Genomic DNA, 225839 nt, shown 5'->3' with positions numbered 1-225839 from the left:
CGGCGCGCCGGTGTCGGCCTCGGCGAACAGCCCGAACGCGCCGGTGAGCCGGACCTCGGAGGAGAGGCCGACCAGCAGCCAGCGCCAGCGCATGCCGTCGCCGCGCGAGTTGGAGGCGTCGAAGGCGACGCGGACCTGGAACGGGAGGCGCGGCAGCTGGTAGCGGGCGCCGGGGCGGAAGCCGAAGTGCGTGTCGGGCTCGAGGCCGAGCGCCAGGCCCGCCTCGAGGCGCAGGCCGGTCCCGGGCAGCTCCAGCCCCGGCACGGCCTCGATCTCCATGACGCCGGCCTGGCCGTGGTCGAGGCCCAGCTCGCCGCCGCCGCCCAGCGAGGCGAGGACGGAGAAGCCGGAGGGGCCCGGCGCCGGCTCCGCGGCGGCGGCCGCGGCGGGGACGGCGCAGGCGAGCGCGAGCGCGATCGCGAACGGCGCGCGCGCGGCGGCGGCGCGCGGGCTGCGGACGGTGGATGTGCGCATGGCGGACAAGCTACCCCCCGATGGCGCCGGGCTCAAGGAAGCGCCCGGCCGGACCGCCCGTTGCCGCGGCCGGCGCGAGCGGCTAAAGGGAGACGCGCATGGCGCTCACCGCACCGATGCCCGCGCCCGCGCGCACCCTCGACACCTCGGGGCGGCTGTGCCCGTTCCCCATCGTCGAGACCGCGAAGGCGGTGAAGGCGATGGACGCGGGGGCGGTGCTGCTCGTGATCGCCACCGATCCCGGCATCGCGCTCGACATGCCGATGTGGTGCAAGGCGACGCGGAACGAGCACCTCGGGACCTTCCAGGACGGCGCGGCCTGGAAGAGCTTCGTGCGCAAGCGCGCCCGCTGAACGGCGGCCCCGCGGCGCGCGCCGCCGGGCCTGGAAGGCGACATGGGCAAGCAGGGCAAGGCGATCGGACTGATCTCCGGCGGGCTCGATTCGACGCTGGCGCTGGCGCTCGTCCGCGGGCAGGGCATCGAGGTGAAGGCGGTGAACTTCTACACCGGCTTCTGCATCACCGAGACGCAGCGCCGCAAGGGCGGGCGCCCCGACGGCACGGTCCCGCAGAACGAGGCGCTCCGCGCCGCCGCCGACCTCGAGGTGGACATCGAGTACGTGGACATCTCCGGCCCTGGCTACTTCGACATGCTCGTGAACCCGCGCTGGGGCTACGGCGCGAACGCGAACCCGTGCGTGGACTGCCGCGTGTTCATGATGCGCCGGGCGAAGGAGATCATGGAGGCGGAGGGCGCCGACTTCATCTTCACCGGCGAGGTGCTCGGCCAGCGCCCGAAGAGCCAGCGCCGCGACACGCTGCGGATCATCGAGCGCGAGAGCGGGCTCGACGGGCGCCTGCTCCGCCCGCTCTCGGCGAAGCTCCTGCCCCCGACCATCCCGGAGAAGGAGGGGATCGTCGATCGCGAGCGGCTGCTCGACATCAGCGGCCGCGGCCGCACCCGCCAGATGGCGCTCGCCGAGGAGATGGGGATCTCGGAGTGGCCGCAGCCGGCGGGCGGCTGCTGCTACCTCACCGACGAGGCGTTCTCGCGGAAGTTCTTCGACGTGCTCGACGCGCGCGAGGCGCGGGGCGAGCCGCGGAAGCTGGAGCGCGAGGACGTGGTGCTGCTCTCCACCGGCCGGCACTTCCGGCTCTCGCCGCGCGCGAAGCTCATCGTCGGGCGCACCGAGGTGGAGAACGCGCTGCTCGAGCACCACGTGGAGGGGCGCGCCCGGGTGGAGGCGCGGGACGTGCTCGGGCCGGTGGCGCTCGTCGAGGGCGTGCCGACCTGGGAGGAGCGCCAGCTCGCCGCGCGGATCGTGGCGCGCTACGGGAAGGGCAAGGACGCCGGGCGCGTGGTGGTGGAGTGGCGCGAGGGCGACCTGGTCGAGACCTACGAGGTCGAGCCGGAGCACGACGAGGCCCGCGTCGAGGCGATGCGGATCTAGGGTCCGCGCGCGCCGCCGCGCGCGCTCGCGCACCGTTGACCCCGGTCAACGCCGCACCGCCGGGACGGGGCGTCCCGCGAACCACCGGGTTGTCCCGCGCGCCGTTCCGATCGAGCATGGTGGCTCCACGGCTGCGTTTTCCGGGCGCAGTCGAGATTTTCCCATCTCGAGGTGACGCATGGCGGCGAAGCGCATCTACGCCTTCGGCGGCGGCAGGGCCGAGGGGAACAAGGACATGAAGGACCTGCTCGGCGGGAAGGGCGCCGGGCTGGCGGAGATGTCGAACATCGGCATCCCGGTGCCGCCCGGCTTCACCATCACCACCGAGGTCTGCGCCGAGTACTACAAGGCCGGCCAGAAGCTGCCGAGGGCGCTCGAGCCCGAGCTGAAGGCGGCGCTGCGCAAGGTGGAGGCGCTCACCGGCAAGGGCTTCGGCGACCCGTCCGACCCGCTCCTCGTCTCGGTCCGCTCCGGCGCGCGCGCGTCGATGCCCGGCATGATGGACACGGTCCTCAACCTCGGGCTGAACGACGCCACGGTGGCGGGGCTGGCGGCCCGCGCGTCGAACCCGCGCTTCGCCTGGGACAGCTACCGCCGGTTCGTGGCGATGTTCGGCGACGTGGTGCTGGGCCTGAAGCCCGAGCGCAAGGAGGACCGCGATCCGTTCGAGGTGATCCTCGACGCGAAGAAGCACGCGCACGGCGTGAAGTACGACAAGGACCTGCCGGTCGAGGCGCTCCGCGAGCTGGTGGCGGAGTTCAAGGCGGAGATCCGGCGGCGCAAGGGCGTCGAGTTCCCGGAGGCGCCCTACGAGCAGCTCCTCGCCGCCATCGGCGCGGTCTTCCGCTCCTGGAACAACGATCGGGCCATCGCCTACCGCCAGCTGAACGGGATCCCGGCCGAGTGGGGCACCGCGGTCTCGGTGCAGTCGATGGTGTTCGGGAACATGGGCGACGACTCCGGCACCGGGGTCGCGTTCACCCGCAACCCCGCCACCGGCGAGGACGAGTTCTACGGCGAGTTCCTGGTGAACGCGCAGGGCGAGGACGTGGTCGCCGGCATCCGGACGCCGCAGAAGATCTCGGAGCTGAAGGAGCGCTGGCCGGAGGTGGCGCGCCAGCTCGAGGACGCGCGCGAGACGCTGGAGCGCCACTACCGCGACATGCAGGACATCGAGTTCACCATCGAGCGCGGGCGCCTGTACCTGCTGCAGACGCGCAGCGGCAAGCGGACCGGGCTCGCGGCGGTGCGCATCGCGGTGGAGATGGCCGAGGAGCGGCTCATCGGCCGCGACGAGGCGGTGCTGCGCGTCGAGCCGGAGGCGCTCAACCACCTGCTCCGCCCGGTGTTCGACGCCGAGGCGAAGGCGGCGGCGGTGAAGGGCGGGCGCGGGCTCGCGAAGGGGCTGCCGGCCGGCCCGGGCGCCGCCAGCGGCAAGCTGGTGTTCTTCGCGCAGGACGCGGCGGCGTGGCACGCCCGCGGCGAGCCGGTGATCCTGGCGCGCCACGAGACCAGCCCGGAGGACATCCGCGGCATGGCCGCGGCCGAGGGCTTCCTCACCGCGTTCGGCGGCATGACCTCGCACGCGGCGCTGGTGGCGCGGCAGATGGGCAAGGTCGCCATCGTGGGCTGCGGCGCGCTCGAGTTCGACTACCACGCGCGCACCATGACCGTGGAGACCGCCGGCGGCGCGAAGGTGCTGAAGGAGGGCGACTGGCTCTCGATCGACGGCACCGCCGGCGAGGTGATCGAGGGCCGCCTCGACACGCGGCCGTCGGAGGTGATGGCGGTGCTGGTGGAGGGCGGGCTCGAGCCGAAGGACGCGCCCACCTACCAGCGCTTCGCGAAGCTGCTCTCCTGGGCCGACGCGGCCCGCCGGCTCCGGGTGCGGACCAACGCCGACCAGCCGGACCAGGCGCGCGTCGCGGTCGCGTTCGGCGCGCAGGGCATCGGCCTGTGCCGCACCGAGCACATGTTCTTCGGCGAGGGGAAGATCGGCCCGATGCGCGAGATGATCGTGGCCGAGACGCACGAGGACCGCCGCAAGGCGCTCGCGAAGCTCCTGCCCGTGCAGCGCGAGGACTTCCGGGGGCTGTTCCTGGAGATGGCGGGGCGGCCCGTGACCATCCGCACGCTGGATCCGCCGCTGCACGAGTTCCTCCCGCACGAGGAGCAGGGCATCGCGCAGCTGGCGCGCGACACCGGGCGCACCGTCGAGGAGATCCGCGCGCAGATCGCGGACCTGGTCGAGTCGAACCCCATGCTCGGCCACCGCGGCTGCCGGCTCGGCATCAGCCACCCCGAGATCACCGAGATGCAGGCGCGCGCCATCTTCGAGGCCGCCTGCGACGCCGCCGAGCAGGGCGTGAAGGTCGAGCCGGAGGTGATGATCCCGCTCGTCGCCTCGGTGAAGGAGCTGGACGACCAGGCCGGCGTGGTGCGGCGGGTGGCGGAGGACGTGTTCGCCCGGCGCGGCCGCAAGGTGCGCTACCTGGTGGGGACGATGATCGAGGTGCCGCGCGGCGCGCTCACCGCCGCCGAGATCGCGCGCACCGCCGAGTTCTTCTCGTTCGGCACGAACGACCTCACCCAGACCACGTTCGGCCTGTCGCGCGACGACACCGGCCCGGTGCTGCAGACCTACCTCGCGAAGGAGATCCTGCCCGTCGACCCGTTCGTCTCGGTGGACCAGGACGGCGTGGGCGCGCTCATGAAGATCGCGGTCGCCGGCGGGCGGGCCACCCGGCCCGGCCTGAAGCTCGGCATCTGCGGCGAGCACGGCGGCGACCCGGCCTCGGTGGAGTTCTGCCACCGCATCGGGCTCGACTACGTCTCCTGCTCGCCCTACCGGCTCCCCATCGCGCGGCTCGCCGCGGCGCAGGCGGCGCTCCGCGAGCGCGCGCAGGAGCGCAAGGCCGGCGACGGGAGCGCGAAGCGCGCGCGGAACGGGAAGGCGAAGCCCGCGCGCGCGGCGAAGGTGTCCCCGCGGCGGGCGCGGAACGCCGCGATCGCGGTCCCGCGGGCACGCAAGGGTGGCGCGCGCCGACCGAGAGCGCGCGCGTAGCGGCGGAGGTCGGATCGGGGGCGGAGCCCGGGCGAGGCGGTGGTCCTCGCCCGAACGCTCCGTATTTTGACGCGGGCGGCCGCGTGGGGCACACTGCGCCCGTCTCCCGCCTCAGGTCCGATGAAGCACTCCAAGCTCTCCGTCTGGCTCCTCCCCGCGAGCGCGCTCGTGCTCGCGGGACTGGCCGCCCCGCGCCCCGAGCCCGCCCACGCGGCGGCCCCGGCGGCGAGCGCCGCGGCCGGGACCCCTACTTCCACCTCCACCCCCGCCGCCGCCGAGCGGACACCGCCGCTCGGGGAGCCACGCTACGACGCCGCGCTGGGCCGATGGGTCGCGCCGCTCGGGCCGGGGCGGGCGGTGCTGACGATCGATCCGCGCCTGCAGGCGCGCCTCGAGCGCACGCTCGCGTCGAACGCCGTGCCCTGGGGCGTGACCGTCCTCATCGAGCCCGCCACCGGCCGCGTCCTCGCCATGGCCGAGCACTCCGAGGCCGAGCCTGCGCGCAAGGGGCTCGCGCGCGCCGCCCTGGCGCCCGCCGCCAGCATCTTCAAGATCGTGACCACCGCCGCGCTGCTCGAGCGCGGCGTCCGCCCCGACGACGAGGTCTGCTACCACGGCGGCAAGCGCCGCCTGCAGCCCAAGCTCCTCGCCGACGACCCGCGCCGCGACAGCCGCTGCCTCAGCCTCACCTCCGCGCTCGGCCACAGCGCCAACGTCGTGTTCGCGAAGCTCGCCGGCCGCGACCTCGGCGCCGCCGAGCTGCGCACCGCCGCCGGCCGGTTCCTGTTCGGCGAGCCCATCCCCTTCGCGCTGCCGGTGGAGGTCTCGCCCGCGCCCATCCCCGAGGATCCCTTCGAGCTCGCCAACACCGCCGCCGGCTTCGGCCCCGTGCGGCTGTCCCCCCTGCACGCCGCGCTCCTCGCCGCCACCGTCGCGAACGGCGGCGTGTTCGTCCCGCCCTCGCTGGTGGAGGAGGCCGACGGCGCCACCCCGCCCGTGCCCCCCGCGCCCTGGCGCGTGATCGACGAGCAGGTCGCCGGCGCGCTCGCCGAGGCCATGCGCAGCACCGTGACCGAGGGCACCGCCCGCAAGGTGTTCCGCCGCGGCGGCCCCGGCTCGCTCCGTGGCGTCGAGGTCGCCGGCAAGACCGGCTCGCTGACCGACCCGTCGCCGTACCGCGACTACTCCTGGTTCGTCGGCTACGCGCCGCTGGATCGCCCCGAGATCGCCGTCGCGACCCTGGTGGTGAACGGCCAGAAGTGGCGGACCCGCGCCACCGCGGTCGCCCGCGACGCGCTCGAGGCGTACTTCTCGAACCGCGTCGCCAGCGCCGCCGCGCCCGGCCTGCGGACCGCGAAGGCCCCCGCGCCCTGATTCATCCCCAGCGCCGCCTGCTGGCATAGGCGTCCACGAGCGCGTCCCCGAGGACCCGCCGCGCCTCCTCGAGGTTGTGGCCCCGGCAACGGATGCGGAGGTTGTCCGCCGTCGAGGGCCCGCCGCGCGCGAGCGGGACGATGTGGTCCAGCTCGAGCCGGTGCGTGGAGCCGCAGGGCTCGCCCGAGGCGAGGGCGAAGGTGCACCGCCCGCCGTCGCGCTCCCAGACCTCGCGCCGGACCTGCGCAGGGATGTGCTCCCGCCGCTGCGAGGCGCGGACCGTCTTCTGCGGCTTCGCCGTGAGGCGCTTGCGGCGTGAGCGCTCGGCAAGGAGCTGATCCAGCGCCGCCTCGAGGACGTCCTCGCGGGTGGCACCGGGCATGGCGTGCGAAAGCGCGTCCCGCGCCGCGTCGAGCTTCCTCAGGAACGCCTTCGAGACCGTGAGGTGCATCCGGGCCTGATCGGAGGCGAGCCAGTCCACCGAGCTGGGCTTCGCGATCGGTACCGCGAGGCAGGCCGCCCGCGGAGCCGGCGTAGCCGGCTCGGTGGCAGCGGACGCAGGCGGCGTTTCATGCGCATGAAATAGAACGCTCCGTGCGGGTAGCGGCGCCGCGGCATCACGCGATGACGACGCCGGAACCGCAGGAGGGGCCGCGATCCGGACCGGCACGACGACCTCTCGCTGCGGAGGGTTCTCGACCGGCCGGATGGAGGCAACCACCGCAGCGGCGTCGCGGCTCGATAGCCCAAAGAACCGCGGCAGGATCTCCGCGCAGTTCTCGGTGGTCACCACCTTCGCCAGCTCACAGACGGAGGAGAGGCAGAGCTTGCCCTCCCGGAGCGCGCCCTCGACCGCCGGATAGCGCTGGATGAGCTCGGCGGCTGTCTTGCGAAGCTGCGCGGACCCGGCCGAGAGCTTCAGCTCACGGTGCAGGAAGGAAAAGAGCGACGTGTGCCCGCGCGCCCGCCACAGCCCGCGCTCGTCGAACTCCGCCAGGGCGACCAGGAACTCCGCCATGGCGTGCCGCTCCGAGCGGAGAAGAGAGACGAGACGCTTCGTGAACTCGAGTGCGATGTCCATGACAGGAGCATCGCACGCGATTTTCGCCATCCGTAAAACGCGCGAGGATGCCCCAGGACGCGCGAACGCCGCCGGGGCTCCGCGTCCTCCTCGGCTCACGCCCGCGAGTCGTAGCGCCGCGCTGCGAGCCCGCGAAGACCCTGCCCCCCAGCGATTCCATCGGCGAACGCCGTGCCGCGCGCCAACCACGTCAAGCATTCACTGAGAGACAAATGGGTGCCTCGCTTGCCTCGCCCGGCGCGCGCCCCCCGCGCCCCGCGCCTCACCCACGCGCCTCTGGCGAGCCGATCCCGCCGCGCCCGGTTCCGGCCCAACGGCCCCGCCCCCGACCCCAGCCGCACCCTCAAGGCCCAAGCTCACCACGAGCGGGCATCAGCGCGCCGCCGCCAGCGCCCCGCCCGCCCGCCCTTCGACGACCTCACCACGACCCCCCCCAACCCCTCACAACACAACCAACCCCGAATCCGCGAACCTCCTCAGCGCCTTCAGCACGTCCAGCTCGCGCATCGGCGCCGCCCGCACCAGCTCCGCGACGCTGCGCTTCCCGTCGCACCGCGAGAGCAGGTACCGGTCCGCCGCCGGCAGCCGCATCCGGGCGAGGTCCGGCGCGGACACCTGCGCCGCAGGCCGGAGCGGCGTCGCCAGCAGCTCCGCCTGGAGCCGCTCGCCGAGCGCCGCCTCCGCCTCGGCCCGCGCCGCGCGCGCGGGGGCCCACGCCGGCGCCAGCTCGGCCGCGCGCGCGGCCGCCAGCTCCGCCTCGTCGGCGCGGCCGTCGGCGAGCAGCCCGCGGGCGCGCTCCACCAGCTCCGCCGCGTCGCGCTCGGGCGCCACGGCGCCCACCTCCGGCGCGGGCGCGGCAGCGCGGAGCACGCCCTGGTTCGCGAGCGCGTAGAGCCGCTGGTGCAGGTGGAAGTCGGTGGCGTTGAGCGCGAGGCCGACCTCGTCGATGGTCTTCCCGGCGCGCGCCAGCGCGAGGAGCCGTCCGTCCACGGTGCCGGGCGCGAGGCCGGGCGGCACGCGGGCCTCGTCCACCACCAGCGTGGCGGCGCCGCTCGGGAACTGCGCGCGGAACGCGCTCCACGCGGTGGCGCGAAACTCCGCCTCGCGCGCGATCTCGGCGAGCGGCACCTCCGGATCGAGCTCGTCCACCGCGGCCGGCGGCGCGTCGTCGAACGTGAACACCCCCGAGTCCCACAGGAACACGTCGAGCAGCGTCTCGCGGATCTTGATGGCGAGCACCTCGCGCACCGTCTCCGGCGCCACCAGCCCCACCATGACGAGCACCCGGCCCAGCCGGACGCGCGTCTGCTCCTGCGTCTCGAACGCCTTCTGCAGCTGCGCCTCGGTGAGGTGGCCGTAGTTGACGAGCAGCTGGCCGAGGAACTCGCGCGGATCGTTGGACGCGGCCGCGACCGCGGCGCCCCCGCGGAGCTGCAGCGTCTTCCGGACCGAGCCGCGCTCGCAGGTGAGCGCGCCGGTCATGGCGCGCCGCGAGAGCAGCTCCACCAGCTCGCCGAGCGGGAGCACCGCGAAGCTGCCCATGAGGCCGCGCACGCGCGGAGTGTGTACCGGGCGGCGCGCTGGCGGCAAGGCGGCCCCTCGTGTAAGAACTTCCCGCCATGAGCCCCTGGTCCGTCCGCCCCGCCGCGCGCGCGGCCGCCGCCCTCGCCGCCGCGACCCTGGTCTCGCTCGCCGCCTGCAAGGACTCCCGCCCCGCCGTCTCCCAGGCCGAGCTGGATCGCTTCGGGATCGAGCGCGCCACGCCGGTGGCGGCCCCGCCCATCGAGCTCATCTCGCTCGACGGCACCCGGTTCTCGCTGGCGAGCGCGAAGGGGCAGGTGGTGTTCGTGAACTTCTGGGCCACCTGGTGCCCGCCGTGCCGCACCGAGATGCCCTCGATGCTGGCCCTCGGTCGGGAGCTGGAGGCGAAGTACCCGGGCAAGTTCCGGATGGTCGCGGTCTCGGTGGACGAGGCCTGGGACCCCGTGCGCGAGTTCATCTCCGCGCCTCCCTACATGGGGTCGACCGCCGGGGCCACGGTGGTGCTCGACGCGGACCAGTCGGTCACCATGCGCTACTACTGCGCCGCCCGGGGCGGCTGCCCGGACTCGTACAAGTTCCCCGAGTCGTACATCGTGGGGAAGGACGGGAAGCTCGTGTCGATGGTGATCGGGCCGCGCGAGTGGTCGGTCCCGGTGGCGCGCGCCTACCTCGAGCAGCTCATCGGGTCCTGAACCGGTCCCCCCGCCGTTTCCCAGCAATGCCCGCAGGTTGACTCGGTGCGCCCTGCACCGGGCGTGACTGCGCGCGCACATCCACCCCCGCATGGCTCGGCGGGGCCCGCTCCCCGGAATTCTTGATAGGCCCCGATCACGTGCACTATAAATGCCCGTGAATCTTTGAAGATCCGGCGATCGACGCCACGTCGCCCGGGTCCTCCGGAGGGGCGTTTGGACGCGCGCGGCATCCCGGTGGTGGTGATGGGCCTCGGCGAGATCGGACGGGCGATCGCCCGCGCCGTGATCGCCCGTCCGGACCTCGAGCTGGTCGCGGCGGTGGACTCCAGCGCGTCGCTGGCCGGTCGGCCGCTCGGCGAGCTGCTGGGCGTCCCCGCGCCCGCCCTGAAGATCGCGGCGGACCCGAAGGCGGCGTTCGCCGCGGCGAAGGGGGGCGTGCTGCTGCTCGCGACCGCGAGCACGCTCGACGCCGTCCGCCCCGACCTCGAGCGCGCGGTGCGCGCCGGGCTCTCGGTGGTGTCCACCTGCGAGGAGCTCGCCTACCCGTGGCTGCGCCACGAGGAGGCCGCCGACGCGCTCGACGCGCTCTGCGAGCAGCGCAACGTGGCCGTGCTCGGCACCGGCGCGAACCCGGGCTTCGTGCTCGACCGGCTGGCCGCGGTGCTCGGGCACGCGACCGGCCCGGTGCGCCACGTGCGCGGCCTGCGCGTGGTGGACGCGTCGAAGCGGCGCGCGGCGCTGCTGCGGAAGATCGGCGCGGGCCTCGACGAGGACGCGTTCCACGAGGCGGCCGAGCGCGGCGAGGTCGGGCACGTGGGCCTGGCCGAGTCGGCCGCGCTCGCCGCCACCGGCCTCGGGCTCGGGGTGGACGAGGTGGACGAGGAGCTCGCGCCGCTGGTCGCGGAGGAGGACGCGCGCGGCGGCCCGGTGCCGGTCCGGCGCGGGCAGGTGGCGGGCTTCACGCAGGTCGCGCGCGTGTTCGCCGACGAGCGCGAGGTGGTGCGGCTCGAGCTGACCATCGCGGTGGACGCGGACGACCCGCGCGACGAGGTCGAGCTGGACGCGGACCCGCCGCTCCGGCTGGTGGTGCCGGGCGGCATCCCCGGCGACGCCGCCACCGCCGCGGCGGTGGTGAACGCGGCGGCGGCGGTGACGGAGCTGCGCGGGCTGGTCACGGTGCTCGACCTTCCCGCGGGCCGGTGAACGAGAGGGCGCATGCTCGACAGATCGCTGATCGGCAGGGAGAGCGAGCCGGTGGTCCACGAGGTGGAGCGCGGCGCGATCCGCCGCTTCGCCGAGGCGCTCGGCGACCCCAACCCGCTCTACCAGGACGAGGCCGTCGCGCGCGCCGCCGGCTTCCCGGCGCTGGTCGCCCCGCCGACGTTCCCGGCGGCGCTCACCTCCAACGAGCGCTTCCGCCACTCGCTCGACCTCGGAACGCGCTCGGTGCTGCATGGCGAGCAGCAGCTCGAGTACGCCCGGCCGCTGGTGGCCGGCGACCGCATCACCGTGGTGACCCGGGTGGCCGACGTGCAGGAGCGCGCCGGCGCGAGCGGCCCCACCGACGTCCTCGTGCTCGAGGACGAGGGGCGCGACCCGGAGGGCAAGGTGGTGTTCCGGTCGCGCGAGACGCTGCTGCTGCGCCGCTGAGGGGACGATGACGCTCACCGCACGCCAGCTCTACTTCGAGGCGGTCAAGGTGGGGGACGAGCTGCCCCCGCTGGTGAAGCCGCCGGTGGACCGCCTGCAGATCGCGCGCTACGCGGGCGCGGCGCAGGACTGGAACCCGCTCTGCATCGACGAGGTCCACGCGAAGAACGCCGGGTTCCCCAGCGCGCTCGCCCCCGGCATGCTCAGCATGGGCTTCCTGGGCGAGCTGGTGATGGACTGGGTGCGCGGCGCGCGGCTGCGCCGGTTCCAGGCGCGGTTCGTGAAGATCGTGTGGCCCGGCGACGTGCTCACGGTGCGCGGCCGCGTGGTGGACCGGCGCTTCGAGGAGGGCGGCCGCTACGCGGTGGACATCGAGACCTGGGCCGAGAACCACCGCGGGGAGCTGGTGGTGCGCGGCCTCGCCTCGTTCCAGCTCTACTACAGCGCCGACGACGAGACCCGGCAGCGCGCGGGGCAGCCGCCGCTGGTGGTGACGCCGGCCGAGGAGGAGGCGCGGCTCGCGAAGCTGTCGCGCGCGCAGCCGCCGCGCCCGGCGCCGGTCACCGGCCGGTCGCTGGCGCCGCCGCGCCCGCTCGCGCCGCCACCCGCCCCGCAGCGGCCCGCGCCGCCCGCCGGTGCCCGCCCCGCGCCGGCGCCCGCCGCGGCGCCGCGTCCCCCCGCCGCCGCGCCGGCCCGGCCCGGCGCCGCCCCGTCGCGTCCCGCACAGCCGGCGCGCCCCGCGACGCAGGCCCCGCGCCCGCCCGCGTCTGCCGCGCGCCCCGCGCCCGCCGCGCGCCCCGCGTCCGCCACCCGTGCACCGGCGGCGGCCGCGAAGGCGAAGCGCCCCGCCGCCCCCGCTCGCCCCGCCGCGAAGCGCCCCGCGGCCGCGAACGCCAAGGGGCCGGCGCGGCCGCACCCGGCGAAGCGCCCGGCCCGCAAGGAGAAGGCGGCCGGCGCCCGCGCCCGCGCCCCCGGCCGCAAGCCGGGCGGGAAGAAGCGGCGGTGACGTCCGCCGCCGGCCGGAGCCACGCACCGTGAACGCCTCCCGGACCCCCCTGGCCGCCATCGCGGCCGCGGCCGCCGTGGCGCTGGCCGGGCCCGCGTGCCGGCGCGCCGCCGAGGCGCCGCCGCCCGCCTCGCCCGACGCCGCGCGCGCCGCCGCGGAGCGCTACGAGCAGGCGCTCGCGGAGGGCGACCGCGCCTACGCCGATCGCGACGAGCCGGCCCGCCTCGCCGAGGCGATCGCCGCCTACGGGCGCGCCGCCACGGTCCGCCCCGGCGATCCGGGCCCCGAGCTGCGCATCGCGCGCGCCGAGGCGTTCGCCGGGCTCGCGGCCGAGGATCCCGCGCACGCCCGGCAGGCCTGGGACGCCTCCGCGCGGGCGGCGGAGCGGGCGCTGCGGGCGCTCTCGCCGGCGTGGGCGCAGGCCATCGACCACGGCGACGATCCGGCCGCCGCCGCCGCGCGGGTGGAGGCGCCCGGGGCGGAGGCGCTCTACTGGCTCGCGCTCGGGTCGATGCGCTCGGCCCAGACGAGCGGCTACGCCGCGGTGCTGGCGGTGAAGGACGCGACGCTCGCCATGATGTCGCGCGCCGCCGCGCTCGACGAGCGCGTGGACGCGGCCGGCCCGCACCGCGCCCTGGGCGCCTGGCGCGCGGCGCTCCCGGTCGCGGCCGGCGGGGGCGCGGCCGCGGCGCGGGCCCACTTCGACCGCGCGCGGGCGCTGTTCCCCGCCGAGCCGCTCGCCCGCGTGGCCGAGGCCGAGACCTACGCGGTCCTGGTCCAGGATCGCGCGCTGTTCGAGCGGCTTCTCGGCGAGGTGCTCGCGCCGGGCGACGGGGGCGACCCGGATCGCGCCCCGGAGCGCGGGGTGGCGCGCCGCCGGGCGAAGGCGCTGCTGGAGCGCGCCGGCCGGCTGTTCTAGATCCCGCCGATGCCCACCCGAGCCCGCACCGCCCTCGCGCCCTCCCGCCTCGCCGCGCTCGCGCTCGCCACGCTGGCCCTCGCCGGCTGCCGCCCGCGGGTGCCGCCCCCCGACCTGTCGCTCGATCCGGCCGCGCTGCTCGCGCAGGTCCAGGCGGCGCAGGGGAGGGTGCGCGCGGTGCGCGGCGAGGCCCGCGTCGCGGTGGACGCGCAGGGGCAGTCGGGCACCGTCTCGCAGTTCGTGGCGGCGGAGGTGCCGGACCGGCTGCACCTCGAGACGCTCGACTTCTTCGGGAACGTGGCCGCCGTGCTGGTCGCGGCCGACGGGCGCTTCTCGCTGTACGACGCGCGGAGCAAGGTGCTCTACCGCGGCGAGGCGACCCCGGAGAACCTGGCGCGCCTGGTGCCGCTGCCGCTCACGGCGGGCGAGCTGGTGCGGATCCTGTGCGGCGGCGCGCCGCTCCTCGACGGCCGGCCCGCCGCCGCCGAGCCCGGCGCCGGCCACGTCGCGCTCACGCTCGAGGCGGGCCCGTGGGCGCAGGTGCTGCGGATCGGGCGAGGCGCGGCGGTGGAGCGCTCCTGGCGCTCGGTCGAGGGGGGCGGGCCGGGCGAGTACGACCTCGCCTTCGGCGCGTTCTCGCCCGCGAGCGAGGGGCGCTTCCCGTCCGAGGTGAAGCTGCGCTCGGAGCGCCCGCGCGTCCGGCTCGAGCTGCGCTGGCGGGAGGTGGAGGTGAACCCCGCCCTCGATCCCGGCCTCTTCCGGCTGGACCCGCCGCGCGGCGCGCGCGTCGTCGAGCTGGACGAGCGCTCCGCCCCGCCGCCGCCGGACCTGTTCCGCGCCGAGCCGGCGCCCGCTCCCGGGTCCCCCGGCCGGGCCGACTAGCGCCCCATCGGCGGGCCGCAGGGGGAATGCGCCGGTGACCCCGCGCGTTCGCCGCCGAGGGACCGAGAAGCCCCCCGCCGGCGCGAGGCCGCGGTTAGACTCCCTCCGTTCCCCACCCCGGAGACGCACCTTGGACACCAGCCTCGTCGGCATCATGAAGACCGGCAGCGCGTCGATGTGGATCATCGTCGCGTGCTCGGTCATCGCGCTCGCGGTCGCCATCGAGCGCGGCATCGCGCTCTGGGGCTTCACCGCCCGGGCGAAGAGCCTGGCCGACGCGGTGACCCGCGCCCTGTACCGGGGTGACCTCGAGGACGGGCGCGCGCAGTGCGAGCGCTCGGGCTCGCCGGCGGCCGACGTGTTCCTGGCCGGCCTGGTGGCGGTGGCGCCGCGGCCGGGCCCCGGCGGCCGGGCCCCGGCGCCCACCGCCGAGAAGATCGCCGCGGCGGTGGAGCGCGAGCGCCAGCAGGTGAACCTGAAGCTCCGCCGCAACCTGTGGATCCTCGGCACCGTGGGCGCGACCGCGCCGTTCGTGGGCCTGTTCGGCACCGTGGTCGGCATCATGCACGCGTTCCGGCAGATGGCCGCCACCGGGCAGGGCGGCTTCACGGTGGTGGCGGCCGGCATCTCCGAGGCGCTCGTCACCACCGCGGGCGGCATCGCCGTCGCGATCGAGGCGGTGGTGATCTTCAACTTCCTCAACGTGCACGTGCAGAAGCTCGCGCTGCAGCTCCGCCTGCTCACCGAGGAGTACCTCGAGATCGTGAAGGAGGTCCTCGCGGGCGGCGCCCGGCCCCAGGAACCCGCGGCCCGCAGCGCCGGGGAGGGCTAGCGCATGGCGCTCGGCGGACCCTCGAGCGGCGGCGACGGCGGCGAGGACGAGGTCGGCGGCGGGATCTTCGCCGACATCAACATCACGCCGCTCACCGACATCTTCCTCGTCCTCCTCATCATCTTCATGGTGACGACCACGGCGATCGCCGAGGCCGGCCAGGAGAAGGGCGGCTTCAAGGTGAACCTGCCGAAGGGCGGGAAGGGCGAGGCCTCGCAGATCCCGCAGGACCTGGCGGTGGCGGTGCTCGCCGACGGGCGCGCGGTGGTGGGCGGGAAGGTGCTCGCCGACGACGCGCTCACCGCGGCGTTCGCCGAGGCGGCCGGCCGCAACGCGGAGCTGGTGGTGCTGGTGCAGGCGGACGAGGGCGTGCCGCACGGCCGGGTGGTGCAGGTGATGGAGCTCGCCCGCGGCGCCGGCCTGAGCCGGCTGGCCATCGCCACCCGCGCGGACGCCGCGTCCGGCAGCGGCGGCGGCCGCTGAGCGCATGTAGGCGGATGGGCGTCGCGCGCGCCCCGAGGGGCTCGACCCGCCGTGCAGGGCGAAGGTAGGATCCGCCGCGCATGGACGCCATCGGGAAGAGGCGGCTCGGGGAGCTCCTGCTCGAGGCGGGCGTCATCGACGCCACGCAGCTGCAGTCCGCGCTCGGGCACCAGCGCCAGTGGGGCGTCCGGCTCGGCCAGGCGCTCGTGGACCTGAAGCTCGCCGGCGAGGCGGACATCGTCCAGGCGCTGTCGCGCAAGTACGGCTACGAGGTGGCGCGCCTCGACGCGCTCGAGCCGTACGCGCTGGAGCTGGCGCTGCGCCTCGTGCCGCGCGAGTTCGCGCTGCGCAACAACGTCTTCCCGCTCGGCGCCGACACCGGCACGCTCGCGGTGGCGATGTCCGATCCCACCAACCTGGCGGTGGTGGACGAGCTGCGCTTCCGCACCGGGCGGAAGGTGAAGGTGTGCATCGGCGGCGATCGCGAGATCGCGGCCGCGGTGAGGGACCGGTACCCGCACGACCACGCCATCGAGGCGATCGCGCTCGACCTCGACGCCGACGATCCGCCCGGCGAGGCGGTGCTCGATCCGTTCGGCGGCGGCTCGAAGGACGCGCTGGAGGCGTTCTTCGGCAGCGGCGCCGCCGCAGCCGCCCCGCGCCCTGCCGCACCGCGCGCCGCGCCGCCGCCCGGCGCCGCGCCCCCCACCGACGCTGCGTCCGCCGCCGGGCCGCGCCCCGCCGGCGCCGCGGTGGCAGCGCCGTCCGCGCCGACGGCGCCGCGGCCGCCCGGCCCCGCCGCCGTGCCCGCGCCGGGGTCCGCCCCGGGGCCCGGCCCAGGGCCCGGCCCAGGGTCCGCCCCGGCGACCCCGCCGCAGGCGCGGCCCGCGCCCGCCCCGGGGTCCGCCCACGCCATCCCGCCGCAGGCGCGACCCGCGCCCGCCGCCCCGCCGCGCCCCGGGCCGCCGCCCGGCGTCGCGGGTCGCGTCCCCGCCGGCCCCACCCGTCCGCTCCCGCCGCCCGGCGCGCTGCCGCCCTCGGGCGCGCGCCCTCCCGGCGCGCCCGCCTTCCGCCCCCCGCCGCCCGCGCCCGCCGGCGCCGTCCGCCCCGGCCAGGCGCCGCAGCCGATCCCGCGCCCTGCCGCCCCGCCCCCGGCGCCAACGGCGGCCCGTCCCGCGCCTGCCTCCGCCCCCGCCGCTGCGGCGCGCGCCGCCCCGTCGCCGGCCGCACCGTCGCCGGCCGCACCGCGCGCGCTCGCCGCCCCGCTGTCGCCCGGCCTCTCGCTCGAGCTCGAGGATCACCCCGGGCCCGAGGAGGTGGAGGCCGCGCGGGCGGCGCTGCTCGGCGCCATCCCGCAGGAGGGGCTGGGCACGCTCACGCCGCTGCCGATGGCCGATCCGTCGCCGTTCACCGAGGGTGAGCGTGCCATCCTGTCGGCGCTGGAGCGCCTCGCCGCCGGCGCGCCCGCCGAGCCGGAGATCGTGAAGCCCGCGCAGGCGATGGCGGCGCTGTTCCGCGCGCTCCTGAAGCGCGGGCTGCTCACCGAGCGCGACCTGCTCGACGAGCTCGTCGGGCGCTGAGAGCACGTGAAACAATCCCCTCCCGTCGCCGCGGCGGCCGATCCGCGTCGCATCGCGTCGTTGCTCCTCCCTCACATGCCGACGGGCATGCTCGGTCGTCGCGCCTCGCGCTGCTCGCGTCTCGACCGCCTGGCTCGGTCCCGGGATGGATTCACGCGCTCTGAGCGGCGCCCGCCGGCGCCGTCACGCTCAGTTCAGCGTGCCCGGCACGACCAGCGGGAACGGCGCGATGGTCGCGTCGAACGCCTGCCCGCCGTCGCGCACCATGCGGTAGGTGCCGCGCATCGAGCCGTGCGGCGTCTTCAGCACGCAGAAGCTGGTGTACTCGAAGTGCTCGCCGGGCTCGAGGTGGGGCTGCTGGCCGACCACGCCGTCGCCCACCACCTCCTCGCGCTCGCCGTTCGCGTCGAGGATGATCCAGCGGCGCGACACGAGCTGCGCCGGGACCTCGCCCTGGTTCGCGATCCGCACCGTGTACGAGAACAGGAACCGCCCGGGCTCGGAGCGCTCGGGCCGGAACGTGCTGCGGACGGTGACCTCGATGCCTTCGGTGACGGCGGTGGACACGCCCACCCCTTATAACCGGGGCGCGCCGTCGCGCCAGGGTGGCCCAACGTGGATCTCGCCGCGCTCCTCTCGCAGGCCCCGCCGCACCCCCGCCGCGTGGTGTGCCTCACCGAGGAGACCACCGAGACGCTCTACCGCATCGGCGCGGGGGACCTGGTGGTGGGCGTCTCCGGGTTCACCGTCCGTCCACCGGAGGCGCGCCGCAAGCCGCGGGTGAGCGCGTTCCTCTCCGCCGACGGGGACGCGATCGCGGCGCTCCGGCCGGACCTGGTGGTCGGCTTCTCCGACCTGCAGGCGGACGTGGCGGGCGACCTGGTGCGGCGCGGGATCCCGGTGCTGGTCACGAACCAGCGCTCGGTGGCGGAGATCCTCCAGACGCTCCGGCTGGTCACCGCGGCGGTGGGCCGCCCCGAGGCGGGGGAGGCGCTCGCGGCCGAGCTCGAGGCCGGCCTGGCGCGCGTGGCGGAGTCGGCGGCCGCGCTGCCCCGGCGCCCGCGCGTGTTCTTCGAGGAGTGGCCGGACCCGCTCATCGCCGGGATCCGCTGGGTCTCGGAGCTGCTGGAGCTGGCCGGCGCCGAGGACGTGTGCGCGGAGACCCGCGCCTCGCACTCGGCCAGGGGCCGGATCGTCGCCGCGGAGGAGGTGGCTCGGCGCGCGCCGGACGCGGTGGTGGCGAGCTGGTGCGGGAAGAAGGCCCGCCGCGAGGTGATCCGGGCGCGGCCGGGGTGGTCGGAGGTCCCGGCGGTGCGGGAGGACCAGCTCTACGAGGTGCGGAGCGCGATCATCCTGCAGCCCGGCCCCGCCGCCCTCACCGACGGGGTGCGCGCGCTCGCCGGCATCGTGGCCGCGGTGGCGCGCGGCGAGCGGCTGCCGGCCCGCCGCGAGGGGGAGCTGCGGGGTCCGCCGGCGGGCTAACATGGACGGCATGGCGACCGCGGGGCTCGAGGCGAAGCTGGAGCGCATCCTGGCCGAGGTGCGGGAGTCGGGCGGGAAGGTGGTGGCGCTCACCGGCGCCGGGATCTCGGCGGAGAGCGGCATCCCCACGTTCCGCGGCGCGGAGGGCTACTGGGTGGTCGGCTCCCGCAACTACATGCCGCAGGAGATGGCCACGCGGGAGATGTTCGAAGCCGCGCCGGACGAGGTGTGGCGCTGGTACCTGTACCGGTTCGGCGTGTGCCGCGACGCGCAGCCGAACCCGGGGCACGAGGCGCTGGTGCGGCTCGAGGCGGCGCTGGGCGAGCGGTTCACGCTCGTCACGCAGAACATCGACGGGCTGCACCGCCGCGCCGGCTCGCGCCGGGTGTTCTGCATCCACGGCGACGCCGCGTACGTCCGCTGCGCGAGGGAGTGCGGGGTGGGCCTGCTCGACCTCCCGGCGATGGCGCCGCGCCGCAAGGACGACCCGTTCACCGAGCGCGAGCGCTCCCAGCTCTCCTGCCCCGCCTGCGGCGGCTGGCTGCGCCCGCACGTGCTCTGGTTCGACGAGTACTACGACGAGGCGAACTACCGGATGGACAGCGCGGTCCGCGCCGCCGAGGCGGCCGACCTGCTCCTGGTGGTCGGCACGAGCGGCGCCACCAACCTGCCCATGCAGATCGGGCGCATCGCGTTCCACCGCGGCGCGGCGCTGGTGGACGTGAACCCCGAGGAGAACCCGTTCGCCGAGCTGGCCGCCCGGTCGGAGCGCGGCTTCTTCGCGCGCGGCAGCGCCTGCGCGCGGCTCCCCGGGATCGTGGCGGCGCTCGGCGCCGGGTAGCGGGCGCGGCGGTCAGCGCGCCGGGCGCAGCGCCTCGAGCTTGCGGATCCACGCGCCGGACAGCCCGGCCGCGCGCGCGCCGCGGATCACCGCCTCGAGGTAGGCGGGCGAGGGCGGCGCGTCCCGCGGCAGGCGGCGGTCCGGCGCGGCGCGGAACGCGACGGCGCGCGCCGCGGATCCGTCCGCCAGCCGGAGCGTCACCTCCTGCGGCGCGTACAGCCCGGAGATGACGCCCTCCTTGTGCTCGACCATCCCGCGCGCCACCCCGGGCAGCGCGAGCGCCAGCCCCTCCACCACCTCACCCTCCGCCTCGGCCAGGCTGGCCACCGCGCCGCCCCAGAAGCGCGACTCGACCTCGAACGCGAGCCGGAAGCCGGGGAGCGCCGCGGGCCGGCCCTGCCCGAGGTCGGGGGGCGCGTAGCCGTGATCGCGCGCCCAGGCGGCGAACGCCTCGGGATCGAGCGAGGAGCCGTACACGAACCAGGTGAAGGGCTGCGCGGCGCTGGCCTCGTGCGCCTTGCCGACGACGGGGAGGGACATGGGCCTCCCCTGTAACCGGCCCGGGGCCGCCCGTCACCGGCCGGCGGGGGCGCGCGCCGGCACCGCCGCCGAGACCGCGACCTCGAGGCGCCGCACCTCGCCGGCCGCGAGCCGCACCTCCGCCTCGCCGCGCCGCCCGTCCGCGGCGCGCACCGCGACGCGCAGCGGCCCGGCGGGCAGGTCGCCCAGCTCGAACCGATCCCCGGCGAAGCGGTGCACCTCGAGCGTGCGCCAGCCCTCCGGCCCCGGCTGCGAGGCGACCTCCAGCGCGAACCCCTTCACCGGCGCCCCGCCGCCGCGGACGACGCCTTCCAGCGCGGCGCCGGGCGAGAGCGTCACCGCGACCGCGCCCGCGGCCGGCAGCCGCCCGGTGAACGCGCCGCTGCGCCCGCCGTTGTGCGCCCGCACCTCCACCTCGCGCCCGGCCAGGCCCATGTCGCGCCCCAGGCGCACGCGGCCGTCCTCGCCGGCCCGGGCCGCCATCGCCACCCGGGCGTCGCCGGGGCGGGCCAGCGTCACCTCGGCGCCCGCCGACGGCGCGCCGCCCGGCTCGAGCACGCGCACCTCCGGCCCCGCCTCCTCGGCGGCCGCCGTCACCCGCAGCTCGAGCCGCGTGGTGCCGCCCGGCTCCACCCGCGCGAACGCCGGCGCGGCGCGGACGTCGGTGCCGGCCGCGTCGGCCGGCGCGGCCAGGACGCGGTAGTCGCCGGCGGGCAGCAGCAGCTCGAAGTTGCCGCTCGCGTCGACGAGGGTGCGCGCCACCTGCGGCGGGCCCTGGAGCGTGGCGGCGAGGACGGCGGTCCCGAGCGGCGGGGGCTTGCCGCCCGCGGAGGCCCGGCCGGCGAGCGCGCCCGGCGGGGCGAGGAAGAAGTCGACCTGCGCCGCCCGGCCCGCCTGCACGCGCACCGCGCGCGCCGCGCCGAGCGCGGCCCCGTCCTGCACCGCGGCCAGCTCGGCGCGTCCCACCTCCACGTCCTCCAGGCGGAAGCGCCCCTCGAAGTCGGTGCGCGCCTCCCGCGGCGCGAGCGCGGCCAGGCCGTCGCCCCGCGCGCCGAGGCGCACGCGCACGCGCGCCAGCGGCCGGCCGGCCGGATCCGTCACCACGCCCTCGACCGCGCCGAGCCCCGCCAGCGCGAGGCGCAGCGGGAAGCTCCGGCCCGGCTCGAGCGTCACCGCCTCGGCCCGCCCCGGCGTGGCGCCGGGCGCGGCGGCGAGCACGTCCCAGGGTCCCGGCGCGAGCCCCTCCACGCGGAAGCGCCCGGACGCGTCGGCGGTGGCGCGCGCCAGCGCGGCCGACGCCTGGTGCGGGCGCAGCACCACCTCGGCCGCGGCGAGCGGCGCGCCGCCCGAGGCGCGCACCACCTGCCCCTCCAGCGCCGCCCCCGGCCCGAGCCGCAGGGCCAGCCCGCGCCGCGCCGTCCCCGGGCCCGCCGTCACCCGCTCCGCGAGCGCCGCGGCCTCGCCGCCGCGCCCGGCCAGCAGCCGGTACTCGCCGGCGGGGACCGGGAGCTGGAAGCGCCCGTCTTCACCGACCGTCATCTCCGCCCAGTGGTCCGCCGAGGCGGCCCGCACCACCGCGCCCGCCGCCGGCCGGCCGTCGGCGCCGGTCACCACGCCGTCGAGCAGCGCCAGCGCGTCGAGCCGCAGCTCGAGCGGCGCGGCGCGCGGCACCGCCACCCGCGGCACGAGCAGCGCGTGGAACCCGGCGCCGTCGGCCCGCACCGCGTACAGGCCCGGCGCGAGCCCGGGCACCTCGAACGCGCCGCGCCGCCCGGTCTCCACCCGGGCCAGCTCCTCCGGCGGCGCGTCCGGCGCGGCGTCGCCGAGCGCCGAGGCGAGCGGGACCAGCTCCAGGCGGGCCGGCGCGGGCCGGCCGTCCGGCCCGGTCACGCGTCCCGACAGCGCGACCGGCGGCGCGAGCGCCACCTCCGCGTGCGTGACCTCCTCGCCGCCCGGCCGGATCACCTCGGCCCGTCCGGGAGCGAGCCCCACCGCGCGCGCCGCCACCAGGTACGCGCCGGGGCGGGCCGCCAGCCGCGCCACGCCGTCCTTCCCGGCGACGACGGTCCCGGCCGCGAGCCAGGCGGGGGCGCCGTTCGCGCCGCGCGCGCGCAGGTAGGCCCGGACCTCCGCGCCCGCCTGCGGCGCGCCGCCCGCGGTCACCCGCACGTCGAGGAAGCCGTCGGAGGCGGAGGCCGCCGGCGCGGGCGGGCTCGAGGTCGCGACCGCGGCCCCGGGCGTCCCCGGGAGCGGGCTGGTGCGCCCCGCGTGCGGGAGCTGCGAGACCACGAACACGGCGGTGAGCGCCGCGGCGGCGAAGACCGCGACGACGATGGCGATGGAGCGGGCGCGCATGGCTGCCTCCTGCGAACGCCAAGGGTAAAACGGTGCTTACCGCGCGGGCAGGGCCCAAGCGGGCCACGCCGGCGTTCGGGACGCATGGTGAACACGCTCGGGCCCCCGGGCGAGCGCTCGCCGGTGCCGTCCCGATCAGGTCAGGTCAGGACGATCTTGGCGATCTCCGGCGGCGAGCCGAGCCGCATGGGCGGCCCCCAGTACCCGGTGCCGCGCGACACGAAGATCTGCCCGCGGGCGCTCGCATCTTCGTGCGGGTACAGGCCCTTCACGTACGGATACGCGGCCCGGACCAGCAGGTTGAACGGGAAGATCTGCCCGCCGTGGGTGTGCCCGGAGAGCTGCAGCTCCACGCCGGCGCGCACCGCCTCGCCGATGGCGCGCGGCTGGTGCGCGAGGAGCACCAGGCTGCGCTCCGGATCCCGCCCGTCCAGCGCGCGCGGCAGGTTCATGCCGTGGCCGTTCCCGAACTGGCCCGCGCTCCAGTCGTCCACGCCGGCGAGGTCGATCGACGCGCCGGCGTCGCCCACGGTCACGCGCTCGTTCCGCAGCACGCGGATGCCGAGCCGCCCCAGCTCCGCCACCCAGGCGTCCACGCCGGAGTAGTACTCGTGGTTGCCGGTGACGAAGAACACGCCGTGCCGCGCCTGCAGCCGCGACAGCTCGCCGACCGCGTGGCCCAGCTCGCGCACGCTGCCGTCCACGAGGTCGCCGGTGATGGCGATGACGTCGGGGCGGAGCGCGTTCGTCTGCTCCACCACCCGGCGCACCTCGCGCTCGCGGATGGCCGGGCCGACGTGCAGGTCGGAGATCTGCGCGATGGTCAGGCCGGACAGCGCCGGCGGCAGCCGGTCCAGCCGGACCGCGACCTCGTGGATCTCGGCCGGCCCGGTGGCGCTCCGGAACGCGAGCGCGGCCGAGCCGCCCGCCGCGACCACCGCACTGCCCGCCACCGCGCGCGCCACGAACAGCCGCCGGCCCGGGTCCGCGGGCGGATCGGGGACCTGGCGCAGCCAGTCGCCCACGAACAGCGCGAGCTGGGCGGAGAGGCGGGCGAGGTCGATGGCGGCCACCGCGCAGAACAGGATGAACGCGAGGCCGAGCCAGGTGAACGCGGCGACGGGCAGCCAGCGCGCCGCCCAGCCGGACGCGAGCCGCACCGAGAACATGCCCACCGGGATGGCGACGGCGAGCAGCGCCAGGAGCACGGTGCCGATCCGACGCCAGGGCTCCGGCAGCGACGGGTCGCGCACCAGGCGCAGCCACAGGTAGGCGTGCATGCCGCCGAGGATGGACAGCACGACGGCGAGGAAGACGGCGAAGGAGAGGGCGGAGCGCGACACCTCACTGGTCTAACCGCGAACCGGCGCGGGGTCCACGGCGTCGAGACGGGGCCGCCCGCCGGCGCGGGGGCGCACGGCGGGCGGCGGGGTGCTCCGGGGTGAGCGGGCGGTCAGGGCGCGTGGATCGCGGGCCTCAACGCCAGGCGTAGCCCTCGAGCGCGTCCCAGCGGCGGTCGAGCTCGCCGCGCTCGTGCGCGTACCAGCGCTCGAACTTGCGCGCCTTCCCCGGGGGCGGGTAGCCGTTCCAGCGCGCGTAGAAGCGGTCGCGGGCGGCGTCGAGCCGCGCGTACTCGGCGCGGAGCGCGGCGCGCTCGCGGGCGCGCCAGCCGTCGTGCGGCCGCGGGCCGCGATCGTCCCAGCGATCGTCGCGCCAGCCGGCCGGCGCGGGCAGCGGCGCCGGCGCCGGGTAGGCCCCCACCGGCGCGTCGTGATCGCACGGCTTCGCGTGCGCGGCGGCGGGGACGGCGGCGACGAGGGCGGCGGCGAGGGCGAGCTTCCTGGCGACGTTCGTCATGGTTCCTCCGGTGCGGTTTCCCTCCACCGGAGTGACGGCGCGCCCGCGGCGCCTATTCAGCGCCGCGCGGCGGCGGCCTCGCGCAGCCGGTCCAGCTTCGCGGCCAGGATGAAGTCGTTGTCGGAGAGCCCGCCCACCGCGTGCGTCCACAGCGTCACGTCCACGGTGGAGTAGTGCACGCAGAAGTCCGGGTGGTGGCCCTCGGCCTCCGCGAGGTCGGCCATCGCGTTCACGAACTTCATGGCCGCGACGAAGTCGGCGAAGCGAAGGTGCTTGTGCAGCCGCGTCTTCCCCTCCTGCGCGTCCCACCCGTCGAGCGCGCCCACCCCGGCGTCCACCGCGTCCGGCGCGAGCGCCGGGATGCCGCCCTCGCACGGCACGCACTTCCTCTTCGCGAAGTCCAGGTCCATGGCCGAGCGTGTGCGGGCCGCGCCGCGCCGCCGCAAGGCCAAGGCGGGACGCCCGCCCGGCCGGGCGATCGGCGATACTCCGCCGCCATGGACAGGCTCTTCCTCGCGCTCGGCGCGATCTCGGCGGCGGTGGCGGTGGCGGCGGGCGCGTTCGGCGCGCACGCGCTGAAGGCGCGGCTGGCGCCGGATCTGCTGGCCGTCTTCCAGACCGGCGCGCAGTACCAGATGTACCACGCGCTCGCCCTGCTGGCCGCGGGCTGGGCGTACGCGCGGACGCCCGGCGGCGCGGCCGCGTTCGCGGGCTGGGCGTTCCTCGCGGGGACGGTGCTGTTCTCGGGCAGCCTCTACGCGCTCGCGCTGAGCGGCGTGCGCGCGCTCGGGGCCGTCACGCCGTTCGGCGGCGTCGCGTTCATCGCCGGCTGGATCGCGCTGGCGGTGTCCGCGCTGCGCGGCGGGCGCTGAGCGCCGCTCACGGCGGCTCAGGGCGCGATGGGGCGGCCCTCGGCGGCCCAGCCGACCACGCCGCCGTCCACGCTGAACACCTCGCTCAGCCCGGCGCTGCGGGCGATGGCGCACGCGGTCTGGCTGCGCATGCCGTGGCCGCACACGAAGATGACGCGGTCGCGCGTCAGGTGGTCGGCGGGGGCGCGGGCGAGCGCGCCGAGCGGGACGTGGCGCGCGCCGGGGATGTGTCCGCCGGCCCACTCGTGCGGCTCGCGCACGTCCACCAGGTCGTAGCCGCCCTGCGCGATGCGCTGCGCGGCCTCCTCGGTCGAGATCCGGATCATCGGCGCGCCTTTGTAACCGGGGCCCCCGCGCCGCGCAGCGTCTCGCGCGCGGCCCCCCGGCATGGCACAGTGCCCCCGCATGCCCGAGACCGCGAAGTCCCGCTTCCCGCCGTCCATCAAGTTCCTCGCCTGGAACGAGGCCGCCGAGCGGTTCTCGTACTACGGGATGGCGTCCATCCTGGTGCTGCACATGGTGCGGAACCTGGGGTTCGCCGAGAACGAGGCGGTCACCGCCTACCAGGTGTTCACCGGCGCGGTGTACCTCATGCCCATCTTCGGCGCGCTGCTCGCCGACCGGTACTGGGGCCGGTACAACACGATCCTGTGGCTGTCGCTCGGGTACGTGGCCGGGCACGCGGTGCTGGCGGTGTGGGAGAGCGCCTGGGGGCTGCTGGTCGGCCTGTCGCTCATCTCCATCGGCGCGGGCGGCCTGAAGCCCTGCGCCTCCGCCTTCGCGGGCGACCAGATCCCCGCGGACGACAAGGGGCTGCTCGCGAGGCTGTACGACCTCTACTACTGGATGATCAACCTCGGCTCGACCGTCTCGACCATCGTCATCCCGCTCCTGCTCGACCACGTGAGCCCGCGGGTGGCGTTCGGCGTCCCGGGCGTCGCCATGGCGGTGGCGCTGGTGGTGTTCTGGCTGGGGCGCGGCCGCTACGTGCACGTGCCGCCGGCGCGCGTCGCCCCGCCCGCGGAGGACGGCGGCCCCGGCCGCGGCTCGGCGGCCGGCGCGGTCCTGCGCATCCTGGCGGTGTTCGCGCCGGTGATCGTGTTCTGGGCGCTCTTCTTCCAGTACGGGTCCTCGTGGACGCTGCAGGCCGAGCGGATGGACCGGCACGTGCTCGGCTTCCAGATCGCGGCCGGCAACGTGCAGACGCTCGACGCGGGCATGGTGCTCACGTTCATCCCGGTGTTCGCCGTCTGGGTGTTCCCGGCCCTGGAGCGCCGCGGCGTGAAGGTGACGGCGCTGCGCAAGATGACCGTGGGGATGTTCGTGACGGTGCTGTCGTTCGTGGCGGCGGGCGCGGTGGAGTCCGCGCTGCAGGGCGGCGCGGCGCTGCACGTGGCCTGGCAGATCCCGCAGTACGTGTTCCTGGTGATCGGCGAGGTGCTGGTCTCGGTCACCGCGCTCGAGTTCGCGTTCTCGCAGGCGCCCAAGCACCTGCGCAGCGTGGTGATGGGGCTCTGGTACGTGACCATCTCGGCCGGCTCGCTGCTCACCGCGCTCGTCGCCTGGCTGAACCGCTTCCAGGGCGTCGCCTACTACGCGTTCTTCGCGGCGATGATGCTCGCGGCCGCGTTCGTGTTCGCGGCGGTGGCCCGCTGGTACCGGCCGGTGGAGGCGGCGCCCTCGGCGGAGGCCGCGGCGTAGCGGTTGCCCGGCCCCGGGGCTCCCGTGGCAGACTCGCGCGCCATGTCCGCGTCCGCGCCCGAGCGCTACCCGCCGCAGGTCAAGTACATCGTCGGCAACGAGGCCTGCGAGCGCTTCTCGTTCTACGGGACGAGCTCGATCCTCACCGTCTACATGCTGCAGCACCTGCTGTACGAGGCGCAGGACGCGAAGGCCTACTACCACTACTTCGTGATGGCGACCTACCTCACGCCGCTGGTGGGCGGGTGGATCGCCGACCGGTACCTGGGGCGCTACCGGACCATCCTCTGGATCTCGCTGTTCTACGTGCTCGGCCACGGCGTGCTCGCCGCCTGGGAGACGCGCACCGGCTTCTTCGTGGGGCTCGCGCTCATCGCGGCGGGCGCCGGCGGGATCAAGCCGTGCGTGTCGGCGTTCGTGGGCGATCAGTTCCGGCCCGAGCAGCACGGGCTGCTGCAGCGCGTGTACGGCTGGTTCTACTGGTCGATCAACCTCGGCTCGGCGAGCGCGAAGCTCCTCATCCCGCTCCTGCTCCTCACGGTCGGCCCCTCGCTGGCGTTCGCGCTGCCCGGCGTGCTCATGGCGATCGCGCTGGTGGTGTTCTGGCTCGGCCGCAAGCACTACGCGTTCGCGCCGCCCTCCGGCCCGAACCCGCACGGCCTGTTCCGCGTGGTGGGCTACGCGCTCTCGCGCCTCGGCACCGGCAAGCCGGGTCAGCACTGGCTGGACGTCGCGCGCGAGCGCCACCCGCAGGAGGCGGTGGACGGCGCGCGGGCGGTGTTCCGCATCATGGGCGTGTACGCGGCGGTGACGCTGTTCTGGGCGCTCTACGATCAGAAGGGCTCGAGCTGGGTGCTCCAGGCGAAGGACATGGACCTGCACCTCGGCACCCTCACGCTCTCGCCGGCGCAGCTCCAGGCGCTGAACCCGTTCATGGTGATGGCGCTCATCCCGCTCTTCAACTGGGTGATCTTCCCGGCGCTGGAGCGGCGCGGGATCGCCCGCACGCCGCTCTCGCGCATGACCGGCGGCATGTTCCTCACCGTGCTCTCGTTCGCGGCGGCGGCGGTGGTGCAGACGCTCATCGACGCCGGCCACGCGCCGCACGCGCTCTGGCAGCTCCCGCAGTACCTGCTGCTCACCACCGGTGAGGTGCTGGTGTCGGTCACCGGCCTCGAGTTCAGCTACACGCAGGCGCCGCGCTCCATGCGCAGCACCATCATGTCGCTCTGGTTCCTCACCATCGCGCTCGGGAACCTGCTCACCGCGCTCGTCACCGAGCTCGTGCCGCTCACCGGCGCCGCGTACTTCTGGGCGTTCGCCGCGCTCATGCTCGCCGCCGCGTTCGCGTTCCAGGCCATCGCGCGGCGCTACCGCCCGGTGGCGCTGCCGCAGGCCGCGGCGGCCGAGTAGGCGCCGGCGCGGGCGCGTCGCCCGGGAGCCTGGCCCCCGCAGGGGCGGCGCGGCGGGTCGGCTGCGCCCCCTATGATTCACGCGCTGCGTCATGGCGCGCCGAGCGCGCGGGGAGCCCGAGCATGTTGCTGAAGGAGACCGCGCTGGTCCGCCTGCTGTCGCTGAAGATCCCGGTGCTGCTGTTCCTCGGGCCGCGGGTGATGGAGCTCGACGAGCAGGGCTGCGCGGTGAAGATCCCGCTGCGCTGGCAGTCGCGGAACCACCTCGGCTCGATGTACTTCGGCGCGCTCTGCGCCGGCGCCGACATCGCCGGCGGGCTGGTCGCCGCGCGGCTCATCTACTCGAAGCACAGGGGCGTGAACCTGATCTTCGCCGACCTGAAGGCCGACTTCCTGAAGCGTGCCGACGGCGACGTGGTGTTCCGGTCGCGCGACGGCCTCCGGGTGGCGGAGGCGGTGCGCGAGGCGGATCGGACCGGCGAGCGGGTCACCTTGCCGGTCGAGGTGGTGGCGACGGTGCCGGACAAGTACGGCGACGAGCCGGTGGCGCGGTTCACGCTGGGGCTGTCGATGAAGCGGCGGGGGGCGCCGCCGAAGGCGGAGCCGGTCGCCGCCGAGGGAAAGGTGAAGGCGGCGCGAGGGTAGGGGGGCGTGCTCGCGCGAGGTGATGGGCGCTCGGGGTGAGGGGGTCGGGCCGGGCTTCGAAGGTGCGGCGGCGGTGGGGCGCGGCTCTGAAGTCCGCTCGTGGTGAGCTTGTCGAACCACGAGCGGGGCTCGGGCTTCGAGGGTGCGAGGGCGGTCGGGGGCGGGGGTGGGCTTCGAGGGCGCGAGGGCGGTCGGGGGCGGGTCCGGGTGGCCGGAACCGGGGCCGCGGGGATCGGCTTGCGAGAGGCCCGAGGGTGGGGCGCGGGGCGCGGGGGGGGGCGGGCGTGCTCGGGCGAAGCGCGTGCGCGCGGCGGCGTGGATGGCGCGGACGGCGGAGCTGGCGCGGACGCGGGTGGCGCCGCGGCGGCGCGGACGGCGCGGCGGCGCAGAGGGTGCGGACGGACGGCGCAGGGGGCGCGGGGGCGCGGACGGCGGCGCTGGCGGGGATGGCGCGGCGGCGCAGAGGGTGCGGACGGACGACGCGGCGCGGCGGCGCTTGCGCGGCGCTGGCGTGGCGCTGGTGCGGTGATGCGGGGGCGCGGCGGCGCTTGCGTGGCGCTGGCGCGGGGATGCGGGGGCGCGGACGCGGCGCGGCATTGTGACAGCACCCATTTGTCTTGGAGTGAACGCTTGACGGGGTTCGCGCGCAGCGCGGCGGGCGCGAACGGAATCGCACGCGCGCAGGGCTTCCACGCGCACACGCTGCCGTGCAGAGACGCGCGCGCGTGAGGTGAGGGGGCGCGGAGGCCCGGTCGCGGTCGTGCGTCCTGGGGCATTCTCGTGCGTTTCACGGAGGGCGGAAATCGCGTGCGATGCTTCGTGCATGGACATCGCGCTCGAGTTCACGGACCGTCTTCGCACCCTCCTTCGCGCCGAGCGCCAGGCCATGGCGGAGTTCCTGGTCGCGCTGGCGGAGTTCGACAAGCGCGGCCTGTGGCGCGAGCGCGGGCACACTTCGCTCTTCTCGTTCCTGCATCGGGAGCTGAAGCTCTCGGCCGGCTCTGCGCAGCTCCGCAAGACGGCGGCGGAGCTCATCCAGCGGTACCCCGCCGTCGAGGGCGCGCTCCGGGACGGGAAGCTGTGCCTGTCCTCCGTGTGCGAGCTGGCGAAGGTGGTGACCACCGACAACTGCCCGGACATCCTGCCCCGCTTCTTCGGGCTGTCGAGCCGGGACGCGGCGGCCGTGGTCGCCGCCATCCGGCCGGTCGAGAACCCGCCGCGCCGCGACGTCGTCGTGCCGGTCCGGATTGCGGTGCCTGCAGCGATTCCGGCGCCGGCGTCAGGCGATGCAGCGCCGACTGCACCCGCGCGGGTCGATCTATTTCATGCGCATGAAATGGGATCCGCCTCAGCCGCCACCAAGACCGGCGTTCCCGTCCCGCAGCCCGCCTGCGCCGCAGTGCCGGTCGCGAAGCCGAGGTCCGTCGACTGGCTCGACGGCGATCAGGCGCGGATGCATCTCACCGTCTCGAAGGCGTTCCTGAAGAAGCTCGACGCGGCCCGCGATGCGCTCTCCCACGCGATGCCCGGGGCGTCCCGCGAGAACGTCCTCGAGGCGGCGCTGGATGAGCTGCTTGCGCAGCGCGCCCGGCGGAAGGGGCTCACGGCCAGGCCGCAGAAGACGGTCCGTCCCTCCACGCGGCCGGACCACATCCCGGCCCACGTCCGCCGCGAGGTCTGGGAGCGGGACGGCGGGCGGTGCACCTTCCTCCTGCCGTCCGGCGAGCCCTGCGGCTCCACGTGCCGGCTCGAGCTCGATCACGTCGTACCGCTCGCGCGCGGCGGGCCCTCGACGGCGGACAACCTCCGGATCCGTTGCCGGGGCCACAACCTCGAGGAGGCGCGGCGGGTCCTCGGCGACGCGCTCGTGGACGCGTACGCGGGGAGACCGTGTGCCGGCGTGCCTTGAGGCGGGTTCGCCGCCCGCGCGGTATCGTGCCTCCCGTGCGACGGGAGACGGCGGCGCTCTACGCGGGGACGGTCGCGGTCTACGCGGACATGTACGTCACGCAGCCGGGTGCTGCCGGTCATCTCGCGCGAGTTCGGGGTGGGTCCGGCGCGGGCGGGCCTGACGGTCTCGGCGGTCGTGCTCGCGGTGGCGGCGGCCTCCAGCTTCTACGGGCCGCTGGCGGACGCGCTGGGGCGGCGGCGCGTCATGGCAGGCGCCACCGCGCTGCTCGCGCTCGCCACGCTGGCCTGTGCCTTCGCGCCCTCCTTCTCCGTGCTCCTCGTGCTCCGGGCCATGCAGGGGGTGCTGGTGCCGGGCGTCACGGCGGTCTCGGTGGCCTACGCGGGCGATCGCTTCCGGAACGCGGACCTGCCGGCGGTGGTGGGCGGGATCATCGCGGCCTCGGTGGTGGGCGGGCTGGCGGGCCGCGTGCTCTCCGGGGCCATCACGGCGAACGCGGGCTGGCGCGCGGCGTTCGTCGCGTTCGCGATCGTGACGCTCGCGGCGGCGCTCGCGCTCGCGCGCGGGCTGGCGCCGGCGACGGGTGCGCCGGTGATCGGCTGGGCCTCGGCGACGCGCGGCATGCTGGGCCACCTGCGCGATCCGCGGCTCCTCGGCGCCTACCTGGTGGGCGCCTCGCTGTTCTTCGGCTGGATCGGGATCTTCACCTACCTCCCGTACCACCTGGCCGGCGCGCCCTGGCACCTCACCACGGGTCAGATCTCGGCGGTCTACCTGGTGTACGCGGCGGGCGTGGTCGCCTCGCCCATCGCGGGGCGGCTCGCGGGGCGCATCCCGCCGCGGCGGCTCATCGGGATCGGCCTGGTGGTCGAGGCGCTGGGGATGCTGGCCGCGCTGGCGGGCTCGCTCCCGCTCGCGATCGCGGGGCTGCTGGTGCTGGTGCTCGGCACCTTCACGGCGCAGGCGGTGGCGCCGGGGTTCGTGAACGTGACGGCGCGCACGGCCAAGGGCGGCGCGAGCGCGCTGTACCTCACGTTCTATTACGTGGGCGGGACGCTGGGCTCGGCGGTGCCGGGCCTGGCGCTGCACGCGGCGGGGTGGCCGGGCGTGGTCGCGACCTGCGTGGCGGGGGTGGGGGTGGGGTTCGTCGCGAACTGGCTGCTGTGCGGAAGACCCCCGCGCGGGCGCGCGCCGGTGTAGCCTCGCCCCCTTCGACGACGGGAGGACGGATGGAGCCGAAGGCGTTCGGGACGGTGCTCGCGCTGCTGGTGGATCCGGCCGGCAAGCCGGTGCGCGGCGGCGCGGTGAAGGGGCAGCTCCACGTGCTGCCGGGCGAGCTAATGATCCTGCGGCCCCGGCGCTGGGAGGACCTCGTCCACCGCATCGCGAACATCCTCATGATCGGCTCGCTCCTCGCCGTCATCGTCAACGTCTTCACCTGGCGGAGCATGGCGGTGGTGTGGGGCGCGGTCATCGCGCAGGGCGCCTACTGGCTCGCGCTGCCGTTCCGCCGCCGGCTGCTGGAGCCGGTGCCGCTCACCGCCGCCGGCCTGGACGCGGCGCGCCGCGACGGGCGGGTGGCGATCCGGGTGGAGGCGTCGAAGATCCAGGAGGCCCGGCCGCCCGAGCCGCCGAAGAAGGGCTTCCGCCAGCCGGCCCGCCTCGTGCTGCCGGAGGGCGCGCTGGAGATGTACCTGTCGGAGTCCACGTTCGAGGAGGTCCGGGCCGCCCTCGGGCGGTGAAGCGACGCTGGACCGCCGGCGGGATCGCGTTATACCTGCGGTCGCATGCGCACCGCCCTGCTCGCCGCCCTCGCCGCCGCCTCGCTCTCGGCCGCCGTCCCGGCCGCCGCCGCCGCGCCGAAGGGCGTCATCGAAGACGACTACCCCCGCGCGCTCGCCGAGGCGAAGGCCCGGAACGTCCCGATGCTGGTGGACGTCTGGGCCCCCTGGTGACCCACCTGCCGCTTCATGCGGGCCTACGTCCTCCCGGACGCGCGGCTCCGGAAGCTCGCCGGGCGGTTCGTCCGGCTCGACATCGACACCGAGAAGCCCGGCAACGCGCCGTTCGTGGAGCAGTTCCCGATCGACGTGTGGCCCACGCTGATGATCATCGACCCGGCCACCGAGGGCGTGGTGCTCCGCTGGGCCGGCACGGCCACGGCCGCGCAGATCGAGAAGCTCGCGCTGGACGGTGAGCGCGCGCTCCGCAAGGCCCGCGCGTCCGAGGCGGACGCGGCGCTGGCCCGCGCGGATCGGCTGGCCGGCGAGCGCCGCCACGCCGACGCGGCCGCCGCCTACCAGGAGGCGCTCGCGGCGGGCGGTCCGCGCTGGCCGGGCCGCGCCCGCGCCGCCGAGGCGCGGGTCCAGGCGCTCGGCCTCGCCGGCGATCCGGCGGCCTGCGCCGGGGCCGCCCGCGAGGCGCTCCCGGCCGTCCCGTCCGGCCCGGGCCGGGCCCGGGTGGCGGCGCAGGGGCTGTCCTGCGCGCTCGACCTGGAGGACGAGGCCGCCCGGCGGGCGGCGCTCGCCGCGCTGGAGCCGGTCGCGCGCCGCGCGCTCGACGCGAAGGACGTGCTCGCCGACGACCGCTCCTGGCTCTACGACGGCCTGGCCGCCGCCCGCGACGCGGCCGGCGACGCGGCCGGGGCGAAGGCGCTGGCGCGCCGGTGGCTCGCGTTCCTCGAGCGCGAGGCCGCCCGCGCGCCGACGCCGCTCGCGCGCTCCGCGTTCGACGGCCAGCGGCTCTCGGCCGCGGTCCGCCTGGGCGAGCCGGCCCGGGCGCTCCCGGCGCTGCTCGCCTCGGAGCGCGACCTGCCCGGCGAGTACGTGCCGCCCACCAACCTGGCCGTGCTCTACCTCAAGCTCGACAGGCCCGCCGACGCGCTCGCCGCCGCCGGCCGCGCGCTGGAGCGCGCCCAGGGCCCGCGGCGCATCCGCGTGCTGGTGCTGAAGGCGGAGGCGGAGCAGACGCTCGGGGAGGACGACGCCGCGCGCGCCACCCTGCAGCGCGCGATCGCCGAGGGGCAGGCGCTGCCGGAGGGGCTCCGGCCCCACGGCCAGCTCGCCCGCGCCCGCAGCCGCCTGGCGGCGCTCCAGCACTGAACCCTTCGACTCCCCGCTCATCCCGAGCGCCCTTCGACTCCGGCGGGCCTGCGGCCCGCCTACGCTCAGGGTGAGCGGAACTTTCGCTCATCCCGAGCGTAGCGCGGCCGTGAGGCCGCGCGGAGTCGAGGGATCAGCCGCACGGATACAGCGACTCGGTGAGCCACCAGCGCCTGCCCTGCTTCTCGAAGCAGAACGGCGGGGCCGGGTTCACCAGGTCGCGCGCGCGGAACTCGAGGCAGGGCCGGCCCACCGGGCCGGCGCGCGGGTCGCGGCGGAAGCTGACCATCACCGCGACCTCCTTCGCCCGCACCAGGAGCGCGCGCAGGCTCGCGGGCGCGCCGCCGCCGGCGCCCTCGGGCGCGCCGAACAGCGTCTGGTGCAGCCAGCGCGACGGCTCGCGCAGGTCGCGCTCCACCCGCGCGCGCGGCACCACCTGGCCGGCGCAGCGCAGCCCCTCGGCCGGCACGCGCGCCAGGACCGCGCCCACGTCGCCGGCCTCGATCTCGCGCTGGAGCGCGCCACCGATCCGGAGCAGCTCCTGCGCGATCGCCTCGCGCCGGGCGTCGAGCGTGCCCTGCCGCGGGGGTGCCACCGGCACCGGTGGCGCACCGCCCGGGCCGCCGCCGGCGGCGAGCGCCAGCGCGAGCGCGAGGAGCGGGGCGGGGGCGGCCACGCGGGAACGTTAGGCGCGGGGTCCGGCGCTCCGCAAGGAGGTCACGGGAGCTCGTACTTCAGCAGGTGGGCCTCGAGGGGCCCGTTCCAGAGCCGGTGATCCACCGCGGGCCGGATCGGGATGGCCCGCTCGAGGAGCGGATTGCCGGAGAGCAGCACCGCGGTCCAGCCGTGGTGGCGCACCAGCATCTCGGCCAGGCCGCGGTAGAAGCCCTGCAGCTTCTTGCCCGCGACGCGTGCCTCGGCCGCGCTCGCGCCCTCGCCGCCGCCGCCCAGCCGCTCGCCGTAGGGCGGGTTCGTCACGATGGCGCCCACGTCGGCGGACGGCTGGAGGTCGCGCGCGTCGGCCTGCGAGATCTCGAGGTCGGCCTCCACGCCCGCCGCGGCGGCGTTCAGGCGGAGCGCCTGGATCGCCTTCGGGTGCCCGTCGCGCGCCACGATCGGCGCCGGCGCCCGCGGCAGGATCTCGGCGCGCGCCGCCGCCTTCATGCGGTCCCAGGCCGACTGCGGGCCGCCGCGGTACCCCGGCCAGCGCTGGAAGCCGAACGCGCGGTCCAGGCCGGGCGCGATGCGCCGGGCGCGCAGCGCGTGCTCGATGGCGAGCGTGCCGGAGCCGGCCATCGGGTCGGCGAAGGGGAGCGCCGGGTCGACGCCGCCGAGCAGCAGCACCGCCGCGGCCAGCGTCTCCTTGAGCGGCGCCTCGGTGGTCACCGCGCGGTAGCCGCGCCGGTGCAGCGGCGCGCCGGCCAGGTCGAGCGACAGCGTGGCCTCGTCGCGGGCGAGGTGCAGCACGATCCGCACGTCCGGGTCCTTCGGGTCCACGTCCGGGCGCGCGCCCAGCCGCTCGCGCAGCACGTCCACCGCCGCGTCCTTCACCTTGAGCGCCGCGAAGCCCGAGTGCGTGATGGTGGTCGAGGAGACGGTCGCCTCCACCGCCAGCGTGGTCCGCACGTCGAGCCAGTCCTGCCACGCGACCGCGCGCGCGCCCTCGTACAGCGCCGCCGCGTCCGGGGCCGGGAAGCGCGCCAGCTCCAGCAGGACGCGCATGGCGGTCCGCGCGTGCAGGCAGGCCCGCATGCCGGCCTCCAGCGCCCCCTCGAACGAGACGCCGCCGCGGTCGCCGCGGACGGCGGGGAGGCGGAGGCCGGACAGCTCGCGCCGCAGGGCACCCTCGGTGCCCTTGGCGCAGGTGGCGAAGAAGCGCATGCCCCTGTCTACCGCGGATCGGTCCCGTCCGCGGCCACCGGCGCGATCCCCCCGAACACGTCCAGGCGGATCGAGCCCTTGGCGTGCCGCTTGGCGCCGTACATGAGCTCGTCGGCGCGGGCCATCAGGTCGTCCACGTCGTCCGGCGGGGACAGGAACACCGCGGCGCCCACCGAGAAGCCCACCTTCCAGCCACCGTGCCGCGTGACCGCGGTCTGCAGCGTCGCCAGCAGGCGTCCGAGCAGCGCGTCGGCCATGGCCGCGTCGGTCTCGGGCAGCAGCAGGCCGAACTCGTCGCCGCCGAGGCGCGCCACCGCGTCCACGGCGCGCGTGCCGCCCCGCAGCGTCTGCGCAACCGTGACGAGCAGCGCGTCGCCCTCGGCGTGGCCGAGCCGGTCGTTCACGAGCTTGAAGTCGTCGCAGTCCACGTACGCCACCGTGAGCGGCCGGCCGTGGCGGCGGGCGCGCTCCAGCTCGAGCTGCGCCGCCTCGATGAACGCGCGCCGGTTCGCGATCTGCGTGAGCGCGTCGGTGCGGGCGAGCAGCTCCTGCCCCTCCAGGCGGCCCTTCAGCGCGCCGAGCACGAGCACCAGCGCGGTCGCGGTGCCGAGCAGCATGAAGCCGTTCCACACCTGGGTCCCGATGGCCAGGTCCTGCGCGGCGTGCTGCAGGCGCCACAGCACGTCGGCGCCGGTGGAGACCGCCGCGCTCGCCACCGCCAGCGCCGTGCCCCAGCGCAGCGAGACGAACCAGGTCCCGAAGCCGATGGGCACCAGGTAGAAGAGGATGAGCGAGACGTCGCTGCGGGTGAGCGAGTCCACCGCGCCCACCGAGAGGATGGTGGCGAACGCGCCCAGCAGCCACGCGAGCGGCGTGGACGCGAACGCGGAGCGCACCGCCGCATCCTGCGGCGGCGCGAGCGCCATCACCGCTGGCGTCCGGCCCGGCTGACTGGCTTCCACGCGTCCGATGCTACCTCCCCCGCAGCCAAGGGACGACCGGCTGCGCCCGCCGTCACGGCTCGGCGTGCCCCACGATCTCGAGACGCCGGTTCGCGGTACGTCCACGAACGGTGAAGTTGGGGAGGAGCGGGCGCTCCCCGCCGTATCCGACCCCGGAGAGGCGCCGCTCGGCCACGCCCAGCTCGCGCAGGCGCCCGATGGCCGCATCGGCCATGGCCTGCGAGAGGCGCTGGTCGGCCTGCGCGTCGGGCGTGGCGTCCACGAACGCCTCGACCCGGACCGCCACACCCGGCGCGGCCGCGAGCGCGAGCACGAGGTCGGCCAGGCCGCCGTCGCGCTGGAGCTCCGCGGTCCGTCCGGCGAAGGCGGCGTCCTCGAGCACGAAGCGCTCGCCTGCGGCAAGTCGCCGCGCCCAGTCCGCCTGCCGCGGCGTGCGCGTGCCCGCCGGCTCCGCCGCGGGCGCGGACGCCGCCGGCATCGCCGGGGCGGCGACCGGCACCACCACCGCGGCCGGCGCCGGCGCGGGCTGGCGGCGCACCTCCGCCATCGCGACGCCGCGCAGCGCGCCGAGGCGGGCCGGGTCGAAGCAGCGGCGCCCCGAGGCGTCCCCGAGGCGCGCCAGCGCCGGGCGCGTCGCGGCGAGGGCGCGCCGGATGGCGTCCTCGGGCGCCTCGCCGGCGCCGGGGCGGACCGGGACCGTCTCGGCCACCAGCAGCTCGCGGCGGCCGGCGGCGACCACGCGCAGCGACACGAGCAGGGCGGGCGCGGCCGCGTCGCGCGAGCGGCCCTCCACCGCGCCGTAGACCGCCGCGTCCGCGCCGGTCAGCTCGGCGAGCTCGAGCGCGAGCGAGGGGGAGACGCCCTCCGGCAGCTCGAGCGGCGTCTCGCGGAACAGCGCGCGCAGGTCGTCGTCGGCGAGCGCGGCGGTCCGGGCGGGGTCGAGCGCGGCCCGCACCGCGGCGGTGGCCGCCTCGCCGGCGTGCGGCGCGTCGCTGGCGTTCTCGAACGGCGCCACGAGCAGGCAGCGGCTCGGCCCGGCGTCCGCGGCGTCCAGCGCGGACGGGGGCCGCGCGCCGGCGGCGCAGGCGAGGGCGGGCAGGAGCAGGGCTGCGGCGGCCGGGCGCATCCCGCCATCCTACCCCCGCCGGCGTCGACTTCACCTTTCCGTGGCACGGCCGCCACGCGCCCGTCACCCGGCCCTGCGTTAAGGTGTGGGCGTGACGTCCGTTCTCCTGGTGGACGACGAGCGAGACCTGCTCTCGCTCCTCGACTTCAACCTGCGCGCGTCGGGGTTCGAGACGCTGCTCGCCACCACCGGCGAGCAGGCGCTCTCGCACCTCCGCCGCCGCGTGCCGGACCTCGTCCTGCTCGACGTCATGCTGCCCGACGTCTCGGGGACCGAGGTGTGCCGGCAGATCAAGTCCGACCCCCGCACCCGGCACGTCCCGGTGGTGATGCTCACCGCCAAGGGCGACGAGGTGGACCGGGTGGTCGGCTTCGAGCTGGGCGCCGACGACTACGTGACGAAGCCGTTCAGCGTGCGCGAGCTGGTGCTCCGGCTGAAGGCGGTGCTCCGCCGCGCCGGCGCGCGCCCGTCGGAGCGCCCGCCCGAGTCGGTCGGGCCCATCCGCGTGGACGTGGAGTCCCACCGCGCCTACGTGGACGGCGCGGAGGTGGTGCTCACGCCGCTCGAGTTCAAGCTGCTCACCACGCTCATGTCGCGGCTGGGCCGCGTGCAGTCGCGCGAGCAGCTCCTCGAGGACGTGTGGGAGATGTCCGCCGAGGTCGAGACGCGCACGGTGGACACGCACGTGAAGCGGCTCCGTGAGAAGTTGGGTTCGGGACGGGACCTGCTGGAGACGGTGCGGGGGATCGGCTATCGCCTCGTGGATCCGAGCGAGAAGCGCTGAGGGCGGCGTGCTGTCGAGATCGCCCCTGGCGGCCGCGATCCGCGCGCTGCGGGCGGAGCTGTCGGGCGGGCCGCCCGCCGACCTGGGCCGCGACGTGCGCGAGCTGGAGGAGCTGCTCGCCGAGCGCGAGCGCCGGCGGTTCTCCGCGCTGCGCGTGCCGGCCGAGCAGGAGCTGCTCGCCGCGCTGCCCGACGCCGCCGCGCTCATCTCGCGGGACGGCTGGGTGCGCGCCTCGAACGCCGCCTTCGACACGCTGGCCGCGAGCGGGCGCGCCGCCGGCCTGACGCCGCTCGAGATCACCCGCAGCGCGGAGCTGTCGGAGGCCGTGAAGCGCGCGCTGGAGGGCACCGCGCGCCGGCTGGAGCTGCCCATCCAGCGCCGCACCTACCTCGCCGCGCTCTCGCCGCTGCTGCGCGGCGAGGTGCTGGTGCTGCTCCGCGACGTCACCGACGCCCGGCGGGCCGAGGCCACCCGCCGCGACTTCGTCGCGAACGCCAGCCACGAGCTGCGCACGCCCATCGCCGCGATCCGGGCGGCGGCGGAGACGCTGCTCTCCGGCGCGGTGGAGGACCCCGCCGCGGCGCGCGCGTTCGTGGAGATCGTGGCGCGCCACGCCGAGCGGCTCTCGCGGCTCACCCAGGACCTGCTCGACCTCTCGCGCATCGAGTCGCGCCAGTGGACGTTCGAGCTGGCGCCGGTGGAGCTGGGGGCGCTGGCGCGGCAGGTGCTGGAGCTGTTCGCCTCCGCCGCGCGCCCGAAGGGGCTCGCGCTCCGCGCCGAGGTCCCGGCCGGCGCCGTCGTCCGCGCCGACGGGCGCGCGCTCGAGCAGGTGCTCGTGAACCTGGTGGACAACGCCGTGAAGTACACCGCCGCCGGCTCGGTGACCGTGTCGGCGGCGCGCGACGGCGACGCCTGGGTGGTCTCGGTGTCCGACACCGGCCCCGGCATCGAGCGCCACCACCTGCCGCGGCTGTTCGAGCGCTTCTACCGGGTGGACTCCGGCCGCTCGCGCGATCAGGGCGGCACCGGCCTCGGCCTCGCCATCGTGAAGCACCTGGTCCAGGGCATGGGCGGCGAGGTCGGCGTCGAGAGCGGCGCCGGCGGCACCCGGCTCTGGGCCCGCCTGCCGGCCGCGTGACCGCCGCGGCGCCTCCGGCGCGCCCTCGTCACCCGCCGCTCGCGCGTCCGTCACGCATCGTTCACCGAGCGTGACCGCTTCACGCAAGCGTCACCCCGGCGCCGTGGGCGCGCCACGCCGGGTTCCTACAAAGCCCCCGAACCGAGCATCCGCTCGTCGTCCAACACGACAGGGGCAAGGAACCCATGAACCGTATCGTCGCCGCCATCCTCGCCGTCGGGCTCGCGCCCGTGGCGCTGGCGCAGGAGGCCGCCGCGCCGGCGTCCTCCGCGCCCGCGGAGTCCTCCGAGGTCGACACCGCCGCGCTCAAGGGCCAGGTGGACGCCCTGGCCGAGCAGCTCGCCGAGATGAAGACCGACGTCTCCGGCCTGAAGAAGCTCAAGTTCTCCGGCTACGTCCAGCCGCGCTTCGGCTGGCTCGAGGCCGCGCAGTACGAGAAGGGCGCGCCGCAGCGCGACGGCTTCTACATCCGCCGCGGCCGCTTCAAGGCCGTCTACGACACCGACCTCGCGCAGTACGTGGTCCAGCTCGACGCCACGCCCTCCGGCGTGGGGCTGAAGGAGGCGTACGCCTCGTTCAAGCTGCCCTTCCTGAAGGGCTTCGCGGTGGACGCCGGCCTTCAGCTCATGCCGTTCGGCTACGACGTGGGCGTCCGCTCCTCCTCCGACCTCGACCTGCTCGAGCGCGCCATGTTCGCAGGCCACTTCCTGAAGGGCGAGTACGACCTCGGCGTCGCGCTCCGCGGCGCGTACGGGCCGGTGAGCTTCAAGGTGGGCGTCTTCAACGGCAACGGCGTGGACGGCGCGGCCGGCAAGGACAACGACCAGCGCAAGGACGTGATCGGCCGCCTCGGCGTGGACCTGGGCATGATCACCGGCGGCGTGTCCGGCTGGTACGGCAAGACCATCGACTACACCTCGGCCACCAACGCCACCTACGATCGCGTGCGCCTCGGCGCGGACCTGCAGCTCTACCTCGACCTGCTCCCGGTCGGCGGCACCGCGCTCAAGGGCGAGTACGTGTGGGGCAAGACCGCCATCGGCACGGGCGCGGGCGGCGCCGGCGACAGCCTGGGGCTCATCGGCTACGGCTGGGACGTCATCCTCACCCAGAACGTCGGGCCCTGGAACCAGGTGGCCGTCCGCTACGACACGTTCAACCCGAACGTGAAGCTCGACCGCAACCTCGCGGCGAACCAGGGGAAGGTCTTCGTCACCGACGAGGTCTCGGCGGCGCTGCACACCATCCTCAGCAGCAACCTGAAGCTGTCGGTCGCCTACTACCACCCGATGAACCGGGAGAAGGGCGACACCGCGCCGTCCGACCCGAAGAAGGACAGCTTCATCGCGCAGCTCCAGGCGAAGTTCTAGGCGTCCGGCGGCCCGGTGACGGGTTCACGCGGTCGTCACGCGACCGTCACCGGGCCTCCCTCGTCGAGATCTAGATTGCAGCCAACCGACAAGGAGAGAACTCCATGAAGCGCATGCTGCTCACCCTCGCCGCCCTCGCCGCGGCGGTCCCGGCCCTCGCCTCCGCCGCCGTGACGGTGAAGGGGTCCGACACGATGGTGATCCTCGCCCAGCGCTGGGCCGAGGACTACATGAACAAGAACCCCGGCAAGAAGGTGCAGGTCACCGGCGGCGGCTCCGGCACCGGCATCGCCGCGCTCATCAACGGCACCACCGACATCGCGAACGCCTCGCGCTCGATGAAGTCCGACGAGAAGGGCAAGGTCCGCGAGCGCTACAGCGTGCTCCCCACCGAGATCCCGGTCGCGCAGGACGGCGTGGCGCTGTACGTGAACGCGTCGAACCCGGTCGCGCAGCTCACCATCGACCAGCTGCACCAGATCTACGTGGGCGACGTCACCAACTGGAAGCAGGTGGGCGGCCCCGACCAGCGCATCGTCCTCTACTCCCGCGAGAACTCCTCGGGCACGTACGTGTTCTTCAAGGAGCACGTGCTGAAGGGCGACGACTACGCCCCGGCCGCGCAGACGCTCCCCGGCACCGCCGCGGTGGTGAACGCGGTCGCGAAGGAGAAGGGCGGCATCGGGTACGGTGGCGCCGCGTACGCCAAGGGGGTGAAGGAGGTCAAGGTGGTGGGCGCCGACGGCCAGGCGTACGCGCCCAGCGCCGAGAACGTGAAGAGCGGGAAGTACCCGCTGGCCCGCCCGCTGTTCATGTACACGCGCGCGAAGCCGGCCGGCGAGGTGAAGGCGTTCATCGACTACTGCCTCTCGCCCGAGGGCCAGCAGCTCGTCACCAAGGTCGGCTACTTCCCGATCAAGTAGGGACGTCGTCACCGTCCCGTCACACGGCCGCCACGTCCGCGCAATCGAGCCATGGCTGAATCCGCGTCCGTGCCGGCCATCGCACCGCTCCGGAGGGGGGAGGACCGCCCTCTCCCCTCCATCCGGCGGCGGCAGCTCCGCGAGGCGGCGATCCGGGGGATCATCACCCTGATCGCGCTCACGGGGATCGCCGCCGTCGTCCTCATCTTCGTGTTCGTGGCGCGCGAGGCGCTGCCGCTGCTCACCGACCCCGAGGTCCGGGGCGAGGCGAGCTTCGGCAAGATGTTCCTCCCGCAGGTGCTCCGCCCGAACCGGCCGCCCGGCTACATGTGGCAGCCGGTGAGCGGCGTGCCGAAGTACTCGATGATCCCGCTGTTCGTCGGCACGCTGAAGGTGACGGCGGTGTCCATGCTGGTCTCGGTCCCGGTCGGCATCGCGGCGGCGCTCTACGCCTCGGAGTTCGCGCCGCGCCGCCTGCGCGAGGTGCTGAAGCCGGTCATCGAGCTGCTCGCCGGCATCCCCTCGGTCGTGCTCGGCTTCTTCGCCCTGATGGTGATGGCGACCTGGCTGCAGTCCGCGTTCGGCTTCACGTTCCGGCTGAACGCGGTGGTGGCCGGGCTCGGGCTGGCGCTGACGGTCATCCCGGTCATCTTCACGGTGAGCGAGGACGCGCTCCAGGCGGTGCCCCGCGCCTACCGCGAGGCCTCGCTCGCGCTCGGCGCCACGCGCTGGGAGACGGCGTTCCGGGTGATCCTGCCCGCGGCCGCCCCGGGGGTCCTCGCCGGCGTGGTCCTCGGCTTCGGGCGGTCCATCGGCGAGACCATGATCGTGCTGATGGCCTCCGGCAACGCGGCCATCACCTCCTGGAGCCTGGGCGACTCGGTGCGGACGCTCCCCGCCACCATCGCCGCGGAGATGGGCGAGGTGGTGTTCGGGGGCGCGCACTACTCGGTGCTGTTCTTCATCGGCGTCGAGCTGTTCCTGTTCACCTTCGTGCTGAACGCGCTCGCCGCCGCCTTCGTGAAGCGCCTGGTGCGCCGCATGTCCGGGGGGGCGGCGTGACCGTCCGCCGCCGCAAGGCCGTCGGGGGCGCGCTGGCGCTGCTCACCGGGGCCGCCGCCTTCCTGGTGGTGGCCATGCTGGGCGTCATCCTGTGGGACGTCGTCCGCGGCGGCGCCGCGCGCGTCAGCTGGGAGTTCCTCACCGCCGCCCCGGAGGAGGGGATGACCGGCGGCGGCATCTTCCCGGCGATCTACGGCACCGCCGTCATGACGCTGCTCATGACCGTCGCGGTGCTCCCGGTGGGCGTCGCGACCGCCATCTACCTGCACGAGTACGCGCCGCCCCGATCGCGCCTGGCCGGCGCGGTGCGCGTGGCGGTGACGAACCTGGCCGGCGTCCCGTCCATCGTGTTCGGCCTGTTCGGCCTGGGCTTCTTCATCCAGTTCGTGGGCCGCGGCCTGGACCGCGCGCTGTCCGAGCCGGGCACGCTCCACTACGGACAGCCCGCGCTGATCTGGGCCTCGCTCACGCTCGCGGTGCTCACGCTGCCGGTGGTGATCGTGTCCACCGAGGAGGCGCTGCGCGCCGTGCCCCGCGAGCTGCGCGACGCCAGCCTCGCGCTCGGCGCCACCGAGTCGCAGACGCTCGCGCGCGTGGTGCTGCCCGGCGCGCTGCCCGGCATCCTCACCGGCGCCATTCTGGCGGTGGCGCGCGGCGCGGGCGAGGTGGCGCCCATCCTGTTCACCGGCGTCGCCTACTTCCTGCCCGACCTGCCCGGCTCGCCCTTCTCGCAGTTCATGCACCTCGGCTACCACGTGTACGTGCTCGCGACGCAGTCGCCCGACGTGGAGGCCACCCGGCCGCTGCTGTACGCGACCGTGCTCGTCCTGCTGGCCCTCACCTTCGCGCTCAACCTGGTCGCGATCGCCATCCGCACCCGCACCCGCCGCCGCGCCGCGGCCGGTCACTGACATGAGCCTGCCCGCCCCCGCCCCCGCCGCCGCCCCGGTCCCCAAGATGGAGGCCCGCCACCTCTCCGTCCGCTATGGCGAGAAGCCGGCCGTGAAGGACATCTCGCTCGCGCTGCCGGACCGGCAGGTGACCGCGCTCATCGGCCCGTCCGGCTGCGGGAAGTCCACCTTCCTGCGCGCGCTGAACCGCATGAACGACCTCATCCCCGGCGCGCGCGCCGACGGCGAGATCCTGCTCGACGGGGAGAGCGTGTTCGACCGGCACATCGACGCGGTCGAGCTGCGCCGCCGCGTGGGCATGGTGTTCCAGAAGTCGAACCCATTCCCGAAGTCGATCTTCGAGAACGTCGCCTACGGGCTGCGGGTCGGGGGCATGAAGGACCGCGCCGCCCTCGCCGAGCGGGTGGAGCGCTCGCTGGTGAACGCGGCGCTGTGGGACGAGGTCAAGGACCGGCTGGGCGAGAGCGCGCTCGGCCTCTCGGGCGGGCAGCAGCAGCGCCTCTGCATCGCCCGGGCGCTGGCGGTCGAGCCGGAGGTGCTGCTGATGGACGAGCCCGCCAGCGCGCTCGACCCCATCGCGACCGCCAAGATCGAGGACCTCATCCACCAGCTGAAGGCCCGCTACACCATCGCGATCGTCACGCACAACATGCAGCAGGCGGCCCGCGTCTCCGACCAGACCGCGTTCTTCTACATGGGCGATCTCGTCGAGGTGGGGCCGACCGAGCAGATCTTCACCAACCCCCGCGAGCAGCGCACCGAGGATTACGTCACCGGGAAGTTCGGGTAGGCGGATCGGGTAAGCTCCGGGACGGGGACGCCATGGCGACGCACACCGACAAGTCGTACGAGGCCGAGCTCCGCACGCTCCGCGACCGGCTGCTGGAGATGGGCGGGCAGGTGGAGCGCGCCATCGCCGCGAGCGTGCGCGCGATCGTGGAGCGCGACTCGCCGCTCGCGGAGCAGGTGAAGCTGCGCGACCGCGAGATCAACCGGATGGAGGTGGAGATCGACGGCGGCTGCCGCCGGATCCTGGCGCTGCGCCAGCCGGCCGCCTCCGACCTGCGCTTCATCACCACCGCGCTCAAGATCGTCACCGACCTCGAGCGCATGGGCGACCTCGCGGTCAACATCGCGGAGCGCGCGCTCGACCTCAACCAGGCGCCGTCGCTGGTGCCGCTGCACGATCTCTCCAAGCTGGCGGATCTCTCGGAGGCGCAGCTCAAGCGCGCGCTCGACGCGTTCGTCACCCGCGACGTGGAGAAGGCGCAGGAGGTGATGCGCGGCGACGACCTGCTCGACGCGCTCTACCTCAAGATCTTCAACGACCTGCTGGCGCTGATGATGGAGGACGGGCGCAACATCCGCCGGGCCACCTCGCTCATGTTCGCGGCGAAGCACCTGGAGCGCTTCGGCGACCACGCCACCAACCTGGCCGAGATGGTCGTCTACATGGTGCAGGGCACCGACGTGCGCCACCCGCGCAGCCGCGCCGACCAGGACGCGCCCGCGACGTCGGAGTAGCCGACGACGCGTGAGGTCGTCGTGCGGCGCAGCCGCGCGCGGGCCCTGTGCGCAGGAGTGAGGCCCCGACGCGGCTCCATCGGCGGCCGCCGGCGCGACCCGCGCCCGGACGCTCCTCAGCTCACCAGCAGTCGCGACGCCAGCCCGCCGAAGACGCCCAGCACCGCGCCCGCCACGACGTCGAGCGGGTAGTGGGCGCCCAGGTACACGCGCGACAGGCCGATCCCCACCGCGAGGAGCAGGGCGGCGGGCCCGAGGCCGGCCGGCTCGTCCGCGAACGCGATCGCCACGCCGAACGCGGCCGCCGTGTGACCGGAGGGGAACGAGAAGCGGTCCGGGTTCGCCGCCAGCGCCTCGAAGCCGGTGATGGCCGCGTCGGGCCGGGCGCGGGTGAGGCTCCGCTTCAGCGCCTGCGAGAGGAGCGTCGCGATCCCGGTGGCCGCGCCGATGCGCAGGCCGAGGTGCGCGCCGCGCTGGGTGGCGCTCGCGATGCAAGCGAGCCCGATGACCGTCCAGCTCTTCCCGTCGCCGAGGCGGGTGAGCGTCCGCGCCAGCGCGGTGCGCCAGGGGCGCCGGAAGCGCTGCACCGAGACGAGCAGCGCCTCGTCGAGCGAGAGGATGCGCTGCAGCCGGCCGATCCGCACCACCACCGTGCCGGCGGCGGCGTCCACGGCCACCTCGGCGGCCTGGCCTTCGTCCAGTGGGATCCGGTCGTCCGTCATCGTGCCGCAGGATGGCGCGCGCGCGGCACGGCCGCGCGGCCTCCCTGCAACATCTGCGTGACGCGGGCGTCCAGCAACTCCCCGTAGGCGGCGAAGAGCTCGCCCGCCAGGTACCGGGTCCCGCGCGCGTCGCGTCGCCGCGCGATGCGCACCGGGTCGTTGGCCGTGGGATCGGACGGGCGGGCCAGGTCCATGCGGATGCGCACCACGCGGCCGCCGCGGTGCAGGATGGTCACCGCGTCGCCGTCCACCGCCTCCACCAGGCCGACGTGCGTGAACCGATCGCCGCCGTGGCCGTTCCGATCGCGATCGTAGGTGTCGTGGAAGAAGACCAGGTCGCCGGGCCGCGGCCGCTCCACCGGGCGCGAGGCGCGGTACAGCGCCTCCGAGCGCGAGCGGGCCGGCCCGAGCCGCGGGGTGAGCCCCGCCGCCCGCAGCGCCGCGAGCACGTAGCCGGAGCAGTCGAGCCGCGTGCGCGCGCCGAGCCGTGCCCGGGCCGCCTCCAGCACCTCGTCGCGCAGCCGCTCCAGCGCCGGGTCGCGCGGCGCCTCCGGCGCACCCTCGGGGTGGGCCGCGTCCTCCGGCGCGACGGCGGAGGTGACCACCGGCTCGGCGGCGGCGTCCGCACCGCCGTCCACCCCTGCGTCCGGCGCGCGCGCGCCCGGTCCGGCGGCGGCGTCCGGGGCGGCCGGCGCGGCCGGCGCGGCGAAGTCCGGCGCGGGCAGCGGCCGCGTGGCGGCGCAGCCGGACGCCAGCGCGGCGAGGGCGGCGATCGCGATCGACCGGAGCCTCACGCCGCCACCCGATCGCCGGCGCGGCCGCCACCCGGCCTCGCGCCGAGGCGCGCGATGGCCCGGTCGTGCACGCGCGCGAGGAGCGCCTGCGCCAGCACCGCGCCGACGAGCGCCAGGAACATGTCCCACTGCGTGTCCCACGGATCCCCCTGCGTCCCGAGGAACGCGTCCGCGCCCTGGCCGAGCAGCACCGCCGCCAGCCACTCCACCAGCTCGTAGGCCGCGGAGATGGCGAGCGCGACGCAGGTGACGAGCGCCGCCAGCCAGCGCCCGCGCCGCAGCGGCGAGGTGCGCAGGAGCAGCTCGCGCGCCACCAGCGCGGGCACGAAGCCCTGCATGAGGTGGCCGAGGCGGTCGTAGTGGTTCCGGGCCAGCCCGAGCGCGTCGCGCACCCAGAAGCCGGCCGGCACCTCGGCGTAGGTGTAGTGCCCGCCCACGCACAGCACCGCCGCGTGCACCGCGACGAGCACGTAGAGGAGCGGCGTGAGCGGGAAGCGCCGGCGGGTCGCGACGAGCACCGGCACGACCAGGAGCACCGGCGCGACCTCCATCAGCCAGGTGCCGCGGTCCTTCGGGCCGATCCCGGACCAGGCCAGGACGGCGAGCACGAGCGCGAGCAGCGCGGCGGGGAGGCGATCCTTCATGGGGCCGACAGCTCCTGCAGCAGGGAGCCGTCGACCATACCCGAAACCTCGCCGGCGGGCGCGAATCCCAGCGCGCGCGCCTGCTCCGCCATGCGCGCGAGCTGCGCGGCCATCGGGTCGGAGGCGGGGTCGATGCGCGAGAACGCGTCGTGCAGCACCGGCTCGGGGAGCGGCTTGCCGGTGAGCGCCCCGAACGCCGCGTTCGCGGCGCGCGCGAAGGCCTCGCGATCCCGCTCCCAGCGGCGGGTGAGCTCGAGGTGGGCGCGCACCAGCGCGAGCACGTCGGCGCGCCGCGTCTCCAGCGCGCGGCGCGACACGGCCAGCACCGCGGTGGGGAAGCGGCCGCCCTCCCACAGCGTGCGCTCGTCCAGCAGGATGCGCCCGCCGGCCTCGGCCACCAGGCGCGCGCCCCACGGCTCCGGCACCCACGCCGCGGCGAGCTCCCCGCGCGCGAACAGCCCGAGGATCTCCGCGTTCGCCACCGGATACACCCGCACCTGGCCGGGCCCGTCCCCGACGCCGAGGCCCTGCGCGGAGAGCCAGGTGCGGAGCGCGACGTCCTGCGTGTTCCCGAGCTGCGGGCTCGCGACCCGCTGGCCGGCGAGGTCGGCGGCGCGCCGCGCGTCGCGCACCACCAGCACCGCGCCGCCGGAGGTCGCGCCCGCGACGACGCGGAGCAGGTCGCCGCGCGTGCGCAGGTAGGCCACCGTGGCCGGGCCCGGGCCGACGTAGGCGGCGTCGAGGTCGCCGCTCGCCAGCGCCTCGATCGCCGCCGGGCCGGCGTTGAACTGCTTCGCCTCCACCCGGCCGCCGAGCGCGCGCGCGAACGTCCCGTCGGCGAAGCCCACCAGCGCCTGCGCGTGGGTGAGGTTGGGGAAGTGGCCGACGCGCAGCGGCCGGGTGGCCGGATCGCCGCCGCGCCGGCAGGCGAGCGGCGCCGCGAGCAGCACGGCACCCAGCGTGACGAGCGCGGCGACGGCGCTGGCGGAGCGGCGCACGGGGTCGACCTCCTGGTGGCGGGTCAGGCGGCCTCGAGCAGGCCCCAGCGGCGGCGCACGCGGAGCTCGAGCAGCCGGAACAGCACGCGGTCCACCAGGATCCCGAGCGCCACGATGCAGACCATCACGCCCATCACCTGCGCCGCGTCGAGGAGCTCACGGCCCTGGGCGAGGAGCTGCCCCAGCCCGCCCGCCACGAACAGCAGCTCGCCCGCCATGAGGGCGCGCCACGCGAAGCTCCACCCCAGCTTCAGGCCGGTGAGGATGCCGGGCAGCGCGGCCGGGAGGAGCACGCCCAGGTGGAAGCGCGGGCCGCGGATGCCGAGCGTGCCGGCCGCCCGCAGGAGCACCGGGTCCACGCCCGCGATGGCGTCCTCGGTGGCGATCGAGACCGCGAGCAGCGAGCCCATCACCACCACGAACACGATGGCCGCCTCGGAGAGCCCGAACCAGAGCACCGCCAGCGGCAGCCAGCAGATGGACGGCAGCGCCTGGAGGCCGGTGGTCACGGGGCGGAGCGCCGCCTGCACGAGCGCGCTCCGCGCCAGCGCCACGCCGAGCGGGACGCCCACCGCGATCGAGATCGCGTACCCCTGCGCCAGCCGCCCCAGCGACCGGAGCACCGCGGCGGCCAGCCGGCCGTCGGCGGCCATGGCGCGGATGCTGTCCGCGACCGCGAACGGCCCGGGGAACAGCCACCGCGGCCAGGGGCCGTACCTAGCCGCGAGCTCCCAGGTCAGCAGCGCGCCCGCCAGGAACACCGCCGTCCGGAGCCGCTCGCGCATCCCGTCCCTCCTCCGCCGGCGCCGTCCGGCGCCCCGACTCGTCGGCGCGACGCAGCTCGTCGCGGATTCGCCGCGACAGCTCCACCAGCGCCGGATCGTCCGGGTCGCGCGGCCGCGGCAGCCGGACCTCGAGATCCTCCAGCACGCGCCCCGGGCGCGCCGCCATCACCACCACCCGGTCGCCCAGCACCAGCGCCTCGCGCACGTCGTGGGTGACGAACACCACCGTCTTGCGATCGCGCATCCAGATCCGCTGCAGGTGCTGCTGCATCTGGCCGCGGGTCTGGGCGTCGAGCGCCGCGAACGGCTCGTCCATGAGCAGCACCGCCGGGTCGAGCGCCAGCGCGCGGGCGAGCTGCACGCGCATGCGCATGCCGCCGGACAGCTCGTGCGGGAGCGCGTCCTCGAAGCCGGTGAGGCCCACCATCTCCACGAACGTCCGGGCGCGCCGGGCCGACTCGGCGCGCTTGATCGCGCTCGCCCGCAGCGCGAACAGCAGGTTCTGCCGCACCGTCAGCCACGGGAACAGCGCCGGCTCCTGGAACACGAGCAGGCGCTCCGGCCCGGGACCCTTCACCTCGACGCCGTCGATGGAGATGCGCCCGCCGCTCGGCGCGAGGTGCCCGGCGAGCGCGTAGAGCAGCGTGGTCTTGCCGCAGCCGGACGGGCCGAGCAGGCACACGAACTCGCCCGCGTGCACGGCGATGTTCACGTCCTGGAGCGCGATCACCTCGTTCGGGAAGCGGTGCGCCACCCGCGCGACGTCGATCTTGGGCCGGCCCGGGCGGGCGCGGCTGGGCACGAGCAGGCCTCCGGCCGCGTCGGCGCGCGGGCGCCGGGTGAGCCGGGCGGCGAGCTCCCTCCACATGCGGGCACACGATGCGGACCCGTGCGCGCGGCGGCCTGCCCGCCTGGCCGCCTGCCCGCGCGGGGACGATCAGCCGCGCCAGCGCACCAACCGGCAGCGGATCCCGCCGTTCTGCACCGGCAGCGCCTCGGAGGGCGGGCGCGGGAGCAGCCGCTCGAGCCCGCGGTCGGGCCCGAGCACCGCCACCTCCCATCCGGCGAGCCGGCCCATGAGCGTGGCCAGCGCGCGCCAGGCGCCGGCCGCGTCCTCGTCGAGGCGCACGCCGTAGGGCGGGTTCACCGCGCACAGTCCCGCGCCGGGCGGCGGCACCACCCGCGCGGCGTCCTCGCGCGCGAACGCGATCGCGTCCGCCACGCCGGCCGCGGCCGCGTTCTTCTGCGCGAGCCGGAGCGCGCCGGCGTTCCGGTCGGAGGCGTGGATGGGCACGCTCACCGGGCGGGCGCGCGCCGCGAGGTGCGCGCGCAGCCGCGCGGTGCGCGCCGCGTCGTGGCCGGGGAGGTGCTCGAACGCGAAGCTCCGCCCCAGGCCCGGAGCGCGGCCGGCGGCCATGAGCGCGGCCTCGATGGCGAGCGTGCCCGAGCCGCACATCGGATCGAGGAACGGCCGGTCGCCGGTCCACCCGCAGGCGAGCAGGATGCCGGCGGCGAGCGACTCGCGGAGCGGTGCCGCACCGACGCGCGCGCGCCAGCCGCGCCGGAACAGCGGCGCGCCGGCCGCGTCCACGCTCACCGTGGCGTGCCCGCCCCGGGCGCGCACCAGGAGCTCCAGCCCGCCGGCCCGCGCCGCGGCGGCGCGCTTCGCGGCGGGCAGCTCGGCGGCGGGACCTTCCCACAGCCGGAGGAGCGCGGTGTCGGCGGTGCGCGCGCCCAGGCACGCGAGCGCGGCGGCGTCCTCGCCCACCGCCTCGGCGCCGCCGTCCACGGCGCGCGCCTCGAGCCCCAGGGCGCGGAGCTCGGCGGCCAGCACCGCCTCGAGGCCCGGCGCGCAGGCGCAGAAGATCCGCTCGGCGGCGCGCGCGCCCAAGGCTAGCGCTCGAGCCGGAGCGTGATCTTCACCAGCGCGTCGGCGCGGCAGGCCACCCGGGTGGCGGCGCGGCGGCCCGACGCCTCGGCCCGGATCTCGATCTCGCGGCCCGGTGGGCAGTCGAGGCCCGCGAGCACCGGCGCCTCGCCCCGGGCCACGCCGTCCACCAGCACCAGCGCGCCCGGCGGGATCGTCTCGACCGACACGGCAAACCCGGTGAACGGCGCCACGTCCTCGCCGGTGCGCTGGTCGTGCTCCGCCTCGAGCGGCGGGAGCGCGGTGAGCGGGGTGGAGGGGGCCGCGGGGCGGCCGCGCAGCGCGAGCGCGAGGAGGAGCGCGGCGGTGCCGAGGAACGCGACGGCGAGGGCCACCAGGCGCAGGATCCCGGGGGCGTGGCGCAGCGGCGGGCGCTGTGGGGGCGGCGGCGGAGGCGCGCCGGGGCCCGACGGAGGCGGGCCCTGGAAGGCAGGCTGCGACATGCGGGCATTGTATCGGTGGAGGCCGCCCGGGTGGAGCCCTCGCGCGCGCGGCGCCGCCCCGGCACGCCGCGCTTGCGCGCGCCGGGGCGGGCCAAGTAGGGTCCGCCGCCATGCGCCTCGGCGGGTTCGTCATCCACGGGAACAGCGCCGACACGCTCGATCGGTGCCTCGCCGGCATCGCCGCGGTGGCCGACACGTGCGTCGCGGTGGACTCCCGCTCGACCGACGGCTCCGCCGACCTGGTGCGCGCGCGCGGCTTCCGGCGGGTGGAGCTGGCCTGGCGCGGGTACGGGGCCGCGCGGGCGGCCGCCGTGGAGGCGCTCGAGGGGTGCACCCACGTCTTCTTCCTCGACTCCGACGAGTGGCTCGAGCCGGAGGCGATCGCGGCCATCCGCGCCTGGAAGGCGACCGGCGGCGGCGAGGCGCCGTACCACGGCCTCGTCCGGCGCGACTGGGCCGATCTCGACGGCCACCGGTTCCTGTTCCGCACCGAGCACCACGTCCGCCTGATCCGGCGCGAGGCGGCGCGCTGGGACCCGTCGATGATCGTGCACGAGTCGCTGCCGCCCGCGCCCACCGTGCAGCTGCCCATCCACGTCGAGCACCGCTTCGCGACCTCGGTCGAGGCGATGCGCAGCAAGGTGGATCGCTACGCGCTGCTGTGGGCGCTCCGCTACCGGGCCGAGGGCGCGCGCCGGAAGGTCCCCGCCGTGCAGAAGGCCGTGCACGTGCTGCGGCACGCCGTGTTCAAGGGCGCCGTCGCGCGCGGCGGCGGGGACGGCTGGCGGCTCGCCGAGGCGGTGGGGCACTACCACGGCCGGAAGTACGCCCTGCTGCGCGAGCTGGATCGCGGGGCGTATCCGGAGCTGGTCCAGGCCTACGCCGAGGGCCGGCTCGAGGAGCTGTACCGGATGTTGCCGGGGTAGCGGGGCGACTCGTCGGGTCGGCTGCGACCCTGGCCGCCGCGTTCACTGGGCCACGCAGACGTCGCCGGTTCCGAGCGATGCCTTCAGCGTCTGATTGCCGTACTTGTCGTAGCTGAAGAGCGTAACTGCCTGCGTGGCGGCACAGACCGCCGACGAAGTGCACGCGCAGCCGTCGGCGAGGCACGACGTTCCGGCCGGGAGCTTGCTGTCCGTTCCGCAGAGCGCAGCAGCCCCGCTGCAGGATTCAGCTGGGTCGCACGGTCCACTGGACGCCCGACAGATCTTCGCACTGCTCTCGAAAGCATCCACGGGGCAGGACGCGCTGGCTCCCGTGCAGCTCTCTTGCTTATCACAGACCCCTGCAGAGGCCCGGCAGACGGTCGTGGCGGCGATCAACGCATCAGCCGGGCATGCAGCGGCGGTCCCGGTGCAGCGTTCGGCTACGTCGCACACTCCAGCCGACGTTCGGCAAACGAAGGTCGAGGACTTGAACGCGTCTCCTGGGCAACTCGTGGAGGCGCCGCTGCATACCTCCGCGACGTCACACGTACCCGCTGCCGCTCGGCACACCGCACCCGCGTTTGCAGGGGTCCTCGAGCAACCTCCCGTCCCATTGCATGCGGCGGTCTCGCATGGTCCTGCAGTGCAGGAATAAGCAGTCCCCGTGCACGTCCCGGTTCCGTTGCACTTGTCTCCATAAGTGCACGCGTTCCCATCACTGCACGCGCTCCCGGAAGGCAGTGCTTGCTTGATCCAGGCCCCCTTGAGTTCGCTGCAGAAATACTCGTAACACGGTGGAGCCACCGGCGGCTCCGGATCGTCGAGGCAACTCACGGCAGCGACCTCGGCCGCCCACGCCAACAATACAGTCGCAGTCAGTAGCCTTGCCGTCGGCATATGAGCGGCCTCCGCGTCGCGACACGTGTCGTCGTGCCAGCATCGCACCGGAAAGACTGGCGCATGTGCACTATCAGTGTCAAGCGTGTCGCAGGGCCGACGCGAAATCTGCAGCGAACGGTCTCGACGAGAGTTGTGACGCAAGCTCCCTGGGACGAACTCGGGGACCCGGTTCGCGATGAGCGGATCTTCCCATCCGTGAAAAGACCGATAGTGTATTCACTGGTCGCGTACAGCGCGGTGGCCCCGGTGTTCGCGAGAGCGTCGACTTCTGCAGTCCGAGAACGGGAGCGCGCATGCTGCCGAGGCGCAGTGCAGATCCGCAGAAGCGGTATCACTTCGGCTCAGTGGCGATCGCGCTTGCCGCGCTGGTCGTAACGAGTGCGACTGCGTGTGGCGAACGGCCGCCAGATGCGCAGGAACTGTTGGCCAGCGCCGCCGAGCGAAACGCTCCGCTCCCGGGCAGCGCCAGGGCGGACCGCCCATTCGTGGCATTCAGCCAGCGAGAGATCTTCCTTTCGCAGATCGGCGCGCCGGTTCCGCTGCCCGCGAGCCCCGGCAGTGTGATCACCCCTGGCGCGCTGCGAAGCGAAGACCCGACCATTGCGAAGATCGATCCGTCGGGCGCGTTGGTCGGTCTCCGAGCTGGCCGTACGCGCATCGTGGCCGCAGATGGGGTCGCATCCCTCTCCGTGGTCGTGCACGGCGTCAGCTCACTCCGAATCGAGCCGCCGACGATCGCGATTCGGCCGGGCGAGGCGTCGACGCTCAAGCTCCTGGATGCGCAGACCGGCACGGTCGTGCCCGCACACGTGGCGACGTGGCGCTCGCTGGGTCCGAACGTCACGGTGCGCAACGGAGAGGTTCGCGCTGGTCCTCGCGTCGGCGCAGTGCAGATCGTGGCGGAAGTTCGCGACATGCAGGCCACCGCCCAGGTGCAGGTCACCGTGGCGGATGAACCGTTCGCGATCCAGCCCTCGGCTGCGCGCCTACAGCTCGGCGAAGTGATGCTGTTCCAGGCGCATCCGAAGCAGGCGGCGTCCACGCCGGCATGGCGCACGGACGACCACCGCATCATGGCGTCCTTGGGACAGGGCCTCTTCCAGGCAATGAAAGCGGGACGAACGAGAATCTGCGCGGCAACGGATCAGCGCACGGCGTGCACGACCGTGGAGGTAGCGCCATGAAGGCATTCGGATTCGCAGCCCTGCTCGTCGTCTGCGCCGGCGCTTCCGCACAGGAGGGGCCGACCGTCAACGAGAACACGGGCGACCTGAGCTACGCGTACACGTTCGATGCTCCGAAGGCGCGCGGTCGCGTGCAGCCGAGCCTCACGCTCCGTTACTCGAGTGCCGCGAACCAGGACGTCGGCTACGGGCATGGATGGAGCTTGACGGCCACCTACATCGAAACGGACCGCCGTGGCTCGCCGAACAAATCGCACCTGTTCCTCGTGAGGGATGGCCAGCGGTCGCGCCTCGTGTCGACGGCGAATGGATACCGACCCGAGATCGAGGACGCCCACTTCCGGGTGACGGTCGGCGCAGGCGGAACCTACACGGCCGTGGATGGCCAGGGGACGACGTACACGTTCGACCGTGTGCTTTGCGACGAGCGGGCCTATCTAACTAAGGTCCAAGATCTCGACGGCAACGTCGTCGAGTATCGGTACACGGCTCCATCCACTTCCGCATGGTCGCCTGACATCACTGAGGTGCTCTACAACAAGACCCCATCGGGCGCCTACGCGACGCGCGTGCGACTCGAGCTCGCGGAACCAGAGCGCGCGTACCCGCAGGCAATCGGGAAGTGCGTCTTGAGCATGCGTGGTTCGCTCAAGCGCGTCGTAGTGGAAAGCCTGAAGAGCGGATCCAGCACGGAGTACGTAGCGATTCAGGACAACCAAATCGCCTACACGCTTCCTGACGACGCAGGAATCCGGAGCGTCGCGTCGATAAGCCAGGTGGAGCCGCGCTACGGCGCGACATCGCTGCCGCCGACCGTATTCGGGTATGAGGGGGGAGGCTACGCACTCGAGACTGCGACCACCATCACCGATCCGAAGACGCGCCAGTCCGGGACGAGGTGGGTCGACGTCGATGGTGACGGCCTCACGGACGCGATCTGGGATACATGGCTCGCTTCTCCCAAGTTGGAGTGGGCGCGAAACATCACGCCGGTCGGGTCGTCGTCGATCATCTTTGCCGCCGTCCAGGGCTTCGACGCGCCCACTTACGTCACAGCGGAGGACCTGCAGGACTTCGACGGGGATGGCCTGCTCGATGCGGTCAGGAGCGATCCAACCAACTTCAATGTCGCGGTTCGTCGAGGAGTGGTTGGTTCCGACGGGCGATTTGCATTCTCTAGCACGGAGATCCCCCTTCCGCGCGGCGCGGTGGTCGACTTCAACGGCGACGGGGTACCGGATATCGCGGCAGACCCTGGTGCAGCCTGCAACACGCTGGGCTGCTTTTACGACTATTGGCTGATTGCCTTCGACCCTCTTGCCGGCACGTCGACGTCCCTCAAGCAAATGGGGCAATGGGGTTACCGGGAAGACATGGCGGAGCCTCCAAAACCCGCCCCAGGCGCACAGTGGTTTGCTCCCAACTTTATCAACCAACATATCTGGCTCGGCGTGGACATGAACGGCGACGGGCTGAACGACTCCGTTTGGATTCACGGAGCACGCCAGGGAAAGACGGCCACCGTTCCAGAGATCATTTACGATTCGCTGGGCCGTTGGGAAGTGGGACTGAGCGCCGGTATGCCTCCCAGCAACGCTGACACGTACTTCGTATGGGGCGATTCAGCGGGTTTGGCCGGATACATGGACGAACCCAATACGTCTGGCATTGCGGTCCCGGGGACGCCAGACGGTACGTACGAGTGCGGCGTCGTGAACTTCGAGAACCCCGATTACCGAATCGGAGTCTTGCTCGATGTTAACGGCGACGGGCGTCCTGACTACCTCAAGGGTTCAAGCGTCAAGTGGAACACTGGAAGCGGGTTTCTCGGGGGGAGCGCAATTCCTAATGGGCCCCAGTATGCGACGTACGATTATGTGGGCGCCTTCGGGTATGACGTGCCCTGCGGAACCGCTGTGGACGAGTACGGGTACCGCGAAACTCTGTGGTGCACATGCGTCGTGGATCTTCCTCAAGACGCAAAGAGGAGTGGCCAATTCACAGATCTCAACGGCGATGGCATTCAGGATTTCCTGTGGACGTACGTGGATGCACCACCCGAGATGTGGTTCCAGCGCGGCACGAACACGGCCGGCGTTGCCCGTCCGCTGGTACTCCGCTCGATTCAGGTGCCGGATGGTGCGATGTACACGGTATCCTATGAGTCTTCGGCCGTCTTTGGCGCATCCGCTCGCGCGCGCAAGCCCGTGGTCACCCGCATGGACGTGGCGGTGCCCGGGCACGGCCTCTCCGACAGCACATTCTACGCGTACTCGAACCCGGTTTCGGTCCGCGATTGGTACGATCCAATCAAGTGGGACGAGCGCGGGTTCGGGGAGAGCTGGGCATCCAATGCCGCGACGAAGAGCGTTCGTCACACCCTGTGGGCCACGACCTCGCACGCGTTCACGGGCCGTCCCGTCCGCGTGAGGCGCGGGTACGTCTCAGGGGACGTGTCGGTGCTGCCGCCAGCCTCGGTCGACTACTTCGAGGACGCGACATACAGCTACGGGGTCAAGCGCCTGAATGATGGAGTGGGGATCGGCTGCGTCGCCGACGAGCCCGCTGCGTCCGACTACCCCGTGCGTACTGTCGTCGAGGAGCAGTTCCAGAAGAGTCTCTACGGGACCACGGAGGCTGGGGTTCGCCAGGCGATCTTATGTCCCGATGTCGATGAGAACGGCATCGCGAGGGTGGTCACGTCGACGCCGGTGCTCGCGGGGATGTCCGGCACGCCGCTGAAGACGGATCTGACCATTGTCACGTCCAGCGCTTGCAGGCAGATCCCCGCGAAGGTGACCACGACGAGATCGTCCAGCGGAACGACCTCGACGGTGGAGGTGAGGGAGTACGACGCCATGTGCCGCCTCACGGCCCAGTACTCGCCGGTGGGCTCGGCGCGAACGAACCTCACGAGCAATACGTACGGAGGGCCGTTCGGGCTGCTCGATTCAACCACGTCAGGCGGGGCGACGAAGCGATACGTCTACGACGCGCGCGCGCTGTACGTGACGCAGGAGGATACCCAAGACACGCTGACGACCCTGCGGACGACATTCTCTGTCGACCCGGAGACGGGGCTTCGCCTGTCGGAAACCGGTCCGGCCCTGGTTCGCTCGAATGGTGCGACGGTCGCGCCTCGCGACGCGATCACCCGGTATCACCTGTACGATACCTTTGGGCGCACGCTGGCAGTTGCAAAGCAGCCGTTTTCGGTTCAGAGCGGGGTTGCGTCGACGACCGTTCCTGCTGGCGCGGTCACAGTCAACGCTGGGGTCGAGTTCCACGAGTATCTCGACTCGGCCCTCCCCCGCGCAACGGTCTCCTCGCGCTTCGCAATCGAGAAGAGCTTCGCGCTGTCGGGTGGCGCCCCGACGTCGGACGACGTCGCGCGGGTGGTCGTCTATCGTGATGGGCTCGGGCGCGTCATCCAGGTGAGGGAACGCCTCGGTGGTGGTTCGACGCCGGATGCGCGCGCGCAGGTCACGCAGTTCGCGTCGGGATACAAGGTCAGCGGCGTGGTCGTCCACGACGGCGGTGGACGTGAGCGCGTCAAGGTGGAGCCGTTCTACGACGTGGGCGAGGCGTTCGTGAACTACGCGGCGTCCAACGCCTTCGCCTCGCGCGGCGTGAGCGTTCGCGCGACCGTCACCACCTACGACGACCAGCTTGCATCCAGCCCCGTCCAGCGGCGCGGCGCCGCCTGGTGCTCATCGTACCAGTACGTGAACGGCACGCTGCCCGGAGCGGCGTCCACCTGCACGTCGAACTCGAGCCCTACGACGGCCTTCCGGCTCGCGACCGAGACCCGGCACGCGCTCATGACGGTGAGTCAGCGCGGCCCGTACGCCGGCACGTTCATCGCGACCTCGGTCATTCCTCCGGAGACGAACGCGGTCTCCGGGTCGGGAGCCGCAGCGGTCGTGACGTTGAGTGGTCCGGGAGGGGAGCAGCTCGGCGGCATCGATCTCGACGGCAACTACACGTGGATCGAGCGGGACGCGCTCGGTCGCGAGATCGCGTCCTGGCGCGAGGCAGCGAACCGCTCGCTTGCGACCCCTCGGCCCATCTCTACGATCCAGTACAACGCCGCAGGACAGGTCGTCGACGTCTGGGACGGGAACGCCCGCGGCATCCACAAGGTGAGCAGCTACGACGAGGCCGGGCGGCTGGACTACCTGCTCACGGATCCGGCGACGGGCGAGGGACTCGACTACGTCTACGCGCAAGGAGACCTCGGCCGGCTGACCGAGCTGCGCGAGGTGACGTTCGTGAACGGGACCGCGAAGGAGCGCGTGGTGGCGCGCAACCACTACGACGCACCGTACGCGGACGACCCCGGCTACAGCTTCCTGGCGGGGAAGCTCTCGTGGACTGAGGGCGGTGACTCCGACGCGAACGCGGCAAGCCAGACCGTCATCGCCTACGGCTACGACGACGCCGGCCGAGTGTGGCGACGCGACCAGTGGTTCGCCCGGCTCGATTCGAGCAAGCGATTCACCGTGAGCTCTACGTACGGCGCCGACGGGCGCGTGCTCGAGTCTCGCGTCATCAATCCGTACCAGGCCTCGACCTACTACTACCGGTACAGCGTCGAATACGACTCCGCCGGGCGCCCTGTCGGCCTTGTCGGCCAGCTCGGCACGGAGCCGTCCGCGCATCGGGTGTATGAGGCAGTGAACGGTACGGCGAGCCAGTTCGGCAGCTACGACGCCCTCGGCCGCGTGCCGACGATGAAGGCCGACGACGGCCTCGTCGTGAGCGCGCGCATCTACAACGCCTATAGCGGGGCTCTGGAAGGTGAGTGCAAGAGATTCGACGCCGGGGTGTCGTGCGTCGGAACGTCCGTGAACGCAACCGCCGACCTGTTCCGGACCGACCTGACCGCGGCAACGTATCAGGGGCCGAAGCTAAAGACGTTCACCGACAGCCTGACCGGGACGTCGTATCTGAACGAGTACCTCGCCGGCGGCAGGCTTACGAAGGCTCGTGCCGCGCCCACGGGAAGCGTTGGTGCGCTGACGCAGGACTGGGAAGAAAACTTCGTCTTCAACGGCGTGGGAAACATCGACTCGGTGCAGTCCCTCCGGAACATGTTCGCCGCGACCACTCCGCGCCCGCGGCAGACCGTCACCGAGGACTACACTCCGGTCTCCGAGGGAACCGGCGTCGTTCTCGACAAGCTCGCGAACATCAAGCGCAGCGCGGTGGACGGGGTCGGGTCCCCGGTCAGCCTAGCCGGTACCGGGGTCGAGCGCTTCGCGTACGATTTGCTCGGTCACCTCACCGAAGTTTCCCGGAGCACCGGGAGCGAGCGCCTCTACTACGCGCCAGGTGGAGAACTCCTGTATCGGCAGGAGGGCGAGCGCTTCTCGTTCTATGTCGGCGAGTACGCGAGCGTGACGGCGAGCGGAGCGACGGGATGCTCGAGCACGGACACGTGCGCCCCGCTCAATGCTTCAGTGAAGGTCGACGCCCACGTCGTGTTCGCAGGCACCCGCGTCGCGAGCGCGCGCAGTGACCGCACGCTCTTCTACTATCGCACGCGACTGGGATCCGTCGTCGCGACATCGCTGAATGGTGGTAGGCGCGGAGCGGAGTATCGGTACACGCCTTACGGGTCAATCGACCTCGCGACTGGAGAGACGGAGTCTACGCGCACTGAACTCGGATACGCGAATGCGGTGAGGCTGTCTGGGTCACTGGTGTACCTTAGGGCACGCGTGTATGACTCGCTCGCGCGCGTGTTCATCCAAGCGGATATCGTGGACCGGTATCGGTACGCTTACGTTTTGGGGGATCCGGTCAATTTCGCCGATCCAACCGGATTAGCGCCCGCAATGTTCTACGACGGCGCAGCGATCCCCGACGGCCCGATTCGCGAGCGAGCCGAGGAAAGAATCGATGCGTCGTACCGCAAGCAATCCACGATGGCGTCTACCGAGGACCAGACCGAAGCCGAAAGCAAAGAGAAGAAGGAGGAGACTCAGACGGCGCTGCATAACGAGGAGCCGGAGCAGGGTTCCGTCGGCAGCACAGTTGAAGGGGTGGCGACCGCTGTCGGGGTTGCCGCACAGTTCATCCCGGTTTTCGGTGACGGCGTTGCGCTTCTGTCCAGCCTGGTTGCGCTTGCAGCCGTTCCCTCGATTCCGAATCTCGTCGGCGTCGGCGGGGACCTTGTCGGGCTACTTCCTGGCATTCCTGCTCTCGGAACACTTGTCAGGGTCGAAAGACTTGCGGACACGATGCAGGCTGCCAAGGCTGCCAAGCTGGAGATGGGCGCAGCCGAGACGTGGGGAAGGGCCGAAACCCTTGCCGCACATTTCGCTAAGCACGGGCAGGATTTTGGTGCGAAGACTGCGGATGAGTACGCGGGGATGGCATCTCGCTTCTTCCAGGACGCTCAATCGGCTCGGATTCCGACCAAGGTTGACAGCGGGGGAGTGATCCGCCTATTTGATGCGCAGACTGGGAGATTTGGGGCGTATAACGCGGATGGAACTACGCGTACGTTCTTCAGACCCACCAGTCCCACGTACTTCGATCGTCCAGATTTTGGGGCCCTCGTTCCATGAGGCGCGCGCGAGTGTCGCTGTGAAGCGTCCAGCAGAATGCAGCTGATCGAATGACGACATATTTGCTCCGCCTCGTTGTGGGTGAAGGCGCTGTGGTCCTAAGGGACGGCCGCGATAGGAGCCTGCGATGTCATTAGACGCCAGTGCGCCACCACTTCCGTGTCCATGCTGCGGTTACGCAACGCTCCCGAGCCGCGGGGCGTACGACATCTGTCCAATCTGTCTTTGGGAAGATGACGGGCAGGACGATGGCGATGCCGAAGACAAGCGAGGCGGGCCGAACGGCGTCAGCCTGACGGCTGCCCGCATCAACTTTCTTCGGATCGGAGCTGCTGAGCCCAAGAACCTCCCGCACGTCCGGGCGCCGCTGCCAACAGACAGGCGTGTGCGACTATTCGTGCTCGAGAAGGGCCGCATCGTCGACCGAGCCGACCGCGAGAAGTGATCGTCGCATAAAGGCATCGACCCCAGAGAATTGGTATGTTTGCGCAGTTATTCCGGGCGCGGGCGACTTTGTCGCGGCAGGTGCTAGTCTGGTGGTGCTTGCAGCAAATCCTTCATGGGGCAATGCGGGAAGCTTTGCGCTGGATGTGTTCGGCGCCGCGATACCTCTTCTTCCTGCCCTTGGGCTGAGCCATCCCCTCATATGAGGCCGAAGACCTCGCGGAAGACGCGCTGGGCGCGGAGCATCTCGCCGAACTTCGCCATGAGGGGCTCGAGCATGTCGAGCTTCATCTTGGGGAGGGCCGCATAGTGCATCATCCCCTGGCGCAGGAGCGAGATGGTGCGGCGCTTGACGGTGTTGGTTTTGAGCCACTTGTCCAGCCCGAGCGCCTCGCCTGCGGCGCCGAGGATCGTGAGGAGCGCGATTGCGACCGCGCTGACGAGGAGCAGGCGGTCTCGCCGCGCTGGGTCGGCGATGCGGGTCTCGGAGAGGCCCATCCCGAACCGAAGGTTCTTCTGATCGCGGAAGCTCTCCTCGATGGTGAAGCGCCTGGCGTAGAGCGCCACGATCTCGGAGCCGGGTTTGTCGCCGTGGCTCGTGGCGAGGTGCCACGCTTCCTTCATGCCCTTGGCCTTCACGCAAACGACGGCGCCGATCTCCCGCCTGGACTTCGTGACCCTGGCACTACGAAGGCGCAGCGTGCGTCCGTTGCTCGGGACCCAGTCCTTGGCCGGCCTGGTCTCGCCTTCGGCGCTGGTCACCTTCACCACGCCACGGAAGCGCACGATGAAGCCGAAGCCGAGCTGGTCCTTGAGCAGTTCGTAGAGAGCTTGGTCGCCGAAGCCGCGGTCTGCGAGGACAGTGACCTTCACGCCCTCGGGCAGCACCTCGCGAAATCGCTCGAGGAGCACGTCCTCGTGCTCGTTCCGCCATCCCTTCAGCTCCGACTTCATCACCGTCTTCCAGAGCAGCGGCGTGGCCCGACCGTGACTGGTGATCATCGACAGCGCGATGGTCGATTGGTCGTCCTCGTCGAAGTCGGTCCAGTCGAGCGCCACGACGATCTCCAGCCGGTCGCCGACGACGCAGGGAACCCAACTCCCGAAGAGCCTCCACACCGGGATGCCCTCGTTGCTCAGCATCCGGTCCACCTGCTTGACCGCGTGCTTCGACTTGAGCCCCTCGGCAACTGCGAGCGAATTTCCGATGGCGTGGATGCCCAGCGCGGCGCCCTCCAGGACACCGACCGCGGCTCCCGCCAGCGACGCCACACGCTTGGCGTGCAGGTCTTCGGCGAAGATGGTGGAGACGAGCTTCGTGATCCGGTCGCGGTCGAGAGGTTGGTCGCTCACGAGGCCGCAGCGTGATCTCCTCGATCCCGGATTTCAAGAACTTGCCCCTCGCAGATGAGGGGATCAGTCAGGGGCCGAACGCCATCGGAGATAGACTTCCGAGCTCAGCAGCTTGGGCTTGAACGTGCGGGGCCCAATCCGACCGGGGGTCAGGGTGCGTATATCGATCCGCTTACGCGTGAGCCACGAATCGAGGTGCATCCGAACGACGCGAAGTCCGGCCCACATGGTCATGTGAATAGTCCGGACGGAGAGCGGGTTGGGCCGTCCGGCGAAACGGTAGATCGCAACACCAAAGAAGCGCATCTTCCAGTAATGGTGCCATGAACAATATGTCCTGGGACGAATTGCATGACAGCTCAGTGGAGCGAGTCGCTTTTGATTGGGCTGGCGGAATTGCTGAAGTGATTGTCCGCGTCGGTGACCCGCCTTCCCTGTGGCGGATTCGCTGCGAAGGCACGAGATCTCTCGTGTGCCCACGGGAGCGGCCCTGGGGCCTCAGCAAATATGCTTATATTCTTGAGGCCAGAGCGCCCGTTGAGGTTGAGGCGGGATATCTCAGGGTCGAGATCGACCTCTCCAGCGGAGACACGATCTCCATCGAGGGGACTGCCATCGCTCTGCTTCCAGAGGCGCAGCAGATCCCCTCCGAGCACTAAACCACCCTTCGTGAATCGGGACCTTGCGCCGGCGGCCGGGGTGCCTGTACTTGAAGAGTCTGCAAACGGTCTCTTCGGGGACCTGCGCGCTGAGGCTACGATCGCGCTCTGGTTGTGGCGCGAAGTGGCGCGAAGGCCGAGTTCGGTCTCCCTGAGGGTAATGGCGCGCAGCGCCACGCCAACCACTCGCGGTCCGCCGGCCGGTGGTCGCCGTGCTCGGGGACACGCGTTCACCGAGCGTCGGAGCCTGGTATGCTCGCGATCATCGCGGGTGCGAGACTCCGATGCGAATCGTCCACAACATCTCGAAGCGGGTCGATGAGGCGGATCGCGAGCTCCTGAAGCTCCTCGCGATGAAGGCCGACGATTCCGAATTCGTGACCATCCGGATCGACGAAGCGGACCCTCGCTGGCCGGAAGTGGCTCGCTGGGTTGCCGAGCAGAGCCCGGTCGACATCTACTGGACCGAGTTCACGAACGAGGAGGTCGCGGCGGCGCGGTGGGTCAGGCTCTTCACCGACTGGATGCACGGCTACCCGCAGCCAGAGGATGACTATGCGGAGCTCACCTACGGGGCGACCGGCTGCGGCAAGTGCGCCGTGGGCCGAGTCCAGCGAGCGCCGTTCCGGCTCAAGGGCGAGCCACGCTGGGGGCGGCGCGGAATCTTCCAGCTGTTCTGGGTCTACAGCGAGTTCTTCGTGAGGCCGGAGGTCTGGAAGGAGGTCTTTCGGCCCCTCGGCGTCGAGGCTCGCCCGGTCCTGAACCGGAAGGGCACCCAGGAGTTACGGACCGTGGTCCAGCTCGTGGCGAACGAACAGGTCTCGGTCGCGACGGCCGACCTGCCGCACGCGATTTGCCCCGTGTGCGGCGAGCGCAAGTACCTCCCGCATCGGCGCGGACCGTTGCCTTCACTCCTGGCCGAACCGGGATCGCACTACGTGAAGACCACCCAGTGGTTCGGCGACGGGGGCGAGGCGTTCCAGGAGACCGTCATCTCGAACGCGCTGATGCGAGCGCTTGTTGCGCACGGCGCCCGCGGGGCAAAGGGTTGGCCCGTCGCGGACGCTGACATGAAGCGCGTCGATCCAACTGTCAAGGCGTTCGGCGGAACTTGATGAAGGCCCGCAATGGAACCGAAGCGCCACTTCCGCAAACGATGGCTCTGGGCCTCGCTCAACGTTGCGGGGATGGTGCTCTTCCTGAAGGTGGGCTCCGCCCTTTGGGTTCCGCCAGGAGAGGAAGGCATGCCCGGTGGACCGGGAGACGCCTTCTCCTTCTTCCTCGCCGCGGTTCCGATCCTGGTCGCCTTCCTGCTCCTCGATGTGGCTGCATTGGCGTGGATCCTCGTCAGGACGCCTCGCGCAGACCGATGGAGGGCGATGGCGCTGTGGTTCGCGGTCGCCTTCGACCATCACAGGTCGGTCAGGGAGATCGACGCACGCTATGCCGTCCTGGGCGACAGGCCTCCGAGGCTCGGCCTGCGCGAACGGTCTGCTGACGTCCCGAGGTGATTAGATGACCGTGAAGCCGGTGTGCGCCCTCATCGCCATTGCTTGCGGGTTACTCAATTGCTCTGGCGGCTCGATTGAGCGTGCCGACGTGCTCGGAAAGTGGGTGTCGCGGGAAGGCGGGCGGATGGTGTTCACCGAAGAGAGGTTTACTGCCGAGCGCATCCCAGCACCGGTCTTGGGTCTTCTGGGTTCACCCGAGTCGAAGTTCGTGGGCGGGACCGGCGTCTGGGGTGTGCGAAAGCGCGAGATATGGCTCGTCTTCGACTCTCTCGCGGAGCATCGCAACGGATTCAGAACCGACCTCCTCACGGAAGGGCGCGGAGGCACGATGATCCTGTTCAACTGGAAGGGCGAGGAGGGCGGCGAGCGGTTCGAGCTTCGACGGGAGACCCACGACCGAGAGTAGGCCGGATGGCTTGGACGTCTCGAAGGCACGCGTCCAGTTCTTGGGGTCATCGTTCCACGTGCCGCGGGCGAAGTATCCGCAGTCCGCCGTGCAGCACACGACGAGAAGCGTGCCGGCGAGCTTGGACAGGATGCCCCCTGATGGCGTTGCGTTCGGCTCCCTTGCAGCAGCGTGCCGCGGACTTCACCGACGGGCAAGGTGCGCTCACTGCCGGCGAGCACTAGGCGGCGCGATCGTCGCCTGGGCCGGCGCCCGCCAACGTCGCCGCCCGCTCCCCGCGCCACGCCGCCCAGGTCCAGATCGCGCCCGAGACGAGGATCGCGGCGGGCACGATGAGCACGGCGCGCCCCAGCGAGCTGTGGTCGGAGAGCGCGCCGATGATGGTGGGCGAGGGCAGGTCGCCGAACACGTGGATGGCGAGGATCGAGAGCGCGGCGGCGGTGGCCCGCTCGGCGGGCGGGACCACGTTCATGAGCGCGGCGTTGATGGGTCCTGAGGACGCGAACAGCAGGAGCTGCGCGCCGATGAGCGCGGAGAGGTAGAACCCGGGCCGCCAGGTGAGGAACACCATCAGTGACAGCGGGGCGGCGAGCAGCGTGGCGATGCCGGAGACCCACAGGTCGGCCTCGCGGCGGCGGCGGCGGAGCCAGTCGGCGAAGAAGCCGCCGGCGAACGTGCCGGCGAACCCGGTCATCACCACCACCGCGCCGAACTGGACGGTGGCGATGGCGCGGGGCACGCCGCGCGAGCGCTCCAGGAACGCGGGCATCCAGAACGCCATGCCGCCGACCGCGAAGGTGTAGGCCGCATAGCCGGCCACGGCGAGAACGTAGGGCCGGTTCGCGAGCAGGCGCCGGTAGGTGGCGGCGAGGCCGCGCTTCCCGAGCTCGAGCCAGGGGCGCTCGCTCGCGCCGCGCGGCGGGTCGGGGAGCCGCAGGCACCAGTACGCGAGCAGCACGCCGGGCGCGCCGGAGATCACGAACGCGGTGCGCCAGCCGAAGCGGTGCTCCACCAGGCCGCCCACGATGTAGCCGAGCGCCGAGCCGATGGGGATGGCGGCGAAGAAGGTGGCGTACGCCCGACCGCGCCGGTCCTTTCCGAAGTAGTCGGCGAGCAGGCCGGGGGAGAGCGTGCCGTAGGCGGCCTCGCCCACGCCGACCGCCGCGCGCGCGAGGAGCAGCGTGTAGAAGCCGCGCGCGGCGCCGGAGAGCATGGTGGCGGCGCTCCAGAGCAGGACGCCGAGCGCCACCAGCGGGGGACGGGACCGGCGGTCGCCCAGCGCGCCGAACACCGGGGAGGCGAGCGCGTAGACGATGGTGAAGCTCGTCATGAGCCAGCCCAGGCGCGTGTCGGTGAGCCACAGGTCCGCGCGCAGGCTCTCGACGAGCGCCGAGACCACGAAGCGATCGAGGTAGTTGAACAGGTTGATGAAGGTGAGGACGAGCAGCGCGCGGCCGCCGGGGCCATGGAAGAGCCGGGCGGCGCCGGGCGTGGAGTGCACGATGCGGCAGCGTACCCGCGGGGCGCCGCGCGGTCGAGCGCGGAGTGCCCTCCGGACGGCGCGCATCCGGGGCGCGCGCGCGGGCGGCGGCGCTGCGCGGCGCGCTGGGTGAAGTCCGCGATCCGTCTCGCAAAACAGCCGGAGATCCGTTAAGAAGGCGCCGCTCCCATGATCAGCGTTCAGAACGTCACCAAGGCCTTCGGGCCCAAGAAGCTGTTCGAGGACGTGGACGTCGCGTTCTCGCCCGGGAACCGCTACGGCCTGACCGGCCCGAACGGCGCCGGGAAGACCACCTTCATGAAGATCATCGCCGGCGACGAGGACCCCGACGCCGGCCAGGTGCAGCGGCCGAAGAAGCTCGGCATCCTCCGCCAGGACCACTTCAAGTACGAGGACAACCGCGTCCTCGACGTGGTGCTGATGGGGAACGAGTCGCTCTGGTCGGCGATGAGCGAGAAGGAGCAGCTGCTCGCGAAGCCCGAGATCAGCGACGAGGACGGCGTGCGCCTCGCGGAGCTGGAGGGCGTGATCGGCGAGGAGGACGGCTACTCCGCCGAGGCCGACGCCGCCGAGCTGCTGCAGGGCCTCGGCATCGAGGAGCCCTGGCACGACCAGCCCATGCGCGCGCTCGCCGGCGGCTACAAGCTGCGCGTGCTGCTCGCGCAGGCGCTGTTCGGCAAGCCCCAGGGGCTCCTGCTCGACGAGCCCACCAACCACCTCGACATCGAGTCGATCCGCTGGCTGGAGAAGTTCCTGTACGCGTACGAGGGCGTGCTCATCACCATCTCGCACGACCGCCACTTCCTGAACGCGATCTGCACGCACATCGCCGACATCGACTACGAGACCATCATCACGTACCCCGGCGGCTACGACGACATGGTCCGGCAGAAGGGCCAGGTCCGGTCGCGCGTCGAGTCGGAGAACGCCGAGAAGCGGAAGAAGATCGAGCAGCTCCGCGAGTTCGTGGCGCGGTTCCACGCCGGCACGCGGGCGTCGCAGGTGCAGAGCCGCATCCGCGCCATGCAGAAGCTCAAGCTCGAGGACATGAAGCGGTCGAACATCGCCGCGCCGTTCATCAAGTTCGAGCAGAAGGCGCCCTCCGGCAAGCAGACGCTCACGATCGAGGGCATCGAGAAGGCCTACGGCCCCGGCCTGCAGGTCGTGCAGCCCTTCAGCGCGCTCGTCACCCGCGGCGAGAAGATCGCCGTCGTCGGCAAGAACGGCGTCGGCAAGTCCACGCTGGTGAAGATGATCGCCGGCGAGCTCGCCCCCGACCGCGGCCACGTGAAGTGGGGCCACCAGGCGCAGGTCGGCTACCTGCCGCAGGACCAGGCCGGCGTGATCCGCCCCGGCACCACCGCGTTCGGCTGGCTCCGCGAGATGGAGGACAAGCTCTCGAACGAGGAGATCTCCGGCCTCCTCGGGCGCATGCTGTTCTCCGGCGAGGAGCGGATGAAGCCGACCGCCACCCTGTCCGGCGGCGAGACCGTGCGCCTCCTGCTCGCGAAGCTCATGCTGTTCAAGGACAACGTGCTCGTCCTCGACGAGCCCACCAACCACCTCGACCTGCAGTCCATCGCCGCGCTGTCCGAGGGCCTGCAGCGCTACGAGGGAACGGTCATCGTGGTGACGCACGACCAGGAGCTGGTGCGAGAGGTGGCGAGCCGGATCTGGGTGATGCACAAGAGCGAGCCCATCCTCGACTTCCCCGGCAACTTCGACGAGCTGGTGGAGAAGCACCCCGAGCTCGTCACGGAACACCACTAGGCGCGCGGTCCCGTCGCATCGCCGGGCACCACGTCGCGAACCACCGAAGGGCCGGCCCGATCCCCATCGCGCCGGCCCTTCGTGTACCTGCGCATCCACGCGTCCCCGAACACCCGTCGCGCCGCCTCGAGGTTGTGGGCAGCACAGAGCACGCGAAGGTTCGCCGCCGAGGACTCGCCGCCCAGCGCCCGCGGCACGACGTGGTCGAGCTGGAGCGCATGCGTGGAGCCGCAGAGCTCCCCGCTGGCGAGCCGCCACTGACAGCACCCGCCGTCACGCTTCCAGACCTCGCGGCGGACGTGGGCAGGGATGCGGCCCGGATCGCCGGAAGGCCGGACCGCCGCCTGCGGCCGGTCTGCGTGCCCGGTCTTGCGCTTCTCCGCCTTCGCCAGCAGCAGGTCCACCCCAGCTTCGAGAAGGGCGTCGTCGGAGAGGTCCGGCCGAAGATCCCGGAGCCGCTCCAGCTTGCGCGCGAAGCGTTCGCTTACAGTGACATGCATGCGCTGCTGGGTCGCCGTGAGCGGCGTGAGCTCCGCGGAACGGGAGGAGGACGGCGGAGCCGCGACGGTCACCGCAGGAACCAGCGGTTCAACCGTTGAACCATCGGCCGCGACGGGCCCAGTCAGTTCAACAGTTGAACCAGACGTCCCCCGCGGGATCATCGGTTCAGCAGTTGAACCGACCGTCACAGCGGGGACAGTCGGTTCAACAGTTGAACTCGCGGGCCGACGGACTGCGGTGAGGACCGTCCGAACCGGCGGCGCCGGATGCGGCGCCAGCGTCGCGACCACCTCCGCAGCCTCGTGCCGCGACAGCCCGTAGAACCGAGGCAGCACCGCCTCCCAGTTCTCGGCCGTCACGACGCGCGCCACCTCGATGACCGAGGTGAAGCAGAGCCGCCCATCCCGCAGCGGCTCCACGACGGTCGGCACCGCCTGGATGAGCTCCGCCGCGACCTTCCGGTACTGCGCCGAGCCCTTGGACAGCCGGAGCTCCCGGTGCAGGTAGTGGAAGAGCGACGCGTACCCCAGCTCCGCCCACGCCCGCCGCGCGTCGAAGTCCGCGAGCGCGACCAGGAACTCCGCGAGGGCCGAGCGCTCGCGACGGAGAAGGCGAGCAAGGTGATCCGAACGTTCACGCACAGTGTCCATGCGGACACTCTCTCACGCGTCTTCGGACCCTCGCCGGACGCGCGCAGATGCCCGCAGGCGCGAGGAGAAGAGGGCGGGGTCGCGAACGCGCTCGGATCGAGCGCGCGTGGCGCAGGCCAGAGCCAGTGCGTTCTGAGCGGGCTTCCCGCGCCGTCGGCGCCGCGGAAGCCGCCTCACAGTGAACCCACGTCAAGCCCGGCCAGCGTTCCCGTTGGGCCGCAAGCAGTCACTCACCGTGACGCGCCGCTCTGGGCTCGACGCGCTCACCATGAGGGAAACTCGGACGGCCAACCAGGGCGGATGCACCTTGCCCCCGCCACCGGTGCTGTACCAGGACATCGCTGACACCTTTTGCGTCAGGACATCGCTGACAGGTTGAGTCGGTGGGTGCCCTGGAAAGAGCTCCGCCCAATGAGCCAGAAGCTCGAGTTCGTCGAGAAGGCGATCGTCCCCGGTGCCAACGTGTCAGCCCTCTGCCGCGACTTCGGCATCTCGCGGCAGACGGCGCACAAGTGGCTCCGACGGTACCGCGACCAGGGCTACCTCGGGCTCGTCGAGAAGAGCCGACGACCTGCCTCGTCGCCACTCGCGACGGCCGAGGACGTGGTCGTCAGCATCATCGAGCTCCGCAGCAAACACGCGAGCTGGGGGCCGCAGAAGATTGCGGGCGTGCTTGCGCGTCGCCTGGGGCCGGATGCCCCAAGTCCCACCACTGTCGCGCGAGTCCTTCGCCGCCTCGGCAAGGTGAAGCGCCGGCGCCCAGCGGCACGAATCTGGTCAGTCGATGGCCGGCCCCGGATCGAGGTGAAGGCCTCTAACGACCTGTGGACGATCGACTTCAAGGGCTGGTGGCGCGCGCTCAACGGCGACAAGTGCGAGCCGCTGACGGTGCGTGACGCGTTCAGCCGAAGAGTACTCGCCGTAGCCCTCGTCCCCGCGACGACGGCCGCTCACGTGAGGCGCGTCCTCGAGCTGCTATTCCGCAAACACGGCCTCCCCAGCGCCATCCAGAGCGACAACGGTAGCCCTTTCATCTGCTCTCGATCACGCGGCGGGTTGACAGTGCTCTCCGCGTGGCTCGTCTCGCTCGGCATCCGCATCGTCCGATCGCGCCCCGGTCACCCGCAGGACAACGGTGGCCACGAGCGCATGCACCGCGACCTCAGCGAGCTCCAGCTTTCGCCCGCTCGCAGCCGCCGCGCCCAGCAGCGCCAGTGCGATCGCTGGATGCTCGACTTCAACCACGTGCGGCCGCACGACGCGCTCGGCGGAAAGACGCCGGCGGAGCTCTACCGGAACTCGACGCGTCGCTCGCTGTCACCGCTGCTGCCAACCTATCCGCCCGAGTGGCTGACACGTCGCGCGAACAAGGCCGGCTACGTCCGAATCAACGGCGACCAGGTGTTTGTTGCGACGGCTCTCGCCCGCCAGCTCATCGGACTACGCCAGGAGTCCGAGTTGCGGTGGTCGGCTCGGTTCTTCGACGTCGACCTGGGCATGATCGAGATCCTGCCGATCGATCACGCGTACCTCGGTGGAACTGTCATGGAGACCGTCACCACCGTTCGTCCCTCGGAGCGTGCGCGAGAACGCATTCCTGTAAGCGCCTGAGGTCTCGTCAACTCACACCTGGGCTGTCAGCGATGTCTTGACTGGTTCCCCCGAACGCCATCCCCGCTTCCCGCCGCGCCTCGCCCGCAAGCAGTCACGCACCGTGAGGCCAGTGCCGTGAAGCAGGCCACCGAACGCCAGCCACGCCTCCCTCAAAGGCCTCTCGCAAGCCGATCCCGCATCGCCGCCCTCGGCCATCCGGGCCCGCCCCGCCAGCCCGCTGCCCGACCTCCAGCTCCTTCTCCGTCGCGGCCGTCTGCCCCCCCGCTCCAGGTTCGACAAGCTCACCTGAGCAGCGCGCTACCTCCCCAACACCCGCGCCGCCACATCGGGCCGATCCGTCACGATCCCATCCACGCCAAGCAGGAGCAGCTCCCGCATCTCCCCAGGATCATCCACCGTCCACACGTGCACCGGAATCCCCAGCCCGTGGAAATGCGCGAGCACCGGCCCGCAAACGACCTCCACGTCCCCCATCCGATGCGGCAGATCGGCGAGGTCGTAGCCGCCCGGACACCCCTCCGCCGCCTGCCCCGACAGCGCCGCCATCACGTGGCACGTCGCCGCCTGCTCCGGCAGGTACCGCGCGCATCCCGGCAAGAGCGCCGCGAGCCGCTCCGCCTGCGCGTCGAAGAACGACCCGACGCACACGCGCTCCTCCGCGCCCGCCGCCCGGATCTCCCGCGCCAGCGCCTCCGCCAGCGCCGCCTCGTCCGGCTTCGCGTCGATGTTGAGCCGCAGCCCCGGATACCGCGCCAGCACCTCCGCCAGCGTCGGCACCTTCACCCCGGCGCCCCGCAGCGGGTGCGCCCCGCCACCATCCGTCGTGAACCCGAACGCCGCGTCCAGCCGCGCCACCTCCTCCAGCGTCCGCCCCTCGATCGTCCCCGGCACGCCGGTGAGCCGCGCCGTGTCGTCGTCGTGGAACACGACCACCGCCCCGTCGGCGGTGCGCCGCACGTCGATCTCGAGCGCGTCCGCGCCGAGCGCCACCGCCCGGTCGAAGGCGACGAGCGTGTTCTCGGGCGCGAGCGCGCTGCCGCCGCGGTGGGCCACCAGCCACGGGCCGGGGCGGGAGAGGTAGGCGCGCGCGGGCGCGCGGTCGGGCGAGGGCGGGGTGGGAGCGGTCACCCGCCGACCTTCGTCCGCCGCGCCGCGCCCGTCAACGCCTCGGGCGTGCCCCGAGGTTCCACGCGCGGCGCCGCCGGGTTAGAACCACGCAATGCGCAGGCAGGTGAAGGGTGAGGCGGTGCGTCGCGAGCTGCTCCCGGGCACGTCCCCGGCGCTGCTGAAGGAGCTGCACCTCCTCACCCGGCAGGGCGACCTCAACGCCGACAGCCTCCGGAAGCTGAAGCAGGTGAACCACCTCGCGAACCTGCTCGCCCCGGCGCTCGACGACGTGCTCGGGCGGTTCGGCGATCCGGTGGTCGTGGACTGCGGGGCCGGCAAGAGCTACCTCGGCTTCATCCTCTACGAGCTGTTCCTCGGGCCCGCCGGCAAGGGCCGGCTGCTCGCCCTCGAGTCGCGCCCCGACCTCGCGAGGTCCGGCGCCGAGCGCGCCGCGCGCCTCGGCTTCGACCGGCTCGCGTTCGTGGAGGCGCCCATCGACGCCGCGCCGGTGCCGGAGCGGGTGAACCTCGTCACCGCGCTCCACGCGTGCGACACCGCCACCGACGACGCGCTCGCGCTCGCCATCCGGCACGGCGCCGACCACGTGGCGGTGGTGCCCTGCTGCCAGGCCGAGGTGGCACGGCAGCTCGACGAGGCGAAGGAGCCCTCGCCGCTGCTCGCGCCGCTGTTCGAGCACGCCTGGCACCGCCGCGAGTTCGGCTCGCACCTCACCAACGTGCTCCGCGCGCTCGCGCTCGAGGCGCACGGCTACAAGGTGACCGTCACCGAGCTCACCGGCTGGGAGCACTCGGTGAAGAACGAGCTCATCCTCGGAAAGAAGGTCCGCGCTGCGTCGCGCGACGCGCAGGCGCGGCTCGACGCGCTGCTCGCGGCCACCGGCGTGCGCCCGAAGCTGCTGCGGACGCTCGCCGGGGCCGGGGCCGGGGACACCGGCCTGAGCTAGCGCCGGTTCCCGAACAGCCGCAGCAGCGACAGGAACAGGTTCACGAAGTCGAGGTACAGCGACAGGGCGCCGCTCACCGGCGCCGCCGCCGCGCCGCCGCCCGCGCGCGCGTACGCGCGGAGCTTCTGGGTGTCGTAGGCGGTGAGGCCGGTGAAGACCAGCACGCCCGCGCACGACACCACCCACGAGACCATGTCGGACCGGAAGAACAGGTTCGCCAGGCTCGCGATCACGATCCCGATGAGCCCCATGAACAGGAAGCTCCCCCAGCCGGTGAGGTCGCGCCGGGTGACCGTGCCGTAGACGCTCATGGCGGCGAACGTGCCGGCGGTGGTGAGGAACGCGATCCCCACCGACGCCCCGGTGTAGACGAGCAGCACCACCGACAGCGTCGCGCCGTTGATCGCGGAGTAGAGCAGGAACAGCCCGCCCGCGGCCGCGGCCGGGAGCCGGTTCACCGCGGCGGAGATCCAGATCACCAACGCCAGCTCGGCGAGGATCAGCCCGTAGAACAGGATCCGGTTCCCGACGATGGCGAGGAGGAGCGTCTCGGAGCTCGCCACCGCGGTCGCGACCAGCGCGGTGACGCCGAGGCCGAGCGTCATCCAGCGGTAGACCGCCGACATGAAGCGGCGCTCGACGTCGGAGGCGCCGCGGACGAGCACCTGCTCGCGGGCCGGGAAGCGGGAAGGGGAGTCGAAGGACATGGACGGATTGTAACCCACGCCGGCGGAGGGCGCCGTGGGTGGCTGGTGCCCCGGCCGCCGGCGTGCTCTATACACCCCCTCCATGGCCGCCCCGTCGCCCCAGCCCGCGCCCGCGCGGCTCGCCCCGTCCGCGAGCGCGCCGCCGCCGGCCGAGGGCGGCTGGCCCGCCCTGCGCGCCGCCTGGGCCGCGGTGCTGCTCGCGCTCGCGCTGCGCCTGGCGAGCTACGCCGCCATGACCGCGGCCGCGGTCTGGAACGAGCTCCGCCCCGCGCCCGCCGCGCTGCCCGACCTCGTGCTCGCGCACGTCCCGTACGTCGAGTGGGTGGCGCGCGGGAACTACGTGCTGTGGCTGGGCATCTACCTGCCGGTGGCGGCGGCGCTGCTCTGGATCTCGCCGCGCACCTTCGTCCGCTACAACGTGACCGGTGCGATCGTGTCGCTGCTGCGCGGCGCCACCATCGCCATGACCGGCCTCGGCGCGCCCGATCCGGCGCGGGCCGGCCCGGGGATCTCCGGGCACGCTCCCTGGGACGCCTACGCGCAGCTCCTCTCGCCGTGGCAGGTGTTCGCGAACGGCTCGATGCGCGCGTACCTCACCAAGGACCTGTTCTTCTCCGGCCACACCGCCACCACGTTCCTGCTCCTGCTCTACGTGTGGCGGTGGCCGCGCCTGCGCTGGCCGGCGCTCGTGGGCCACGTGCTGGTGGTCGCGTCGGTGTTCCTCGCGCACCTGCACTACACCATCGACGTGGCCGGCGCGTACGCCGTGACGCTGGCGGTGTTCGCGCTGCGCGAGGGCTGGCCGGCGCCGCGCGCGCAATGAGCGGCAGGTCGGGAACGGGAGCGGTCATGGTCGACCTGGCAGGCGAAGTCCTCATCCTGACCGGCCCGCCGGGCGCCGGGAAGACCACGACTGCCCGCGCCCTCGCCAGCGAGCCGGGCTCGCCCAAGGTGCACCTCCACGCCGACGACTTCTGGCACTTCATCAAGAATGGCGCGCTCGCGCCGTATCTGCCCGAGTCGCACGAGCAGAACCGGGTGGTGATCGACGTCCTGGCGAAGGTGGCCGAGGGCTATGCCAGGGGCGGGTACTTCGTCGTCCTCGACGGCATCATCGGGCCCTGGTTCCTGCAGCCGTTCAGGGCCCTGTCCGTACCGCTCCACTACCTCGTCCTGCGCCCGGAGCTCGCCGTGGCGATCGAGCGTTGCCGGGACCGCGGCGGTGATGCGCTCGCCGATCCCGAAGCCATCACGGCGCTCTACCGGCAGCTCTCGTCGATGGGGGAGCTCGAGCAGCACGTCCTGCGGACGAACGGACTCGATCGGCTCGCGACGCTGAACGCGGTGATCGCGGCCGTCACCGGCGGAGCATCGCGCCTGGCCTGATCGCCGCCGTGGCGCGTCCCCCCGACCGTGGTCGGGCGCCTCCCTAGTCCCGCGCCAGCAGCTCCACCACGCCGGTGGTGATGGCCGGCAGGTAGGTGATGGCGAGCACGCCCGCGCTCATGATGAGCAGGAACGGGAACGCCTTGCGGTACAGGTACGGCAGCGGCTTGTTGAACCGCGAGGCCGACAGGAACAGGTTGAGCCCCATGGGCGGGAACAGGAAGCCGAGCTCGAGGTTCGCGAGGAACACCACGCCGAGGTGGATGGGCTCGATGCCGTACGCGACGCCGAGCGGCGCGACCAGGGGCGCCAGCACCACGATGGCCGAGTAGATCTCGAGCACGCTGCCGAGCACCAGCAGCACCGCGTTCAGCATGAGCAGGAACAGCGCCGGCGAGTGCACGTGCGCCGTCATCCACTCCACCAGCCGGGTGGGGATCTCCGCGTCCACGAACCAGGAGGTGAGGCCGAGCGCGGTGCCGAGCAGGATCACCACGCTCCCCACCAGCGTGGACGCGTGGACCAGCACCCGCGGCAGGTCGCGCACCGGGCCGATCGAGCGGAACACGAGCAGCTCCACCACCAGCGCGTAGGCGGCCGCGAGCGCGGCGGCCTCCACCACCGTGGCGAACCCGGACCCCACCGCCACGACGACGAGCGTCGGGAGCCCCAGGTCCCACTTCGCGTCCCACAGCGCGGCGAGCGCCTCGCGCGGGTGGAACGCCTGCCGCGGCGCGCGGGAGCGGACGCCCACGATCACGCCGTACGCAGCCACGAGGACGATCATGAGCAGGCCCGGCACCAGGCCGCCGATGAACAGGTGGTCGATGGGCGCCTGCGCCACCACGCCGTACAGGATCACCGGCAGCGAGGGCGGGAACAGCAGGCCCAGCGAGCCGGCGGCCGTGACCAGGCCGACCGAGAAGTCCTCCGGGTAGCCGTCCTCGAGCAGCGCCGGGAGCAGCAGGCCGCCCAGCGCGAGGATGGTGACGCCGGACGCGCCGGTGAAGGTGGTGAACAGCGCGCAGACGAACGTCGCCATCACCGCGACGCCGCCCGGCATCCAGCCGAAGATCCCCTTGTACGCGCGCACCAGCCGGCGCGCCGCGCCGCCCTCGGCGAGCACGTAGCCGGCCGCGGTGAGCAGCGGGATGGCGGGCAGCGTGGCCGACGAGACCAGGTTGAACGTGGCGGTGGGGACCGCGACGATGGCGATCGGGTCGCCCGCGTCGCGGAAGAACAGCACCATGGCGAGGCCCGCCATGGCCACGAACACCGGCGCGCCCAGCAGGAACGCGAGCAGCACCAGGATCGACAGGATCCAGGTGAGCGCGGGGCCGGGCACGGCCGAGCCGAGCAGGAAGGCGCCCGCGGCGATCAGCGCGGCGGCGACGCGCAGCCCCCAGCAGCGGAGCGACTCGCACGGCGCGCCGGCCCGCCACGCGAAGCGCAGCGCCATGATCGCGAAGCCCACCGGCATCACCAGCTGGCTCCAGGCGACCTTGATGCCGAACGCGACCTGCCCGAAGCCGGTCCACTCCACCTTGACCAGCTCGAGCGACGCCCAGGCGAGCAGCGCGGTCACCGCGGCGGAGACCGCCTGGCCGAGGAACCAGGCCGCGGTGCGGGGCCAGCCGACCGGGATGACATCGAGCGTGGACAGGGCGAGGTGGCGTCCGCTCGCGGTGGCGAGCATCGCTCCGAGGAAGCCCACCCAGAGGGTGATGTGCTGCGCGAGCACGGCCGAGCCGGGCAGCTCCCGGCCGAGGAGGCGCCGCGACACGGTGGAGGCGGCCGGCAGCAGGATCATCGTCACGAGCAGGAACGTGACGAGGCCGCGCTCGATGCGCGTGCCCTGCGCTTCCGGATCGCCGTGGCTGGAGATGGTTGGGGCGGTCACGCGAAAGTCGATTGACCCCTCACGGAGGGGCATCTATGAGTACCCACGCTTATCACGATCCCTCCGCGGACGGGCCATCCCGCGTGAACCGTACACACGTCGCCCTCATACTGGCGGTCACGCTGCCGCCGCTCGCCGGGTGCAAGAGCGCCGCGCTCTCCTTCGCGGCGGACGCGATCGCGCAGAGCGGCACCTCCTACGCCTCGGACGACGATCCGGAGCTGGTGCGCGACGCCGTCCCGTTCGGCCTGAAGACGATGGAGGGGATCCTCGAGGAGAACCCCCGGCACGTCGGGCTCCTCACCGCGCTCACCAGCAGCTTCACCCAGTACGGCTACGCGTTCGTGCAGGCGGACGCCGAGCAGGCCGACCTCGACGGCCGCATCGACGCGGCCCGCGCCGGCCGGGCCCGCGCGAAGAAGCTCTTCCTGCGCGCCCGCGAGTACGGGCTGCGCGGGCTGGAGGTCCGCCACGAGAAGCTCTCCCGCCGCCTCCGCGACGGGCGCGACGTGGCGGGCGCGCTCCGGCGCGCCGAGAAGGAGGACGTCCCGCTGCTGTACTGGACCGCCTCCGCCTGGACGCTCGCCATCGTGAACGGCAAGGGCGACATGCAGCTCGTGGCCGAGCTGCCGGTCGCGATCGCGATGATGGAGCGCGCGCTCGAGCTCGACGAGCGCTGGGGCGAGGGGGCGATCCACGAGTTCTTCGTCTCCTACGACGCCACCCGCAGCGCCGCCCAGGGCGGCGGGGCGGGGAGGGCCAGGGCGCACATGGACCGGGCGCTCGCCCTCTCGATGAACAAGAAGCTGGGTCCGCTCGTCTCCTGGGCGGAGGGCGTCCTCGTCCAGCAGCAGGACCGGGCCGAGTTCACGCGCGTCCTCGAGGAGGTCGTGCGCGCCGATCCGGACGCCGAGCCGAAGTACCGGCTCGCCAACATCCTGGCCCAGCGGCGCGCCCGCGCGCTGCTCGACCACGTCGACGATCTGTTCCTCTAGTCCCGGGAGTCCCACGTGAAGAAGCTGCTCCTCGCCGCGCTCCTCGCGGCGCTCGCCCCGGCCGCCCGCGCCCAGAACGTGGTCATCAAGCTCGGCACGCTCGCGCCGCAGGGGTCCACCTGGCACGAGATCCTGAAGGAGATGGCGCAGCGCTGGGAGCAGGCGTCCGGCGGGCAGGTGAGGCTCCGCATCTACGCCGGCGGCGCCCAGGGCAGCGAGGGCGACATGGTCCGGAAGATGGGGATCGGCCAGCTCCAGGGCGCGGCCATCTCCAACGTCGGCATGCACGACGTCATCCCCGAGCCGCAGGCGCTCTCGGTCCCGTTCCTGTTCGAGGACCAGGCGCAGATGGAGTGCGCGTTCGCGAAGATGCGGCCGCAGCTCGAGGCGGCGCTGGAGAAGCGCGGGCTGATCGCGCTGCAGTGGAGCCGCATCGGCGCCATCCACCTGTTCTGCTCCTCGGCGCACCGCTCGCCGGCGGACATGGCGAACGCGAAGATCTGGGCCTGGGAGGGCGACCCGAAGAGCGTGGAGGCGTTCCGCGCGGCCGGGCTGAAGCCGGTGGTGCTCTCGTCGAACGACATCGTCCCCTCGCTGCAGACCGGCATGATCGACTGCATCCCGAACGTGCCGCTGTACGTCCTCACCGCCCGCCTGCACGAGAAGGCGAGCCACATGATGGACCTGCCGTGGAGCTGGATGATGGGCGCGACGCTGGTGCGCAAGGACGCCTGGGAGAAGATCCCGGCGGACACCCGCGCCAAGCTCGTCGCCATCGCCAAGGAGCTGGGCGAGAAGGTGGACCTCGAGGTGAAGCGGCTCAACACCGACGCCGTCACGGCCATGCAGAAGCAGGGGCTGCAGGTGGAGAAGGGCGATCAGGCCGCCTGGCGCACCGCCATGGAGAAGACCTGGCCGGTGGTGCGCGGCGGGGTCGTGCCGGCCGCGTTCTTCGACGAGGTGAAGGGCGCGCGCGACGCGTGCAAGGCCGGCGGCGCGAAGAAGAAGTAGTCAGCGTGCGGCGGCGAAGCGCGCCACCGCGCGGCGCGCCGCGGCGCACCCGAAAATGAGCGTGAGGTGCCCGCGCGGGAAGCGCTCCCGCGCGGCGCCCCAGCGCTCCGCCAGCGCCTCCGCGCCCGGCCGGAGCGCGATCCGGTCCGCCTCGCCGGTCACCACCAGCACCCGCCCCGCGGTGGGCGGCCGCGCGTCCGGCCGGAACGGCGCCAGCATCGCGGCGAGCTCCGGCGCCGGCGGCGGCGGCGCCCCGGCGCGGCGCGCCAGGCCCAGGTAGCGCCGGCCGATCCGCGTCCCCTCGAACACCGCGGCGAGGTCCACGGGCGGCGCCACCAGCGCGGCGAAGTCCGGCGACTCCGGCGCGGTGGCGGCGAGCCCGGCCGCGAGCGCGCCCAGCGAGAGCCCGCAGACGCCGGCCGCGCCACCCTGCGCGCGGGCCAGCGCGACGAGGACGCGGATCTCGAGCACGAGCTGCTCCATCGCGGTCCGCAGGGCCGGGACGTCGGGCGTGACGAACCCCTCGCCGCTCCGCACGCCGGGCGCGGCGCGATGCAGGTGCCGCGGCGGCACCAGCGTCCAGCACGCGAGCCCCTCGGCGGCGAGCGCGCGCTCCCAGCGCGCCACCAGGCCGAGGCGGGGGAGCTTCCACGGCGGCACCAGCACGACCGTCCCGCGGCGCGGGCCCTCCGGCGGCCGCACCACCGCCGCCATCTCGGCGTCGCCCGGGCAGGGCCGCGGCGACGGCGCGCGCCACGGACCGGACGGGCCCGGCGGCGCCGGCAGCGGCGGGAGCGGCCCGAAGCAGTCGAGCGGCGCGCCGTCCGCCCCGCGGAACGGGACCGGGGCGCGGCGGCGCCGGTCCTCGCCCCACATCGCGAGCTCGTCCAGGGCGCCGTGGCAGCGCAGCAGGGGCATCTCCGGGCCATTATGCAACCCGCCGCCGGGCGGCGCGTACCTCCCGGCGGAGAGCGAGGGCGTCGATGGCGCGCTGGCGGCCGGACATGGCGGAGCGGGAGGCGACCCCGGAGGCCCTCTACCTCCGGCGGCGGGAGTTCCTGGCGCTCGGCGCCGCGGGCGCGGTGGGGCTGCTCGTCGCGCGCGGCGCGCGGGCCGGCGAGCCCAGCGGCGCGGCCCTGCAGGTGGCGCGCCGGGTCGACCAGGCCGGCGGCGAGACGCCCACGCCCTGGGACTCGGTCACCGGCTACAACAACTTCTACGAGCTCGGGACCTCCAAGGAGGACCCGTCGCGCAACGCCGGCTCGCTCCGTGCCCGCCCGTGGACCGTCACCATCGCCGGCGAGGTGAAGCGGCCGCAGACGCTCGACGTGGACGCGCTCGTCCGCATGTTCCCGCCGGAGGAGCGCGTCTACCGGATGCGCTGCGTGGAGGCCTGGTCCATGGTGATCCCGTGGGTGGGCTTCCCGCTCGCCGACCTGGTGCGCCGCCTCGAGCCGACCTCCCGCGCGAAGTACGTCGCGTTCCAGACGCTGCTCGATCGCGACCAGCTCCCCGGCCAGCGCCGCCCGGTGCTGCCGTGGCCGTACGTGGAGGCGCTCCGCATCGACGAGGCCACCCACCCGCTCGCGCTGCTCGCCGTCGGGCTCTACGGCCGCGCGCTGCCCGGGCAGAACGGCGCGCCGCTCCGGCTGGTGGTGCCGTGGAAGTACGGGTTCAAGGGCGCGAAGTCGATCGTGCGGATCACCTTCCTCGCCGACCGGCCGCACACGACCTGGAACGACGCCGCGCCGGACGAGTACGGCTTCTACGCGAACGTGAACCCCGAGGTGGACCACCCGCGCTGGAGCCAGGCGCGCGAGCGGCGCATCGGCGAGTTCTTCCGCCGCAAGACGCTGCCGTTCAACGGCTACGCCGCCGAGGTCGCGCCGCTCTACGCCGGCCTCGACCTGCGCAAGAACTACTGACCCGCCGTGACGCGCGCCCGCATCCGCCTCCTGAAGGCGCTCACCTTCGCGGCCTGCTGCCTCCCGCTCGCGAAGCTCGCCTGGGACGCGTTCACCGGCGGGCTGGGCGCGAACCCCATCGAGGCGGTGCTCAACCGGCTCGGCTTCTGGACGCTGACGCTGCTCACGCTCTCGCTCGTGCCCACGCCGGCGCACGACCTCCTCGGCCTCGCCTGGCCGGTGCGGGTGCGGCGCATGCTCGGCCTGTTCACGTTCGCGTACGCCACGCTGCACCTGTGCTGGTACGTGGGCGTGGACCAGTTCTTCGACCTGCACGTGCTCGCGAAGGACGTGCTGAAGCGGAAGTTCATGGCGGTCGGGTTCGTCGCCTGGCTGCTGCTCGTGCCGCTCGCGGTCACGTCCACCGACCGCTGGGTCCGGCGCCTCGGGTACGCGCGCTGGAAGCGGCTGCACCGGCTGGTCTACGCCGTGGCCGCGCTCGGCGTGGTGCACTTCGTCTGGCGCGTGAAGGCGGACGCGCTGCGCCCGTACGTGTTCGCGACGATCCTGGCGGCGCTGCTCGGGGCGCGCGCGGCGGCGCGCGCCCGCGCCGAGGTCAGCAGAGCCGGTGCACCGCGTCCACGAAGCTCGCCAGGTCGAACGGCTTCGGGAGGAATGCCTCGGCGGCCAGGTTGGCGACGGCGCGGCTGTCGCCGCCGTGGCCCGCCGAGAGCACGAGCACGGGGATCGCGGAGAGGCGCGGATCCTCGCGCTGGACCGAGCGGAACGCCCAGCCGTCCATGATCGGCATCATCAGGTCGAGCACGATCAGGTTGGGCGGTTGATCGACCGCGGCGAGCCGGTCCAGCGCCTCCGCGCCGTTCGAGGCGCAGCTGACCGCGTAGCCCTCTTCCTGCAGCAGCTCGGCGATCGTTTCCCGGATGGCGACGTCGTCTTCGACGACGAGGATGCGAGCGGGGGAAGCCATGTTCGCCCGTACTCTGAGCACGGCGGCCCGTAGAGGGAACCCCCTGAGCGCTCGGCCGTGCACCGGGCGCTGCGTCCCGGCAGGGCCCGAACGAACGGGGGCGCGTGGGCGCGCCGGTCGTACCGAGGGTCCGGTTCCGCCGCCCCCGCGCGTGAATCCGGGGCGGGGGTCGGGCGCAGCGTTGACACCCGCCGGAACCGGGCGATAAACGCAGCGAACGCCATGCCAAACGAGAACGAGCCATCCACCGCTTCGGGTGCCGTCTATGGCAGGGCGTCGCCGCCCAGGATCGGGCTGCCCGAGCGCGGCGTGGTCATCGGGCTGCGCTGGAGCGGGATCGAGGGCGCCGGCAACCAGATCCTCGCCGCCAAGATCGAGTGCGAGCCGGAGCGGGCGCGCCTGACGCGCCTGTGGCGCCCGTTCACCGACGCGCCCGGCCGCCGCGACGTGCAGGCGCGCTTCGCCGCCTGGCTGGCGGAGGAGACGCGCTGGGCCGAGGGGCGCCTCACCCTGGGCGTGGACTTCGCGCTCTCGCTCTCCGAGACCCACCTGCGCCAGCTCGGCCTGCTGCGGCAGGCCATCCGCGGCCCGGCGGTGCTGGGCCGCAACCTCGAGGAGCGCTTCCTCGGGCAGGGCGGCGACTTCTCCGAGGGCGCGGCGCGGCTGCGCGCGGAGCTCGGGAAGGACCGCCCGCGCTTCACCGACTGCTACCGCGCCGAGCCGGCCACCCCCACCAGCGCGCGCGCGTTCCGGCAGACCTTCTTCGGCCTGTGCACCATGGCCCGCGCCACCGCCGCCTTCCTGCCCTGGGATCCGCCGGCCGCCGGCAAGCCGCTCGTGGTCGAGGTGCGCCCGGGCCACGTGGCGCGCGCGATGTGCGGGGTGTGCACGTACCGCGACGACGAGCGCGACGGCGTCGCGCGCTCCTCCACCCGCGCGAAGATCCTCCGCACGCTGCGCCACGCCGCCAAGCTCGAGTTCGAGATGGAGCAGGCGGCGCAGATCGTCGAGGACGGCGACGGCGAGCACCTCGACGCGGTGCTGTCGGCCACCGCCGCCGCGGCCGCCTGGCACTTCGGGTTCGTGGGCGTGCCCGCGAACGTCCCGCGCTGCGAGGGCTGGATCCACTCGGTGCGCGAGGAGCCCTGGCGCGAGGGGTAGCAGACGCACGCACGCCTGCGCACCCGGGCCGGTTGGCGCGCGGCCGCCGTGCGGGTAGGCTCGGCCCCCCGTGCCGCGCCCCCCGAAGACCGTCACCGCGCTCGAGGCGGTGCTCCGCGACGTGGCGGCGTTCCGGCCGCGCGGCTTCGGCCCGCCCATCCACGGCCCGCCGGTGGCGAGCCGGATCTTCCTCATCGGCCAGGCGCCCGGGCCGCACGAGGCGCGCTTCGGCCGCCCGTTCGCGTGGACCGCGGGCAAGACGCTGTTCCGCTGGCTGGAGCGCGCCACCGGCGCCGGCGAGGAGCTGGTCCGCGAGCGCGTCTACATCTCCGCCGTGGTGCGATGCTTCCCCGGCAAGGCGCCGGGCGGCGGCGACCGCGTGCCCACGCCCGACGAGTGCGCGCTGTGGCGGGGTTTCGTCCGGCGGGAGGTGGAGATCCTCCGGCCTCGGCTGGTGATCCCGGTCGGTCGCCTCGCCATCCAGGAGGTGCTCGGCCACACGGAGCCCATCGCGGCCGTGGTCGGGCGCACGCTGCGTGCGTACTTCCACGGCGTGAAGACCGACGTGATCCCGCTGCCGCACCCGTCGGGTGCCTCGACCTGGTTCAAGATGGAGCCGGGCCGGACGCTGCTCGAGGAGGCGCTGACGCTCATCGCGGACCACCCCGAGGTGCAGCGCACCTTCCGAGGGAGGCGCACCGCGTGAGCGGGCGCGCGCTCCGCGCGGCGGCGGTGGCGCTCTGCGCCGCGGCCGCCTGCGCGCACGGACCCGCGCGCGAGGCCGGCGGCGGTCCCGGCGGCGGCGAGCCGGCCCGCGCCGCCGAGGCGCCCGCGCGATCGGGCGAGCAGGTCGGCCTCGCGAGCTACTACGGCAAGCGGCACCACGGGCGGCGGACCGCCAGCGGCAGCCGCTTCGACATGCACGCCATGACCTGCGCGCACCGGACCGCGCCGTTCGGCACGCGCCTCAAGGTGACGTCGCTCGAGTCCGGCAAGAGCGTGGTGGTGAAGGTCACCGACCGCGGCCCGTTCGCCGGCGGCCGGGTGGTGGACCTGTCCTACGCGGCGGCCCGCAAGCTCGGCATGGTCGAGGACGGCGTGGTGCGCGTCCGGGTCGAGCCGGTCGAGGACGACTAGCCGCGGCCGCGCTCCGCGGCGGCGCGGATGCCCGCGATGGCCTGGCGGTAGTCCGGCGCACCGAACACGGCCGTGCCGGCGACGAGCACGTTCGCGCCCGCGGCCGCCACCTTGGCGGCGGTCTCCGGCTTCACGCCGCCGTCCACCTCGATCTCGAGCGCCAGCCCGCGCGCGTCCGCCATGGCCCGCAGGCGGCGGACCTTCTCGGTGCAGGCCTCGATGTACTTCTGCCCGCCGAAGCCCGGGTTGACGGTCATGACGAGCACCATCTCGCAGTCGCCGAGCACGTACTCGACGGCGGTGAGGTCGGTGGACGGGTTGAGCGCCACCGCCGGGCGCGCGCCCGCGGCGCGGATGGCCTGCAGCGTGCGGTGGAGGTGCGGCGAGACCTCGGCGTGCACCGAGACGAGGTCGGCGCCCGCCTTCGCGAACGCCTCCACGTACTTCTCCGGCTCGACGATCATGAGGTGCGCGTCCACCGGGAGCTTCGTGACCTTGCGCACCGCCTCCACCACCAGCGGGCCGATGGTGATGTTCGGCACGAACCGGCCGTCCATCACGTCCACGTGGATCACGTCGGCGCCGGCGGCCTCGACCGCGCGGACCTCCTCGGCGAGCCGGCCGAAGTCGGCGGAGAGGATCGACGGGGCGATGCGGATGGGCAGGGGCATGGGGCGATCCTAGTCGCTGGAGGGCACGTCCCGCACCAGCCGCGCGGCGTAGAAGCCGTCGGTCCCGTGGCGGCTCGGGAGGGTGAGGAGATCGCCCCGCGCGTCGAGCACGTCGGCCGGGAAGCCGGCGGGCGGCGGGGCGCGGCGGAAGCCCTCGCCGAGCAGCGTCTCGACCACCTCCGGCCCCTCGGCGCGGGAGAGCGAGCAGATCGAGTAGACGACCGGCGCGCCGGGCCGGGCGTAGCGCGCCGCGTTCAGGGCGATCTTGCGCTGGAGCGCGGCCATGCGCGGCAGGTCCCCGGGCGCGCGGCGCAGCTTCAGCTCGGGGTGGCGCCGGAGCGTGCCGAGGCCGGCGCAGGGCGCGTCCACCAGCACCGCGTCGAAGCTCCCGGGCTCGAGCCCGGGGATGGGCTTCCCGGCGTCGGCGCAGACCACCCGGACCGCCGCGAGCCCGCGGCGGGCGGCCTCGCGCGCCAGCTCGTCGGCCTTGCGCGGGTGGAGCTCGATCGCGACCACCTCGGCGCCGGGCCCGAGCAGCTCGGCGAGGTGGAACGCCTTGCCGCCCGGCGCGGCGCAGGCGTCGAGCACGCGGGCAGGCCGGCCGGCCAGGTCGCCCGCCGCGAGGAGCGTCACGAGCTGGGCGGCCTCGTCCTGCACCTGGAACGGCACGCCGCCGGCCGCGCGGGCCAGCTCGCCGACCGACGCGCCGGTGAGCACCACCCCGCCCGGCGCGCGGGCGGCCGGCGCCGCGGCGAGGCCGGCGGCGCGGGCGCGCGCGAGCAGCGCCTCGCGATCCGGCGTGCGCACGCACAGCGGGGCGGGCGCGTTCATGGCCCGGGCGAGCGCCAGCGCCTCGCCGGCGCCCAGCCAGCCCACCCACTCCTCCGCCACCCAGCGCGGCAGCGCCTCGGCCGCGGCGACGTGGCCGGCCGGGTCCGCCTCGAGCGCCGGCGGGTCCGGGAAGCGCGCCGCGCGCGACAGCGACCGGAGGACCGCGTTCACGTACCCGGCGGCGCGGCCGTGGTCCACCGCCTTCGCGAGCGCCACCGTCTCGCCGACGGCGGCGTGCGCGGGCGTGCCGAGCACGAGCAGCTGGTAGGCGCCGAGCCGCAGCGCCACGCGCGCGGCCGGGTCCAGCTCGGCGAGCGGGCGGCGGGAGTGCGGCGCCAGCGCGGCGTCGAGCGCGAGCGCCCGCCGCAGGGTCCCGTAGACCAGCTCGGTGGCGAGCCCCGCCTCGCGTGGATCGAGCGCGCCGGCCGCGCCGAGCGCGGCGTCGAGCGCGCGCGACGCGTACGCGCCGCCCTCCTCGACGCGCCGGAGCACGTCGAACGCGATGCCGCGCGCGCCCGCGGCCGGGTTCGTGGGGCGGCCGGCCATCAGGTGCCCAGCCGGAAGCGCTTCCTGCGCAGGCCGTTCGCGAGGTCGAGCGCCGACTGCGCCGGCCTGCCCTCGAGCTGCACGCGCGTGACGAGCAGCGCGGTGCCGCCGCCGCACGCGACCGCCAGCCCGCGCCCGGGGACCACCTCGGCCTCGCCGGGCTCGCCCGCGGGCGCCTCCGCGTCCGCGCCCGGCCGCGCCTCCAGCACCTTCAGCGTGCGGCCCTCCAGCGTGGTGAACGCGCCGGGCCAGGGCGTGAAGCCGCGCAGCCGGTCGGAGACGCGGCGCGCCGGGCTGGTCCAGGCGATGCGCCCGTCCTCCTTCTCGAGGATGCGCGCCAGGGTGGCCTGCGCCGCGTCCTGGCGCACCGGCACGATCGCGCCGGCCTCGAGCAGGCGGAGCGCCTCGACCAGCGCCTCGCCGCCCAGCGCCGCCAGCCGCGGCGCCAGCGTCTCCGAGGTGTCGTCCTCGCGGATCTCGAGCGCGCGCTGCAGCAGGACGTCGCCGGTGTCGAGCCCCTCGTCCATCTGCATGATGGTGACGCCGGTCTCGCGCTCGCCCTCGGCCACCGCCCACTGGATGGGCGCCGCGCCGCGCCAGCGCGGGAGCAGCGAGCCGTGCACGTTGATGGCGCCGTGCGGGGCGAGCGTGAGCAGGTCCTTGCCCAGGATCCGGCCGTAGGCGGCGACCACCAGCGCGTCGGGCGCGAGCGCCCGCAGCGCGGCGGCGAGCGTCCCGTCGCGGACCTTCTCCGGCTGGAGCACCGGGACGCCGCGCGCGCGCGCCCAGGCCTTGGTGGCCGGCTCGCGCAGCGCCTGGCCGCGGCCGGCCGGGCGGTCGGGCTGCGCCACCACGGTCACGAGCGCGTGGCCGGCCCAGTCCAGCGCGTCGAGCGCGGCGACCGCGAAGGCGGGGGTGCCGAGGAAGGCGATGCGCATGGCCGCCCCTGTATACGCGGGCGAGGGCGCGAGATCGAGCGCCAACCGGACGCGGCCGGACCCGCCCTCACTCCACCGCGACCAGCACCAGGTCGCACAGGTGCGTCCCGGTCTCGAAGCGCGGGATGGCGGCGCCGAGCGCCACGGCGGCGGGGCCGGAGCGGGCCTCGGCGAGCGCCCGCGCCAGGTCGATCCCGCGGCGCGCGGCCTCCCCCGCGCTCTCGCCGTCCACCACCGCGCCGGCCTGCCCGGTGGGACCGTCGCGCCCGTCCGAGCCGGCCGCGAGCAGCGCCGCCGGGAGGCCGTCCAGCCCGGCGGCGGCGAGGAGCGCCAGGTGCTGCGCCCGCCCGCCCTCGGGCGCGGCCGCGGCGGCGGGGACGCGGATGGTGGGCTCGCCGCCGAGCGCGAGCAGCCGGGGCCCGCGGGCGCCGGGACGGCCCGCCCGCTCGCGCGCCCAGAGCGCCAGCCGCGCCGCGACCGACACCACGTCGCCGGTGAGCGGGACGGGGTCGACCGCCGCCTCCATGCCCATCCCGCGCGCCACCTCCGCGGCGGCGCGCGCCAGGTCCACCGGGCCGGCCAGCAGCCGGTGCTGCACGCCGGCGAGGCGCGGGTCGCCGGGCTTCGGCGTCTCCGGCAGCGCGCCGCGCGCGCCCGCCTCGAGCCGCGCCCGCACCGGGTCCGGCAGCGCCGCGCCCGCGCCGTGCACCGCCGCGAGCGCCTCGCCGAACGTGCTCGGATCCGGCGCGAGCGGGCCGGAGGCGATCACCGAGAGGTCGTCGCCGGGCACGTCGGAGAGCACCAGCACGCGGACGTCGGCGGGCGCGAGCCGCGCGCCGAGCTGGCCGCCCTTCAGCCGCGAGAGGTGCTTGCGCACCGCGTTCAGCGCCTGGATGGTGAGCCCGGCGCGCATGAGCGCGGCGATCGCCTCCGCCTTCTCCTCCGCCGCGACGCCCTCCGCGGGCGCCACCGCCAGCGCGCTGCCGCCGCCGGAGAGCAAGACCAGCGCCGGCGCGCCGCCGCCCGCGCCCGCCCAGTCGAGGAGCGCCCGCCCCGCCTCGAGCGAGCCGGCGGTGGGCCGCGGGTGGCCTGCGGCGATGCAGCGGGCGCCCGGCGCCATCGGCGGCCGCGCGCCCTCGGGCAGCACGCAGAGCGGATCGCGCGCGCGCCCGCGGAGCGTGGCCAGCGCCGCCTCCAGCATGGGCGCGGCGGCCTTGCCGAGCGCCGCGACGCGCACCGGACCGGGCGGGAGCGCCTCGCGCGCCAGCGCCTCCGTCACCAGCCGCGCGGCGGCGGTGCGCGCCAGGGCGGCGCGGTACACCGCCTCGCAGGCGGCCGCGAGCGGCCTGCGCGCGCTCACGCGCGGCGCCCTCCGGGCGGTCCGCCCTGCGCACACCTTGTCCCCGCCGCGCCGACATGGAGCGGCCGCGCCGCGTTGCGGGGGGTCGCTCGCGCGGTAGAATCGCCCGGCCCGGTCGGCGTCCAGGCGGGCCCAGGCGGAAAGGGGAACGCACGATGTCCGAGGTCTCCCCCGCGAGCCCTTCCGGCGCGGGCCACGCGCGGCGCCACTTCCTGCTCGATCGCGGGTTCCAGCTCAAGTACGCGCTGACCATGGCCGGCGCGGGGCTGGTGGTGGCGATCGCGTTCGGCCTGTGGCTGCACCAGGCCCACGCGCAGGCCACCGCGCTCCTGCCGCAGGACGCCGACACGCGCGCGCTCATCGCCCGCAGCGACCGCCTGCTGCTGGCCGCGTTCGCCGGCATCGCCCTGCTGCTCTCGGGCGCGCTCGGCCTGCTCGGCATCGTGATCACGCACCGCGTGGCCGGGCCGGTGTTCGTGATGGGCCATTACCTCTCCATCATGGCGCAGGGGCGCTTCCCGCGCATGCGGACCCTTCGGCGGGGGGACGAGCTGAAGGCGTTCTTCCGCACCTTCCTCGAGGCGGTGGACGCCATGAAGGCGCGCGAGGCGCGCCACGCCGCCGTGCTCGAGGCCGCGGTGGAGCGGATGCGCGCGGCCGAGGCCCACGCCCCCGAGCTCGCCCCCGCCATCGAGGCGCTCGCCGCCGCCGCCCGCGAGCGGCGCGCCGCGCTCGCGCTCGACGATCCCGAGCTCACCCCCATCGCCGTTCCGGCGCCCCGCCAGGGCGCCGCCGGCCGCTGAACGCCGTCCCCCGGAGCCGAGGAGCTGCCCATGATGACGCTGCGCCGCGCCGCCGCCCTGCTCGCCTGCCTGCTCGTCACCGCCTGTGGAAGCCCGAAGGACGCGGAGGGATGGGCCAGGCGGGCGGCCAGCCGGAGCCGCACCGACGAGAAGCTCGAGGCGCTCGCGCAGGTGCGCAAGGCGCCGGGCGACCGCCGCGCGGCCGTGCCGTACCTCGTCGAGGTGCTGAAGCAGGCGCCCCGGGCCCGCGGGGAGGCGGCGGTGGCGCTCGGCGAGATCGGCGACCCGGCCGCGGTGAAGCCGCTGCTCGACGCGGTGGACCGCGCCGCGCAGGACCGCGACACCCGCGACGCGAACCGGCACGTCGCCACCGCGCTCGGCGCGCTCCGGGCGCGCGAGGCGGTGCCGGCGCTCGTGGAGCTGACCGCGTCGCCGGACGGCTACACGCAGGTGGCGGCGGTGGACGCGCTCGGCGAGATCGGCGACCCGGCCGCCATCGGCACGCTGGTGCGCATCGCCACCTCGACCGAGGTCGAGCCGTTCACCGCGAAGCGCGCCATCCTGGCGCTGGGCCGGATCGGCGACGCCCGGGCCGGCCCGGTGGTGCTCCGGATGCTGTTCGAGGAGCGCCCGGGCGTCACGTTCTTCCCGGAGGCGGCGTTCGCCGCGGCCCAGATCGGCCGGCCCATGGCCGCGCCGCTGCTGGCGGTGCTGGAGGGCAAGGACGCGGCGCTGCAGGACTGGGCGCGCACGCGCGGCGTGGTGAGCGGCGCGCTGTACGCGAAGGCGGCGCAGGTGCTCGGGGACGTGGGCGGCCCGGACGCCGTGCCGGCCCTGGTGGCGCGCCTCGCCTACCGCGATCCGGATCCCCGCGTCGGCGTGTACGTGCGCGCGTTCGCGGCGGAGTCGCTCGGCCGCCTGCGCGCGCGCGAGGCGGTGAAGCCGCTCGCCGACCTCGTCGCCCGCGAGCCGGACCCGGACGCGCGCGACCGCTACTGCGAGGCGCTCGCGTGGATCGGAGACCCGGCGGCGCTGCCGGCGCTGCGCGCGGCCGCCGCGGCGGGCGCGTGGCGCGTCCGCGAGGCGCCGCTCGCGGCGCTGTCGCGGCTGGGCGGCGCGCCGGAGGCGGCGGTGGTGGAGGAGGCCATCCGCGCCTGCGGCAACGGCTGCCCTGCGCAGGAGGGCGAGGCGCTCGCCGGGATGAAGGCGCGCCTGGCCGCCGCGGCCGCCTGCCAGGACGCGGCCTGCTGGGCGGGCAAGCTCGCCGATCCCGATCCGGCGGTGCGCGATCGCGCCGCGCTGGAGGTGGGCCGCGCCGGAGGGGCCGCGCACGCGCGCGCGCTCGCCGACGCCATCGCGCGCCCGGTGGACGGGGACGCGGCCGTCGCCGCGCGCCACGCGGCGGTGCTCGGGCTGGGCTGGATCGCGGCGCGCGAGCCGCTCGGCGCGGACGCCGCACAGGTGGCGGCGGCGATCGACCGGACGGTCGCGCAGGACCGCGGCCGGACGCTCACCGCCGGCGTGAACGAGGACGCGCTGCGGCTGGCGCTCCGGCTGAAGCGGCCGGCGGCGAAGTAGGCCGCGGCCCTCGCCATCCGCTCACCCCTCGACAGGCTCGGGGTGAGCGGCTCCGGTGCTTCGGCTCCGTCCGCTCATCCCGAGCGTCGCGCGGCCCTCAGGCCGGCTCGCGCTTGCGGCCGCCGGCCTTGCCCGGCGCCTTCGCGGGCGCGGCGGCGCCTTCCGCGGCTCCGGCGCCGGGCTTCGCGCTGGGGCGAGCGGGCGCGCCGTCCCCGCGCGGGGGACGGTCCCAGGCGCTCGGCATCAGGTTGAAGGGCAGCAGCTTCGCGAGCAGCGGCAGCAGCAGCATGCCCCCGGGCGCCGCGAAGATGGCGAGCGCGGGCACCGCCTTGGCGAGGTCGATGAGCTGCGCCTTCACCTTGCGCTTCTCGGCCGCGTCGAGCTTCTTCCCGGCGGCGGCCTTCGCGAGCAGCCCGCCCAGCTCGCCGGTCTCGCGGATCTCCGTCGCCAGCGAGCCCAGGTTGTCGGTGACCGCGGTGGAGACGCGCTCGACCACGTGGTCCGCCACCGACTCCCACTCGTCGGCGAGCACCTGCCAGTCGACCGGGACGCCGCCCTCGTCGAACGCCTCGAACCAGACCTCGTGATCGCAGTGCTGCGCGGCCGCCTCCACCTGCGCGGTGGCGACCGCCTGCGCGTCGAGCCCGGCCGCCGTGGCGAACCGCTCGATCCAGCCGCGCGTCGCGTCGCCGTCGAGCCGCACCCGGAGCTGCGCCAGCAGGAGCTGCTCGAGCAGGAACGGACGCACCCGCTCCGGCGCGGCCGCGGCCAGCTCCTCGGGGGCGCGGGGGGACGCCACCACGCGTCGCGCGTCGCGCAGCTCGACCCGCGAGAGGCCGAGCCGGGGGAGCTGGCGCACCCGCACGCCGCGGGCGCGCTCGCCGTCGGAGCCGGCCGAGAGCAGCAGGCCGGAGAGCGCCTCGGCGAGCAGCACCGACTCGCGCGCGGCGTAGGCGCCGTGGCGCGCCAGCGCCTCGGGGTCGAGCCGGCCGGCGCGGTGGAAGCCGAGCACCACGCGCGCGAGCCGCCGCCGGAGGATCGCGGTCGCGCCGGGGTGGAGCGGCAGGCCGGAGACGGGATCGCCGGCCGGGTAGGCCCGGGCCTGGAGCGCCTCGGCGGCGCCGCGGATCGCGCGCTCCACGGCCCGGTCGGTGGACCCGCCCGGCTGCTCCGGCTCGACCTCCAGCGCGAGCGCGTCGAGGCCGAGCGCCGCCGCCAGGAACGCCGCGATCTCGGCGCGCTGGCGCGTGCGCAGGAACGGCTCGCCGCGCAGCAGCGCGAGGTCGAGCGCCAGCCCCACGTGCGTGCGGACCTCGTCGAGGAACGCGTCCTCGGGCGGCGGGGCCTCGGCGCAGAGCCGCCGCCGACGCAGCGAGCGGGCCACCAGCAGGCGCGCCGCCGGGAGCAGGTCGCCCCTGGCCTCGGCCGCCGCGCGCACGTCGGCCGGCAGCCGCGCGCGGGCCGCTTCGGGGTCGTGCTGCTTCAGCTCCTCCGCGAGGAGGTGCTCGAGCCAGCTCTTGTCGCTGAGGGCCTTCGCCACGTCGGTTCCGGAAGGGCGGGAGTCTAACCCGGTTCGCCCCTCGCCCGCTTGCCCACCCGGCGGATCCCCCGCCGTGCGGGCGGGCGCCGAGACGTGCCGGGCCGCGCGGTGTGGTGCGCGAGGCAGAGACGAAGCGGGCCGGCCTCTCTCGAGGCCGGCCCGACCGGGCCGCGGTCGCGGCTCCCTCGCCCGTGGGGGCGGGCGAGGGCGTTGCGGATCACTTCGCCTTGGCGCGGGGCTTCCGCTCCTCGACCGGCTCCTCCGCCGGCGGGGAGGGGACGGCCACCGGGCCGCGGTGGATGCCGAACTTCTCGAACAGGCGCGACTCGATCTGCTGGAGGATCTCGGGGTGCTCGCGGAAGAACGCCTTCGCCTGCTCGCGCCCCTGGCCGATGCGCTCGCCCCCGAAGCTGAACCAGGTGCCGCTCTTCTCGACGATGTTCTCGTTCGAGGCGAGGTCGAGCACGTCGCCCTCGCGGCTGATGCCCTGGCCGTACATGATGTCGAACTCGACCTCCTTGAACGGCGGGGCGACCTTGTTCTTCACCACCTTCACGCGGGTGCGGTTGCCGATGACGGAGTCGCCGTCCTTGATGGCCCCGATGCGGCGGATGTCGAGCCGCTGCGACGCGTAGAACTTGAGCGCGTTGCCGCCGGTGGTGGTCTCCGGGTTCCCGAACATCACGCCGATCTTCATGCGGATCTGGTTGATGAAGATGACGATGGTCGCGGACTTGGAGATGGTGCCGGTGAGCTTGCGGAGCGCCTGGCTCATGAGGCGGGCCTGCACGCCCATGTGCGCGTCGCCCATCTCGCCCTCGAGCTCGGCCTTGGGCACGAGCGCCGCCACCGAGTCCACCACCAGCACGTCGATCGCGCCCGAGCGGACCAGGGTCTCGACGATCTCGAGCGCCTGCTCGCCGCTGTCGGGCTGCGAGATGAGCAGGTCGTCGGTGCGCACGCCCAGCTTGCGGGCGTAGCCCACGTCGAGCGCGTGCTCGGCGTCCACGAACGCGGCGATGCCGCCGCGCCGCTGCGCCTCGGCGATCGCGTGCAGCGCCAGCGTGGTCTTGCCGGAGGACTCCGGGCCGTAGATCTCGATGATGCGGCCGCGCGGGAAGCCGCCCACGCCGAGCGCGATGTCCAGCGAGACCGCGCCGGTCGAGACCGCCTGGACGTCCTTCACCAGCGCGTCCTCGTTGCCGAGGCGCATGATCGAGCCCTTGCCGAACGCCTTCTCGATCGACGCGACGGCCAGCTCGATCGCCTTCTCCTTCTCCGGTCCCACGGGCATCTTTCGTCTCCTTGTAGGGCGCGCCGCGCCTGGCGCGGGGTCGATCCGTTCGGCCCCGCTCGCCGTGGCCTGTGTGAAGGGCGCTCCCGGCGACCTCTGCTGCGTGACTTCCCTTCCCCTACCAGCGCCCCCTGACACCGGGGCCGCCGGACCTGAACGTCCGGATACTGAACGGACGGTCGGGTGGAGTCAAGGAATCGTGCGGAAATCCGCGCTCATCCCGCGCGGGTCTCTGCCCGACACCCCGCCGCCTGGGGCAGACTGCCCGGTCCATGCCCGTCGATCGACAGGACCTCGAGGCCCGCATCGCCGCCGCCCGCAGCGACGACACCGTCCGCGGGCTCGTCTTCAACGCGCTGTTCGCGGTGGTGCGGGAGGTGGCCGGCGACGAGGCCGCGCGCGCCTGCGACCCCACCGGCAAGGCGAGCCGGGTCGAGTTCTTCAGCTACCCCGTGACCGACTTCCTGGCGCTCGCGGCGGCGGTCGCGGACCGGATCGGCGGGCGGCTCGGCGGCGAGCAGCAGGCGTTCTTCCGGATCGGGCACCGCGCCGGCGGGATGGTGCTCGACTCGATGGTCGGCAAGACCATGCTGGCGCTCTCGGAGGCGGGCGGCGCGCGCCAGCTGCTCGCGAACGTCCCGAGCGCCTACAAGGGCGCGGTGAGCTACGGCGAGCGGCGGCTGGAGTGGACCGGCGAGCGCCGGGCCCGCGTCACGTTCCGCCGCGAGCTGCTCGCGCCGCCGTTCCACTGCGGGGTGTTCACCGCGGTGCTGGAGCGGGTCGGGGCGAAGGACATCCGCACCGAGGCGCGCCAGACCAGCGGGCTCGACGCGGAGTGCGAGCTGGCCTGGGAGGCGGCGTAGACGCGCGGTGAAGGCCCTCAGGCCTCGGCGCCGCCGCCGCCCACCAGGAAGCCGGCCGGATCGAGCCCGAGCCGCCGCACCGCGGTCTCCCAGCGCTTCTCCATGGGCACGTCGAACACGAGGTCGCCCTGCAGCGGCAGGGGCACCCACGCGCCCTCGCCGACCTCGCGCTCGACCTGGAGCGGCGCCCAGCCGGCGTAGCCGAGCAGCAGCAGGTACGGCCCCGGGTCGCGCGCGCGCACCAGCGCCTCCAGCAACTCGCGCGAGCCGCCCAGCGCGAGCCCGGCCCCCAGCGCCACCGCGCCCTCCTCCGGCGCCGCCGGCCCGGGCCGGAACAGGATCCAGAGCCGCTCCGGCTGCACCGGCCCGCCCACCAGCACCAGGTCGTCCGCCCGCCCGGCGCCCTCGGCGCGCTCCCGCAGCCCCGCGTCCAGCCCGCCGAGCACGTCCGCCACCGTGATGGGCCCGGGCCGGTTCACCACGAAGCCGAGCGCACCCTGCGCGTGGTGCTCGGCCATGAGCACGAGCGAGCCGTTGAAGTTCGGGTCCGCCAGCGCCGGCGCCGCGACGAGGAAGCCGGGCGCGAGTCCGGCGGGAGCGTCCTGGGGCATGTGCGTCCTCCGGTGGGGCCGAGCGACGCCCGGAGATCTCGCGCGCCGCGGTGGGGAGCGCAAGCCGGTGCGACGTGGGCGCGCGCCGGGCGGGTGTGCGCGGCCGCGCAGGTGCCGCACCACCCCTGGGTGGGGCCGTCCCGGTAGGGGATCCATCCAACCCTGCGTCATCCCTCCGCGGGTGCGCGGCACCCCGCTGGCAATGGGTCGCCCGGCCGGCCCTCGGTGCCGGCGGGGAGCGAACGATGGGGAAGCTGTACGACACCGTCCGCCAGATCGACGCCGTGATCGCGCGCAAGAACCTGCCGGTCTTCAAGACCAAGGGGCTCATCGCGATCCACGTGGGCTTCTCGCTGGCGATGGTCGAGGAGGCCACGCCGGACGACGAGGCCAAGATCGACGCCCTCCGCCGCGTGGCGCGGCAGGTACTGGGCGAGCCCATCCCGTAGCGCGGGGGTCCCGACATGAAGGCCGTCTCGATCAAGACGAAGCTGGTCCTCGCCATCGTGGCCGCGCTCGCGCTGGTGGCGCTCGCGGTCGCCGCGGTGGTGCGGAACGCCGCCGAGCGCAACGTGCGGCTGGTGGGCGCCGAGGCCATCCGCGCGGCGGGCGGGACGTTCGCCGCCATGCAGCGCGCCGACGTGGAGAAGCTGGACGCGACGCTCTCCGCGCTGGCCGCGAACCCGGCGTACGCCGAGGCGTTCGCGGCGCGCGATCGCGAGCGGCTGCTGGCGCTCGCGGCGCCGGTGTTCGCCGGGCTCCGCGCGCAGCACGACATCACCCACTGGTACTTCCTCGACCCGGCGCCGGCGCGGACCTGCTTCCTGCGCGTCCACAAGCCCGAGCAGCACGGCGACGTGGTGGGGCGCGCCACGCTCGCGCAGGCGGTCGAGTCGGGCGCGCGCGGGGCGGGCATGGAGCTCGGCCAGACCGCGTTCGCGCTGCGCGTGGTCCGGCCGATGTCGCACGCGGGCGCGGCGCTCGGCTACGTGGAGCTGGGCGAGGAGGTCGACCACTTCCTCGGGCGCATGAGCGCGCAGACCGGCGACGCCTACGCGCTGGTCGTGGAGAAGCGGTTCCTCGATCGCGCCGCCTGGGCCGCCACGCGCGAAGGCCGTCGCGATCCCTGGGACGACCAGGCCGCCACGGTGGTGGTGGACGCGACCGCCGACGACCCGGCGCTCACCGCGTTCCAGGGCGACCTCGCCGCGGTGCCGGACGAGGGCCAGCTGGTGGACGAGCTGGAGCGCGGCGGGCGCACGCTCGCGCGCGGCCTGGTGCCGGTGCGCGACGCGGCGGGGCGCCGGGTGGGCGCGCTGTTCGTGCTCCACGACATCACCGACGTGCACGCCACGTTCATGCGCGCCCGCACGCGGGTGTTCGGGGTGATCTGCGCCATGGCGCTGCTGCTCGCGGGCGTGCTGGTGCTGCTGCTGCAGCGGCTGGTGTTCGGCCGGCTGGGTCGCATGATCTCCACCATGGAGGACCTCTCCGCGCGGCTCGCGGGCGGCGACCACGACGTGACCGCCCCGCCGCCCGGGCCGCCCGACGAGATCGGCCGGTTCGAGGACTTCTTCGGCCGCTTCCTGGCGGTGGTCGGCGGGCAGCTGAAGGAGCTGACGCGGCGCCGGACGGGGTAGGGCGCGTCGGGCGCGGGCAGGGCAGCGAGCCGGCGCTACCCGCCGCCGAGCGGGGCGCGCAGCACGGCCTCGTAGCGCGCGCCCCTCGGCGAGAGGTGCGACTCGAACAGTACCAGCTCGGTCGCGCGCCAGCCGAAGCCGTCGGCGTGCGCCTGCGCGGCGAGCGCGCCGCCGAGCCCCGGGGCGCCGCGCGGATCGCGCGCGCGGCCCAGCGTGAGGTGCGGCGAGAACGGGCGCGACTCGGGCGCGAAGCCGAGCGGCGCGAGCCGCGCGCCGAGGTCGGCCACCAGCGCCGACAGCGCGGCCACGTCGCCGCCGAGCCCGAGCCAGATCACCCGCGGGCGGCGCGCGTTGGGGAAGCCGCCCGCGCCGCTCACCTCGAGCGCCATGGGCCGGGCGCCGGCGGCGGCCGCCTCGACCGCGGCGCGCACCGCCTCCACCCGCTCCTCGGGCACCGCCCCCAGGAACTGCAAGGTCAGGTGCACGCCGTCGGGCGCCACCCAGCGCACGTCGCCGGCCGCGCGTCCGGCCGCGGCGCGGAGCGCGTCCGACGCGGCGCCGATGCGGCGTCGCACGGCGTCGGTGGGCTCGAGGGCCACGAACAGGCGGCGGGTGACCACGGCCGAGGTCTACCGCACCCGCGCGCCGCGCGCGAGGTCCGGCGCGGGCGCGGGCCCGCGCGCTACTCGACCGTCACGCTCTTCGCCAGGTTCCGCGGCTGATCCACGTCGGTGCCCTTCAGGTCGGCCACGTGGTAGGCGAGGAACTGGAGCGGGATGATCGACAGGAGCGGCACGAGCACCGGCGGCGCGGGCGGGACCGTGATCGCCACCTCGGCCAGGCTGGCGGCGTGCGTGTCGCCCTCGGTCACCACCGCGAACACCTGGCCGCCGCGGGCGCGCACCTCCTCCATGTTGCCGAGCGTCTTCTCGTACGCCGGCTCGCGCGTCGCGAGCACCACCACCGGCAGCTCCTCGTCGATGAGCGCGATGGGGCCATGCTTCATCTCGCCGGCGGCGTAGCCCTCGGCGTGGATGTACGAGATCTCCTTCAGCTTCAGCGCGCCCTCCAGCGCCACCGGGTACTCGCTGCCGCGGCCGAGGAAGAGCACGTCGCGCGCGGCGGCGCAGCGCTTGGCGATGGGCATGAGCTGCGCCTCCTGGCGGATCATCTGCTCCATCCAGGAGGGCACGCGGCGCAGGTCCTCGAGCAGCTCGCGGGCGCGCTCCGGCGACAGCGTGCCGCGCAGCCGGCCGAGCCGGACCGCCATGAGGAACAGCGCGGCGAGCTGGGTGGTGAACGCTTTCGTCGAGGCGACGCCGATCTCCGGGCCGGCGCGGGTGAACAGCGTGCCGCCGTCGCACTCGCGGCTGATGGCCGAGCCCACCACGTTGCAGATGGCGTACGCGCGGGCGCCGCGGGCGCGGGCGATCTTCACCGCCGCGAGCGTGTCGGCGGTCTCGCCCGACTGCGAGATGGCGAGGCACAGCACGCGCTCGTTGACCAGCGGATCGCGGTTGCGGAACTCGCTCGCCAGCTCCACCTCGACCGGCACGCGCGCCAGCGACTCGATCATCTGGCGCCCGGACAGGCCGGCGTGCCAGGACGTGCCGCAGGCGACGATCACGATCCGCTCGAGCGAGCGGGCGTAGTCCTCGGGCAGCTCCATGCCGTCGAGCGCCACGTCGCCCTGCTCCAGCGAGGCGCGCCCGCGGATGGTGTCGGCCACCGCCCGCGGCTGCTCGAAGATCTCCTTGTGCATGAAGTGCTTGTGGCCGTCCTTCTCGGCGGCCACCGCGCTCCACTCGATCTTGCGCGGCTTGCGCGCGAGCGGCTCGCCGTCGCGCCCGTACAGCGCGATGCCGGCGGGGGTGAGCACCGCCAGCTCGCCCTCCTCCAGGTAGACCACCTCGCGCGTGTGCTCGAGGATGGCCGGCACGTCGGAGGCGAGGAAGCTCTCGCCCTTGCCGTAGCCCACCACCAGCGGCGAGGCGTTCTTGGCGGCGACGATCTCCTCCGGCCGCTGCTGCGAGACCACCGCGATGGCGTAGGTGCCCTTCACCTGCGCGAGCGCCTGGCCCACCGCGGCGCGCAGGTCGCGCGCGCCGGCGGCGAGCGCGTCCGCGATGAGGTGCGCGAAGATCTCGGTGTCGGTCTCCGACGAGAACTTGTGGCCGCGCGTGGCCAGCGCCGCCTTCAGCTCGAGGTGGTTCTCGATGATCCCGTTGTGGACCACCGCCACCCCGCCGTAGCAGTGCGGGTGCGCGTTCTCGTCGGACGGCTTGCCGTGGGTGGCCCAGCGGGTGTGGCCGATGCCGGTCGTGCCGGCGAGCGGCGCGTCGGCGAGCAGCGCCACCAGGTTCTGCAGCTTGCCCTTCGCCCGCTTCACCGCCAGGCCGCTCGGCCCGACCACCGCCACGCCCGCCGAGTCGTACCCGCGGTACTCGAGCTTCCGGAGACCGCCCACGATGAGATCCACGCACTGCCGGGGGCCGACGTAACCAACGATTCCGCACATAGGGTCGCCTCAATACCACGCGGGGCGCGCGCGCTGCTAACTCGCCCGCCGGGCGGCCGGGCGGCCCTTGCGGGCGGACGCCGGGCCGGTGGCCGTCCCCTTCATCTGCTTCTCCGCCTGCCGCTGGGCCACCCACCCCTCCTTCGTCACCTGGCGCGCCCGGCCGAGCGCCAGGGCGCCTGCCGGCACCGGGTCGGTGAGCGTGGACCCGGCCGCGACGTAGGCGCCGGCGCCGATCTCGATGGGCGCGACCAGGATGGAGTCGGAGCCGATGAACGCCCCCTCGCCGATCCGCGTCGGGTTCTTGCGCTCCCCGTCGTAGTTGCAGGTGATCGTGCCGGCGCCGATGTTCGCGCCCGCGCCGATCTCGGCGTCGCCGAGGTAGGCGAGGTGGTTCGCCTTCGCACCCTTCCCCAGCCGGCTCTTCTTCACCTCGACGAAGTTGCCCACGTGCGCCTCGGGGCCGATGTCGGCGCCCGGGCGGAGGCGCGAGAACGGGCCCAGGATGGCGCCCTCGGCGACCTGCGCCTCCGAGATCACGGTGTACGGGTTCACGGTCACGCCGTCGGCGAGGACGCCATCGGTGATGACCGCGCCGGCGCCCACCCGCGTGCGCGCGCCGACGCGGGTGCGGCCGCGCAGCCGAACGTTCGGCTCGATCACCGCGTCCGCGCCGATCTCCACGCCCTCGTCGCAGTCGAAGCGGGCCGGGTCCTCGATGGTCACGCCCGCGCGCATGAACGCCTCGGCGAGCCGGCCCACCATCACGCGGTTCGCGCGCGAGAGCTCGACCCGATCGTTGACGCCGGAGGCCTCCTCGACGGGGACCTCGACGCCGGCCACGCCGCCCGCCTGCGCGGCCATGGGCACCAGGTCGGTGAGGTAGAACTCGCGCTGCGCGTTGGCGGTGCCCACCTTCGCGAGCTTCTTCCAGAGCAGCTCCGCGTCCACGCAGTACAGCCCGGCGTTCACCTCGCGCACCGCGCGCTCGGCCTCGGTCGCGTCCTTCTCCTCCACGATGCGCGCCGGCCGGCCGCGCGCGTCGCGCACCACCCGGCCGTAGCCGCGCGGGGCCTCGAGCGTCATGGTGGCGAGCGAGACCGCGGCGCGTGCCCGGCGGCGGGCGGACACCACCGCCTCGAGCGTCTCGGCGCGGAGCAGCGGCGTGTCGCCGGAGAGGATCAGCACCGGGCCGCGGTAGCCGCGCAGCGCGCGCTTCGCCGCGAGCACCGCGTGCGCCGTCCCGAGCTGCTGCTCCTGGACCGCGAAGCGGAGCGGCGCCTCGGGGAGCGCGGCGGAGAGGGCCGCCTCCACCGCCTCGGCCTGGTGGCCCACCACCACCACCACCGGGCTCGCGCCCAGCTCCAGGGCGCGCTTCACCGGGTAGTACGCGAGCGGCCGGCCCGCGACCTCGTGCAGGACCTTGGCCTTGTTCGACTTCATCCGGGTGCCCTTGCCGGCGGCGAGGACGATGGCGGCGAGCGGTGTGCGGGTGCGTGGCATGGTCGCGGAGGCTAGGCGCGGGTGGGGGCTGCGATCAAGCCTGCGCACGTGTGACCCGGAGCGCGGGCCTCCGGGCGGCGCCGGGGGGTGCGCCCGGAGGTGCCCGCCGGACCGGTCGGGAGAGGGATCCCGGCGTGGTAGAGGTCCGGCATGCCGCTCCTGCTCGCCCTCCTGCTCTCGGCCACCGCCGCCTCCCCGCGCGGCGCGGTCGCCACCGGCCACCCCGCCGCCAGCGCCGCCGCCGCGCAGGTGCTGCGGGAGGGCGGGAACGCGGTGGACGCGGCCGTGGCCGCGGCGTTCGCGCTCGGCGTGGTCGAGCCGCAGTCGTCCGGGATCGGCGGCGGCGGGTTCGCGCTCGTGTACCTGGCGCGGGAGGACCGGGTGGTGGCGCTCGACTTCCGGGAGGTGGCGCCCGCCGGCGCGTCCGCGACCATGTTCGCCGGCGGCGCCGGTGGGACGGGCCCCTCGCGCTCGCTCGACGGCGGGCTGGCGGTGGCGGTGCCCGGGGCGGTGAAGGGGTACGCCGAGCTGGCGCGGCGCTTCGGGACGCGGCCGCTGCGGCGGCTGGTGGAGCCGGCCGCGCGCCTCGCCGAGCAGGGCGCGCCCGTGAACCTGCACTACGTGCGAACCGCGCGGGCCCGCCTCGCGTGCCTGGGCGCGCGCCCCGAGGCCGCGCGCACCTTCCTCGACCGCGGCGCCGGCAACGCGCCGGTCGCGCCCGCGCCCGGGTGGCGGCTCCGCCAGCCCGAGCTGGCGCGCACCCTGCGGACCCTCGGGCGCGATCCCGAGGCGTTCTATCGCGGGCCGCTCGCCCGCCGGATCGCGCGTGCCGCGCGGGCGGAGGGCGGCGTGCTGACCGAGGCGGACCTCGCCGCGTACCGCACCCGCGAGCGGACGCCGCTCGAGGGGCGCTACCGCGGCCACCGGGTGGTCTCGATGCCGCTGCCCTCGTCCGGCGGCAGCATCGTGGTCGGCCTGCTGCAGGCGCTCGAGCACGAGGACCCGCGGGCCGGCGGCTACCGGCCCGAGCGCTTCCTGCACGCCATGGCCGAGGTGGAGAAGCGGCTGTTCGCGCGGCGCGCGGTGCTCGGCGATCCCGCGTTCGTGCCCGCCGCGGCCCAGGTCGAGCGCGAGCTCGTCTCGCCCGAGGGCGCCGCGCGGCTCGCCGCCGCGGTGGGCGAGCGCGCCGCCGTCGTGGACGCGCCGCCGCCCACGCAGGAGTCGAGCCAGACCTCGCACCTGTCGGTCGTGGACCGGGACGGCAACGCGGTGGCGCTCACCACCACCGTGAACTTCTCGTTCGGCTCCTGCGTGGTCGTGCCCGGCACCGGGATCCTGCTCAACGACGAGATGGACGACTTCGACGCCGCCCCCGGCGCCGCGAACGTGTTCGGCGCGGTCGGCACCGGCGCGAACGCCCCCGCGGCCGGCAAGGTGCCGCTCTCGTCGATGGCGCCCACGCTCCTGTTCGATCCCGCCGGCAAGCTCGCGCTCGTGGTCGGCGCCGCCGGCGGGACGACCATCCCGACCACGGTGGCCCAGGTGATCTCGCACGTGGTGGACGACGGCATGGGCCTCGCCGAGGCGCTCGCCGCCCCGCGCATCCACCATCAGTGGAGGCCCGACGCGCTGCAGGTCGAGCCGAACGGGCTCGAGGCGGCGACCGCCCGGGCGCTGGAGGCGAGGGGCCACCGGCTGCTCTGGCGCGAGCGGCGGTGGTCGAACGCGCAGGCCGCCCGCGTCGCGCCCGAGGGCTGGATGGAGGCCGCCAGCGACCCGCTGCTGGAGGGCGGGGCGGCGGTGCCGTAGCGGAGCGGTGGAGAGGGGGCGGACGCGAGGCGAGCGGGCGCACGTCTGTGTGAGCGGCGTCCGCCGCCGGCCTGGGGTGCGCGGGGCGGCCGGGGGGCGCGGGCGCACGTCGTGGGCGACTGAGCGCGGGGACGGTGCGGTCCGGAGGCGGAAGCGGGGAAGGGCTGACGACGGCCGGTGGAGGTCGTGGGCCGGCTGCGCGCGGGCGGGCGGGCGGTGCGCGTGGATGCAGCGCTCGTTGGCGGGACGGGCCGCGCGCGGGCAGCGCTGGGACGAGATCGGCTCACCGGCGGGGCGGATGTCCGGGGAACTCGTCGGGTGAGAGCAGGCCGCGGCGGCGCCAGCCCGTGGCGAGAAGCCAGGTGCGCGGGGCCGCGGTGACGTTTCGCGATCCCGTGATCACCGCAGGGCCGCCGCTACGCCACCCGTCGAACCACCGGCCGGAGGAGAACCGGTCCACGCCGCCGCGGCCCGCCGGCTTCCCCAGCCGCGTGAGGTGGCTGCGGTGGTTGAGCAGCACGTAGGCGAGCGCGGCGCGGACCTCGGAGGGCGTGCCGAGCACGCGCGCGTGATAGCGGTCCGCGAAGACCTTCCCGCGCCGGCCCATCATGCGGTTGAGCCCCTTCGCCAGGCGGATGCAGAGCCCCTGCATGCCCGAGGAGAGCGCCCGCTGCCCGTCCGCCTCCGCGATGAGGTGCAGGTGGTTCCCTTGCAGGGAGAAGTGGACCACGCCGAAGCCAGTGGCGGCCGCCGTGGTCGCCTCGAGCGCCGCCTCGACGACGCGCAGGGCGCGCTGGCTGCGGAGGTTCCAGACGTGGGGGAGCACGCGCAAGGTGACGTGCACCGGCGCGGAGGCGGTGACCGCGGGCCGCCCGTGATGAGAGACCCCCGCCCGCGCGCCCTTCGGCTTTCGTCCCGCGCCCGCCCGCCGGCCGCCGTGGGTGGGAGGAGGGGAGAGCCTGAACCGGAGCTGCCGAGCGCCACGACTCATGATTGGGCAGATATTAACGCACGGTGATCCTCGGGTCCACTGACCGTGTGGGCCGCAAGCGTGCGTTCACGGACCGTCACGCGCCGCGCTCCGCCCCGACTCGCCGCTCGCGCCCAGCTCGCGCTTCGACGGGCCCACCGCGAGCGGCGATGGCGCCCCGCGCCGGCGGCAGCGTGCCCCCGCTCGTTGGGCAGACATCGTTCGCGGTGCGCTGCGAGCGGCGACGCCATGCCGCGCCCTGCCCGCCGCGAGCTCACGACGAGCGCAGACCCGCGCCCCGCCTTCCGACTCCGCGCCGCGCCCGGCACGCCGCGAACCCCGCGGGCGAGCCGATCTCGCCCCCGCGCCCCACGCCCCGCCTTCGGGCCTCTCGCAAGCCGATCCCGCCATGCCCGGTCCCGGTCACGCGCATCCGCCCCCGACCGTCGCCGCACCCCCAAAGCCCGAGCTCCCTCGCCCGCCCCGCGACGTTCGCCGGCGCAACCGCCGCCCCCGACCGTCGCCGCACCCCCGAAGCCCGAGCACCCTCCCTCGCCCGCCCCGCGACGTTCGCCAGCGCAACCGCCGCCCCCGACCGTCGCCGCACCCTCGAGGCCCGAGCACCCTCCTCACCAGCCCGTGCACGTCCGCCCGCGCACCCGCTCCCTCCCGACTGCAACGCCTCCACGACGCCTTGCGAGCCGGTTGCGCTATCCTCGCAAGATGCCTCCCGCCGACGACTTCCTCGCCGACTCCGCGCGTGCGGCGCTGTCCGCCGAGGTCCGCCGGCTCTCCGGTGCGCTCCGCGACGCGCAGCGCGCGCTGGCGGCGCTGGGCGGTGCGTCGCTCCCGGGGCTGCACCTCGTGCTCGAGGCCGGCGGCCGGCGGGCGCTCCTGCCGGTGGCGCAGGTGGCGGAGGTGGTCCGCATGGTCGCGCTCTCGCCGCTGCCGGGCGCGCCGGCCCACGTGCTCGGGACCTTCTCCTGGCGCGGGGTGCCGGTGGTGGCGGCGGACCTGGCCGCGGCGGCGGGCGCGCGCGCGGACCTCGACCTGGACGCGCGCGTGGTGATCCTCGCGGGCGCGCCGGCGCTGGGCCTGGCGGTGGAGCGCGTGGCGGGCACGGTGGACGGGCCGAAGCTGTTCGAGGGCGATCCGGCCGAGGCGGCGCCGGAGGGCTGGCGGGGCTCGCCGCTCGTGGCCGGACTGTGCGTGGACGGCGGCGAGGTGCTCCCGCTGCTCGACCCTTCGCCCCTGCGCGCGGCGCTGGCGGGCGCGGGCGCGCCGGCGGCACCGTGACGGACGGCGCCCCGGGGCCGGCGGCGCTGGCCGCGGTGGCCCGCGCGCTCGCCGCGGAGACGGGGCTCTCGCTCGCGAGCGGCCTGGGCGACGCGCTGCGCGCCGCCCTGGACCGTGCCGCGGACGACCGGGGCACGACGCCGGCGCGGCTCGCGACCGCGGTGGCGGGGGGTGACGCCGCGGCGCTGGCGGCGCTGGTGGAGCAGGCGGCGGTGCGCGAGACCTCGTTCTGGCGCCACCCCGAGCAGCTCGCCGCGCTGGCCCGGCTCGCCGGCGGCCGCCCGGCGCCGCTCCGCCTCTGGTCGGCGGGCTGCGCGAGCGGCGAGGAGGCCTACGGGCTCGCCATGCTGCTGCGCGAGGCGGGCCGGGACGCCGCCGCGGGCGACCGGATCCTCGCGACCGACCTCTCCGCCCGCGCGCTCGAGGCGGCGCGGCGCGCGCGCTACGGCCCGCGGGCGCTCCGGCGGGTCCCGCCGGCGATCGCGGCGCGCTGGCTCCTGCCGGCCGGGCCGGACGGCGCGCGGGTGGTGCACCCGGAGGTGCGCGCGCCGGTGGAGCTCCGGCACCACAACCTCGTCCGCGACCCGCTCCCCGGGCCCTCGTTCGACGCGGTGCTGTGCCGGAACGTCCTCATCTACTTCGACCCGGCGGTCGCGGCGACGGTGCTGCGCGCGCTGCTCGCCGCGGTGCGCCCCGGGGGCTGGCTGGTCCTCGGCCCGGTGGAGCTGCCGCTCGCGGCGGAGCTCCCGGTGGAGTGGGTGGAGGACGGCGGGGCGACGCTGCTGCGCCGCCCGCCCTGATCGCGCCGCAGCACCCCGCCGCGGCGTCCGCGCGGGCTTTCCCCGCCGCGGCCGGTTACGATCCCGCCGTGTTCGACGCCTTCCTCCACGCCGGCGCGCTCGGGGCGCGCGAGGTCGCCGACCTCCGCTTCTTCGGGATCGAGGGGGCGCTGGTGCCGTCCGGCGACGCGGTGGTCACGGCCACGCCCGCGGCCATCCGCCGCGGCTGGGACCAGGTGTCCACCGCCGCCCGCCGCCTGCGCCGCGGCGGCCTCGCGGCCTGGGCAGCCCTCGGGATCCACCCGCGCCGGATCCCGGCGCGTGGCCTGGAGGCGCTGCTCGCCGAGCTGCCGGACGCGCTGGGCCGCCCGGAGGTGGCGGCGCTCGGCGCGGTCGGGCTGGCCGAGGGCGGCGCGATGGAGGAGCGGGTGCTGGCGCGCCAGCTCGAGCTGGCGCGCGAGCTGCGGCTGCCGGTCGTCGCGGCGGTGCCGCTGCGCGGGCGCGAGCGCCTCACCCGGCGGCTGCTCGCGGCGCTGCGCGAGTCGGAGCTGGAGCCGGCGCGGGTGCTGGTGGCCGGCGCCGATGAACGGACGGTGAAGGCGATCCGCGCCTGCGGCCACCTGGCGGGCCTGGCGCTGTCGGGCGGCGCCGGGCCGCGCGGCGCGGTGGACGCGGCGGTGCGGGTGGTGGCGTCGCTCGGGCCGGAGGGGATCGTCCTCGGCTCGGACGCCGGCGTGGGCGCGGGAGACCTGCTGGCGCTGGCGCGGGCGGCCGACCGGATGGCGAAGGCCGGGCTCGCGCCCGCCGTCATCCGCCGCGTGTGCGGCGCGAACGCGATCCGCTTCCTCGGCGTCGATCCGGCGGGGCTGCGGGGCCGCGGGTCCAGTGCCCGCTCCGCCCGCCCTTCTTCTCGATGAGCTCGATCGCCGTGATCGACATGCCCTTCTCGTACCGCTTCAGCATGTCGTAGATGGTCAGGCACGCGGCCGAGACCGCCGCCAGCGCCTCCATCTCCACGCCGGTCCGGTCCACCGTGCGCACGGTCGCCTCGACCGCGACGCCGCCCGGGCCCGGCACCGCGCTCACGTCCACCGCGGACAGCGCGATGGGGTGGCAGAGCGGCACCAGGTCCGGCGTCTTCTTCGCCGCCAGGATGCCCGCCAGCCGCGCGGCGGCGAGCACGTCGCCCTTCTCCACCTCGCCCGCGCGGATCCTGCCCACCGTGTCGGCGGACATCGCCACGAAGCCGTGCGCCACGGCCACGCGCTCGGTCTTCGGCTTCGCGCCGACGTCGATCATCTTCATGGCTAGTTCCAGCTCTCGGTGACGTGCTCGCCCAGCCAGCGCTCCGCGTCGATGGCGGCGGAGCAGCCGGTCCCGGCCGCGCTGATCGCCTGGCGGTAGTGCGGGTCCGACACGTCGCCGGCCGCGAACACGCCCGGCACGCTGGTGGCGGTGGAGGGCGCCTTCACGGCGAGGTAGCCGACCTCGTTCATCTCGAGCTGGCCCTTGAAGATGCCGGTGTTCGGCTCGTGGCCGATGCCCATGAACACGCCCTTCAGCGGCAGCTCGCGGGTCGAGCCGTCGCGGGTGTCCTTGAGCCGGACGCCGGTGACGGCCTTGCCGTCGCCGAGGATCTCGTCCACCACCGCGTTCAGCACCAGCTCGATCTTCGGGTTCTTGCGGGCGCGGTCCTGCATGATCTTCGAGGCGCGCAGCTCGCCGCGGCGGTGCACCACGTGCACCTTGCTCGCGTACTTGGTGAGGAAGCTCGCCTCCTCCAGCGCCGTGTCGCCGCCGCCCACCACCGCGATCTCCACCCCGCGGAAGAAGAAGCCGTCGCAGGTGGCGCAGGCCGACACGCCGCGCCCCTGGTACTGCTTCTCCGACGGGATCTGCAGCCACTTGGCGGAGGCGCCGGTGGCGACGATCACCGCGTCGGCGGTGTAGAGCGTGTCGTCCTGCCAGAGCTTGAACGGGCGCTGCGAGAAGTCTACCCGCGTGATCTCGCTCGCCTCGAAGCGCGTGCCGAAGCGCTCGGCCTGCTTCTTCATCTTCTCCATCAGCTCCGGCCCGAGGATGCCCTCGGGGAAGCCGGGGAAGTTCTCCACCTCGCTGGTGATGGTCAGCTGGCCGCCCGGCTGCATGCCCTCGAACAGCAGCGGCCGGAGGTTGGCGCGCGCGGCGTAGAGCGCCGCGGTGTAGCCCGCGGGACCGCTGCCGACGATGACGAGCCGCTCGTGCTTGGACATGGCGTGACCTCCCAGGTGCGAGGGGACCTCTGAATAGCCGCTTGGAGCCAGCGTGTCACGGCGAAGGTTCGCCCGCGCATCGCCCGGGCGAGGGGGCGCCGGGCGCCCCGCCGCGCGCGGTCGAAACCGTTGACGGACCGGCCGTTTTGGCGGAAGGTTCGCCTCCTCCGGGCCGTTGGCCCGACACACCTCCCGCGGAGCCCTCATCCCCATGCGCAACGTCGTCCTCGGCGCGCTCGCCGTCCTTGCGGCCGCCTGCCAGTCCCCTCGCCCGGCGCAGCCGGCGCAGCAGAAGGAGAACCCGTCGGCGCCGGTCGCCAAGGTGGGCGGCCAGGCCATCACCACGGGCGAGCTGGACGAGCTCGTGAAGAGCGACCTGAAGCAGCTCGAGCAGCAGTACGAAGAGCAGAAGTACCAGCTGAAGCGGCAGGGCCTGGAGTCGATGATCCGCCGCCGCGTCTTCGAGGCGAAGGCGAAGGCCGAGGGCATCACGCCGGACGAGCTGGTGAACCGCGACGTGGTCGCGAAGATCCCCGAGCCCGCCGACGACGAGGTCCGCGCCCTGTACGAGCGCGCCAAGGCGGGCGGCCAGCAGCTCCCGCCCATCGACCAGGTGAAGCCGGACATCGCCCGGTTCATCAAGAACCAGAAGGCGCAGGCCGAGCTGACGAGCTACTACGAGAAGCTGAAGAAGGACATGAACGTCGAGGTGCTGCTGCCGGCGTACATGCCGCCCAAGGTCGAGGTCGCGGCCACCGGCCCGTCGAAGGGCCCGAACGACGCGCCCATCACCATCGTCGAGTTCTCCGACTTCCAGTGCCCGTTCTGCGTGCGCGCCGAGCCGACCGTGAAGGACGTGATGGCCGCCTACCCGGGCAAGGTCCGGGTGGTCTACCGCGACTTCCCGCTCCCCTCGCACGACCTCGCGCCGAAGGCCGCCGAGGCGGCGCACTGCGCCGGCGACCAGGGCAAGTACTGGGAGATGCACGACCGGCTGTTCGCGGCGAACGGCAAGCTCGCCGTGGACGACCTGAAGGGCTACGCGCGCGAGGTCGGCGTGGACGGCGCGAAGTTCGACCGCTGCCTCGAGTCCGGCGAGAAGGCCCCGGTGGTGCAGGAGCACCACAAGGCCGGCGAGGCGGCCGGCGTGAGCGGGACCCCGGCGTTCTTCATCAACGGCCGGCTGATCTCCGGCGCGCAGCCGCTGGAGGCCTTCAAGGCCGTCATCGACCAGGAGCTGAAGGCGGCGGGCAAGTAACCCCTGACCTAGGCTGGACTGGCGAAACCGGCGGTCGCGTCCTAGATCCGGACGCGGCCGCCGTGCCGTTTCGGAGGTGTCGAGTGGGCGCATACGGGCAGGGTGAGGGCGCGACGCTGGGCGAGCGCCGGAAGACGCGGCAGATCCGCGTCGGCAACGTGCGGATCGGCGGCGACGCGCCCATCGCGGTGCAGTCGATGACGACCACGCAGACCGCCGACGCCGCGGCCACGCTGACCCAGATCCGGGCGCTGGCCGAGGCGGGCGCCGACGTGGTGCGCCTGGCCGTGCCGGACCAGGACGCCGCCGCCGCGCTGCCGGAGATCGTGAAGGCCACGCCGGTGCCGCTGGTGGCCGACATCCACTTCGACTACCGGCTGGCGCTCGCCGCGCTGAAGGCCGGGATGCACGGCATCCGCCTGAACCCCGGCAACATCGGCTCGCGCGATCGGGTCCGCGAGGTGGTGAAGGCCGCCCGCGAGCGGATGGTGCCGGTGCGCATCGGCGTGAACGCCGGCTCGCTGGAGAAGGACATCGTCGAGAAGCACGGCTGGCCCACCGCCGCCGGCATGGTGGAGAGCGCCGAGCGCCACATCCGCTTCCTCGAGGACGAGGGGTACCGCGAGATCAAGGTCTCGCTGAAGGCGCACGACGTCGCCATGACCGTGCAGGCGAACCGGCTCTTCTCGCGCCAGTTCGACTACCCGCTCCACCTCGGCGTCACCGAGGCCGGCACGCTGCTCGCCGGCACGGTGAAGAGCGCCGCGGGGCTGGGCATCCTGCTGGGCGAGGGCATCGGCGACACCATCCGCATCTCCCTCACCGCCGATCCGGTCGAGGAGGTGCGGGTGGCGCGCATGCTGCTCACCTCGCTCGGCCTCAAGTTCGGCGGCGCCACGCTCACCTCCTGCCCGACCTGCGGCCGGTGCTCGGTGGACATGATCCCGGTCGCCGAGCGCGTCGAGCGCCGGCTCGCCACGCTGAAGGGCGAGGTGCAGGTGGCGGTGATGGGCTGCGAGGTGAACGGGCCGGGCGAGGCGGCCGCCGCCGACGTCGGGATCGCCTACGGCCACAACGGCGTGGGCCTGCTGTTCCGCGACGGCAAGATCGTGAAGCGCATGAAGGCGGAGGAGCTGGAGGAGGCGCTGGTGGCCGAGGCCATCCAGATCTCCGGCCAGCGCGCGCCGAAGTAGTTTCGCGCGCCCTGAGCGCAGGCGGTGCCACCGGCACCGCCGGAGTCGAAGGGCTACGGCGCGCGGCCGGCGGCGAGCGCCGCCAGGTAGGCCGCGAGCGCGCGGCGGTCGGCGTCGGTGCCGCGGAACGGCGGCATGGCCGGGTTCAGCTCCGGCAGGCGCCCCAGCGCCTCGTAGGCTCGCGGGGCGTCCCAGCCCGCCACCCGCGGCGCGAGCGGGATCTCCCGGTGGCAGTGCCAGCACTGCTGCGTGAGCACGCGCTTGCCCTGGGCGGCGAGCTCCGGGGTCTCCACCGCGGGGGGCGCGCGGCGGCCGAAGGTGCCGGCCGGGAGCTGCGACAGGAGGGCCGCCCCCAGCGCCAGGACCACCGCGGCGGCGAGCGCGTAGCGGGTGCGCGCAGGCATGAGGTTCCATTGTATAACCCACCCCCATGCACGCCGTCCGCTACAGCCAGGCCTTCATCCCCACGCTCAAGGAAGCGCCCGCCGACGCGCAGGTCGCGAGCCACAAGCTGCTCGTCCGGGCCGGCTTCATCCGCCAGCTCGGCGCCGGCATCTACGACTACCTGCCGCTCGCGAAGCGCTCCCTCGCGAAGGTCGAGGCGATCGTGCGCGAGGAGATGGACGCCATCGGCGGCCAGGAGTTCTACCTGCCCGCGCTCCACCCCGCGGAGATCTGGAAGGAGTCCGGCCGCTGGGACGTGATGGGCGACAACATGTTCCGGCTGAAGGACCGCAAGGGCGGCGACTACTGCCTGGGCATGACGCACGAGGAGATCTTCACCGCCGTCGCCCGCGACGAGCTGCGCAGCTACCGGCAGCTCCCGCAGGTCTGGTACCAGATCCAGACGAAGTTCCGCGACGAGCCGCGGCCCAAGTCCGGCCTGCTGCGCGTCCGGCAGTTCACCATGAAGGACGCGTACTCCTTCGACGTGGACCGGGCCGGGCTGGACCGGAGCTACGAGGACCAGCGCCGGGCCTACGAGAAGATCTTCACCCGCTGCGGCCTCGACTTCGTGGCGGTGCAGGCGCACTCCGGCTCGATGGGCGGCAGCGAGTCCTCCGAGTTCATGGTGCGCACCGAGGCCGGCGAGGACCTGGTGGCCGCGTGCCCGAGGTGCCGGTACGCCGCCAACACCGAGACCGCCACCTCGCGCGTCGCCGCCGAGGCGGACGGCCCCGGGCTCGGGGCGCCCGAGAAGTTCGCCACCCCCGGCGTCGTCACCATCGAGGCGCTGGAGCAGGCGCCGCACTCGGTGCCGGCGCGGCGGCAGCTGAAGACGCTCGTCTACATGGCGGACGAGAAGCCGGTCATCGCGGTGGTGCGCGGCGACCAGGAGCTGAACGAGGCGAAGCTGCAGACCGCCACCGGCGCGGTGGCCGTCCGCCCCGCGCACCCCGAGGAGATCCCGCCGCTCATGGGCGCGCGGGCCGGCTCGCTCGGCGCGGTGCGGTTCACGAGGGCGCGCGTCCTGGTGGACCCGTCGCTCGCCGACCGCAAGGACATGGTCACCGGCGCGAACGAGGACGGCTTCCACCTGCGCGGCGTGGACGTCCGGCGCGACGTCCTCGCGCACGGCGCCACGCTGGCGGAGCTGCGCACGGTGAAGGCCGGCGAGGGCTGCCCGCGGTGCGACGGCACGCTCGACGTCTTCAAGGCGCTCGAGATCGGCCACATCTTCAAGCTCGGCACCAAGTACTCCGAGTCGATGAAGGCGACCGTGCTCGACGCGGAGGGCAAGCAGGTGCCCATCGTGATGGGCAGCTACGGCATCGGGGTGGAGCGCATCCTGGCCGCCGCCATCGAGCTGCACCACGACGACAACGGCATCGTGTTCCCGATGGCCATCGCGCCGTTCCACGCCACCGTGCTCACGCTCGGCCCGGAGCCGGAGCTGCGCAAGGCGGCCGAGGAGGTGGTGGCCGCGCTCGGGAAGGAGGGCGTCGAGGTGCTGTTCGACGACCGCGACGAGCGCGCCGGGGTGAAGTTCAAGGACGCCGACCTGCTCGGCATCCCCATCCGCATCGCGGTGGGGAAGAAGGGGCTCGCCGCCGGCAACGTGGAGTGGAAGCTGCGCAAGGGCGGCGCGGTGGAGCTCGTCCCGGTGGGCGAGGTCGCGCGCAAGGCGGCCGAGGCGGTCCGGGCGGCGACGTAGTCGGTCCGGCCCGGGCGGGCGCATCCCGCCGCGCCGGGCAGCGGAGGGGTGGATGCGCGCGAAGCTGTCGGTGGGGGCCGAGGGCCAGGTCACGTTGCCGCCGCGCGAGGCGGAGGCGCTGGGGCTCGCCGGAGGGGGCGACGCCGAGCTGGTGTCGGCGCGCGGCGCGTTCGCGCTCATCGCCCCCGCGCGCGGCGAGACGCCGCGCTCGTGGTTCGCGGGCTCGCTCTCGGCGCTCTCCGTGCCCGAGGTGATCCAGTTCGTGTTCACCTCCCTCAAGACCGGCGTGCTGCTGCTCGCGTTCGGCGCCGACGGCGAGCACGCGGCCGCGCCCGACCGGCCCGAGCAGCTGCGGCGGCGCAGCATCTTCTTCCGCGACGGGCAGGTGGTGTTCGCCTCCTCCTCCGAGCCCGCCGAGCGGCTCGGCCCGATGCTGGTGCGGTCCGGCCTGGTCCGGGCCGAGGACCAGGAGCGCTGCCGCCACCTCGTCTCCGCCGGTCATCCGCTCGGGCAGGTGCTGGTGGACCAGGGGCTGCTCTCGCCCGGCCAGCTCTACGAGGGGATGACGCTCCAGGTGACCGAGATCCTGATGGGCGCGTTCCTGGAGTCCACCGGCACGTTCGCGTTCCTCGAGGGACGGACCGACGAGCAGAACGCGGTGAAGCTGCCCCAGCGGACCCGCGAGCTCCTGCTGGAGGGCATGCGCCGGGTCGAGGAGGCGGAGCAGCTCGGTCGCGAGCTGGGCGGGCGCGACGTGGTGCTGCACCGGGCCCGGGGCGGCGCGGACGCGGCCGGTGGGCTCGCCGCGCTGGAGGCGCGGCTCGTCGAGGCGGTGGACGGGGCGCGCACGATCGGCGAGGCGGCCCGGGCCGCCAGCCTCACCCTGCGCGAGGCGCTCGCCACCGCGGTGATGCTGGTCCGCCGCGGCGTGCTGGCGGCCCCGGCCCTGCCCGCGGCGCCTTCGCCCGAGCCGGTGCCGGAGACGCCGCGCCCGACCCCGCCGCCCGGCGTGCGCACCTCCGGGCCGTTCGAGATCTACCGCCGCATCTTCGTGCGCGTGCACGAGGCGCTCGCCGCCGCCCAGCCGGACGCCTCGGCGCGGCTCAACAGCTACTTCGAGCGCCTGCCGCCGAAGCAGCGGGCGCTGTTCGAGGGAGTCCGCCTCGCCGAGGACGGCTCGGTGGACGTGATGCTGGTGCTCGCGAACGTGCTCGCGGTCGGGACCTGGACCGGCGCGGCGGCGCGGGCGCGGGCGCTGGAGGCGCTCGAGGACCTGCTCGCGTTCGCGCTGTTCGAGGTGAAGAACTGCCTGCCCCGCCCCGAGGCCGACGCGCTGCTGCGCGAGGTCGGGCGCATGCAGGTCGGAAAGGCCTAGCCATGAAGCCGTCGGAACGGATCTGCGCCGCGCTCGACTTCCCCACCTTCGCCGCGGCGGAGCCGTTCGCGCGGGCCGTCGCGCCCGAGGTCGGCCTGCTCAAGGTGGGCCTCGAGCTGTTCGCGGCGGAGGGGCCCGCCGCGGTGCGCGCCGCGGCGCGGCTGGGTCGGCCGGTGTTCCTCGACCTGAAGCTGCACGACATCCCCAACACCGTGGAGGGCGCGGCGCGAAGCGCGGCCGCGAGCGGCGCGGCGCTGCTGACCGTGCACGCCGCCGGCGGCGCGGAGATGGTGAAGGCGGCGGTGCGCGGCGCCGGCCCGGGGGTGCGGGTGCTGGCGGTGACGGTGCTCACCAGCCTGGACGCCGCGGCGCTCGACGCCGTCGGCCTCGCCGGCCCCCCCGAGGCGGCGGTGGTCCGGCTGGCGCGGCTGGCGGTGGGCGCCGGCGCCGGCGGGATCGTCTGCTCGCCGCACGAGGTCGCGGCGGTGCGCGCGGCGGTGGGGCCCGGCCCCCTGCTGGTGGTGCCCGGGGTCCGGCCCGCGGGGGCGGCGAAGGGCGATCAGGCCCGGGTGGCGACGCCCGCCGAGGCGGTGCGCGCCGGCGCCGACGTCATCGTGGTGGGGCGACCGCTCCGCGACGCGCCGGATCCGGCCGCCGCGGCCCGCGCCATCGCCGCCGGGCTCTAGCGGGGCGACGCCCATGGCCGACACCGAGGCGCGCGAGGAGGTCACCGCCGAGGAGCTGGCGGACCTGTGGCCGGTGCTCTCCCCCGAGGACCGGGTGGAGGGCTTCCACCTGCTGCCGCGGGCGGAGGCGGAGGACCTGTTCCTGACGCGCTCGGCGCGCGACCAGGCCGATCTCCTCCGCGCCGTGCCGCACGAGGAGCAGCGCTCCTGGGCGCGCCTGCTCGCGCCGGACGACGCCGCCGACCTGGTGCAGGCGGCGGAGCCGGAGGAGCGCGAGCGGCTGCTCGGGCTGCTCGACGAGCAGACCCGGCGCGACGTGCGCGCGCTGCTCGCCTACGCCGAGGACGACGCCGGCGGCCTGATGAGCCCGCGCTACGCGCGGCTCCGGCCGGACATGACGATGGACGAGGCCATCATCTACCTGCGCCGCCAGGCGCAGGAGCGGCTCGAGACCATCTACTACGTGTACGTGCTCGACGACGCGCAGCGGCTGCTCGGGGTGGTGAGCTTCCGCGAGCTGTTCGCCGCGCAGCCGGGGCGCCGGGTGCGCGACATCATGCGCACCGACCCGGTCACCGTGCGCGACGACCAGGACCAGGAGGCGGTGAGCCGCGTGTTCCGCGACACCGACTTCATGGCGCTGCCGGTGGTGGACGCCGAGGGGCACCTCAAGGGCATCGTCACGGTGGACGACATCGTGGACGTGGTCGAGGAGGAGGCCACCGAGGACATCCAGAAGATCGGCGGCATGGAGGCCCTGGGGGCGCCGTACCTCGAGGTCGGCTTCACCGCCATGGTGAAGAAGCGGGCCGGCTGGCTCGCCGCCCTGTTCCTGGGCGAGATGCTGACCGCCACCGCCATGGCGCGCTACGAGGGCGAGATCGCCCGCGCGGTGGTGCTGGCGCTGTTCGTGCCGCTCATCATCTCGTCGGGCGGCAACTCCGGCTCGCAGGCCACCACCCTCGTCATCCGCGCCATGGCGCTCGGCGAGGTCCGGCTCCGCGACTGGTGGCGGGTGATGCGGCGCGAGATCGGCGCCGGGCTCGCGCTCGGCGCCGTGCTCGGCACCATCGGGTTCCTGCGCATCGTCCTGTGGCAGGCGGTGCGGCCCACCTACGGCGAGCACTACCTGCTCGTCGCCGCCACCGTGTTCTGCAGCCTGATCGGCGTGGTGACGTTCGGGACGCTGGCGGGCTCGCTGCTGCCGTTCGTGCTGCGCAGCCTGAAGCTCGACCCCGCCAGCGCCTCCGCGCCGTTCGTGGCCACGCTGGTGGACGTGACCGGGCTCGTCATCTACTTCACCACCGCGACGCTCATCCTCTCCGGCACGCTGCTCTGAGCGGCGGCGAGCTCGGCGGCCCGCGCCCCCTCGCGCTGCAGCTCGGCCGCGCGGCCGCGCCGCGCCAGCACGTAGTAGATCACCGGCACCGCGTAGCGCGAGAGCAGCGTGGACGCCACCGCGCCGGCCATGAGCGCCACCGCCAGCCCCTGGAAGATGGGGTCGGCCAGCATCACCGCGCTGCCCACGATGACCGCGAGCGAGGTGAGCGCCATGGGCCGGAAGCGGACCAGCACCGCCTCCTCCACCGCGGCCGCGAGCGGCATCCCCTCGCGCAGCTTCAGCTCGGCGAAGTCCACCAGGATGATGCTGTTGCGCACCACGATGCCGGCGCCGGCGATGAAGCCGATCATGCTGGTGGCGGTGAAGAACGCGCCCCACAGGCCGTGCGCCGGCAGGATGCCGACGAGCGACAGCGGGATGGGCACCAGGATCACGAGCGGCATGGAGAAGCTCTGGAACCAGCCCACCATGAGCACGTAGATGAGCAGCATCACCGCGCCGAACGCGAGCCCGAGGTCGCGGAACACCTCCAGCGTGATGTGCCACTCGCCGTCCCACTTCATCGAGGCGTGCTCGGTGTCGGGCGGGTGGGAGAGGCCGTAGCGGGCCACCGGCTCGCCGCGGTCGCCCCTCAGCCCCTCCAGCTTCTGGTTCAGCGCCAGGAGCGCGTAGAGCGGGCTCTCGATCTCGCCGGCCAGGTCGGAGGTGACGTAGGTCACCGGCTTCAGGTTCTTGTGCTGGATCTCCGGCGCCTCGCGCGTCTCCTCGACGCGCACCAGCTCGGAGAGCGGCACCAGCCCGCGCGCGCCCGGGACCGTGAGCGCGAGCATCGCGTCGAGGCGGGTCCGCTGCGCCGGCGCGAGCTGCAGCACCACCGGCACCTGCGCCGCGCCCTGCGAGCCGTGGAACGTGCCGAGCGGCGCGCCGTAGCCCGCCGCGGCCAGCGTCTGCACCACGTGGGCGGGCTGCACGCCGTGCAGGGCCGCCTTCTCGCGGTCCACCGCCAGCGCCAGCTTCGGGCTGGTCGGGTTGAGCGAGGAGTCCACGTCCACGACGCCCGGCACCGCGTCGAACGCGGCCTTGACCTCGCGGCCCAGGCGGTCGCGCTCCTGCGCGGACGGCGCGTAGATCTCCGCCACCATGGTGGCGAGCACCGGCGGGCCCGGCGGGATCTCGACCACCTTGACGCGCGCGCCTGCCGGGTGCGCCAGCGCCTCGACGAGCGGGCGGACCCGCACCGCGATGGCGTGGCTGGCGGCCTTGCGCTCCCCCTTGGGCGAGAGGTTCACCTGCAGGTCCACCATCTCCGGCGCCTCGCGCAGGAAGCTGTGGCGGACCATGCCCACGAACGTGAACGGGGCGGCCACCCCGGAGTGCACCTGGACGCTCTCCACCTCCGGCTCGGCCAGCAGCCGGCGGGCGACGTCCTGGCCCAGCGCCAGCGCCTCCTCGCGCGCGGCGCCGGCGGGCAGGTCGAGCTGCACCTGGAACTCGCTCTTGTTGTCGAACGGCAGCATCTTCACCTTCACCGCGCCGGTGAAGAGCAGCGCCACCGCGCCGAGCAGCAGCGCCGTCACCAGCGCCAGGAAGCCGAGCTGCACCTTCCACGAGCCGAGCAGCGCGCGGATGACCTTGCGGTCGAGGCGGGCGACGCGGCCCTCCGGCGCCGACTCGGCCACCGCGTGCGGCTCGGCCGAGGCGGGCTCCGGCGGCTCGCGGTCCGGATCGGCCGGGTGGAGCCCGGTGGCGTCGGTGTCGGGGAGGTGCGCCTCCTTGCGGAACACCTTCATGGCGGCCCAGGGGCTCACCACGAACGCGATGAGGAGCGAGAACACCATCGCCACGCTGGCGCCCACGGGGATGGGGCGCATGTACGGGCCCATCAGCCCGCGGACCATGGCCATGGGGAGGATGGCGGCGATCACCGCGACGGTGGCGAGGATGGTCGGGTTGCCGACCTCGTCCACCGCGTCCAGCACCACCTGGGCGAAGCTGCGCTTCGGGCCGGGCAGGTGCAGGTGGCGGTGGATGTTCTCGACCACCACGATGGCGTCGTCCACCAGGATGCCGATGGAGAAGATGAGCGCGAAGAGCGTGACGCGGTTCAGCGTGTAGCCGTTCAGGTAGGTGATGAGCAGGGTGAGCGCCAGCGTGACCGGCACCGCCACCGCCACCACCACCGCCGAGCGCCAGCCCATCGCGAGCAGGATGAGCGCGATCACCGAGAGCGTGGCGATGAGCAGGTGCTCGATGAGCTCGTTCGACTTCTCGCCGGCGGTCTCGCCGTAGTTGCGGGTGACGTCGGCCTTCACGCCGGCCGGGATGAGCCCGCCGCGGAGCGCGTCCACCTTGGCCAGGACCTCGTGGGCGAGCTCGGTGGCGTTCGTGCCCGGGCGCTTCGCGACCACGATCGACACGGCCTGCTCGAAGCCCTCCTTGCCCTTCTCGGCGGTGAGCACCACCGCCGGCTCGGGCTCGGGGCCGTCCACGACCCGGGCCACGTCCTCGACGTAGATGGGCCGCCCGTCGCGGACCGTCACCACCACCCGGTCCAGCTCGGCGGCGGAGCGGGCGAAGCCCTGCGCCTCGAGCTCGATGCGCTTGCCGCCCTCGACCAGCGCGCCGGCCGGGAGCTGGGCCTGGGCGCCCTGCAGCGCCTGGTGCAGCTCGGCGAGCGACACCGAGAGGGCGCGCAGCCGCGCCGGATCCGGCTCGACGCGCACGGTGCGGCGGGCGCCGCCCACCACCTGCACGCTGGCGGTGCGCGGCACGTCGGAGAGCTCGCGCGCCACCTCCTCGCCCAGCTTGCGCAGCTCGCCGGCCGGGAGCGGGTCCTCGGCGTGGAGCGTGACCGTCAGGAACGGGACGTCGTCGATGGTGAGCGCCCGCACCACCGGCGGCAGCGTGCCGGAGGGCAGCAGCTCGGGGTGCGCGCCCAGCTCCTGGTGAACCTTCACCAGCGAGGGCTCGAGCGGCTCGTTCACCTTGAAGCGCACGGTGATGAAGCCGACGTTGGCCCGGCTCGAGCTGTACAGGTACTCGACGCCGGGGATGCCCCAGAGCCGCCGCTCGAGCGGGGTGACGAGCTGCGTCTCCACGTCGCGCGGGCTGGCGCCGGGGAACGGCACCATGACGTCGACCATGGGGACGACGATCTGCGGCTCCTCCTCGCGCGGGGTCAGCCAGACCGCGGCCAGCCCGAGCAGGATGGAGGCGAGGACGATGACGGGCGTGAGCTTGGAGCGCAGGAACGGGCGCGCCAGGCGCCCGGCCAGGCCCAGGCGCTGGCCCTGCTCGGGGATCGTCACGGCGTCACCTCCACCGCCTGCCCGTCGCGGAGCGCGCCGGGCGCGTCGATGACGGTCTCGCCGGCGCGCAGCCCGGCCCGCACCAGCACCGCCTCGCCGGCGGGCTCGCCGGGCGAGATCCAGCGCAGGCGGGCCTTGCCGCCGTCGGCCACGAACACGCCGGTGAGATCGCCGCGCTGGACGAGCGCGCTCTTCGGCACCCACAGCGCCGCCTGCCCGGCGCCCGCCTTCGCGTCGCCGGCGGCCGCCGGCAGCACCAGGCGCGCGAACGAGCCGGAGCGGAGCTCGCCCTCCGCCTTCTGGACGCGGGCGCGCAGCCCGCGCCGGTGGGAGAGGGGATCGCCGCCGGGGGTGAGCGCGGTGATCTCGGCGGTGCCGCGGGTCGCGCCGGCGAGGAACGGGAGCGTCTTGCCCACGGCGAGGCCGCGCGCCTCGTCGTCGGAGAGGCTGGCGGTCAGCTCGAGCGCGTCGCCCTCGAGCTGCAGCAGCGGCTGGCCGGGGCCGACCAGGTCGCCGGCGTTCACCCGGCGCGACTGGACCGTGCCGGCGAACGGCGCGCGGAGCAGCGAGTAGCCCACGTTGGCGCGGGCGCCGGCCACCGCGGCCGCAGCCTGGGCGCGCTGGGCCCGCGCGCCCTCCAGCTCGGAGGTGGTGGCGGCCCGCTCCGCGAGCAGCGCCTCGATGCGCTTCTCGTGGGCGGAGGCGGCGGCGAGCGCGGCCTCGGCGGCCTCGAGGCCGCCCTTCACGTCGCCGTCGGCGAGGGACACGAGCAGCTGGCCCGCGGCGACGCGCTGGCCCTCCTCCACGTGCACCTGGGTGACGCTGGCGGCGAGCCGGGTCGAGAGGGTGGCGCGGCGCACCGCGACCACGTTCGCGGCCACGGTGCGGCCGGCGCCGCCGCCGTCCACGCGCGCGGCGCGGACGCGGGCCGGCGCCGCGGGGGCGGCCGCGGTCTCGGCGGCGAGGGAGGGGACGGGCAGCGCCGGGGCGGCGAGCGCGAGCGCGAGCATCAGGGAGCGGTGGTTCATGGCGTGAGTCCTTCGATGGGAGCGTTGAGGGCGAGGGCGAGCCGGGCGCGCGCCAGGCGCGCCTCCAGCCGGCTCGCGACGAGCAGGGCCCGGGCGCCGGCGAGGCCGGTCTCGGCGTCGAGCAGGTCGGTGAGGGGGAGCATCCCCTGGCGATGGCGGGCGGCGCGCATCCGGCGCGCCTCCTCCGAGGCGGCCACGGCCTCCTGGGCGGAGCGCACCCGGGCGTCGGCGGTCTCCACCGCGCGGCGCGCCTCGCCGCCCTCGCGAGCGGCCTCGCGCTCGCGCCAGACCAGCGCGTCGCCGGCGGCGGTGGCGCGGGCCTGGGCGGCCCGCAGCGCGCGGGCGTCGCCGAGCGACAGGTCCCACTTCGCCATGACGCCCACCATGGTCCAGGCGGTGCCGTCGGAGAGGCTGGGGGTGCGCAGGGTCTCGGCGCTCGCCTGGGCGAACAGCGCCGGGAGCAGGCTGCCGCGCGCGGCGCGCACGCCGGCCTCGGCCGCGTCGCGCTGCAGCCGCGCGGCGAGCAGGTCGGGGCGCTCGGGCGGCGGCGCGGCGCCTCCGGGGAGCGCGGGCAGCGCGTCGATGGGCGTGGTCAGCTCGGCGTCGGCCACCTCGTCGCCGGCCAGCATCACCAGCGCCGAGCGGGCGGTGGCGCGGCGCTGCAGCGCGGCGGCGCGCTCGGCCTCGGCCTGGGCGCGGAACGCCACCGCGCGGGCCACGTCCGCCTCGAGCGCGAGCTGCTGGGCGGCGCGCTGGCGGACGAAGCGCTCGGTCTCCTGCGCCTGCGCGAGCAGGTCCTCCGCGTAGCGGACGCCCTCCTCGGCGGCCTGCGCGCCGAAGTACGCCTGCACCACGCCCGCGGCCAGCTCCCGCTGCCGCTGCGCGTGCGAGGCGCCCTCCGCGCCGGCCATGGCGCCCGCGGCGCTCTGCCCCGCGAGCAGCCGGCCGCCCATGAACAGCGGCACCTGGATGCTGGCGCCGGCACCCACGCCGCCGATGCCCGGCGGATCGTTCAGGCGGCCGGGCTCGAAGTCGGCCATGGTGATCCGGCCCTGGTCGAGCCGGGTGCCGAACGCCATCATCGGCTCGTCGGTGCGGAACGCCCGGGCGGTGAAGGAGAGCGTGGGGAGGCGGGCGTCGCGGGCGCGGTCGGCGTCGGCCCGGGCCGCCTCGGCCTGCGCGGCCGAGGCCTGCAGGCCCGGGTTCCGCGCCCAGGCCGCGCGGATCGCGTCCTCGATGGTGAGCGGCGCGGCGACGGCCGCGGCGGGCGCGAGGAGCGCCGCGGCGGCGGCGAGCGTCGCCAGGCGGGAGGCCTTGGAAGGAATGTGCGTGGTCACGGTGGCTCAGAGCCAACGCGCCACCCAAAGGTTTCCGCAACGTCCCGGGCAGGCTGGGGCGAATCCTCCCGACCGAACCGGGCTCCAACGCTCGGGGCTGCGCGCTATCGCCCGGGCCGGCGCAGCAGCACGTAGAGCGCCCCCGCCCCGCCATCCACCGGCCGGGCGGTCGCGAACGCCAGCACGTGCCGCGCGAAGCGCGCCGAGGCGAGCCAGCTCCTGAGCGCGTCCTTCAGCACCGGCAGCTGGTCCTTGGAGTGCAGCCCGCGGCCGTGGACCACCAGGACGCAGCGCTTGCCCGCCTGCCGCGCGCCGCGCAGGTACGCGTCCACCGCCTGCTTCGCCTCGGCGCGCGTGAGGCCGTGCAGGTCCACGTGGCCCTGCACCGCGAACTCGCCGCGGCGGAGCTTGCGGACCACCGACTGGTCGAGCCCGGCCACCCGGCCCTCGATGTACTCGTCGGAGTCGGAGAGGTCGAAGGGCGCCTCGCCCGAGACCAGGGCGCGGAGCGCGTCGATGGCCTCGAGGTCGGGGTGCCAGTGCGCGCCGGCGGCGCCGCGCGGCGCCGCGGGGGCGACGGTGTCCGGGCCCCGGTCCACCGGCCGCGCGCCGCGGGTGGCCTGCGCCCACAGGTCGGACTCGCTCGGCTCCGGCGGCGGCGCGGCGGGCGCGGGCGGCGGCGGGGGCGCGGGTCTCCGGGGCCGCTCGTCGCGGCGCGGCGCGAGCTCCCGGAGGCGCTGCAGCCCCTCGTTGAAAGGCTTCTTCGCCACCGGGCGACTATAACGGGAGGCACGGTGGACATCGAGATCGAGTGCCCCTACTGCGGCGAGCTGGTGACGATCTTCGTGGACCCCGGCGGCGGGGCGTCGCAGACGTACGTCGAGGACTGCCCGGTATGCTGTCGGCCCTGGACCGTGCACGCGGTCGAGGAGGAGCCGGGCGGGTTCGCCGTCGCGGTCGGTCGCCAGGACGATTGACCGTGCCGCCGTCCAGGACTTCGGGTAAAAGCCGGGCGCGCGGCCGCCGGGCCGCAGGGGAGCGTCGGCATGTCGATCGTCGCGGTGCAGGGCGTCTCGAAGGACTACATGCTCGGCAAGACGGTGGTGCCGGCGCTCCGGGACGTGACGCTCGAGATCGGGCGGGGCGAGTTCCTGTCCATCGCCGGGCCCTCGGGCAGCGGGAAGACGACGCTGCTCAACCTCATCGGCTGCGTGGACACCCCCACCACGGGCGTCGTGCAGGTGGACGGGAAGGACACCTCGCGCCTCAGCGAGCGGCAGCTCACCGACCTCCGCCTGCGCACCATCGGCTTCATCTTCCAGAGCTTCAACCTGGTCCAGGTCCTGTCGGTGTTCCAGAACGTGGAGTTCCCGCTGCTGCTCCAGGGCGGGCTCTCGCGGCGGGACCGCGAGGCGCGGGTCCTGGGGCTGCTCGAGGCGGTGGGCCTCGCCAGCCACGCCCGGCACCGCCCCAGCGAGCTGTCCGGCGGCCAGCGCCAGCGCGTCGCGGTGGCCCGCGCGCTCGTGACCGCGCCGTCGCTGGTGCTCGCCGACGAGCCCACCGCCAACCTCGACTCGGCCACCGGCGAGAACATCATCGACCTCATGAAGGAGATGAACGCGCGCGACGGCACCACGTTCGTCTTCTCCACCCACGATCCCAAGGTGATGGCGCACGCCAGCGCGGTGATCCGCATCGCCGACGGGCGCATCGTGGGCCGCGAGGCGGGGCAGGGCGCGGCGGCGGAGGCGGCGCGGTGACCGGCCGCCGCGACGCGCTGCTGGTCCTCTTGCGGATCGCGTTCCGCAACCTGGCCGCGAGCAAGGTCCGCACCTCCATCATCGGCGCCATCGTGCTGGGCGGCGCGTTCCTGGTGGTGCTGGGGCTGTCGCTGCTCGACTCGATCGACCGCGGCATGCGCACCTCGATCCAGGGCAGCCTGGGCGGCCAGCTCCAGGTGTACGACGCCCGCTCCGAGGACTCGCTGGAGCTGTACGGCGGCCTCCGCGGCGAGTCGCTGCTCGAGCCCATCGAGGACTTCGCGAAGGTGAAGCAGGTCCTCTCCGCGGTGCCGAACGTGGAGACGGTGGTGCCGATGGGCATCGACCAGGCCATGGTCGCCACCGGGAACGTGTTCGACGTCGCCCTGGAGCGGCTCCGCGCCGACGTGCGGCGCGTGGAGGGCGGCGACCGCACGCCGGAGGCGCTGCGCGGCTACGAGGCGCGCAAGGCGCACGTGCGCCGGATGGTGGGCCTGCTCCGCGACGAGCTGGGCCAGGCGCGCAGCATCGCCGACCTGGAGGGCCGGGACGCGGAGGACCGGCGGCGGGAATGGGCCGACCTGACCCGCGCCGCGGACGACGCGTTCTGGGCCGGGTTCGACCGCGACCGCTACGGCAACCTCGAGTTCCTGGAGAACCGGATCGCGAAGCTGTCCATGGACGGCGGCTTCACGTTCATCCGCTACGTGGGCACCGACGTGGACGCGTTCTTCCGCGCGTTCCAGCTCGCGCAGGTGGCCGAGGGCGAGATGATCCCGCGCGGCCGTCGCGGGATCTTGGTGGGCAAACAGTACGCCGAGGAGTGGCTGAAGCTCCGGAACGCGCGGCGGCTCGACCAGATCAAGGAGGCGCGCGACCGGCGCGGCCGCCGCATCGCGGACGACGAGGAGCTGCAGCGCTGGGTGCGCGAGAACCGCGCCGGCCTGAAGGACATCCTCCTGCAGCTCGACCCCATCCAGGCGGAGGAGGCCACCGCCCGGCTGCGCCGCGCGCTCGGCCCGGCCGCGGCGGCGGAGGCGCTGCCCGCGCTGCTCGCGCGCCTGTTCGACGCCGACGACGCGAGCTTCGACGCGCGCTACCGGATCTTCTACGACCAGCTCGCCCCGCTGCTGCGCCTGTACGTCATCAACGTGGGCGACACCATCACCATCAAGGCGCCGGCGAAGAGCGGGTACTTCAACTCGGTGAACGTGAAGGTCTACGGGTTCATCCAGTTCCGGCAGATCGAGAAGTCCGGCATCGCCGGGATGATGAGCGTGATGGACCTGCAGTCCTTCCGCGATCTCTACGGCTACATGACCCGCGAGCGGGCGGCGGAGATCGAGGCCATCAAGCGCTCGGTGGGCGCCACCGACCTCGCGCGCGACGACGCCGAGGCGGCGCTGTTCGGCGGCGGCGGCGGCGCGCTGGAGGGCGAGTCGCGCGCGGCCCGCATCGACGAGGCGCGGCTGCTCGCGGACCGCCGGGCGGACCGGCCCGCCGAGGACCTCTCGGCGCGGACGTACTCGCAGGAGGAGATCGACCGCGGCGTGGCGCTGAACGCGGCGCTGATCCTGCGCGACCCCGCGCGGCTGCGCGAGACCATGCGCGACGTGCAGGCGGCCTCGGACCGGGCCGGGCTGCACCTGAAGGTCATCGACTGGCAGCAGGCGTCCGGCCTGGTGGGCCAGTTCGTCACGCTGCTGCGGGTGATCCTCTACAGCGCGGTGGTGATCTTCTTCGCCATCGCGCTCGTCATCATCAACAACGCCATGGTGATGGCGACGCTCCAGCGGGTGAAGGAGATCGGCACGCTGCGCGCGATCGGCGCCCAGCGCCGGTTCGTGCTCGCGATGATGCTGGTGGAGATCGCCTCGGTGGGCCTGGCGTTCGGGCTGGCCGGCGCGGGTCTCGGCGGGCTGGGGGTGTGGGCGGTGCGCGCCGCGGGCGGCATCCCCGCCACCTCCGACCTCCTCAACTTCCTGTTCTCGGGGCCCGCGCTCATGCCCACCCTGGGCGGCGGCAGCGTGGCGGTGTCGATCGTGGTGGTGGTGGTGGTGAGCGTGCTCTCCGGCTTCTATCCGGCGCTGCTCGCCATGCGCGTCACGCCGGTCGAGGCGATGGCGACGGAGGACTGATCGTGATCCGCGTGGACCTCCAGATCGCCGCCCGCAACCTCACCCGGCACACCCGGCGCAACCTGTTCCTGGGCGGCGCGCTCGCGGCGGTGACGGCGCTGCTCGTGCTGCTCTCCAGCCTGACCGGCGGGGTGGAGCGGGCCATGATGGTGTCGGCCACCACCCTGCTCACCGGCCACGTGAACGTGGGCGGGTTCTTCAAGATCACCTCCGGCAGCGCCGCGCCCATCGTGTCCGAGTACCCGCGCGCGCTCGACACGGTGCGGGCGCTCGTCCCGGAGATCGACTACGTGGCGGTGCGCGGGCGCGGCTGGGCCAAGGCCGTCTCCGAGAGCTCGTCGATGGACCTGGTGCTGGGCGGGGTGGACGTGGCCCAGGAGCGCGGGTTCGCGAAGGTGATCCGCCCGGTGGAGGGCCGCCTCGAGGACCTGGCGCAGCCGGACACGGTGCTGCTGTTCCAGGGGCAGGCCGATCGGCTCAAGGTGAAGGTGGGCGACGTGGTGACGCTCTCCGCCCCGACCACCCGAGGCGTCAACAACACCGCCGACGTCCGGGTGGCGGTGATCGCCCGCAACGTCGGGCTGCTCTCGGCGTTCAGCGCCTTCATCCAGGGCGACACGCTGCGCCGGCTCTACGGCCTCGCGCCCACCGCCACCGGCGCGCTGCACCTGTACCTGAAGGACCCGGCGGACGCGCCGGCGGTGGCGAGCCGGCTGCGCGCCGCGCTGGCCGAGGCGGGCTGGCGGGTGATGGAGCCGGAGTCGCAGCCGTACTGGATCAAGCTCATGCAGAAGGTGCCGAGCGAGGACTGGACCGGCCAGAAGCTCGACGTGACCACCTGGGAAGACGAGATGGGCCAGTTCAAGCAGTTCATCCTCGGCCTGCGCGCGCTCACCGCGCTGCTCGTGTTCGTGCTCATGGTGGTGGTCGTCATCGGCATCCTGAACACGCTCGCCATCGCCATCCGCGAGCGGACCCGCGAGATCGGCACGCTGCGCGCCATCGGCATGCAGCGCCGCAAGGTGCTGTGGCTGTTCGTCCTCGAGACGGCGCTGCTCGGGCTCACCGGCGCCGCGGCCGGCGCGGCGGTGGCGGCCGGGATCGCGCTCCTGCTCAACCTGGCCGGCATCGGCGTGCCCGAGGGCATGCAGCTGTTCCTCATGCAGGAGAAGCTCTCGTTCCTGCTCCAGCCCGGCGCCATCCTCGCCGACGTGCTGTTCCTCGCCGGCGTGACCGTCGTGGCCGCGCTGCTCCCCGCCCGCCGCGCGGCGCGCCTGCGGCCGGTCACCGCCATGCACCACATCGGCTGAACCCCAGGGACCCGCACCATGCACGCACGCCTCGCCGCCGTCCTCTCCCTCGCCGCCGCCGCCCTGGCGCTCGCGGCGCCGCCCGCCGCGGCGCTCGGGCCCGACGAGCTGAAGCGCGTGGTCGCCACGCTCGACGACCGCCAGCGCAACTCCGGCGACTGGAAGGCGCTCTGCTACATGGAGGCGAAGGAGAAGGGGAAGACCGACGTCGTCTACGAGCTGCTGGTCTACCGGCGCGACGAGGACGACAAGCAGCTCTTCCTGTTCACCAAGCCCAAGGCCGAGGCCGGCAAGGGCTACCTGCGCATCGACAAGAACCTGTGGAGCTACGAGCCGTCCACGGGCCGGTGGGAGCGGCGCACCGAGCGCGAGCGCATCGGCGGCACCGACACGCGCCGCGACGACCTCTCCGAGCCGCGCCTCTCCGAGGACTACACCGCCGAGTGGAAGGGCGACTCGAAGCTGGGCGTGTTCGAGGTGCACGAGCTCGTGCTGACCGTGAAGCCCGGGGTGGACGTCTCCTACCCGGTGCGGCGGCTGTGGGTGGACAAGGCCACCCTCAACATCCTGAAGCGGCAGGACGTGGCGCTCTCCGGCCGGCTCATGCGCACCACCTACACGCCGCGCTGGAGGAAGATCTACTCCGAGTCGAAGAAGGGCGAGGTCTGGTACCCGGAGGAGATCCGCATCTACGACGAGATCGAGAAGGGGAACTCCACGCTCATCCTGATCCGTGAGATCGACCTCCGCTCGCTGGAGGCCAACCTCTTCACCAAGGCCTGGCTCGAGTCGAAGAGCCGGTAGGAGCGCGCCCATGCCCTCGCCCCGCACCGCCGCGCTGCTCGCCGCGGCCGCCCTCTGCGCGCTCCCGGGCCGGCCCGTCTCCGCCCAGGATCGCCCGAGCGAGGACGAGCTGTTCGGCGCGCCGGCGCCGCCGCCCGCCGCCGCGCCCGCCCCGCAGGCGACGCCCGGCGCCGAGGGCCCCGCGCCGACCCCGCGGGACCGCGGCGACGTGGAGGCCGAGCTGTTCGGGAGCCGCGGCTCGCCCAACGCGGTGCCCCCGCCGCCCGAGGGGATCATCTCGCGCGAGCGCGAGGACCCGCTCCGCATCGGCGGGCAGCTCTACCTGCGCGCGCTCGGGACCTGGCAGGAGGGCGTGGATCCCGCGGACTGGTACCTCGCCTCGCCGAACCTGCTCGACACCTACCTCGACGCCCGGCCCAACGACCGGGTCCGCGCGTTCGTGCTCGGCCGCATGAGCTACGACCCGACGCTCTCGCGCGCCAGCGTCGCGCTCACCCAGCCCAGCGCCGGCGTGACCGAGTCCGCCGCCACCGCCGCCTCGAACCCGCGCGGCACGCTGGATCAGTTGTGGGTGAACTTCGACCTCGGCCGGCGCGCGTTCGTCACCGCCGGCAAGCAGCACGTGAAGTGGGGCGTCGGCAAGTTCTGGAACCCCACCGACTTCCTCCACCCGGTGAAGCGCGACCCGCTGGCTGTGTACGACGCGCGCAGCGGCACGAGCATGGTGAAGGTGCACGTGCCGTGGGAGGCGCGCGGCTGGAACTTCTACGGCGTCCTCGCGTTCGAGGACCTGGCCGGCCAGGCGCGCGCCACCGACCGCGTCGGCCGGGTCGGCGCCGGGGGCCGGGCCGAGCTGGTGGCCGGCACCGCCGAGCTCGGGCTCGACGCGATGGTGCAGGACGGGCACCGCCCGCGCTTCGGCGTGGACCTGTCCGGCGGCCTCGGGGACTTCGACCTCTACGCCGAGGCCGCGCTGCGCACCGGCACCGACGGGCCCCGCTGGCGGAAGACCGCGCCCACGCTGACGGACCCGTTCGGCTACGCGCCGTACGAGCCGCGCGGCTTCACCCCGCAGGTCGTGCTCGGCGGGAGCTGGTCGGCGAAGTACTCCGACGAGGACGCCGTCCTGGTCGGCGCCGAGTACTTCTTCGACGACGCCGGCTACTCCGACGCCGACGTGTATCCCTTCCTCGCCGCCGGCGCGCCGCGGGTCGATCTCTCGAACCCCACCGCGCCCGCGCTGGTGCAGCAGGACCCCACCGCGTTCCGCCCGTTCTACCTCGGCCGCCACTACGCCGGCGCGTTCGCGACCCTGCCCAAGCCCGGGAGCTGGAACAACACCATCTTCACCCTGTCCGCGCTCGGGAACCTGTCGGATCGCACGTTCGTGGTGCGCCTCGACCACTCGGTGCTGGCGCTGACGTACCTGAGGGTGGAGACGTTCGTGGCCGGCCACATGGGACGAAAGGGCGGCGAGCTCCGGTTCGCCTACGAGGTCCCCGCCGGCGCCGCCGCGTTCCTCGGCGCCCCGCCCGACCCGCGGCTCGGGAAGGCGCCGGTGGTGGACGCCGGCGTGGCGCTGCGCGTGAGCCTGTGAGCCCCTACATCCCCAACACCCTCGGCACCACCCCGCGCCGCTCCGCCTTGAAGTACCGCCCCCAGGCCTTCTTCATCCAGTGGCCCACGACCGGCAACGGCACCAGCCGCTCCGTCCGATCGTCCCGGTACACCAGCGCGCCGCCGGTGCCGGTGTCCATCAGGCACACGATCGCGAGGTGCCCGAGGTAGCTCGCGCACGGCGCGCCGCCCGCCTCGCAGGAGGCGGCGTTGTCGGCGGCGACCCGCGCCATCGCCTGCGCGAGGTGCCCCTGCTTGGCGCTCCAGGCCGGGCCCTCCAGCGCGGCCACGTCCCCCACCGCCCAGACGCCGGGCATCCCCGGCACCGCGCAGCCCGAGTCCACGCGCACGAAGCCGGCCTCGTCGAGCGGCAGGTCGGAGCCCCGCGCCAGCGGGTGCCCGTCGCCCGCCGGGAGGAACGCGACCAGGTCGGCGTCGATGCGCTCGGCGCCCTCCAGCGCCACCCCGCCCGTGTCGAAGGACAGGATCTTCCGGCCGGCGCGCGCCGCGATGCCCTGGCGCGCCAGCATCCGCCCCACGGCCTCCACCGCCTTCGCGCCCATGCGCTCGCCGGGCCGCGCCATGGGCGCGAAGAACGTCAGCTCGAACCGGTCGCGCAGGCCGCGCCGGCGCAGGAGCGCGTCGAGGTTGAACGCCACCTCGAACGCCGGCCCGCCGCGCACCGCCGAGGGCGCCTTGGGGTTCCCGCCGAAGCCGACCGCGATGCGCCCGCGGCCGCGCGCGAGCAGCGCCTCCAGCGCCATGCGGAAGGAGGTGGCGGCGGCGGGATCCCCGCCGAGCGTCACCGTGTGCTCGACCCCCTCCGGCCGCAGCCGGGAGGCGCCGAGCGCGACCACCAGGTGGTCGGCGGCGAGCCGGCGCCCGTCCACCTTCGCCCGGCGCGAGGCGCCCTCGATCTCCTCGACCTTCCCCACGCGCAGCTCGAACCCGCGGCGCGCGGCCACGCCGGCGAGGTCCAGGCAGGCGTCGTCGAACGCCAGCTCGCCGGTCGGGATCCAGATCGAGGTGGGGTGGATGAACAGGTAGGGCCGGTCCGAGACCAGCGTGACCTCGAAGCCTCGTGCGCGAAGCCGGACCGCGCTCTCCAGGCCGGCGAAGCCGCCGCCCAGCACCAGTGCTCGCTTCCCCATGGGCGTCCTCCCGGCCGGCGATCGGCCTCTCGGCCGTCAGAGCCACGCCGCGAGCGCGGGATTCCTTCGGGGGCGCGGACGAACCGGCGCCGCGGTGGGAGGCTCGCACCGCGAAAGGAGAATCGAGGCGATGTCCCAGCTCGGAATGAAGAAGCCGTCGTCCTGGACCTACGAGCAGGCGCTGGAGAAGCTGCCGGAGCTGCTCAAGGCGGAGGGCTTCGGGATCCTGACGCAGATCGACGTGAAGGAGACGCTGAAGGCGAAGCTCGGCCTGGACTTCCGCAAGTACCGGATCCTCGGCGCCTGCAACCCCACGCTCGCGCACCAGGCGCTCTCGGCCGTGGTGGACCTGGGCGTCATGCTCCCCTGCAACGTGGTGGTGTACGAGGGCGACGACGGCAAGGCGGTGGTGACCTCCGTCGACCCCATGCAGACCATCGCCGCCGCGCGGCCGGAGCTGGCGCCGATCGCGAGCGAGGTGCGCGCGCGGCTGGCGCGCGTGCTGGAGCAGGTCGGCTGATCCGCTCGCCCTCCGACGGGCTCAGGACGAGCGGTCGGGAGTCCGCTCGTGTGAGCCAGCCCTTCCTGCCCCGCTCGTGGTGAGCGCGTCGAACCACGGGCGGGGGAGTGAACCCTTTCGGCGGGCCCCGGCTCCCACGACGGTCCACATGAACGACCTCCTCGCCTTCGCCGCCGTCGCCGCGCTCTGGTTCCTGATGCAGTTCGTGATCCTGCCGCGCATGGGCGTGCCCACCTGAGCGGTGCCGCAGCGGCCCCGGTCCGGGGCCGGCACGCAGGACGGCGAGCCGAAGGACGGCGAGGGACCCGGAGGTCCCGCGCCGCGTTGCTGAGCCGGCGCGATCAGCGGCGCCGGCGCCCGCGGGCGATCGCCACCAGGTCCGAGAGGATCGCGTAGGCGGTCTGGTCCACCCCACCGGCGCCCTCCCAGATGCCGATCTCGCGCATGAGGTCGGTCTCGAGCACGAGCACGCCGTCCGCGCCGCGCGAGACGAGCACGTCGCCGTCCGCGACCTCCTCCGGCCCCACGCTCACCCGCACCGCGCGGCCGTCGCGGCGCGCGCGGGCGATGAGCCGGAGCACCGCCCCTCGTCCGCGGGCGGCGCGGACGTCCTCGGGCCCGAGGCCGCCGATGCCTCGGCGCTCCACCGCTGCGGGCCGCACGTCCGCGCCCATCAGCGCGTTCGCGAGCGCGCAGGCCTTCACCGCCGCGTCCCAGCCCTCCAGGTCGTGCCGCGGATCGGCCTCCGCCACGCCGGCGCGCTGCGCCTCGGCGAGCGCCGCCTCGAAGGTCGCGCCCGCCTCCATCCCGGAGAGGACGCGCGTGGTGGTGCTGTTGAGCAGCCCGCGGAACCCGAGGATCCGTGCGCCCGGCAGGCAGCGCTCCACCAGGTTGAACACCGGCGTCCCGTCGAGCACCGCGCCCTCGTGCAGGAAGCGGACGCCGTTCCGTGCCGCGAGGCGCACCAGGCGCGCGCGGGCGTGCGCCACCGGCCCCTTGTTCGCGGTGACCACGTGCAGGCCGCGCCCTAGCGCGGCGCGGGCCAGCGAGATGGCCGGCTCGCCGGTGGCGGGCGCGAGCGGGGTCAGCTCCACCAGCACGTCGGCGGGCGCGCGGCGGACGAGCTCGAGCGCCGAGCCCACCGGCGCGCCGCGGTGGAGCGCGTCCAGCGAGCGGCCGGCGCGCACCAGCCGCAGCGCGCGCCCGAGCGGCAGCCCGCGCGGATCGATGGCGGCGCCGTGACGGTTCGTGAAGATGGCGGTGACGACCGGCGCCGCGCCCTCGGCGCGAAGCGCGCGGCCGTACGGGCCAGGGAGCAGCTCGGCGAAGGTCCGGCCGACGTTGCCGAAGCCGGCGAGGGCGAGGCGGAGCGGGCGGGGGGCGGCGCGGGACATGGCGGGGGAGGGTGGTCCGACCTCCCCCGCCTGTCAATCCGCGGGAACGCGGGGCGCAGCCCCGTGCGCGGCGGAGCCGCCCGCGGGGACCTCGTGCGAGGCCGCGAAGGCGGGCGCACGAGGTCACGGGACCCGCGCAGCAGGGTGGGGCCCCACGGAGCTCGGCTCCGTGGGGCGGGGCGCAGCCCCGTGCGCGGCGGAGCCGCCCGCGGGGACCTCGTGCGAGGCCGCGAAGGCGGGCGCACGAGGTCACGGGACCCGCGCAGCAGGGTGGGGCCCCACGGAGCTCGGCTCCGTGGGGCGGGGCGCAGCCCCGTGCGCGGCGGAGCCGCCCGCGGGGACCTCGTGCGAGGCCGCGAAGGCGGGCGCACGAGGTCACGGGACCCGCGCAGCAGGGTGGGGCCCCACGGAGCTCGGCTCCGTGGGGCGGGGCGCAGCCCCGTCAGATCAGAACAGGAACTGATCGCCCTGGGCGCGCAGGGCGGTGATGGCGGCCAGGTTCACGATCGACTGCACCGAGCAGCCCATCTGCAGGCAGTTCACCGGCTTGTGCATGCCGAGCAGCACCGGCCCGATGACCTCGGCGCCGCCCACGTTCTCGAGCAGCTGGTAGGCGATGTTGGCCGAGTCGAGGTTCGGGAACACGAACACGTTCGCGTCCTCCTTGAGCGTCGAGAACGGGAACTCGGGCACGCGGACGTCGCCGTTCGTCGCGATCGCGACCTGGATCTCGCCCTCGACCTCCAGGTCCGGGCGGCGCTGGCGGACCAGCGCCGCGGCGTCCCGCATCTTCTGCGGGCTGCCGCCGCCGGCGGAGCCGAACGTCGAGTAGGAGAGCATCGCCACCCGCGGCGTCACCTCGAAGTAGCGGGCCAGGTCGCTGGTGGTGATGGCGATCTCGGCCAGCTCGTCGGCGTCCGGGTCGATGTTCACGGTGCAGTCGGCGAAGAACTTGAAGTCGTGCTTCGTGACCACGATGTACACGCCGGCCGCGCGCTTGCCGGCGCGGGTGCGCACCACCTCGAGCGAGGGGCGGACCGCGTCGGCGTAGCCGCTGGTGAGGCCGGTGACGAGCCCGTCCACCTCGCCCAGCTCGAGCATGACCGCGCCGAAGTAGTTGCGCGTGCGGATGCGGCGGCGCGCCTCCTCCACCGTGATGCCGCGGCGCTGGCGCAGCTCCCAGTACCGCGCCACGTAGCGCGCGAACTCGGGGCTGTCCATCGGGTCGATGATGGTCACGCCGTCGAGGTCGTCGAGCCGCTGGTCGGCGATGGAGCGGCGGATCGCCTCCACCGGCCCGAGCAGCACCGGCTCGCAGATCGCCTCCTCGCGGAGGATCTCGGCGGCCTGCTGGATCTTCGGGTGGTGGCCCTCCGGGAACACGATGCGGGCGAGCTTCTTCTTCGCCTTGGTGAAGATGGAGCCCATCACCTGGTGCGAGCGGCTCTGCATCTTGCGCAGCCGGTCGCGGTACTCGTCCATGTCGAGCTTCACGCGGGCCACGCCGCCGTCGATGGCGGCCTGCGCCACCGCCGGCGCGACCCACAGCAGCACGCGCGGGTCGAGCGGCTTCGGGATGATGTAGTCGCGCCCGAAGCGGAACTTCTCGCCGGCGTAGGCGCGCGACACCGAGTCCGGCACGTCCTGCTTGGCCAGCTCGGCGAGCGCCTTCGCCGCCGCCATCTTCATGTCCTCGGTGATCGCCTTCGCGCGGACGTCGAGCGCGCCGCGGAAGATGTACGGGAAGCCGAGGACGTTGTTGACCTGGTTCGGGAAGTCGGAGCGCCCGGTCGCCATGATGACGTCCTCGCGCGCGGCCTTCGCCTCCGGGTAGTCGATCTCGGGATCCGGGTTGGCGAGCGCGAAGACGATGGGGTCCTTCGCCATCGACCGGACCATGTCCTGCGTCACCATGCCCTTGGTGGAGCAGCCCAGCAGCACGTCGGCGCCCTTCAGCGCGTCGGCGAGCGTGCGGCACTTCGTCTCGGCGGCGAACTCCGCCTTCCACTCGTTCATGCCCTCGGCGCGCCCGCGGTAGATGACGCCCTTGGTGTCCACCATGAGGACGTTCTCGCGCCGCACGCCGAGCGCCAGGTAGAACTTGGTGCAGGCGATGGCCGAGGCGCCGGCGCCGGAGACCACCACGCGCACGTCGCCGATCTTCTTGCCGGCGATCTCGAGCGCGTTCAGCAGGGCGGCGCCGGAGATGATGGCGGTGCCGTGCTGGTCGTCGTGGAACACCGGGATCTGCATCTCCTTCTTCAGGCGCGCCTCGATGACGAAGCACTCCGGCGCCTTGATGTCCTCCAGATTCACGCCGCCGAAGGTGGGCTCGAGCGCCTTCACCACCGTGCAGAACTTGTCGATCTCGAGCGCGTCCACGTTGATGTCGAACACGTCCACGTCGGCGAACTTCTTGAAGAGGACGCCCTTGCCCTCCATCACGGGCTTGCCGGCGGCGGGCCCGATGTTGCCGAGGCCGAGCACCGCGGTGCCGTTCGAGATCACCGCCACCAGGTTTCCACGCGCCGTGTACAGGTACGAGGCGTCGGGATCCTTCTCGATCTCGAGGCACGGCTCGGCCACGCCGGGGCTGTAGGCGAGCGCGAGGTCGCGCGCGGTCGCGCACGGCTTCGTGGGGACGACCTCGATCTTCCCCCTGCGGCCGGACGAGTGGTACGCGAGCGCGTCCTCCCGGCGGATCTTCTTCTTGGGAACGGGCGACGAGGGCGGGTTCTGCGGGGGCGTGAAGTCGGAGGCCATGATCTCCTCGGTGCGGCGGTAGGAGTCGACGAGCTTGAATTGGGGCGAAGAGGAAATCCCAAAATAAATCCGCTGTCAATGAGACGCAGATCAATTGGTGCATCTTTTGCAATATGCCGCACCCCGCATCGCCCGAGGTGCGCCGACGCATTGCCGCAGTGCGTCTCGGGCGCAGCCGCCCCCACCAGATTGCAGGCACTTCCGCACGGACGGGCCGTCGCCTTCCGGCCCACGGGTGCGTCGCGCGCGTGGCACCGTGCGCGTGGGACTCGACGCAGGCGCGGCGTCAGCGCGACGGGCGGCGCGGCGGCCCCTTGGATCGCGGCCCGGCCGGCCCCGGCGCGGGCCGGAGGCCGAGCGCCGGGTTGCGCTCCAGCTCGTCCACCGTCCGCGGCCAGTCGTGCTTCAGCAGGCGGGCGAGGGAGCGGTCCGAGAGGATCTGCCCGCCGGTCTGGCAGCGCGGGCAGTAGTTCACCTCGTTCTCCGCGCGCACGATGCGCTGCACCGCGGTGCCGCACACCGGGCACGGCTGGCGGTGCCGTCCGTGCACGGCCATGCCCTCGCGGAACGCGGTGACGCCCTCGGGGAAGCCGCTCCCCGCCTCCTCGCGGAGCCGCGCCGTCCAGCCGGTCAGCACCTCGCGCGTGGCCTCGAACAGGCGCGCCACCTCTGCGTCGCCGAGCCGCGAGGTCAGCGCGACCGGCGACAGGCGGGCCCGGTGCAGGATCTCGTCCGAGTAGGCGTTGCCGATGCCGGAGAAGAGCGAGGGGTCCGTCAGCGCGCGCTTCAGCGTGTGGTTCTCGCGCCGGAGCGCGGCGGCGAACGCGGCGAGGTCCACGTCGAGCGGCTCGATGCCGCCGCGGTCCAGCGCGGCGAGCGCCGCGGCGCCGCGCACCAGGTGCAGCGCGGCGCGCCGCTTCGTGCCGGCCTCGGTGAGGACGAGCGTGCCGTTGGGGAAGTCGAACGCCGCCAGCCCCGCCTTGCCCGGGAGCCGCGCGCCGGGGTCCTTCCAGTGCAGCCGGCCCGCGATCATGAGGTGCAGCGCCAGGTAGAGGTCGCCGTCGAGCGCCAGGACGAGGCGCTTGCCCTGCCGGCGCACCGCGGCGACGCGCCGCCCCTCCGCCTCCGCGAGCGGCGGGTCGGCGGAGCGGAGCAGGAAGGGGTTCCCCAGCCGGATGCGCTCCAGCGGCTGACCCAGCACCCGCGCCGCGAGCGCCTCGACGTAGACCTCGATGTCCGGCAGCTCCGGCACCCCGGGATCCTGCCCCGGCGCCGCCCGCGCGGCCAGGCCGTCTCGGCCCCCCGCCCGACCGGGCACCGCCGCCCCGCCGCGCCCCCGAAATCTGCTAGAGACAGCCGCATGCCCAGCTCCCCACGACGTCCGCAGGGCACCCCCCGCCGCGACTTCCTGCGCGTCCTCGCGCTCGCGCCCGCCGCCGTCGCGGCCGGGTGCGCCACCGCGCGCTCCGGCGGCCCCGCGTCCTCGCCTGCCGCGGCGGCCGCGCCCGCGCCGGCCCCCGCGCCGGACGAGGCCACCGGCGCCATCCGGGCCTTCCCGCTCCGGGCCGACGCCGAGCCGGCCTTCGTCTTCCGCGCCGCCCCGGCGCGCCCGCGCGAGTAGCCCATGGCCCTCGACGACGACGTCCTCTTCTCCGGCGTGGCGGCGCTCTCGCGCCGCATCCAGGCGCGCGAGCTCTCCCCGGTGGAGCTCGCCGAGGCATACCTCGCGCGCATCGACGCGCTCGCCCCCGCGCTGGGCTGCTTCGTCACCGTGACCCGCGAGCGCGCGCTCGCCGACGCGCGCGCCGCCGAGGCCGACCTCGCCGCCGGCCGCTGGCGCGGGCCGCTCCACGGCGTGCCCTACGGCCTGAAGGACCTGGTGGACACCGCCGGGATCCGGACGACGTTCGGCGCGCACCCGTACGCGGACCGCGTGCCCGAGCGCGACGCCACCGTGGCCCGGCGGCTCGCCGAGGCGGGCGGCGTGCTGCTCGGGAAGCTGTCCATGGTCGAGCTGGCCGGCGGGCTCGGCTACCACACCGGCGAGGCGGCGCTGAACGGGCCCTGCCGCACGCCCTGGGACCCGACGCGGTGGGCGGGCGGCTCGTCCTCCGGGGCGGGCTCCGCCGTCGCCGCCGGGCTGGTGCCGTTCGCGATCGGCTCCGAGACCTGGGGCTCCATCACCTGCCCGGCCGCGTTCTGCGGCGTCACCGGCCTGCGCCCCACCTACGGCGTGCTCTCCCGCGCCGGCGCCATGCCGCTCTCGTACACGCTCGACAAGCTCGGCCCGATGGCGCGGACCGCGGAGGACTGCGCGCTCGTCCTCGGCGTGCTCTCCGGCGCCGACCCGCGCGACCCGACCTCGATCCCGCCGCCGCCGGGGCTCGGCAACGGCAGGGTCCGCGGCGGCATCCCGCGCGGCCTCCGGGTGGCCGTGCTGGGGTTCCCGGAGAAGCCGGCGGTCGCGCCCGGCGCGCGCGCCGCGTACGAGGCGGCGCAGGCGGTGCTGCGCGACGCGGGCGCCCTCCTCACCCCGGCGGCGCTGCCCGACCTGCCCTACGAGCCGCTCGCGTCGTTCTTCATCGAGGCGGAGGCGGCCACCGCGTTCGAGGAGCTGATCCGGTCCGGCCGCACCCGCGAGCTGGCCGACCGCTCCCACGCCACCCGCAAGCCGGACGACTACCTGCCGAAGGGCAACCCGTCCGACTACGTCCGCGCCATGCGCGTGCGCGGCGAGGTGCAGCGCGCGCTGGCCGGCTTCTTCGCGCGGTACGATCTCGTGCTCGCGCCGAACCTCCCGTACCCGCCGCCGCGCGTGACCGAGAACTTCGACGCGATGTTCGCGTTCCCGGACCTCCTCGGCGCGGCCGGCAACCTGGCCGGCCTGCCAGCGGTGGCGCTGCCCATGGGGCTCGTGGACGGGCTGCCGGTGTCGATGCAGCTCGTGGGCGCGCCGCTGGAGGAGGCGCGCGTGCTGGCCGCCGCGGCGCTGTTCCAGTCGCGCACCGACCACCACCTGGCCCGGCCGAAGCTGGCCCGCCCGTCGCCGCCGTCGGCCCGCGCCGGCGGGCGCCCCTCCAGCCCGGTGACCATCCGATGACGTCCGCCCGGCAGGATGCGGTCTCCGTGCCCCAGCTCTCGCGCTCCGTCTACGTGCCGATCGCCGCCGTCGGCTACGTCTTCGTCCTCCTGATCCTCGCCCTGGCGCTCCCGATCCAGGCGGTGCTCCTCGCGCTGACCGTCGCGTTCGACCGGAACCGCGTGGTGGCCGGCCGCTTCCTGCGCTTCGTGGGCGTCGCCATCACCAAGACGTTCCCGCCCTGGCGGCTCAAGCTCGAGGGGCGCTGGCCGGGGGCCGGGCCGTACGTGGTGGTCGCGAACCACCAGTCGATGCTCGACATCCTGCTGCTCTCGCGGATGCCGCGGGAGATGAAGTGGGTCGCCAAGGAGGAGCTGTTCAAGATCCCCTGGGTCGGCACCATGCTGCGCATGACCGGCGACATCCCGGTGCGCCGCGGCGACGCGGAGAGCGGCGGCGAGGCGCTCGGCAAGGCGAAGGGCTACCTCGCGCGCGGCATGAACGTGATGATGTTCCCGGAGGGCACGCGCAGCGCCAAGGGGCGCATGCTCCCGTTCAAGTCCGGCGCGTTCCGCCTGGCCATCGAGGCGGGCGTCCCGGTGCTGCCGGTGGCGGTGTCCGGCACGGCGCACGGCATGCCGAAGGGCGGCCCGTGGGTGCGCCCCTGCCGCGGGACCGCGCGGATCCTCGCGCCGGTGAGCGTCGAGGGGCTGAAGCCGGAGGACGCGCCGAAGCTCCGCGACCTGGTGCGCGCGCGGATCGAGGAGGCGCTGGCGACGCTGCCGCCGGCCTAGCCGGCGTAGCGCGCCGCCAGCTCGGCCACCCGCGCCCGGAGCGCCTCGCGGACGTCCGGCGGGCCCTCCACGGTCGCCTCGCCGCCCCAGCCCAGCACCGCGCCGGCGAGGTAGTTGCCGGGCGTGACCCGCTGCGCGAGCGACACCGAGCCGTCCTCGTGCTCGCGGATGCGCAGCGCCGGGTTCGAGCGCGCCACCCGGGCCGCGACGCCGGTGAGCCGGAGCGTCACCTCGCGCTCCGCGCCCGACTCGAAGTAGAGCCGCCCCGCGTAGCGGGCCAGGGAGACGCGGTGCGGGCCGAAGACGCGCGTCCCGGTGGTCACCGCGGCGATCCGGTCGAGCCGGTACAGGTGCTCGTGCGCCTTCTCCACGTTCCAGGCGGCCAGGTACCACTGGCCGTCGCGGTGGAACAGCGCGCGCGGCTCCACCGTGCGGCGCGCCACCGCCCCGTCGCCGACCGCGCGGTAGTCGAGCACCACCTCGAGGCGCGCGGCGATGGCCTGCTCGAGGGCGCCGGCCCAGGGCCCGGTGGGCGCGAGCACCACGTCGAGGCCGCGCACCAGCTGCTCGGCCTCGGGGCGGAGCGGCTCGGGGATGGCCTTGCGCAGCTTGCGGATGGCCTCGCGCACCGGCTTGCCGGCGGTCTCCTCGAACGGCGCGAGCGCGGCGAGCAGCACCGCGCCCTCGACGAGCGACAGCGCCACCGGCCGGCCCAGCTCGTGCGCGTACACGAGGTGGACCTCGCCGTCCTCGACGTCGAGTGAGACCAGGTCCTCGGCGCGCTCCGGGTCCACCCACAGCGAGCGGATGCTCTCGACGTCCGCGAGCAGCTCGCCCACGCCGCGCGCGCCGGTCACCTCGACGGCGCGATCGAGCGGGACCCCGCGCCCCTGCCGCGCGGCGCGCACCGCCACCGGGACGAGCAGGAGCAGCCGCCGGAGCGACCTGAGATACGGCTCGCTCACGGCGCCCTCCCGTCCAGCGCGGCGGCGAGCGCGGCGAGCATCTCGCGCGCCAGGGCCCGGCCCTCGGCCGGCTCGAGCAGCTCCGCCTCGGGGCCCCAGGCCAGCGCCTGGCGCACCAGGCCGCGCAGGTTCCGCACCTCGAGCCGCGCCACCCGCCCGCCCTCCGCGTCCGGGCGCAGCCGCGCCGCGGGCAGGAGCTGGCCGGCCACGCGCGCCAGCGAGCCGCGGAACCGGACCACCGCCTCCCGCGGCGGGTGGACGTCGTAGTCCCAGATCTGCTGGCGGGTCCAGCGCCGGACGTCGAAGGCCGCCGGGATCCGGTACGGGTCGCGCCGGCGCGCGTTCACCTTCAGCGCGCGCACGCGCGAGAGGTAGAACACGCGCTCGGCGTCGCGCAGGTGGCAGTGGCCGGCGAAGATCCACTCGCCCCGGCGGCGGCCCCAGCCGTACACGTCCACGTCGCGCCGGACCACCTCGCCGGTGGCGATGCGCAGGTACTCGAGCGTCACCGTGCGGCGGCGCTCCCACGCGTCCACCAGCTTGTCGAGCAGCGCGCCCGAGGCCGGCGCGCCGTCCGCGGCCAGCTCCTCCACGGCCGCGGCGCGCGGCGGGAGCCCCTTCGCGCCCACCAGGAGCTTGCGCAGCGCGCTCTCCAGCTCGTCGCGCAGCGGGTGATCCGAGGCGCGCAGCGCCGACACGCCCGCGGTCCACACCACCGCCGCCTCCTCCGGCGCGAGCTCCAGCGGCGGCAGGGCCGAGGCGCGCGGGTCGATGAAGTAGCCGACCTGGTCGTCGCCGCCCGGCACGTCCTCGCGGTCGAGCACGAAGCCGAGCCGCTCGAGGTCGCGCTTGTCGCGCGAGAACTTCTTCTCCTTCGCGTCGGCGCTCCCGGCGTAGTCGTCCGGGAACGCCTCGTAGATGCGCCGGCGCGACACCGGGCCGGGCTGCGCCAGGATGAAGGTGGCGAGGCCGAGCAGCCGGGCCTGCGCGCTCGTCCGGGCCGGGGGCGGCCGGGTCGTTGCGGTCGGCATGGACTCACAGTCTAGCGCGGGGCCGGCGCCGAGGGAGGCGGTGAGCGCCGAGAGCAGGTCCGGGCGCGAGGTGCGCACGTGACAGAGCACGGCGCCGTCCCCGGATCCGGGGACGCAGCGGGCGCCGGGCAGCAGCGCCGGCGCGAGCGGGGCGAGCGCGGCGGGGAGCCGCACGGTGACGGTGCGGGCCGGGCCGCTCCCGTCGAGCCAGGCGCTGCGCGTGAAGTCGAGCGGATCGAAGCCGGGCGGCGATGGGCCGGCGCGGCGCCGCGTCTCTCGGGCGGCGGCGATGCGGTCGAGCGCGAGCACGCGCAGCGTGGCGGGGCGCTCCCGGGCGGCCACCCGCCACGCGCCGTCGAACGCGAGCGCGAGCACGTCCACCGGGCCCTCCGGCGCCGCGCCGGCGGGCAGCCCGTCGTCGAGGCGGATCCGGGCGGAGCGTCCGCGGACGAGCGCGTGACCGAGGGTGCGTATCAGGCGCGGCGTGGACGCGGCCGGCATGGGGACATCGTCGCGCGCGGGTGGACAGGCGCGCTACGCGGGCACGTCGTCCTCGACCGGCTCCTCCACCGCCGCGTCGATCGCGGGCAGGTGCGCCGCGGCGTCCACGGCCGGGAGCGCCTCCACGTCGCGGAGCCGCCGCTGGATGGCGCGGCTGCGCGTCGCCACCGTGCCGAGCGTGGTGGAGGCCTCCTGCAGCTTCCTGTCCACCTTCTCGATCACCTGGCCGAACTTGCCGAACTCGGTCTTCACGGCGCCGAGCACCTGCCACACCTCGCTCGAGCGCTTCTGGATGGCGAGCGTGCGGAACCCCATCTGCAGGCTGTTGAGCAGCGCGGCGAGCGTGGTCGGGCCGGCCACCACCACCTTGAGGTCGCGCTGCAGCGCCTCGGTGAGGCCGGGGCGGCGGACCACCTCGGCGTAGAGCCCCTCGGTGGGCAGGTACAGCAGCGCGAAGTCGGTGGTGCCCGGCGGCGCGATGTACTTGTCGTGGATGTCGCGGGCGCACCCGCGGATGCGCACCTCCAGCGCCCGGCTCGCCTCCTCCACCCGGGCGGAGTCGCCGCGCTCGGAGGCGTCCACGAGGCGCTGGTAGTCCTCGATGGGGAACTTCGCGTCGATGGGCAGCAGCACCTCGGTGCGCCCGCCGTCGTGACCGGGGAGCCGGATCGCGAACTCGACCCGCTCGGCGGACCCGGGGCGCGTGGCGACGTTGCGCGCGAGCTGCTCCGGCGCGAGGAGCTGCTCGAGCAGCGCCTCCAGCTGCACCTCGCCGAACGTGCCGCGCACCTTCACGTTCGCGAGCACCCGCTTCAGGTCGCCCACCCCGCTCGCGAGCGTCTGCATCTCGCCGAGCCCGCGCTGCACCGCCTCCAGCCGCTCGCTCACCAGCCGGAACGACTCGCCCAGCCGCTTCTCCAGCGTGCCCTGCAGCTTCTCGTCCACGGTGGCGCGCATCTGCTCGAGGCGCGCGCCGTTCTCCTCCTGCAGCACCTTCAGCCGCTGCTCGACCGTGGTCCGCAGCGCGTCGAGCCGGCGCTCCGTCGCCTCGCCCATCCTCCCCAGCGACTCGCCCAGCGAGGCGCGGACCTCCTCGCGGAGCCGCTGCGTCCCCTGCGCCGCCTCGGCGCGCCCGCGCCCCAGCTCCTCGCGCAGCGTCCGCTCCAGCCGCTCCTGGGCGCGCTCGACCGCGTCGAGCCGGTCGGCGAGCAGCGCGCGCACCGCGGCGGCGACGCGCGGCGGCACCAGCGCGACCAGCGCCGCCACCGCGGCGGCGGCGGCGAGCGCCGAGACGAGGATCGGGACCAGGGCGTTCATCGGGGCTCCCCCGGGCACAACGACGCGCCCGTACGCCCCGAGGCTAGCACCCGCGGCGGACATCCCCGGCCGGCAGGAACCCGCTCGCGGTGAGCCCGTCGATCCGCGAGCGGACGCGCCGGGGCGGAGTCATCGCCGGGCACCCGACGGCATTCACGGTGGGTTCTTGCCCGCGGTGCGGCTCGACCGGATGCCCCAGACGACGAGCGCCGTCATCCCGGCGAGCAGGAGGAGGAGCAGGCAGACCACCGCGGGGACCCTGGCCTCCTCGTCCGTCATGATGACCCGCATCAGGTAGCGCGCGACCGCGCTCGGGAGCACGAACACCAGAAGCACCAGGCAACACAACCGGAGGAAGGACACGACGCGCGCGCGCTGCATCGGGGCACCATAGCGCGGCCACCCACCGGGTCGCACGCCCGGTGCTGCTGGGGCCTCAGCTGGACCGCGGGAGCGCCCCACCCTTCGCCGCGCCGGCGCCCACGCCCGGGGCCGCGCGGCGGAGGGCGAGCATCACCAGCGCCGAGACCGTCGCCGGCACCGCGGCGGCCTGGAACACCCCCTGCGCGCCGCCGCCGCCCGCGAGGATCGCGCCCGCGACCAGCGGGCCGAGGAACCCGCCCAGCCGTCCCACGCCGAGGCCGGCGCCGATGCCGGTGGAGCGCAGGTCGGTCGGGTAGAACGTCGCGGCGAGCGCGTTGAGGCCGGGCTGGCCGCCCTGCACCGCCCAGCCCACCACGAAGGCGACCGCGAGGAGCGCGGGGAGCGGGAGGCCGGGCCGGCCCAGCACGAGCAAGCACGCCGCGGCCGTCGCGAAGCAGCTCGCCAGCACCGGCACGAAGCCGAGCCGCTGGAGCACGAGGCCGAGCACCACCGTGCCCACCAGCCCGCCGAGCTGCACCGCGGTGCCGGCCCAGACCGCGGTGGCGGTGGAGAAGCCCGCCTCCCGCACCAGCGTGGGGAGCCAGCTCGCCACCGCGTAGATGACGATCATGTTCGCGAAGTTCGCGAGCCAGAGCAGGACCGTGACGGCGGCGCGCCCGCCGCGCAGCAGCTCCAGCAGCACGAAGCCGCGGCGCGGGGCCTCGCGCACGGTGTAGCGGACGCCCGGGTCCACCGGCGCGCCCGGCGCGGCCCGGCGCACCCAGCGGGCCAGCTCGGCCGGCCGCCGCCCCGAGACCGCGAGGAGCTGCAGCGACTCCGGGAGCCAGCGCGCCATGGGCGGCAGCAGGACGAGCGGGATGGCGCCGCCGATCCAGAACGGCGCGCGCCAGCCGTGGGCGGGAACGAGCCACGCCGACAGCGCGCCCGCCGCGACCGCGCCCACCATGAAGCCGTTCGTGACGATCATCATGGTCGCGACGCGGTTGCGGCGCGGCGCGTACTCGCCCACCAGCGCGGTGGCGTTGGGCATGATGGCGCCGAGGCCGAGGCCGGCCACGAAGCGCGCCGCGAGCAGCGCGGGCATCGAGCCGGCGGCGGCGGTGGCGAGCGTGAAGACGCCGAAGATCGCGGTCGCGCCGAGCAGCACCGGGCGGCGGCCGATCCGGTCGGCCGCCATGCCGGCCAGGATCGAGCCCAGGAACAGCCCCAGCAGGCCGGCGCCGAACACCGGCCCGAGCCGCGCGATGGGCAGCCCCCAGTCGCGCGCCAGCGCCGGCGCGGCGTAGCCCATGGCCTGCAGGTCGAAGCCGTCCATCACCAGGCAGCCGCCCAGGACCGCGAACGCGCCCAGGTGGAAGCGCCCGAGCCGCCCCGCGTCCACGAGGTCGGTCACGTTCACGATGAGTACAGCGGGCGCGGCGGGCGGAGCGGGCAGGGAGGTCATGGGGTGGGGACCTCGCGAAGGAGGAGCCGGGAGAGCGCCGGCACCAGCGCGACCGCGGCGACCATGTTCCCGAGGAACATGAAGGTGAGCAGGACGCCCATGTCGGCCTGGAGGCGGAGCGGCGAGAACGCCCAGGTGACCACGCCCGCCGCGAGCGTCACCGCCACCAGCACCACCGGCCGTCCCGTGAAGCGCAGCGCCCGCCGGTGCGCCTCGCCGAGCGGCGCGCCCGCGCGCTGGTGCGCGAGCTGGACCGAGAGCAGGTAGAGCGCGAAGTCCGGGATGCCCACGCCGAGCGCGATGACCGGCAGCGTGGCGAGGGTCATGCCGATGCCGAGCCAGGCCATCACCGCCCGGCACAGCACCGCGGTGGTGGCGAGCGGCACCACCGTCACCACCACCGCCCGCCAGCTCCGGAAGACCAGCAGGCAGAGCGCCACCACCGCCGCGAACACGCAGGCGGTCATGCGCGGCTGCGCCTCGCGGACCGCCAGGTTGGTGGCGGCCTCCACGCCGGCGTTCCCGGCCGCGAGCAGGAAGGCGCGGCCCGGCGCGGCGTGGTCGCGCGCGAACGCGTCCGCGGCCGCCACCACGCGGTCGAGCGTCGCGGCGCGGTGGTCGGAGAGGTACGCGAGCACCGGCATCACCGTGCACTCCGGGTCGAACAGGTCGGGGTTGCGCGTCCCCGCCGCCTCGGCCGCGCCGCCCAGGATCCGCGGGTCGCGCGAGAGCGTCAGCCACTTCGGGCTCCCCTCGAACGAGCCCGCCGTGATCTGCCGGACCGCGTCGGCGAGCGAGGCGGTGGCCTGCACGCCCGGGACCTGCCGCAGCGCCCAGCCCAGCCGGTCGGCCTCGACCAGCGTCTCCCAGGAGGTGCAGCCCTCGGGCGGCGTCTCCACCATCACCGCGAAGACGTCGCTCGACGCGCCGTAGTGGGCCGCGATGTAGGCGTCGTCCTGGTTGTAGCGGGCGTCGGCGCGCAGCTCCGGCGCGCCGGGCTGGGTCGAGCCGACCGGCACCCCGCGCCCGGCGGCGAGCCCGATCCCGACGAGCACCGCGGTGACGGCCAGGCTCCCCGCCGCCCAGCGCGGCTCGGTGAAGCGGTCCACCAGCCGCCACGCGCCCCCGGGCCCCGCGCCGCCGGCCTCGCCGCGCAGGCTCCGCAGCGCCGCCGCGCCGCTCACGCCGGTGTACGAGAGCAGCACCGGCAGGAGCACCAGGTTCGTGAGGATGAGCACGCCCACGCCCACCGTGGCGGCGAGGGCGAGCTGCCGGATGGCCGGGACGTCCACCAGCGCGAGCACCGAGAACCCGACCGCGTCGGTGAGGAGCGCGGTGAGGCCGGCCAGGAACAGCCGGCGGAAGGTGCGGCGGGCGGCGAGCCGCCGGTCGGCGCCGCGCCCCACGTCCTGCAGCACGCCGTTCATCTTCTGCGTGCCGTGGGACACCCCCATCGCGAAGATCAGGAACGGCACCAGCACCGAGAACGGATCGAGCGGCACGCCCAGCAGGGAGACGATGCCGAGCTGCCAGACCAGCGCCACGCCGGAGCAGGCGAGCACCAGCGCGGTGCTCCGGACGCAGCGCGAGGAGAGCCACAGGATGGCGGCGGCGATGGCCGCGGCGACGCCGAACCAGGCGCCCACCGCCACCGTGCCGTCGAGGATCGCGCCCACCCGCTTCGCGAACCCGACGATGCGCACGCGCACCGGCCCGTCGCCGGCCGGTCCCTCGAGGCGCCGCCGCAGCGCCTCCAGCTCCGCCGAGAGCGCGCGGTAGTCGAGCCCGGCGCCGGTGACCGGGTCGCGGTCCAGCAGCGGCACCTGCACCGCGCTGGACCGCTCGTCGAGCCCGACCAGCGTCCCCGCCAGCCCGGCCCGCCGCACGTTCCGCCGCAGCGACGCGATGGCCTCCGGCGAGCCGTCGGCCGGGTCCGGCATCACCGGGCCGCCCCGGAAGCCCTCCTCGGTCACCTCGGTCCAGCGGACCGACGGCGTCCAGAGCGACTTCACCCAGGGGCGATCCACGCCGGGCATGAGGAACAGCGTGTCGCTCACCTCGCGGAGCGCCTCCAGGTAGGCGGGGTCCCAGACGTCGCCGCGCGGGTTCTCGACCACCACGAGGAGCGTGTTGCCGAGGCCGCGCAGCCGGTCGGCGCGGGCGCGGGCGGCCTGCACGAACGGGTGGGCGCCGGGCGTGATCCGGTCCAGGTCGGCGCTCACCACGTGGCGGGTGGCGGCCGCGGCCCCGAGCGCGAGCGTCACGACCGCGGCCAGGATCACCACCGCGGCGCGGTGCCCGAACACCAGCCGCTCCAGCCAGCTCCCCTCGGCGGGATCGAACGGCGCGGGCGCGCCGCGCGAGGATGCGTCCCCCGTCGCAGGACCGGCCGCGTCCGGGCGCTCGCGCCCCGGCTCGCGTGCGCTCGCCCGCCTCACGGCGCCTCGCGCGGGCGCGGCAGCGCCACCACCCGCACGCCCTCGGCGCCGGCCACCGCCAGCGCGCCCGGGCCCGCCGGCGCGATCGCGAAGGCGGGCGCGAGCACCGCGCCCGGCGCCGAGACGCGCTCGAACGTGGCGCCGCCGTCCGCCGACACGAGCAGCTCGCCGGAGGCGGCCGCGAGCGCCAGCCGCCCGTCGGGCAGCGCCGCGCCACCGGTGAGCGCCGCCTCCACGCCCGACTCGACCTTCCGCCACGGCCCGCCGTCCACGCTGCGCAGCACCGTCCCGCGCAGCCCGAACGCGAGCAGCGCGCGCCCGTCGCCGGCGAGGCCGAACAGCGTGCCGGCGTACGGGATGGCCACCGTCCGGAAGCGCCCCGCAGCGCGGTCGAGGCGCAGGAGCAGCCCCTGCTCGCCGGCGAGGTACAGCGCGCCGCGGGCCTCGAGGAGCGCGTGCAGGTGCAGCGCGCGCGGGTTCTCGATCCGGTCGAGCCAGGGCTGCCAGGTCCGGCCGCCGTCGCCGGTGGCGAGCGCGAGGCCGAACGCGCCCACCGCGAAGCCCTCGCGGCCGGCGGCGTCCATCCACACGGCGAGGAGCGGCTGGTCCGGGCCGCGCGCCGCGAGGTCGCGCGCCTGCGCCAGCGCGGCCGGCGCGATCCGGCCGGCGCCGTCCCGTGCCCACGCGTCGAGGAGCCGCGCCAGGCCGCGCCCGTCGAGCCGCCGCTCCCAGCGCGCCCCGCCGTCCTCGGTCGCGAGCACCACGCCGCCGTGGCCCACCGCCCAGCCGCGCCGCGGCGAGGCGAGGCGCACCGCGGTGAGGTCCTCGCTCACCGGCACCGCCGCCTGCGTCCAGCGCGCCCCGCCGTCGTCGGAGAAGACCGCGAGGCCGCGCTCGCCCACCGCCACCAGCCGCCCGCCCGCGCGCGCCACCGCGAGCATGGGCCGCCGCGCCGCGAGCGCGCTCGGCGCCGCGGGCAGGTCGAGCGGGTCCACGAACCCCGCCGCGGCGGCGGACGCCGCGAGGAGGAGGCCCAGCGCCGCGATCTGGGCCCGGCCGCGCATCAGCGCAGGCCCGATCCCGCGAGCGCGTCCGGCGACCACTCCGCGTCGCCCGGGCAGGCGCCCTGCCGGATCCAGCCGTCCTGGCCCGGCCAGCTGTTGACGCCGTAGCCGCCGGTGGCGAGGTCGTAGTGCAGGAACGCATCGGCCCACATGGCGGGCACGTCGTAGCTCGGCGCCATGAACGCGATCCCCACGCGCCAGAGCTGCCCGCGGGCGTCGTACTGGTCGCTGGTCAGGATCGCCCAGGTGTCCTCGTCGAGGTAGAAGACGCGCCGCGCGTACACGTGCCGCTTGCCCGGCTTCAGCCGCGCGTCCACCACCCAGACCCTGTGCAGCTCCCAGCGGAACAGGTCCGGGTTCACGAAGTGCTTGCGGAACAGCTCCTCCGGCCGCGCCTGGTAGGCCGCCCGGTACACGTTGTACGGGACGTAGATCGCCTTCTTCCCGACCAGCGTGAAGTCGTAGCGGTCCATGGCGCCGTTGAAGAGCAGCGCGTCATCGAACGTCTGCGCGCCGGAGGTGGCCGCGTTGGGCGTGTCGTAGGCGAGGTCGGGCGCGAGCCGCACCCGCCGCTGGCCGGGCAGGTACTGCCAGGAGCGGCGGCCGCGCTCCAGGTAGTCGATCGGGTCCACCAGGATGAAGCCCTCGCCGGCGCGGCGCGCCGGGGCCTCGTACTGGATCCGGAGCCGGAAGTACACGTTCGGTGACGCGGTCCGCTCGGTCCAGTACGGGTAGTCCTCGACCACGCGGGCGGTGCTGGCGTGCGTGAGCCGGCCCGACGCCTCCATGCGGTAGGCGGAGATCCGCTTGTGCAGGCAGCGCCCATTGAACCGCACCAGGTGGTTCCACATCGCCTCGTTGCCGGTCTTCGGGATGGGGAACGGGTAGGCCGCGTGCACGCCGGCGAGCGAGACGCCGCCGTGGGTGGTGTGGGCCGAGGTGGCGGCGCGCACGGTCTGCTCGGTCACGAACGCCGGGAACGCGGCGGTGCGGTGGGTCGGGTACACGTCCATCCGGAAGCCGGGGTAGCGCGCCAGGAGCGCCTTCGCGCCCTCCGAGAGCCGGTCGGCGTGGCGGGCCGCGCTGGCCGCGTCGATGGAGAGGAGCGGGCGCTCCGTGGCGAACGGATCCGGCCGGCTGCCGCTGCCCGCGACGAAGCCGGGCGGCGGGGTGGTGAGGCCGCCGGTGTACGGCGGGATGGTCCCGTCGGCGCTGCCCGCCCGCTCCGCGCCGAGCGCGGTGAGCGTCGTCCCGAGCTGCCGCGCCTCCTCCGGCGAGAGCGCCGAGGCGGCCGCGGGGAGCACCGCCGCCAGCAGCGCCGCGCACGCCCGTTCACGCACCGTCATGGCATCCTCCTCGAGCGTCTAGAACGTCGTCTTGGCGGTGAGCGTCACGTTCCCGCGGCTCTTCAGGAGCGCGGGCAGCCCGTTCGCGGTGTCGATGGTCGCGCCGCCGTTCGTCTTCCCGAACCAGTCCGCGTAGCGCAGCTCGACGCGGTAGCGGCTCCGCAGATCGAGGCCGGCGCCGGCGGTCCAGCTCCCCGAGGCCTGGTTGCCGCCCTGGCCCACCGGCGAGTTGCCGCGAACGGTCCACGAGACCGTCACCGGCACGTACAGGTCGGCGCCGGACGCCACGCGGAACCAGGTGGGCGTGAGGCTCGCGCCCAGGCCCAGGTGGCCGCGGGTGGCGCAGCCGTCGTCGCGGGTGCGGGCGAGGCCGGCCTGCACCAGCGCCGGGTCCGGCCGGCACACGCCGTAGCCCTCTCCGTAGAACAGGTCCTCGTTGTCGGTCACCCGGAGCCGGCGGCTGAAGGTGAGCTCGAGCGCCCAGGCCGCGCTGGAGAAGGCCCGGCCGCCGGGCACGACGCCGAGCAGGTTGACGAGGCCGTGCAAGGTGTCGCCGCGCGCCTGGTAGGAGCTGCCGATCTTCCGCGGCAGGCCGTGCGGGAACAGCGCGGCCTGGAGCGGCGGCGACGGGGCCACCGCGAACGCGGGCGACTGCGCCACGAGCGGCATGCGGTGGCGCCAGGACGCCTCGGCGCCCACGCTCACCCCGAGCACCTGCTTCGCCAGGCTCACGCCGACGAGGTCCACGTCGGCCCCGTAGTACTGCTGGTAGCGGAACGGCGACGGGATCTCCGGGCTGAGCGGGCCCTGCGCGCCCGGGTTCCGGGTGAGCAGCACCGCCGCGAACTTGTCGGTGAAGCGCCGGTAGTAGAGCCCGAGCGTGCCGTCGAGCCAGGGCGGCGCCCAGCGCAGCGCCAGCCCGGCGTCGCCCGCCTGGCGAGGCCAGTTCACGCCGCCGTTCACCATGTACGCGCCGTTCCGGTACAGGCCGTCCGGCCCGTCGTAGGTCGCGTCGGAGGCGCCGAGGAACGTGCCGCCCTCCGGGTAGAGGAACGGCTGCCACTCGAGGAACACCTGGGCGGCGACCGAGAGGGTGGGGGCGAGCTGCGCCTGCGCGGAGACGCTGGCGAGCGGCCGGAACAGCTCCTTCGGCTCGGCCCCGGGGTTCGCGAACGCCTTCTGGAGATCCAGCGGCATCTGCGCGTACGCCACCGAGTGGGTGAGCCCCGCCTGCATGAGCGACTCGCTCCAGTAGACGGTGTGCCGGCCTGCCTTCAGCGACACCGGGACGCTGCCCGCCCGGAGCTGCGCGAAGGCGAACGCGTCGAGCAGCTCGCCCCACGGGCCGTGGTAGCGGCGGCGGACCACCTCGCTGAAGTCGTCGTTCAGGTACGAGCCGGGGATGCCCTGCGAGACGAGCCGCGGGCTGCGGGTGGCGCGCTCGTGGACGTAGGCCTGGTCGTACCAGCCGGCCGCGCTCGCGCGCAGGCCGAGCCGGTGCCGCCAGGAGGCGTCGAGCTCGGCGAGCACGTCGAGCCGGTTCGTGGTGAGGTCGCCCTGCGAGACGCTGTTCTCGCCCGCGGTGAAGGCGGGGTTGTCGCCGAGCCGGCGGCTCACGGCGTCGGTGCGCAGGCCGAGGTTGTAGCGGAGCGTGGTGTCCAGGCGGAGCTCGAGGTCCGGGACCCCGAGGTCGAGCTCGGTGGCGGTCGCCGGGCCGGAAGGTCCGAGCAGCGCGAGCGCGGCGGCGACGAGGCTCCAGCACGGCGAACGGACGGCGCCCAGGGCGACGGCCCGACGAGCCATGGTGATCTCCCCCTCGGCGAGCACGGTATCTCCGCTCGGGGGAGACGATCCGGCGTAAACGACGCGTGCAATCCGGTGCGCCAATCGGACGCGCGGCACGCTGGCGCGCAGGTCCGAGGGAGGCGACCCACCGGGCGCGCGGCGGGTCCGGTGCCCGAACCGGCGCTTACGGCCCATCCGACCCACGTCACGGCGCCGGGCCCATCTCGGGCTCGATCGCGACCCCGGTCGCGCCTTACACGGCGGCGGAACCCGCAGTGCACTCGAGGAGGACGGTCATGGCCACCACGAAGCCCATCCCGCAGGGAGCGCACACGCTCACGCCGAACCTGGTGCTGCGCGACTGCGCGAAGGCCATCGAGTTCTACAAGAAGGCGCTCGGTGCGCAGGAGCTGATGCGAATGCCGTCGCCGGACGGGAAGCTGATCTGGCACGCCGAGCTCAAGATCGGCGACTCGACCTTCTACCTGAACGACGAGATGCCCGGCATGAGCACGGCGGCGCCGAGCCCGGAGCACCCCGCGCCCACCACGTTCTGGCTCTGGACCGAGGACGCGGACGCGGCCTACCGGAAGGCCACGCAGGCCGGCGCCACCTCGAGGATGGAGCCGGCCGACATGTTCTGGGGCGACCGCTGCGCCGGCGTCGCCGATCCGTTCGGCTACTCCTGGTCGTTCGCCACGCACGTGAAGGACCTGAGCGACGACGAGGTCCGGCGGGCCGGCGCCGAGTTCGCGCGGCAGTGGGAGCAGCAGCACCAGCGGACCTGACCCGGGCGCGAGGCCGGGGGTGCGGAGGGCCGGCAGGGGCGAGCGCCGCCCCGCCGGCCCTCTCGCCGTCTCGGGCCTCGAGCGCGCGGAGCGCATGGCGCGGCGCGCGCGCCGGTTTTCGGGTAGATTCCCGCGCCTTCCCCCTTCCCGAGAGAACGCGCGAAATGCCCCCGTACGTCATGTCGATGCTCCGCGTGAGCAAGATCGTCCCGCCCAAGCGGCAGATCATCAAGGACATCTCGCTCTCGTTCTTCCACGGCGCCAAGATCGGCCTGCTCGGCCTGAACGGCGCCGGCAAGTCCACCGTGCTCCGGATCATGGCCGGCGTGGACGAGGAGTACGAGGGCGAGGTCACCCGCCAGGCCGGCATCCGCATCGGCTACCTCCCGCAGGAGCCGAAGCTGGACGGCGAGCGCACCGTCCGCGAGGAGGTCGAGTCGGCGCAGGGCGAGGTGGCCGACGCGCAGAAGCGGCTGGAGGCGATCTACGCCGCCTACGCCGAGCCGGACGCCGACATGGAGAAGCTCGCCGAGGAGCAGGCGCGCCTCGAGGCGATCATCGCGAACGCGGGCGCGGACACCGGCAACGCGCTCGAGATCGCCGCCGACGCGCTGCGGCTGCCGCCCTGGGACGCGGTCATCAAGCACCTGTCCGGCGGCGAGAAGCGCCGGGTGGCGCTCTGCAAGCTGCTGCTCTCGAAGCCCGACATGCTGCTGCTCGACGAGCCCACCAACCACCTCGACGCCGAGTCGGTGGAGTGGCTAGAGCAGTTCCTCACCCGCTTCCCCGGCACCGTCGTCGCGGTGACGCACGACCGCTACTTCCTCGACAACGCCGCCGAGTGGATCCTGGAGCTGGACCGCGGCCGCGGGATCCCGTGGAAGGGCAACTACTCGAGCTGGCTCGATCAGAAGGAGCAGCGGCTCGAGGTCGAGGCGAAGCAGGAGAGCGCCCGCATCAAGGCGATGAAGCAGGAGCTGGAGTGGGTGCGCCAGAACCCGAAGGCGCGGCAGGCGAAGAGCAAGGCCCGCCTCTCCCGGTTCGAGGAGATGTCCACCGTCGAGTACCAGAAGCGCAACGAGACGCAGGAGATCTTCATCCCGGTGGCCGAGCGCCTCGGGCAGAAGGTGATCGAGTTCAAGGACGTCTCGAAGGGCTTCGGCGACCGGCTGCTGATGGACAAGCTGTCGTTCATCGTCCCGCCCGGCGCCATCGTCGGCATCATCGGCCCGAACGGCGCGGGCAAGTCCACGCTGTTCAAGATGATCACCGGCGCCGAGCAGCCGGACTCCGGCGCGGTGGAGATCGGCCCGTCGGTGAAGCTCGCGTTCGTGGACCAGAGCCGCGAGAACCTCTCCTCCGACAGGACCGTGTTCGAGGAGATCTCCGGCGGCCACGACCAGGTGCAGGTGGGCAAGTTCGAGATGCCCAGCCGCGCCTACATCGGGCGCTTCAACTTCAAGGGCGCCGACCAGCAGAAGGTGGTGGGCACGCTCTCCGGCGGCGAGCGCGGACGGCTCCACCTCGCCAAGACGCTCATGACCGGCGCGAACGTGCTGCTGCTCGACGAGCCGTCGAACGACCTCGACGTGGAGACGCTGCGGGCGCTGGAGGACGCGCTGCTCGAGTACGCCGGCTGCGTGTTCGTCATCTCGCACGACCGCTGGTTCCTCGACCGCATCGCCACGCACATCCTGGCGGCCGAGGGCGACTCGCAGTGGACGTTCTTCACCGGGAACTACCAGGAGTACGAGGCCGACAAGCGGCGCCGCCTGGGCGAGGAGGGCGCGAAGCCGAAGCGCCTCCGCTACAAGCCCATCGCGCGGTAGGCGCGCCCCGGTCCCCCGCTCCCCCCGAGCCCGTCGAGGCGAGCGGGCGAGCTACCGCTCCTTGCGATAGAGCCGCATCGCGAGCGGCGCCACCGCGGCCACGATCACGAGCGACGCGAGCAGCGTCCAGGACACGTCCGCGCCGGCCGGCCGGCCGTGCATGAGGTCGCGCGACGCGTTCGCGAGGTGCGTCACCGGGTTGTGCCGGACGACGCCCTGGAGCCAGCCGGGCATCGTCCCCAGGCCGACGAAGATGTCGCTCGCGAACGTGAGCGGCATCAGGAACACGAAGCTCGTGGTCATGACCGACTCGGGCGTGCGCACCAGCATGCCCACCACGATCCACAGCCAGGAGAGCGCGAAGCTGAACACCAGCACCAGCGCCATCGCGGCGAGGACGCCCGGCGCCCCGCCCTGCGGCCGGAAGCCGAGGATGAACCCGACCACCAGGATCACCGCCCCGGCCACCGAGTAGCGGAACACGTCGCCCGCGAGCGCCCCGAGCAGCGGCGCCGGCTGCCACATGGGCAGCGAGCGGAAGCGGTCGTAGAGGCCCTTGCGGATGTCCGAGTTCAGCCCCACGCCGGTGTAGACGGTGATGAACAGCACCGTCTGCACCAGCACGCCGGGCACGAGGTACTGCACGTACTGGCGCGGCGAGCCGGCCAGCGCGCCGCCGAAGATGAACGTGAACAGCAGGGTGAACATGATCGGCGTGACCGTCACGTCGAAGAGCTGGAAGGGGACGTGCTTGATCTTCAGCATGGCCCGCCACGCCAGCGTCAGCACCGCCGACGCCGCCGAGGCCGGCCGCGGCCGTGCGCGGATCGCGAGCGCCTCGTGGACCGCGTTCATCGGCTCGCCTCCTTCTCGCTGCCGCCCTCGGCCGCGTCCCGCTCCGCCGGCCGGCCGGTGAGCGCCAGGAACACCTCGTCCAGGCTCGGGTTGCCCACCGTCACCTCCGCGATCTCGATCCCGCCCTCGCTGAGCGCCGTGAGGACCGCGCCCGCCTGCGCCGCCTTCTCGAGCCGCGCCGCCACCTCCGCCGGCTCCGATCCGGGCATCACCCCATCGCCCAGCACGCGCGTGATCACCTGCTGCGCCGCCAGGCGCTGGCCCGCGTCGGCGAGCCGCAGCCGGAGCGCGTTCGACCCGACCGACGCCTTCAGCTCGCGGCTCGTCCCCTCCGCGATGACGCGGCCGTGATCGATCACCGCCATGCGCTCCGCCAGCCGGTCCGCCTCGTCGAGGTACTGGGTGGTGAGGAGCACGGTCGTGCCCCCGGCCGCGATGCGGCGCACCAGGTCCCAGACCTGCGTGCGGCTGCGCGGATCGAGCCCGGTGGTGGGCTCGTCGAGGAACAGGATCTCCGGGACGGTCACCAGGCTCGCCGCGATGTCGATGCGACGCCGCTCGCCGCCGGAGTAGGTCTGCACCTGCCGGCCCGCCATGTCGCCGAGGCCGAACGCGTCGAGCAGCTCCGTCGCGCGCCGCCGCGCGTCGCGCCAGGCGAGGCCCAGCAGCCGCCCCACCAGCACCAGGTTCTCCTGGCCGGAGAGGTCCTCGTCCACCGAGGCGAACTGGCCCGTCAGGCTCACCTTGCTGCGCACCGCGGCCGGCTCGTGGGCCACGTCGTGGCCGAGCACCATGGCGCGGCCGGCCGTCGGGCGCAGCAGGGTGGCGAGGATGCGGATGGTCGTGGTCTTGCCCGCGCCGTTCGGGCCCAGCAGCCCGTAGACGGAGCCCCGCCGGATGGCGAGGTCCACGCCGTTCAGCGCGTGGGTCGCGCCGAAGTGCTTCACGAGTCCTGCGGTCTCGATCGCGTTCGTCATCCGCTCCGCCGCCTCATCGGTGCCCGAGCCAGGAGGCGCGTAGGATAACGTCCTGCGCCCCGCGCGCCAGGCCTCCGGAACGGATCCGGAGGGCCGAGCGGCGCCGCCGTGACCTCGGGGCGTGCATGGCGCTCACCCCATCCGGACGGTGGCTGACCGCCGGCCCGCGACCTAACCGACGGGCTGGCCACCTCACCCCCGGAGCGCGTGCATGCGCAGCGTCACCGCAGGTCCAGCCGGCCTCGAGCACGGGCTCGACGACGGCCACACCGTCTCCACCGCTCGCGTGCTCGGCGCCTCGCCGGACCAGGTGTACGCCGCGTTCGTCGCGCCGGAGCGGCTGGCGCGCTGGTGGGGGCCGCGCGGGTTCCGGAACACGTTCCAGGAGTTCGAGCCCCGGCCCGGCGGCCGCTGGCGCCTCGTGATGCACGGGCCGGACGGCGTGGACCATCCGAACGAGTCGGTGTTCGAGACGCTCCTCCCCGGGGAGCGGATCGTGATCCGCCACCTCTCCGGCCACCGGTTCACGCTGACCGTCACGCTCGCGGCCGAGGGCGCCGGGACCCGCCTCGGCTGGCGGCAGCGCTTCGACTCCGCGCAGGAGTGCGAGGCGGTGCGGCGCTTCGTGGTCCCCGCGAACGAGGAGAACCTCGACCGGCTGGAGGCCGAGCTGGCGCGCGGCTGACCGGAACGGGTCCGCCCGTATCCCGCCGGCCCGCTCGCCCGTCACCTCGTCACGCCGCGGCGCACGTCGCCGCCAGGCGGCTCGCACAGGAGGAGTCACCGCATGTCCAAGCTTCGCGTGAACGCGTTCTCGATCTCCATCGACGGCTACGGCGCCGGCCCGGACCAGTCGCTGGAGAACCCGCTCGGCGTCGGCGGGATGTCGCTGCACAAGTGGGTCCTCGACACCCGGACCTTCCAGCGGATGCACGGGGATGGCGCCGGGACGCCTGGCGCCGAGGCCGGCCGGCGGGGCGTGGACGACGACCTCGCCGCGCGCAGCTTCGAGAACGTCGGCGCCTGGATCCTCGGGCGCAACATGTTCGCCCCGTCGCGCGGCCCCTGGCCCGACGACGGCTGGAAGGGCTGGTGGGGTGAGAACCCGGTCTACCACGTGCCGGTGTTCGTGCTCACGCACCACGCCCGTCCGCCCCTCGAGATGCAGGGCGGGACCACGTTCCACTTCGTCACCGACGGCATCCACGCCGCGCTCGAGCGGGCGAAGGACGCCGCGGGCGGCAAGGACGTCCGGCTCGGCGGCGGGGTCGCCACCGTGCGCGAGTACCTCGCCGCCCGGCTCGTCGACGAGATCCACCTCGCCATCTCGCCGGTGCTGCTGGGGCGGGGCGAGCACCTGCTCGCCGGCCTCGACACGGCCGCGCTCGGCTACCGCTGCACCGAGCACGTCGCCTCGGAGCACGCGCTGCACGTGGTGCTGACGAGGTGAGCCCGCGCGCGGGGCCTTCGCCCCGCGGGGCGAGCCGTCTACGGGCCTGGCGGGAAGACGGCGGAGAGGCGGCGGCGCAGCTCGTCGCGGACCTCGCGGAAGGCCTGGAGCCGCTCCGCCTCGGTGCTCCCGGCGCCGGCCGGATCCGGCAGGCCCCAGTGGATCCGCCGCGCCCGGCCGAGGAAGACCGGGCAGACCTCCTCTGCGCAGAGCGTGATGACCGTGTCCACGTCGCCGGCGGGCACGTCGTCCACGCGCTTCGAGCGCTGCCCGCGGATGTCGAGGCCGATCTCGTCGAGCGCGCGGACGGCGAGCGGGTTGAGGCTCGACGGCGCGGAGCCCGCGGAGGAGATCTTCACCGTCGCCGGCGCGAGCGAGCGCGCGATCCCCTCGGCCATCTGGCTGCGCGCCGAGTTCGCGACGCAGAGGAAGAGCACGTGTCGCGGGCGGGCGCGGCGGAGCGCCTCCGCGTCGGCCTCCCAGCCGCCGCTCACCGCCCCCGCCCGGCGGTCGGCCGCTCGACGGTCACCGCGCAGTTCGCGACCTTCGCGATCTCGCCGGTCTCGCCGGGGAACCACCGATCGCGCAGCCGGAGCGCGACGTTCACGAGGCCGATGAGCACCGGGACCTCGACCAGCGGGCCGATCACCGCGGCGAAGGCGGCGCCGTGCGCCATGCCGAAGGTGGCGACCGCGACCGCGATGGCGAGCTCGAAGTTGTTCGAGGCGGCCGTGAACGAGAGCGTGGCGGTCTGCCCGTAGGTCGCGCCCACCTTCCGGCTCATCCAGAAGGACACGAAGAACATGAGCAGGAAGTAGACGAGCAGCGGGAGGGCGATCCGCACCACGTCGAGCGGCACCTGCACGATGGTCTCGCCCTTCAGCGAGAACATCACCACGATGGTGAAGAGCAGGGCGACGAGCGTGATCGGGGAGATCCGGGGGATGAACACCCTGCGGTACCACTCCTCGCCCTTCAGCGCCCGGAGCCCGAAGCGGCTCGCCATCCCGGCGATGAACGGGACGCCGAGGTAGACGAAGACGCTCCGGGCGATCTCGCCGATGGTGATGTGCACCTCGGCGCCGCGCACGCCGAGCCAGCCGGGCAGCAGGGTGATGAAGATCCAGGCGTAGACCGAGAAGAACAGCACCTGGAAGATCGAGTTGAACGCGACCAGGCCGGCGCAGTACTCGGTGTCGCCCTTCGCGAGGTCGTTCCACACGATGACCATCGCGATGCAGCGGGCGAGGCCGATGAGGATGAGCCCGACCATGTACTCCGGGCGGTCGCGGAGGAAGATCACCGCGAGCGCGAACATCAGGATCGGGCCCACGATCCAGTTCTGCACCAGCGAGAGCGCCAGCACCTTGCCGTTCCGGAAGACCCGGGGGAGCTCCTCGTAGCGGACCTTCGCGAGCGGCGGGTACATCATCAGGATGAGGCCGATCGCGATCGGGATGGAGGTCGTCCCGACCGACATCCGGTCGAGCATCGGCACGACGCCGGGGACGAGGAACCCGAGCGCCACGCCCGCGCCCATGGCGAGGAAGATCCAGAGCGTGAGGTAGCGGTCGAGGAAGGAGAGGCGGCGGGCGACGCCGGCGCGGGCCGGTGCAACGAGGTTCGCTTCGGACATGGGCTACGGGCTCCCTGCGCGGCGGCGGGACACGACCAGCTGGACCGGCGGGCCCTCGTCGCGCACCGCGTCCACGCACGCGAAGAAGCTCATGATGCACGGCACCCGGAGCCGGTAGAAGACCTGCAGCCCCTGCCGGCGGTCTTCGAGGAGCCCGGCGCGGCGCATGAGCGACAGGTGCTTCGACACGGTGGACAGGTCGGAGCCGACCAGCTTCTGCAGGTCGCAGACGCAGCGCTCGCCCTCCGCGAGCGTCTCCAGGATGAGGAGACGGCTCGGGTGCGCCATCGCCTTCAGCACCTGCGTCCGCGCTTTCCGCACGCTGCTGGGCCGGATCATTGCTTGGCAATATCGTCAAGCAGTTGCGTCCGGTCAAGTCGCGGTGCGGCGCGGGGCCGCAGCGGCCGTCGAAGGACTGCTTGGCGGATTGACCAAGCAGTGCGCCGGTGGCATGGTCCGCCCGTTCGCGGCGCGTGCCGCCGCGCGAGGAGGCGTCACGATGCCCTGGACGACGAAGTGCGCGAGGGGTCCGCTGCTCCTGGCGATCGCGGTGATGCTCGCGGGCGGCGCCGGCTGCGGTGAGAAGGTCTCGGCCGCCGCGGCGGAGCCGCGCGGTGGCACCGCGGCTGCCCCGGCGGCGCGCGCGCTCCCCAGGCTCGTCGATCTCGGCGCGGGGAAGTGCATCCCCTGCAAGGCGATGGCGCCCATCCTCGAGCAGCTCCGCGCCGACTACGCGGGCCGGATGGAGGTCACGTTCATCGACGTGTGGCAGGCGCCGGAGCAGGCCACGGCCCACCGCGTCCAGATGATCCCGACGCAGATCTTCTACGGCACCGACGGGCGCGAGCTCGCGCGCCACGAGGGCTTCATGTCGCGCGAGGAGATCCTCGCGCAGTGGAAGGCCCTCGGCGTGGAGCTCTAGGTGACCGGGCTCCTCACGCGGTTCGGCGAGGCCTTCGCGGCGAGCGGCTCCATCGCGCTCGCGGCCGCGTTCGCGTGGGGCGTGCTCTCCGTCGCGCTGAGCCCCTGCCACCTCTCCAGCGTCCCGCTGGTCGTCGCCTACATGAGCGGCGGCGCCGAGCTGCCGGAGGGCCGCCGCGCGCTCTGGCTGTCGTCCGCGTTCGCCGCCGGGATCCTCGCCAGCATCGCCCTGGTCGGCGCCGTCACCGCCGCGGCGGGCCGGATGCTCGGGGACGTCGGGCGGGCCGGGACATGGGCGGTCGCCGTCGTGTTCTTCGCGGTCGGCCTGAACCTCCTGGGCGTCCTGCCGCTGCCCGCCCTCGGCTCGACGCCGGCGCGGGCGGGGCGCCGGGGGGCGACCGGCGCGCTCCTGCTCGGCCTCGTCTTCGGCGTCGCGCTCGGCCCGTGCACGTTCGCGTTCATGGCGCCGCTCCTCGGGATCGCGTTCCGCGCGAGCGGAGCGGGGCGGGTGGCCCACGGCGTGCTGCTCGTCGCGCTGTACGGGCTCGGCCACGCCGCGGCCATCGCCCTCGCGGGCAGCTCGATCCAGTCGGTGAACCGCTGGCTCGGGTGGAAGCGCGGCGCGCGCGCGGTCGCGGTGGTGAAGGCGGCGGCGGGCGTCATGGTGATGCTCGGCGGCGCGTACTTCGTCTGGACCTCGACGTGAGCGAGCAGGAGCTTCGATGGGACTTCCCGTGATCGAACCCCCCGGCGGCGGCAGCACGGCGTGCTGCGCCGCCCCCGCGGCGGCGGCGACGGCCGCCACGCCGAGCCGCCCGCCGGCGAGGACCGCGGCGCTCCTCGCGGCGGCCCTCGTGGCGTGGGGCGCGGCGTACGGATCGAACGGGCCGCTGTGGACGTGGCTGCTCCGCGACGTCGCCGGGCTCGACCTGGCCTCGCACGCCGGGGGCGCGCTGCACTTCTTCCTCTACGACACGGTCAAGATCTTCCTGCTGCTGACCGGGCTGATGTTCGTCATCGGGATGCTCCGCGCCAGCCTCGATCTCGACAGGGCGCGCAGCTACCTCGAGGGCCGGGGCCTGCTCGTGGGGCTCGTCCTCGCCGTCGTCCTGGGCGTCGTCACCCCGTTCTGCTCGTGCAGCTCGATCCCGCTGTTCATCGGGTTCGTCGCCGCGGGGATCCCGCTGTCGATCACGCTCACCTTCCTGATCGCGTCGCCGCTGGTCAGCGAGATCGCCGCGATCATGATCGCCGATCAGTTCGGCTGGCGGATCGCCGCCGCGTACGTGGTCGCCGGATCGGTGATCTCGATGGTGATCGGGCTCGTCCTCTCGCGCTTCCGCCTCGAGCGCTGGGTCGAGGAGGCGGTCTTCGCGACGAAGATCGGGCAGCTGCGCGCGGGCGGTCACGTCCCGACGTGGTCCGAGCGCGTGGACGCGGCCGTGGGGGAGGCGAGGGACATCCTCTCCAGCGTCTGGAAGTGGGTGCTGCTCGGCGTCGGGATCGGCGCCGCGATCCACGGGTGGGTGCCCGCGGACTTCTTCGCGGCGTACGCCGGCCCGGACAACCCGTTCGCCGTCGCGATCGTCACGCTCCTCGGGGTGCCGCTCTACGTGAACGGGGCCGGGGTCGTCCCGATCGCGGAGGCCCTGTGGGCGAAGGGCATGTCGCTGGGGACGGTGATGGCGTTCATCATGAGCGCCATCGCCCTCTCGATCCCCGAGGGCATCATGCTGCGCCGCGTCCTCAAGCCGCCGCTCCTCGCCATCTTCTTCGGGTCGGTGACCGTCGGGATCATGATCGTCGGGTACCTGTTCAACGCCATCTACGGCTGACGCGCTCGGCTCCTGCGAGGCGAAGCCGCCGCAGCGAGCTCGATCGCGCCGCACGAAGGGAAGGAACGAGATGAAGATCCTGGTGCTGGGTACCGGTTGCGCGAAGTGCAAGGAGCTCACCGCCAACGCGCAGAAGGCGGTGCAGGAGCTCGGCGTGGACGCGACCGTCGAGAAGGTGGAGGACCTCCGGGAGATCATGAAGTTCAGCGTGCTGTCCACGCCCGCGCTGGTGGTGGACGGGACGGTGAGGTCCACCGGGCGGGTGCTGAGCCCCGCGGCGATCAAGGGCCTGCTGCAGGCCTGAGCCGCACGGGGGCGCGCGACCACCAGGCACACCCGTTCGACTTGCCATGAGCGACGCGACCCTCGCTCCCGATTGAGGAGCCCGGCGCGGCGCCGTCTGATCCGCTCGAGCGCGCACGTCCGCGCGCGCGGGCCGGCGGCTCCCTTGCGGTCAGCGGCCGGCGAGGGAAGGACGGCCATGAGGACCACGAGACGATGCGGCGGGTTCGCCGCGCTGCTCTCGGCGCTCGCCTGCGTGCCACTCCTGGGAAGCGCTGCGGAGCCGAGCCCGGACGCGCTCACGGGGGCGCTCGAGCGACGCGGATTCATCGTGACGCCGGGGGCCGTGGAGGTGTGGAACCGGGGCGAGGCCTGGTGCAGGTACGACCCCACCATCGATCACGCCTGGTACAACAACAACGCCCCGTACCTCGTGCTGAAGGTCCCGCGGGCGGCAGGCTCGGCCGAGCGGGTGCAGGACTTCAAGCTCCGGCCCGACGAGGCCGTCGTGCTGGTCGGGACGACGCCGCCACCGGAGCGGTACTTCGCGTTCTACTCGTGGATCGCGAGCAAGGTCTACCCGGACGGCCAGCGGCTGCTCGGGCTCATGATCGCCCCGGCCGACCCGGTCAACAACCTCTCCATCAAGACCGAGGGCCCGCCCGGCGAGCCCTTCGGCCAGCGCGTCGCGCTGGTCTTCACGCCGGACCGCGGGACGTATCGAGGCATCCTCGAGGCGCTCGGCGAGGCCGGCTGGTCCATCGACCGCGTCAACGAGGTCCCGTTCCCGGCGGCGATGCTGAACCTCGGGCACGGCGACGACGGCGACGAGTTCAGGATCCAGCTGCGCAACGCGATGTGGGAAGAGGGCTACGAGAAGGCAGGGGCGGCGTACATCGCCGACGCGCCGCTCCGGATGTTCCGGGCGACCCCGCGCGTCCCGACCGACGAGGGCCGCCTCGAGCCGTACCCCGTGCCCGCCCTGCGCATTTGCGGGACCGGTCAGACCGAGCTGAACCTCTGGAACACGCTGGGCGTCCTCCGGCAGCGCATCATCGACGCGCACCCGGGGATGGCTGCCAGGGACATCGACGTGACCGTGCCCGTCGGCTACGAGGGCATCGATCACCTGCAGCGCAGGGTGCCCGTGGGCGGCGACGCCCGCGACGCGTTCTGCCTCCAGGCCGGGTACCTGCCCGAGTTCCTCTCGTGGGACCGGCAGCTCACGCTCGGTGACGGCGAGTTCCTGATGGTCTTCGGCGCCAACCACGCCGCGACCGGCAAGACGTCGTACATGAGCGTCAACGTCTACACGGGCGACGCGGAGGACGGGAAGCTGTCGATCGGCACGGTCGACGACCGCGCGCTCACCGGCACCGCCGCGCGTTTCCTGCCCGCCGGCGACCCGGCCGCCGGCCTCATGTACGCGTACAAGATCTCGAGGAGCTGCGGGCGCGAGGCGAACTGCCTGCAGGTGCCGCCGGACGAGCTCCTCAGGAAGTGCAAGCGCCTGAGCGTCGGCCCCGACACGGTGCTGGGGATCCTGTTCCGCAACTACCTCGAGCCCGCGACCATGAGCGGGGCCGCCATGCAGGAGGTCCTGTACGACCGCGTGATCAAGTTCTCGCCGCGGCAGCCGAAGCCGTAGGGTCGGCGATCAGGCGTCCATCCGCCCGTACGCCGGCTTCCCGGCGCGCTCGAGGCGGAGGTACGTCCCGCCCTTCGGACCGCTGACCGTCTCGACACGCCTCAGCGCCGCCGGCGCCGTGCCGCCGGCGAAGAGGCGCTTGCCGGAGCCGAGCAGCACCGGGAACACGTACAGCCGGTACTCGTCGACGAGGTCGTGCTCCAGCAGCGTCTGGAGCAGCTCGGCGCTGCCCCAGGTCTGCACCGTCCGCCCCGGCTGCTGCCGCAGCGTCCGGAGCTCGGCGACCACGTCGCCCTTGATCAGGTGGGAGCCGTTCCACTCCACGCGCTCGAGGCTGCGCGACACCACGTACTTCGGCAGCGCGTTGAGCGCGCGCGCGACGGGGTTGCCGGCGTCGGTGACCTTCGGCCAGTAGCTCGCGAAGATGTCGTAGGTCTTGCGCCCGAGCAGGAACCCATCGGCGTCGGCGAAGCCGTCGACGACGATCCGATCCAGGACGTCGTCGGAGTACGGGGCCATCCAGCCCCCGTGCACGAAGCCGCCCTCGCGGTCCTCGTCCGGGCCGCCCGGAGCCTGCATGACGCCGTCCAGGGTCAGGAATGCGTTCACGACGATCTTTGGCATACGTCCTCCACGAGCAGACGAAGCACATCCACTCGACCCTGCGCCGGGGAGCGGACCATCGATCGCGACCCAAGCGAGATCCGAGCGCAGGGGCCACGCGCGAGCGAGCGGCCGGTAGAACTGCGTTCGCAGGGACGTGGGCTGGGCGAGGTCGCCGGTCGGACGCGGCGGCGCTGCAAGAACGAACCCCGGGAGGCGGAGATGGAACGATTCACCGGCGGCTGCCTGTGTGGTGACCTTCGATTCGTGGCGACGGGACGGCCGTACCGCGTCGGCATCTGCCACTGCCTCGACTGCCGCAAGAACCACGGCGCGCTGTTCCACGCGTCTGCCATCTTCCCCGTGGAGGCGGTGACGATCACCGGCGAGTCGCGCACGTTCGCCGGGAGGTCCTTCTGCCCGCGCTGCGGCTCGCCCGTGTACGGGCTCTCCGATGACGAGATCGGCGTGAACCTGGGATCCCTGGATGCCCCGGACCAGCTGAAGCCGACCTACGAGCTCTGGACCATCCGCCGCGAGTCGTGGCTGCCGCCGTTTCCGCAGACCCGGCGCTACGAGCGCAACCGCGAGTCGGACGGTCGCTCCGAGGAGTAGGGCGCCCGGCGCGGGCGCGAACCGCGGCAGGCCATCCGGGCGACCGATCCGGTATAACGGCCCGACCGTCCGCCGACGGCCCACGCCATGAACGTCCTCGTCCTCAACTGCGGCAGCGCCTGCACCAAGTTCGCCGTCGTCCACGCCACCGACGGCCACGTCCACGTCTCCGGGAAGATCGAGCCCCTCGGGAGCGGGCAGTCGGCCCTCGAGCTCCAGCACGAGAGCCGCTCGGAGCGGCGCACCGTCGCGGGCGAGTCGATCGACGCCGCGCTGCGCACGGTGCACGAGCTCCTCCGCGAGCTCGGCCTCCTGGGCGGGCTGCTGGGCATCGGACACCGCGTCGTGCACGGCGGCGCGAAGTTCTCCACCTCGATCCTGATCACCCCGGAGGTGATCACGAAGATCAAGGAGTGCATCCCGCTCGGCCCGCTCCACAACCCCTGGAACGTGCGCGGCATCGAGGTGGCGCACGAGTTCCTCCCCGAGCTGCCCCAGGTGGCGGTCTTCGACACCGCCTTCCACCAGACCATGCCGCCGCGGTCGTACCTCTACGCGGTCCCGTACGCGTGGTTCCTCGAGCACGAGGTCCGGCGCTACGGCTTCCACGGCACCAGCCATCGCTACGTCTCGGAGCTGGCCGTGAAGCAGCTCGGCCTGGACCCGGAGGATCACGCCATCGTGACGGCGCACCTCGGCAAGGGGTGCTCGCTCGCGGCGGTGCGCAACGGGCAGAGCATGGACACGACCATGGGCCTCACGCCGCTCGAGGGCGTGGTCATGGACACGCGCAGCGGCAACATCGACCCGTCGATCATCGCGCACATGAAGAAGCAGCTGAGCTGCAGCATGGACGAGGTGATGGAGAAGCTGAACGAGGGCTCGGGCCTGCTCGGCATCTCCGGCGTGTCGAAGGACATGCTGACGCTGGAGCGGGCGGCGGACTCGGGGAACGAGCGCGCCCGGCTCGCGATCGACAAGTTCTGCTACTCCGTCTCGAAGGCCGCGGCCGGCATGTTCGTCTCGCTCGGCCGAGTGGACGCGCTCGTGTTCACCGGCGGCATCGGCGAGAACCAGGCGAAGGTGCGCGCGCAGATCGTCCAGCTGCTCGGGTTCGCCGGCTTCGCGCTCGACCCGCGCGCGAACGAGGTCCACGGGCGCGGGCTCGGCGGCCGGATCACCCGCACCACCAGCCCCATGGCCGCCGTCATCCCCACGAACGAGGAGTTCATGATCGCCCGGGACACCGCCGAGATCGTCGCCCGCGAGTCGTCCCTCGCGGCGCGCTGGGGCGGCGGCGGGCGGCTCCGCGCGGTGCGGTGAAGTCGCGGGCGCTGCGGCTCATATGGCGCATGCAGGGCGCTGCGTCGCCGATGCGGAACGGTGAGGGAAGGCGCTGGCGGTCGGCGCCTGGCCCCGAGCGGCAGGTCAGCGCGGCTCGTTGGCGACAAGGATCATGTTCGGGTCCGTCGGATCGTCGCGAATCGACGCCTTCGAGCCGACTCCCCGGACCGCCCACACCAGCAGAAAGTCTCCCCCGGCCGCCGCGAGGAGCATCGCCCCGACCAGGGTCACGAGATACGAGCGGGTCGCGACGCCCGCGAAGAGCGGCGCGAGGCCAAGCGTCACCCCGGGCACGAGCGTGACGAACCGGAACGCGCGCGCGCTGATCGCGCGTGCACACCCGACGTAGGCGACGCCGCGCCGGAGCTGCACGCCGAAACGGAGATCGGACCGCCGTGCCCCCGCGATCATGAACGCGAGCCCGTGGAGGAGCTCGTGCGCTGCGAGCCCGGCCACGACCGCCCCGGCGAACGGGAGGCCGCCGCGCTGCGAAGGCGCGCTCGAGGAGGCTCGCAGGCGAGGCGCCGCGCCGCCGAGCTGGGCGTCGTCGATCGGGCGGTGACGCCGGCAACGTGGTCTCCGGGCCGCACAACCCGTTAAGATGGCGACATGGAGAAGCTCATCGGGCGCCGCGCGCCTGCCCTGGTCGTCGGAGCGGCAGTGGTCCTGGCCCTGGCCGGTGCGGCGGGCCCCTGCACCGTCAAGAACGGGGACCACCCGCTGGTGCGGGCGTACCTGAGCGCCGAGCCCGTGACGCCGGTCTGGAATCCCGACATCTCGCCGCCCGAGCCCATGTGGATCCAGAAGGTCGAGTTGCCCGGCGGGTTCGTGACGGTGTCTGCACGATGCTGCGTCGGCCAGGGCTTCGTTGCGCGCTTCTCCGACGAGTCCTCGCCGCGCACGATGTTCACGCCGGGCGACTACGTCTATCCCAGCGAGCTGCGCGTCGCGCTCCGCGAGCGCGTCGTGTACGGGCGCGCGAGCGGGCTCGCGGGCGGGATCACGAAGGTGACCAGGGTCTTCGCCTACGACCTGGACCGGCGGCGCCTCGTCGAGACCGTGGAGGTAGACCCGGGGCTTCTCCCGCCGGTCCGGGAGCCCGCATCACCCCGGCCAAGCCGATAGGGCGCCAAGGGGCCCGTCCGCTCGTCGGCGTTTCGGACCTGTGGTCGGCTCACCTCGCCCTCGCCTGGCACTGGAAGGCGCACGGGAGAGTCCGCCGCCCTCATCCCTACCCCCCGAACACGTCGTTCACGTAGTCGTGCGCCTCGAGCGCGCCCTTCGGCAGCGCGCCCTTCTCCACGCGCGCGGCGACGTCGGCGCGCTCGAGGTCGAACATCGCGTCGAGCAGGCCGGCGCGGTCCTCGGGGCGGGCGGCGCCGATCACGAACAGCGCGCGGGCGCTGTGCTGGATGTAGCGCTTGGACAGGAGCTGGCGGTGCAGCAGCTCCATGATCACCGGCGCCTTGGAGCGGTCGAAGCGCGCGGGCTCGCCGCGGCGGTCCTGCTCGGCGAAGAACGCGTCCGTCCACTCACCGTGGAACGTGTACACCTTCTCGAACAGCGCGCGATCGAGGCGCGCCCCGGCCTTCACCGCCTCGGCGGGCTTGCCGAGCACCATGCCGTCCCCGGTGAGCGTGGCGCGGAGCAGGTGGCCGTCCTTCGTGACGGGCGCCTGGTGGTGCAGGAGCGCCCACAGCCAGGACACGTTGATGCGGTAGGTGGCGAGGTCGTTCATGAAGCGGAGCTTCAGCTCGTAGTCGTCGATCGCGGCGGCGAAGTTGCCGTTCAGGATCTGGAAGCCGTAGTTCGCCGCCATGTAGAACGCGTGCTGCACGTGCTCGATGGTGACGTCGCCCTCGGGCACCCGGTAGATGGCCTCCCAGCGCGACCGGTCGAGCAGCTTCTCCGGCGCGTCCACCTGCTCGCGCGCCAGCACGAACGGCGTGATGCGCCCGTTCGCGTCCACCAGGCCGCGCGCCTGGAACACGGCGCGCTCGGCCTCGGAGAGCCCGCTCCCCACCGTGGGCACCGGCTTCCCGCCCGCGTCCACCGTCTCCACCGCCGCGTCGAGCAGCTCCTGCAGCGCGCCGACCCGCGCGCGGAGCGGGCCGTTGCCGGCGCCGACGTACTCGGGCTCGGGGCTCGCCACCCAGCTCTGCCGGTAGGCGTCGTGCAGCGTGCCGCGGACCTTGCCGGAGAGGATCGCGTCGAGCGTCGGCAGCTCGCCGGGCCGGAGCGGCGCGTCGGGCACGAAGAACAGGCCCAGCAGCCGCTCGCGCAGCTTGTCGATCACCATGGCGCGGAGCGCGAGCGGGTTGTAGCGGGCGCGGCCGTACGGATCGCCGGCCTGGTAGATCATCACCGCGGCCATGCCGCCGATGGGCGCGGCGTGGGTCAGCTCGCCGTCCTTCATGCCGGCCATGAGCATGAGGAGCGCGTTGTAGCGCTGGTACGCGAGCATCCCGGGCGTCGCCATGCCCACGGTCTGCGGGTCGGGGAAGACGCCCTGCGGATCGTCCTTCCACATCTCGATGAGGCTGCCGAGGTAGTCCCAGCGGCCGACGTTCGTGCCGAGCAGCCGCCGCCGCAGCGTCCACACGATGGCGGGGAGCTGGCGGCCGGCGTTCCCCTCCTCGTAGAGCATCTTCGCCTTGAGCGTGCCGGCGGGCACGCCGATCATCCCCTCCAGGCGCGACAGCAGCCGCTCCACGATGAGCGCCTCGCGCGGCGTCTGCAGCTTCGGGATGTAGAAGTACGCGCCGCTGCCGGCGCGGGTGAGCGCGTCATAGCCGTTCAGCGTCCACAGCGTCGCGACCACCACCAGGCCGGGCGCGGGCCGGCCGTCCACGGTGACGTGGTCGTAGCGCACGTGCAGGCTGGGCGGGCGCGCCAGGCGCGTGGGCCACTTCGCCTGCGGCGCCGTGATCCGGTAGCTGCGGACCTTGCCCTTCTTCTCGACCTCGTAGGCGCGGTCGGACCAGCGCCCCTCGAAGATGTCCTTCGCGTTCTTGAGCGCCGCGAACACGCCCACCGGCTCGCGCGCGGGCGCGCCGTCGGGGCGGAAGTGCGGCGGCGAGGCGTCCTCGAAGTCCGGCATGTTCATCGGCGCGGGGCTGTTCAGCGCGTTGAACGCCATGTCGAGCGGGTGCCACGGGCCGGTCAGCTCCAGGCCCGGGTTGCGCGACGGGTGGACGTGCTCGGGGATGGGCACCTCGTCGTTGAGCCGCCAGCGCAGCGGGCTCTCCTTGCCGAGGAAGTTGTCGATCATGCCCTGGACGATCTGCCGGAACGTCCAGGCGCTCCCGCCCACCGGATCCTCGAACGCCTCGTTCCAGTGCGGCCACGCGTACTTCGTCGCCACCGGCTCGGGCGAGCGGAGCAGCGCGCCGCGCGCGGTCAGCGCGGCCTCGATGTCAGGCTCGAGCTCGCGGGTGAGCGTCTCGATGGTCGCGTCCACGTCGAGCTCGCGCCCGTTGACGCGCTTGCGGCCGAACAGGTCGGGGAACTGGTCGAGGATGTCCGCGCGGATCATGAGGCCCTCCGGTGGCTGGCACGCGCGCCGGCGGCAGGCGCCGCGCGGCGGGCGTCCAGCTTAGGTGCTCCCGCGCGCGCCGCGGGGCATGCACCTGAGAGGGCTGCGACGGGGAGACTCAGGCAGCCTGCGTGCGCCGCAGCAGGGCGCCACGCGAAGGGACGGCTCAGGCCGCCGCGGTGGGGAGCCGCGGCGTGCGCCGGGGCTGGGGCGTGCGCGGGGCGCGCGGCGGCGCCTTGACGTTCGCGTGGAAGAACGTCTCCACGTCCACGTGGTCGCGTGCGCCGAGCGGCGCGAGCTGCGCGAGCAGCCGATCCGAGGCGCCGAGCAGCGCGGCGTAGGTGGCCCAGCTCGGCTCGGGGGTGTACGCGAGCTCGATCCCCAGCCGGAGCGCCGCGGCGCAGGTGGTGCGCGGCTCGAGGAGCATGTGGACGTCCGGGCGGGCCACGAACGGAAGCAGCGTGAGCACCTGCCAGCGCGACTCGAGCGTGGCCGGGGCGGGCAGGGCCGCCACCGCGGCGGCGAGGCGCTCGAACGCGGCCTGCTCCGGCTTCGGCGCGGCGAGCAGGGCGAACAGCGCCCCGAACACCTCGCCCGCGGAGGCGGGATCCGAGAGCGCGGCCGCGAACGCCGGGCGCTCCGCCGCCGGCAGCAGCGGGCGCACGTGGTGCTCGACCTTCACGGCCCGGGCGACGAGCGCGCCCACGTCCCCCGCGGCGAGCAGCCGCTCGCCCTCGCCGCCGCCGAGCTCCTGCTCCCAGGCCTCGTGGGCGCGGCGCCACTTCCAGGCGCGGTCGCGCTTCACCTTCGCGGGCTCCGCGCCGGCCTCGGTGCCGGCCGCCTCGGAGGAGGCCGCGCGGTAGCGCTCCAGCGCCTCCGTGTGCGTGATGCGGCCGTCGGCGACCTCGTAGCGCCCGGTGTCCGGGTCGAGCCGGAACGCGGGGAGCGCGGCGAGCCACGCGTTCGCGCCCGCGGCGGGCGAGAGGAACGGGAGCGCCGTCGGCAGCTTCAGCTTCGCGGCCACGCGGCCGTCGCCGCCCGCGAAGTAGACGTGCACGGCGTCGCGCTCCACCGCGACGACCTTCCCGATCCCCAGCGACGCGTGCTGCACCAGCATCCCCTTCTCGAGGTCCATCGATACGCTCCTTCGTCGGCGCACACGCGATCGCACGAGGCCGCCTCCGCGCGAGGCGCGCGGGTCCCGGTGCAGAAGGTGGCGCGGTGGGCCGCCGCCAGCCGGCGGCGGCGCGGGTCCTCGGCGCGAGGGGCGCCGGGCTGCGCGTTCATTAATATAGTGCGGCGCACGCCCGGACGCCCGGAAGGCGAACGGGGCGGCCGCGCAGGGTCATCGGGTCGCGCGAAGGAGGGAGCTTGAACAAGCGGGCGCGGGAATGGGTCTCGGTCGGGATCACCTGGGTCCAGGATCTCATCTACGTCGCGCTGGGCATCCTGCTGACGCTGGCCTGCGCGGCGCTGCTCTTCCACGGCGGCGTGGACCTGCTCGGCGCGCTGGGCCGCGACCTCGACCTGCAGGTCATCGTGCAGCTCCTCGACCGGATCCTGCTCGCGATGATGATCGTCGAGCTGCTCTACACCGTGAAGGTGTCGTTCCGCGACCACCTGCTCGTGCCGGAGCCGTTCCTGCTCGTCGCGCTCATCGCCGCCATCCGGCGCATCCTCGTCATCACCGCGGAGTTCGGCGCGCAGTCGCCCACCAGCGACGAGAAGTTCCGGCACGTCATGAGCGAGCTGGGCCTGCTCACCGTGCTCATCCTGGTGCTGGTCGGCTCGGTGGTGATCCTGCGCCGGCGCGACTCCGCCGAGGCGCCGCGCTGAGCCTCACCGGCGGCCGCCGCCCGGGCTCGCGGGCGCGGAGGTCACCGGGGTCGCCACGTCGATGCGGTCGAGCCGGTAGTGGCGCGCCTCGCCGGTGTCCACGTCCACGCAGTGCACCAGCGTGGCGTGTCGCTCCATGATCACCCCGGCCACCTTCACGGTGCGCTCGCTGGTGCTCTCGTCGGCGCGCCGGTAGCGCACCCGCAGCGCCGTCCCGCCGAACCACGCCTCCTCCACGGCGCGCCGCACGGCCGCCGGCGCGGGCAGGGCCGGCACGCCCACGAACTGCAGCCCGTCGAGCACGTTCAGGAGCTCGCGCTGCGCCGAGGCGGACAGCGCCCCGCGCACCTTGTCGAGCGCCGCCTCCAGCGTCTCGGCGAACGGCAGCAGGCGCATGCGGGCCGCGTAGGCGCCGAGCGCGACGAGCACCGCCGCCTCGCGCGCGCTCAGGTTGATGGGCGGCAGCGCGTAGTGCCGGTCGAGCGCGTAGCCGCCGCCGCGCCCCTGCTCGGCGTGGAGCGGCAGGTCGGCCGAGCGGAGCGCGTCGAGGTCCCGATAGACGGTGCGGAGCGTCACGCCGAAGCGCTCGGCGATCTGCGCGGCGGTGACGCCGGTGCGGCGGCCGCGCAGGTACTCGGCGATGGCGAACAGGCGGGCCTGGCGGTCCATCTCGGCTGCCTCTGGGTGCGTCCCCGGCTGCCATGCCCGTGGTCCGGGCGGGCCGGCAGGGCTCCGGGCGGGGAGCGTGCTCGAAACCTGACATAACGCTGACACCGCCCGCAAGCATCTTCCCCTCGCGTCCGGCGGATGGCCCGCCGCACCGACGAGGGAGAGACACATGAGCACCGCGATCAACTGGTTCGAGCTGCCCGCGATCGACTTCGACCGCGCCCGCAGCTTCTACGAGGCCGTCCTGGGGACCGAGCTGAAGGTGGACACCGGCGGCCGGATGCCGATGGCGTTCTTCCCGTACTCGGAGGGGAAGGGCACCGGCGGCGCCATCGTGAAGAGCGAGCACGCACGGCCCGGGACGGACGGCCCCATCGTGTACCTCGACACGCGCGGCTCGCTGGAGCGCTGCCTGCGCCGGGTCGAGGCCGCGGGCGGGAAGGTGATCGTGCCGGTCACCGACATCGGCCCGCACGGCCGCTTCGCGATCCTGATCGACAGCGAGGGGAACCGCGTCGGCCTCCACGAGCCGAGGGCCGCCGCGTCCGCGGCCGCGTGAGGCCGTTCCCGGCGGCCCGTCCACCGCCGCGGCCGCGGTCGCGCGCGGCGGACGGCGCCCGCCCCCCCCGCGAACACGCGCCAACAGTCAATAGGGGCGTCGTGGACCACAAGGGTTGCGATCGAGGCGAACGCACCCGGAGTCCGGACGGACCCGGAGTCGCATCACACCCAGTCAATTTCCGGGAACCGCGTGGTGCCTGCGCAACCCGGGTGCGCGCGTGCGCGCTTCGCAAGCAGCCCCGCACGCAAAATATTCACCTATTCGTTTGTGCATGTCGCAATTCGTGGATAATTGCACCACCCCTATTGACGAAAAGTGACGTTGTCCGCCACCCTCTCCGGCGTGACCACTTCGGAGCAGCGGGGAACACCCAGGGTCCCGATCGCCCTCATCGGCGTCGGGTGTGTGCTTCCGGGCGCAGGCAGCGTCGAGGCGTTCTGGGACGCGATGCAGGCCGGGCGCGACGCGTTCGAGCCGCTCGCGGGCGGGGCGTGGGACTGGGAGCGGCTCGGGCTCGGCCGGCTCCCGGCCGCGGCCCAGGTGACCGGGTTCCGGCCCGACTGGCGCGCGTTCCGGATGCCGCCGGCCGACGCCGACGCGATGAACCCCGCGCAGCTCCAGGTGCTGGAGGCGGGGCGCCAGGCGCTGGCCGCGGTGAAGGCGCTTCCGCGCGAGCGCACCGGCGTGTGGCTCGGCGCGACCGGGCTGGGCTGGCGGCCGGACACCGGGCTCCGCGTCCGGCTCGACGCGCTCGCGTCGGCGGTGCGCGAGGCCGCCGGCGAGGCGGGCGTTCCCGTCGCGGCGGCCGAGGCGGCGCTCGCGTCGGCGCGCGCCTCGCTGGAGGCCCGGCTGCGGCCGGCCAGCGAGGAGCCGGTGGTGAACTCGGCCGGCAGCATCGCGGCCGGGCGCGTGGGCATGCTGCTCGACCTGCGCGGCCCGCACGCGGCGGTGGACGCCGGCTTCGCCTCCGGGCTGGCCGCGCTCGACGTGGCGGCGCGCGCGCTGCGCGACGGGACGGTGGACTGCGCGCTGTTCGGCGCCGCGAGCGAGCTGCTCTCGCCGGCCGAGCTGGTGGCGCTCTCGCGCATGGGCGTGCTCTCCGCCCACCGGCCGCGCCCGTTCGACGCCGCCGCCGACGGGACGCTGCCCGGCGAGGGCGCGGTGATGTTCGCCGCCAAGCGGCTCGACGACGCGCTCCGCGACGGCGATCGCATCCTGGCGGTGGTGCTCGGCGTGGCCGGCGCCTGCGACGGCGCCGCGGCCTCGCCGCTCGCGCCGCGCCCGGACGGACTCGCGCTCGCCATCCGGCGGGCGCACGAGGAGGGCGCGGTCGATCCCGCCACGGTCGGCTTCGTGGAGTGCCACGCCACCGGCACGCCGCGCGGAGACGCCAGCGAGCTCGCCGCGCTCGCGCAGGGCTACCGCGGCATTCCCGGGCCGGTCGCCATCGGCTCGGCCAAGGCGCAGGTCGGCCACCTGCGCGGCGCGAGCGCCGCGGTGGGCATGCTGCGCACGGTGCTGGCGCTGCAGCACGGGGTGGTCCCGCCGCAGGCCGGGTTCTCCCGCCCGCACCCGGACCTCCGCCTCGAGGAGACCGCGTTCGAGGTGCCGCGCGCGCCCGCGCCGCTCCGGCCGCGCGCCGGCTGCGACGCCGCGCGCGCCGCGGTGAGCGCGGTGTCGCTGGGCGGCCTCGCCTACCACGCGGTGCTGGCGGCCCCTTCGCCTGCGCCCGCCGCCGCCGTCGCGGCGTGGCGCGCACCGGCGGAGCCCGCGCCGCTGGCGGTGATCGGCATGGGCGCGATGCTCCCCGGCGCCGACGACGTGCCGGCGTTCTGGCGTTCTCTGCAGGACGGGCGGTCGTCGATCCGCGACGTCCCGGCGAGCCGCTGGGACGCGTCGCGCTACTGCCACCCCGACGCCGCCCGGCTGGAGCGCAGCTACACGCGCCTGGGCGGCTTCACCGACGCCCCCGCGCTCGCCGACGCGCGCTGGCGCATCCCGCCCGCCGCGCGCGAGGCGGTGGACCCGGCGCACCTCCTCGCGCTGCGCGTGGCCGAGGAGGCGGTGGCCGACGCCGGCCTGGAGCGCGGCGCCTGGGATCGCGGCCGCACCGGCGTGTTCCTCGGCTTCATGGCGTGCCAGGGGCGCAAGCTCCTCGCCGAGGTGCGCTTCCACCTGGCGCGCCTCGCCGCCGAGGTGGAGGCCGCGGCGCCGGCCGCCGGGCTCACCGGCGCGCAGGCGCGGGCGCTGCTCGAGGCCGCGCGGGCGCGGGTGGAGGGCGAGCTGCCCCCGCTCGCGGAGGACGCGCTGCCCGGCTGGCTCGGCAGCGTCATGGCCGCGCGCATCGCGCGCCGCTTCGACCTGCGCGGCCCGCAGCTCACCGTCGAGTCGGCCTGCGCCTCGACGCTCGCCGCGCTGCAGGCGGCGGTGCAGGCGCTGCGCGACGGCACCTGCGACACGGCGCTGGTGGGCGGCGTGTGGGCCGATATGCAGCCCGAGTTCTACGTGGGCTGCTGCCGCTTCAACGCGCTCTCCGCCACCGGGAGCACGCCGTTCGACGCGCGCGCCGACGGGTTCGTGCCGGGCGAGGGCGCGGGCGTGCTGGTGCTGCGCCGCCTCGCCGACGCCGAGCGCGACGGCCAGCGCGTCCACGCGCTCGTCCGCGCGGTGGGCGCGTCCAGCGACGGCAAGGGCAAGTCGGTGTTCGCGCCGTCCCTGGAGGGCGAGGCGCTCGCCATGCGGCGCGCGCTGGAGGCGGGCGGGATCGATCCCGCGCTGGTGGACTACGTGGAGTGCCACGGCACCGGCACCGCCCTCGGCGACCGGACCGAGGTGGAGGCCTGCGTGCGCGCGTACGGGCGCGGCCGGGCCCGTCCGCTCCGCATCGGCTCGGTGAAGTCCAACATCGGCCACCTGCTCGGCGCGGCCGGCGCCCCGGCGCTGCTGAAGGCGGTGCTGGCGGTGCGCGAGGGCCTGCTGCCGCCGTCGCTCGAGGTCGAGCGGCCCAACCCGGCCATCGACTTCGGCGCAGGCCCGGTCGAGGTGGTCACGCGCGCCGAGCGCTGGACCGCGCCCGACGGCGCGCCCCGGCGGGCGGGCGTGTCCGGCTTCGGCCTGGGCGGCACGAACGTGCACGCGCTGGTGGAGGAGTACCGCCCCGCCCCGCCGGCGCGCGTCGCCCCGGTCGTGCAGCCTCCGGCCGTCGTGAAGGCGGCCCCGGCGCCGGCGCTCGCCGCCTCGCCCCTGGCGGCGCGGCCGCTCGCCATCGCCGCCGCGGGCGCGGAGGACGCGGCCGGCTGCGCCGAGGCGCTGGAGCGGCTCGCGCGCGCGCTCCGCGACGCGGGCCCCGAGGACTACCTCGAGGCGCTCCGGGCCTCCCGCCGGGCGGCGGCGGAGGCGCCGTTCCGGGCCGCGGTGGTGGCGGCGGATCCCGCGGCGCTCGCCGCGCGCGCCGCGCACCTCTCCCGCGCGGTGCGCGTCGGGCTCGACCTCGGGCTGCTCCGCGCCCAGGGCGTGCACGCGGCGGATGCGCGGACACCGGCGCAGGTGGCGGTGACGTTCCCGGGCCAGGGGCCGCAGTACCCGAACATGCTCCGCGACGCGCTCGCGGCGTTCCCGTCGCTGGGCGGGACGCTCGACGACGCCGACCGCGCCTACCAGGCGCTGTGCGGGCGCCCGCTGCGGCCCTCGTTCTTCACCGACCGGCCCGACGCCTACGCGCAGAGCGACGAGGACATCCACTGCGCGGTGTTCGTGGTGAACGTGGCGCTGCACCGGCTGCTCGTGCGCCACGGCCTCGCGCCGCGGGCGCTCATGGGGCAGAGCGCGGGCGAGCTGGCCGCGCTGGTGGCGGCCGGCGCCATGTCGCTCGAGGACGGGCTCGCGGTGGTCCGCGAGCGGACGCTCTCGGTGCTGGCGCTCACCCGCGACGACCCCGGCCAGATGGTCGCGCTCACCTGCGGCGCCGAGCGGGCCGCGCGGTTCACGGCCGGGCTCCCCGGCTACGCCGCGCTCGCCGCAGACAACGGACCCGGCGCCTGCATCGTGTCGTGCGACCGCCGCGCCATGCCGGAGCTGCACCGGCGGGCGTCGGACGAGGGCGTCGAGGCGACCGTGCTGGCGGTCTCGCACGGCTACCACTCGCAGCTCATCGCCGCGGCGCAGCCGCGCTACCTGCGCCTGCTCCGCACCATCCCGTTCCGCGCGCCGGAGGTGGAGATCGTCTCCACCGTCACCGGGCGGAGCCTCGCCGAGGTCCCGCCGGAGCGCTTCCCCGAGCACCTCGCCAGCCAGTTCGTCGAGCCGGTGCGGCTCCGGCCGGCGGTGGACGCGCTCCACGCGCGCGGCGTGCGGCTCTTCGTGGAGTGCGGGCCCAAGTGGCCGCTCACCACCTTCGTCGGGCAGATCCTCGGGGATCGCCCGCACGTCGCGCACGCCACGCTCCACCCGAAGGTCGGCGAGGTCGAGCAGCTCCAGCGCGCGCTCGCCTGCCTGTTCGTCCACGGCGCTGGAGTCCTGGAGGAGGACACTGCGATGAGCACCCCGTCCCGCAGCATTCCCGAGATCCGCTCCGCGCCGCAGGGCGCGGTCGCGGCCCCGTCGCCGGAGGCGATGCCGGCCTACGTGGCGACGCTGCTGCGCGGGATCCGCGACCTCATCGACGGCGTGCTCACCGGGACCGTGCCGGAGCAGCCGGCGCCCGCGGCGTCCGTCGCCGTCGCCGCGCCCGCTGCGGCGCCGGTCGCGGCGCCGGCCGTGCAGGAGCCGTCCGCGGTCTCCGAGGCGGTGGCCGCACCCGATCCCGCTCCCGCACCGGCCGCCGCGCCCGTGGCCGCGCCCGCACCGGTGGCCGCGCCCGTGCCCGCGGCCGAGCCGGTGGCGGCCGCGGCGCCCGCGGTCGGCGCCGACGAGGTCCGGCGCGCGCTCGTCGCGGAGTACGCCCGGCGCACCGGCTACCCCGAGGAGATGCTCGACCCCGAGCTGGACCTGGAGGCCGAGCTCGGCATCGACACGGTGAAGCAGGTGGCGGTGCTGGCCGCGGTCCGCGAGCGCCTCGGCGTGCCGCCGGATCCGGCGTTCAAGCTCCGCGACGCGAACACCATCGCGAAGGCCACCGCGTGGCTCGCCAGCCGCGTCCAGGTGGCCCGCGGCGTCGCGCCCGGCGCCGTGCCCGCCGCCCCGCCCGCTGCCGCGTCCGAGCCGAAGGTCGTCGCCGCGCCGGCGCCCGCGGCCTCGGCGCCTCCGCCGCCACCCCCGAACGCGCTCGGCCGCGCCACCCCGCGCCTCACGCTCGAGACCGCTCGCGAGCAGGTGCGCGCCGCCATCGTGGAGGAGCTGGTGAAGCGGACCGGCTACCCGGAGGAGATGCTCGACGCCGACCTCGACCTCGAGGCCGAGCTGGGCATCGACACGGTGAAGCAGGTGGCGGTGCTCGCCGCCGCGCGCGAGCGCTTCGGCCTGCCGCCCGATCCCGGCTTCAAGCTCCGCGACGCGAACACCATCCGCAAGGCGGCCGACGCGCTCGCCCGCCGGCTCGCGCCCGCCGATCCGGACGGTCCCGGCGGCGGCCCCCGCCCGCCCGGCGGTGGCGCCCCCCGGCCCACCGCCACGCCGCTCGCCGCCGCCCCGCACGCCGCGGCCGCCGTCGCTGCACCCGTGGTGAACGACGCGCGCGGGCCGGCGGTGGCCGCCTCGCGCCGCCTGCTGGAGGCGCTGCTCGGCGCGGCCGGCGAGGGCGTCCGCGAGGTCGCCCACCTGGAGCTGCGCGCCTCCGGCGAGGCGGCGCCGGCGCGCGAGCCGCTCGTGGACGTGGCGCACGCCACCGACGGCGCGCTCCGGCTGCGCGCCATCCTGGGCGAGAGCGAGGCCGAGGCCACGGTGCGGGTGGGCGCGCCCGGGCCGGCCGCCGCCGCGCCCGCCGAGATCCTGCGCGCCATCGCGCCGGAGCGGCGCGGCCGGGCCGCGAGCGGGGCGGAGCTGCGCGACGCGCTCGCGCCGGTGCTCGGCGCGGCGGACGGCGTGCTCGCCTGGGCGCGCTCCGACGGCTTCATGGTCGCGGCGGGCGGGGCCGACGCGGGCGAGGGCGACGAGGTGGAGCGGCTGGCGATCGCGCTCGCCGCGGCGAGCGAGCTCGCGTCGTTCGCCTGGCTCGGGGTGACCGGGGCGCCGCACGCGGTCTGCTCGGTGGAGCAGGTGCGCGTGCACGCGGCGCCCGCGGCCGGCGGCGCGTTCGGGATCCACGTGAAGATGGTCGCGCCGGAGGGCGGGCTGTGGCGCGCCGACGTGACGGTGGTGGCCGGGGACGCGCTGGTGGCCGAGCTGCGCGGCGTGTGCGGCCGCCCGGTCGCGACCGGCGCCGCCGCCGGACCCATCGGCGAGGCGGCCGAGCGCGCCTGGCGGCGGTACAGCCGGCGCATCCGCGACGGGCGCGCCAGCGAGGGCGTGGCGTGAGCCAGGGCGCGCGCATCGCGGTGGTGGGGATGGGGTGCCGGCTCGCCGGCGCCTCCGGCCTGGACGCGCTCTGGGCGCGGCTCTCGGCGCGCCGGCCGGCGCCGTTCGCGCGCGTGCCGGCGGCGCGCTTCGACCCGGTGGCGTTCGGCCCGGAGGCGGGCGCGCTGCTCGGCGGGCGGGCGCCGCGCGCGGCGCTCCTCGACGACGTGCCGCTCGACTGGCGCGCGCTCCGCGTCCCGCCGCTCCAGGTGGAGCGGCTGCACCTCGCCGAGAAGCTCGCGCTGCAGACCATGGCCGAGGCGCTCGCCGACGCCGGCATGAGGCCCGGCGCCGCGCCGGTGGAGCGCGGGCAGATCCGCATCGCGGCCACCACGCTCGGCCCGGACCCGCGCACCGATCCGATGCGGCGCATCCGCCGCAACCGCCTCGCCATCCCCATCGGCGACGCGCTGGCGCGCGAGGCGCCGGACCGCCGCGAGCTGGCGCTCGCCATCCTGGATCGCGTGGTGGACCTGGCCTGCCCGGCCATCGAGCCGGACTCGCTCTTCACCTCGTCGAGCATCGTGGCCGGCCGGGCCGCGAACCTGTTCGACTTCCGCGGCGGCCACGCGGCGGTGGACGTGGGCAGCGCGTCGTCGCTGGCGGCGCTCTCCGAGTCGATCGAGGCGCTCCGGCGCGGCGAGTGCGACGTGGCGGTGGTGTGCGCGGTGTCGCCGCTGGTGACGCCCTCGGTGCTGCTCTCGCTCGCGCACCGCGGCGAGCTGGCCGACGACGTCCCGCGCCCGTTCGACCCCGAGGCGGCGGGTACGCTGCCGGGGGAGGGCGCGGCCGCGCTGGTGCTCCGGCGCGAGGACGACGCCGCCGGCGCGCGGGTGTACGCGCTGGTGGAGCGGCTGGGCGCCGCCGCCGAGCCGGGCGCCCGCGACGCGGGCGCGCTGGCGCGCTGCGTGGAGCGGGCGGCCCGCGCCGCGGTGGAGGGCATCGGGCCGGCCGAGGTGGACGCGGTGGTCTCGCGCGCCGCCGGCCTCGCCAGCGACGCCGGCGAGGCGGCCGGGCTCGCCGCCGCGTACCGCGCGCGGAAGGCCCCCGTGCCCACCGGCTCGTGCGTGCCCTCGACCGGCTTCCTCCAGGGCGCCACCGGGATGGTGGCGCTCGTGGAGGCCGCGCTCGCGCTGCACCGGGGCGCCTGGCCCGCGTCCGCGCCGGCGCCCGCGTCCGGCGGGGCGCCGCGCCGCATCGGCGTGAGCGACGGCGGCCCCGAGCCGGTCGCGTACCACGCGGTGCTGGCCGCGCCGGGCGCGCCGCGGCCGGCCGCCCCGGCCCCCCGTCCGCGGCCCCGGCGCGACGAGCAGGGCTACGCCGTCGTGGGCGTGGGCCTGGTGGTCCCGGGCGCGAACGACGTGGACACCTACTGGCGCAACGTGCTCGACCACGCCGACCCGGTGCTCGACCTGCCGCGCTCGCGCTTCGACGTGGACGCGCTGGTGGGCGCGAACGCCGAGCTGGCGCACGCGTTCCGCACCCGGCTCGCCGCCCCGGTGTCGCCGCCGCCGTTCCAGCCCGAGCGCTACGGGATCGATCCCGCGGAGGCGCCCGCGCTCGACGGCGCGGTGCCCATCTCGCTGCTCGCCGCGGAGCAGGCGCTCGCCGACGCGGGCTGGGAGGCCGCGCGCGCGCGCGGCCTGCGCGGCCAGGCGGTGTTCGGGCAGCTCTCGCTCCGCGCCCGCGAGGCGGCGGTCGAGACCCGCGTCGCGTTCGGGAACACGCTCGCGCTCGCCGAGGACGCGATGCGCGAGGCGGGGCTCGACGAGGCCTGCATCGCCGGGGTGGTGGCCCGCGCCCGCGCCGTGTTCGACGCGCGCGGCGCGGCCCGCTGGCCCCAGGCGCTCGCCGCCACCTCCGGCTACGCGCTCACCGCGCGGGTGGCCGCCGCCTTCGGGCTCGGCGGCATCCCGCTCACGGTGGACGCGGCCTGCGCCTCCTCGCTCGCGGCGGTGGCGGCCGCCTGCGAGGCGCTGGCGCGCGGGGAGGTGGACGTCGCGCTGGCCGGCGGCGTCGCCTACAACCTCGTGCCCGAGTACTACGTGGCGCTCGGGCTGCTCGGCGCGCTGTCGCCGCGCGGCGGCCTGCCGTTCCACGTGGACGCCGAGGGCTTCGTGCCGGCGGAGGGGGCCGGCGCGGTGGCGCTGAAGCGCCTCGCCGACGCCCGGGCCGACGGCGACCGCATCTACGCGGTGGTCCGGGGTCACGGGATCTCCAGCGACGGCCGCGGGCTGTCGATCTACTCGCCCAGCACCAGCGGCCAGCAGCTCGCGCTGCGCCGCGCGCTCGCCCATGCGCGGGTGCGGCCCGAGACGGTGGACCTGCTCGAGTCGCACGGCCCCGCCACCCGGCTCGGCGACCGCACCGAGGTCGCGACCTACGCCGCGGTCTACGGCGGCCTGCCGCGCGCGACCCCGCTCGTGCTCTCCGCCTCCAAGTCGCAGGTCGGCCACACCACCAGCGCGGCCGGGCTCATCGCGCTGGTGCGCGCCTCGCTGGCGCTGCACCGCCGCGTGCTGCCGCCCTCCAACGCCACCCGCGACCTCGACGCCGAGCTGCACCTCGAGGCCATCCCGGCGGAGCTCGCCACCGAGGCCCGCCCCTGGCCCGCCGCCGGCCACCCGCGCCGCGCCGCGGTGAGCACGTTCGGCATGGCCGGGGTGAACCACCACGTGATCCTGGAGGAGGCGGCGGCCTCCGCTGCCGCGGCGGGGCCCGCGGTGATCCCGCCCGGCGACGGCCTCGCCGCCGACCGGCTGGTGCCGGAGGCGGTGCCGGTCGCGCTCCCGGCGCGGCCCCCGCGCCTCTCGCTCGCGGGCCGGCGCGCGCTGGTGGTCGGCGCGGCCGGCGGCGCGGCGGAGGTCGTGGCGGCGGCGCTCCGTTCCCGCGGCGCCGAGGCTTTGTCGGCGACCCCGGCGGCGGTGGACGCCGCCGTCGCCTCGCTCGGCGCGCCCGAGCTGCTGGTCGACCTCGCCGCGTTCGGCGCGCCGCAGCTCGACCTCTCCCTGGACGGCGGCGCGATCGCCGGCGCGGCCCGCGCGGCCGCCGAGACGTCCTACGCGCTGGTGCGCCGGATCTACGACGCGCTCCTCGCCTCCACCCCGGCGCGGCCCGGCGCGTACGTGGCCGTGACCTCGCTGGGCGGCGCGCTCGGCCTCGGGGCGGCGGCCGCGGATCCCGCGGGCGCGTTCCAGCACGGCCTCGCGCTGGCGCTGAAGCAGGAGGTGCCCGGGGCGCTGGTGAAGGCGCTCGACTTCGCGCCCGCGGTGGACGCCGCCGACCTGGCCCGCGCGCTGGTCGCCGAGCTGGAGGACGGGAACGAGCGCGTGCAGGTGGGCTTCGCCGACGGCCGCCGGACGGTGGTGGCGCTGCGCCAGGCGCCGCTCGACGCCGGGGCGCCGGTGCGGCGCGAGATCGGCCCGGGCGACGTGCTCCTCTTCTCCGGCGGCGGGCGCGGCGTGGTGTTCGAGTGCGCCTGCGCCGTCGCGCGGCTCGGGGCGAAGGTGGTCGTCACCGGCCGCACGCCGCCCCCGGATCCCGCGCTCCCGCACCTCGCCCTGGACGACCGCGCCTTCGCGGAGTTCCGGCGCCGCGAGATCGTCCGCCGCCGCGGCGAGCCCGGGCTCACCCCGGTCCGCTTCGCGCGCGAGATGGACGCGCTGGCGCGCGATCGCGAGCTGCACCGCAACCTGGAGCGGACGCGCAAGGAGGGGCTGGCGCTCGAGTACGCGGTCTGCGACGTGACCGACCCGGCCTCGGTGCGGGCGGTGGTGGACGACGTCCGCGCGCGCCTCGGCCCCATCACCGTGCTGGGCCACGGGGCCATGGTGGAGCGGTCCGCCAGCGTGCCCGGCAAGACCGCCGCGGACGTCGCGCGGGTGCTCGACTCCAAGGTGGCCGGCCTCCTGCACCTCCTCGACGCGACGCGCGCCGATCCGCTCCGCGCCGTGGTGGCGTTCGGCTCCGGGGTGGCGCGCTTCGGCAACCGCGGGCAGACCGACTACGCCGGCGCGAACGCGCTGGTGGCCGCGCTGCTCCCGGCGTGGATGGCGCGGCGCGGGCGGGCGGTCCACTGCGTCACCATCGACTGGCCGGCCTGGCGCGAGATCGGCTGGGCGGCCTCGAACCCGGACATCGCCGCCGGGCTCGACGCGATGGGCGTCACCTCCATCTCGCCGGAGGAGGGGCGCTACTGGTTCGTCTCCGAGCTGCGCTCGGGCGACGTGCCGGAGACGCTGCTCGCCTCGGAGCGCATGCTGCACGCCTGGCCGTTCCTGGGCGCGTCCGCCGACGGCGCGCGCCCGGTGGCGCTGCTCGACGACGGCGGGGCACCGCTGGTGCGCAGCGCCTCGCCGCTGGTGGACGCGGCCGAGCCGCGTCCGGGCGGCGGCCTGGTGGCGCGGGCGCGGCTCCGGGCCGACGCGCCGTTCCTGGCGCAGCACCGGGTGGACGGCCGGCCCATCCTCCCGGGCGCGTTCGCGCTGGAGCTGCTCGCGGAGGCGGCGGCGCTGGGGCGGCCCGGCGAGCGCGTGGCAGAGGTGACCGGCTTCCGCATCGAGGCGCCGGTGGCGCTGGCACGCGCCGCGCTCGACGTGCGCGCGGTGGTCGAGCCCGGGGAGGGCGGCGTCCTCGCGGTGCGGCTCGTCTCGAGCCTGCCCATCGCGCTGCCCGCCGGGAAAGAGCGCGTCCACGCGCGCGCGGGGGTGCGCCTCGAGGCGGGGACGCCGACCTCGCCGCGCCACGCGCTGCCCGAGAGCGATGGGCTGGTGCGGGCCCGCTCCTTCTACCGGCTGTCGCGCGATCCGGTGGAGCTCGGGCCGCTGTTCTGCCGCGTGCGCTGGCTGGAGCTGCTGGGCGGCGCGGCGCGGGCGACGGTGGAGCCGGCCGACCTGCGCGCGGCGATCCCGGGCGTGCGCGCGCCGGCGTTCCGGATCGACCCGCTGCTGCTCGACGCCGCGTTCCAGGTGGCGGGCAGCCTGGAGGGCTACGGCGAGGGGTGGGTGTGCGTGCCCATCGCCGTCGAGCGGCTCCGCGCCGGGCGCGCGCTCCGCGCCGGCGAGCGGGCCCGGGTCGAGGCGCGCCGGACCGCGGAGGACGCGCCGCGCGTGTTCTACGACCTCGTGGTCGCGGGCGAGGACGGCGAGGAGCTGCTCGAGGTGACCGGGCTGGAGCTCCGCCGCATCGCCGCGGTCGAGGTCGCCGCATGACCGCGGCCGCGGGGGACGCCGCGCCGGTGATCGCCTTCCGCCCGGTGGCCGGGGCGGAGGCGGCGCTGGCGGGGCTCCCCGCGGCGGAGCGCGCGCTGCTCCCGCCGGCGGCCACCGCGCGGCGCCGATTCGAGTTCGCCGCCGGGCGCGCCGCGGCGCGGGCCGCGGTGGACCGGCTGCTGCGGGCGCCGGGCGCGTGCGCGGCGGTGCTGCGCGACGCCGGGGCCGGGACGGCGCAGCCGGTGGCGCTCGACGCCCGCGGCGCGCGCCTCCCCGCGTACGTCTCCATCACCCACACCGAGGGCGTGGCCGCCGCGGCGGCGTTCGGCGCGCCGGTGGGGCTCGACCTGGTGCGGGTGGAGGCGCTCGACGGCGCGTTCCGCCGCGAGGCGTTCTGGCCGGAGGAGCTGCGCGCGTTCGAGCGGGCGCTGGACGAGCCGCGCGCCGGCTTCGCCGCGTGCGCCGCGTTCGGCGCGAAGGAGGCGGTGGTGAAGTGGCTCGGGACCGGGCTCACCGTCCCGCTGCGGGCGGTGCGCCTCTCCATCGGCCCGCCCGCGCCGCCGGAGCGGCTGGGCGGGCTGCGCGCGCGCCGGTTCGCGCTGGCGCTGGAGGGCCCGGTCCGCGCCGCGTTCCGGGCGTGGATCGGGGCGGCCGGGCCCTACCTGCTGGTGGCGGTGACCGCGGACGCGCCCGTCGATCCGCTCAGAAGCGCCTGAACTCCTTCTCCACGGTGCCATCCGGCTTGCCGTTCGCCCGGCCCGACGCACCCGGGGCCCGCGCGGCGGCGGCCATCGGCGCCGGCGGCAGCCGCGGCGCGGCCAGCGCCGGGCGCGGGCGGGCAGGCGCGTGGGCCTCGCGGACCCGGAAGAACGCCACCAGCTGCTGGAGCGCCTCGGCCTGCGAGGACATCTCCTCGGCGGTGGACGACAGCTCCTCGGCGGCGGAGGCGTTCCGCTGCGTGACCTGGTCCACCACGCCCATGGCCTTCGTGACCTGGCGGACGCCGGTGGACTGCTCGCGCGACGCCGCCGCCACCTCCTGCACCAGGTCGGAGGTCTTGCGGATGGCCGGCACCAGCTCGGCGATGAGCGCCCCGGAGCGCTCGGCGACCTCCACCGACGAGCCGGCCAGCGCGCCGATCTCCCCGGCGGACTTCTGCGCCCGCTCCGCCAGCTTGCGGACCTCGGTGGCGACCACCGCGAACCCGCGGCCGTGCTCGCCGGCGCGCGCCGCCTCGATGGCCGCGTTCAGCGCGAGCAGGTTCGTCTGGTAGGCGATCTCCTCGATGATGGAGATCTTCTCGGCGATGGTGCGCATCGCCTCCACGCTGCGCTGCACCGCCTCTCCGCTCTCCTGCGCGTTGCGGGCGCCCTCCAGGGCCATCGTCTCGGTCTGCCGGCTGTTCTCGGCGTTCTGCGTGATCGACGCGCTCATCTCCTCCAGCGAGGAGGTGGTCTCCTCCACGGACGCGGCCTGCTCGCCGGTGCCCTGCGACACGTTCTGCGCCGTGGCGGAGAGCTGCTGCGAGGCCGAGGTGAGCGCGTCGGTGCTCCCGCGCACCTCGCCGATGACCTCGGCCAGCTTCTCGGTCATGGCCTGCATCGCCTGCTCGAGCTGGCCGATCTCGTCGCGGCCGGTCACCTCGACCTCCTCGCGCAGGTCGCCGCGCGCGATGCGCTCGGCGTGGACCACCGTGGCGCGCAGCGGGACGGTGATGCTGCGGGTGAGCGTCACGCTCGCGAGGATCACGAGCGTGCCGGCGAGCGTCAGGCCCGCGTAGATCCAGAGCCGCACCACGGCCGCGTCGGCCTGCGCGGCGGCGGCCGCCTCCCGCACGCGCTCGGTCTCGAGCCCGGCCAGGCGTTGCCAGGCGCCCTGCAGGTCCGCGCGCGCCGAGATCACCTGCTGCAGGTCGGTCGCGCGCGCCGGGTCGTCCGGCTGGCCCAGCGAGCGCCGGGCGCGCGTCGCCGCGTCCCGGAGCCGGGCGCCGGCGGCCTCCGCCTGGCCGAGCAGCCCGCGCTCCTCCGCGTCGAGCGACATCGCCCCGAGCGCGCGCGCCGCGGCCGCGTCCTCGTCGAGGAGGCGGTCGAGCTGCGAGAGCGGCGCTGCCCGGCGCGCGTCGTCGGGGGCCGCGGTCGCCTCCGCGAGCAGGCCGCCGGCGTCGCCGGTGGCGAGCGCGGCGCGCTGCGCGAGGACGTCGCGATCCAGCGCGGCGGCCGAGACCGCCGCCACGCGATCGGTCACCCGGGCGAGGGCGTACAGCAGCGCGACCGCCACGAAGACCGCGATGACCATGTACAGGCTGAAGCTCGCCGTGAGGCGCGTGGCGATCTTCGCGTTGCGAAGTGTCGACATCTGATGATCTCCCACCCTCTGCGCCGCGCGGGGCGGCGGCGCCGGACGACTCGGACCGACCGTTCAGGTGACGCCGGGTGCAATCGGCGCGCCCCCGACCCGTGGGACGCGGCATCTCCGCGCGCCGGGCCCGTCGCCGGCACGTGGCTTGACCCGGATCACCGGGGCACGCCCCCGCCGGCGCGGCTGCGCGCAGGGCACGTCGCGCGGGTCCTCGCCCCGCGGCTGCGTGTGCGCGCCGCGCGGAGCGAAAGCGACCTCGCGGCACTTCGGAGCATCCCGATTTCGGGGGTGCTCGCGGTTGACCCTGGGTCCGCGGCGCCGTCACCCGGAAGCCGGGGAGTCACCGTGGACCGGAAAGACCCCCAGTGACGGTCGTTTACGCTGGGTGACACGCACCCTCCGCGAACCCAGGACCGGCCCGGGGCAAGGTCACGGTGACCCGGAGTGCGGACCCTCCGGTCCCACCAGGAGGGTCGGCACGTTCCCCGCAGGGGCGCGCCCGGGGTTCGACCAACCAGGGAGAGTCAACCATGACCGGCAAGAGGTGGATCGTCGCCGCGGCGCTCGCGCTGTGGGCGTCGCAGGCAGGGGCGGTGAACGGGATGCGCATGATCGGCTTCGGGCCGGTGCAGAGCGCCATGGGCGGCGCCTCGGTGGGCCTCCCGCTCGACTCGGCCACCGTGATCACGAACCCGGCGGGCCTGTCGCTGGTGGACGGTCGGGTGGACTTCGGGATCACCATCCTCGACGCGGACGTGCGCTACCGCGCGGTCGGCGCCGCCTCCGGGCAGGAGCAGACCTCCTCGCGCCGCCCCACGCTCATCCCCGGCTTCGGCCTGGTGGTCCCGCTCGGCGACCGGCTCACGTTCGGCCTTGGAGGCTACGGCATCGCCGGCCTCGGCGTGGACTACCCGCAGGACCTGCTGGGCGGCCGGCTGTACACGTCGTACTCCCAGCTCCGGCTCGCGCCCGGCGTGTCGTACCGCGTGACGCCCGAGCTCTCGCTGGGCGTGACCGCAAACATCATGTACGCGACGCTCGAGTACTCCGCCGGCGGCGGGCTCGGGCTGCAGCCGCGCGACGGCGCCATCTCGTACGGCGGCGGGTTCACCGTCGGCGCCACCTGGCGGCCCGTCCAGTGGCTCACCGCCGGCCTCGCGTACGAGAGCCGCGGCTGGTTCCAGGACTTCGAGTACGAGGTCCCGGCGCACACCATCGTGGTGGACCCGGCCACCGGCGCGACCGCGAACGTGGGCCCCGGCGTGGAGAAGCTGGAGCTCGATCAGCCCGACCTGCTGACGTTCGGCGTGGGCCTGCGGCCGGTGGCCGGGCTCGCCGTCGCCGCCGACGTGCAGTGGATCCGCTGGTCGCAGACCAACGGCCGCAACCAGCCGCGCCTCCAGACCGACCCGGCGCTCACCGGGGGCATGCAGCTCGACCTCGACTGGTCGGACCAGTGGGTGCTGAAGGTCGGCGCCGAGTACGCCGCGGCGAGCTGGCTGAAGCTCCGCGCCGGCTACGACTACGGCAAGAGCCCGCTCGACGCGGACCGCGCGCTCGAGAACCTGGCGTTCCCGGCGGTGCTCGAGCACCACGTCACCGCCGGCGTGGGCCTCGAGCTCGGCCGCACCTCGGTGAGCGTGGGCGGGACCTACGCGCCCGAGGGCAAGCAGACCGGGTCGAACCTCGCGCAGGGGATCGCCGCGTACGAGACCACGTTCACCGCGTGGACGCTCGACGTGGGCGTCGCGCACCGGTTCTAGGCCGCACCGGCCCGGGGCGGCGGCACGGACCGCCCCGGGCCTTCTGCTCGCGGTGAGCAGGGGAGGTGATCGCCGGCCGCGGCCAGGCGGACCTCCTGCCTCCTCGCCCGCAGGCGGGAACGGCTCCGGTGCGTGGCCGGCCGGCCGCCGCGCCGGATGTCCGCGAATGCCCCGGCCTTGGTGTGGCCACCCCTGCGGCGACGTTGACCATGTGGGTCCAAGGCGCGACATCGGTGTGACCCTCAGGCCCACACCGGAGCCCGCATGCGCGCCGCCCTCCTCGCCGCCTCGCTCGCCGTCCTCGCAGGGCTCACGTCCTGCTCCTCGTCCTCCACGCCCACCGCATCGGCCGCCTCCGCCGCCCGCGGCGGCACCGCGCCGGGGCGGCTCCCCGGGCTGCACGGCGCCGCGACGATCACGCGCGACGGCGCCGGCATCGCGCACCTGCGCGCCGCCGACGAGCACGACCTGTTCCTGCTGCAGGGCTGGGTGCACGCGCAGGATCGCCTGTTCCAGATGGACGTCACCCGCCGCCGCGCCGCGGGCCGGCTCGCCGAGCTGCTCGGGCCCGGCGCGCTCCCCGGCGACGTGCAGCTCCGCACGTTCGGGCTGGCGCGGGCCGCGGCGCGCAGCCTGCCGCTCCTCTCGACGCGCGCGGTGGCCGCGCTGGAGGCGTACGCGGAGGGCGTGAACGCCTGGGCGGAGACGCACCCCTTGCCGCCGGAGTACGCGGCGCTCGAGCTCACCTCCTTCGAGCCGTGGACGGTGATGGACTCGCTCCTCGCCGCGAAGCTCATCGCGTTCGGCCTCTCGTTCGACGTGGACGACATCGAGCGGACCGTGGCGCTCGCCACGTACCAGCAGGCCGGGGCCGCCCTGGGCTTCGACGGCGCGGCGCTGTTCTTCGAGGACCTGTGGCGCTCGGCGCCGTTCGACCCCGCCTCCACCGTGCCGGACGCGCTCGCGCCCGCGCCCGCCGCCGCGGCGACGGCCCGGGCCGGCGCGCCGAGCACGGACAAGCTGCACCGGCGCGCCGTCGCGCTCGCGGCCGAGTACCTGGGCCGGGTGAAGGGCGACGCGTTCCTGCGCCGCCTCACCGATCGCGAGGAGCGCGACGGCTCCAACCAGTGGGTGATCGCGGGCGCGTACACCGCCGGCGGCAGCCCCATGCTCGCGAGCGACCCGCACCTCGCGCTGGGCACGCCGTCCACCTTCTACCCGGTGCACCTGCAGGCCGGTCCGTTCGACGTCATCGGCAACAGCTTCGCCGGCGTGCCGTCGGTGGTGGTCGGGCACAACCGCCACCTGGCCTGGGGCGCGACCGTGGACCCGTTCGACGTGACCGACGTCTTCCAGGAGCAGGTGGTGCCCGATCCGACGTCGCCGAGCGGGCTCGCCACCGTGTACCAGGGCGCGCTCGAGCCGGTGATCCCGTATTCCGAGGCGTACCTCGCGAACGTGATCGGCGATGCGACGATGAACGACCTCGTCCCGGTGCCGCCCGGCAACGGCATCCCCGCCGCCACGCTGGTCGTGCCGCGGCGCAACCAGGGCCCCATCATCCAGCTCGACCCGACCACCGGCGTGGCGCTCTCGGTCCAGTACACCGGCTTCTCCGGCACGCGCGAGCTGGACGCGTTCCTCGGCTACGACCTCGCGACCGGGATCGACGACTTCGTCACCGCCATGCGCCACTTCGACGTCGGCTCGCAGAACTTCTGCTACGCCGACGACGCCGGCAACATCGCCTACTTCACCCACTCCGCCGTGCCGGTGCGCGAGGACCTGCAGCAGGGGACCGTGGACGGCCTGCCGCCGTTCTTCATCCGCGACGGCACCGGCGGCAACGAGTGGCTGCCGGTGCAGCACCCGCAGCCGCTGCAGGTGCTGCCGTACGAGGTGGTGCCGCTCGAGGAGCTGCCGCACGTCGTCAACCCGCCCGCCGGCTTCGCCATCAACGCGAACAACGACCCCGCTGGCCTGACGCTCGAGAACGCGCCGCTCACGAAGCTGCGCCCGGGCGGCGGCATCTACTACCTCGCGCCCGGGTTCGACGCCGGGTTCCGCGCCGGCCGCATCACCCGGCGCGTGAAGGACGTGCTCGCCGCCGGGAAGATGACGTTCGAGCAGATGCAGTCCATCCAGGCCGACGTGGTCCTGCTCGACGCCGAGGCGCTGGTGCCGTACCTCGCCGCCGCGCTCGATCACGCGCGGCGCGAGGGCGCGCCGGCGCCGCTCGCCGCGCTCGGCGCCGACGCGGCGGTGGCGGGCGCGGTGGCCCGGCTGGCCGCCTGGGACGGCTCGACGCCCACCGGGATCCCGGAGGGCTGGGACGCCGACGATCCGCCCGGGAAGCTCTCGCCGCCCCCGCAGGCCGAGGTGGACGCGAGCATCGCGGCGACCATCTACTCGACCTGGCGCGGCCAGGCGATCCGCAACGTCATCGACTCGAAGCTCGGCACGATGCCGCTCCCGCCCAGCCAGCAGGCCATGACCGCGCTCCGCAACCTGCTCGACCGCTTCGACGCGCAGCAGGGGGTGGGCGCCTCCGGGATCGACTTCTTCGCCGTGCCCGGCCTGGACGCGAGCCCCGCCGACCGGCGCGATCTCGTGCTGCTGAAGAGCCTCGCCGACGCGCTGGCGCTCCTCTCCGGCCCCGACTTCGCGCCCGCGTTCGGCGGCTCGACGGATCCGGACGACTGGCGCTGGGGCAAGCTCCACCGGATCGTCTTCGCGCACCCCATGGGCGGGCCGTTCAGCGTGCCGCCCGCGTTCGGCGCGTTCCCGGCGCCGCTCCCCGGGCTCCCCGGCATCCCCACCGACGGCGGGTTCGGCGTGGTGGACGCGTCGTCGCACGGCGCGCGCGCGGCGTCCGCGAACGCGTTCATGTTCTCGAGCGGCCCGTCCAACCGGCTGGTGGTCAAGCTGTCACGCGGCGCGGTGAAGCGCGCCGAGTCGGTGTGGCCCGGCGGCGCGAGCGGGGTCCCGGGGGAGTGGAACGACCTCAACCTGCTCCCGCTCTGGCTCTCCAACGACACCGTCCCGCTCTTCACCCGCGCGTCCGACCTCGGCAAGGACACGCACGACGTGGTGCAGCTCGTGCCGTAGTCAGGGCGCGGCCGCCGGCGCCTCGGAGGCCGGCGGCCGCCGCTCCACCGCGCTCCGCACCGCGCTGAGGAGCTGGCGGCGCCCGAACGGCTTGAACAGCACCGGCGCCGGCGCGAGCAGCGCCTTCACCGCCGGGGCGGCGAGGCCGGTCGTGAACAGCACCGGCACCTGCTCCAGCTCCGGGTAGCGGTGCAGGGCCTCCGCGACGCCGAGGCCGCCCGAGTCCGGGAGCATCACGTCGATGACCATCACCTCGGGGTGATCGCGGAGCGCGGCGCGCACCGCGTCCGCCCCCGTCGCCACCAGCGTCACGTGGAAGCCCGCGCCAGCGAGGCAGCCCGCCATGGCGACGCGCAGGTCGTCGTCGTCCTCGACCAGCAGCACCTTCGGCTGGCCCGGTTCACGGTGTTCTTCCATGGTGGCTCCCGTGGGTTGAGGTTGGCGCGCCCGCTCGCGGCGGCGGTCTCGTCTCGATTGGCTGGACGCATGTCGTTGAACCACGAGACAGGCGGCGCATTCCGGAGAAGATCGCCGCCGATCGGGGCGCGAACATTCCATCGCGGTGACGATGCGGCGACACGACGCGCTGACCCGCGAATCGGCCGGACCGAGCGTCGGCGCCGCGACCCGCGATCACCGCGCCCCGCACGCCGCGTCCCAGGTGCGGCGTCACCTCGCGCCCCGCGGTCGGGGCGTCGTAGAAGGCGCGGGTGCTCGCTCCGCGCGCGGTGACGTTCCGGGCCGAGGTCGAGGCGCTCGACCTCGGCGTCGAGGGGTTCGAGCGGTGCGTGGACGCGCTGCGGCGCCGGCCCGGGCTCGTCCTCCTCGACAGCCGCGTGGTGGACGGGCGCCTGGGCCGGTTCTCGTTCGCCTGCTTCGAGCCGTTCGCGACGCTGATCGCCCGCGACGGCCGGGTGGAGCTGCGGCGCTGGACCGGCGAGCGGGACACCCTCCGCGGCAAGGCGCTCGACGTCCTCGAGCGGCTCCTCTCGGCGCACCGCCTCGAGGTGGACGCGGGCGGGCTGCCCGCGCCGTTCGTGGGCGGGGCCGCCGGCTACCTCGGGTACGGGCTCGCCCGCGAGCTGGAGCGTCTCCCGCGCGCCGCCCGCGACGCGTCCGGCGCGCCCGACGCCGTGCTCGGCCTCTACGATCGCGTGCTCGTCCTCGATCGCGTGGCGCGCCGCACGCACCTCTCGTGCCTCGCGTCCCCCGACCTCCCCGGCCGCGCGCCCTTCGACGAGGTGCGGCGCGCGGTGCTCGAGGCCGCGCGGCAGGGCACCGCGGCGGTGGATGCCGCGCCGGAGCCGTCGCGCGCGGGAGGCGAACCGGTCGAGCCGGTCGAGTCGGACGAGGAGCCGCTGCTGCGCGACCTGACGCGCGAGGCGTACCTCGCGTCGGTGCGGCGCATCCAGGACTACGTCGCCGCCGGCGACGTGTACCAGGTGAACTTCACCGGGCGCTGGTTCGCGCCGGTGCGCGGGCGCGATCCCTGGGCGCTCCACCGCCGCCTCATGCGGCTCAACCCGGCGCCGTTCGCCGCCTGGCTCGGGTTCGACGCGGTGCAGGTGTCGTGCGCCTCGCCGGAGCGCTTCCTGCGCGTGGACGGCGCCGAGGTGGAGACCCGGCCCATCAAGGGGACCGCGCCCCGCGGGCGGACGCCGCAGGACGACGCGCGCCTGCGCGCGGCGCTGCTCGCGAGCGCGAAGGACCGCGCCGAGCTGGCGATGATCGTGGACGTCGCGCGCAACGACCTCGGGCGCGTGTGCACCCTCGGCTCGGTGCGGGTGGACGCGTTCCCGGAGGTCGAGCGCCACCCTTCGGTCCACCACCTCGTCGCCACGGTGCGCGGCCGGCTCGCGCCCGGGCGCGGCGCCTGCGACCTCCTGCGCGCCGCGTTCCCCGCCGCGTCCATCACCGGCGCGCCCAAGATCCGGGCCATGGAGATCGTGGAGGCGCTGGAGCCGGTCGCGCGGGGCGTGTACACCGGCAGCATCGGCTACCTCGGCTTCCAAGGCACCGCGGACCTGAACGTCGCCATCCGCACCCTCGTGGTCGCGGGCAGCGCCGTCCACCTCCACGCCGGCGGCGGCATCGTGGCGGACTCCGTGCCGGAGGCCGAGCACGACGAGGCGGAGCTGAAGGCGCGCAACCTCGTCCGCGCCGTGGCGGGCTGGCACGAGGTGGCGCGGTGAGCGGGCTCCTGCTGCTGGAGGCGCTGCGCTGGGAGCCGGCGGCCGGGTGGTCCCTGCTCGACCGCCACCTCGCGCGGCTCGCCGGCGCGGCGGCGCACTTCGGCCACCCCTGCGATCCGGTCGCGGTGCGCGCGGCGCTGGAGGGCGCGGTGGCCGGGATCGACGACGCGCGCAAGGTCCGGCTCGCGCTCGCCGCCGACGGTCGCCTCACCGTGGAGGCGCTGCCGCTGCCGTCCTCGCGGCCGCTCCGGGCCGCGCTCGCGCGCGACCCGGTGGACGCCGCGGACCCGTTCCTCCGGTTCAAGACCTCGCGCCGGGAGCCGTTCGAGCGCGCCCGCGCCGGGCGGCCCGGGGCCGACGAGGTCGTCCTCTGGAACGAGCGCGGCGAGCTCACCGAGACCACCACCGGCAACCTGGTGCTGGAGCGCGGCGGTCGCCGCGTCACCCCGCCGCTCACGGCCGGGCTCCTGCCCGGCACCTTCCGCGCGCACCTGCTCGAGGCGGGCGAGCTCGCCGAGGCGGTGCTCACGGTCGCCGACCTCTCGCGCGCCGGGCGGATCTGGCAGGTGAGCTCGGTCCGCGGCTGGGTGGAGCTGAGGCTCGACGTGCGCGCAGCCGACGTCACGCGGTGAGGGGAACGGGCCCTGGCCCGGCGGCCCGGCGTCGCGCCGGCCCGTCGCGCGGATCGGCCCACGCCGGCCCACCTTGGCGCCGCCCCGAGTTCGTGCTGTGCTGCCGCGCCGTGAACGTCTCGCGAACGGTGACGGTGGTCCTGCTGGTGCTCCTGCTCGGCGCGGTCGGCGCCGGGCTCTTCCTCACGCGCGATCGCGGCGCGCCCGACGCCGGCGCGGCCGGCCCGACGCCTGCGGGCGCGGCCGGTGCGCCGTCGGCCGGCGGCGGCGCGCCCGGGCAGGGGAGCGTCCGCGGCGGCGGACCCGGCAACGCACCGGCCGGCGCGCCGGGACAGGGCCCGGGCGGCCAGCGGCCGCGCCGCACGCGGCTCGTGGACATGCGGCCGCTCCTCACCGCGAAGCAGCTCTCCGCGTACGCGACCACGCCCGAGGAGCAGGAGCTGTCGCGCCAGGCCGAGCGGCTCGCCGACCACGCCATCGACCTCGCCTTCGCGGTGGCGATGCGCGACGCCGCCGAGAGCGTGCCCGAGCAGACGCCGGAGCTGAAGGCGCTCGCCGAGGCGCGGGCCCGGGCGCAGGCGGCGGTGGACGCGGCCGAGGGGCGGGTGGCGGCGCTCGAGGCCAGGGTGAAGGCCGCGCCGGAGCGTGAGCGGGTGGAGCTCGAGGACCAGCTCGAGGTGGCGCGCGCCGAGCTGGAGCTCGAGAACAACGAGCTCGCCTCCGCCACCGACCAGCTCCAGCGCGCCGGCGGCGATCCGCAGGTGCGCATCCGCCGGCTGCGCGAGGTGTACGACGCCGCGCAGAAGGAGCCGCGGCCGCCGGTCGCGGCGGTGCCCGCGACCGCGCCGAGCCTGCTCGCGCGCTGGCGCGTCTGGGGCTGGCACCGGGCGAAGGCGGCGCAGCTCGCGGCCGCGCAGGCCGACATCCAGGATCGCGCCCAGCGGCTCGCGAAGCGCCGCGACGACCTCGTGGCGCGGAAGAAGCGCGAGGCCGAGGAGCGCGAGGCCGCGAAAGCGTCGGCCGCGCGGGTGGCCGCCGGCGAGGCGGCCGCGGCGGATCGCGCCGCGAAGGCCGAGGCGGTGAAGGCGCTCCAGCGCTTCAGCGACGACCAGCGCCGCCTCGCCACCATCGGCCGGCGGCTGCAGGACCTGAACGAGCTCTCCGACACCTACGGCCAGTGGCGCGAGGTGGTGCACGGCCACGTCCGCGCCGCGCTGCACCGGCTGCTGTGGGGCCTGCTGGGCCTGCTCGCGGTGGTGGCGGCCGGGTTCGGGCTCGGCGAGGCGGTGGACCGCTTCTTCCGCAAGCGCGCGAAGGAGCGGCTGCGGGTCGAGACCGTGCGCACCGTGGCGCGCCTGGGCGTGAACGTGGTCACCGTGCTCGTGGCGCTGTTCGTCCTGTTCGGCGCGCCCGGGCAGGCCACCACCGTCCTCGGCCTCGCCGGCGCCGGCCTCACCGTCGCGCTGAAGGACTTCATCGTCGCGTTCTTCGGCTGGTTCATCCTCATGGGCCGCAACGGCATCCGCGTCGGCGACTGGGTGGAGATCAAGGGCGTGGGCGGCGAGGTGGTCGAGATCGGGCTCTTCCACACCGTGCTGCTCGAGACCGGGAGCTGGAACGACGCCGGCCACCCCACCGGCCGCCGCGTGTCGTTCGTGAACTCGTTCGCCATCGAGGGCCACTACTTCAACTTCTCCACCTCCGGCCAGTGGATGTGGGACGAGCTGCGGCTGCTGGTCCCGCTCGGCCGCGACCCGTACCCCGTCATCGACGGCGTGCAGCACCTGGTGGAGAAGGAGACCGAGGCGAACGCCAAGGCGGCGGAGACCGAGTGGCGGAAGACCACCTCGCGCTACGCGGTGCAGAGCTTCTCGGCCGTGCCCGGCATCCAGGTGGTGCCGGCCGCGAACGGCATGGAGGTGGTGGTCCGCTACATCACCCGCGCCAGCCAGCGCCACGACGCGCGCCAGCGCCTGTACCGCGCCGTGCTCGAGCTGATGCACGGCCCCCGGGCGGCCGGGCCGGCCTCGCCGCCGGGCGCCGCCGGGCCGGGCGCTTCGCGCTGAGGAGCGCGCGGGGCCGCGGCGCGTCGTGGCCGTTGTCGGCCATGACCTCGCGCAGCCGGCCGGCGAGCTCGAGGTCCGCCTCGCGGGCGCGGCGGGCCAGCTCGAGCAAGGCCGGCCAGGCGGCCACGCACCCGTCCAGCGAGCGGGCCTCGAGCACGTCGAGCGCGCGCCGCACCGCCGAGATCGCGATCGCGTTGCCGTCCGCCGTGAGCGCGCGGATCGCGGCGCGGTAGGCGCGGGTGCCGTCGCTCGCGCCGCCGAAGCGGGTCGCGAGCTCGAGGTCGAACGCCGCCATGCGGCTCGCGCTCACCAGGCCGGCCGGCCCGAAGTTGCGCTCGTGGAACGCCTCCGACAGGAACCCCTGGAGCAGGTCCAGCCGCGGGTCCCGGAACGCGTAGTCCGGCGCCGCGTCCGTGCCCGCGAGCCGGCCCTCGGCCGCGAGCCGCGCCGCGATCGCGGTCCCGACGTACGGGAACATCTTGGTGAAGTGGACCGACGCGTCGCCGCGGCGGCCCAGGTCCTCGAGGAAGCCCACGCTCTCCCGCACCGACGCGAAGGTGGAGTCCGGGTCGAGCAGCATGAAGCCGTAGTCGAACGCCAGCCGCAGGCGGCGCAGCAGCGCGACCCCGCGCCGCACGTCGCCCACCGTGAAGCGCTTGTTGCACGTGCGCAGGCCCTGCTCCGAGCCCGACTCGATGCCGAGGTACACCCACGTCAGCCCGACCCCCCGGAGCCGGCGGAGCAGGTCCGCGTCGAGGTCGTCCACGCGGCAGGAGATGCGCCAGGCGATGCGCCGGCCGAGCCGTCGCGCCTCCAGCTCGTGCGCGAACGCCTCGATCCACCCGCGCGCCCGCGGGCCGCGGGTGGCGAGGTCGTCGTCCTTGAAGATGAAGACCCGCACGCCCTTCCCGTCGTGCAGCGCCTGCATCTCGTCCGCCACGTTCGCCGGCGAGCGGGTGCGCCGGCGCGGACCCGGCGGCTCGCCGTAGAACGTCTGGACCGAGCAGAACGAGCAGTCGTAGTAGCAGCCGCGGCTCGCCACCAGCGAGGCGATGCCCACGCCGCGGGCGGCGAGCGTCTCGCGCCGGCGCACCGGGAACGGCAGCGCGTCGAGCTCCGGCACGAGCGGCCGCGCCGGCGTCGCGACGGGGACGCCGCGTTGGCGGAACGCGAGGCCGGGGATCTCGCGCCAGCGCGCCGGCTGGTCCAGCGCGCGCACCAGCTCGAGCAGCGTGAGCTCGCCCTCGTGGCGGACCACCGTGTCCAGCCCAGGGACCAGCGCCAGCGTGCGCTCCCAGGCGAGGCTGGGGAAGTGGCCGCCCATGGTGAAGTGGGCGGTGACGCCGTTCGCGCGAAGGTACGCGACGAGGTCGGCGAAGTCCGGGAGCATCCCCTGGAAGATGAGCGAGAACCCCACCAGCCGCGGACGGCGCGCGCGCAGGTAGGCGAGCAGCTCCCGGCGGACGCCCGCGCGGTAGGGCGCGAGGGCCACCTTCACGCCCGCCTGCGCGAGGTAGGCGGCGAGGTACCGCAGGCCGAGGTTCTCCTCGTCCTCGTAGCCGACCAGGACGACGTCGCAGCCCGCCATCGCCGCCTCCGCGCGTCGGGGCAGGAGCGGCTCGCCCGCCGCTGCCCCGCCTCGAGCTACCGCGCCGCCTCGATCGCGACCGCCGAGGCGTTCAGGTACTCGATGGTCTGCTTCAGCGCCGCGACGCGGTGGTCACGGACGAACCGGAGGAAGTCGATGGGGCGCAGCTCGGGCGGCGGGTCGCCCGGATCGAGGTGCGGCGGGAGCCGGGCCGGATCGATCTGCAGCTTGTCCGGGAAGCGCGCCAGGAGCTTGAACTCCTCCTCGGTGAGCTCGAGCTGCTCCTGCATCGCCCTCGCCGCGGCGCGGATCCGGCGCACCCGCAGGTCGGCCATCTGCTTCAGGGCGGCGGCGTCGAGCGCGCCGCGATCGATGCGGCCGAACAGCGAGTCGCGCCAGCTCCCGAAGCCCGGGCCCGGGTCCGCCACCGGTCCGAAGTGCCAGCCTCCGGCCCAGGGCCCGCGCAGGCCCGCGATGCCGCCGGCCAGGGCCTCCGGGCCCGGGTCCGGGATGGGGCCGAACACCGGGTGCAGCCCGCGGGTCGGGACCTTCGCCCTGCGTGACGCCTTCCGCGTGGCCCGCGCCTTCTTCCTCGTCGCCATGGTCTCCCCCTTTGCTGCCGGTGCATCGCGGCGACGCTAGCAGGATCACTCTGCGTCGAAACGACGGCCACTCGGGGTGCTCCGAGCGTACCAGCACGGAATGTCGCAGCCAGCGCCGCGCCGACCCGGAGGAGGGAGCCGCACGCACCGCGGAGGCGCGGCCGGGCGGCCGCTCACGCCGACGCCGGCCCCGGGATCGCGAACGGCAGCTCGCCGTCGCCGAGCGCGGACGCCTCGAGGCGGGCCCGCTCCGCGGTCGTGGCGTCGCCCGCCTCGCGGGCCGCGCGGCCCAGCAGCTCCCAGGCCTCGCGCGCCGCGGGGTGGAGCAAGGTCACCGCGTCGAGCAGCGCCCGCGCCTCCGCGGCGTGGCCCTTCGCCAGGTGGAAGCGCGCCATGGCGAGGTGCGCCCCCACGTCCGCCTCGTCCGAGCGCTGCAGCAGCGCGTAGAGGCGCGGCGTGGACGGATCGTCCGCGTCGCGCTCCGGGTCGGCCAGCGCCGCGCGGAGGTGTCGGCTGATGAGGTCGAAGGAGTGGCGGAACGGCGGCGCCAGCGGGTCCTTCGCGATCGCGGTGGTGATCTGCTCGAACGCCATCTCCAGCTCCCCCGTGTAGTCGGCCGCCACCGCGCAGGCCCAGTGCAGGTGCGCCGAGTCGAGGCCCGCCTGGCGCGCCTCGGCGAACAGGCCGCGGTAGATCTCGAGCGCCTCCGGCGCGCGCTGCTCCTCGACGAGCTGGTAGGCGCGACGCAGCTCGGCGAGGATCCGGCTCGTCGTCTCCTTCGCGGTCATCGAGCTCCCCCTTCCTCGGTGGTGCCGGGGCGCGTGGCGCGCGTCGGACGGTGGAGCGCGCGGGCGCGCGCGATGGCGGCCGCGGCGCCGTCGAGGTCGCCGCGGCGGATGCAGTCGCAGGCCATCGCGAGCAGGCCGGCGACGCCCAGCGTGTAGGGCTGCATGCTTCGCTCCTTTCCCGGGACGCAATGGTCCCGCGCCGCCCGCGATGCGGGCGGATAGGTTTGGATTGATCGCGTGGGCCGCCGGACAGGCTCAGCCTACCCGGCGGGCGGACACGTCCGGCCGCGCGCCCGCGAGGGGCGGCGGCGGGCGCGGCGGTTCACGGGACGGCCGGAGCCACCCCGGGGACGCGCCAGACCGCTGGGATTACGTCGTCTTCTCGGGGGTCGTCATGGGTCCTCCATCGCAGGCGGCATTGCCACAACCCCGGTCGATGCCGACCGGGAGCTGGCCGAGGGTCTCAGGGCCGCCGCCCTCGCCTCGTCTTGATGGAATGGGGCCAAACGTCATCGAACGAGCGAGAACATTGCCACGGATTGCGCGGAAAGTCAATGTCGGGTGCTCGCGGGGCGGCGCGGGCGCCCGCCGTGCCTCACGCCGTCTCGGGCAGCAGCACCAGCTCCGAGGTGATGGCGATGGCCGGGGAGAGGTGGTCGGCGCGCGGATCGTGGCCGCGCGTGCGGCGAGGGGCGCTGGCCGGGCCTCGCGGGCTGAGTGCGCCGGGCGCGCTCAGGCCTGCACGGCCGACAGCGCCAGGCAGCCGAACTGCTCCGCGAGCGCGACGCGGTCGTCCACCTCGCAGTCGACCGCGGCGTTCGCCATCTCGTCGAGCGTGGCCTCGAGCGCGACCGCGATGCTCCCGACCCCGGCGCGCGCCAGGGTGGCCGCGAGCGCGGTGTAGTACCAGAGCGAGCCGCTGCGGCCGCCGGGCAGGTGCGACCAGGCCTGCGAGCCGCGCGTGCGCAGGTCGGTGACGATGGCGCGCGCGTCGTCGAGCTTGTCGGCCGCCGCCACCAGCAGGATGTCGCGCGGCGTGGTGGCGAGGCGCGCGAGGTAGGCCTCCTTGCGCGCGCGCCAGGCCGGCTCGGCGCTGTCGAACGCGTCGCGGCAGCCCGCCACCAGGTCCGCCACGCGGGCGCCGAACGCCTCGCGGATCGTCTCGAGCGTCGCCCGCGCGTCGCCGTCGGCGGCCACGCCGTGCAGCAGCGCGGCGATGGCCTGGTCCTCGTCGCCCCCGAAGTGCAGCACGTTCGCCGCCGCCCCCAGCAAGTGCGTGAGGTACGGCGCGCCCGAGCCGGGCCGCTCCTGGCTCGCGTGGAGCTCGTGCGCCTTCGCCACGGCGGAGATGAAGCGCTGCGTGAGGGGGACGTTCACCGATGCACCTCGGGTCCAGTGGCCCAGCGCCAACACGAGTAAGACACGCCGCCGCGGATGTCAGTCACATGATCCCCGCGGGTGCGTCGCGAACCACCGGGAAACCAGGGGCGCGGTGGGTGGCTCGCGGGGCCGCGCGCGAACGCTGCGCGCCGGACCCACACCGCCGGGCCGGGCGTCCGCGGGACGGACGGTCACCCAGCGTGAACGCCGGCCCGTCAGCGCGCCGCCCGCTCGTCCTCGGCGAGGTGGCACCGCTTGTACTTCCGACCGCTGCCGCACCGGCAGGGGTCGTTGCGGCCCGGCCGCGGCGCGCGGACGGCGGGCGCGCGGTGACGGTCGGCGCTCCGCGCGTCCTGCTGTGCCCGGAACCAGGCGTCGCTCGCGAGGAAGCCGTCGATCCCGGCCTGCTGCTCGATGGTGACGCTCCCTCCCAGGTCGCGGATCGCGTTCGCGACGGCCACGAGATCCACCCACGCGCAGAGCGGGCAGTCGGCGACGGGCCGGACCGTGAGCCGATCGAGCGCGCGGGACAGGTGCTCGACGGCGCGCGCGTCGCCGTGCTCGGTCAGGCAGGCCGCGCCAGGCTGCGGGTTCTCGTCGACGAGGCGGAGGAGCGCCCCGAGGACGCGCTGGTCGCTCGAGCGGGTTCCCAGGATCCTCCACGCGAGCAGGACGCGTTCGTCGGGGTCGTCGCAGCGCTCGAACTGGGTGAGGAGCCGGTCCAGCGTCGGTTCGGTCATGTGGGCCTCGCGGGGCAGGGTGAGGTCCGCGCCGCGGACCCGCGTCCGCGTGGCGGCCGACCGCCGGGGCCAGGATCGCGTCAGGACGCGGAAACCCCGGCGGTCGAGCGCACCGGTAGCAACCGGCGTGCACGGCGACCCGATGTCGGATGTCCGGTGTATCGGTGGGACCATGCCCCGCCGCCCCCGCGCCCTCCGCGACGCCATGGCCGACCGGCCGCAGACGCCCTACCTGCCGGACGGGCGCCTCGATCCCAGGGAGTGGGAGATCGCCTGCACCGCCTGCAACGCGCTCCAGCTGGCGGTGCTCCCCGACGAGCCGTGGTTCGTGAAGGCGCGCCCGGTCGAGGTGCGCGGGCAGGGCGTCGAGCTCGAGGTGGTGGTGCGCTGGCTCTCGCCCGAGGTCGTCGAGAAGGTCCCGGACCGGGTGGACGGCTACCTCGTCGAGATGGTGCTCGAGTCCGACCTCGCCGACGAGGAGCACACGCTGCACTGAACCTGGCGCTCGGGGTTCGACGCGCTCAGCCCGAGCGGCTTCCCGGCGCCGCTCACCCTGAGCGACCTTCCGGCCGATCACCCTGAGCGAGGCGAGCCGAAGTCGAAGGGCGAGCGGCGGACGCCGCCTACACCCAGCGGAGGCCGCCGTCCGCGGTGAAGAGCAGCCCCGCGTCCACCGCGCCCTCCCGCGCCACGCCCAGGCCGACCAGGATCCGCGCGTAGCCCCGCACCTGCTCAACGTAGGCCGCGTGCGATGCGTGCACGTCGCCGGCGGGCGGGGCGTCGGTCTTGAAGTCGACGACCACGACGCGGCCGCCGCGGACGCCCAGCAAGTCCACGTAGCCCTGGACGAGCTTCCCGTCCCCCGCGAGCGCCACCGGGTACTCGAGCTGCAGCTCGGACCCGGGCGCGCGGCGCAGCCCCGCCTGCTCGAGCGCGGCGAGCGCCCGGGCCACGTCGTCGGCCGCCTCGGCGCGCCGCTCGGAGAGGCCGGTCGCGGCGGCGGCCCGCGCGACGGCGGCAGCGGGCGCGAGCGCCGGGCCCCGGAGCGCGAGCCCGATGGCCAGGTGGACCGTGTCGCCGAACACGCGGCCGTAACGGCTGGCGCGCTCCGGCCTGGGCGCGCCCGCCTCGCCGGGCCGCTCCGCCGCCTCTACCAGCGCGTGCGCCTCGCCGGTGACGGACGCCGGCGCGAACCGCGGCCGGGCCGCGTCCGCGCTCGCGGACCGCCAGGCCGCCCTCACCTCGGCGGCGAGCGCGGAGCCGTCGGTCGGCGGCCGCGGCGCGGGGGCGGGGTGCTCGCGGGCCCAGGCCGGCTCCGCGCCGATCAGGTACGGCTCGAGCGTCTCCACCGGCGCCGCCGGCTCGCCGGAGACGAGCCGGCCGGTGATCCACTCCGGGTCCGGCTCGCCCGCGACCGGCAGGACCAGCAGGTCGCGCGCGCGGGTCGCGGCCACGTACACGAGGCGCAGCCGCTCGGCGTCGAGGTACCGCTTCTCGCGGCCAGCCACCTCGCCGCCCTCCGGCTCCTCCCACTCGAGCCCGTCGAGCGCGACCGCCCAGGCCTCGCCGGTGCGGTCCACCACGAACGGCGCGCGCACGTCGCGGGCGGCCAGGTTCGCGCACCCGTCCCAGAGGACGACCACCGGGAACTCGAGCCCCTTCGCCTGGTGCACCGTGAGGATCTGCACCGCGTCGGTCCCGACCGGCCGCGGCGGATCGAGCTGGACCGCGTCGTCCACCCACGCGCGCAGCCGCGCGGTGGCCGCGTCGTAGTCGAGCCCCTCGGCGGCGACGGCGTCGAGCACGAGGCAGAGCTCGCGGAGCGCCTCGAGCCGCTGCGCGCCGTTCGGCCCGAGCGCGGCGGCGCGGCCGAACGCGGTCCGCTCCAGCAGGTCGCGGGCGGTCGCCCCCGGCGAGCGATCGAGCCGGGTCCGGCGGAGCTCGCGAACCACCGCCTGCGCCGCGCGCGCGCGGAGCACGCCCGCGTGCGTGGACGCGGGGTCGGCGGCGCGGGCCCGGGCGAGGTCGTCGTGGTCCACCGCGAAGAACGGCGGGCGCAGCAGCGCCGCCTGCGCGACCCCGTCGTCGCGGTCCGCGAGCGCCCGCAGGCCGAGCAGGAACTGCTGGTGGAGCGGATCCTCGAGGAACAGCGTCCCGCCCCGCGCCGCGTACGGCACGCCCAGGCGGTCCAGCTCGGGGAAGAGGAGCGGCAGGTTGCCCGTGGCGGTGACGAGCACGGCGACGTCGCCATAGCCGGCGGGCCGCGGCGCGCCCGTCGCCGGGTCCACGATGGTCCGCCGCTTCCCCTCGATCAGCCAGCGGAGCCACGCCGCGAGCGCCTTCGCCTCGGTGGCGCGCAGCTCGGGCTTCTTGCCGGACTCCGCCGCGAGCGGCAGGACCTGCACGGCGCTGGGCGCGCCGCCCTCGCGGCCCGCGAGCAGCGGCTCGTTCGCCACCGTCCCGGCCTCCGGGTCGAACACCGGCGCGTCGCCGGCCGCCTTCCCGAGCACGCCGTCGAACGTCCCGTTCAGCCACCGGACCAGCGCCGGCTCGCAGCGGAAGCTGGCCTTCAGCTTCGCGACCACGTGGGGGCCGCGCTCGACGATGGCCCGCACCGCCGCGTACACGCCGATGTCGGCGCGGCGGAAGCGGTAGATCGACTGCTTGGGATCGCCCACGATGGTGAGCTTGCCCGGCACCAGCCGGACGTCGCGCCAGTCCCCGGCCACCGCGCCCTGCTCGCAGAGGTACAGGACCACCTCGGCCTGGAGCGGGTCGGTGTCCTGGAACTCGTCCACCATCACGTGGTCGAACAGCGCCTGGTACTCCGCGCGCACGGCGCGGTCGCGCTGCAGCAGGTCGCGCAGCTCGAGCAGCAGGTCGAGCTGGTCCACCGCGCGGTGGCGCGCCTTCACCCGCTCGTACATCGCCACCACCGCGGGCGCCGCGGCGACGAGCCGGCGCGCCAGCCAGCGGGCGAACGGGCGGAGCAGGTCGTCGCGGAGCGAGCCCTCGCGGAGCGCCTTCTTGCCGTCGTCGCCGAGGAACGCCTTGTAGAGCGCCCAGCCCGCGCGGTCGTCCCCGAAGTCCGCCTTCATCCCGAGCTTCCGGTAGGGCGCGCACCGCAAGAGCTCCTTCAGGACGAGGACCGGGTCCTCCTCGCCGCGGATCCGCTCGAGCCGCCGCCGCGTGGCGGCCACCCACCGCGAGCCGGTGCCGTCGCCGCTCGACTCCGCGGCGTAGCCGAGGAACTCGTCGGCGAGGTCGCGGAACTTCCCGAGGTCCGGCCGCCGGGCCGCCGGGACCACCGGCGGGACGTCGCGCGTGTGCACCAGCGCCTCGACGAGGCAGTCGAGCCCGGGGACGACGCCGTGGTCGTGCACGCGCCGCTCGGCGCGAACGCCGGCGCGCAGCGCGTCGAGGAATGCCGACTGCGCCGCCGCCGCGAGCTCCGGCTCGAGCCCGGGGAGCTCGTCCGCGAGCGTGCCCGCCTCGACCGCGTGCAGGAACGCCGCGAACGCCTCGTCCACCAGCGGCGCGTCGTCCTCCACGATGTCGTACGACGGCGAGAGCCGCGCCTCCACCGGCCGGAGCCGCAGGAGTCGGTCGGCGAAGGAGTGGATGGTGCCCACGTGCGCGGTGTCGAGCGCGGAGAGCGCGTCGGCGAGGCGCCGGCGCCGGAGATCGGTGAGGTCGGCCCGGGCGAGCGCGCGCAGGAGCGCCTCGCGGATGCGGAGCCGCAGCTCGCCCGCCGCCTTGCGCGTGAAGGTGACCGCCGCGATGCGGCCGAGCGGGAGCGCGGGCCCGTCGTCCTCGGGCGCGACCCGCTCCACCAGGCGCGCCACGAGCAGGGTGGTCTTGCCGGTCCCGGCGCCGGCGTCGGCGATGACGTTCTCGTCGCGGGCGTGGATGGCCCGGTCGCGGTCGGCCTGGTCCGGTGCGGGCTTCCGCGGGCTCATTCCTCGTCCCCCTCGTCCAGCTTCAGCGCGCGGAACCGCGCGAGCGGCCCCTCCTCGACGCCCGCGAGCGCCTCGCGGGCGCGCCGGGTCGCGCCGCTGCCGCAGACCACGTGGAACGGGCAGTAGGTGCAGTCGCCCTCGTCGGCGCTGGGCGGGAACGACCGCGCCGCGAGGAGGTGCGCCGCGGTCGCGAGCCACTCCGCCGTCGCCTGCTCGAGCGCGCCCGCGTCCGCGCGGAACGCGCGCTCCTCCACCTCGCCCCGGCCGCTCGCGTACGCGTATGCGCCCTGGACCTTCGCCGGCGTCTTCCACGCCGTCGCGAGCTTCCGCGCCGCGAGCTGGTACAGGCCGAGCTGCACGTCGCGGAGCGGCGTGGGGCCGGCCTCCTTCCCGGCGCGCGGGTGCGCCTTGCCGGACTTGAGGTCGCGCACCAGCGTCACGCCGCCCTCGACGTCCACGCGATCGATGTAGCCGTGGACGTGCAGCGTCTCGCCGTCCGCGTCCACCGAGAGCGGCGCCTCGGGGGTGCCGAACGGGAGCTCGACGCCGACGAACCGGCGCGGCGCTCCCTCCCAGTCGTAGGCCAGGAACTCGCGGAGCGCGTCATGCAGCCGCTCGCGCTCCTTCTGGCGGACGCCCTCGCCGACGAGCGGGACCTCGGAGAGGAGCCCGTCGAACGCGCGATCCGCCACCGCGCGCGCACGCGTCTGCCATTTCCCGATCGTCCCCTCGCGGCGCGAGAACGCCGCCCCGTGCTCCCGGTAGAACAGCTCCACCACGCGGTGGAGCAGGCTCCCGAACGAGAGCGGGTCGAGCTCGCGGAGCGAGGGCGCGCCGGCGGGCTCGTCCCAGCCGAGGATGCGCCGCATCAGGAACAGGCGCGGGCACTGCAGGAGCTGGCCGAGCGCGGAGGCGGAGATGGGGCGCTCCGGGGCGATGCCCGGGACGGGCGGGAACGGGCCGCCGATCTCGAAGACGCCGTCGGAGGGGCCGAGCGGGCCGGTGGGCGCGCGGAGCGAGGCGAGCCGCGCGAGGTCCACCACCGGCGCGCCGGTCCACTCGGGCGGGAGCTCCGGGGCGGTGCGGGCGACGCGGTCGAGCCAGCTCGCGTCGGAGATCGGGTGCGCGTCGCGGAACCGCGCGGCGGCGCTCGCGGCGGGCCGGAACGCGTCGCGGCGGAGGGCGGCGCCGTCCGGGACCGCCTCGGCGGGCTCGCCGGTCCCGGCGTGCGGGCGCGCGAGCGCGGCGGCGGCGTCGATGAAGATGGCGCCCGGCTCGCGCTCGGTCCGGGCCAGATCGACGCGGGGGGCGGAGAGCGCGACCGCATCCCGCGCGCCCCGCACCGCGGCCACGAGCGCGTGCACCTGGGCGGCCACGCGATCCTCGGCGCGCGGGACCACGCGGTCCGGCGCGGCACGCTCGAGCTGCTCGCGGAGCACGCCCGGCACCACCGGATCCTCGCGAGGCTGCGACGGGAGCACGCCCTCGCACAGGCCGATGACCCGCACCGCGCCGAAGCCGAGCCCCGCAGCGCCGGCCACCGTGCCGACGTACACCGCCGGCTCGCCGAACCGGCCGTGCGCGACCCGCAGGCCGAGCAGGTGGTCCTCGATGACCTGCAGCGCGTCGTCGCCCGAGAGCGCCTTGCCGAGGTTTCCCGCGCACGCTGGCGCGAGGGCCTCCCCGAGGCGCGCCGCGAGCGCCGCGCCCTCGCCCGGCGCGAGCAGCCAGCGCGCCAGGAAGCCGCCGAGCACGTCCGCGATGGCCGCGAGCGGCGCGCCGTCCACGAGCTTGCGGGCGACGCCCACCAGCGCGTCGAGCGCGGGCCGGATCGCGCGCAGGCTCTTCAGCGTGCGCTCGAGGCGCCAGCGCTCCCGCTCCGCGGAGTCGTCGTCCACGTGCACCTGCGCGAGCGCCGCCGTGAGCTCGCCGGCCCGGGCCGCGGCCCGCTCCGACCAGGCGAGCGCGCCGGCCGGGTGGGCCGGGTTGCCGCCGACGATCCCGAGGCCGAACGCGAGCTCCATCGCCTCGCCGTGGGTGAGGTGCGTGCGCTCGCCGTCGGCGATCCCGTCGAGCCGGAGCGCGGGCAGCACCGGCGCCAGCGTCTCGGCGGAGAGGTGCGAGCGGAGCGCGCGCAGGACCGCGAGGATGCGGGCGCCCGCCGCGGTGGAGATGGCCGGCAGCCCGCCCGCGACGAACACCGGGAGCGGCCCGCCGTCGAGCGGCAGCCGCGCCAGCCGATCGGCCACGAGCCCCGCCAGCGGGTCCTGCGCCGGCACGAGGACCGCGATCTCCTCGAGCGGCCGCCGCGCCTCCAGCACCTGGCGCGCGACCCACAGCGCGGTCGCCTCCAGCTCCCCCTCCACGCCCGCGTGCTCCTCGAGGTCCACCGTGCCGTCCGGCCCGCCGCTGCGCGGGCGCGCCGGATCCGCGAGCACCGCCGCGTCCGCGAGCAGGTAGGTGGCGAGGAGGTCGCGCTCCGTCGGCTTCTCTGCTCCACGTGAACCCGTCGAGCCACGAGCGGGCGCTTGGGCCGCGCGGTCCTGGGCTTCCTCCGCTCGTGATGAGCCCGTCGAGCCACGAGCGGCGAGCGCGCTCCGAACGTCGGCGCCGAAGTGCCGCGCCACCCGCTCCAGGTGCCGCTCGCCCATCGGCCGCGCCGTCTGCACCGCGAGCCGGACGGCCGGGATGGCCTGGAGGAAGCCCGCGTGTACCGCGTCCTCGTGGCCGGTCGCGAGCGCCAGCGTCGGACCGAGGAACGGCCACGCGCCCGGATCGCGGGCGAGGAGTGCGGCGGCCTCCCGAAAGATCCGCGCGGAGGAGAAGGAGGTCCCCGCGCTCTCCTCGACGCGCGACCAGAGCCGCGCGAGGTCGCGCGCCGCCGCCGGCTCGGCCGGGAGGTCCCGCGGGCCGAGGCCCGCCGCCTCGAGCTCGCCGATGGCGCTCGCGAAGGCCTCGTCCCAGCCGCGCGTCGTGCGGAGCAGGTCGAGGTCGAAGTGCTCGAGCGGCAGGTCCTCGTGGAAGAGCGCGAGGAGCCGGGCAGGGCGGAGGGCGCCCTCGCCAGGCGTGAACGCGACGCCCGCGGCCTGGAGCACCTCGATGGCGGCCGTGAGCGGCCCGAGGAATCGCGTCCCCGCGAGCACCCCCGCGCGCCCCGACCGCGCCAGCTCCCGCCGCAGCGCGTGTGCATGGCGCTCCGAGGGGACGAGGATCGTGCGCGACGGCAGCGGGCCCGAGGCCGGCAGCGCCGCCACCGCGTCCGCCCACTCGCCCAGCGTGTCGATGACGGTGACGTTCACGCGCGCCTCTGAGACCGATGGTACGCCCGGGGACCGACACGCCGGCGCCGCCCGGGCCCGCGTGGAAGGACACCGTAGCAGCCGGGCGGACAGGAGCCTTTGATCCCGGACGTCCGGTGAACGCGGCACGGCGCTTCGCGGCGCACGCCGGGGCGTTCGCCCCTGTCGGCCAGCGGGCGCCCGCTCGCTCGGGGGCCCGTCCACCGCCCGGCGGCGACTCCGCCCGCGGCCCCTTAGATCGCGGGGCGTGCTCGACACCTTCCACCCGGTGATCCGCGCCTGGTTCGCCGGCCGCTTCGGCGACCCCACCGAGCCGCAGGCCCTCGCCTGGCCCGAGATCGCCGCCCGCCGCGACGTGCTCGTCTCCGCGCCCACCGGCTCCGGCAAGACGCTCGCCGCGTTCCTCTCCGCCATCGACGGGCTCCTCCAGGATGGGCTCGCCGGGCGACTCGAGGACGCGACGCGCGTCGTCTACGTCTCGCCGCTCCGCGCGCTCGGGAACGACATCGCCCGGAACCTCGAGGCGCCGCTCGCCGAGCTCCGCGCCGCCGCGCGCGCGGCCGGGCTCGCGCCGCCCGACCTGCGCGTCGCGGTCCGCACCGGCGACACCACCGCGTCCGCGCGCCGCAGCCTGCTCTTGCGCCCGCCGCACCTCCTCGTCACCACGCCCGAGTCGCTGTACCTCCTCCTCACCGGCGAGCGCGGCCGCGAGACGCTCGCCGGCGTCGAGACGGTGATCGTGGACGAGATCCACGCGCTCGCCGGCGACAAGCGCGGCGCGCACCTCGCGCTCTCGCTCGAGCGGCTCGAGGCGCTGGCCCGGCGGCGGCCGCAGCGCATCGGCCTCTCCGCCACCGTGGAGCCGGTCGCCGAGGTGGCGCGCTTCCTGGTCGGCGCCGCGCGCGTCAGCCGCACCGGTCGGCCGCGCTGTGCGATCGTCGAGGTCGGCCGCCGGCGCGCCTTCGACCTCGCCATCGAGGTGCCGCGCGACGAGCTGTCGTCGGTCGCCTCGAAGGAGCTGTGGGCCGAGACCTACGATCGCGTGGCGGAGATCGTCCGCGCGCACCGCTCGACGCTGGTGTTCGTCGGGACCCGCCGGCTCGCCGAGCGGGCCGCGCACGCGCTCGCCGAGCGGCTCGGCGAGGGCGAGGTGGGCGCGCACCACGGCAGCCTCTCCCGGACCCGCCGCCTCGCCGCCGAGGAGCGGCTCAAGGCCGGCGCGCTCCGGGCGGTGGTCGCGACCGCCTCGCTCGAGCTCGGCATCGACGTGGGCGAGGTGGACGTGGTGGTGCAGCTCGGCTCGCCCGGCGCGCTCGCCACCGGGCTCCAGCGCATCGGCCGCGCCGCGCACGTGAAGGGCGGGACGCCCAAGGGGCGCCTCTTCCCCATGAGCCGCGACGAGCTGGTCGAGTGTGCCGCGCTCGTCCGCGGCCTGCGCCGCGCGCGGCTCGAGCCCGTCGCCGTCCGCGACGCGCCGCTCGACGTGCTCGCGCAGCAGGTCGTCGCCGAGGCCGCCTGCGGCGCCATCCACGAGGACCGGCTGTTCGAGCTGTGCCGCCGCGCCTGGCCGTACCGCGCGCTCGCGCGCGAGGACTTCGACGACGTGGTGCGCATGCTCTCGGAGGGCATCGCGACCTCCCGCGGCCGCGCCTCCGCGCTCCTCCACCGCGACGGCGTGAACCATCGGGTGACCGGGCGGCGCGGCGCGCGGATCGCAGCGCTCACCGGCGGCGGGACCATCCCCGACACCGCGCAGTACGCGGTGGTCGCCGAGCCCGAGGGCGCGGTGGTCGGCCAGCTCGACGAGGACTTCGCGGTCGAGAGCCTCGCCGGCGACATCTTCCTGCTCGGGACCACCTCCTGGCGCATCCGCCGCGTCGAGGCCGGCGTCGTGCGGGTCGAGGACGCCCACGGCGCGCCGCCCGGCGTGCCGTTCTGGAACGGCGAGGCGCCCGGGCGCAGCGGGGCGCTGTCGGCCGAGGTCTCCGCGCTGCGCGAGGAGCTCGAGCCCCGGCTCGCCGAACCCGCCGCCGCGGCCGCCTGGCTCGAGGCCGAGGCCGCGCTCCCCGCCGCCGGCGCGCGGCAGGTGGTGGAGTACCTCGCCGCCGGGCGCGCCATGCTCGGCGCGCTGCCCACCCAGCACACGCTCGTCGCCGAGCGCTTCTTCGACGAGGCCGGCGGGATGCAGCTCGTCATCCACGCACCCTTTGGCGCCCGCAGCAACCGCGCCCTCGGGCTCGCGCTCCGCAAGCGCTTCTGCCGGACCTTCGACTTCGAGCTGCAGGCCGCCGCCACCGACGAGGGCGTGCTCCTCTCGCTCGGCCCGCAGCACGCGTTCCCGCTCGAGTCGATCTTCTCGTACGTCACGCCCGCGACCGTGGACGAGGTGCTCACCCAGGCCGTGCTCCAGGCGCCCATGTTCGGCGTGCGCTGGCGCTGGAACGCGACGCGCGCGCTCGCCATCCCGCGGCTGTTCAAGGGCAAGCGCATGCCCCCGCCCATCGCGCGGATGCGCGCCGACGACCTGCTGTCGGCGGTGTTTCCCGCGCAGACCGCCTGCCAGGACAACGCGCCCGGCGGGCCGATCGAGGTGCCCGATCACCCGCTCGTCCGCGAGACGCTGCGCGACTGCCTCGGCGAGGCCATGGACGCGGGCGCGCTCCGGGCCGTGCTCGAGCGGATCGCCGCCGGCGAGGTCCGGCTCGTCGCCGTGGACACGCCCGAGCCGTCGCCGCTCGCGCACGAGCTGTTGAACGCGCGGCCCTGGGCGTACCTCGACGACGCGCCGCTCGAGGAGCGTCGTGCCCGGGCCGTGGCCGTGCGGCGCGCGCTCCCGCCGGCCGAGGCGGCCGCCGCCGGCGCCCTCGACCCCGCCGCCATCGCCGAGGTCGCCTCGCAGGTCTGGCCCGCGCCCCGCGACGCCGACGAGGTTCACGACGCGCTGCTCGACCTCGTGCTGCTGCCCGCCGGCGAGGCCGCCCCGTGGATGCCGTGGCTCGAGGCGCTGGCCGCCGCCGGGCGGGCGCGGACGGTCACCCATGGTGAACGGACCTGGTGGGCCGCCACCGAGCGGCTCGGGATCGCGCGGGCCGCCGCGTCCGGCACACAGGAGCCCGGCGCGCCCGAGGAGCCTCTCGTCACCCTCGTCCGCGGCTGGATGACCCACCTCGGTCCCGTCACCGCCGCCGGCCTCGCCCTACGCATCGGCCTCCCGCCCGCCGCCATCGACGCCTCCCTCGCCGCCCTGGAGGCCGAGGGCAGGGTGCTCCGCGGCACGTTCCTGCCCGAAGAGCCCTGGTCCCCCGACGCGCCCCACTGGTGCGAGCGCGGCGTGCTCGCCCGCATCCACCGGCTCACCATCGGTCGCCTGCGCCGCGAGATCGAGCCCGTCAGAGCCGCCGTGTTCCTGCGGTTCCTGGCGCGCTGGCAGCACGCCGCGCCCGGCACCCGGCTCCACGGCACGCACGGCCTGCTAGAGGTGATCGGCCAGCTCCAGGGCTTCCACGCCGCCGCCGGCGCCTGGGAGCGCGACCTCCTGCCCGCGCGCGTCCAGGGCTACGAGCCGCGCCTCCTCGACGCGCTGTGCACGTCTGGCGAGGTCGCCTGGGGCCGGCTGCACGTCGCGCCGCCGCAGGACGGCCTCCCCCCGCGCCGCCGCGGCGCGCCCACCCGCTCCGCGCCCGTGACGCTCGCGCTCCGCGAGGACCTGCCCTGGCTCCTCGACGGCATCGCGTCCGGCGCCGAGCCGCCGCCCCTCGGGACCATCGCGACCGAGCTGGTGGAGGCGCTCGCGCGCCGCGGGGCGTCGTTCGTCGGCGAGCTCGCCCAGGCCGTCCGCACCGACGCCGGCGAGGCCGAGGAGGCGCTCTGGGAGCTCGTGTCCGGCGGGCGCGTCACCTGCGACGGCTTCGCCGGCCTCCGCGCGCTCGTCGCGCCGCCACCCGGACACCGCCCCCGTCCCGCCGCCGCAGGCGGCCGCTGGGCGCTCCTGCGCGCCGGCCCGCCCGCGCCGGCCGCCGACGCCGATTCCCTCCCCGAGACCACGCTCGAGCCGCTCGCCCGCCAGTACCTGCGCCGCTACGGCGTCGTGTTCCGCGACCTCCTCGCCCGCGAGGCACGCCCGCCGCCCTGGCGCGACCTCGTCCGCGTCTACCGCACGCTCGAGGCCCGCGGTGAGATCCGCGGCGGCCGCTTCGTCGCCGGCTTCAGCGGCGAGCAGTTCGCCGTGCCCGACGCCGTCGACGCCCTCCGCGCCACGCGGCGGGACTCGGCGGAGGACGCGTCCCTGGAAGTCTCCGCCGCCGACCCGCTCAACCTCGCCGGCATCCTCACGCCCGGGCCGCGCATCCCTGCGGCGGCCGGCGGGCGAGTGGTGGTCGGCGGCGCACTCACCACGGAGCGGGCCGCGTCGTGAGGTCCGTGGGTCCAGGCGCCCCGGTCGCCGCCGCCGTCGGTCATCAGGTGCCCGGCGCCGCCGCGCCCGCCAGGTGCCGCAGCTTGTCGGGATTCCGGACGACGTAGAGCGCCCGGATGACGCCGTCCTCGATCTCGAACGCCGACGTCTGCACCGGGCCATCGGAGCCGTCCACCACCACGCCGGGCAGGCCGTTCACGATCGCGAAGCGCACCGTGAAGTCCTCGCGCCACCACTGACCCGGGCGCTTGCGCGTGGCTCCGACCAGGAAGCGCGCCGCGCGGTCGGCGCCCTCGACCACGTCCAGCGCCGCCGGCACCTTGCCGCCGCCGTCCGTCACCACGCGCACGTCGGCCGCGAGCAGCCGCATCAGCGCATCGACGTCGCCCGCCTGCGTCGCGGCCGCGAACGCGGCCATGAGGTGCGCGTGCTTCGCGTCCACCGTGCCCGGAGACGCCGGCGGCGCGGTCGGGCCGCGCGGCCGTGCCGCGCGCACGCGCGCCCGGGCGCGCGAGGCGAGCTGCCGGCACGCCGCCTCGCTTCGCTCCAGCGCCCGGGCGATCTCGGCGAAGGGGAGGTCGAACACGTCGTGCAGCAGGAAGGCGCTCCGCTCGAGCGGCGACAGGCGGTCGAGCGTCAGGAGCAGCGCGACCGACAGATCCTCGGCGAGCTCGGTGTGCGCGTCCGGCGTGAGCGCCGCCGCGTCGAGGACCGGCTCCGGCAGCCACGGACCCACGTATGCCTCGCGCCGTGCGCGCGCGGAGGTCAGCAGGTCGAGGCAGATGCGCGTCGTCGTGGTGATGAGGAACGCGCGCGCGTCCGCCACCTCCTCGCGGTCGGCCGCGTGCCAGCGCAGGTAGGTCTCCTGCACCGCGTCGGTGGCGTCGGCCATCGAGCCGAGCATGCGATAGGCGAGGCCGAGCAGGCGGCCGCGGTGCGGCTCGAAGCGCTCCGCCGGATTCGAGGTCGTGCTCATCGAGCTCATGTCATCTCGCGACCGGGCATGCGCCGCCGCGTACGGGCCAGCGCCAACCCACCGAGGGCCATGCCGATGAGTCCCACCACGACCGCCACGACCCCTCCAGCCAGCCCCTGGCCCGTGCCGAGGCCACCCTTCGCGCCGGCCACCACCTGCCCGCCGATCACGAGCCCGATGAGTCCCATCACCAGGGCCACGATGGCCCCGCGCCGTCCGTCACCCGCGCCCGGACGAGCAGCTGCGCGGGCCAAGGCTCGCCAGCCGGCGATCGCGCCGACCAGCGCCACCAGGATGCCGAGCTGCGCCGTGAGCCGCTGCGGCGTGAGCGTGTACGCCGCGACCCTGGGCTGCGGGTCCGAGGCCCACGCAGCTGCCGGTGCGGCGAGCACGACGGCCCCGACCCGCGCCGCGGCGGCCATGCAAGCGATCCGCGACCACAGCCGTGAAGCTTCACTGTTGCGTCCCGATCCGAACATGTCTCCTCCTGTCCGCGCTCGGACGGCGCAGGGCTCCGGGATGTGACATGGCGGTGAGACCTGGAAGGGTCGGGGCGGCACGAGCTCTACGCGAGCGGCGAGCTGTGCCCCATGTGCCTCGCCGCCAGCTACTGGGCGCGGATCGACCGCGTGCTCTACGGGTTCGGCATCGAGGACGCCGCGCGGGCAGGCTTCGACGACCCGGTGTTCTACCAGGAGTTCGCGAAGGCCCCCGGCGCTCGCGCCGTTCCCGAGGCGCATCTCCTCGAGGGCGAGGCGCGGACCGTTCTCGAGGCGTACGCCGCCGATTCCGTACGGGCGCGGTACTGAGGCGGGCTAGAGCGGCCCGCCTGTCGAGCGGCCGGCCCGACCTCACGACGAAGGCGGGATGCTGCGCGGAGGTCAATCCACGCTTGAACCCCACGTGGCCACCGCACCGGCATTGCACCGCCGCACGCCCCCGAGCACGGCGAGGACGGCGCCAGCTCGTCGGCGCCGTCACGGAGGCGATCCATGGAATCGACGCAAGCGGTCGGGACCTCGGAGTCCAGGGCAGAGCCGTCGCTCGAGGCCTCAGTCCGCAGGTTCAACGATGTGTTCAACCGGTTCGACGCGAAGGAGGTCGCGGCGTGCTGGGCCGAGGAGGGGACGCTGATCTCGCCCATGGGCGAGATCGGTCGCGGCCGGTCCGGGGTCGAGACGACCTACAAACACGACTGCGACACTCTGCTCCAGGGCACGACGTCGAGGTTCTCGATCCAGTCCGTGCGCCGCCTCGGCGGCGACCTCGCGTTCCTGGACCTCGAGCACGAGCTCCAGAACGCCAGGCTGCCGAGCGGATCGAAGGGCACGTTGAAGCTGCATGTCGTGATGCTCGCGCAGCGGATCGGGAGCGGCTGGCAATGGCTGGACGCGCGGCCGTACCTGTTCGCTTCGCCGCCGCCCTCGGTCCACTGAGCCGCGTCTCCGGTCGCTCGAGGTGCCGCCGCCGCCCCGTCCGGCGGCGTCGGCGCCCCGGGGGGCCGAGCACGGGACGCCACGCAAAGGAGGAACGTCATGCCAAGCCTACCCGTCACACGCCGCCGGCTCGAGGCGCAGGGGTTCCACGGCCTCGACGACGTCGCCCTCACCGAGATCGGTCCGTGGATGAGGTGGTCGCCCGCGCTCTGCACCGCGGTCATGGCGACCGGGACGATCCTGGCGTCCCCCGCCGTGCTCTGGACGCTCGCCGTGATCGCCGCCTTCGGCGCCGCGCTCCCCTTCCACCCGTTCGATCTCCTCTACAACCACCTCGTCCGGCGCCTCACCCGGACGCGAGCGCTGCCGCACCACGCGATCCAGCGCCGGTTCGCGTGCGGGCTGGCGGCCGTCTGGCTCACAGCCACCGGGCTCGCCTTTCACGCGGGCTCGATGGTTCTCGGCTACGCGCTCGGCGCGACGCTGACCGCGGTCGCCGGGATCCTGAGCGTCACGCACTTCTGCATCCCGTCGCTCGTGTTCAACGCCATGTTCCAGCGGGGCGCGATCGCGAGGGCGCGGGTGGCGCCGGGCGCGCGGAGCTGAGCCCAGCGCTGCAACGGCGGTGGCGCCCGTGACCTCGACGAGTAGGTGCAGGGGACGGCGCACGCCCGCTGGCGTTTCAACTGGTGGTCGCAGCGGCCGTGCGGCTGCCCACGATCAGGCCGTCATTCCACAATGCCAGCACGACCTCGATCTGGTGGTTCGGGGTCTTCCATTTGCCGCGCATGACGAGCAGCCAGAGATTCGTGGCGCCACCGTCGCGCGCTGACGCATCAGCAAGGCCGGGCTTTCGTTGAAGGAGCTGGACAGCATCAACGGCATACCGCTTGTTGTCGTCGCTGCGTGTGTAGCTGCCACGAGGTACGCCAACAATGAGGCCTTCCTCGCACAATCCGAGGAACGCGCCTTTCGGACATCCCTTCTTCTGAGAACTCGGGCTGTTCGGAAACAGCTCCTTCACGGCGACATTCCAGGCGTCTGGTGGTGCGCTACGCGCTCTACGGACCAACTCAGTCGCACGCAACGCCGCATTGCCGTACTTTCCCATTTGCTCCGCCCCCCTTCGATCCTTCGCTCCGCCTGAGCGTACGAGATGGCGGGGGCGATCTCGAGGAGGCACTGGTCCGACCAGCTGGCTCCGGAACGCGAACAGCTGTGGGAACCTATGCTCCACCGGTCTCAGGACGGATCGTGTACCTCACCCGGGGTACAGCACGGGAGCGGGAAGCCGGACGCGACTCATCGCCATCCTGTAGTCTGGAACCGTGCGCGGCTACATCGCCACCACCGACCACGACTGGTTCACTTTCCTACGAGCGCGTCAGCCGCTCGAGGAAGTGAACTTCTGGCAGCCGTCCGCCCACGGGTTCAACGCGCCACCGGGGACGCCGTTCTTCTTCAAGCTGAAGGCGCCGCACAACGCCATCGGCGGCTTCGGGATCTTCGCCCGGTACGAGGCGGCGACTCCGCGTCTCGCCTGGGACGCCTTCGGGGAGAAGAACGGGGCAGCGACGTACGATGCGATGGCGAGGCGGGTCGGTCGGTACGCCCGCGATACAGGCGGCCCGGCGCACCGGATCGGCTGCATCATGGTCGCGACCCCGTGGTTCTTCGCCGACGGGGACTGGCTCGAACAGCCTCGCGACTGGCGGCCGAACATCGTCTCAGGCGCCGGATACGACCTCCAGCTGGGCGAGGGCCGACGCATCTGGGCGGCCTGCCGCGAGCGCGCCGCCCGGATGGCTCCGGTCCCGGCGGTCGTGAACGCGAGCGAGCCTGTTGCCGAACGCTTCGGCCAGCCGCAGCTGGTTCGACCTCGCCTCGGCCAGGGCACGTTCCGGGTGGCCGTGACCGGTGCCTACGGCGGCGCCTGCGCCGTGAGCGGCGAGCACTCGCTGCCCGTCCTCGAGGCTGCCCACATCCGGCCGTACGGGGCTGAGGGGTCGCACGACGTCGTCAACGGACTGCTGCTTCGCGCCGACATCCACCGGCTGTTCGACACCGGCTACGTCACCGTGACGCCGGACCATCGGTTCGTGGTGAGCCAGCGACTCGCCGAGGAGTGGGAGAACGGCAAGGCGTACTACTCGATGGACGGGCGCACCATCAAGCTGCCGCCGCGTGTGGCCGATAGACCTGATCCGGAGCTGCTCCGGTGGCACAACGACCACGTGTTCGAGCAGGGGGCTGGGTGATCGCGGCTCCGACGCAGCGATGAGCATGAACGTCGAGACGGTGACCACGAGTGACCGGTCGCTACTGCATGCGGTCCGGGCGACGCTGGACGGCGCGGAGGAAGCGTTCCTCTGCGTCGCATTCGTCCAAGAGAAGGGACTGCACCTCCTCCAGAAGGAGCTGGAGGGGCTGCGCGCTCGTGGCGCCCGCTCGCGGCTTCTCGTCACGACAACCTTCCAGACGACGAGTCCATCGGCACTCTCGATGGCGAGCGGCCTCGGCCTCGACGTTCGCGTGTTGAATCAGGCTCAGGCCGGACGTTCCACCCGAAGCTGTACCTGGGGTCGAACCGCATCGATGCTCGGGCGGTCGTGGGCTCCGCGAACCTGACCGGCGGCCTCGCCACGAACCTCGAGGCGGCCGTCTCGCTGCGTGGGGTGCGTGAGGACGTCCCGCTCGCGCGGGCATGGGACTGGGCGGAGGCGCTCTGGTCGGACGATCGCGTCAACCGGTGGACGCTGCAGGCCGCCGAGCGCGTCGAGGAGCCGTTCGAGCCGGATCTCTACCGGGCGCTCCGCGTCGAGGTGCAGCGGTCGCCCGTGTTCCTGACGCTCGGGCCACGGCCTCGCAAGAACCGGGTCGTGGAGCTCACGCCGGTCGAGGTCCACGTCGAGACGGAGCGGTCTCGCACCCGGACTGGTGGCGCCGAGCCCATCCCGGCCTGGATGCTCAACCTCGCCTGGGATCGCCTGCGCACCCACGGCACCTTGTCCAATTCCGTGCTCCTCAAGGATCTGCGGGTGCACCGGTCGAGCGCGGTGTGCGCCATACTCGCCAGGCTTCCGCAGGTCGAGCGTGTCCCGGCAAGGGAGATCGTGCTCCGATGGCGATGAGCCTGGACGAGTTCTGCAGCCGGCTGGAGCACCTCCGCCTCGATCGGTCTGGTGGGAGCGTGAAGCCGTACAAGCCGCTGCTGGTCGCTGCGGTGGTGATCCTGATCCACAAGGGCAAGCAGCAAAGTCGGAACGTCTTCTTGGACGGCGGCCTGCGGAGTGCGTTCCAACAGCTTCTGGACCTCCTGTTCCCAGGCTGGCCCAACCAGGCAAGGCCCGAGTACCCGTTTCGCCATCTCGAGAACGACGGAGTGTGGACCCTCATCCCGATCGAGGGCGCGTCCGCGGCGCTTCGAGCCGCGAAGGATGCGCGGGCGGAGGCATGGGACGTCCTTCGTCACGTGCGCTGCGCACAGCTGGACGAGGCAGTGTTCGACCAGCTCGCATCGAGCTTCGAAGCCCGCTTCCGGGTCCTTCGCCTGCTCGCCCGTGCGTACTTCCCGCCGGACAGGTCGGGACGGCTCTGGGATTTCCTCGGGGATGACCTCCCGAGCGTGCCGGTGCCACGAGCCGCCGAGGCGATGGATATCTCCGAGCGAGCCCTGGAAGAGCACCTCGAACTGCACTGGTCCGAGACTCCGTTCGCGGACGCAGGGGTCGAGCTTGCGCGGCGCGAAGCTCACGGGTGGCCGTGTCGCCAGGTCTTCACGCCCGTGAACTCGATCGACTTGCTCGGCTTCGAGCCGAAGGCCCGCCGCTGGTGGGTGTTCGAGCTCAAGCGCGGCCGCTCTGCGGATCACGTGGTGGGGCAGGTCAGCCGGTACCTCGGATGGATCGCGGAAGAGCGGCGCGGGAATCGCGAGTCGGCGGTCGGCGCAATCATCGTTCGCAGGGCGGATCCCAAGCTCAGGTACGCGGTCAAGGCGAACGAACGCCTCTCGCTCTGGGAATTCGACGAGCAGCTCCAGGTCAAGCGGGTCGCCTGAGGGCTTGGCCCGCTGCGCGGGGCGTTGCAGTCTCGCCCCCGCGCGACGAACGCCAGGGAGCAGTTCCCGGCCCACGCCCGTCCCGTCAGCCAGGGACACGAAGCGGCACGGCCGTGCGCGATTGCACGAACCGGGCGCCCTCCCTATGTCGGGCGCGCGCCGGACGATGGGTGTGGGTTCGGCCGGGGAGGAACCGGATGCGGAACGTGCTCTTCGTCGCAGCACTGGGAGCGGCCATGGTCGCGTGTGGCGGTGGGTCGAGCGGCGGCGGATCGCCCGCCGACGCGTGCCCCGCGGGCGTTCACACGACGGTCAGCGGGATCGTCCACGCGCCGAACGGTACGCTCCCGGTCTCCGGTGCCTGGGTGTACGTGCCCGCCGGCGCCCCGCCGGCCATTCCGGACGGCACCCAGTGCCGGCGCTGCGGCAGCTCCCCGCCGGGCGCGGTCGCCTGGACGCGCACCGACGCCGTGGGTCGGTTCCAGCTCTCGGACGTGCCCCCCGGATCCAACGTCGCCGTGGTAGCCGAGATCGGTGGGTGGCGCCGGCAGGCGACCGTCGCGGTGACGGCGTGCGCCGATACGGCGGTCCCCGCGGACGCCATCCGGCTCCCGCGCACCAGCGCCGAAGGGCGGCTTCCCCAGATCGCCGTCTCGACGGGCGCCAGTGACGCGCTGGAATGCGTCCTGCGCAAGCTCGGTGTGGCCGACTCCGAGTTCGGGACCGCCGGTGGGGCCGCACGCGTCCACCTCTATGCGGGCAGCGGCGGGGCGAGCGTGTTCGACGCCGCGCTCGGCGGCGGAGCGTTCGCGCCCTCCACGGACCTCTGGGCGAGCCGCGGCGCCCTGGATGAGTACGAGCTCGTGATGCTCTCGTGCGAGGGCGCGCAGAACCCGGACACGAAGCCTGCGGCCGCGCTCCGGGCGATGTTCGATCACGTGAACGCGGGTGGACGGCTGCTCGCGTCGCACTGGCACAACTACTGGATCGCCTCCGGGCCCGCGCCGTGGCCGGCAAGCGCGACGTTCGCCTCCGCACTTCCCGACCTCGGCACGATCGACGCGGCGGTGGACCTGACGACCGCCCGGGGCGGTGCCATCGCAGACTGGCTCCTGGCCGCGGGCACGTCGAGCACACGCGGTACCGTCACGCTCAGCTCCGCGAAGCACACCGCGACCGCCGTCGCGGCCGGCGTCGAGCCCTGGCTCGTCTATGCGGGCTCGAGCCCGGCATCGGTGCAGTGGTTCTCGTTCGACGCGCCGCTCGGCGCGGCGGCGGCTCAGCGCTGCGGGCGCGTGACGTTCACCGACCTCCACGCGAACGGAGGCGACCAGTCGGCACCGGCCCTGGCGTTCCCGTCTGGCGGCTGTACGAGCACGTCGCTCTCCCCCAACGAGAAGGTCCTCCTGCTGGAGATCCTCGAGGCCGGGCGATGTATCGAGTGAAGGCAATTCGGTCCCGCCGGCGAACCGCCCGGCGGTGACCTCGGTAAGATGCCGCATGGTCACCCTCGGAATCGATCTCGCCGCCGAGCCCAAGTCGACGGCCGGCTGCACGATCGAGTGGTCGGAGAATCGAGCACACGTCCGCTGGGTGTCGACCGGGCTCTCGGACGAGGACATCCTTCAGCGCGCGAGCGGCGCGAGGATCGTCGGGATCGACGCGCCGTTCGGATGGCCCACGTACTTCGTGGAAGCCATCACCGCGCATCACGCGGGAAAGCCGTGGCCCCTCGACGAGTGGAACATAATCAACCGGCGCAAACTTCGCCTGCGAGCTACCGACGAACGGGTCTACAAGGCGACCAACATCACGCCCCTGAGCGTCTCGTGCGACGCGCTCGCAATCCCCGCGACGCGGTGCGCGCTGCTCCTCGACCGCCTCGGTGTCCAGGATCGCTCGGGCGACGGCCGAGTCCAGGAGGTCTACCCCGCGGCCGCGCTGCACGCCTGGGGGCTCCGGTGCAGGGGCTACAAGGGCCGGGAGAACGGCGCAGTTCTTGCGGCCCTGTTCGCGACACTCAGCGAGAGAGCGCCTTGGCTCACGATCGCACCGGAGCACGCGAGGAAGTGCGCGACGTCCGATCACATCTTCGACGCGCTCATCGCGAGCCTCGTCGCGCGGGCTGCCGCGCTTCGCCTCACGTTGAGCCCGACGGCCGACGAACTCCCGGCGGCGCGTATCGAGGGATGGATCGCGTTGCCGCTCGCGGAGTCGCTGTCTGCTTTGACGGCTTAATCGAATAGGCGATCAGATCTCGACCGGAGGCCGCTCGTCCGACGTCGCTTCGCGCACCCATGCGATCGGCTTGTCGAGCACGAGCGGCACGTTCTCGTACCGGTTCCCGTCGTTGTCGCAGACGAAGAGAGCGAGGTCCGCGCGGCCCAGCTCCGGCCCTGCCCCGACATCCTGGAGCTGGAGCACCGTCGTCCAGGACGGCGCGGCGAAGCGCAGCGGCTCTATCGTCCGCGGCGCGAGCAACTCGCCGTCGTCGCGCACAGCAGCAAGGATCGGGAGGCGATACGCCTCCGCCAGCTCGTGCATCGTGGAGGTGATCGAAGCGCGCGACCACGGGATGCCGTCGAACGCGATGAACGACGCATGCACGCCCTTCGCAGCGCCGTCGAACGCAGACCGCACCGCGTCGGGCTCGTAGGGGCGAAGCTCATCGACCCAGAGCGGCAGCCGCGCGAGCTCGTCCGCGACCCGCATCGTGCGAGCCCATTGCTCGCGCGTGATCGCTCCCGGTACCCCTCGCGGCACGCGCAGATCCGCTCCTGCGATCAGCAGCCGAGCGCCGATCGAGGCGCCGGTCCCGTCCCCCGTGAACACGGCCGTCGGGATACCGCGCCGGGCCGAGTGCAGCGCCGAGCGCAACAAGAACCCGGTCTTGCCGACCGACGCCCGGCCGGAGAGGATCGTGAGCCTCGCGGTCCGCCACGGGCTGAGCCCATCCACACCTGACAGGCCGGTGTGAAAGCCGCGCTCCGGTGGAAGCTGCAGCTCCTCGAGCAGACGTATGCCGTCGAGGAGACAATCGCCGAGCGGTCGCATCGCGCCTCCAAGCTGCGAGCCCGGCCGCCGCCCCCCGCGACGCGCCGGGCCCTCCCCCCGCCAACCGTCTTCCTGCGGGAAGTCTCGCCGGCCGACGGACATGGCCCAGGCGCGCCCGGGATCCGGCCGTGTCCGTGCCCCCCGTAGCCTCAGCACCATGAAGACCACCGCCCAGCTCACGTACGAGAAGGTCCGCTTCGACGAGGCGAAGGACGCCCACCTCGTCGTCTCCCTGGTGGCCCCTCACGGGAACGCTCGCGCCGAGCGGTCGCCCGTCTGCGTCATCCCGGTGCTCGACGTGTCGGGCTCCATGCACGGCGAGAAGCTCCACTTCGCCACGCAGTCGATCATGAAGCTCGTGGATCACCTCGCGCCCGGGGACTTCTGCGGCGTGGTGGTCTTCTCGACCGAGGTCGAGACGCTCGCGGCGCCGACCGAGATGACACAGGACCGGAAGGACGCGCTCAAGGTTGCCCTGGGGCGGCTCCGGCCGCGCCACAACACCAACCTCGCCGGCGGGCTGCTCGCCGGGCTCGACCACGCGAAGGTGACGAAGGTGCCGGATGGCATGCCCGTTCGCGTGATCCTCTTCACCGACGGGCTCGCGAACGAGGGACCCGCGACGTCGCCCGAGGGGCTGTGCGCTCTCCTCGAGGCGAACCTCGGGACCGCCTCGGTGTCGGCCTTCGGTTACGGCGACGACGCCGACCAGGAGCTGCTCCGGGAGCTCTCGACGCTGGGGCGCGGAAACTATGCATACGTCCGGAGCCCCGAGGACGCGCTCACGGCCTTCGCGCGCGAGCTGGGAGGCCTGCTCTCGACGTACGCGCAGCGGATCGAGGTGCGCGTCGCGCCCTGCGAGGGAGCGCAGCTCACCGAGGTGGTGAGCGACGTGGACGCGAGGGACGAGGGCGGCACGGCGGTGATCCGCGTCCCGGACCTGCTCGTCGACGAGGTGCGCCACCTCGTGCTCGGGGCCCGGCTCGCGCCGCGCCCCGTGCCGCTCGATGCGCCGGTGGCCGTCGCCGAGATCGAGGTGATCTTCGAGCGCGTCGAGAACGGCCGCGTGATCCGGGAGCAGCCCGCGTGCAAGGCGTCGGTCCGGTTCGTCGAGGCCGCGGACGCACAGGCCGTGCCGACTCCTGGCGTGGACGAGGTGGTGGCGGTGGCGCAGCTCGTGCGGAAGCAGATCGAGGCCGAGGAGGCGGCCCGCCAAGGCCGCTATCGCGAGGCGCGCGAGACGATGGTGCTGTTCCAGCGCGAGGTCGTGGAGCGCGGGCACGGCGCGGTCGGCGCCGCGGCCGGGAAGCTCGCGGACCGGCTCGGCAGCGCGGACGCGTACGGTGCCTCGACCGCGTACCGCTCCAGCATGCGCAAGGGCGGCTCGCGAAGCGTGAGCTCGCTGTACCAGTCGGATGCCGAGGCCGACCTCCGGTCCATGGGCCGCGCCGTCAAGACCGCGGCGCAGGACCGCATGGAGGAGGCGTTCGGCGCGAAGCGGGCGGCCGGGAACCCGGAGCAGAAGGACCCGGGCGCAGACGGCAACGCGCGGCGCGCGGGTGGCCGAAGGCTCGATAGGAAGCGGTCGCGGCGCTGGTGACCCGTGCGCATCCTGTGTCTCTCCGACGTTCACCGCGACCTCGCCGCCGCGCGTCGGCTCGGTGCCATGGCGCTCGCCGGCGGGATAGATCTCGTCGTCTCCGGCGGCGACCTGGGCGTCGACGGTGCGAACGATCGGGCCGTGTACGAAGCACTCTCGCGGTCCGGCGTTCCGGTCCTGTCCGTTCCAGGGAACCACGACGGAGGCTCCGCGTACGGGGAGCTAGCGGGCGCGGTCGGCTGGACCGACCTGGACGGCCAGGTCATCGAGCGCGCCGGATGGTGGTTCGCCGGGTTCGGCCTGCCGTCATGGGACGGGCGCTCCGACCCGGCAGAGGCCCCCGCCTGGCCCGAGCTCCTCGCTCGAATGGACGCCATTCCGATCGCGCGCCTAGTCCTCGTCTCGCACGTCCCACCGGCCGGAACGCTCACGTCCCGCGACCGACGCTTCGTCGATCGCGGCAGCCCGCGCATCGCCGAGTGGATCGCCGCGTGGCATCCGGCGGCGTGCATCTGTGGTCACGTCCACCACCGTGAGCCTGTCACGGACCGGATTGGCGACACGAGCATCGTCAACGCGGGGCCGTACGGCTACGTGCTCGTGCTCGGCGGCAAAGAACAGCCTTAGTCCATCTGCTTCCGCGCGGCCGCCGCCTTCG

Annotated in this window: 195 protein-coding genes and 4 pseudogenes (2 of these 199 only partly in view); 112 read left to right on the top strand and 87 right to left on the bottom strand. The window is 74.7% G+C overall.

The genetic code is table 11. The annotated features are described in order from the left end of the window. Nucleotides 1-474 carry the 5' portion of a hypothetical protein gene (locus ANAEK_RS20900; RefSeq protein ID WP_012528119.1) on the bottom strand. It extends 60 nt beyond the left edge of the window, so only the first 474 of its 534 coding nucleotides appear in the window; it begins with the start codon at nt 472-474; its stop codon lies off the left edge, out of view. 98 nt (nt 475-572) lie between these two features. Between ANAEK_RS20900 and ANAEK_RS20895 the strand changes: the two genes are divergently transcribed. The 4 genes from ANAEK_RS20895 (at nt 573) to ANAEK_RS20880 (ending at nt 6363) form a co-directional block, all read left to right on the top strand. Then, the gene (locus ANAEK_RS20895) at nt 573-827 is read left to right on the top strand and encodes a sulfurtransferase TusA family protein (protein ID WP_012528118.1); all 255 of its coding nucleotides are present in this window, start codon (nt 573-575) and stop codon (nt 825-827) included. A 42-nt stretch (nt 828-869) separates the two neighbouring features. Then, nucleotides 870-1925, top strand: a complete 1056-nt coding sequence (locus tag ANAEK_RS20890) for a thiamine biosynthesis protein (protein WP_012528117.1) — start codon at nt 870-872, stop codon at nt 1923-1925. 178 nt (nt 1926-2103) lie between these two features. Further along, the gene (ppdK, locus tag ANAEK_RS20885; protein WP_012528116.1) at nt 2104-4989 is read left to right on the top strand and encodes a pyruvate, phosphate dikinase; all 2886 of its coding nucleotides are present in this window, start codon (nt 2104-2106) and stop codon (nt 4987-4989) included. A 120-nt stretch (nt 4990-5109) separates the two neighbouring features. Further along, nucleotides 5110-6363 (top strand): penicillin-binding transpeptidase domain-containing protein, encoded by a 1254-nt coding sequence (locus ANAEK_RS20880; RefSeq protein WP_012528115.1) that lies wholly within the window; start codon nt 5110-5112, stop codon nt 6361-6363. Nucleotide 6364: 1 nt separating this feature from the next. Here the strand turns inward: ANAEK_RS20880 and ANAEK_RS20875 are convergent, their stop codons facing one another. Further along, nucleotides 6365-7444 carry an HNH endonuclease gene (locus tag ANAEK_RS20875; protein WP_012528114.1) on the bottom strand — a complete coding sequence of 360 codons (1080 nt, stop codon included), beginning with the start codon at nt 7442-7444 and terminating at the stop codon, nt 6365-6367. A gap of 441 nt (nt 7445-7885) precedes the next feature. After that, entirely contained in the window at nt 7886-8998 is a 1113-nt protein-coding gene (locus ANAEK_RS20870) for a DUF4388 domain-containing protein (RefSeq protein ID WP_041454136.1), read from the bottom strand. A 65-nt stretch (nt 8999-9063) separates the two neighbouring features. Here ANAEK_RS20870 and ANAEK_RS20865 point away from each other — a divergent pair, with 65 nt between their 5' ends. The 9 genes from ANAEK_RS20865 to ANAEK_RS20825 all read left to right on the top strand — a co-directional run bounded on the left by ANAEK_RS20865 (nt 9064) and on the right by ANAEK_RS20825 (nt 17033). Continuing rightward, entirely contained in the window at nt 9064-9678 is a 615-nt protein-coding gene (locus ANAEK_RS20865; RefSeq protein WP_012528112.1) for a TlpA disulfide reductase family protein, read from the top strand. Nucleotides 9679-9894: 216 nt separating this feature from the next. Next, complete coding sequence (locus tag ANAEK_RS20860; protein WP_012528111.1) at nt 9895-10884, top strand: dihydrodipicolinate reductase; 990 nt, start codon at nt 9895-9897, stop codon at nt 10882-10884. Nucleotides 10885-10896: 12 nt separating this feature from the next. Continuing rightward, nucleotides 10897-11331, top strand: a complete 435-nt coding sequence (locus ANAEK_RS20855) for a MaoC family dehydratase N-terminal domain-containing protein (RefSeq protein WP_012528110.1) — start codon at nt 10897-10899, stop codon at nt 11329-11331. 7 nt (nt 11332-11338) lie between these two features. Then, complete coding sequence (locus ANAEK_RS20850) at nt 11339-12337, top strand: MaoC family dehydratase (RefSeq protein ID WP_012528109.1); 999 nt, start codon at nt 11339-11341, stop codon at nt 12335-12337. A gap of 28 nt (nt 12338-12365) precedes the next feature. Then, nucleotides 12366-13256, top strand: coding sequence for a TRAP transporter TatT component family protein (locus tag ANAEK_RS20845; RefSeq protein ID WP_012528108.1), 891 nt, complete (start codon nt 12366-12368; stop codon nt 13254-13256). Between the two features lie 9 nt (nt 13257-13265). Then, entirely contained in the window at nt 13266-14138 is an 873-nt protein-coding gene (locus ANAEK_RS20840; RefSeq protein ID WP_012528107.1) for a DUF4292 domain-containing protein, read from the top strand. Nucleotides 14139-14268: 130 nt separating this feature from the next. Continuing rightward, nucleotides 14269-14970: a MotA/TolQ/ExbB proton channel family protein gene (locus ANAEK_RS20835; RefSeq protein WP_012528106.1), complete on the top strand. Its 702-nt coding sequence runs from the start codon at nt 14269-14271 to the stop codon at nt 14968-14970. A gap of 3 nt (nt 14971-14973) precedes the next feature. After that, nucleotides 14974-15453, top strand: a complete 480-nt coding sequence (locus tag ANAEK_RS20830; RefSeq protein WP_012528105.1) for a biopolymer transporter ExbD — start codon at nt 14974-14976, stop codon at nt 15451-15453. An 80-nt stretch (nt 15454-15533) separates the two neighbouring features. Beyond that, nucleotides 15534-17033: a general secretion pathway protein GspE gene (locus tag ANAEK_RS20825; RefSeq protein ID WP_012528104.1), complete on the top strand. Its 1500-nt coding sequence runs from the start codon at nt 15534-15536 to the stop codon at nt 17031-17033. Between the two features lie 189 nt (nt 17034-17222). Here ANAEK_RS20825 and apaG read toward each other — a convergent pair whose 3' ends face one another. Beyond that, nucleotides 17223-17600, bottom strand: a complete 378-nt coding sequence (gene apaG / locus ANAEK_RS20820; protein ID WP_012528103.1) for a Co2+/Mg2+ efflux protein ApaG — start codon at nt 17598-17600, stop codon at nt 17223-17225. Nucleotides 17601-17648: 48 nt separating this feature from the next. On the opposite strand from apaG, the gene ANAEK_RS20815 reads away from it, so the two are divergent. Next, nucleotides 17649-18515: a cobalamin-binding protein gene (locus ANAEK_RS20815; protein WP_012528102.1), complete on the top strand. Its 867-nt coding sequence runs from the start codon at nt 17649-17651 to the stop codon at nt 18513-18515. Between the two features lie 10 nt (nt 18516-18525). Further along, a complete protein-coding gene (locus tag ANAEK_RS20810; protein ID WP_232288301.1) occupies nt 18526-19356 on the top strand; it encodes a Sir2 family NAD-dependent protein deacetylase in 831 nt (276 codons plus the stop codon). Between the two features lie 12 nt (nt 19357-19368). On the opposite strand, the gene ANAEK_RS20805 is transcribed toward ANAEK_RS20810, so the two are convergent. From ANAEK_RS20805 to ANAEK_RS20785, 5 genes are all read right to left on the bottom strand, one after another. Continuing rightward, nucleotides 19369-19896 (bottom strand): gamma-glutamylcyclotransferase family protein, encoded by a 528-nt coding sequence (locus ANAEK_RS20805; protein ID WP_012528100.1) that lies wholly within the window; start codon nt 19894-19896, stop codon nt 19369-19371. Between the two features lie 33 nt (nt 19897-19929). After that, nucleotides 19930-22251, bottom strand: a complete 2322-nt coding sequence (locus ANAEK_RS20800) for a carboxypeptidase regulatory-like domain-containing protein (protein WP_012528099.1) — start codon at nt 22249-22251, stop codon at nt 19930-19932. A gap of 140 nt (nt 22252-22391) precedes the next feature. Beyond that, nucleotides 22392-23594 carry a metallophosphoesterase gene (locus tag ANAEK_RS20795; RefSeq protein WP_012528098.1) on the bottom strand — a complete coding sequence of 401 codons (1203 nt, stop codon included), beginning with the start codon at nt 23592-23594 and terminating at the stop codon, nt 22392-22394. Nucleotides 23595-23727: 133 nt separating this feature from the next. Beyond that, on the bottom strand, nt 23728-24108 hold the full coding sequence (locus tag ANAEK_RS20790; RefSeq protein ID WP_012528097.1) for a hypothetical protein: 381 nt from the start codon (nt 24106-24108) through the stop codon (nt 23728-23730). A 56-nt stretch (nt 24109-24164) separates the two neighbouring features. Beyond that, on the bottom strand, nt 24165-24518 hold the full coding sequence (locus ANAEK_RS20785; RefSeq protein WP_012528096.1) for a 4a-hydroxytetrahydrobiopterin dehydratase: 354 nt from the start codon (nt 24516-24518) through the stop codon (nt 24165-24167). Nucleotides 24519-24605: 87 nt separating this feature from the next. Here ANAEK_RS20785 and ANAEK_RS20780 point away from each other — a divergent pair, with 87 nt between their 5' ends. Further along, nucleotides 24606-24980 carry a DUF423 domain-containing protein gene (locus ANAEK_RS20780; RefSeq protein ID WP_012528095.1) on the top strand — a complete coding sequence of 125 codons (375 nt, stop codon included), beginning with the start codon at nt 24606-24608 and terminating at the stop codon, nt 24978-24980. 17 nt (nt 24981-24997) lie between these two features. Here ANAEK_RS20780 and ANAEK_RS20775 read toward each other — a convergent pair whose 3' ends face one another. After that, entirely contained in the window at nt 24998-25306 is a 309-nt protein-coding gene (locus ANAEK_RS20775; protein ID WP_012528094.1) for a rhodanese-like domain-containing protein, read from the bottom strand. A 61-nt stretch (nt 25307-25367) separates the two neighbouring features. Between ANAEK_RS20775 and ANAEK_RS20770 the strand changes: the two genes are divergently transcribed. The 8 genes from ANAEK_RS20770 to ANAEK_RS20740 all read left to right on the top strand — a co-directional run bounded on the left by ANAEK_RS20770 (nt 25368) and on the right by ANAEK_RS20740 (nt 33748). After that, nucleotides 25368-26681 (top strand): POT family MFS transporter, encoded by a 1314-nt coding sequence (locus ANAEK_RS20770; RefSeq protein WP_012528093.1) that lies wholly within the window; start codon nt 25368-25370, stop codon nt 26679-26681. Between the two features lie 42 nt (nt 26682-26723). After that, entirely contained in the window at nt 26724-28094 is a 1371-nt protein-coding gene (locus ANAEK_RS20765; protein ID WP_012528092.1) for a POT family MFS transporter, read from the top strand. Nucleotides 28095-28216: 122 nt separating this feature from the next. Further along, the gene (locus tag ANAEK_RS20760; RefSeq protein ID WP_012528091.1) at nt 28217-28738 is read left to right on the top strand and encodes a DUF4442 domain-containing protein; all 522 of its coding nucleotides are present in this window, start codon (nt 28217-28219) and stop codon (nt 28736-28738) included. Nucleotides 28739-29561: 823 nt separating this feature from the next. Beyond that, nucleotides 29562-30647 (top strand): HNH endonuclease, encoded by a 1086-nt coding sequence (locus ANAEK_RS20755; protein WP_012528090.1) that lies wholly within the window; start codon nt 29562-29564, stop codon nt 30645-30647. Nucleotides 30648-30755: 108 nt separating this feature from the next. Continuing rightward, nucleotides 30756-31847, top strand: coding sequence for an MFS transporter (locus ANAEK_RS20750; RefSeq protein ID WP_012528089.1), 1092 nt, complete (start codon nt 30756-30758; stop codon nt 31845-31847). A gap of 29 nt (nt 31848-31876) precedes the next feature. Next, nucleotides 31877-32389 (top strand): hypothetical protein, encoded by a 513-nt coding sequence (locus ANAEK_RS20745; protein ID WP_012528088.1) that lies wholly within the window; start codon nt 31877-31879, stop codon nt 32387-32389. Between the two features lie 45 nt (nt 32390-32434). Continuing rightward, a complete protein-coding gene (locus tag ANAEK_RS23205; RefSeq protein ID WP_012528087.1) occupies nt 32435-32602 on the top strand; it encodes a hypothetical protein in 168 nt (55 codons plus the stop codon). A gap of 15 nt (nt 32603-32617) precedes the next feature. After that, nucleotides 32618-33748: a hypothetical protein gene (locus tag ANAEK_RS20740; protein WP_012528086.1), complete on the top strand. Its 1131-nt coding sequence runs from the start codon at nt 32618-32620 to the stop codon at nt 33746-33748. Between the two features lie 133 nt (nt 33749-33881). On the opposite strand, the gene ANAEK_RS20735 is transcribed toward ANAEK_RS20740, so the two are convergent. The 4 genes from ANAEK_RS20735 to ANAEK_RS20720 are packed head-to-tail and all read right to left on the bottom strand — an operon-like array spanning nt 33882 to nt 37717. Further along, nucleotides 33882-34424: a hypothetical protein gene (locus tag ANAEK_RS20735; RefSeq protein WP_012528085.1), complete on the bottom strand. Its 543-nt coding sequence runs from the start codon at nt 34422-34424 to the stop codon at nt 33882-33884. Between the two features lie 41 nt (nt 34425-34465). Continuing rightward, nucleotides 34466-35629 (bottom strand): class I SAM-dependent RNA methyltransferase, encoded by a 1164-nt coding sequence (locus tag ANAEK_RS20730; protein WP_012528084.1) that lies wholly within the window; start codon nt 35627-35629, stop codon nt 34466-34468. A gap of 8 nt (nt 35630-35637) precedes the next feature. Next, nucleotides 35638-36591 carry a GGDEF domain-containing protein gene (locus ANAEK_RS20725; protein WP_232288300.1) on the bottom strand — a complete coding sequence of 318 codons (954 nt, stop codon included), beginning with the start codon at nt 36589-36591 and terminating at the stop codon, nt 35638-35640. A 52-nt stretch (nt 36592-36643) separates the two neighbouring features. After that, entirely contained in the window at nt 36644-37717 is a 1074-nt protein-coding gene (locus ANAEK_RS20720) for an OmpA family protein (protein WP_012528082.1), read from the bottom strand. Nucleotides 37718-37808: 91 nt separating this feature from the next. Between ANAEK_RS20720 and ANAEK_RS20715 the strand changes: the two genes are divergently transcribed. The 8 genes from ANAEK_RS20715 (at nt 37809) to phoU (ending at nt 45429) form a co-directional block, all read left to right on the top strand. Beyond that, nucleotides 37809-38501, top strand: coding sequence for a response regulator (locus tag ANAEK_RS20715; protein WP_012528081.1), 693 nt, complete (start codon nt 37809-37811; stop codon nt 38499-38501). 7 nt (nt 38502-38508) lie between these two features. Next, nucleotides 38509-39639: a cell wall metabolism sensor histidine kinase WalK gene (locus ANAEK_RS20710; RefSeq protein ID WP_012528080.1), complete on the top strand. Its 1131-nt coding sequence runs from the start codon at nt 38509-38511 to the stop codon at nt 39637-39639. A 185-nt stretch (nt 39640-39824) separates the two neighbouring features. Continuing rightward, complete coding sequence (locus ANAEK_RS20705; protein ID WP_012528079.1) at nt 39825-41009, top strand: porin; 1185 nt, start codon at nt 39825-39827, stop codon at nt 41007-41009. Between the two features lie 104 nt (nt 41010-41113). Further along, nucleotides 41114-41932 (top strand): phosphate ABC transporter substrate-binding protein, encoded by an 819-nt coding sequence (locus ANAEK_RS20700; protein WP_012528078.1) that lies wholly within the window; start codon nt 41114-41116, stop codon nt 41930-41932. Nucleotides 41933-41983: 51 nt separating this feature from the next. Further along, nucleotides 41984-42994, top strand: coding sequence for a phosphate ABC transporter permease subunit PstC (gene pstC / locus ANAEK_RS20695; protein ID WP_012528077.1), 1011 nt, complete (start codon nt 41984-41986; stop codon nt 42992-42994). After that, entirely contained in the window at nt 42991-43905 is a 915-nt protein-coding gene (gene pstA / locus ANAEK_RS20690) for a phosphate ABC transporter permease PstA (RefSeq protein WP_012528076.1), read from the top strand. Before pstC ends, pstA begins: the two co-directional genes overlap by 4 nt. Nucleotides 43906-43951: 46 nt before the next feature. Then, complete coding sequence (gene pstB / locus ANAEK_RS20685) at nt 43952-44695, top strand: phosphate ABC transporter ATP-binding protein PstB (RefSeq protein WP_198137482.1); 744 nt, start codon at nt 43952-43954, stop codon at nt 44693-44695. A 32-nt stretch (nt 44696-44727) separates the two neighbouring features. Continuing rightward, the gene (gene phoU / locus ANAEK_RS20680) at nt 44728-45429 is read left to right on the top strand and encodes a phosphate signaling complex protein PhoU (protein ID WP_012528074.1); all 702 of its coding nucleotides are present in this window, start codon (nt 44728-44730) and stop codon (nt 45427-45429) included. A 116-nt stretch (nt 45430-45545) separates the two neighbouring features. Here the strand turns inward: phoU and ANAEK_RS20675 are convergent, their stop codons facing one another. The 8 genes from ANAEK_RS20675 to ANAEK_RS20640 form a co-directional block, all read right to left on the bottom strand. Beyond that, nucleotides 45546-46151 (bottom strand): phosphatase PAP2 family protein, encoded by a 606-nt coding sequence (locus ANAEK_RS20675; RefSeq protein ID WP_012528073.1) that lies wholly within the window; start codon nt 46149-46151, stop codon nt 45546-45548. Continuing rightward, nucleotides 46148-46945, bottom strand: a complete 798-nt coding sequence (locus tag ANAEK_RS20670; protein WP_012528072.1) for a C40 family peptidase — start codon at nt 46943-46945, stop codon at nt 46148-46150. The genes ANAEK_RS20675 and ANAEK_RS20670 overlap by 4 nt, the downstream gene beginning before the upstream one ends. After that, nucleotides 46942-47589 (bottom strand): DUF2238 domain-containing protein, encoded by a 648-nt coding sequence (locus ANAEK_RS20665; RefSeq protein WP_012528071.1) that lies wholly within the window; start codon nt 47587-47589, stop codon nt 46942-46944. The genes ANAEK_RS20670 and ANAEK_RS20665 overlap by 4 nt, the downstream gene beginning before the upstream one ends. Next, nucleotides 47586-48587: an ABC transporter substrate-binding protein gene (locus ANAEK_RS20660; protein ID WP_012528070.1), complete on the bottom strand. Its 1002-nt coding sequence runs from the start codon at nt 48585-48587 to the stop codon at nt 47586-47588. The genes ANAEK_RS20665 and ANAEK_RS20660 overlap by 4 nt, the downstream gene beginning before the upstream one ends. 23 nt (nt 48588-48610) lie before the next feature. Further along, nucleotides 48611-49372: an ABC transporter permease gene (locus ANAEK_RS20655; RefSeq protein WP_041454135.1), complete on the bottom strand. Its 762-nt coding sequence runs from the start codon at nt 49370-49372 to the stop codon at nt 48611-48613. Next, nucleotides 49305-50240, bottom strand: coding sequence for an ABC transporter ATP-binding protein (locus ANAEK_RS20650; RefSeq protein WP_012528068.1), 936 nt, complete (start codon nt 50238-50240; stop codon nt 49305-49307). The genes ANAEK_RS20655 and ANAEK_RS20650 overlap by 68 nt, the downstream gene beginning before the upstream one ends. 69 nt (nt 50241-50309) lie before the next feature. Next, the gene (locus ANAEK_RS20645) at nt 50310-51263 is read right to left on the bottom strand and encodes a class I SAM-dependent RNA methyltransferase (protein WP_012528067.1); all 954 of its coding nucleotides are present in this window, start codon (nt 51261-51263) and stop codon (nt 50310-50312) included. Nucleotides 51264-51265: 2 nt separating this feature from the next. Then, nucleotides 51266-51742 (bottom strand): PEGA domain-containing protein, encoded by a 477-nt coding sequence (locus ANAEK_RS20640; RefSeq protein WP_012528066.1) that lies wholly within the window; start codon nt 51740-51742, stop codon nt 51266-51268. Nucleotides 51743-51852: 110 nt separating this feature from the next. Between ANAEK_RS20640 and ANAEK_RS20635 the strand changes: the two genes are divergently transcribed. The 4 genes from ANAEK_RS20635 (at nt 51853) to ANAEK_RS22865 (ending at nt 61772) form a co-directional block, all read left to right on the top strand. Continuing rightward, nucleotides 51853-52668: a glycosyltransferase family 2 protein gene (locus ANAEK_RS20635; protein ID WP_012528065.1), complete on the top strand. Its 816-nt coding sequence runs from the start codon at nt 51853-51855 to the stop codon at nt 52666-52668. Nucleotides 52669-53861: 1193 nt separating this feature from the next. Then, nucleotides 53862-54752 (top strand): hypothetical protein, encoded by an 891-nt coding sequence (locus tag ANAEK_RS23200; RefSeq protein ID WP_012528064.1) that lies wholly within the window; start codon nt 53862-53864, stop codon nt 54750-54752. After that, nucleotides 54749-61327 carry an RHS repeat-associated core domain-containing protein gene (locus tag ANAEK_RS20625; RefSeq protein ID WP_012528063.1) on the top strand — a complete coding sequence of 2193 codons (6579 nt, stop codon included), beginning with the start codon at nt 54749-54751 and terminating at the stop codon, nt 61325-61327. The genes ANAEK_RS23200 and ANAEK_RS20625 overlap by 4 nt, the downstream gene beginning before the upstream one ends. Nucleotides 61328-61454: 127 nt before the next feature. Beyond that, entirely contained in the window at nt 61455-61772 is a 318-nt protein-coding gene (locus ANAEK_RS22865; protein ID WP_083779860.1) for a CPCC family cysteine-rich protein, read from the top strand. A gap of 197 nt (nt 61773-61969) precedes the next feature. On the opposite strand, the gene ANAEK_RS20620 is transcribed toward ANAEK_RS22865, so the two are convergent. Then, the gene (locus ANAEK_RS20620; RefSeq protein WP_012528062.1) at nt 61970-63124 is read right to left on the bottom strand and encodes an IS4-like element ISAnsp7 family transposase; all 1155 of its coding nucleotides are present in this window, start codon (nt 63122-63124) and stop codon (nt 61970-61972) included. 323 nt (nt 63125-63447) lie between these two features. Here ANAEK_RS20620 and ANAEK_RS23495 point away from each other — a divergent pair, with 323 nt between their 5' ends. The 4 genes from ANAEK_RS23495 to ANAEK_RS20600 all read left to right on the top strand — a co-directional run bounded on the left by ANAEK_RS23495 (nt 63448) and on the right by ANAEK_RS20600 (nt 65700). Next, nucleotides 63448-63783 (top strand): hypothetical protein, encoded by a 336-nt coding sequence (locus ANAEK_RS23495; protein ID WP_157376728.1) that lies wholly within the window; start codon nt 63448-63450, stop codon nt 63781-63783. A gap of 284 nt (nt 63784-64067) precedes the next feature. Next, nucleotides 64068-64898 (top strand): hypothetical protein, encoded by an 831-nt coding sequence (locus ANAEK_RS20610; RefSeq protein WP_012528061.1) that lies wholly within the window; start codon nt 64068-64070, stop codon nt 64896-64898. Between the two features lie 72 nt (nt 64899-64970). Continuing rightward, entirely contained in the window at nt 64971-65294 is a 324-nt protein-coding gene (locus tag ANAEK_RS20605; protein ID WP_198137451.1) for a hypothetical protein, read from the top strand. Nucleotides 65295-65298: 4 nt separating this feature from the next. Further along, nucleotides 65299-65700 carry a hypothetical protein gene (locus ANAEK_RS20600; RefSeq protein ID WP_012528059.1) on the top strand — a complete coding sequence of 134 codons (402 nt, stop codon included), beginning with the start codon at nt 65299-65301 and terminating at the stop codon, nt 65698-65700. A 220-nt stretch (nt 65701-65920) separates the two neighbouring features. Here the strand turns inward: ANAEK_RS20600 and ANAEK_RS20595 are convergent, their stop codons facing one another. Continuing rightward, nucleotides 65921-67201 (bottom strand): MFS transporter, encoded by a 1281-nt coding sequence (locus tag ANAEK_RS20595; protein WP_012528058.1) that lies wholly within the window; start codon nt 67199-67201, stop codon nt 65921-65923. Nucleotides 67202-67369: 168 nt separating this feature from the next. Here ANAEK_RS20595 and ANAEK_RS20590 point away from each other — a divergent pair, with 168 nt between their 5' ends. Next, the gene (locus ANAEK_RS20590; protein ID WP_012528057.1) at nt 67370-68971 is read left to right on the top strand and encodes an ABC-F family ATP-binding cassette domain-containing protein; all 1602 of its coding nucleotides are present in this window, start codon (nt 67370-67372) and stop codon (nt 68969-68971) included. Here ANAEK_RS20590 and ANAEK_RS20585 read toward each other — a convergent pair. Continuing rightward, nucleotides 68968-70122: an HNH endonuclease gene (locus ANAEK_RS20585; RefSeq protein ID WP_012528056.1), complete on the bottom strand. Its 1155-nt coding sequence runs from the start codon at nt 70120-70122 to the stop codon at nt 68968-68970. The two genes, ANAEK_RS20590 and ANAEK_RS20585, sit on opposite strands and share 4 nt — an antisense overlap. Before the next feature lie 411 nt (nt 70123-70533). Between ANAEK_RS20585 and ANAEK_RS20580 the strand changes: the two genes are divergently transcribed. Further along, on the top strand, nt 70534-71733 hold the full coding sequence (locus ANAEK_RS20580) for an IS481-like element ISAnsp2 family transposase (protein ID WP_012528055.1): 1200 nt from the start codon (nt 70534-70536) through the stop codon (nt 71731-71733). Between the two features lie 300 nt (nt 71734-72033). Here the strand turns inward: ANAEK_RS20580 and ANAEK_RS20575 are convergent, their stop codons facing one another. Continuing rightward, complete coding sequence (locus ANAEK_RS20575; protein WP_012528054.1) at nt 72034-72864, bottom strand: glycerophosphodiester phosphodiesterase; 831 nt, start codon at nt 72862-72864, stop codon at nt 72034-72036. Between the two features lie 91 nt (nt 72865-72955). Here ANAEK_RS20575 and ANAEK_RS20570 point away from each other — a divergent pair, with 91 nt between their 5' ends. Continuing rightward, a complete protein-coding gene (locus ANAEK_RS20570; RefSeq protein WP_012528053.1) occupies nt 72956-73807 on the top strand; it encodes an SAM-dependent methyltransferase in 852 nt (283 codons plus the stop codon). Here the strand turns inward: ANAEK_RS20570 and ANAEK_RS20565 are convergent. After that, nucleotides 73804-74514 (bottom strand): Bax inhibitor-1/YccA family protein, encoded by a 711-nt coding sequence (locus ANAEK_RS20565; RefSeq protein ID WP_012528052.1) that lies wholly within the window; start codon nt 74512-74514, stop codon nt 73804-73806. The genes ANAEK_RS20570 and ANAEK_RS20565 overlap by 4 nt on opposite strands. Nucleotides 74515-74596: 82 nt before the next feature. Between ANAEK_RS20565 and ANAEK_RS20560 the strand changes: the two genes are divergently transcribed. Continuing rightward, nucleotides 74597-75337 carry a phosphatase PAP2-related protein gene (locus ANAEK_RS20560; protein ID WP_012528051.1) on the top strand — a complete coding sequence of 247 codons (741 nt, stop codon included), beginning with the start codon at nt 74597-74599 and terminating at the stop codon, nt 75335-75337. A gap of 26 nt (nt 75338-75363) precedes the next feature. Further along, a complete protein-coding gene (locus tag ANAEK_RS20555) occupies nt 75364-75900 on the top strand; it encodes an AAA family ATPase (protein ID WP_012528050.1) in 537 nt (178 codons plus the stop codon). Nucleotides 75901-75943: 43 nt separating this feature from the next. On the opposite strand, the gene ANAEK_RS20550 is transcribed toward ANAEK_RS20555, so the two are convergent. Then, the gene (locus tag ANAEK_RS20550; RefSeq protein ID WP_232288299.1) at nt 75944-77800 is read right to left on the bottom strand and encodes a TRAP transporter large permease subunit; all 1857 of its coding nucleotides are present in this window, start codon (nt 77798-77800) and stop codon (nt 75944-75946) included. A gap of 83 nt (nt 77801-77883) precedes the next feature. Between ANAEK_RS20550 and ANAEK_RS20545 the strand changes: the two genes are divergently transcribed. Together ANAEK_RS20545 and dctP are read left to right on the top strand one after the other, a co-directional pair. After that, complete coding sequence (locus ANAEK_RS20545) at nt 77884-78795, top strand: TRAP transporter TatT component family protein (protein WP_232288298.1); 912 nt, start codon at nt 77884-77886, stop codon at nt 78793-78795. Nucleotides 78796-78810: 15 nt separating this feature from the next. Next, a complete protein-coding gene (gene dctP, locus ANAEK_RS20540) occupies nt 78811-79806 on the top strand; it encodes a TRAP transporter substrate-binding protein DctP (protein ID WP_012528047.1) in 996 nt (331 codons plus the stop codon). Here dctP and ANAEK_RS20535 read toward each other — a convergent pair whose 3' ends face one another. Then, nucleotides 79807-80724 (bottom strand): hypothetical protein, encoded by a 918-nt coding sequence (locus tag ANAEK_RS20535; RefSeq protein ID WP_012528046.1) that lies wholly within the window; start codon nt 80722-80724, stop codon nt 79807-79809. A gap of 65 nt (nt 80725-80789) precedes the next feature. Between ANAEK_RS20535 and msrP the strand changes: the two genes are divergently transcribed. Continuing rightward, entirely contained in the window at nt 80790-81731 is a 942-nt protein-coding gene (gene msrP / locus ANAEK_RS20530; protein WP_012528045.1) for a protein-methionine-sulfoxide reductase catalytic subunit MsrP, read from the top strand. 6 nt (nt 81732-81737) lie between these two features. Continuing rightward, a complete protein-coding gene (locus ANAEK_RS23670) occupies nt 81738-82514 on the top strand; it encodes a sulfite oxidase heme-binding subunit YedZ (RefSeq protein ID WP_085931213.1) in 777 nt (258 codons plus the stop codon). Here ANAEK_RS23670 and ANAEK_RS20520 read toward each other — a convergent pair. Further along, nucleotides 82402-82698, bottom strand: a pseudogene (locus tag ANAEK_RS20520) (response regulator); the annotation flags it as partial. The gene ANAEK_RS23670 and the pseudogene ANAEK_RS20520 overlap by 113 nt on opposite strands. A 222-nt stretch (nt 82699-82920) precedes the next feature. Between ANAEK_RS20520 and ANAEK_RS20515 the strand changes: the two are divergent. From ANAEK_RS20515 to ANAEK_RS20505, 3 genes are all read left to right on the top strand, one after another. Beyond that, nucleotides 82921-83859, top strand: a complete 939-nt coding sequence (locus ANAEK_RS20515; RefSeq protein ID WP_012528043.1) for a hypothetical protein — start codon at nt 82921-82923, stop codon at nt 83857-83859. 70 nt (nt 83860-83929) lie between these two features. Then, nucleotides 83930-84565 carry a uracil-DNA glycosylase family protein gene (locus ANAEK_RS20510; protein WP_012528042.1) on the top strand — a complete coding sequence of 212 codons (636 nt, stop codon included), beginning with the start codon at nt 83930-83932 and terminating at the stop codon, nt 84563-84565. Further along, a complete protein-coding gene (locus tag ANAEK_RS20505; RefSeq protein WP_012528041.1) occupies nt 84562-84996 on the top strand; it encodes a septal ring lytic transglycosylase RlpA family protein in 435 nt (144 codons plus the stop codon). The genes ANAEK_RS20510 and ANAEK_RS20505 overlap by 4 nt, the downstream gene beginning before the upstream one ends. Here ANAEK_RS20505 and rpe read toward each other — a convergent pair. The 4 genes from rpe to ANAEK_RS20485 all read right to left on the bottom strand — a co-directional run bounded on the left by rpe (nt 84993) and on the right by ANAEK_RS20485 (nt 89342). Continuing rightward, nucleotides 84993-85667, bottom strand: coding sequence for a ribulose-phosphate 3-epimerase (gene rpe / locus ANAEK_RS20500; protein ID WP_012528040.1), 675 nt, complete (start codon nt 85665-85667; stop codon nt 84993-84995). The two genes, ANAEK_RS20505 and rpe, sit on opposite strands and share 4 nt — an antisense overlap. A 9-nt stretch (nt 85668-85676) precedes the next feature. Beyond that, nucleotides 85677-87044 (bottom strand): RsmB/NOP family class I SAM-dependent RNA methyltransferase, encoded by a 1368-nt coding sequence (locus ANAEK_RS20495; RefSeq protein WP_012528039.1) that lies wholly within the window; start codon nt 87042-87044, stop codon nt 85677-85679. After that, the gene (gene fmt, locus ANAEK_RS20490; RefSeq protein WP_012528038.1) at nt 87044-87982 is read right to left on the bottom strand and encodes a methionyl-tRNA formyltransferase; all 939 of its coding nucleotides are present in this window, start codon (nt 87980-87982) and stop codon (nt 87044-87046) included. The genes ANAEK_RS20495 and fmt overlap by 1 nt, the downstream gene beginning before the upstream one ends. Before the next feature lie 67 nt (nt 87983-88049). Next, a complete protein-coding gene (locus tag ANAEK_RS20485; RefSeq protein WP_232288297.1) occupies nt 88050-89342 on the bottom strand; it encodes a glycerate kinase in 1293 nt (430 codons plus the stop codon). A 155-nt stretch (nt 89343-89497) separates the two neighbouring features. On the opposite strand from ANAEK_RS20485, the gene ANAEK_RS20480 reads away from it, so the two are divergent. Both ANAEK_RS20480 and ANAEK_RS20475 read left to right on the top strand, forming a co-directional pair. Next, the gene (locus ANAEK_RS20480; protein WP_012528036.1) at nt 89498-90145 is read left to right on the top strand and encodes a hypothetical protein; all 648 of its coding nucleotides are present in this window, start codon (nt 89498-89500) and stop codon (nt 90143-90145) included. 30 nt (nt 90146-90175) lie between these two features. After that, a complete protein-coding gene (locus ANAEK_RS20475; protein ID WP_012528035.1) occupies nt 90176-91723 on the top strand; it encodes a HEAT repeat domain-containing protein in 1548 nt (515 codons plus the stop codon). 97 nt (nt 91724-91820) lie between these two features. On the opposite strand, the gene ANAEK_RS20470 is transcribed toward ANAEK_RS20475, so the two are convergent. Together ANAEK_RS20470 and recA are read right to left on the bottom strand one after the other, a co-directional pair. Continuing rightward, nucleotides 91821-93263, bottom strand: a complete 1443-nt coding sequence (locus tag ANAEK_RS20470) for an LETM1 domain-containing protein (protein WP_012528034.1) — start codon at nt 93261-93263, stop codon at nt 91821-91823. A gap of 217 nt (nt 93264-93480) precedes the next feature. After that, nucleotides 93481-94557 carry a recombinase RecA gene (recA, locus tag ANAEK_RS20465; RefSeq protein ID WP_012528033.1) on the bottom strand — a complete coding sequence of 359 codons (1077 nt, stop codon included), beginning with the start codon at nt 94555-94557 and terminating at the stop codon, nt 93481-93483. Nucleotides 94558-94829: 272 nt separating this feature from the next. Here recA and ANAEK_RS20460 point away from each other — a divergent pair, with 272 nt between their 5' ends. After that, the gene (locus ANAEK_RS20460) at nt 94830-95420 is read left to right on the top strand and encodes a DUF2378 family protein (protein ID WP_012528032.1); all 591 of its coding nucleotides are present in this window, start codon (nt 94830-94832) and stop codon (nt 95418-95420) included. Nucleotides 95421-95437: 17 nt separating this feature from the next. Here ANAEK_RS20460 and ANAEK_RS20455 read toward each other — a convergent pair whose 3' ends face one another. Continuing rightward, a complete protein-coding gene (locus tag ANAEK_RS20455) occupies nt 95438-96031 on the bottom strand; it encodes a YqgE/AlgH family protein (RefSeq protein ID WP_012528031.1) in 594 nt (197 codons plus the stop codon). 245 nt (nt 96032-96276) lie between these two features. On the opposite strand from ANAEK_RS20455, the gene ANAEK_RS20450 reads away from it, so the two are divergent. Beyond that, nucleotides 96277-96480 (top strand): hypothetical protein, encoded by a 204-nt coding sequence (locus ANAEK_RS20450; RefSeq protein ID WP_012528030.1) that lies wholly within the window; start codon nt 96277-96279, stop codon nt 96478-96480. 15 nt (nt 96481-96495) lie between these two features. Next, a complete protein-coding gene (locus ANAEK_RS20445; protein WP_012528029.1) occupies nt 96496-97671 on the top strand; it encodes a cache domain-containing protein in 1176 nt (391 codons plus the stop codon). 35 nt (nt 97672-97706) lie between these two features. Here ANAEK_RS20445 and thpR read toward each other — a convergent pair whose 3' ends face one another. From thpR to glmU, 3 genes are all read right to left on the bottom strand, one after another. Continuing rightward, nucleotides 97707-98291 carry an RNA 2',3'-cyclic phosphodiesterase gene (thpR, locus tag ANAEK_RS20440; RefSeq protein WP_012528028.1) on the bottom strand — a complete coding sequence of 195 codons (585 nt, stop codon included), beginning with the start codon at nt 98289-98291 and terminating at the stop codon, nt 97707-97709. A 62-nt stretch (nt 98292-98353) separates the two neighbouring features. Continuing rightward, nucleotides 98354-100189 carry a glutamine--fructose-6-phosphate transaminase (isomerizing) gene (gene glmS / locus ANAEK_RS20435; RefSeq protein ID WP_012528027.1) on the bottom strand — a complete coding sequence of 612 codons (1836 nt, stop codon included), beginning with the start codon at nt 100187-100189 and terminating at the stop codon, nt 98354-98356. A gap of 36 nt (nt 100190-100225) precedes the next feature. Continuing rightward, nucleotides 100226-101692, bottom strand: coding sequence for a bifunctional UDP-N-acetylglucosamine diphosphorylase/glucosamine-1-phosphate N-acetyltransferase GlmU (glmU, locus tag ANAEK_RS20430; RefSeq protein ID WP_012528026.1), 1467 nt, complete (start codon nt 101690-101692; stop codon nt 100226-100228). Nucleotides 101693-101842: 150 nt separating this feature from the next. Here glmU and ggt point away from each other — a divergent pair, with 150 nt between their 5' ends. Further along, nucleotides 101843-103501 (top strand): gamma-glutamyltransferase, encoded by a 1659-nt coding sequence (ggt, locus tag ANAEK_RS20425; RefSeq protein ID WP_012528025.1) that lies wholly within the window; start codon nt 101843-101845, stop codon nt 103499-103501. Between the two features lie 283 nt (nt 103502-103784). On the opposite strand, the gene ANAEK_RS20420 is transcribed toward ggt, so the two are convergent. Continuing rightward, entirely contained in the window at nt 103785-104492 is a 708-nt protein-coding gene (locus ANAEK_RS20420) for a hypothetical protein (RefSeq protein WP_012528024.1), read from the bottom strand. Between the two features lie 702 nt (nt 104493-105194). Here ANAEK_RS20420 and ANAEK_RS20415 point away from each other — a divergent pair. The 3 genes from ANAEK_RS20415 to ANAEK_RS20405 all read left to right on the top strand — a co-directional run bounded on the left by ANAEK_RS20415 (nt 105195) and on the right by ANAEK_RS20405 (nt 107463). Further along, nucleotides 105195-105767 carry a chemotaxis protein CheW gene (locus tag ANAEK_RS20415; protein ID WP_012528023.1) on the top strand — a complete coding sequence of 191 codons (573 nt, stop codon included), beginning with the start codon at nt 105195-105197 and terminating at the stop codon, nt 105765-105767. Next, nucleotides 105764-106567, top strand: a complete 804-nt coding sequence (locus tag ANAEK_RS20410) for a protein-glutamate O-methyltransferase CheR (protein ID WP_012528022.1) — start codon at nt 105764-105766, stop codon at nt 106565-106567. Before ANAEK_RS20415 ends, ANAEK_RS20410 begins: the two co-directional genes overlap by 4 nt. 68 nt (nt 106568-106635) lie before the next feature. Further along, on the top strand, nt 106636-107463 hold the full coding sequence (locus ANAEK_RS20405) for a TatD family hydrolase (protein ID WP_012528021.1): 828 nt from the start codon (nt 106636-106638) through the stop codon (nt 107461-107463). Here the strand turns inward: ANAEK_RS20405 and moaC are convergent. After that, nucleotides 107354-107851 (bottom strand): cyclic pyranopterin monophosphate synthase MoaC, encoded by a 498-nt coding sequence (moaC, locus tag ANAEK_RS20400; RefSeq protein ID WP_012528020.1) that lies wholly within the window; start codon nt 107849-107851, stop codon nt 107354-107356. The genes ANAEK_RS20405 and moaC overlap by 110 nt on opposite strands. 2 nt (nt 107852-107853) lie before the next feature. After that, nucleotides 107854-108798 (bottom strand): thioredoxin-disulfide reductase, encoded by a 945-nt coding sequence (gene trxB, locus ANAEK_RS20395; protein ID WP_012528019.1) that lies wholly within the window; start codon nt 108796-108798, stop codon nt 107854-107856. Nucleotides 108799-109009: 211 nt separating this feature from the next. Between trxB and ANAEK_RS20390 the strand changes: the two genes are divergently transcribed. Then, nucleotides 109010-110056, top strand: a complete 1047-nt coding sequence (locus tag ANAEK_RS20390; protein ID WP_012528018.1) for a thioredoxin — start codon at nt 109010-109012, stop codon at nt 110054-110056. An 83-nt stretch (nt 110057-110139) separates the two neighbouring features. Continuing rightward, nucleotides 110140-111249, top strand: a complete 1110-nt coding sequence (gene ispG / locus ANAEK_RS20385; protein WP_012528017.1) for a flavodoxin-dependent (E)-4-hydroxy-3-methylbut-2-enyl-diphosphate synthase — start codon at nt 110140-110142, stop codon at nt 111247-111249. Between the two features lie 53 nt (nt 111250-111302). On the opposite strand, the gene ANAEK_RS20380 is transcribed toward ispG, so the two are convergent. Next, nucleotides 111303-111653, bottom strand: coding sequence for a c-type cytochrome (locus ANAEK_RS20380; protein WP_012528016.1), 351 nt, complete (start codon nt 111651-111653; stop codon nt 111303-111305). Nucleotides 111654-111679: 26 nt separating this feature from the next. Here ANAEK_RS20380 and ANAEK_RS20375 point away from each other — a divergent pair, with 26 nt between their 5' ends. From ANAEK_RS20375 to mgtE, 4 genes are read left to right on the top strand one after another with little or no spacing between them, the layout of a single operon-like run. Beyond that, nucleotides 111680-113404, top strand: a complete 1725-nt coding sequence (locus ANAEK_RS20375) for a proline--tRNA ligase (protein WP_012528015.1) — start codon at nt 111680-111682, stop codon at nt 113402-113404. A 52-nt stretch (nt 113405-113456) separates the two neighbouring features. Beyond that, a complete protein-coding gene (locus ANAEK_RS20370; RefSeq protein WP_012528014.1) occupies nt 113457-114779 on the top strand; it encodes a DUF4388 domain-containing protein in 1323 nt (440 codons plus the stop codon). Between the two features lie 2 nt (nt 114780-114781). After that, on the top strand, nt 114782-115465 hold the full coding sequence (pyrF, locus tag ANAEK_RS20365) for an orotidine-5'-phosphate decarboxylase (RefSeq protein WP_012528013.1): 684 nt from the start codon (nt 114782-114784) through the stop codon (nt 115463-115465). Nucleotides 115466-115478: 13 nt separating this feature from the next. After that, the gene (mgtE, locus tag ANAEK_RS20360) at nt 115479-116804 is read left to right on the top strand and encodes a magnesium transporter (protein WP_012528012.1); all 1326 of its coding nucleotides are present in this window, start codon (nt 115479-115481) and stop codon (nt 116802-116804) included. Here the strand turns inward: mgtE and ANAEK_RS20355 are convergent. The 4 genes from ANAEK_RS20355 to ANAEK_RS20340 form a co-directional block, all read right to left on the bottom strand. Beyond that, nucleotides 116759-120115, bottom strand: a complete 3357-nt coding sequence (locus tag ANAEK_RS20355) for an efflux RND transporter permease subunit (protein WP_012528011.1) — start codon at nt 120113-120115, stop codon at nt 116759-116761. The genes mgtE and ANAEK_RS20355 overlap by 46 nt on opposite strands. Continuing rightward, complete coding sequence (locus tag ANAEK_RS20350) at nt 120112-121143, bottom strand: efflux RND transporter periplasmic adaptor subunit (RefSeq protein ID WP_012528010.1); 1032 nt, start codon at nt 121141-121143, stop codon at nt 120112-120114. Before ANAEK_RS20350 ends, ANAEK_RS20355 begins: the two co-directional genes overlap by 4 nt. Continuing rightward, nucleotides 121140-122480, bottom strand: coding sequence for a TolC family protein (locus tag ANAEK_RS20345; protein WP_012528009.1), 1341 nt, complete (start codon nt 122478-122480; stop codon nt 121140-121142). Before ANAEK_RS20345 ends, ANAEK_RS20350 begins: the two co-directional genes overlap by 4 nt. Before the next feature lie 104 nt (nt 122481-122584). Next, nucleotides 122585-123250, bottom strand: a complete 666-nt coding sequence (locus ANAEK_RS20340; RefSeq protein ID WP_012528008.1) for a Smr/MutS family protein — start codon at nt 123248-123250, stop codon at nt 122585-122587. A 24-nt stretch (nt 123251-123274) separates the two neighbouring features. On the opposite strand from ANAEK_RS20340, the gene ANAEK_RS20335 reads away from it, so the two are divergent. The 6 genes from ANAEK_RS20335 to ANAEK_RS20310 all read left to right on the top strand — a co-directional run bounded on the left by ANAEK_RS20335 (nt 123275) and on the right by ANAEK_RS20310 (nt 130089). Further along, complete coding sequence (locus ANAEK_RS20335) at nt 123275-123457, top strand: CPXCG motif-containing cysteine-rich protein (RefSeq protein ID WP_012528007.1); 183 nt, start codon at nt 123275-123277, stop codon at nt 123455-123457. A gap of 69 nt (nt 123458-123526) precedes the next feature. After that, a complete protein-coding gene (locus ANAEK_RS20330) occupies nt 123527-124240 on the top strand; it encodes an ABC transporter ATP-binding protein (RefSeq protein ID WP_012528006.1) in 714 nt (237 codons plus the stop codon). Continuing rightward, entirely contained in the window at nt 124237-126378 is a 2142-nt protein-coding gene (locus ANAEK_RS20325; protein WP_012528005.1) for an ABC transporter permease, read from the top strand. Before ANAEK_RS20330 ends, ANAEK_RS20325 begins: the two co-directional genes overlap by 4 nt. Nucleotides 126379-126380: 2 nt before the next feature. Continuing rightward, nucleotides 126381-127688, top strand: coding sequence for an ABC transporter permease (locus ANAEK_RS20320; RefSeq protein ID WP_012528004.1), 1308 nt, complete (start codon nt 126381-126383; stop codon nt 127686-127688). 18 nt (nt 127689-127706) lie between these two features. Further along, nucleotides 127707-128492: an outer membrane lipoprotein-sorting protein gene (locus ANAEK_RS20315; RefSeq protein ID WP_011422982.1), complete on the top strand. Its 786-nt coding sequence runs from the start codon at nt 127707-127709 to the stop codon at nt 128490-128492. Between the two features lie 10 nt (nt 128493-128502). Continuing rightward, nucleotides 128503-130089, top strand: a complete 1587-nt coding sequence (locus ANAEK_RS20310) for a hypothetical protein (protein WP_012528003.1) — start codon at nt 128503-128505, stop codon at nt 130087-130089. Nucleotides 130090-130093: 4 nt separating this feature from the next. Here the strand turns inward: ANAEK_RS20310 and ANAEK_RS20305 are convergent, their stop codons facing one another. After that, nucleotides 130094-131260, bottom strand: coding sequence for an NAD(P)/FAD-dependent oxidoreductase (locus ANAEK_RS20305; protein WP_012528002.1), 1167 nt, complete (start codon nt 131258-131260; stop codon nt 130094-130096). A 130-nt stretch (nt 131261-131390) separates the two neighbouring features. On the opposite strand from ANAEK_RS20305, the gene ANAEK_RS20300 reads away from it, so the two are divergent. Further along, nucleotides 131391-131780, top strand: a complete 390-nt coding sequence (locus ANAEK_RS20300) for a DUF302 domain-containing protein (protein ID WP_012528001.1) — start codon at nt 131391-131393, stop codon at nt 131778-131780. A 341-nt stretch (nt 131781-132121) separates the two neighbouring features. On the opposite strand, the gene ANAEK_RS20295 is transcribed toward ANAEK_RS20300, so the two are convergent. The 4 genes and pseudogenes from ANAEK_RS20295 to ANAEK_RS20285 all read right to left on the bottom strand — a co-directional run bounded on the left by ANAEK_RS20295 (nt 132122) and on the right by ANAEK_RS20285 (nt 137189). Then, nucleotides 132122-133174 carry a homoserine dehydrogenase gene (locus tag ANAEK_RS20295; RefSeq protein WP_012527999.1) on the bottom strand — a complete coding sequence of 351 codons (1053 nt, stop codon included), beginning with the start codon at nt 133172-133174 and terminating at the stop codon, nt 132122-132124. A 447-nt stretch (nt 133175-133621) separates the two neighbouring features. Continuing rightward, nucleotides 133622-134590, bottom strand: a pseudogene (locus ANAEK_RS23715) (phosphate acyltransferase); the annotation flags it as partial. Between the two features lie 33 nt (nt 134591-134623). After that, nucleotides 134624-135877, bottom strand: a pseudogene (locus tag ANAEK_RS23710) (malic enzyme-like NAD(P)-binding protein); the annotation flags it as partial. A gap of 346 nt (nt 135878-136223) precedes the next feature. After that, nucleotides 136224-137189, bottom strand: a complete 966-nt coding sequence (locus ANAEK_RS20285) for a DNA-formamidopyrimidine glycosylase family protein (RefSeq protein ID WP_012527997.1) — start codon at nt 137187-137189, stop codon at nt 136224-136226. Between the two features lie 108 nt (nt 137190-137297). On the opposite strand from ANAEK_RS20285, the gene ANAEK_RS20280 reads away from it, so the two are divergent. Genes ANAEK_RS20280 through ANAEK_RS20270 form a run of 3 tightly spaced genes read left to right on the top strand, consistent with a single transcriptional unit; the run spans nt 137298 to nt 139810 of the window. Further along, a complete protein-coding gene (locus tag ANAEK_RS20280) occupies nt 137298-137558 on the top strand; it encodes a hypothetical protein (protein WP_012527996.1) in 261 nt (86 codons plus the stop codon). A 3-nt stretch (nt 137559-137561) separates the two neighbouring features. Then, on the top strand, nt 137562-139037 hold the full coding sequence (locus ANAEK_RS20275) for an amidase (RefSeq protein ID WP_012527995.1): 1476 nt from the start codon (nt 137562-137564) through the stop codon (nt 139035-139037). Nucleotides 139038-139063: 26 nt separating this feature from the next. Then, nucleotides 139064-139810 carry a 1-acyl-sn-glycerol-3-phosphate acyltransferase gene (locus ANAEK_RS20270; protein ID WP_232288295.1) on the top strand — a complete coding sequence of 249 codons (747 nt, stop codon included), beginning with the start codon at nt 139064-139066 and terminating at the stop codon, nt 139808-139810. Here the strand turns inward: ANAEK_RS20270 and ANAEK_RS20265 are convergent. From ANAEK_RS20265 to ANAEK_RS20225, 9 genes are all read right to left on the bottom strand, one after another. Continuing rightward, nucleotides 139807-140775: a WYL domain-containing protein gene (locus ANAEK_RS20265; protein ID WP_012527993.1), complete on the bottom strand. Its 969-nt coding sequence runs from the start codon at nt 140773-140775 to the stop codon at nt 139807-139809. The genes ANAEK_RS20270 and ANAEK_RS20265 overlap by 4 nt on opposite strands. Further along, nucleotides 140772-142307 (bottom strand): YafY family protein, encoded by a 1536-nt coding sequence (locus tag ANAEK_RS22700; protein WP_012527992.1) that lies wholly within the window; start codon nt 142305-142307, stop codon nt 140772-140774. The genes ANAEK_RS20265 and ANAEK_RS22700 overlap by 4 nt, the downstream gene beginning before the upstream one ends. A gap of 33 nt (nt 142308-142340) precedes the next feature. Next, a complete protein-coding gene (locus ANAEK_RS20255; RefSeq protein WP_012527991.1) occupies nt 142341-143624 on the bottom strand; it encodes a DNA recombination protein RmuC in 1284 nt (427 codons plus the stop codon). A 153-nt stretch (nt 143625-143777) separates the two neighbouring features. After that, nucleotides 143778-143960 carry a hypothetical protein gene (locus ANAEK_RS20250; protein ID WP_157376727.1) on the bottom strand — a complete coding sequence of 61 codons (183 nt, stop codon included), beginning with the start codon at nt 143958-143960 and terminating at the stop codon, nt 143778-143780. A gap of 100 nt (nt 143961-144060) precedes the next feature. Further along, the gene (locus ANAEK_RS20245) at nt 144061-145452 is read right to left on the bottom strand and encodes an MFS transporter (RefSeq protein WP_012527989.1); all 1392 of its coding nucleotides are present in this window, start codon (nt 145450-145452) and stop codon (nt 144061-144063) included. Further along, nucleotides 145449-147890 (bottom strand): RND family transporter, encoded by a 2442-nt coding sequence (locus ANAEK_RS20240; RefSeq protein ID WP_012527988.1) that lies wholly within the window; start codon nt 147888-147890, stop codon nt 145449-145451. Before ANAEK_RS20240 ends, ANAEK_RS20245 begins: the two co-directional genes overlap by 4 nt. Continuing rightward, nucleotides 147887-148954, bottom strand: coding sequence for a glycosyl hydrolase (locus ANAEK_RS20235; protein ID WP_012527987.1), 1068 nt, complete (start codon nt 148952-148954; stop codon nt 147887-147889). Before ANAEK_RS20235 ends, ANAEK_RS20240 begins: the two co-directional genes overlap by 4 nt. Then, a complete protein-coding gene (locus ANAEK_RS20230) occupies nt 148954-150300 on the bottom strand; it encodes a DUF1329 domain-containing protein (protein WP_012527986.1) in 1347 nt (448 codons plus the stop codon). Before ANAEK_RS20230 ends, ANAEK_RS20235 begins: the two co-directional genes overlap by 1 nt. A gap of 18 nt (nt 150301-150318) precedes the next feature. After that, a complete protein-coding gene (locus tag ANAEK_RS20225; RefSeq protein ID WP_041454287.1) occupies nt 150319-152103 on the bottom strand; it encodes a DUF1302 domain-containing protein in 1785 nt (594 codons plus the stop codon). Nucleotides 152104-152381: 278 nt separating this feature from the next. Here ANAEK_RS20225 and ANAEK_RS20220 point away from each other — a divergent pair, with 278 nt between their 5' ends. Further along, a complete protein-coding gene (locus tag ANAEK_RS20220; RefSeq protein WP_012527984.1) occupies nt 152382-152873 on the top strand; it encodes a VOC family protein in 492 nt (163 codons plus the stop codon). A 164-nt stretch (nt 152874-153037) separates the two neighbouring features. Continuing rightward, a complete protein-coding gene (gene ettA, locus ANAEK_RS20215; RefSeq protein ID WP_012527983.1) occupies nt 153038-154702 on the top strand; it encodes an energy-dependent translational throttle protein EttA in 1665 nt (554 codons plus the stop codon). Between the two features lie 51 nt (nt 154703-154753). Here ettA and ANAEK_RS20210 read toward each other — a convergent pair whose 3' ends face one another. Continuing rightward, the gene (locus ANAEK_RS20210; protein WP_012527982.1) at nt 154754-155557 is read right to left on the bottom strand and encodes an ABC transporter permease; all 804 of its coding nucleotides are present in this window, start codon (nt 155555-155557) and stop codon (nt 154754-154756) included. Then, a complete protein-coding gene (locus ANAEK_RS20205; RefSeq protein WP_012527981.1) occupies nt 155554-156534 on the bottom strand; it encodes a daunorubicin resistance protein DrrA family ABC transporter ATP-binding protein in 981 nt (326 codons plus the stop codon). The genes ANAEK_RS20210 and ANAEK_RS20205 overlap by 4 nt, the downstream gene beginning before the upstream one ends. 211 nt (nt 156535-156745) lie before the next feature. On the opposite strand from ANAEK_RS20205, the gene ANAEK_RS20200 reads away from it, so the two are divergent. Further along, nucleotides 156746-157219: an SRPBCC family protein gene (locus ANAEK_RS20200; RefSeq protein WP_012527980.1), complete on the top strand. Its 474-nt coding sequence runs from the start codon at nt 156746-156748 to the stop codon at nt 157217-157219. A 102-nt stretch (nt 157220-157321) separates the two neighbouring features. Further along, nucleotides 157322-157984: a dihydrofolate reductase family protein gene (locus ANAEK_RS20195; protein WP_012527979.1), complete on the top strand. Its 663-nt coding sequence runs from the start codon at nt 157322-157324 to the stop codon at nt 157982-157984. A gap of 38 nt (nt 157985-158022) precedes the next feature. Here the strand turns inward: ANAEK_RS20195 and ANAEK_RS20190 are convergent, their stop codons facing one another. Genes ANAEK_RS20190 through ANAEK_RS20180 form a run of 3 tightly spaced genes read right to left on the bottom strand, consistent with a single transcriptional unit; the run spans nt 158023 to nt 159959 of the window. After that, on the bottom strand, nt 158023-158478 hold the full coding sequence (locus ANAEK_RS20190) for an arsenate reductase ArsC (protein ID WP_012527978.1): 456 nt from the start codon (nt 158476-158478) through the stop codon (nt 158023-158025). Then, nucleotides 158475-159620, bottom strand: a complete 1146-nt coding sequence (arsB, locus tag ANAEK_RS20185; protein ID WP_012527977.1) for an ACR3 family arsenite efflux transporter — start codon at nt 159618-159620, stop codon at nt 158475-158477. The genes ANAEK_RS20190 and arsB overlap by 4 nt, the downstream gene beginning before the upstream one ends. A gap of 3 nt (nt 159621-159623) precedes the next feature. Continuing rightward, nucleotides 159624-159959, bottom strand: a complete 336-nt coding sequence (locus ANAEK_RS20180) for a helix-turn-helix transcriptional regulator (RefSeq protein WP_012527976.1) — start codon at nt 159957-159959, stop codon at nt 159624-159626. 160 nt (nt 159960-160119) lie between these two features. Here ANAEK_RS20180 and ANAEK_RS20175 point away from each other — a divergent pair, with 160 nt between their 5' ends. The 5 genes from ANAEK_RS20175 to ANAEK_RS20155 all read left to right on the top strand — a co-directional run bounded on the left by ANAEK_RS20175 (nt 160120) and on the right by ANAEK_RS20155 (nt 164306). Further along, nucleotides 160120-160542 (top strand): co-chaperone YbbN, encoded by a 423-nt coding sequence (locus tag ANAEK_RS20175; RefSeq protein ID WP_012527975.1) that lies wholly within the window; start codon nt 160120-160122, stop codon nt 160540-160542. Further along, nucleotides 160543-161247 carry a cytochrome c biogenesis CcdA family protein gene (locus ANAEK_RS20170; RefSeq protein WP_012527974.1) on the top strand — a complete coding sequence of 235 codons (705 nt, stop codon included), beginning with the start codon at nt 160543-160545 and terminating at the stop codon, nt 161245-161247. It begins immediately after the preceding gene. 16 nt (nt 161248-161263) lie between these two features. Further along, complete coding sequence (locus ANAEK_RS20165) at nt 161264-162376, top strand: permease (protein ID WP_012527973.1); 1113 nt, start codon at nt 161264-161266, stop codon at nt 162374-162376. Between the two features lie 70 nt (nt 162377-162446). Then, nucleotides 162447-162680: a thioredoxin family protein gene (locus ANAEK_RS20160; RefSeq protein WP_012527972.1), complete on the top strand. Its 234-nt coding sequence runs from the start codon at nt 162447-162449 to the stop codon at nt 162678-162680. 177 nt (nt 162681-162857) lie between these two features. After that, the gene (locus tag ANAEK_RS20155) at nt 162858-164306 is read left to right on the top strand and encodes a hypothetical protein (RefSeq protein WP_012527971.1); all 1449 of its coding nucleotides are present in this window, start codon (nt 162858-162860) and stop codon (nt 164304-164306) included. Nucleotides 164307-164315: 9 nt separating this feature from the next. On the opposite strand, the gene ANAEK_RS20150 is transcribed toward ANAEK_RS20155, so the two are convergent. Next, nucleotides 164316-164930: a dihydrofolate reductase family protein gene (locus ANAEK_RS20150; protein WP_012527970.1), complete on the bottom strand. Its 615-nt coding sequence runs from the start codon at nt 164928-164930 to the stop codon at nt 164316-164318. Between the two features lie 201 nt (nt 164931-165131). Between ANAEK_RS20150 and ANAEK_RS20145 the strand changes: the two genes are divergently transcribed. Further along, nucleotides 165132-165524, top strand: coding sequence for a GFA family protein (locus ANAEK_RS20145; RefSeq protein ID WP_012527969.1), 393 nt, complete (start codon nt 165132-165134; stop codon nt 165522-165524). Between the two features lie 87 nt (nt 165525-165611). Next, nucleotides 165612-166847, top strand: a complete 1236-nt coding sequence (locus ANAEK_RS20140; RefSeq protein WP_012527968.1) for an acetate/propionate family kinase — start codon at nt 165612-165614, stop codon at nt 166845-166847. A gap of 105 nt (nt 166848-166952) precedes the next feature. On the opposite strand, the gene ANAEK_RS22695 is transcribed toward ANAEK_RS20140, so the two are convergent. Beyond that, nucleotides 166953-167324 (bottom strand): DUF3267 domain-containing protein, encoded by a 372-nt coding sequence (locus ANAEK_RS22695; RefSeq protein ID WP_012527967.1) that lies wholly within the window; start codon nt 167322-167324, stop codon nt 166953-166955. Between the two features lie 153 nt (nt 167325-167477). Here ANAEK_RS22695 and ANAEK_RS20130 point away from each other — a divergent pair, with 153 nt between their 5' ends. Continuing rightward, nucleotides 167478-167993: a hypothetical protein gene (locus ANAEK_RS20130; protein WP_012527966.1), complete on the top strand. Its 516-nt coding sequence runs from the start codon at nt 167478-167480 to the stop codon at nt 167991-167993. Between the two features lie 106 nt (nt 167994-168099). Here the strand turns inward: ANAEK_RS20130 and ANAEK_RS20125 are convergent, their stop codons facing one another. Together ANAEK_RS20125 and ANAEK_RS20120 are read right to left on the bottom strand one after the other, a co-directional pair. Next, a complete protein-coding gene (locus tag ANAEK_RS20125) occupies nt 168100-170403 on the bottom strand; it encodes a malate synthase (protein ID WP_012527965.1) in 2304 nt (767 codons plus the stop codon). 166 nt (nt 170404-170569) lie between these two features. After that, complete coding sequence (locus ANAEK_RS20120; RefSeq protein ID WP_012527964.1) at nt 170570-171538, bottom strand: hypothetical protein; 969 nt, start codon at nt 171536-171538, stop codon at nt 170570-170572. A 236-nt stretch (nt 171539-171774) separates the two neighbouring features. Here ANAEK_RS20120 and ANAEK_RS20115 point away from each other — a divergent pair, with 236 nt between their 5' ends. Further along, complete coding sequence (locus ANAEK_RS20115; protein ID WP_012527963.1) at nt 171775-172239, top strand: phosphate-starvation-inducible PsiE family protein; 465 nt, start codon at nt 171775-171777, stop codon at nt 172237-172239. A gap of 3 nt (nt 172240-172242) precedes the next feature. Here ANAEK_RS20115 and ANAEK_RS20110 read toward each other — a convergent pair whose 3' ends face one another. Then, complete coding sequence (locus ANAEK_RS20110) at nt 172243-172908, bottom strand: YafY family protein (protein WP_012527962.1); 666 nt, start codon at nt 172906-172908, stop codon at nt 172243-172245. Between the two features lie 169 nt (nt 172909-173077). Between ANAEK_RS20110 and ANAEK_RS20105 the strand changes: the two genes are divergently transcribed. The 4 genes from ANAEK_RS20105 (at nt 173078) to ANAEK_RS20090 (ending at nt 185885) form a co-directional block, all read left to right on the top strand. Further along, entirely contained in the window at nt 173078-173467 is a 390-nt protein-coding gene (locus ANAEK_RS20105) for a VOC family protein (RefSeq protein ID WP_012527961.1), read from the top strand. A gap of 318 nt (nt 173468-173785) precedes the next feature. Beyond that, nucleotides 173786-179920, top strand: coding sequence for a type I polyketide synthase (locus ANAEK_RS20100; RefSeq protein WP_041454132.1), 6135 nt, complete (start codon nt 173786-173788; stop codon nt 179918-179920). After that, nucleotides 179917-185169 (top strand): SDR family NAD(P)-dependent oxidoreductase, encoded by a 5253-nt coding sequence (locus ANAEK_RS20095; RefSeq protein ID WP_012527959.1) that lies wholly within the window; start codon nt 179917-179919, stop codon nt 185167-185169. The genes ANAEK_RS20100 and ANAEK_RS20095 overlap by 4 nt, the downstream gene beginning before the upstream one ends. After that, nucleotides 185166-185885 carry a 4'-phosphopantetheinyl transferase superfamily protein gene (locus ANAEK_RS20090; RefSeq protein WP_012527958.1) on the top strand — a complete coding sequence of 240 codons (720 nt, stop codon included), beginning with the start codon at nt 185166-185168 and terminating at the stop codon, nt 185883-185885. The genes ANAEK_RS20095 and ANAEK_RS20090 overlap by 4 nt, the downstream gene beginning before the upstream one ends. Here the strand turns inward: ANAEK_RS20090 and ANAEK_RS20085 are convergent. Continuing rightward, on the bottom strand, nt 185872-187524 hold the full coding sequence (locus tag ANAEK_RS20085) for a methyl-accepting chemotaxis protein (protein WP_012527957.1): 1653 nt from the start codon (nt 187522-187524) through the stop codon (nt 185872-185874). The genes ANAEK_RS20090 and ANAEK_RS20085 overlap by 14 nt on opposite strands. Nucleotides 187525-188057: 533 nt before the next feature. Here ANAEK_RS20085 and ANAEK_RS20080 point away from each other — a divergent pair. After that, entirely contained in the window at nt 188058-189290 is a 1233-nt protein-coding gene (locus ANAEK_RS20080; RefSeq protein ID WP_012527956.1) for an OmpP1/FadL family transporter, read from the top strand. A gap of 264 nt (nt 189291-189554) precedes the next feature. Next, nucleotides 189555-192398: a penicillin acylase family protein gene (locus ANAEK_RS20075; RefSeq protein WP_012527955.1), complete on the top strand. Its 2844-nt coding sequence runs from the start codon at nt 189555-189557 to the stop codon at nt 192396-192398. Here the strand turns inward: ANAEK_RS20075 and ANAEK_RS20070 are convergent, their stop codons facing one another. Continuing rightward, on the bottom strand, nt 192399-192815 hold the full coding sequence (locus ANAEK_RS20070) for a response regulator transcription factor (RefSeq protein WP_012527954.1): 417 nt from the start codon (nt 192813-192815) through the stop codon (nt 192399-192401). It lies immediately after the preceding gene. Between the two features lie 293 nt (nt 192816-193108). On the opposite strand from ANAEK_RS20070, the gene pabB reads away from it, so the two are divergent. The 3 genes and pseudogenes from pabB to ANAEK_RS23485 form a co-directional block, all read left to right on the top strand. After that, nucleotides 193109-194590: an aminodeoxychorismate synthase component I gene (pabB, locus tag ANAEK_RS20065; RefSeq protein WP_012527953.1), complete on the top strand. Its 1482-nt coding sequence runs from the start codon at nt 193109-193111 to the stop codon at nt 194588-194590. Beyond that, complete coding sequence (locus ANAEK_RS20060) at nt 194587-195222, top strand: aminotransferase class IV family protein (RefSeq protein WP_012527952.1); 636 nt, start codon at nt 194587-194589, stop codon at nt 195220-195222. The genes pabB and ANAEK_RS20060 overlap by 4 nt, the downstream gene beginning before the upstream one ends. Nucleotides 195223-195599: 377 nt before the next feature. Next, nucleotides 195600-196808 (top strand): annotated as a pseudogene (locus ANAEK_RS23485) (mechanosensitive ion channel family protein); the annotation flags it as partial. Nucleotides 196809-197157: 349 nt separating this feature from the next. Here ANAEK_RS23485 and ANAEK_RS22855 read toward each other — a convergent pair. From ANAEK_RS22855 to ANAEK_RS20035, 6 genes are all read right to left on the bottom strand, one after another. Further along, nucleotides 197158-198876: a radical SAM protein gene (locus ANAEK_RS22855; protein WP_012527950.1), complete on the bottom strand. Its 1719-nt coding sequence runs from the start codon at nt 198874-198876 to the stop codon at nt 197158-197160. Between the two features lie 56 nt (nt 198877-198932). Continuing rightward, on the bottom strand, nt 198933-199478 hold the full coding sequence (locus ANAEK_RS20050; protein WP_012527949.1) for a hypothetical protein: 546 nt from the start codon (nt 199476-199478) through the stop codon (nt 198933-198935). A 173-nt stretch (nt 199479-199651) separates the two neighbouring features. Beyond that, complete coding sequence (locus ANAEK_RS20045; RefSeq protein ID WP_012527948.1) at nt 199652-200266, bottom strand: hypothetical protein; 615 nt, start codon at nt 200264-200266, stop codon at nt 199652-199654. Next, nucleotides 200263-200430 (bottom strand): hypothetical protein, encoded by a 168-nt coding sequence (locus ANAEK_RS23190; protein ID WP_012527947.1) that lies wholly within the window; start codon nt 200428-200430, stop codon nt 200263-200265. Before ANAEK_RS23190 ends, ANAEK_RS20045 begins: the two co-directional genes overlap by 4 nt. 568 nt (nt 200431-200998) lie before the next feature. Next, nucleotides 200999-201643, bottom strand: coding sequence for an HD domain-containing protein (locus tag ANAEK_RS20040; RefSeq protein WP_012527946.1), 645 nt, complete (start codon nt 201641-201643; stop codon nt 200999-201001). A gap of 218 nt (nt 201644-201861) precedes the next feature. Continuing rightward, nucleotides 201862-202386, bottom strand: a complete 525-nt coding sequence (locus ANAEK_RS20035) for an SEC-C metal-binding domain-containing protein (protein WP_012527945.1) — start codon at nt 202384-202386, stop codon at nt 201862-201864. A gap of 172 nt (nt 202387-202558) precedes the next feature. Between ANAEK_RS20035 and ANAEK_RS20030 the strand changes: the two genes are divergently transcribed. Next, nucleotides 202559-202882, top strand: coding sequence for a hypothetical protein (locus ANAEK_RS20030; protein WP_012527944.1), 324 nt, complete (start codon nt 202559-202561; stop codon nt 202880-202882). A 127-nt stretch (nt 202883-203009) separates the two neighbouring features. Here ANAEK_RS20030 and ANAEK_RS20025 read toward each other — a convergent pair whose 3' ends face one another. After that, nucleotides 203010-206345: a UvrD-helicase domain-containing protein gene (locus ANAEK_RS20025; protein ID WP_012527943.1), complete on the bottom strand. Its 3336-nt coding sequence runs from the start codon at nt 206343-206345 to the stop codon at nt 203010-203012. After that, a complete protein-coding gene (locus ANAEK_RS23665) occupies nt 206342-209644 on the bottom strand; it encodes a PD-(D/E)XK nuclease family protein (RefSeq protein WP_012527942.1) in 3303 nt (1100 codons plus the stop codon). Before ANAEK_RS23665 ends, ANAEK_RS20025 begins: the two co-directional genes overlap by 4 nt. A 247-nt stretch (nt 209645-209891) precedes the next feature. Between ANAEK_RS23665 and ANAEK_RS20015 the strand changes: the two genes are divergently transcribed. Then, nucleotides 209892-214058 carry a DEAD/DEAH box helicase gene (locus ANAEK_RS20015; RefSeq protein ID WP_012527941.1) on the top strand — a complete coding sequence of 1389 codons (4167 nt, stop codon included), beginning with the start codon at nt 209892-209894 and terminating at the stop codon, nt 214056-214058. Between the two features lie 43 nt (nt 214059-214101). Here the strand turns inward: ANAEK_RS20015 and sigJ are convergent, their stop codons facing one another. After that, nucleotides 214102-215043, bottom strand: a complete 942-nt coding sequence (sigJ, locus tag ANAEK_RS20010) for an RNA polymerase sigma factor SigJ (RefSeq protein WP_012527940.1) — start codon at nt 215041-215043, stop codon at nt 214102-214104. Continuing rightward, nucleotides 215040-215513, bottom strand: a complete 474-nt coding sequence (locus tag ANAEK_RS20005; RefSeq protein ID WP_012527939.1) for a DUF6223 family protein — start codon at nt 215511-215513, stop codon at nt 215040-215042. Before ANAEK_RS20005 ends, sigJ begins: the two co-directional genes overlap by 4 nt. 111 nt (nt 215514-215624) lie before the next feature. On the opposite strand from ANAEK_RS20005, the gene ANAEK_RS20000 reads away from it, so the two are divergent. The 3 genes from ANAEK_RS20000 (at nt 215625) to ANAEK_RS19990 (ending at nt 217076) form a co-directional block, all read left to right on the top strand. Beyond that, nucleotides 215625-215843, top strand: a complete 219-nt coding sequence (locus ANAEK_RS20000; protein ID WP_012527938.1) for a cytidine deaminase — start codon at nt 215625-215627, stop codon at nt 215841-215843. Between the two features lie 183 nt (nt 215844-216026). Further along, a complete protein-coding gene (locus ANAEK_RS19995) occupies nt 216027-216470 on the top strand; it encodes a DUF4440 domain-containing protein (RefSeq protein ID WP_012527937.1) in 444 nt (147 codons plus the stop codon). Between the two features lie 99 nt (nt 216471-216569). Further along, a complete protein-coding gene (locus ANAEK_RS19990; RefSeq protein WP_012527936.1) occupies nt 216570-217076 on the top strand; it encodes a DUF4395 domain-containing protein in 507 nt (168 codons plus the stop codon). A 76-nt stretch (nt 217077-217152) separates the two neighbouring features. Here ANAEK_RS19990 and ANAEK_RS22850 read toward each other — a convergent pair whose 3' ends face one another. Next, nucleotides 217153-217494, bottom strand: a complete 342-nt coding sequence (locus ANAEK_RS22850; RefSeq protein WP_232288293.1) for a hypothetical protein — start codon at nt 217492-217494, stop codon at nt 217153-217155. A gap of 304 nt (nt 217495-217798) precedes the next feature. Between ANAEK_RS22850 and ANAEK_RS19985 the strand changes: the two genes are divergently transcribed. The 6 genes from ANAEK_RS19985 (at nt 217799) to ANAEK_RS19960 (ending at nt 222765) form a co-directional block, all read left to right on the top strand. Next, entirely contained in the window at nt 217799-218728 is a 930-nt protein-coding gene (locus ANAEK_RS19985; RefSeq protein WP_012527934.1) for an HNH endonuclease, read from the top strand. Between the two features lie 19 nt (nt 218729-218747). Further along, complete coding sequence (locus ANAEK_RS19980; RefSeq protein WP_041454131.1) at nt 218748-219098, top strand: hypothetical protein; 351 nt, start codon at nt 218748-218750, stop codon at nt 219096-219098. Then, entirely contained in the window at nt 219080-219601 is a 522-nt protein-coding gene (locus ANAEK_RS22690) for a hypothetical protein (RefSeq protein ID WP_049778423.1), read from the top strand. The genes ANAEK_RS19980 and ANAEK_RS22690 overlap by 19 nt, the downstream gene beginning before the upstream one ends. Beyond that, entirely contained in the window at nt 219592-220527 is a 936-nt protein-coding gene (locus ANAEK_RS19970) for a PDDEXK nuclease domain-containing protein (protein ID WP_041454130.1), read from the top strand. The genes ANAEK_RS22690 and ANAEK_RS19970 overlap by 10 nt, the downstream gene beginning before the upstream one ends. Nucleotides 220528-220724: 197 nt before the next feature. Next, nucleotides 220725-221972: a hypothetical protein gene (locus ANAEK_RS19965; RefSeq protein WP_012527932.1), complete on the top strand. Its 1248-nt coding sequence runs from the start codon at nt 220725-220727 to the stop codon at nt 221970-221972. 55 nt (nt 221973-222027) lie between these two features. Further along, nucleotides 222028-222765 carry a DUF429 domain-containing protein gene (locus tag ANAEK_RS19960; protein WP_012527931.1) on the top strand — a complete coding sequence of 246 codons (738 nt, stop codon included), beginning with the start codon at nt 222028-222030 and terminating at the stop codon, nt 222763-222765. Nucleotides 222766-222777: 12 nt separating this feature from the next. On the opposite strand, the gene ANAEK_RS19955 is transcribed toward ANAEK_RS19960, so the two are convergent. Continuing rightward, nucleotides 222778-223581 (bottom strand): DnaB-like helicase C-terminal domain-containing protein, encoded by an 804-nt coding sequence (locus ANAEK_RS19955; RefSeq protein ID WP_012527930.1) that lies wholly within the window; start codon nt 223579-223581, stop codon nt 222778-222780. Nucleotides 223582-223738: 157 nt separating this feature from the next. On the opposite strand from ANAEK_RS19955, the gene ANAEK_RS19950 reads away from it, so the two are divergent. Together ANAEK_RS19950 and ANAEK_RS19945 are read left to right on the top strand one after the other, a co-directional pair. Then, entirely contained in the window at nt 223739-225181 is a 1443-nt protein-coding gene (locus tag ANAEK_RS19950; protein WP_012527929.1) for a VWA domain-containing protein, read from the top strand. 3 nt (nt 225182-225184) lie between these two features. Continuing rightward, nucleotides 225185-225808, top strand: coding sequence for a metallophosphoesterase (locus ANAEK_RS19945; protein ID WP_012527928.1), 624 nt, complete (start codon nt 225185-225187; stop codon nt 225806-225808). Here ANAEK_RS19945 and ANAEK_RS19940 read toward each other — a convergent pair. Next, nucleotides 225805-225839, bottom strand: the 3' end of a protein-coding gene (locus ANAEK_RS19940; RefSeq protein ID WP_012527927.1) for a hypothetical protein. The gene runs 382 nt beyond the window's last position; the window shows 35 of its 417 coding nt (coding positions 383-417); the start codon falls outside the window, past its right edge; the stop codon is at nt 225805-225807. The two genes, ANAEK_RS19945 and ANAEK_RS19940, sit on opposite strands and share 4 nt — an antisense overlap.

The organism is Anaeromyxobacter sp. K, assembly GCF_000020805.1.
Lineage (GTDB): Bacteria > Myxococcota > Myxococcia > Myxococcales > Anaeromyxobacteraceae > Anaeromyxobacter > Anaeromyxobacter dehalogenans.
The sequence above is the reverse complement of the archived record's forward strand: the minus strand, read 5'-3'. Positions and strand labels throughout refer to the sequence as shown.

Excerpts from the sequence above, each read along its gene's own strand:
- ANAEK_RS20895 (WP_012528118.1), top strand. The coding sequence starts at position 573 with ATGGCGCTCACCGCACCGATGCCCGCGCCCGCGCGCACCCTCGACACC.
- ANAEK_RS20890 (WP_012528117.1), top strand. The coding sequence starts at position 870 with ATGGGCAAGCAGGGCAAGGCGATCGGACTGATCTCCGGCGGGCTCGAT.
- ppdK (WP_012528116.1), top strand. The coding sequence starts at position 2,104 with ATGGCGGCGAAGCGCATCTACGCCTTCGGCGGCGGCAGGGCCGAGGGG.
- ANAEK_RS20880 (WP_012528115.1), top strand. The coding sequence starts at position 5,110 with ATGAAGCACTCCAAGCTCTCCGTCTGGCTCCTCCCCGCGAGCGCGCTC.
- ANAEK_RS20875 (WP_012528114.1), bottom strand. The coding sequence starts at position 7,444 with ATGGACATCGCACTCGAGTTCACGAAGCGTCTCGTCTCTCTTCTCCGC.
- ANAEK_RS20865 (WP_012528112.1), top strand. The coding sequence starts at position 9,064 with ATGAGCCCCTGGTCCGTCCGCCCCGCCGCGCGCGCGGCCGCCGCCCTC.
- ANAEK_RS20855 (WP_012528110.1), top strand. The coding sequence starts at position 10,897 with ATGCTCGACAGATCGCTGATCGGCAGGGAGAGCGAGCCGGTGGTCCAC.
- ANAEK_RS20850 (WP_012528109.1), top strand. The coding sequence starts at position 11,339 with ATGACGCTCACCGCACGCCAGCTCTACTTCGAGGCGGTCAAGGTGGGG.
- ANAEK_RS20840 (WP_012528107.1), top strand. The coding sequence starts at position 13,266 with ATGCCCACCCGAGCCCGCACCGCCCTCGCGCCCTCCCGCCTCGCCGCG.
- ANAEK_RS20830 (WP_012528105.1), top strand. The coding sequence starts at position 14,974 with ATGGCGCTCGGCGGACCCTCGAGCGGCGGCGACGGCGGCGAGGACGAG.
- ANAEK_RS20825 (WP_012528104.1), top strand. The coding sequence starts at position 15,534 with ATGGACGCCATCGGGAAGAGGCGGCTCGGGGAGCTCCTGCTCGAGGCG.
- ANAEK_RS20810 (WP_232288301.1), top strand. The coding sequence starts at position 18,526 with ATGGCGACCGCGGGGCTCGAGGCGAAGCTGGAGCGCATCCTGGCCGAG.
- ANAEK_RS20805 (WP_012528100.1), bottom strand. The coding sequence starts at position 19,896 with ATGTCCCTCCCCGTCGTCGGCAAGGCGCACGAGGCCAGCGCCGCGCAG.
- ANAEK_RS20800 (WP_012528099.1), bottom strand. The coding sequence starts at position 22,251 with ATGCGCGCCCGCTCCATCGCCATCGTCGTCGCGGTCTTCGCCGCCGCG.
- ANAEK_RS20790 (WP_012528097.1), bottom strand. The coding sequence starts at position 24,108 with ATGACGAACGTCGCCAGGAAGCTCGCCCTCGCCGCCGCCCTCGTCGCC.
- ANAEK_RS20785 (WP_012528096.1), bottom strand. The coding sequence starts at position 24,518 with ATGGACCTGGACTTCGCGAAGAGGAAGTGCGTGCCGTGCGAGGGCGGC.
- ANAEK_RS20780 (WP_012528095.1), top strand. The coding sequence starts at position 24,606 with ATGGACAGGCTCTTCCTCGCGCTCGGCGCGATCTCGGCGGCGGTGGCG.
- ANAEK_RS20775 (WP_012528094.1), bottom strand. The coding sequence starts at position 25,306 with ATGATCCGGATCTCGACCGAGGAGGCCGCGCAGCGCATCGCGCAGGGC.
- ANAEK_RS20770 (WP_012528093.1), top strand. The coding sequence starts at position 25,368 with ATGGCACAGTGCCCCCGCATGCCCGAGACCGCGAAGTCCCGCTTCCCG.
- ANAEK_RS20765 (WP_012528092.1), top strand. The coding sequence starts at position 26,724 with ATGTCCGCGTCCGCGCCCGAGCGCTACCCGCCGCAGGTCAAGTACATC.
- ANAEK_RS20760 (WP_012528091.1), top strand. The coding sequence starts at position 28,217 with ATGTTGCTGAAGGAGACCGCGCTGGTCCGCCTGCTGTCGCTGAAGATC.
- ANAEK_RS20755 (WP_012528090.1), top strand. The coding sequence starts at position 29,562 with ATGGACATCGCGCTCGAGTTCACGGACCGTCTTCGCACCCTCCTTCGC.
- ANAEK_RS20745 (WP_012528088.1), top strand. The coding sequence starts at position 31,877 with ATGGAGCCGAAGGCGTTCGGGACGGTGCTCGCGCTGCTGGTGGATCCG.
- ANAEK_RS23205 (WP_012528087.1), top strand. The coding sequence starts at position 32,435 with ATGCGCACCGCCCTGCTCGCCGCCCTCGCCGCCGCCTCGCTCTCGGCC.
- ANAEK_RS20740 (WP_012528086.1), top strand. The coding sequence starts at position 32,618 with ATGCGGGCCTACGTCCTCCCGGACGCGCGGCTCCGGAAGCTCGCCGGG.
- ANAEK_RS20730 (WP_012528084.1), bottom strand. The coding sequence starts at position 35,629 with ATGCGCTTCTTCGCCACCTGCGCCAAGGGCACCGAGGGTGCCCTGCGG.
- ANAEK_RS20720 (WP_012528082.1), bottom strand. The coding sequence starts at position 37,717 with ATGCGCCCGGCCGCCGCAGCCCTGCTCCTGCCCGCCCTCGCCTGCGCC.
- ANAEK_RS20705 (WP_012528079.1), top strand. The coding sequence starts at position 39,825 with ATGAACCGTATCGTCGCCGCCATCCTCGCCGTCGGGCTCGCGCCCGTG.
- ANAEK_RS20700 (WP_012528078.1), top strand. The coding sequence starts at position 41,114 with ATGAAGCGCATGCTGCTCACCCTCGCCGCCCTCGCCGCGGCGGTCCCG.
- pstC (WP_012528077.1), top strand. The coding sequence starts at position 41,984 with ATGGCTGAATCCGCGTCCGTGCCGGCCATCGCACCGCTCCGGAGGGGG.
- pstB (WP_198137482.1), top strand. The coding sequence starts at position 43,952 with ATGGAGGCCCGCCACCTCTCCGTCCGCTATGGCGAGAAGCCGGCCGTG.
- phoU (WP_012528074.1), top strand. The coding sequence starts at position 44,728 with ATGGCGACGCACACCGACAAGTCGTACGAGGCCGAGCTCCGCACGCTC.
- ANAEK_RS20675 (WP_012528073.1), bottom strand. The coding sequence starts at position 46,151 with ATGACGGACGACCGGATCCCACTGGACGAAGGCCAGGCCGCCGAGGTG.
- ANAEK_RS20665 (WP_012528071.1), bottom strand. The coding sequence starts at position 47,589 with ATGAAGGATCGCCTCCCCGCCGCGCTGCTCGCGCTCGTGCTCGCCGTC.
- ANAEK_RS20655 (WP_041454135.1), bottom strand. The coding sequence starts at position 49,372 with ATGCGCGAGCGGCTCCGGACGGCGGTGTTCCTGGCGGGCGCGCTGCTG.
- ANAEK_RS20650 (WP_012528068.1), bottom strand. The coding sequence starts at position 50,240 with ATGTGGAGGGAGCTCGCCGCCCGGCTCACCCGGCGCCCGCGCGCCGAC.
- ANAEK_RS20640 (WP_012528066.1), bottom strand. The coding sequence starts at position 51,742 with ATGTCGCAGCCTGCCTTCCAGGGCCCGCCTCCGTCGGGCCCCGGCGCG.
- ANAEK_RS20635 (WP_012528065.1), top strand. The coding sequence starts at position 51,853 with ATGCGCCTCGGCGGGTTCGTCATCCACGGGAACAGCGCCGACACGCTC.
- ANAEK_RS23200 (WP_012528064.1), top strand. The coding sequence starts at position 53,862 with ATGCTGCCGAGGCGCAGTGCAGATCCGCAGAAGCGGTATCACTTCGGC.
- ANAEK_RS20625 (WP_012528063.1), top strand. The coding sequence starts at position 54,749 with ATGAAGGCATTCGGATTCGCAGCCCTGCTCGTCGTCTGCGCCGGCGCT.
- ANAEK_RS22865 (WP_083779860.1), top strand. The coding sequence starts at position 61,455 with ATGTCATTAGACGCCAGTGCGCCACCACTTCCGTGTCCATGCTGCGGT.
- ANAEK_RS23495 (WP_157376728.1), top strand. The coding sequence starts at position 63,448 with ATGAACAATATGTCCTGGGACGAATTGCATGACAGCTCAGTGGAGCGA.
- ANAEK_RS20610 (WP_012528061.1), top strand. The coding sequence starts at position 64,068 with ATGCGAATCGTCCACAACATCTCGAAGCGGGTCGATGAGGCGGATCGC.
- ANAEK_RS20605 (WP_198137451.1), top strand. The coding sequence starts at position 64,971 with ATGGTGCTCTTCCTGAAGGTGGGCTCCGCCCTTTGGGTTCCGCCAGGA.
- ANAEK_RS20600 (WP_012528059.1), top strand. The coding sequence starts at position 65,299 with ATGACCGTGAAGCCGGTGTGCGCCCTCATCGCCATTGCTTGCGGGTTA.
- ANAEK_RS20590 (WP_012528057.1), top strand. The coding sequence starts at position 67,370 with ATGATCAGCGTTCAGAACGTCACCAAGGCCTTCGGGCCCAAGAAGCTG.
- ANAEK_RS20585 (WP_012528056.1), bottom strand. The coding sequence starts at position 70,122 with ATGGACACTGTGCGTGAACGTTCGGATCACCTTGCTCGCCTTCTCCGT.
- ANAEK_RS20580 (WP_012528055.1), top strand. The coding sequence starts at position 70,534 with ATGAGCCAGAAGCTCGAGTTCGTCGAGAAGGCGATCGTCCCCGGTGCC.
- ANAEK_RS20570 (WP_012528053.1), top strand. The coding sequence starts at position 72,956 with ATGCGCAGGCAGGTGAAGGGTGAGGCGGTGCGTCGCGAGCTGCTCCCG.
- ANAEK_RS20565 (WP_012528052.1), bottom strand. The coding sequence starts at position 74,514 with ATGTCCTTCGACTCCCCTTCCCGCTTCCCGGCCCGCGAGCAGGTGCTC.
- ANAEK_RS20560 (WP_012528051.1), top strand. The coding sequence starts at position 74,597 with ATGGCCGCCCCGTCGCCCCAGCCCGCGCCCGCGCGGCTCGCCCCGTCC.
- ANAEK_RS20555 (WP_012528050.1), top strand. The coding sequence starts at position 75,364 with ATGGTCGACCTGGCAGGCGAAGTCCTCATCCTGACCGGCCCGCCGGGC.
- ANAEK_RS20535 (WP_012528046.1), bottom strand. The coding sequence starts at position 80,724 with ATGCCCCTGCTGCGCTGCCACGGCGCCCTGGACGAGCTCGCGATGTGG.
- msrP (WP_012528045.1), top strand. The coding sequence starts at position 80,790 with ATGGCGCGCTGGCGGCCGGACATGGCGGAGCGGGAGGCGACCCCGGAG.
- ANAEK_RS20515 (WP_012528043.1), top strand. The coding sequence starts at position 82,921 with ATGCCAAACGAGAACGAGCCATCCACCGCTTCGGGTGCCGTCTATGGC.
- rpe (WP_012528040.1), bottom strand. The coding sequence starts at position 85,667 with ATGCCCCTGCCCATCCGCATCGCCCCGTCGATCCTCTCCGCCGACTTC.
- ANAEK_RS20495 (WP_012528039.1), bottom strand. The coding sequence starts at position 87,044 with ATGGCCGGCCGCCCCACGAACCCGGCCGCGGGCGCGCGCGGCATCGCG.
- fmt (WP_012528038.1), bottom strand. The coding sequence starts at position 87,982 with ATGCGCATCGCCTTCCTCGGCACCCCCGCCTTCGCGGTCGCCGCGCTC.
- ANAEK_RS20480 (WP_012528036.1), top strand. The coding sequence starts at position 89,498 with ATGTCCGAGGTCTCCCCCGCGAGCCCTTCCGGCGCGGGCCACGCGCGG.
- ANAEK_RS20475 (WP_012528035.1), top strand. The coding sequence starts at position 90,176 with ATGATGACGCTGCGCCGCGCCGCCGCCCTGCTCGCCTGCCTGCTCGTC.
- recA (WP_012528033.1), bottom strand. The coding sequence starts at position 94,557 with ATGCCCGTGGGACCGGAGAAGGAGAAGGCGATCGAGCTGGCCGTCGCG.
- ANAEK_RS20460 (WP_012528032.1), top strand. The coding sequence starts at position 94,830 with ATGCCCGTCGATCGACAGGACCTCGAGGCCCGCATCGCCGCCGCCCGC.
- ANAEK_RS20455 (WP_012528031.1), bottom strand. The coding sequence starts at position 96,031 with ATGCCCCAGGACGCTCCCGCCGGACTCGCGCCCGGCTTCCTCGTCGCG.
- ANAEK_RS20450 (WP_012528030.1), top strand. The coding sequence starts at position 96,277 with ATGGGGAAGCTGTACGACACCGTCCGCCAGATCGACGCCGTGATCGCG.
- ANAEK_RS20445 (WP_012528029.1), top strand. The coding sequence starts at position 96,496 with ATGAAGGCCGTCTCGATCAAGACGAAGCTGGTCCTCGCCATCGTGGCC.
- glmS (WP_012528027.1), bottom strand. The coding sequence starts at position 100,189 with ATGTGCGGAATCGTTGGTTACGTCGGCCCCCGGCAGTGCGTGGATCTC.
- glmU (WP_012528026.1), bottom strand. The coding sequence starts at position 101,692 with ATGCCACGCACCCGCACACCGCTCGCCGCCATCGTCCTCGCCGCCGGC.
- ggt (WP_012528025.1), top strand. The coding sequence starts at position 101,843 with ATGCCGCTCCTGCTCGCCCTCCTGCTCTCGGCCACCGCCGCCTCCCCG.
- ANAEK_RS20420 (WP_012528024.1), bottom strand. The coding sequence starts at position 104,492 with ATGAGTCGTGGCGCTCGGCAGCTCCGGTTCAGGCTCTCCCCTCCTCCC.
- ANAEK_RS20415 (WP_012528023.1), top strand. The coding sequence starts at position 105,195 with ATGCCTCCCGCCGACGACTTCCTCGCCGACTCCGCGCGTGCGGCGCTG.
- moaC (WP_012528020.1), bottom strand. The coding sequence starts at position 107,851 with ATGAAGATGATCGACGTCGGCGCGAAGCCGAAGACCGAGCGCGTGGCC.
- trxB (WP_012528019.1), bottom strand. The coding sequence starts at position 108,798 with ATGTCCAAGCACGAGCGGCTCGTCATCGTCGGCAGCGGTCCCGCGGGC.
- ANAEK_RS20390 (WP_012528018.1), top strand. The coding sequence starts at position 109,010 with ATGCGCAACGTCGTCCTCGGCGCGCTCGCCGTCCTTGCGGCCGCCTGC.
- ANAEK_RS20380 (WP_012528016.1), bottom strand. The coding sequence starts at position 111,653 with ATGCCTGCGCGCACCCGCTACGCGCTCGCCGCCGCGGTGGTCCTGGCG.
- ANAEK_RS20375 (WP_012528015.1), top strand. The coding sequence starts at position 111,680 with ATGCACGCCGTCCGCTACAGCCAGGCCTTCATCCCCACGCTCAAGGAA.
- ANAEK_RS20370 (WP_012528014.1), top strand. The coding sequence starts at position 113,457 with ATGCGCGCGAAGCTGTCGGTGGGGGCCGAGGGCCAGGTCACGTTGCCG.
- pyrF (WP_012528013.1), top strand. The coding sequence starts at position 114,782 with ATGAAGCCGTCGGAACGGATCTGCGCCGCGCTCGACTTCCCCACCTTC.
- mgtE (WP_012528012.1), top strand. The coding sequence starts at position 115,479 with ATGGCCGACACCGAGGCGCGCGAGGAGGTCACCGCCGAGGAGCTGGCG.
- ANAEK_RS20350 (WP_012528010.1), bottom strand. The coding sequence starts at position 121,143 with ATGAACCACCGCTCCCTGATGCTCGCGCTCGCGCTCGCCGCCCCGGCG.
- ANAEK_RS20330 (WP_012528006.1), top strand. The coding sequence starts at position 123,527 with ATGTCGATCGTCGCGGTGCAGGGCGTCTCGAAGGACTACATGCTCGGC.
- ANAEK_RS20315 (WP_011422982.1), top strand. The coding sequence starts at position 127,707 with ATGCACGCACGCCTCGCCGCCGTCCTCTCCCTCGCCGCCGCCGCCCTG.
- ANAEK_RS20310 (WP_012528003.1), top strand. The coding sequence starts at position 128,503 with ATGCCCTCGCCCCGCACCGCCGCGCTGCTCGCCGCGGCCGCCCTCTGC.
- ANAEK_RS20305 (WP_012528002.1), bottom strand. The coding sequence starts at position 131,260 with ATGGGGAAGCGAGCACTGGTGCTGGGCGGCGGCTTCGCCGGCCTGGAG.
- ANAEK_RS20300 (WP_012528001.1), top strand. The coding sequence starts at position 131,391 with ATGTCCCAGCTCGGAATGAAGAAGCCGTCGTCCTGGACCTACGAGCAG.
- ANAEK_RS20295 (WP_012527999.1), bottom strand. The coding sequence starts at position 133,174 with ATGTCCCGCGCCGCCCCCCGCCCGCTCCGCCTCGCCCTCGCCGGCTTC.
- ANAEK_RS20280 (WP_012527996.1), top strand. The coding sequence starts at position 137,298 with ATGCCCAGCTCCCCACGACGTCCGCAGGGCACCCCCCGCCGCGACTTC.
- ANAEK_RS20275 (WP_012527995.1), top strand. The coding sequence starts at position 137,562 with ATGGCCCTCGACGACGACGTCCTCTTCTCCGGCGTGGCGGCGCTCTCG.
- ANAEK_RS22700 (WP_012527992.1), bottom strand. The coding sequence starts at position 142,307 with ATGCCGGCCGCGTCCACGCCGCGCCTGATACGCACCCTCGGTCACGCG.
- ANAEK_RS20255 (WP_012527991.1), bottom strand. The coding sequence starts at position 143,624 with ATGAACGCCCTGGTCCCGATCCTCGTCTCGGCGCTCGCCGCCGCCGCC.
- ANAEK_RS20245 (WP_012527989.1), bottom strand. The coding sequence starts at position 145,452 with ATGACCTCCCTGCCCGCTCCGCCCGCCGCGCCCGCTGTACTCATCGTG.
- ANAEK_RS20235 (WP_012527987.1), bottom strand. The coding sequence starts at position 148,954 with ATGCGCGGCCGGGCCCAGATCGCGGCGCTGGGCCTCCTCCTCGCGGCG.
- ANAEK_RS20230 (WP_012527986.1), bottom strand. The coding sequence starts at position 150,300 with ATGACGGTGCGTGAACGGGCGTGCGCGGCGCTGCTGGCGGCGGTGCTC.
- ANAEK_RS20225 (WP_041454287.1), bottom strand. The coding sequence starts at position 152,103 with ATGGCTCGTCGGGCCGTCGCCCTGGGCGCCGTCCGTTCGCCGTGCTGG.
- ANAEK_RS20220 (WP_012527984.1), top strand. The coding sequence starts at position 152,382 with ATGGCCACCACGAAGCCCATCCCGCAGGGAGCGCACACGCTCACGCCG.
- ettA (WP_012527983.1), top strand. The coding sequence starts at position 153,038 with ATGCCCCCGTACGTCATGTCGATGCTCCGCGTGAGCAAGATCGTCCCG.
- ANAEK_RS20210 (WP_012527982.1), bottom strand. The coding sequence starts at position 155,557 with ATGAACGCGGTCCACGAGGCGCTCGCGATCCGCGCACGGCCGCGGCCG.
- ANAEK_RS20205 (WP_012527981.1), bottom strand. The coding sequence starts at position 156,534 with ATGACGAACGCGATCGAGACCGCAGGACTCGTGAAGCACTTCGGCGCG.
- ANAEK_RS20200 (WP_012527980.1), top strand. The coding sequence starts at position 156,746 with ATGCGCAGCGTCACCGCAGGTCCAGCCGGCCTCGAGCACGGGCTCGAC.
- ANAEK_RS20195 (WP_012527979.1), top strand. The coding sequence starts at position 157,322 with ATGTCCAAGCTTCGCGTGAACGCGTTCTCGATCTCCATCGACGGCTAC.
- arsB (WP_012527977.1), bottom strand. The coding sequence starts at position 159,620 with ATGTCCGAAGCGAACCTCGTTGCACCGGCCCGCGCCGGCGTCGCCCGC.
- ANAEK_RS20180 (WP_012527976.1), bottom strand. The coding sequence starts at position 159,959 with ATGATCCGGCCCAGCAGCGTGCGGAAAGCGCGGACGCAGGTGCTGAAG.
- ANAEK_RS20175 (WP_012527975.1), top strand. The coding sequence starts at position 160,120 with ATGCCCTGGACGACGAAGTGCGCGAGGGGTCCGCTGCTCCTGGCGATC.
- ANAEK_RS20165 (WP_012527973.1), top strand. The coding sequence starts at position 161,264 with ATGGGACTTCCCGTGATCGAACCCCCCGGCGGCGGCAGCACGGCGTGC.
- ANAEK_RS20160 (WP_012527972.1), top strand. The coding sequence starts at position 162,447 with ATGAAGATCCTGGTGCTGGGTACCGGTTGCGCGAAGTGCAAGGAGCTC.
- ANAEK_RS20155 (WP_012527971.1), top strand. The coding sequence starts at position 162,858 with ATGAGGACCACGAGACGATGCGGCGGGTTCGCCGCGCTGCTCTCGGCG.
- ANAEK_RS20150 (WP_012527970.1), bottom strand. The coding sequence starts at position 164,930 with ATGCCAAAGATCGTCGTGAACGCATTCCTGACCCTGGACGGCGTCATG.
- ANAEK_RS20145 (WP_012527969.1), top strand. The coding sequence starts at position 165,132 with ATGGAACGATTCACCGGCGGCTGCCTGTGTGGTGACCTTCGATTCGTG.
- ANAEK_RS20140 (WP_012527968.1), top strand. The coding sequence starts at position 165,612 with ATGAACGTCCTCGTCCTCAACTGCGGCAGCGCCTGCACCAAGTTCGCC.
- ANAEK_RS20130 (WP_012527966.1), top strand. The coding sequence starts at position 167,478 with ATGGAGAAGCTCATCGGGCGCCGCGCGCCTGCCCTGGTCGTCGGAGCG.
- ANAEK_RS20125 (WP_012527965.1), bottom strand. The coding sequence starts at position 170,403 with ATGATCCGCGCGGACATCCTCGACCAGTTCCCCGACCTGTTCGGCCGC.
- ANAEK_RS20120 (WP_012527964.1), bottom strand. The coding sequence starts at position 171,538 with ATGGACCTCGAGAAGGGGATGCTGGTGCAGCACGCGTCGCTGGGGATC.
- ANAEK_RS20110 (WP_012527962.1), bottom strand. The coding sequence starts at position 172,908 with ATGGACCGCCAGGCCCGCCTGTTCGCCATCGCCGAGTACCTGCGCGGC.
- ANAEK_RS20105 (WP_012527961.1), top strand. The coding sequence starts at position 173,078 with ATGAGCACCGCGATCAACTGGTTCGAGCTGCCCGCGATCGACTTCGAC.
- ANAEK_RS20090 (WP_012527958.1), top strand. The coding sequence starts at position 185,166 with ATGACCGCGGCCGCGGGGGACGCCGCGCCGGTGATCGCCTTCCGCCCG.
- ANAEK_RS20085 (WP_012527957.1), bottom strand. The coding sequence starts at position 187,524 with ATGTCGACACTTCGCAACGCGAAGATCGCCACGCGCCTCACGGCGAGC.
- ANAEK_RS20080 (WP_012527956.1), top strand. The coding sequence starts at position 188,058 with ATGACCGGCAAGAGGTGGATCGTCGCCGCGGCGCTCGCGCTGTGGGCG.
- ANAEK_RS20075 (WP_012527955.1), top strand. The coding sequence starts at position 189,555 with ATGCGCGCCGCCCTCCTCGCCGCCTCGCTCGCCGTCCTCGCAGGGCTC.
- ANAEK_RS20070 (WP_012527954.1), bottom strand. The coding sequence starts at position 192,815 with ATGGAAGAACACCGTGAACCGGGCCAGCCGAAGGTGCTGCTGGTCGAG.
- ANAEK_RS22855 (WP_012527950.1), bottom strand. The coding sequence starts at position 198,876 with ATGGCGGGCTGCGACGTCGTCCTGGTCGGCTACGAGGACGAGGAGAAC.
- ANAEK_RS20050 (WP_012527949.1), bottom strand. The coding sequence starts at position 199,478 with ATGGCGACGAGGAAGAAGGCGCGGGCCACGCGGAAGGCGTCACGCAGG.
- ANAEK_RS20045 (WP_012527948.1), bottom strand. The coding sequence starts at position 200,266 with ATGACCGCGAAGGAGACGACGAGCCGGATCCTCGCCGAGCTGCGTCGC.
- ANAEK_RS23190 (WP_012527947.1), bottom strand. The coding sequence starts at position 200,430 with ATGCAGCCCTACACGCTGGGCGTCGCCGGCCTGCTCGCGATGGCCTGC.
- ANAEK_RS20035 (WP_012527945.1), bottom strand. The coding sequence starts at position 202,386 with ATGACCGAACCGACGCTGGACCGGCTCCTCACCCAGTTCGAGCGCTGC.
- ANAEK_RS20030 (WP_012527944.1), top strand. The coding sequence starts at position 202,559 with ATGCCCCGCCGCCCCCGCGCCCTCCGCGACGCCATGGCCGACCGGCCG.
- ANAEK_RS20025 (WP_012527943.1), bottom strand. The coding sequence starts at position 206,345 with ATGAGCCCGCGGAAGCCCGCACCGGACCAGGCCGACCGCGACCGGGCC.
- sigJ (WP_012527940.1), bottom strand. The coding sequence starts at position 215,043 with ATGAGCTCGATGAGCACGACCTCGAATCCGGCGGAGCGCTTCGAGCCG.
- ANAEK_RS20005 (WP_012527939.1), bottom strand. The coding sequence starts at position 215,513 with ATGTTCGGATCGGGACGCAACAGTGAAGCTTCACGGCTGTGGTCGCGG.
- ANAEK_RS20000 (WP_012527938.1), top strand. The coding sequence starts at position 215,625 with ATGTGCCTCGCCGCCAGCTACTGGGCGCGGATCGACCGCGTGCTCTAC.
- ANAEK_RS19995 (WP_012527937.1), top strand. The coding sequence starts at position 216,027 with ATGGAATCGACGCAAGCGGTCGGGACCTCGGAGTCCAGGGCAGAGCCG.
- ANAEK_RS19990 (WP_012527936.1), top strand. The coding sequence starts at position 216,570 with ATGCCAAGCCTACCCGTCACACGCCGCCGGCTCGAGGCGCAGGGGTTC.
- ANAEK_RS19980 (WP_041454131.1), top strand. The coding sequence starts at position 218,748 with ATGAGCATGAACGTCGAGACGGTGACCACGAGTGACCGGTCGCTACTG.
- ANAEK_RS19970 (WP_041454130.1), top strand. The coding sequence starts at position 219,592 with ATGGCGATGAGCCTGGACGAGTTCTGCAGCCGGCTGGAGCACCTCCGC.
- ANAEK_RS19965 (WP_012527932.1), top strand. The coding sequence starts at position 220,725 with ATGCGGAACGTGCTCTTCGTCGCAGCACTGGGAGCGGCCATGGTCGCG.
- ANAEK_RS19960 (WP_012527931.1), top strand. The coding sequence starts at position 222,028 with ATGGTCACCCTCGGAATCGATCTCGCCGCCGAGCCCAAGTCGACGGCC.
- ANAEK_RS19955 (WP_012527930.1), bottom strand. The coding sequence starts at position 223,581 with ATGCGACCGCTCGGCGATTGTCTCCTCGACGGCATACGTCTGCTCGAG.
- ANAEK_RS19950 (WP_012527929.1), top strand. The coding sequence starts at position 223,739 with ATGAAGACCACCGCCCAGCTCACGTACGAGAAGGTCCGCTTCGACGAG.